The organism is Pseudomonas sp. 91RF (genome assembly GCF_003576265.1).
Classification (GTDB): Bacteria; Pseudomonadota; Gammaproteobacteria; order Pseudomonadales; family Pseudomonadaceae; genus Aquipseudomonas; species Aquipseudomonas kribbensis.
Genome location: NZ_QWFC01000022.1, coordinates 1 through 174,874, shown reverse-complemented (window position 1 = coordinate 174,874; position 174,874 = coordinate 1). Strand labels below are relative to the sequence as shown.

131 protein-coding genes, 10 tRNA genes and 1 pseudogene are annotated in these 174,874 nt (G+C 60.4%); 93 read left to right on the top strand and 49 right to left on the bottom strand.

The features are described 5' to 3' along the window. Window positions 1-1,049 precede the first annotated feature (1,049 nt). Window positions 1,050-1,415 carry a DUF6124 family protein gene (locus DXT77_RS09840; RefSeq protein ID WP_119427500.1) on the top strand — a complete coding sequence of 122 codons (366 nt, stop codon included), beginning with the start codon at window positions 1,050-1,052 and terminating at the stop codon, window positions 1,413-1,415. Window positions 1,416-1,502: 87 nt separating this feature from the next. Continuing rightward, entirely contained in the window at window positions 1,503-1,862 is a 360-nt protein-coding gene (locus DXT77_RS09835) for a DUF6124 family protein (RefSeq protein WP_011333296.1), read from the top strand. Between the two features lie 524 nt (window positions 1,863-2,386). Here DXT77_RS09835 and DXT77_RS09830 read toward each other — a convergent pair. The 3 genes from DXT77_RS09830 to inhA all read right to left on the bottom strand — a co-directional run bounded on the left by DXT77_RS09830 (window position 2,387) and on the right by inhA (window position 5,768). Then, on the bottom strand, window positions 2,387-3,952 hold the full coding sequence (locus DXT77_RS09830) for a PAS domain-containing methyl-accepting chemotaxis protein (RefSeq protein ID WP_085711948.1): 1,566 nt from the start codon (window positions 3,950-3,952) through the stop codon (window positions 2,387-2,389). Between the two features lie 102 nt (window positions 3,953-4,054). Next, window positions 4,055-4,846 (bottom strand): CPBP family intramembrane glutamic endopeptidase, encoded by a 792-nt coding sequence (locus DXT77_RS09825; RefSeq protein ID WP_119427499.1) that lies wholly within the window; start codon window positions 4,844-4,846, stop codon window positions 4,055-4,057. Between the two features lie 235 nt (window positions 4,847-5,081). Further along, the gene (inhA, locus tag DXT77_RS09820) at window positions 5,082-5,768 is read right to left on the bottom strand and encodes an isonitrile hydratase (protein ID WP_119427498.1); all 687 of its coding nucleotides are present in this window, start codon (window positions 5,766-5,768) and stop codon (window positions 5,082-5,084) included. 89 nt (window positions 5,769-5,857) lie between these two features. Here inhA and DXT77_RS09815 point away from each other — a divergent pair, with 89 nt between their 5' ends. Continuing rightward, on the top strand, window positions 5,858-6,841 hold the full coding sequence (locus DXT77_RS09815; protein ID WP_119427497.1) for a GlxA family transcriptional regulator: 984 nt from the start codon (window positions 5,858-5,860) through the stop codon (window positions 6,839-6,841). On the opposite strand, the gene DXT77_RS09810 is transcribed toward DXT77_RS09815, so the two are convergent. The 6 genes from DXT77_RS09810 to idi form a co-directional block, all read right to left on the bottom strand. Next, window positions 6,810-7,709, bottom strand: a complete 900-nt coding sequence (locus DXT77_RS09810) for an alpha/beta fold hydrolase (protein ID WP_119427496.1) — start codon at window positions 7,707-7,709, stop codon at window positions 6,810-6,812. The genes DXT77_RS09815 and DXT77_RS09810 overlap by 32 nt on opposite strands. 10 nt (window positions 7,710-7,719) lie before the next feature. Continuing rightward, window positions 7,720-8,109 (bottom strand): hypothetical protein, encoded by a 390-nt coding sequence (locus DXT77_RS09805; RefSeq protein ID WP_119427495.1) that lies wholly within the window; start codon window positions 8,107-8,109, stop codon window positions 7,720-7,722. 308 nt (window positions 8,110-8,417) lie between these two features. Next, on the bottom strand, window positions 8,418-10,244 hold the full coding sequence (locus DXT77_RS09800; protein WP_119427494.1) for a glycoside hydrolase family 15 protein: 1,827 nt from the start codon (window positions 10,242-10,244) through the stop codon (window positions 8,418-8,420). Beyond that, window positions 10,237-11,037: a glucose 1-dehydrogenase gene (locus DXT77_RS09795; protein WP_119427502.1), complete on the bottom strand. Its 801-nt coding sequence runs from the start codon at window positions 11,035-11,037 to the stop codon at window positions 10,237-10,239. Before DXT77_RS09795 ends, DXT77_RS09800 begins: the two co-directional genes overlap by 8 nt. A gap of 115 nt (window positions 11,038-11,152) precedes the next feature. After that, window positions 11,153-12,160, bottom strand: coding sequence for a terpene synthase family protein (locus DXT77_RS09790; protein ID WP_147406993.1), 1,008 nt, complete (start codon window positions 12,158-12,160; stop codon window positions 11,153-11,155). Between the two features lie 25 nt (window positions 12,161-12,185). Next, window positions 12,186-12,755 (bottom strand): isopentenyl-diphosphate Delta-isomerase, encoded by a 570-nt coding sequence (idi, locus tag DXT77_RS09785; RefSeq protein WP_119427492.1) that lies wholly within the window; start codon window positions 12,753-12,755, stop codon window positions 12,186-12,188. A 331-nt stretch (window positions 12,756-13,086) separates the two neighbouring features. Between idi and DXT77_RS09780 the strand changes: the two genes are divergently transcribed. The 5 genes from DXT77_RS09780 to DXT77_RS09760 all read left to right on the top strand — a co-directional run bounded on the left by DXT77_RS09780 (window position 13,087) and on the right by DXT77_RS09760 (window position 45,458). Next, complete coding sequence (locus DXT77_RS09780) at window positions 13,087-14,259, top strand: MFS transporter (RefSeq protein WP_119427491.1); 1,173 nt, start codon at window positions 13,087-13,089, stop codon at window positions 14,257-14,259. Window positions 14,260-14,337: 78 nt separating this feature from the next. After that, on the top strand, window positions 14,338-15,072 hold the full coding sequence (locus tag DXT77_RS09775; RefSeq protein WP_119427490.1) for a thioesterase II family protein: 735 nt from the start codon (window positions 14,338-14,340) through the stop codon (window positions 15,070-15,072). Window positions 15,073-15,251: 179 nt separating this feature from the next. Next, on the top strand, window positions 15,252-30,812 hold the full coding sequence (locus DXT77_RS09770; RefSeq protein ID WP_119427489.1) for a non-ribosomal peptide synthetase: 15,561 nt from the start codon (window positions 15,252-15,254) through the stop codon (window positions 30,810-30,812). 12 nt (window positions 30,813-30,824) lie between these two features. Next, window positions 30,825-44,447, top strand: a complete 13,623-nt coding sequence (locus DXT77_RS09765) for a non-ribosomal peptide synthase/polyketide synthase (protein WP_119427488.1) — start codon at window positions 30,825-30,827, stop codon at window positions 44,445-44,447. 63 nt (window positions 44,448-44,510) lie between these two features. Then, complete coding sequence (locus tag DXT77_RS09760; RefSeq protein ID WP_119427487.1) at window positions 44,511-45,458, top strand: alpha/beta hydrolase; 948 nt, start codon at window positions 44,511-44,513, stop codon at window positions 45,456-45,458. Between the two features lie 111 nt (window positions 45,459-45,569). Here DXT77_RS09760 and DXT77_RS09755 read toward each other — a convergent pair whose 3' ends face one another. The 7 genes from DXT77_RS09755 to pvdM form a co-directional block, all read right to left on the bottom strand. Continuing rightward, window positions 45,570-45,830 carry a bacteriocin immunity protein gene (locus DXT77_RS09755; protein ID WP_119427486.1) on the bottom strand — a complete coding sequence of 87 codons (261 nt, stop codon included), beginning with the start codon at window positions 45,828-45,830 and terminating at the stop codon, window positions 45,570-45,572. Continuing rightward, complete coding sequence (locus DXT77_RS09750) at window positions 45,827-47,809, bottom strand: S-type pyocin domain-containing protein (protein WP_119427485.1); 1,983 nt, start codon at window positions 47,807-47,809, stop codon at window positions 45,827-45,829. Before DXT77_RS09750 ends, DXT77_RS09755 begins: the two co-directional genes overlap by 4 nt. Before the next feature lie 314 nt (window positions 47,810-48,123). Then, window positions 48,124-50,550 (bottom strand): TonB-dependent receptor, encoded by a 2,427-nt coding sequence (locus DXT77_RS09745; RefSeq protein WP_119427484.1) that lies wholly within the window; start codon window positions 50,548-50,550, stop codon window positions 48,124-48,126. 154 nt (window positions 50,551-50,704) lie between these two features. Further along, on the bottom strand, window positions 50,705-52,354 hold the full coding sequence (locus tag DXT77_RS09740) for a cyclic peptide export ABC transporter (protein ID WP_119427483.1): 1,650 nt from the start codon (window positions 52,352-52,354) through the stop codon (window positions 50,705-50,707). A gap of 119 nt (window positions 52,355-52,473) precedes the next feature. Then, window positions 52,474-53,367, bottom strand: a complete 894-nt coding sequence (locus tag DXT77_RS09735) for a formylglycine-generating enzyme family protein (RefSeq protein ID WP_119427482.1) — start codon at window positions 53,365-53,367, stop codon at window positions 52,474-52,476. 30 nt (window positions 53,368-53,397) lie between these two features. Next, entirely contained in the window at window positions 53,398-54,678 is a 1,281-nt protein-coding gene (locus DXT77_RS09730; protein WP_119427481.1) for an aminotransferase class V-fold PLP-dependent enzyme, read from the bottom strand. Window positions 54,679-54,706: 28 nt separating this feature from the next. Then, window positions 54,707-56,056 carry a pyoverdine-tailoring dipeptidase-like protein PvdM gene (pvdM, locus tag DXT77_RS09725; RefSeq protein ID WP_119427480.1) on the bottom strand — a complete coding sequence of 450 codons (1,350 nt, stop codon included), beginning with the start codon at window positions 56,054-56,056 and terminating at the stop codon, window positions 54,707-54,709. Window positions 56,057-56,278: 222 nt separating this feature from the next. Here pvdM and DXT77_RS09720 point away from each other — a divergent pair, with 222 nt between their 5' ends. Beyond that, complete coding sequence (locus tag DXT77_RS09720) at window positions 56,279-57,907, top strand: PvdJ/PvdD/PvdP-like protein (RefSeq protein ID WP_119427479.1); 1,629 nt, start codon at window positions 56,279-56,281, stop codon at window positions 57,905-57,907. Window positions 57,908-58,006: 99 nt separating this feature from the next. Here the strand turns inward: DXT77_RS09720 and DXT77_RS09715 are convergent, their stop codons facing one another. Genes DXT77_RS09715 through DXT77_RS09705 form a run of 3 tightly spaced genes read right to left on the bottom strand, consistent with a single transcriptional unit; the run spans window position 58,007 to window position 62,564 of the window. Continuing rightward, complete coding sequence (locus DXT77_RS09715) at window positions 58,007-59,410, bottom strand: efflux transporter outer membrane subunit (protein ID WP_119427478.1); 1,404 nt, start codon at window positions 59,408-59,410, stop codon at window positions 58,007-58,009. Between the two features lie 7 nt (window positions 59,411-59,417). Next, window positions 59,418-61,391, bottom strand: coding sequence for a MacB family efflux pump subunit (locus DXT77_RS09710; RefSeq protein WP_119427477.1), 1,974 nt, complete (start codon window positions 61,389-61,391; stop codon window positions 59,418-59,420). Further along, the gene (locus DXT77_RS09705; RefSeq protein WP_119427476.1) at window positions 61,392-62,564 is read right to left on the bottom strand and encodes an efflux RND transporter periplasmic adaptor subunit; all 1,173 of its coding nucleotides are present in this window, start codon (window positions 62,562-62,564) and stop codon (window positions 61,392-61,394) included. A gap of 333 nt (window positions 62,565-62,897) precedes the next feature. Here DXT77_RS09705 and DXT77_RS09700 point away from each other — a divergent pair, with 333 nt between their 5' ends. From DXT77_RS09700 to DXT77_RS09670, 7 genes are all read left to right on the top strand, one after another. Further along, window positions 62,898-63,380, top strand: coding sequence for a sigma-70 family RNA polymerase sigma factor (locus DXT77_RS09700; RefSeq protein WP_119427475.1), 483 nt, complete (start codon window positions 62,898-62,900; stop codon window positions 63,378-63,380). A gap of 133 nt (window positions 63,381-63,513) precedes the next feature. Continuing rightward, the gene (locus DXT77_RS09695; protein WP_119427474.1) at window positions 63,514-64,851 is read left to right on the top strand and encodes a lysine N(6)-hydroxylase/L-ornithine N(5)-oxygenase family protein; all 1,338 of its coding nucleotides are present in this window, start codon (window positions 63,514-63,516) and stop codon (window positions 64,849-64,851) included. A gap of 492 nt (window positions 64,852-65,343) precedes the next feature. Next, window positions 65,344-68,043, top strand: coding sequence for a magnesium-translocating P-type ATPase (gene mgtA, locus DXT77_RS09690; RefSeq protein WP_119427473.1), 2,700 nt, complete (start codon window positions 65,344-65,346; stop codon window positions 68,041-68,043). 54 nt (window positions 68,044-68,097) lie between these two features. Further along, window positions 68,098-68,814 carry an MgtC/SapB family protein gene (locus tag DXT77_RS09685; protein ID WP_085711975.1) on the top strand — a complete coding sequence of 239 codons (717 nt, stop codon included), beginning with the start codon at window positions 68,098-68,100 and terminating at the stop codon, window positions 68,812-68,814. Between the two features lie 146 nt (window positions 68,815-68,960). Then, the gene (locus tag DXT77_RS09680; protein WP_119427472.1) at window positions 68,961-69,380 is read left to right on the top strand and encodes a chemotaxis protein CheY; all 420 of its coding nucleotides are present in this window, start codon (window positions 68,961-68,963) and stop codon (window positions 69,378-69,380) included. Between the two features lie 155 nt (window positions 69,381-69,535). Next, a complete protein-coding gene (locus DXT77_RS09675) occupies window positions 69,536-70,162 on the top strand; it encodes a response regulator transcription factor (RefSeq protein WP_119427471.1) in 627 nt (208 codons plus the stop codon). 11 nt (window positions 70,163-70,173) lie between these two features. After that, window positions 70,174-73,395, top strand: coding sequence for an ATP-binding protein (locus DXT77_RS09670; protein WP_119427470.1), 3,222 nt, complete (start codon window positions 70,174-70,176; stop codon window positions 73,393-73,395). Window positions 73,396-73,399: 4 nt separating this feature from the next. On the opposite strand, the gene dkgB is transcribed toward DXT77_RS09670, so the two are convergent. After that, window positions 73,400-74,203, bottom strand: a complete 804-nt coding sequence (gene dkgB, locus DXT77_RS09665) for a 2,5-didehydrogluconate reductase DkgB (protein WP_119427469.1) — start codon at window positions 74,201-74,203, stop codon at window positions 73,400-73,402. Between the two features lie 220 nt (window positions 74,204-74,423). Between dkgB and DXT77_RS09660 the strand changes: the two genes are divergently transcribed. Both DXT77_RS09660 and DXT77_RS09655 read left to right on the top strand, forming a co-directional pair. Then, entirely contained in the window at window positions 74,424-75,290 is an 867-nt protein-coding gene (locus tag DXT77_RS09660; RefSeq protein ID WP_119427501.1) for a pirin family protein, read from the top strand. Window positions 75,291-75,437: 147 nt separating this feature from the next. Continuing rightward, window positions 75,438-76,880: a mechanosensitive ion channel family protein gene (locus tag DXT77_RS09655; RefSeq protein ID WP_119427468.1), complete on the top strand. Its 1,443-nt coding sequence runs from the start codon at window positions 75,438-75,440 to the stop codon at window positions 76,878-76,880. A 6-nt stretch (window positions 76,881-76,886) separates the two neighbouring features. Here the strand turns inward: DXT77_RS09655 and DXT77_RS09650 are convergent, their stop codons facing one another. Next, window positions 76,887-77,474 (bottom strand): GNAT family N-acetyltransferase, encoded by a 588-nt coding sequence (locus DXT77_RS09650; RefSeq protein WP_119427467.1) that lies wholly within the window; start codon window positions 77,472-77,474, stop codon window positions 76,887-76,889. Between the two features lie 182 nt (window positions 77,475-77,656). Between DXT77_RS09650 and DXT77_RS09645 the strand changes: the two genes are divergently transcribed. Continuing rightward, window positions 77,657-78,484 (top strand): arylamine N-acetyltransferase, encoded by an 828-nt coding sequence (locus tag DXT77_RS09645; protein WP_119427466.1) that lies wholly within the window; start codon window positions 77,657-77,659, stop codon window positions 78,482-78,484. Window positions 78,485-78,487: 3 nt separating this feature from the next. Here the strand turns inward: DXT77_RS09645 and DXT77_RS09640 are convergent, their stop codons facing one another. Next, window positions 78,488-78,817, bottom strand: coding sequence for a BrnA antitoxin family protein (locus tag DXT77_RS09640; protein WP_119427465.1), 330 nt, complete (start codon window positions 78,815-78,817; stop codon window positions 78,488-78,490). 3 nt (window positions 78,818-78,820) lie between these two features. Further along, the gene (locus DXT77_RS09635) at window positions 78,821-79,105 is read right to left on the bottom strand and encodes a BrnT family toxin (protein WP_119427464.1); all 285 of its coding nucleotides are present in this window, start codon (window positions 79,103-79,105) and stop codon (window positions 78,821-78,823) included. A gap of 255 nt (window positions 79,106-79,360) precedes the next feature. Between DXT77_RS09635 and DXT77_RS09630 the strand changes: the two genes are divergently transcribed. After that, window positions 79,361-80,881: a nucleobase:cation symporter-2 family protein gene (locus tag DXT77_RS09630; RefSeq protein WP_085700168.1), complete on the top strand. Its 1,521-nt coding sequence runs from the start codon at window positions 79,361-79,363 to the stop codon at window positions 80,879-80,881. Window positions 80,882-81,004: 123 nt separating this feature from the next. Here DXT77_RS09630 and DXT77_RS09625 read toward each other — a convergent pair. The 3 genes from DXT77_RS09625 to DXT77_RS09615 form a co-directional block, all read right to left on the bottom strand. Further along, window positions 81,005-81,080, bottom strand: a tRNA-Asn gene (locus DXT77_RS09625). Window positions 81,081-81,151: 71 nt separating this feature from the next. Next, window positions 81,152-81,352: a hypothetical protein gene (locus tag DXT77_RS09620; protein WP_119427463.1), complete on the bottom strand. Its 201-nt coding sequence runs from the start codon at window positions 81,350-81,352 to the stop codon at window positions 81,152-81,154. Window positions 81,353-81,463: 111 nt separating this feature from the next. Then, complete coding sequence (locus DXT77_RS09615) at window positions 81,464-82,660, bottom strand: amino acid aminotransferase (protein ID WP_119427462.1); 1,197 nt, start codon at window positions 82,658-82,660, stop codon at window positions 81,464-81,466. Window positions 82,661-82,996: 336 nt separating this feature from the next. Between DXT77_RS09615 and uvrB the strand changes: the two genes are divergently transcribed. After that, window positions 82,997-85,012, top strand: a complete 2,016-nt coding sequence (gene uvrB, locus DXT77_RS09610) for an excinuclease ABC subunit UvrB (RefSeq protein ID WP_085711986.1) — start codon at window positions 82,997-82,999, stop codon at window positions 85,010-85,012. Window positions 85,013-85,125: 113 nt separating this feature from the next. Here uvrB and DXT77_RS09605 read toward each other — a convergent pair whose 3' ends face one another. Together DXT77_RS09605 and DXT77_RS09600 are read right to left on the bottom strand one after the other, a co-directional pair. Further along, window positions 85,126-86,616: an MDR family MFS transporter gene (locus DXT77_RS09605; RefSeq protein ID WP_178083458.1), complete on the bottom strand. Its 1,491-nt coding sequence runs from the start codon at window positions 86,614-86,616 to the stop codon at window positions 85,126-85,128. A gap of 49 nt (window positions 86,617-86,665) precedes the next feature. Further along, a complete protein-coding gene (locus DXT77_RS09600) occupies window positions 86,666-87,715 on the bottom strand; it encodes an HlyD family secretion protein (RefSeq protein ID WP_119427460.1) in 1,050 nt (349 codons plus the stop codon). A gap of 230 nt (window positions 87,716-87,945) precedes the next feature. On the opposite strand from DXT77_RS09600, the gene gltX reads away from it, so the two are divergent. The 10 genes from gltX to DXT77_RS09550 all read left to right on the top strand — a co-directional run bounded on the left by gltX (window position 87,946) and on the right by DXT77_RS09550 (window position 93,796). After that, the gene (gene gltX / locus DXT77_RS09595) at window positions 87,946-89,427 is read left to right on the top strand and encodes a glutamate--tRNA ligase (RefSeq protein WP_085711989.1); all 1,482 of its coding nucleotides are present in this window, start codon (window positions 87,946-87,948) and stop codon (window positions 89,425-89,427) included. A 202-nt stretch (window positions 89,428-89,629) separates the two neighbouring features. Next, window positions 89,630-89,705, top strand: a tRNA-Ala gene (locus DXT77_RS09590). A 79-nt stretch (window positions 89,706-89,784) separates the two neighbouring features. After that, window positions 89,785-89,860 (top strand) — tRNA-Glu (locus DXT77_RS09585). Window positions 89,861-89,913: 53 nt separating this feature from the next. Then, window positions 89,914-89,989 (top strand) — tRNA-Ala (locus tag DXT77_RS09580). 78 nt (window positions 89,990-90,067) lie between these two features. Continuing rightward, window positions 90,068-90,143 (top strand) — tRNA-Glu (locus tag DXT77_RS09575). Window positions 90,144-90,324: 181 nt separating this feature from the next. After that, window positions 90,325-90,864, top strand: a complete 540-nt coding sequence (locus DXT77_RS09570; RefSeq protein WP_119427459.1) for a TetR/AcrR family transcriptional regulator — start codon at window positions 90,325-90,327, stop codon at window positions 90,862-90,864. A 30-nt stretch (window positions 90,865-90,894) separates the two neighbouring features. After that, window positions 90,895-91,728, top strand: coding sequence for an alpha/beta fold hydrolase (locus DXT77_RS09565; RefSeq protein ID WP_085732470.1), 834 nt, complete (start codon window positions 90,895-90,897; stop codon window positions 91,726-91,728). Window positions 91,729-91,775: 47 nt separating this feature from the next. Beyond that, window positions 91,776-92,237, top strand: coding sequence for a thioesterase family protein (locus DXT77_RS09560; protein ID WP_085732471.1), 462 nt, complete (start codon window positions 91,776-91,778; stop codon window positions 92,235-92,237). A gap of 35 nt (window positions 92,238-92,272) precedes the next feature. After that, on the top strand, window positions 92,273-93,232 hold the full coding sequence (locus tag DXT77_RS09555; RefSeq protein WP_119427458.1) for a tRNA-dihydrouridine synthase: 960 nt from the start codon (window positions 92,273-92,275) through the stop codon (window positions 93,230-93,232). A gap of 120 nt (window positions 93,233-93,352) precedes the next feature. Then, window positions 93,353-93,796 carry an Hsp20 family protein gene (locus DXT77_RS09550; RefSeq protein ID WP_085711994.1) on the top strand — a complete coding sequence of 148 codons (444 nt, stop codon included), beginning with the start codon at window positions 93,353-93,355 and terminating at the stop codon, window positions 93,794-93,796. Between the two features lie 46 nt (window positions 93,797-93,842). On the opposite strand, the gene DXT77_RS09545 is transcribed toward DXT77_RS09550, so the two are convergent. Together DXT77_RS09545 and DXT77_RS09540 are read right to left on the bottom strand one after the other, a co-directional pair. Further along, window positions 93,843-97,121: a PAS domain S-box protein gene (locus DXT77_RS09545; RefSeq protein WP_085711995.1), complete on the bottom strand. Its 3,279-nt coding sequence runs from the start codon at window positions 97,119-97,121 to the stop codon at window positions 93,843-93,845. A gap of 69 nt (window positions 97,122-97,190) precedes the next feature. Continuing rightward, window positions 97,191-98,081 carry a LysR family transcriptional regulator gene (locus DXT77_RS09540; protein WP_085711996.1) on the bottom strand — a complete coding sequence of 297 codons (891 nt, stop codon included), beginning with the start codon at window positions 98,079-98,081 and terminating at the stop codon, window positions 97,191-97,193. A 140-nt stretch (window positions 98,082-98,221) separates the two neighbouring features. Here DXT77_RS09540 and leuC point away from each other — a divergent pair, with 140 nt between their 5' ends. The 23 genes from leuC (at window position 98,222) to DXT77_RS09425 (ending at window position 122,875) form a co-directional block, all read left to right on the top strand. Then, entirely contained in the window at window positions 98,222-99,640 is a 1,419-nt protein-coding gene (gene leuC, locus DXT77_RS09535) for a 3-isopropylmalate dehydratase large subunit (protein ID WP_085711997.1), read from the top strand. 12 nt (window positions 99,641-99,652) lie between these two features. After that, window positions 99,653-100,297 carry a 3-isopropylmalate dehydratase small subunit gene (leuD, locus tag DXT77_RS09530; protein ID WP_007956446.1) on the top strand — a complete coding sequence of 215 codons (645 nt, stop codon included), beginning with the start codon at window positions 99,653-99,655 and terminating at the stop codon, window positions 100,295-100,297. A gap of 35 nt (window positions 100,298-100,332) precedes the next feature. Further along, window positions 100,333-101,100, top strand: coding sequence for a class I SAM-dependent methyltransferase (locus tag DXT77_RS09525; RefSeq protein WP_119427457.1), 768 nt, complete (start codon window positions 100,333-100,335; stop codon window positions 101,098-101,100). A 69-nt stretch (window positions 101,101-101,169) separates the two neighbouring features. After that, window positions 101,170-102,252, top strand: coding sequence for a 3-isopropylmalate dehydrogenase (gene leuB / locus DXT77_RS09520; RefSeq protein WP_114882105.1), 1,083 nt, complete (start codon window positions 101,170-101,172; stop codon window positions 102,250-102,252). A 66-nt stretch (window positions 102,253-102,318) separates the two neighbouring features. Further along, the gene (asd, locus tag DXT77_RS09515) at window positions 102,319-103,431 is read left to right on the top strand and encodes an aspartate-semialdehyde dehydrogenase (RefSeq protein WP_011333354.1); all 1,113 of its coding nucleotides are present in this window, start codon (window positions 102,319-102,321) and stop codon (window positions 103,429-103,431) included. 112 nt (window positions 103,432-103,543) lie between these two features. Further along, entirely contained in the window at window positions 103,544-104,554 is a 1,011-nt protein-coding gene (locus DXT77_RS09510) for an aspartate-semialdehyde dehydrogenase (RefSeq protein WP_119427456.1), read from the top strand. A 209-nt stretch (window positions 104,555-104,763) separates the two neighbouring features. Continuing rightward, window positions 104,764-107,427 carry a FimV/HubP family polar landmark protein gene (locus DXT77_RS09505; protein WP_119427455.1) on the top strand — a complete coding sequence of 888 codons (2,664 nt, stop codon included), beginning with the start codon at window positions 104,764-104,766 and terminating at the stop codon, window positions 107,425-107,427. Between the two features lie 151 nt (window positions 107,428-107,578). Beyond that, the gene (truA, locus tag DXT77_RS09500) at window positions 107,579-108,403 is read left to right on the top strand and encodes a tRNA pseudouridine(38-40) synthase TruA (protein WP_178083457.1); all 825 of its coding nucleotides are present in this window, start codon (window positions 107,579-107,581) and stop codon (window positions 108,401-108,403) included. A 64-nt stretch (window positions 108,404-108,467) separates the two neighbouring features. Next, on the top strand, window positions 108,468-109,082 hold the full coding sequence (locus tag DXT77_RS09495) for a phosphoribosylanthranilate isomerase (protein ID WP_114882109.1): 615 nt from the start codon (window positions 108,468-108,470) through the stop codon (window positions 109,080-109,082). Between the two features lie 191 nt (window positions 109,083-109,273). Further along, window positions 109,274-110,194 carry an acetyl-CoA carboxylase, carboxyltransferase subunit beta gene (accD, locus tag DXT77_RS09490; protein WP_085712004.1) on the top strand — a complete coding sequence of 307 codons (921 nt, stop codon included), beginning with the start codon at window positions 109,274-109,276 and terminating at the stop codon, window positions 110,192-110,194. Beyond that, on the top strand, window positions 110,191-111,498 hold the full coding sequence (gene folC, locus DXT77_RS09485) for a bifunctional tetrahydrofolate synthase/dihydrofolate synthase (RefSeq protein ID WP_119427453.1): 1,308 nt from the start codon (window positions 110,191-110,193) through the stop codon (window positions 111,496-111,498). Before accD ends, folC begins: the two co-directional genes overlap by 4 nt. Next, complete coding sequence (locus DXT77_RS09480; protein WP_119427452.1) at window positions 111,482-112,150, top strand: SPOR domain-containing protein; 669 nt, start codon at window positions 111,482-111,484, stop codon at window positions 112,148-112,150. Before folC ends, DXT77_RS09480 begins: the two co-directional genes overlap by 17 nt. 98 nt (window positions 112,151-112,248) lie before the next feature. Continuing rightward, window positions 112,249-112,809: a CvpA family protein gene (locus DXT77_RS09475; RefSeq protein WP_119427451.1), complete on the top strand. Its 561-nt coding sequence runs from the start codon at window positions 112,249-112,251 to the stop codon at window positions 112,807-112,809. Between the two features lie 41 nt (window positions 112,810-112,850). Continuing rightward, entirely contained in the window at window positions 112,851-114,356 is a 1,506-nt protein-coding gene (purF, locus tag DXT77_RS09470) for an amidophosphoribosyltransferase (protein WP_007956466.1), read from the top strand. An 80-nt stretch (window positions 114,357-114,436) separates the two neighbouring features. After that, on the top strand, window positions 114,437-115,648 hold the full coding sequence (locus tag DXT77_RS09465) for an O-succinylhomoserine sulfhydrylase (protein WP_085712007.1): 1,212 nt from the start codon (window positions 114,437-114,439) through the stop codon (window positions 115,646-115,648). Window positions 115,649-115,659: 11 nt separating this feature from the next. Continuing rightward, window positions 115,660-116,421, top strand: coding sequence for an SDR family oxidoreductase (locus DXT77_RS09460; protein ID WP_178083456.1), 762 nt, complete (start codon window positions 115,660-115,662; stop codon window positions 116,419-116,421). Window positions 116,422-116,511: 90 nt separating this feature from the next. Continuing rightward, window positions 116,512-116,587 (top strand) — tRNA-Val (locus DXT77_RS09455). A 55-nt stretch (window positions 116,588-116,642) separates the two neighbouring features. Beyond that, window positions 116,643-116,719 (top strand) — tRNA-Asp (locus tag DXT77_RS09450). Between the two features lie 93 nt (window positions 116,720-116,812). After that, window positions 116,813-116,889: transfer RNA gene (locus DXT77_RS09445), tRNA-Asp, on the top strand. Between the two features lie 410 nt (window positions 116,890-117,299). Next, complete coding sequence (locus DXT77_RS09440) at window positions 117,300-120,131, top strand: xanthine dehydrogenase family protein molybdopterin-binding subunit (RefSeq protein WP_119427449.1); 2,832 nt, start codon at window positions 117,300-117,302, stop codon at window positions 120,129-120,131. After that, window positions 120,124-120,663, top strand: coding sequence for a (2Fe-2S)-binding protein (locus DXT77_RS09435; RefSeq protein ID WP_119427448.1), 540 nt, complete (start codon window positions 120,124-120,126; stop codon window positions 120,661-120,663). Before DXT77_RS09440 ends, DXT77_RS09435 begins: the two co-directional genes overlap by 8 nt. Window positions 120,664-120,665: 2 nt before the next feature. Beyond that, on the top strand, window positions 120,666-121,901 hold the full coding sequence (locus DXT77_RS09430) for a cytochrome c (protein ID WP_119427447.1): 1,236 nt from the start codon (window positions 120,666-120,668) through the stop codon (window positions 121,899-121,901). A 2-nt stretch (window positions 121,902-121,903) separates the two neighbouring features. Beyond that, complete coding sequence (locus DXT77_RS09425) at window positions 121,904-122,875, top strand: XdhC family protein (protein ID WP_119427446.1); 972 nt, start codon at window positions 121,904-121,906, stop codon at window positions 122,873-122,875. 51 nt (window positions 122,876-122,926) lie between these two features. Here DXT77_RS09425 and DXT77_RS09420 read toward each other — a convergent pair whose 3' ends face one another. Further along, a complete protein-coding gene (locus DXT77_RS09420; RefSeq protein WP_119427445.1) occupies window positions 122,927-124,210 on the bottom strand; it encodes an FAD-binding oxidoreductase in 1,284 nt (427 codons plus the stop codon). Between the two features lie 184 nt (window positions 124,211-124,394). Here DXT77_RS09420 and DXT77_RS09415 point away from each other — a divergent pair. From DXT77_RS09415 to DXT77_RS09405, 3 genes are all read left to right on the top strand, one after another. Next, window positions 124,395-124,471 (top strand) — tRNA-Val (locus tag DXT77_RS09415). Between the two features lie 303 nt (window positions 124,472-124,774). Next, window positions 124,775-125,002 carry a hypothetical protein gene (locus tag DXT77_RS09410; protein WP_147406992.1) on the top strand — a complete coding sequence of 76 codons (228 nt, stop codon included), beginning with the start codon at window positions 124,775-124,777 and terminating at the stop codon, window positions 125,000-125,002. 318 nt (window positions 125,003-125,320) lie between these two features. Further along, on the top strand, window positions 125,321-125,776 hold the full coding sequence (locus DXT77_RS09405; protein WP_119427443.1) for a DUF2214 family protein: 456 nt from the start codon (window positions 125,321-125,323) through the stop codon (window positions 125,774-125,776). Between the two features lie 215 nt (window positions 125,777-125,991). On the opposite strand, the gene csrA is transcribed toward DXT77_RS09405, so the two are convergent. Further along, window positions 125,992-126,186: a carbon storage regulator CsrA gene (gene csrA / locus DXT77_RS09400; protein ID WP_003179932.1), complete on the bottom strand. Its 195-nt coding sequence runs from the start codon at window positions 126,184-126,186 to the stop codon at window positions 125,992-125,994. A 250-nt stretch (window positions 126,187-126,436) separates the two neighbouring features. Here csrA and DXT77_RS09395 point away from each other — a divergent pair, with 250 nt between their 5' ends. After that, complete coding sequence (locus DXT77_RS09395; RefSeq protein ID WP_119427442.1) at window positions 126,437-126,805, top strand: SPOR domain-containing protein; 369 nt, start codon at window positions 126,437-126,439, stop codon at window positions 126,803-126,805. A gap of 87 nt (window positions 126,806-126,892) precedes the next feature. After that, window positions 126,893-127,804, top strand: coding sequence for a siderophore-interacting protein (locus tag DXT77_RS09390; RefSeq protein ID WP_119427441.1), 912 nt, complete (start codon window positions 126,893-126,895; stop codon window positions 127,802-127,804). 53 nt (window positions 127,805-127,857) lie between these two features. On the opposite strand, the gene DXT77_RS09385 is transcribed toward DXT77_RS09390, so the two are convergent. The 3 genes from DXT77_RS09385 to DXT77_RS09375 form a co-directional block, all read right to left on the bottom strand. Next, the gene (locus DXT77_RS09385; protein ID WP_085712017.1) at window positions 127,858-128,547 is read right to left on the bottom strand and encodes an endonuclease; all 690 of its coding nucleotides are present in this window, start codon (window positions 128,545-128,547) and stop codon (window positions 127,858-127,860) included. A gap of 4 nt (window positions 128,548-128,551) precedes the next feature. Continuing rightward, on the bottom strand, window positions 128,552-128,842 hold the full coding sequence (locus tag DXT77_RS09380) for a DUF1654 domain-containing protein (protein WP_119427440.1): 291 nt from the start codon (window positions 128,840-128,842) through the stop codon (window positions 128,552-128,554). Between the two features lie 179 nt (window positions 128,843-129,021). Then, window positions 129,022-130,110 (bottom strand): asparaginase, encoded by a 1,089-nt coding sequence (locus tag DXT77_RS09375; protein WP_119427439.1) that lies wholly within the window; start codon window positions 130,108-130,110, stop codon window positions 129,022-129,024. 348 nt (window positions 130,111-130,458) lie between these two features. Here DXT77_RS09375 and DXT77_RS09370 point away from each other — a divergent pair, with 348 nt between their 5' ends. The 8 genes from DXT77_RS09370 to DXT77_RS09335 all read left to right on the top strand — a co-directional run bounded on the left by DXT77_RS09370 (window position 130,459) and on the right by DXT77_RS09335 (window position 138,093). Then, a complete protein-coding gene (locus tag DXT77_RS09370; protein WP_119427438.1) occupies window positions 130,459-130,908 on the top strand; it encodes a hypothetical protein in 450 nt (149 codons plus the stop codon). 201 nt (window positions 130,909-131,109) lie between these two features. Then, on the top strand, window positions 131,110-132,069 hold the full coding sequence (locus DXT77_RS09365; protein ID WP_085712021.1) for a sugar ABC transporter substrate-binding protein: 960 nt from the start codon (window positions 131,110-131,112) through the stop codon (window positions 132,067-132,069). Between the two features lie 55 nt (window positions 132,070-132,124). Continuing rightward, window positions 132,125-133,678: a sugar ABC transporter ATP-binding protein gene (locus tag DXT77_RS09360; protein ID WP_085732496.1), complete on the top strand. Its 1,554-nt coding sequence runs from the start codon at window positions 132,125-132,127 to the stop codon at window positions 133,676-133,678. Continuing rightward, a complete protein-coding gene (locus tag DXT77_RS09355; protein ID WP_025111208.1) occupies window positions 133,675-134,652 on the top strand; it encodes an ABC transporter permease in 978 nt (325 codons plus the stop codon). The genes DXT77_RS09360 and DXT77_RS09355 overlap by 4 nt, the downstream gene beginning before the upstream one ends. Window positions 134,653-134,655: 3 nt before the next feature. After that, the gene (locus DXT77_RS09350) at window positions 134,656-135,675 is read left to right on the top strand and encodes a LacI family DNA-binding transcriptional regulator (RefSeq protein ID WP_119427437.1); all 1,020 of its coding nucleotides are present in this window, start codon (window positions 134,656-134,658) and stop codon (window positions 135,673-135,675) included. 24 nt (window positions 135,676-135,699) lie between these two features. After that, window positions 135,700-136,617, top strand: coding sequence for a ribokinase (gene rbsK, locus DXT77_RS09345; RefSeq protein ID WP_119427436.1), 918 nt, complete (start codon window positions 135,700-135,702; stop codon window positions 136,615-136,617). After that, window positions 136,614-137,018, top strand: a complete 405-nt coding sequence (gene rbsD, locus DXT77_RS09340) for a D-ribose pyranase (RefSeq protein WP_119427435.1) — start codon at window positions 136,614-136,616, stop codon at window positions 137,016-137,018. The genes rbsK and rbsD overlap by 4 nt, the downstream gene beginning before the upstream one ends. 46 nt (window positions 137,019-137,064) lie before the next feature. Further along, window positions 137,065-138,093 carry a nucleoside hydrolase gene (locus DXT77_RS09335; RefSeq protein WP_085732500.1) on the top strand — a complete coding sequence of 343 codons (1,029 nt, stop codon included), beginning with the start codon at window positions 137,065-137,067 and terminating at the stop codon, window positions 138,091-138,093. A 36-nt stretch (window positions 138,094-138,129) separates the two neighbouring features. On the opposite strand, the gene DXT77_RS09330 is transcribed toward DXT77_RS09335, so the two are convergent. After that, entirely contained in the window at window positions 138,130-138,342 is a 213-nt protein-coding gene (locus DXT77_RS09330; RefSeq protein ID WP_085712027.1) for a hypothetical protein, read from the bottom strand. 131 nt (window positions 138,343-138,473) lie between these two features. Between DXT77_RS09330 and DXT77_RS09325 the strand changes: the two genes are divergently transcribed. Both DXT77_RS09325 and DXT77_RS09320 read left to right on the top strand, forming a co-directional pair. Next, a complete protein-coding gene (locus DXT77_RS09325) occupies window positions 138,474-138,779 on the top strand; it encodes a hypothetical protein (RefSeq protein ID WP_119427434.1) in 306 nt (101 codons plus the stop codon). A 166-nt stretch (window positions 138,780-138,945) separates the two neighbouring features. Further along, complete coding sequence (locus DXT77_RS09320; RefSeq protein WP_119427433.1) at window positions 138,946-139,263, top strand: I78 family peptidase inhibitor; 318 nt, start codon at window positions 138,946-138,948, stop codon at window positions 139,261-139,263. Between the two features lie 73 nt (window positions 139,264-139,336). Here DXT77_RS09320 and DXT77_RS09315 read toward each other — a convergent pair whose 3' ends face one another. Together DXT77_RS09315 and DXT77_RS09310 are read right to left on the bottom strand one after the other, a co-directional pair. Beyond that, the gene (locus tag DXT77_RS09315; RefSeq protein ID WP_003179963.1) at window positions 139,337-139,549 is read right to left on the bottom strand and encodes a cold-shock protein; all 213 of its coding nucleotides are present in this window, start codon (window positions 139,547-139,549) and stop codon (window positions 139,337-139,339) included. Window positions 139,550-139,841: 292 nt separating this feature from the next. Next, a complete protein-coding gene (locus DXT77_RS09310) occupies window positions 139,842-140,141 on the bottom strand; it encodes a hypothetical protein (RefSeq protein WP_085712030.1) in 300 nt (99 codons plus the stop codon). Between the two features lie 371 nt (window positions 140,142-140,512). Here DXT77_RS09310 and thrS point away from each other — a divergent pair, with 371 nt between their 5' ends. The 10 genes from thrS (at window position 140,513) to DXT77_RS09260 (ending at window position 148,577) form a co-directional block, all read left to right on the top strand. After that, window positions 140,513-142,435 (top strand): threonine--tRNA ligase, encoded by a 1,923-nt coding sequence (gene thrS, locus DXT77_RS09305; protein ID WP_065261420.1) that lies wholly within the window; start codon window positions 140,513-140,515, stop codon window positions 142,433-142,435. Then, entirely contained in the window at window positions 142,435-142,986 is a 552-nt protein-coding gene (gene infC, locus DXT77_RS09300; RefSeq protein WP_170929631.1) for a translation initiation factor IF-3, read from the top strand. Before thrS ends, infC begins: the two co-directional genes overlap by 1 nt. Before the next feature lie 60 nt (window positions 142,987-143,046). Beyond that, on the top strand, window positions 143,047-143,241 hold the full coding sequence (gene rpmI, locus DXT77_RS09295) for a 50S ribosomal protein L35 (RefSeq protein ID WP_002553160.1): 195 nt from the start codon (window positions 143,047-143,049) through the stop codon (window positions 143,239-143,241). Window positions 143,242-143,271: 30 nt separating this feature from the next. Beyond that, complete coding sequence (gene rplT / locus DXT77_RS09290; protein ID WP_007913489.1) at window positions 143,272-143,628, top strand: 50S ribosomal protein L20; 357 nt, start codon at window positions 143,272-143,274, stop codon at window positions 143,626-143,628. 109 nt (window positions 143,629-143,737) lie between these two features. Next, window positions 143,738-144,754 (top strand): phenylalanine--tRNA ligase subunit alpha, encoded by a 1,017-nt coding sequence (pheS, locus tag DXT77_RS09285; RefSeq protein ID WP_085712031.1) that lies wholly within the window; start codon window positions 143,738-143,740, stop codon window positions 144,752-144,754. 26 nt (window positions 144,755-144,780) lie between these two features. Next, complete coding sequence (pheT, locus tag DXT77_RS09280) at window positions 144,781-147,159, top strand: phenylalanine--tRNA ligase subunit beta (RefSeq protein ID WP_119427432.1); 2,379 nt, start codon at window positions 144,781-144,783, stop codon at window positions 147,157-147,159. Window positions 147,160-147,162: 3 nt separating this feature from the next. Beyond that, a complete protein-coding gene (gene ihfA, locus DXT77_RS09275) occupies window positions 147,163-147,465 on the top strand; it encodes an integration host factor subunit alpha (RefSeq protein ID WP_002553164.1) in 303 nt (100 codons plus the stop codon). Further along, on the top strand, window positions 147,446-147,802 hold the full coding sequence (locus DXT77_RS09270) for a MerR family transcriptional regulator (protein ID WP_003179985.1): 357 nt from the start codon (window positions 147,446-147,448) through the stop codon (window positions 147,800-147,802). Before ihfA ends, DXT77_RS09270 begins: the two co-directional genes overlap by 20 nt. A gap of 89 nt (window positions 147,803-147,891) precedes the next feature. Beyond that, window positions 147,892-147,968 (top strand) — tRNA-Pro (locus tag DXT77_RS09265). A 258-nt stretch (window positions 147,969-148,226) separates the two neighbouring features. Continuing rightward, window positions 148,227-148,577: a hypothetical protein gene (locus tag DXT77_RS09260; protein ID WP_119427431.1), complete on the top strand. Its 351-nt coding sequence runs from the start codon at window positions 148,227-148,229 to the stop codon at window positions 148,575-148,577. 120 nt (window positions 148,578-148,697) lie between these two features. Here the strand turns inward: DXT77_RS09260 and DXT77_RS09255 are convergent, their stop codons facing one another. Further along, a complete protein-coding gene (locus tag DXT77_RS09255) occupies window positions 148,698-149,798 on the bottom strand; it encodes an acyltransferase (protein WP_119427430.1) in 1,101 nt (366 codons plus the stop codon). Window positions 149,799-149,996: 198 nt separating this feature from the next. Next, the gene (locus DXT77_RS29710; RefSeq protein WP_147406991.1) at window positions 149,997-150,293 is read right to left on the bottom strand and encodes a hypothetical protein; all 297 of its coding nucleotides are present in this window, start codon (window positions 150,291-150,293) and stop codon (window positions 149,997-149,999) included. A 229-nt stretch (window positions 150,294-150,522) separates the two neighbouring features. Between DXT77_RS29710 and DXT77_RS09245 the strand changes: the two genes are divergently transcribed. Beyond that, entirely contained in the window at window positions 150,523-150,852 is a 330-nt protein-coding gene (locus DXT77_RS09245; protein WP_119427428.1) for a hypothetical protein, read from the top strand. A gap of 56 nt (window positions 150,853-150,908) precedes the next feature. On the opposite strand, the gene DXT77_RS09240 is transcribed toward DXT77_RS09245, so the two are convergent. From DXT77_RS09240 to DXT77_RS09230, 3 genes are all read right to left on the bottom strand, one after another. Next, window positions 150,909-151,322, bottom strand: coding sequence for a VOC family protein (locus DXT77_RS09240; protein WP_119427427.1), 414 nt, complete (start codon window positions 151,320-151,322; stop codon window positions 150,909-150,911). Between the two features lie 151 nt (window positions 151,323-151,473). Further along, on the bottom strand, window positions 151,474-152,418 hold the full coding sequence (locus DXT77_RS09235) for an alpha/beta hydrolase (protein ID WP_119427426.1): 945 nt from the start codon (window positions 152,416-152,418) through the stop codon (window positions 151,474-151,476). A 112-nt stretch (window positions 152,419-152,530) separates the two neighbouring features. Then, a complete protein-coding gene (locus tag DXT77_RS09230) occupies window positions 152,531-153,529 on the bottom strand; it encodes an NAD(P)H-quinone oxidoreductase (RefSeq protein WP_119427425.1) in 999 nt (332 codons plus the stop codon). A 134-nt stretch (window positions 153,530-153,663) separates the two neighbouring features. Between DXT77_RS09230 and DXT77_RS09225 the strand changes: the two genes are divergently transcribed. Beyond that, complete coding sequence (locus DXT77_RS09225) at window positions 153,664-154,557, top strand: LysR family transcriptional regulator (protein WP_119427424.1); 894 nt, start codon at window positions 153,664-153,666, stop codon at window positions 154,555-154,557. A 157-nt stretch (window positions 154,558-154,714) separates the two neighbouring features. Continuing rightward, window positions 154,715-155,509, top strand: a complete 795-nt coding sequence (locus DXT77_RS09220; protein WP_147406990.1) for a hypothetical protein — start codon at window positions 154,715-154,717, stop codon at window positions 155,507-155,509. Window positions 155,510-155,562: 53 nt separating this feature from the next. Here the strand turns inward: DXT77_RS09220 and DXT77_RS09215 are convergent, their stop codons facing one another. Then, window positions 155,563-156,285 carry a pirin family protein gene (locus tag DXT77_RS09215; protein WP_119427422.1) on the bottom strand — a complete coding sequence of 241 codons (723 nt, stop codon included), beginning with the start codon at window positions 156,283-156,285 and terminating at the stop codon, window positions 155,563-155,565. A gap of 213 nt (window positions 156,286-156,498) precedes the next feature. On the opposite strand from DXT77_RS09215, the gene DXT77_RS09210 reads away from it, so the two are divergent. Together DXT77_RS09210 and DXT77_RS09205 are read left to right on the top strand one after the other, a co-directional pair. Further along, window positions 156,499-157,449, top strand: a complete 951-nt coding sequence (locus DXT77_RS09210; protein ID WP_119427421.1) for a GlxA family transcriptional regulator — start codon at window positions 156,499-156,501, stop codon at window positions 157,447-157,449. 90 nt (window positions 157,450-157,539) lie between these two features. Continuing rightward, on the top strand, window positions 157,540-159,012 hold the full coding sequence (locus tag DXT77_RS09205; RefSeq protein ID WP_119427420.1) for a winged helix-turn-helix domain-containing protein: 1,473 nt from the start codon (window positions 157,540-157,542) through the stop codon (window positions 159,010-159,012). On the opposite strand, the gene DXT77_RS09200 is transcribed toward DXT77_RS09205, so the two are convergent. After that, complete coding sequence (locus tag DXT77_RS09200) at window positions 158,974-161,760, bottom strand: winged helix-turn-helix domain-containing protein (RefSeq protein WP_119427419.1); 2,787 nt, start codon at window positions 161,758-161,760, stop codon at window positions 158,974-158,976. The two genes, DXT77_RS09205 and DXT77_RS09200, sit on opposite strands and share 39 nt — an antisense overlap. 333 nt (window positions 161,761-162,093) lie before the next feature. On the opposite strand from DXT77_RS09200, the gene DXT77_RS09195 reads away from it, so the two are divergent. Then, window positions 162,094-162,663: a flavodoxin family protein gene (locus DXT77_RS09195; RefSeq protein ID WP_119427418.1), complete on the top strand. Its 570-nt coding sequence runs from the start codon at window positions 162,094-162,096 to the stop codon at window positions 162,661-162,663. A gap of 7 nt (window positions 162,664-162,670) precedes the next feature. Here the strand turns inward: DXT77_RS09195 and DXT77_RS09190 are convergent, their stop codons facing one another. Beyond that, on the bottom strand, window positions 162,671-163,072 hold the full coding sequence (locus tag DXT77_RS09190; protein WP_085712050.1) for a helix-turn-helix domain-containing protein: 402 nt from the start codon (window positions 163,070-163,072) through the stop codon (window positions 162,671-162,673). A gap of 210 nt (window positions 163,073-163,282) precedes the next feature. Here DXT77_RS09190 and DXT77_RS09185 point away from each other — a divergent pair, with 210 nt between their 5' ends. The 7 genes from DXT77_RS09185 (at window position 163,283) to ycaC (ending at window position 170,656) form a co-directional block, all read left to right on the top strand. Continuing rightward, complete coding sequence (locus DXT77_RS09185) at window positions 163,283-164,206, top strand: LysR family transcriptional regulator (RefSeq protein WP_119427417.1); 924 nt, start codon at window positions 163,283-163,285, stop codon at window positions 164,204-164,206. A 317-nt stretch (window positions 164,207-164,523) separates the two neighbouring features. Continuing rightward, window positions 164,524-164,895, top strand: a complete 372-nt coding sequence (locus DXT77_RS09180) for a DUF6124 family protein (RefSeq protein WP_119427416.1) — start codon at window positions 164,524-164,526, stop codon at window positions 164,893-164,895. 184 nt (window positions 164,896-165,079) lie between these two features. Beyond that, complete coding sequence (locus DXT77_RS09175) at window positions 165,080-166,954, top strand: Ig-like domain-containing protein (protein ID WP_119427415.1); 1,875 nt, start codon at window positions 165,080-165,082, stop codon at window positions 166,952-166,954. A gap of 89 nt (window positions 166,955-167,043) precedes the next feature. Next, complete coding sequence (locus tag DXT77_RS09170) at window positions 167,044-167,460, top strand: DoxX family protein (RefSeq protein WP_119427414.1); 417 nt, start codon at window positions 167,044-167,046, stop codon at window positions 167,458-167,460. Continuing rightward, on the top strand, window positions 167,453-168,079 hold the full coding sequence (locus tag DXT77_RS09165; RefSeq protein ID WP_119427413.1) for an antibiotic biosynthesis monooxygenase: 627 nt from the start codon (window positions 167,453-167,455) through the stop codon (window positions 168,077-168,079). Before DXT77_RS09170 ends, DXT77_RS09165 begins: the two co-directional genes overlap by 8 nt. A gap of 45 nt (window positions 168,080-168,124) precedes the next feature. Continuing rightward, window positions 168,125-169,963 carry an amidohydrolase gene (locus DXT77_RS09160; protein WP_085712054.1) on the top strand — a complete coding sequence of 613 codons (1,839 nt, stop codon included), beginning with the start codon at window positions 168,125-168,127 and terminating at the stop codon, window positions 169,961-169,963. Between the two features lie 66 nt (window positions 169,964-170,029). After that, entirely contained in the window at window positions 170,030-170,656 is a 627-nt protein-coding gene (gene ycaC / locus DXT77_RS09155) for an isochorismate family cysteine hydrolase YcaC (RefSeq protein ID WP_119427412.1), read from the top strand. A gap of 58 nt (window positions 170,657-170,714) precedes the next feature. Here ycaC and DXT77_RS09150 read toward each other — a convergent pair whose 3' ends face one another. Next, window positions 170,715-172,142, bottom strand: a complete 1,428-nt coding sequence (locus tag DXT77_RS09150) for a mechanosensitive ion channel family protein (protein ID WP_119427411.1) — start codon at window positions 172,140-172,142, stop codon at window positions 170,715-170,717. A gap of 63 nt (window positions 172,143-172,205) precedes the next feature. Then, on the bottom strand, window positions 172,206-173,222 hold the full coding sequence (locus tag DXT77_RS09145; RefSeq protein ID WP_119427410.1) for an alpha/beta hydrolase: 1,017 nt from the start codon (window positions 173,220-173,222) through the stop codon (window positions 172,206-172,208). A gap of 162 nt (window positions 173,223-173,384) precedes the next feature. Between DXT77_RS09145 and DXT77_RS09140 the strand changes: the two genes are divergently transcribed. Then, window positions 173,385-174,284, top strand: coding sequence for a LysR family transcriptional regulator (locus DXT77_RS09140; RefSeq protein WP_119427409.1), 900 nt, complete (start codon window positions 173,385-173,387; stop codon window positions 174,282-174,284). A gap of 126 nt (window positions 174,285-174,410) precedes the next feature. Here DXT77_RS09140 and DXT77_RS09135 read toward each other — a convergent pair. Next, a pseudogene (locus DXT77_RS09135) lies at window positions 174,411-174,752 on the bottom strand (hypothetical protein); the annotation flags it as partial. Window positions 174,753-174,874: the final 122 nt, after the last annotated feature.

The window sequence follows — 174,874 nt, the reverse complement described above, 5'->3', positions numbered from 1 at the left end:
TGTACCTTTGCAACTTCTGTTTAGGCAGGCTTGAACGCGGTGCCAAGCGCGTATCAAGCCTGTAAAAGGTGTAAACGATGTCCCCGGTCTGATGTGTAAAGGATGTACCGGTCTCTACAGTGAGGGGGTAGATCTTGAACGCGACAGACTTTTCGATCTATGTGCATATCCGTTGCTGCGGTAACGGCCACTTAGGGTTTCGCCCTTACGGCGACTCACTTTTTTTACAAACGCCTAAAAAAAGTAAGCAAAAAAACGCTTGCTCCTACGTCCGGCCCACTCGCTAAAGCTCGGGGTTCCTTCGCTCCGGGATTCATCCGGGGGGCATCGCCTACGGTTTGCTTCGCTGCACCTCCTCTCGATGTGTTTGGCTTCGCCAAACGGTCGCTGCGCTCCCACCCCCGGATAAATCCCTCCACTCAGCCTTCCGACGTCGCCCGAGGATCAAAAGCGGTACTCGAGCTAACGCTCATCGTTTTGAGTGGTGAGAAGCGGATGCGGGCTGCTTTTGCTCTCTGTGGGAGCCAGCCTGCTGGCGATGGCGGCCTGACAGCCGACCAGTTTCTTGCAGACTTCACGCAATCCCTGTGGGAGCGGGCTTGGTCCGGGCGGCGATCCGACGAAAGCGGTCTGTCAGAGCACAGCAAAAGAACAGTCAAACATCTGGCTTTTTGGCGCATAAACGTAATTCTGCAAGCACGTTTAAAGTACACGAACCGTTACGCCATAAGGGCTACAACACCTTGCGTCGTTGCCTACGCGTACGCCAGAATCCGCCGGCTTACGCGGCTATGGGGCGGGCTATATCGTTTCCCTGTCACTGAAAAACAGTGATCGGGTTTGGTAGCCCGTTTCTTGACAGCCGTGTGGCGCCCCTTATGCAGTCTCATTTTTGAGGCTGATTTTATATGGTGGCCATGCGTGGGGCTCCTTCGGGGGCGCCGGGGGTTTCTCTGTCTTGACCGGTCTACCAACCCACGTGTGGCCGCCACCCATCGTTTGGTAGCGAAAGTGACGGCTCTTCAATTCTTTCAAGATAGAGAGTCCGTATGTTCAAAATTACGCCAAACCCACCAGAAACCGATTCAATCCCCTACGACGCCGCACTAGAAGCCGAAAACATCAAAACGGCCACCGAGCGGGCGATCAATCATTACCTCGATCCCGGGGCGCAGAAGACGTCCAAGCCATCGCGCAAGCCTGGCAGGATCTATCTGGTCAATCCAACGGTGGATGACGAAACGCTGCTGGTCGAAGCGTGCGAAACGCTGTCGTCGGCCAGTGACATGGCCCGGGACATTGGCGAAACCGTCGATCCGTCGCAGCGCAAGGCGATGCAGATACTGCAGCAGGTCATCATGCTGAGTGAGCTGCTGGTCAATCGTGTGCTGGATAACCATCACGTCTCGCGGTAGTTGCCGCCTCGGTGAGGGGCTTGTCCCCTCACTGCCTGGCAGCCGTCTACACAAATCCTCAAGCGACTCTTTCCGGAGTTCCAGCTGATGTCCAAGACCGTCATTCCACCGTTAGAAGATCCGGTGTCCCCCTACGAATTTCCCGATTCAAGAAAACTCCACGACGCCGCCGAACGCGCCCTCGACTATTACCTGACACCCGCAGCCCAAATCATGGCCACGCCTTACACCCCAAACGACATGTTCATGGTCAACCCGCAAACCGACACGGAGTCCTTGCTGGCCAACGCCTGCGAATCCCTCGCGTCAGCCACGGTCATGCTCGGCGACTTTGCCGGCCTGCTGGAAGGGCCGAACCGCAAGACCCTGTTGGGCATTGCGCAAGTGGTGATGTTGGGGGAATTGGCGGTGAATCAGGCGTTGGATAACCTCGTGCCGAAGGAGTAAGCGGCACAAAAAACCGGAAGCGTTTGGCTTCCGGTTTTTTTATCGATATCAAAAGGTCACAGCCTGCCAGTGATCACGAATTTATCGAACGCTTTCTGTCCATCACGTGCCGCTCGCCGCACATCAAGGAATGTCAGTTCACCCCGGACTTCCTTTCTCACAGGTTTGTCGGTCGTCAGCATCGGATTCTGCGTAGGAGGTTTTTTCATGCTGGCTAGCCCGTGGGAGTAGGTTTGGACGACAAAGTAGAGCCGGGCTTCAACGCGTGCCAGTCAGTTGGGTCTGATTCGGTTGTAGGCACTGTCCGCGCTTTTCGAATGAGATTTTCGCCAGCAGGCAGGGCCTCTTCGCGGGCAAGCCCGCTCCCACAGGGATAGGTGGTGGACACAAAATCTGTGAACGCCGTTAACCCTGTGGGAGTGGGCTTGCCCACGAAGAGGGCGGTGCTGGCCACATCCATTTCAGACAGGCAATAAAAACCCCGGAAGCTTTCGCTGTCCGGGGTTTCTTTATTGCCAGAACAATCAGCGGTTAAACCGCTCCACCAACGAGTATTGCGTGTTGGCAGTCTTCGTCAGCTCTTCACTCAGCAACGCCGAGTTATGCGCTTGTTCCGAGGTCTGGTCCGCCAGTTCCGAGATGTTGCTGATGTTGCGGCTGATTTCTTCAGCCACGGCACTTTGCTCTTCGGTCGCGGCGGCGATTTGGGTGGTCATGTCGGTGATGTTGGCCACCGCTTCGCTGATGCCCACCAACGCCTGATCCGCTTCCAGCACCCGTGCCACACCTTCTTCCGCCTGGCGATGGCCGGCTTCCATGGTTTGTACGGCGCTGGATGCGGTCTGTTGCAGCTTGGCGATCAGGGCGTGGATCTGGCCGGTGGATTCGCTGGTGCGTTGCGCCAGTTGGCGGACTTCGTCGGCGACCACGGCAAAACCACGACCCATCTCGCCGGCTCGCGCGGCTTCAATCGCGGCGTTGAGTGCCAGCAGGTTGGTCTGGTCGGCGATGCCTTTGATCACGTCGACCACGCCGCCGATTTCGTCGCTGTCCTTGGCCAGTTGCGTCACGGTCAGGCCGGTTTCGCCGACCACGACCGACAGGCGCTGGATGGCTTCGCGGGTTTCACCGGCGATGTCGCGGCCGCGACCGGTCAGGCGGTTGGCTTCCTGGGTGGCGTCGGCGGTGCGTTGGACGTGGCTGGCCACTTCTTGCGTGGTGGCGGCCATCTGGTTGACGGCGGTGGCGACCTGTTCGGTTTCCACGCGCTGACGTTCCAGACCGCTGGAGCTGTTGTGCGCCAGGGCGTCGGACTGTTTGGCCTGATCGGTCAGGTGCTCGGCGGTGTCCTGCAGACGGGTCAGGCAGGTTTTCAGGCGGGCTTCCTGACTGAGGATCGACATCTCCAGACGCGCCTGGGCGCCACGGCTGTCGGTGTACATTTGCGCGATCAACGGGTCGGACGTGGTCTGCTCGGCCAGACGCAGCAGGCGCTTGAGCCCACGTTGCTGCCATTGCAGGCCCAGCAGGCCCAGCGGCACCGACAGACCGGCGGCGAGGGCGAAGCCCCACTGCGAGTTCAGGGTGGCGCCGATCATGAAGCTCAACTGGCTGACCAGAATGAACGGCAGCCAGTCCTGCACGATCGGCAGCCATTTGTCGCTCGAAGGAATCGCCGACTTGCCCTGGTTGATGCGTTGGTAGAGCGCTTCGGCACGGCGGATCTGTTCGGCGGACGGTTTGACCCGCACCGACTCGTAACCGACCACCTGACTGCCATCGAACACCGGCGTTACATAGGCGTTCACCCAGTAATGATCACCGGTCTTGCAGCGATTCTTGACAATGCCCATCCATGGCAAGCCTTGTTTCAGTGTGCCCCACATGTGCGAAAACACCGCAGCCGGCACGTCAGGGTGACGAACCAGGTTGTGCGGCGCACGGATCAGTTCCTCACGTGAAAACCCGCTGATTTCGACGAAAGCGTCGTTGCAGTAGGTGATCACGCCTTTGGCGTCGGTTGTGGAAATCAACCGTTGCTGAGCCGGGAAAGTCCGTTCGCGTTGTGTAATGGGCTGGTTATTACGCATGGTTTTTCAATCCGCAAGGCTTTGAAAGGTTGTCGGCGGGGTCGGCGATTTGTTGAAGTTTTTTTTCATTTATAAGTACGGCGTCGCAAAACGGCTCTTGCTTCAACCCGCGAGCATCGGATAGGTAAACAGTCCGAAATGCAGCAGGTTCAGACCAAAGTGCGTGGCGATCGCGGCAGCAAGCCCGCCAAATCGGTAGGCCAGACCATAGCCGAGCCCCGCCAGACCCGCCAGCAACACCCATTGCCAGCCGGCGCCCACGTGCACCAGGCCGAACAGCAGGGACGCCAGCAGCAGCGCAAGATTTTCGCCGTAGGGCAGGTGTTTGAATCGTCGGCTCAGACCACCCTGTATATAGCCGCGAAACAGCGCTTCTTCGACCAGCGTCACCAGCAGCAGGTTGTTCAGCACCCACAGCCACGCCTGATCCGGCCATTTCGGTGCCCAGGTGATCATGCCCAGCAACATCGCGCCGCCCAGCGCCAGAATCACGCTCAACGTCAGAGCTAGTGCGGTGGCGTACACGGTCAGGCGCAATGAGCGCCGCGCGACGATCCACGGGCAGACCAGCAACAGCCAGAAGCCGATCAGTGGTTTGTCCAGATTCACGAACATTGAGAACGGCACGGCGTTGTCGGTGAAACGCTGCGCCGGGATGGCCCGGCCGTTATAGAAGCCCGGCAGCCAGTGCATGGCCAGCGCCACGGCCAGCACGATAAACAGGCCATGACCGAGAAAACGCCCGACCGGCACGGTTTGCTGGCGCACGGCGTAACCGGCGAAAACCAGCAGTGCAATGGAGATCAGCGCCAGCCAGCCGAGCTGGCCGAAACTCAGCGCCAATCCGTAACCAAGGCTGAGAAGCCCGAGATAGAGCCATGGCAAAGCTGTCATGGAAAGTCCTTGTGCACGATTTGTGGACAGGCTTTCTACACGGGTGAGGGCGAGGGGACAAGTGAAGGTGTGGGGGAAATCAGGGACAGCGCCAATCAGTGGTGAAGGAGGGCAAGTAACCCCTGTGGGAGCGAGCCTGCTCGCGATGGCGGTGGGTCAGTTGCACAAAAATTAACTGACACGCCTTCATCGCGAGCAGGCTCGCTCCCACAGGGCTTTGTGTTTGGCTGAAATGTCAGCGCAGGTTGAGCTTTGCCGCCGCGCGCTCAGTGATTTCAGTGCGAAGTTTCAGCGAAGGCGCCGCACGCTTGCGCGCCTCATCGACAATCCCGCTCGGAGCAGTGTCCGGGCTACCGGAATCAAACGGCGGCGCCGGCGCATATTCCAGCTGCAACTGCACCAGTTGCGCCGTGTCGACGCCGACCAGTTCCTGCGCCAGGGTCAGGGCAAAATCGATCCCGGCGGTGATGCCGCCCCCGGTAAACAGATTGCCGTCACGCACCACCCGATCCTTCACCGGAATCGCGCCCAAAGTTGCCAGCAGATCGTGATAAGCCCAGTGCGTGGTCGCCCGTTTGCCCTGCAACAGACCCGCCGCGCCGAGCACCAGCGAACCGGTGCACACCGACGACACGTAACGCGCCTGCGCCGCTTGCGACTTGATGAACGCCAACGTCTGCTCATCCTCCATCAACGGCCCGACCCCGGCGCCGCCGGGTACGCAGATCACATCCAGAGTCGGGCAGTCCTCGAAAGTGGTGGTCGGTTTCAGCAGCAGCCCGGTGCTGGAAGTCACCGGCACCAGATCCTTCCAGACCAGATGCACCTGCACATCCGGCAACGAGGCCAGCACCTCGTACGGGCCGGTCAGGTCGAGTTGCTGCACCTGGGGAAACAACAGAAAACCGATCTGCAACGCCATGATTCATCTCCGTAAGAAGGGGGTAGACGGCTTCACTGTAGGTGCGTAGGTTTTGGCGCATACGCCAATCAGCCCACGAATTACGCCAAATGCCGAAAACCATCCACATCCTCGCGTTCGCCAATGTGCAATTGCTCGATGTCACCGGGCCGTTGCAGGTCTTCGCCTCGGCCAACGACATCGCCCGCCAGCAGGGTTTGCCTGCGCCGTACGCGCCAACGGTGATTGCCAGCGGTGGTGGGGCGGTGAACTCGTCTGCCGGGTTGGCGATGCTGGCCGAACCGCTGCCCAAACAGCCCAGCGATACGCTGATCATTGCCGGCGGCTGGGGCGTTTACGCCGCTACTGAAGATGCCGAGTTGGTGAGTTGGGTGCGTGAACACGCCAATGGATGCCGGCGCGTGGCCTCGGTCTGCACCGGTGCATTTCTGCTGGCCGCCAGTGGCTGGCTCGACGGCCGCCGCGTCGTCACCCACTGGACCCGTTGCGAACAACTGGCGCAGAAGCACCCACGCTTGCAGGTCGAGCCCAATCCGATCTTCATCAACGACGGCCCGGTCTGGACCTCGGCGGGCGTCACCGCCGGCATCGACCTGGCGCTGGCCATGGTCGAAGACGACCTCGGTCGCGACATGGCCCTGGACGTCGCCCGGCAACTGGTGGTGTTCCTCAAACGCCCGGGCGGGCAGTCGCAATTCAGCGTGACGCTGTCACTGCAAAAACAGGGCAACCGCTTCGACGATCTGCACGCGTGGATCGCCGAACACCTGACCTGCGATCTGGGTATTCCAACCCTCGCCGAACAGGCCGGCATGAGCGAACGCAGCTTCGTGCGCCACTACCGCGCCGACACCGGCCAGACCCCGGCCCGTGCCATCGAATTGATCCGCGTCGAGACTGCGCGCCGGTTGCTGAGCGATACCGGATTGCCGATCAAACGGGTCGCGGCCAATTGTGGTTTTGGCAGTGAAGAGACGTTGCGCCGCAGTTTCCTGCGGGCCATGGGTGTGACGCCGCAGGCGTATCGGGAGCGGTTTTCGGTCAGTGCCGGAGCAGATCCAGTAATGCCTTGAGCGTTTCACCCGGTGCTTCCTCGGTAATGTTATGCCCGACACCGGCCAGCACTCGCCGCTGGTAAAAACCCGTGAAGTGATGAACATCTTCATCCTCCACTGGCGCCGGCCCGACTCCATCATCCGCACCGCACAGCGAAATCGTCGGAACGCTGATCGCCGGTTGTTTTTCCAGCGCCTGCTCCATCCACTCCAGCGCCGGATCGCCCGGTGCATACATGAATCGATGGCGGTAGGAGTGAATCACCACTTCAACGAAGTCCGGGTTATCGAACGCCGGTGCGCTCAGCGGAAAACGCTCGGCGTTCCGCGCCCAGGTCGGCGACCACAACTGCCACAGAAACTCGCACAGCGCCCGGCGATTCTGCGTCAGCCCTTCAACGCCACGGGGCGTGTGGAAGTAATACTGATACCAGAAGCGATGCTCGGTCTCGGGATCCAGCGGCTGGATCGAATGCGGAATGTCTTGCAGGTTGTAGCCATCGCCCGTCACCAACCCGCGCACACGCTCGGGAAACAGCGCCGCCACAATGCACGCTGCCCGACCACCCCAGTCATAACCGCACAATGTCGCTTGTTCGATACCCAGCGCATCCATCAGCTCCAGCAAGTCCTGAGCCAGCGCCGCTTGCTGGCCGGAACGCAACGTGTCCGGGCTGTTGAAACGCGTTGGCCCGTAGCCGCGCAGATACGGCACGATCACCCGATAACCCTTGGCGGCGAGGGGCGAGGCAATTTCGTCGTAGGCGCGGGGGGAGTAGGGGAAACCGTGGAGGAGGATGACCGGCTTGCCGTTTTCCGGGCCGTGATGCTCATAGGCGATAGTCAGACTTTCGGTCTTGCAAAACTGCATCGCGGCTGCGGTCATACGGGATTCCTCAAGTTTCAGCTTCCGCCACCTGATTGAAATACTTGCTGCGATCCGGCGTAAACGTCACCACCATCTTCGTCCGCGAGCAAGTCATGACCCGCTCGGCACCCAGATCAATATCCAGATCTTCCCCGCGCAACCCCTGCCACTGGGCCAGGTATTTCAGCGAGCCGTACTTTTCATTCTTCTTCAGGCTGCGACTCACGCCACCCTTCCAGCCCAGTACCGGCAGTTCATCGGCGCTGCAGCGTTGAGCGAGGTCGGGGAAGCGGGCGGCGCGCTGGCGGCCGATTTCCCAGCATTTGATCAGGCCCTTGTCGGCGGCTTCCCACAGTTCGTCGCGGGTCAGGCCCGTGCGCAGAGGGGAATCGATGGGGCGATGGATGCGTTGGCTCATTCTGGTTCCTTGAATCGGGTTTTTATTGGACAGCTCCGCTGTGCCCGTTGCGGTGGATGGTAGGGGGGGATGTAACCGCTGGCAACAAGGTATTTCGGGGTGTAAGTGCGAGTTGCGGGCCAAGCGTTACACGGTGTTGGCAGGTTTTCGTAGGCCGTGCCATCAACCATTTGTATCGAAAGTAATCGATTGTGTGGGCCAGCCCTTCAACCGCAAGGCTCGGGGGTGTTTGCCGTTCGTAGGTAGCCATCCTACAAACGGCAATTGGTATTGAGATCTTTCTTACAGGCTCTGGCGAATAAGGATGACTACGGCTGCCAGTAATTCTTCTCCCCACTCAACTTGCGATCGAGAAAACTCGCCGCACTGATCAACGCCAGATGGGTCAACGCCTGGGGCGTGTTGCCCAGATGCCGGCCACGGTTGTCGAATTCCTCCGCGTACAACCCCAGCGGATTGGCATAACGCAGCAGTTGTTCGAATTCCAGGTGGGCCTTTTCCACTTGCCCGGCGCGAGCCAGACATTCCACGTACCAGAACGAGCACGCGGCGAACGCGCCTTCGGTGCCGGATAATCCGTCGATACCCGCATCGTCGTTGCGATAGCGGTAGACCATGCCGTCGCGCACCAGATGTTTCTCGATAGCTTCCAGCGTCGCCAGCCATTTAGGGTCCTTGGCACTGACGAAACGCACCAACGGCATCAGCAGCATCGAACCATCCAGCGCGGTGCCGCCCTGGTACTGCACGAAATGTCCGTGCTCCGGGTTCCAGAAGTTGTCCCAGATGTCGGCATGAATAGCCTGGCGTGTCTGGTCCCAACGGGCGAAGGGCGCCGGCAGCGAGCGTTTCGAGGCCAGGCGGATCGCCCGGTCCAGCGCCACCCAGCACATCAGTCGCGAGTGCAGAAAGTGATGTTGCTCACCGCGCATTTCCCAGATGCCTACATCCTTGGTCTGCCAGGTCTCACAGACCTGATCGACCACTTCCATCACGTGTTTCCAGCCTTCGTGGGAAATCGCGTCGCCGTATTTGTTGACCAGATAAACGGCGTCCATCAATTCGCCGAAGATATCCAGTTGAATCTGGCCGTAGGCGCCATTGCCGATGCGCACCGGTTTCGCGCCGCCGTGGCCGGACAAGTGCGTGAGTTCGGTTTCCGGCAGTTCCTGGCGGCCGTCGATGGCGTAGAGGATGTTGAGCTTCATCGGCTGACCACTGCAATCGCTGACCCGCCCGCGCAGCCAGCGCATGTAGCCGTTGGCTTCGTCGACAAAGCCCAGGCGCATGAAGGCGTAGACGGTGAACGAGGCGTCGCGGATCCAGGTGTAGCGATAGTCCCAGTTGCGCTCGCCGCCGGGTGTTTCCGGCAAGCCGAAAGTGGCGGCGGCGAGGATTGCGCCGTGCTGGCGTGAGGTGAGCAGCTTCAGGGCGAGGGCAGAGCGGTTGACCATTTCCCGCCAGCGACCGCGATAGTTGGACTGGCCGATCCAGTCGCGCCAGAACTTCAGGGTGCGTTCGATGCACAGCTTGGCGGCCCCTTCGGCAAAACGCGGATCGTCGCTGGCGCCGAGCATGAACGCTGCCGTTTCATCCTGCTTGAGAGTGAATTGCCCGACTGCCGCATCGTGATCGACGCTCAAGGTTTGATCCGAAGCCAGCCGCAGTGTCGGCTGCCCGCTGGCACTGAACAGCACATCTTTTTTATCGAGTACGGCGCGGGTTTCAGCGCGAGCGTAGTCATGCCGAACGGCGCAGTGCAGGTGAAACGTTGCCTGCCCGCTGACCACCCGCACCCGGCGCATCAACAGCGGCAGGGCATCGTCGTTGTCGCCGATGGGCAGCAGGTCGGTGATTTCCACCACCGCATGGTCGCTGAGCCAGCGGGTTTGCAGGACGTTGGTGTCTGGCAGGTAAATCTGTTCGCGCCGGGCATCGGGCAGGTCCGGCGCGAGCTGGAAAATCCCCGCGTCGGGCGTGTCCAGCAGCGAACAGAAGATCGACGGACTGTCGAACTCCGGCCAGCAGAAGAAATCCACGCTGCCCTTGTCATTGATCAGCGCGGCGCTGCGCATGTCGCCGATGATGCCGTGGGCGTCGATGGGGCTTTGTCGTTCGGAAGGATGCTCAGCCATTGCCACGGAACTCCGGATAGAGGCTCATGCCGCCGTCGATGAACAGGGTGGTGCCGACGATGTAGTCAGAGGCATCGGAGGCGAGAAACACCACCGCGTTGGCCACGTCCTCGACATCGCCGATGCGCCCGTAAGGGATGAGTTTGAGCAGGGCTTGCCCGGCGTCGCCCTCGGTGGCGTTTTTATTGATGGCCGTGCGGATCGCCCCCGGCGCGATGCCGTTGATGCGGATGCGCTGGTGGCTGGCTTCCTCGGCCAGGGTCTGCATCAACTGATCGACGCCGCCCTTGGACGCTGCGTAGTTCACGTGCCCGGCCCACGGAATGCGCTGATGCACCGAACTCATGTGGATGATTTTGCCGGCGGCCCGGGACACGCCTTCGCGCACACCCTGGCGATTGAAGATCCGCAGCGCGGCGCGGGCGCAGAGGAACTGGCCGGTGAGGTTGACGCCGATCACCGTATTCCAGTCGGCCAGCGACATATCCACAGCCGCCGCGTCCTTTTGCAGGCCGGAATTGGCCACCAGAATGTCCAGCGTGCCGAAGGCGTCGAGAGTCTGTTGGAACAGCCGCTCCACGTCCTCTTCCTGCGAGACATCGGCGCCGATGGCGATGGCCTGACCACCGTCGGCGACGATCTGCCGGGCCAGCGCTTCGGCCGGTTCGGCCTGACGGTTGTAATTGATGACCACCGCGGCACCGGCCGCGGCCAGGGCTTTGGCGGCACCGTGGCCGATGCCGGAGCTGGCGCCAGTGACGAGTGCTACCTGGCGGGCGAGGGAAATCTGCATGAACAGTCGCACCTTGTACGGGGATCTGATCAACTGACCGATATCCTTGAGTCAGAGTTCAGACCGGGTGCGACAGACCAGGCAAACAGATCCAGACCCGCAGGGTTGCACAGAATCAGACGTGGTAACGCGCGCTGTGTTTATGCCACTCCAGATTGCCGCCAATCCATGTTCTCAAGCCTGTGAGGTAGCGCCGCAATACCGGCGAGCGCGTGCCTTTCATCAAAGTACCGTGCAGGCGCTCGAATTCTTCCATTACCGCGTCGTGGATATCGGCCGTCAGGTCGATTGCCTCTTGTAGCGAACAGTTGTGCCTGGCTGCCAGCAGGTAAGGCAGCTTGAAGTCTCCGGTTTCGTTCAAGTGCTCCTTGTAGGCGGAATACAGATCGTTGACCAGCGTGGTCGCCAGCGAGGCGAGTGCGGTGATGTGGTGAATCTCTGGATCGGAGTACGTGTTGGCCGGGACTTCATAGCCGCCGATCGGATCGATTAATACCAGGCATGGCCAGAAGCTGTTGACCTGCCTGCTGGCAAGATACTCGGCAACGGTGGGTTGAGTTCCATACAGGCGCCAGGGCCCTTCGGCAGCCATGGTCACGAACATCGCAATGGTAATCTGCCGGACCCGCGCCACCTGGGATGGCGTGCAAAATCGAGCGACCCGGCTCATGTAAGCGAGAAGGCCACGAATGACCGGGTCGCGCGTTTGCTGCTGCAACAACTCGTCGTCGAACGGGGGAGGCAAGTAAACCGGGTCGAGGCCGGTCATGGCGAACGACAGACGCTCTGCCACTTTCTCGGGGTTGCCGCCCAATGTCCGGTCGTCGCAATAGTAGTCATCCACGGCGAACAGGGCTGCAAAACACTGGGCCGCCAACAGCAACCTGTCCGGGTCATCGGTGTCCGCGTGGCACAGCATCGCGTAGCGCCCGAAGTCGGAGGCGCGGATCTTTTGCAGTCTGCCCTCGAAAATGCCAATGGCTGGCAGCCAGTCCATCAAGCGCTCGTTGACGACCTGGCCCAGTGGTTCATCAATGCGGGTCGGTGCGGGGCAACGCAGCCTTCGCACGACAAACGGAGCCACTGCGCTACGAGGTTGTGTGACTGCAGATGATGGGGTCATGACGATATCTCCTTGAAAGGGATGCTCACCCTGAGGGATCGTTGAATCTGCGTTCGCGATGCATCGCGAGGTTTTGCCATCGCCTCAAGTCGGCCGGCCCGTTGTGTTCACAGAGCCGACGAAACCAGATGCTGAACTTGTCAGGCTCCGCAGAGACAGACTGGTGAACCCGGGCAATGCTCAACCATTGCCAGGCTTGAGCCTCTGCGGGGTTGGCGACAGGGTCGGCATGACTGATGCCGGCGAATATGTGATCGAACTCATGCTCGATCAGTTGATTTGTTACCGGTTCGCGATAGAGCAGCGTGGAGACTTTCGTCAGTGGGCAAGTGAGGCCCATTTCTTCCTGCAGACGGCGTCTGGCTGCCGCCAGGGTGCGCTCGCCATTCCGCGGATGACCGCAACATGCATTGGTCCACAGTCCCTGAGAGTGATATTTGCCAAGTGCACGTTGTTGCAGGAGGACGCGATCGTGGGTGTCGAAGATGAAGATCGAGAAGGCTCTATGCAGCAAGCCTTGGCGATGAGCCTGCAGTTTCGGTGAGCAGCCCAGTTTTCGGTCATGTGCGTTGACGAGTATCAGCAACTCTTCCATAGCCAGACTCCGGTGTGTCTTCGCTACTTTGGTGTTACTGCCAACCAGACAACGTAGGGAAATTCAGACGTGTGATCTGATTCGAATCTAGTGCGCGAGAACGTGGCCTGCAATCGTGTTTTTAGACCGTTTAAGCAGCAACTGATCCTCTTTTAAAAGCATCTGACCATCTGTTCTGTATCGGATCTGTCATCGATCCGGCTATTGCCAAACCGGGATCTCGACTGTTCAACCTGCAAAGCCAGCGTCTTCACATTCCACCAACAATTCCTCGCTTTCCCGCCCGTCAGGCTTTGTGGCAACTTGGCCGCCCCTGATGAGGCTGTATCCGATGGCAAACCCATACCGCGAACTGTTCAACGCCCCCGGCGCCCGGGCCTTTGTGATGGCCGGGATGATCGCGCGCATGCCGATTTCCATGACCGGCATCGGCGTGATCACCATGCTTTCGCAGTTGACCGGCGGCTATGCGCTGGCCGGTGGCGTGGCGGCGACCTTTGCCTTGGCCACGGCATTCTGTGCGCCGCAGGTGTCACGGCTGGTGGACCGTTACGGTCAGGGGCGGATTCTGCCGGTGTCGGCGCTGATCGGTGGCGGGGCGCTGCTGATGTTGTTGCTGTGCACCCGTTTGCAGGCGCCGAACTGGACGCTGTTCGTTTGTGCGGCACTGGCCGGTTGCATGCCGAGCATGTCGGCGATGGTGCGGGCGCGCTGGACGGAAATCTATCGCGGCCAGCCGCAATTGCAGACCGCTTATGCGCTGGAGTCGGTGCTCGACGAAGTCTGTTTTATTGTCGGGCCGCCGCTGTCGGTGGGGTTGTGCGTCGGCGTGTTTCCCGAAGCCGGGCCGCTGGCTGCGCTGATAATGCTGGCCATCGGCGTGACGGCGTTTGTCGCCCAGCGCAGCACCGAGCCGCCGGTGCATCCTCACGAATCGCATCATCAGGGTTCGATCATTCGTTCCACCGACGTGCAATGGCTGCTGTTGTTGATGGTCGCCATGGGCATGATCGTCGGCGTGGTCGATGTGGTCAGCGTCGCGTTCGCCCAGCAGCAGGGGCAGCCGGCGGCGGCGAGCATCGTGTTGTCGGTGTATGCCATCGGTTCCTGCCTGGCGGGCATCGCGTTCGGGGCGATGCGCTCGAAGCTGCCGTTGCCGCGCCTGTTTCTCTATGGCGGGCTGGCGACTGCGGTGACCACCCTGCCGCTGTTGCTGGCGACCAACATCTTCGGCCTGGCCGTGGCGGTGTTCATTGCCGGGCTGTTCTTCTCGCCGACCCTGATCGTGGCGATGGCGTTGATCGAACGCATCGTGCCACCGGCCAAGCTCACCGAAGGCCTGACCTGGCTGGTGACCGGCCTGAGCATCGGTGTGGCCATCGGCGCTGCCGGTTCCGGTGCGCTGGTGGATGCGTTCGGTGCGCGCAGCGGCTTCTGGCTGGCGATTGTCGCCGGGGCGGTGGTGCTGTGTTCGGCGGTGCAGAGTTTCCGCCACTTGAAATGACTGGATAGACGCACGCGGGCTAATTTCTGCAGGACCGCCTTCGTTCTTTTATACAGACAACTTTTCGAGGTAAGCCGGGTGACTCAGCTGACATTGCTGTGCCTTCCTTATTCGGGCGCCAGTGCCATGGTCTACAGCCGCTGGCGCCGCAAATTGCCGCAGTGGCTGACGCTGCAACCGGTAGAACTGCCGGGTCGCGGCGCGCGTTTTGGCGAAGCGCTGCAAACCGATATGCGGGCGCTGGCCCGTCAGTTGGCCAGCGAACTGCAAACGACCCTGCGCGCGCCTTATGCCATTTTCGGCCACAGCCTTGGCGCGCTGCTGGCCTGCGAGCTGGCCCATGCCTTGCGCGCTCTGGGGTTGCCGGAGCCGGTTGCATTGTTCGCCTCCGGCACGGCGGCGCCGACGCTGCGCAGTGAATATGACCGCGGCTTCGCCGAGCCGAAGAGCGATGCCGAACTGATCGAACAGTTGCGCACCTTGAACGGCACCAGCGAAGAAATTCTCGCCAACGCCGAATTGATGAGCCTGACCTTGCCGGTGCTGCGAGCCGACTTTCTGCTGTGCGGACGTTTCCAGCCGATCCAGCGCCCGCTGCTCAAATGCCCGGTGCATGTGCTTGGCGGTACCACCGACCGTGCGACCACCGAGCAATTGATCGGCTGGAGCAAGGAAACCCTCGGCAGTTTCTCCGTGGACATGCTGGCCGGCGGTCATTTCTTCATCCATGAGCACGAGGCCAAAGTGCTGAAGGTCATCAAGGACCAGCTCGACGTACATCACCGGCGCCACGCGCTGGCCGTCAGCGCCTGAATTCCAATCGACGACTGCAGGCTGTCGGCCTGTGGTCGCTTCTTCTTTCAGCTCGCAGCTTCGGGCTTGCAGCTGACCTCCTGATAGTTCTTCTCATTCGCTAATTTTTCCGGTGTGCATTCGTTTTATAGGGACGACGTGCCTTTGTGCTTCCTGCCTACTGATCCGGATGCTAAGAAATGAATGCTGAAGACTCCTTGAAACTTGCTCGCCGGTTTATCGGGTTGCCCCTGGAAAAGCGCCAGATGTTCCTCGCGGCCCTGCAAAAGGAGGGCGTGGATTTCGCCCGATTCCCGATTCCTGCCGGGATCGAGGCCGAAGATCGCCAGGCGTTGTCTTACGCGCAGCAACGGATGTGGTTTCTCTGGCAACTGGACCCGCACAGCGGCGCCTACAACTTGCCGGGTGCGGTACGCCTGACCGGGCGGCTGAATCTGCCGGCACTGGAGCAGGCGTTTGCCGCACTGGTGGCGCGACACGAAACCTTGCGTACGGTGTTCCAGCGCCAGGCGGATGACAGCCTGCTGCAAGTGCCGGCCACGGCAACCTTGAACATCCACCACGAAGATTTCAGCGCGCTGCCGGCTGCCGGACGCGAGGAGGCTGTCGTTCGTGCCGCTGAACAGCAATCGGTGTTGCCGTTCGATCTGGCGGTCGGGCCGTTGCTGCGGGTCACCTTGCTCAAGCTCGCCGAGCAGGAGCACGTCTTGCTGCTGACCCTGCATCACATCGTTTCCGATGGCTGGTCGATGAATGTGCTGATCGACGAATTCATCCGTTGCTATGACGCTTTCGATGCCGGCCAGCCGCCGGCGCTGGCAGCCCTGCCGGTTCAGTACAGCGATTACGCCCTGTGGCAACGTCGCTGGCTGGAGGCCGGCGAGCAGGCGCGGCAACTGGAGTACTGGCAGGCGCAGCTGGGTGATGAGCACCCGGTACTGGAACTGCCGCTGGACCATTCGCGTCCGGCCATGCCGAGCTATCGCGGTACACGCTACGAGTTCGCCGTTGACGGCCAGTTGGCCGACCAGTTGCGCGCCACCGCACAACAGCATCAGGTCACGTTGTTCATGTTGTTGCTCGGCGCGTTCAATGCGCTGTTGCACCGTTATACTGGGCAGACCGACATCCGTGTCGGCGTGCCGATCGCCAACCGCAATCGCGCCGAGATCGAAGGCCTGATCGGTTTCTTCGTCAATACCCAGGTACTGCGCACCAAAGTCGATGGCCAGACCCGCGTCGATGCGTTGCTGCAGGCGATCAAAGAGACGGCGCTCGGCGCCCAGGCGCATCAGGATCTGCCGTTCGAGCAACTGGTCGAAGCGCTGAAACTGGAGCGCAGCCTCAGTCACACGCCGCTGTTCCAGGTGATGTACAACCACCAGCCGCAGGTGGCCGATATCGCTGCCCTGAGCACAGCCTCGGGCCTGCTGCTCGACAGCCTCGACTGGCAAAGCCGCACCACTCAGTTCGACCTGACACTCGACACCTACGAGAAGGGCGGCAAGCTGCACGCGGCACTGACTTACGCCAGCGATCTGTTCGACGCGCCGACCATCGAGCGCATGGCGCGCCACTGGTTGCGCCTGCTCAAGGCGATGGTCGCTGATCCCGCGCAACGCATTGGTGAGCTGCCATTGCTGGACGCGGACGAGCAGCACACGCTGGTGCATGCCTGGAACGCTACAACAGCGGTTTATCCGACCGGGCAACCGATTCATCAATTGATCGAAGCCCAGGTGGCCCGTACCCCGGATGCACCGGCGCTGGTGTTCGCTGAACAAACCCTGAGCTACGCGCAACTGGATGCGCGGTCCAATCAACTGGCCCGTCTGCTGCGTGAGCAAGGCGTGCAGGCCGACAGCCTGGTGGGGATCTGCGTCGAGCGTTCACTGGAAATGGTGATCGGCCTGTTGGCGATTCTCAAGGCCGGCGGCGCCTATGTGCCACTGGATCCGGAGTACCCGCAAGAGCGCCTGGCCTACATGATCGAGGACAGCGGCATTACCTTGCTGTTGACCCAGAGTGCGTTGCTGTCGTCGCTGCCGACGGCAGGGGTGAAGGTGATTACCCTTGACCAGGAAGCCGACTGGCTGGATCGCTACAGCGAAAGCCGTGTCGAGGCAGTCGTCGATCCGCAGAACCTCGCGTACGTGATTTACACCTCCGGCTCCACCGGTAAACCGAAAGGCGCCGGCAACAGTCATGCGGCGCTGGTCAACCGTTTGTGCTGGATGCAAGAGGCTTATGGGCTGGATGCCAGCGATTCGGTGCTGCAGAAAACCCCGTTCAGCTTTGACGTGTCGGTGTGGGAGTTTTTCTGGCCGCTGCTGACCGGTGCGCGTCTGGTCGTGGCAGCGCCGGGCGCGCACCGCGATCCATCGCTGTTGATCGAGACCATCAACCGCTACGGCATCAGCACGCTGCACTTTGTCCCGTCGATGTTGCAGGCGTTTATTCATGAGCCGGGCGTCGAGGGCTGTACCGGCCTCAAGCGCATTGTCTGCAGCGGCGAAGCGCTGCCGCTGGACGCGCAACTGCAAGTGTTCGCCAGACTGCCGAACGCCGGACTCTACAACTTGTACGGCCCGACCGAAGCGGCCATCGATGTCACGCACTGGACCTGTTTCGATGAAGGCGCCGACAGCGTGCCGATCGGGCGGCCCATCGCCAACCTGCGCACCCATGTGCTCGACGCCGAGCTGTTGCCGGTGCCGAGCGGTGTGGCCGGTGAGCTGTATCTGGGCGGGGCAGGGCTGGCGCGCAGTTATCACCAGCGCCCGGCGCTGACCGCCGAGCGTTTTGTACCGTGCCCCTTCCACGAAGGCGCGCGTCTGTACCGCACCGGTGACCGGGTACGTCAGCGTGCCGACGGCGTCATCGAATACCTGGGGCGTCTCGATCATCAGGTGAAGCTGCGTGGCTTGCGTATCGAGCTGGGCGAAATCGAAACCCGCCTGATGCAGCATCCGCTGGTGCGTGAAGCCGTGGTGCTGGTGCAGGGCGGCAAACATCTGGTCGGTTATCTGGTGCTGGAAACTGCCCAGACAGACGAACAGTGGCAACAGGACGTCAAGGCCTGGCTGCTTGGCAGCCTGCCGGAATTCATGGTGCCGACTTACCTGATGACGCTGGCCAGGTTGCCGGTCACCGCCAACGGCAAGCTGGATCGCAAAGCCTTGCCGCAGCCGGATGCCGCGCCGCAGCAAGCTTTTGTCGCGCCGCAGGATGCCATGCAGAAAGCCCTGGCGGCGATCTGGGAAGACGTGCTCGGTTTGCAACGGGTGGGTCTGGAAGACAACTTTTTCGAACTGGGCGGCGATTCGATCATTTCGATTCAAGTGGTCAGCCGTGCGCGACAGGCCGGGATCCGTATCAGCCCGCGCGATCTGTTCCAGTATCAGACGGTGCGCAGTCTGGCGCTGGTCGCGATCTTCGACAGCCACAGTTCGGTGGATCAGGCGCCGGCGACGGGCGAGGCCGTGTTGGGGCCGATCCAGCAACAGTTCTTCAGCCGGGCGATGCCGCAGCGTGAGCACTGGAACCAGTCCCTGTTGCTGACTCCGCGCGAGACGCTGAATGCTCAATGGCTCGACGCCGCGTTGACCCATGTGATCAATCATCACGATGCCTTGCGCCTGCGTTTTGTCGAGGGCGCCGAAGGCTGGCAGCAAGCGTACGCCGCACAGGTCGAACGCGCTGACCTGTGGCAGCGCACGGCCGAGACCGCCGAGCAACTGACTGCCCATTGCGACGAAGCCCAGCGCAGTCTTGATCTGGCCAACGGGCCGTTGTTGCGCGCGGTGTTGGTGACCATGGCCGATGGCAGTCAGCGCCTGTCGCTGATCCTCCATCACCTGGTGGTCGACGGCGTGTCGTGGCGTGTTTTGCTGGAGGATCTGCAGCAAGCCTACGAACAGCTTGCGGCGGGCGGTGGTGTGCAACTGCCGGCCAAGACCAGCGCGTTCCAGAACTGGACTGCACGCCTGAGTACCGAGGCTTCGCGTTTCGATGATCAACTGGCTTACTGGAAAGCCCAGCACGACACCGCGCAGGATCTGCCGTGCGAACGTCCTGAAGGCAGCCTGGAAAACCGTTTCGGACAGAAGATCGAATGGCGTCTGGACGCCGGGCGCACGCGCCAATTGCTGCAGCAGGCACCGGCGGCGTATCGCACGCAGGTCAACGATCTGTTGCTGACGGCGCTGGCGCGCACCATCAGTGGCTGGAGCGGTCAGCCTGGCACCCTGATTCAACTGGAAGGCCATGGCCGTGAAGACCTGTTCGACGACATCGACCTGACGCGCAGCGTCGGCTGGTTCACCAGCCTGTTCGCCGTCAATCTGGTGGCGACCGAGGATCTCGACGGTTCGATCAAGGCAATCAAGGAACAACTGCGTGCGGTGCCGGACAAAGGTCTGGGTTACGGCGTGCTGCGTTATCTGGCGGCGCCGTCGGTGCGCGAAGAGCTGGCGTTGCTGGCACCGCCGCGCATTACCTTCAACTACCTGGGACAGTTCGATCGTCAGTTTGATGAGCAGGCGTTGCTGGTGCCGTCCGCCGAGTCCGGCGGTGTCGCCCAGGATTCGCAGGCGCCGCTGGATAACTGGCTGACGGTCGAAGGCCAGGTCTATGGCGGCGAATTGAGCCTGAGTTGGGGCTTCAGTTCGCAGATGTTCGACAGTGCCACCGTGCAAAGCCTGGCTGATCGCTACGCAGCCGAACTGACAGCACTGATCGAGCATTGCTGCGCCCTCGATACCGCGCAAGCCACGCCTTCGGACTTCCCGTTGGCGCGCATCAGCCAGGCACAACTGGATGCGTTGCCGGTCGCCGCTGCCGACATCGAAGATGTCTATCCGCTGTCGCCGATGCAGCAGGGCATGTTGTTCCACACCCTGTATGAGCCGCAGGCCGAGGCGTACATCAGCCAGATGCGCCTGGACATCCAGGGCCTTGATCCGCAGCGTTTTGCCGCTGCCTGGCAAGCGGCGCTGGCGCGTCATGATGTGCTGCGCAGCAGCTTCCACTGGCAAGGCCTGGACAGCGCCCATCAAGTGATCAGCCGCCAGGTGCCATTGCCGCTGCAGGTGCTGGAAAACACGGACACCGATGCGCTGGCCGAGACTGAGCGGGCGCAGGGTTTCGAACTCGACTGCGCGCCGTTGCTGCGCCTGAAACTGGTGCGCACCGGCGCCGATCGCTGGCATTTGATCTACACCAGCCATCACATCCTGATGGACGGCTGGAGTAATGCGCAGTTGCTGGGCGAGGTGATTTCCCACTACGCCGCCGGGCGCTCACTGCCGGCACCGGTCGGGCATTACCGCGATTACATGGGCTGGTTGCAGCAGCAATCGACAGACGCCGGCAAGGTGTTCTGGAAGGCTGCGCTGGCGCCGTTGCAGGCGCCGACGCTGCTTGCCGATGCCCTGCGTCCGCCAATGGCCGGGCATGGCACTGACGAGCATCGCGAGGTGATCGACGAAGCCGCCACACGGCGTCTGGGCGAGTTTGCCCGTCAGCACAAAGTCACCCTCAACACCTTGCTGCAAGCGGCCTGGAGCCTGTTGCTGCAACGCTACACCGGGCAGGATTGCGTAGCGTTCGGCGCCACAGTGGCCGGTCGTTCGGCGCCGCTGCCGGGCATCGAGCAGCAACTGGGACTGTTCATCAACACCCTGCCGCTGGTGTGCAACCCGCGCCCGGATCACCGCGTCGGGCAGTGGCTAAGTGATCTGCAAGCGCAGAACCTGGCCCTGCGCGAGTTCGAGCATGTGCCGCTGTACGACATTCAGGGCTGGGCAGGGCATCAGGGCTCGGCGCTGTTCGACAGCCTGCTGGTGTTCGAAAACTTCCCGGTCGCCGAAGCGCTGAAACAAGGCGCTCCTGCCGGGTTGACCTTCGGCAACCTGCACAACCACGAACGCACTCACTATCCACTGACGCTGGGCATCGAACTCGGCGCCACGCTGAGCCTGGAGATGAGCTACGACGCCTCGCGTTTCAGCGCTGCCCAAGTGCGCTCTCTTTGTGCCAACCTGCGCCACTTGCTGGCGCAACTGATCACCAACGCCACAGGCTGCCTCGGCAACCTGACGTTGCTCGATGAAGCCAGCAGCCACGCCATGCTCGCCCACTGCCAGCCGCCAGCGCTGCAGTTGCAGCACACAGGCCTGGTGCACGAGCGCATTGCCGCCCAGGCCAAAGCCACACCGAAGGCTCTGGCCGTGCAGTGCGGTGAACAGCGCCTGAGCTATGACGAACTGAACCGCCAGGCGAATCGCCTTGCCCACCGTCTGCTGGCCAGCGGTGCGGCGCCGGGCAAACGTGTCGGCCTGGCACTGCGTCGTGGCCCGCAAATGATCGTCAGCCTGCTGGCCGTGCTGAAGACGGGCGCGGCTTACGTACCGCTTGATGCCAACTACCCGGCCCAGCGTCTGGCCTACATGATCGAAGACAGCCGTGTCGATCTGCTGCTCGATGAGTCGGCTCTCCTGCAAGACGTGCCGCTTGCGGTTGGCCTGGAGTATCTGCAACTGGGCGACATCATCGAGACGCTGGGGGCTTATCCGGACAGCGACCCGCTGAATCACGCCACGGTCGATGACCTGGCCTACGTGATCTATACGTCGGGTTCCACCGGTCAGCCAAAAGGCGTGGCGATTGCTCACGCGGCGCTGCGCGAATTCTGCCAGACCGGTGCCGAGTATTCGGCGCTGACTGCCGATGATCGCGTGCTGCAATTTGCGACCTTCAGCTTCGACGGTTTTGTCGAGCAGTGTTACCCGCCGCTGTGTGTCGGCGCGGCGCTGATCATGCGCGGCGACGAACTCTGGGATGTGATCCGGTTGGCGGACGAGATCGTCGGCCATGGCGTGACCCTGGCGGACTTGCCGGCGGCCTACTGGTTCTTGCTGGCGCGTGAATGCGCTGGCGGCAACGTCGCCAGTCTGGGCGCGTTGCGCCAGGTGCATGTCGGTGGCGAAGCCATGTCGGTCGAAGGCCTGCGCCTGTGGCACGAAGCAGGGCTGAGCCATGTGCGACTGCTCAACACCTACGGGCCGACCGAGGCGACGGTGGTGTCGAGCGTTCACGACTGCCGTTTGAGCGATGCCAGCGACACCTTCGGCATTCCGATTGGCCGGGCCATTCCCGGCCGCGCGTTGTACGTGCTCGACAGCGCCGGGCAATTGTTGCCGGCCGGTGGCGTCGGCGAGTTGTGCATTGGTGCGAGCGCCTGTCTGGCGCAGCAGTATTTCGATCGTCCGGCCCTCACCGCCGAACGCTTCTTGCCAGACCCGTTTGCCATCGAAGCGGGGGCGCGTCTGTATCGCAGTGGCGACCTGGCGCGTTACAACGAAAACGCTGATCTGGAGTACGCCGGGCGTATCGACCATCAGGTGAAGATTCGTGGCTTGCGCATCGAGATGGGTGAAATCGAAGCCTGTCTGCAAGCGCAGGAGGGCGTGCGTGCCGCTGCGGTGATTGCTCAGGATTTCCCGGGTGGGGCGCAACTGGTGGCTTACGTGGTGCCCGAGACAGGAATCGAACCTGCGACCGCGCAGGTGCAGTGGCTGGACTCGCTCAAGGCTTCGCTGCAACAGGTGCTGCCTGATTACATGGTGCCGGCGCACCTGCTGTCGCTGGACGCATTGCCCTTGAACAACAACGGCAAACTTGATCGTACCGCGCTGCCGAAAGCCGAGATGAACCATGACCTGTGCGCCTATGTTGCGCCGCAGACGTTGCTGCAAGTGCAACTGGCACAGATCTGGGAAGCCGTGCTGGAGTCCGGCGCGGTAGGGCTCAACGATCACTTCTTCGAACGAGGCGGCCATTCGTTGCTGGCCACCCAGGTGATTTCCCGGGTCCGCCAGACACTCAAAATTGATGTGCCGATGCGCACTCTGTTCGAGCAACCGACGCTGCAAGCCTTTGCCGCCGCCTGCGCCACCCTGCAACACAGCGAAAGCGTGCCGATGATGGCGTTGCAGCGCGGTGATGCACTGGCGTTGTCTTATGCCCAGGAACGGCAGTGGTTCCTCTGGCAGCTGGAGCCGGACAGTGCCGCTTACCACGTGCCGAGTGCGCTGCGCTTGCGTGGTGCGCTGGACATCACCGCGTTGCAGAACAGTTTCAATCAACTGGTGGCGCGTCACGAACCGTTGCGCACCACGTTCCGTCAGGACGACGAACGCACTGTGCAGGTGATTCATGCGCCGGGCCAATTGACGATTGAACAGCACAGCCTCGACACCGAGGACAATCTTTCGAACTGGGTGCAGGCGCAGATCCGCCAGCCGTTCGATCTGCTCAACGGGCCGCTGCTGCGGGTCAGCTTGCTGCGGTTGGCGGCGGATAATCACGTGCTGGTGATCACTCAGCACCACATCGTTTCTGACGGCTGGTCGATGCAAGTGATGGTGCGCGAACTGATGGCGATGTATGCCGCCGCGCGCACTGGGCAACCGCTGGTGCTGGCCCCGCTTGTGCTGCAATACGCCGATTTCGCCCAGTGGCAACGGCAGTGGATGGAGGCGGGCGAGCGTCAGCGTCAGCTCGATTATTGGGTGGGCCAGCTTGGCGGCGAACAACCGGTGCTGGAGCTGCCGCTCGACCACTCGCGTCCGGCGGTGCAGAGCTACCGTGGGGCGCGACTTGATGCACCACTGGAACCCGCGTTGAGCACGCAATTGCAGGAGGTTGCCCGACGTGAGGGGGTGACGATGTTCATGCTCCTGCTGGCCTCGTTCCAGACCCTGTTGCACCGCTACAGCGGTCAGGACGATATCCGCGTCGGCGTGCCGATTGCCAACCGCAACCGCGCCGAAACCGAGGGCCTGATCGGCTTCTTCGTCAACACCCAGGTGATGCGTGCGCAGTTTGCCGGTGACCTGAGTTTCCGTGATCTGCTGGCGCAGACCCGTCAGGCTGCAATGGGCGCCCAGGCGCATCAGGATCTGCCGTTCGAGCAACTGGTGGAAGCGCTGGCACCAGAGCGCAGCCTGAGCCACAGCCCGTTGTTCCAGGTGCTGTTCAACCACCAGCGCGATGCCGCGCCGGTCACCGATGTGGCGGATTTACGCATCGAAGGCCTGCCGTGGAACAGCGCCACCGCACAATTCGACCTGACGCTGGACACCACGGAATCCGCCGCCGGGCTGATGGTCAGCCTGACCTACGCCAGCGACTTGTTTGAAGCGGCGACCATCGCGCGCCTGTTCGAACACTGGCAGGCATTGCTGCGGGCGATCGTTGCTGAGCCACAGCAAGCGATCGCCGCGTTACCGATGCTCGCCGCGCAAGAGCGCCAGCAGATCCTCGAAGACTGGAACGCCACCGCCACCGAGTACCCGCTGCACCTGAGCGTGCAGCAGTTGATCGAGGCGCAAGTGCTGTGCACACCGGACGCCGTGGCGCTGAAATACGCCGACGAATGCCTGAGCTACGCGCAGCTCAATGCCCGTGCCAACCGGTTGGCGCACAAGCTGATGGCGCAGGGTGTCGGACCTGAAAGCCTGGTCGGCATCGCGGCCGAACGTTCGATGGAAATGGTCGTCGGTCTGTTGGCCGTGCTCAAGGCCGGGGGTGCCTACGTGCCGCTCGACCCGGAATACCCGCAGGATCGCCTGGCCTACATGATCGAAGACAGCGGCGTGCAGCTGTTGCTGACCCAGGCACATCTGCTCGATGCCTTGCCATTGAGCGGGCAGGTGCAAACCCTGTTGCTCGAGGAATCGCTGGAGGGCTTTGCCAGCCACAATCCCGACGTGGCGGTCACCGGTGAAAACCTCGCCTACGTGATCTACACCTCCGGTTCCACCGGCAAACCGAAAGGTGCCGGCAACCGTCATGTCGCCCTGACCAACCGTCTGTGCTGGATGCAACAGGCCTACGAGATCGGTGCCGGCGACAGCGTGCTGCAGAAGACGCCGTTCAGCTTTGACGTTTCGGTGTGGGAGTTCTTCTGGCCATTGATGACCGGCGCACGGCTGGTCGTCGCAGCGCCGGGCGATCACCGCGATCCGGCAAAACTCGTGGCGTTGATCAACCGCGAACACATCACCACGCTGCACTTTGTGCCGTCGATGTTGCAAGCCTTCCTGCAGGACGCCGACGTCGCCACGTGCACCAGCCTGCAACGCATCGTGTGCAGTGGCGAAGCACTGCCGGCGGACGCGCAACAGCAAGTCTTCGCCAAACTGCCGACTGCCGGGCTTTACAACCTTTACGGCCCGACCGAAGCCGCCATCGATGTCACGCACTGGACGTGTGTGGAGGAGGGCCGCGACAGCGTGCCGATCGGACAGCCGATTGCCAACCTCGGCTGCTACATCCTTGACGACAACCTCGAGCCGGTGCCGACCGGTGTCCTCGGTGAGTTGTACCTGGCAGGCGTCGGTCTGGCGCGGGGTTACCACCAGCGTCCGGCGCTGACCGCCGAACGTTTTGCCGTCAGCCCCTATGGCAATGGCGAGCGGATCTACCGCACCGGTGACCTGGCACGCTACCGCGCCGACGGCGTGATCGAATACGCCGGCCGGATCGACCATCAGGTCAAGCTGCGCGGTTTGCGGATCGAGCTCGGTGAAATCGAAGCGCGTCTGCTGGAGCATGGCAACGTCCGTGAAGCGGCGGTGCTGGTGATCGACGGCAAGCTGCTGACCGCTTACGTAGTGTTGAGCGAAGAAAGCGCGGACTGGCGCGACACCCTGATGCGTTATCTGCACGCCGGACTGCCGGAGTACATGGTGCCCAATCAGTGGCTGAATCTTGCGCAGATGCCGTTGAGCCCCAATGGCAAGCTGGATCGCAAGGCGCTGCCGAAACCCGAATTGGGGGCCGGCAAGGCCGAATACATCGCGCCGCGCAATGAGCTGGAGCAACGCATCGCTGCGGTGTGGGCCGATGTGCTGAAACTGCCGCGAGTAGGGCTGGGCGATAACTTCTTTGAACTGGGTGGCGATTCGATCATTTCGATTCAAGTGGTGGCCCGTGCCCGTCAGGCCGGCATCCGCTTTACCCCCAAAGACCTGTTCCAGTACCAGACCGTCCAGGCGCTGGCGGGTGTCGCGACGCTGGGTGAAGGCGCGACGCTGGTCGACCAGGGCCCGGTCGGCGGCGCCACGCCGTTGCTGCCGTTCCAGCAGTGGTTCTTCGCGCATGACATTGCCGAGCGTCATCACTGGAACCAGTCCGTGATGCTGAAACCGGCCATCAGCATTGAGGCCGATGCACTTGAGCAAGCCCTGCAAGGGCTGGTCACGCATCACGATGCCTTGCGCCTGTCGTTCACTGAAACGAGCGACGGCTGGACCGCGAATCACCACGCAACAACCGTCAGACACGACCTGTTGATGCAGGCCTCAGTCAGCGATGAGCAACAGTTGCAGGCCGCCTGCCTTGCGGCGCAACGCAGCTTCGACCTGGCTCAAGGCCCGCTGCTGCGTGGCTTGCTGGTGACTCTGGCCGACGGTTCACAACGCTTGTTGCTGGCGGTGCACCACCTGGTGGTGGACGGTGTGTCCTGGCGGATTCTGCTGGAAGATTTGCAAAGTGCTTATCAGCAGCGCATCGACGGCAAGCCCCTGCGTCTGCCGGCCAAGACCAGCGCCTTCAAGCACTGGGCCGAACGTTTGCAACAGCACGCGCCGCAACGTGCGGGTGAACTCGACCTGTGGCGCGCACAATTGGCTGATGCGCCCGTCGATCTGCCGTGCATCAATCCGCAGGCCAGCCTGCAAAATCGCGATGCGCGCACCGTACAGACGCGCCTCGATCAAGCGCTGACCCGACAACTGCTGCAACAGGCGCCGGCGGCGTATCGCACTCAGGTCAATGATCTGCTGATGACCGCGCTGGCCCGGGTCATCTGCCGCTGGACGGGGCAGGCCTCGACCCTGATTCAGCTGGAAGGGCATGGTCGTGAAGACCTGTTCGACGACCTTGACCTGAGTCGCAGTGTCGGCTGGTTCACCAGTCTGTTCCCGGTGCGCCTGACTCCGACCGCGTCGTTCGACGGTTCGATCAAGCAGATCAAGGAGCAGTTGCGGGCGATTCCCGACAGGGGCCTGGGCTTCGGCGTGCTGCGTTACTTCGGCGATGATGCGACCCGCCGCGAGCTGGCGGCGCTGCCGACGCCGCGCATCACGTTCAACTATCTCGGGCAGTTCGACAGCCAGTTCGATGACGGCGCACTGTTCGCGCCGGCCAGCGAAAAGGCCGGCGACGAACAGAGTCCGTTGGCACCGCTGGGCAACTGGCTGGAACTCAATGGTCAGGTGTATGGCGGTGAGCTGAGCCTGGACTGGACGTTCAGCCGCGAGATGTTCGATGAAGCAACCATCGCGCGCCTGGCCGACGAGTACGCGATCGAACTGGCGGCGCTGATCGAGCATTGCTGCGCTGCACGCAATGCCGGCGTCACGCCGTCGGACTTCCCGCTGGCGCCGCTCAACCAGCAACAGCTCGATGCGTTGCCGGACGCCGGTGCCGATGTCGAAGACATCTACCCGCTGTCGCCGATGCAACAGGGCATGTTGTTCCACAGCCTGTACGAACAAGGTTCGGGGGATTACATCAACCAGATGCGCGTCAGCGTCGAAGGCCTTGATCCCGAGCGTTTGCGTCAGGCCTGGCAGGGCGCCGTCGATCGCCATGCGATTCTGCGCACGCGTTTTGTGTGGATCTCCGAGCAGGAGCAGCCGCTGCAAATCGTCCAGCGTCAGGCCGAACTGCCATTCAGCCTGCATGACTGGCGCGGTCGCGCTGATCTGGCGGAGGCGCTCGACGGGCTGGCACAGGAGCAACTGCAACAGGGCTTCGATCTGTTGGAGGCGCCGCTGCTGCGTCTGGTGCTGGTACAAACCGGCGATGACCGCTTCGAGATGATCTACACCAGCCATCACATTCTCATGGACGGCTGGAGCAACTCGCAGTTGCTCGGCGAAGTGCTGCAGCGCTATGCCGGTGAAACCCCGGCCGCGCCGGTGGGCCGTTATGGCGATTACATCGGCTGGCTGCAGCGTCAGGACGGTCAGGCCAGCGAGCGCTTCTGGACCGAGCGTCTGGCCGGCCTCGACGAGCCGACCCACCTGGTCCGCAGCTGCCTCGATACGCTGGCAACTGCCGGCCAGAGCGGTTACGACCAGCAAACCCGTTGGCTGGACCGTGAGCAGACTCAACGTCTGGGTGCGTTTGCCCGTCAGCACAAGGTCACCCTCAACACCGTGGTGCAGGCCGCCTGGCTGTTGCTGTTGCAGCGTTACACCGGTCAATCGACCGTGGCGTTCGGTGCTACGGTCGCCGGGCGTCCGGCCGAGTTGCCAGGTGTCGAACAACAGATCGGCTTGTTCATCAACACCTTGCCGGTAATCGCCACTCCGCGTGTCGAGCAAGCCCTCGGTGAGTGGCTGCAATCGGTGCAGGCGCTGAACCTGGCCATGCGCGAATTCGAATACACGCCACTGGCGGACATTCAGCGCTGGTCGGGACAACGCGGCGAAGGCTTGTTCGACAGCTTGCTGGTGTTCGAGAACTACCCGGTATCGGAGGCGCTGAACAACGGTGCGCCGCAAGGCTTGCGTTTCGATGAGGCGCGCAGCCAGGAGCAGACCAATCTGCCGTTGACGGTGCTGGTGGACCTGAGCGACAGCCTGTCGTTGCAATTCGCCTATGCCCGGCAACATTTCAGCGCTGCGCAGATCGAACAGATCGCAGGCCACTTGCAGCACGTGTTGTTGCAAATGGCCGACTCGCCGGCGCAGCGTCTGCTGGCCGATCTGAGCCTGTTCGATGCGGCACAACAACAGGCGACGTTGCACGACTGGAACCGTGCGCCGGCCACCTATGCGCAAACCCGCACCCTGCCACAGCTGATCGAGGCACAGGTACGCCGGGCACCAGAGGCGATTGCCGTGAGCCTGGGCGAAGAGCAATTGAGCTACGGCGAACTCAACGCCCGTGCCAACCGCCTGGCCCATGCCCTGATTGCACGGGGCGTCGGTGCCGATGTGCTGGTGGGTCTGGCTGCCGAGCGTTCGATCGAAATGATCGTCGGCCTGGTCGCCATCCTCAAGGCTGGCGGGGCTTACCTGCCGCTGGATCCGCAGTATCCGGCCGAGCGCCTGCAATACATGATCGAAGACAGCGGTATTGCCTTGTTGCTGATGCAGCCGGGTGTGCTTGATCACCTGGAAGTTGCCGGGCGCGTCGAAACCCTGCTGCTGGGTGACGACAGCCGCTGGCAGGATCAATTGGCAACCGATCCGCAGGTCTGGGCCGACAGCGCCAGCCTCGCTTACGTGATCTACACCTCGGGCTCCACCGGCAAACCGAAGGGTACGCTGCTGGCTCACGACAACGTGCTGCGTCTGTTCGAGGCAACGGAGCCCTGGTTCAGTTTCGGTGCCGAGGATCGCTGGACGCTGTTTCACTCGTATGCGTTCGACTTCTCGGTCTGGGAAATCTTCGGCGCACTGCTGCATGGCGGGCGTCTGGTGATCGTGCCGCACAGCGTCAGCCGCTCGCCGCAGGAGTTCCATGCGCTGCTGTGTCGCGAGCGCATCACCGTGCTCAACCAGACGCCGTCGGCATTCAAGCAACTGATGCAAGTCGCTTGCGACGCCCCACAGGATCCGCAACTGTCGTTGCGTTACGTCGTGTTTGGCGGTGAGGCGCTGGAAGTGCGCAGCCTGCGTCCATGGTTCGAACGCTTCGGCGATGCCGCGCCACAGCTGATCAACATGTACGGCATCACCGAAACCACGGTTCATGTGACTTACCGTCCGCTGACCCTGGCCGATCTCGAACAGGACGCCGGCAGCCCGCTGGGCGAGCCGATCCCGGACCTGGGCTGGTACGTGCTCGACGCCGACCTGAAACCGGTGGCCAAGGGCTGCATCGGCGAGTTGCACGTCAGCGGCGCCGGGCTGGCACGGGGTTATCTCAAGCGTGCCGACCTCAGCGCCTTGCGTTTCGTGCCGAACCCGTTCGGTGACGACGGCGCGCGGCTGTATCGCACCGGCGACCTGGCGCGCTATCGCGCCGATGGCCGGATCGAGTACGCCGGACGTATCGACCATCAGGTGAAGATCCGTGGTTTCCGTATCGAGCTGGGTGAAATCGAGGCGCAACTGTTGGCGCTGCCACAAATCCGTCAGGCCGTGGTCCTGGATCAGCCAGGCGCCGGCGGCGTGCAACTGGTTGCGTATCTGGTGGCCGATCAGTCGGTCGAGCTCGATCAACAGGGCCAGTGGCGCGAGCTGCTGCGCCAGGCGCTCAAGTACAACCTGCCGGATTACATGGTACCGGCGCATCTGCTGCTGCTCGACAGCCTGCCGCTGACCGCCAACGGCAAGCTTGACCGCAAGGCCCTGCCACAACCGGACGCCAGTCTGCTGCAAAACACCTATGTGGCGCCTGAAAGTGAACTGCAACAGCAGATCGCCGGGGTCTGGGCCGAAGTCTTGAAACTGGAGCGTGTCGGCCTGACAGATAACTTCTTCGAGCTTGGCGGCCATTCGCTGCTGGCCACTCAGGTGGCCTTGCGTCTGCGCGAGTTGCTGGGCTTCGAAGTGCCGCTGGCCAGCCTGTTCGCCAGTGCCGATCTGGCGGCTTTCAGCGAAGCCGTACAAGCCCTGCAACCCGATTTGCAGCCCGTTCATGATGTTTTGGCTAAATCCTTGGAGGCTCTCAATCGTTTATCAGCAGATGAACTTGAAAAACTGATTTCCTGAGAGGACCACGGCATGCAGCAGTTGATTGAATCGGTAGGCGCGCTTTCTCCCGAGAAACGCAAGGCGCTGGCGATTCTACTGGGCAAACAGGGCATTAACCTTTATGGCATCGCGCCGATTTTCCGGCGCACCGAAGGTGAACCGCTGCTTTTGTCTTATGCCCAGGAGCGGCAGTGGTTTCTCTGGCAGATGGAGCCGGACAGCGCGGCGTACCACATTCCCACGGCGTTGCGCTTGCGCGGCGCCCTGGACATGGCGGTCCTGCAGCGCAGTTTCGATACGCTGATCGAGCGTCACGAAAGTCTGCGCACCGGGTTTGCCCGAGGTGATCAGGACGGGGCCATTCAGCTGATCAAGGCGCCGTTTGCCTTGCAGATCGAGGTTCGCGAGCTGGACGGCGAAGTCGATGAGCCGCGTTTGCGCGCGGCCATCGAAGCCGAGATTGCCCGACCGTTCGACCTCGAACGGGACGCCTTGCTGCGGGTCTGCCTGCTGCGGCTGGCACCGGACGATCACGTTCTGGTGATGGTGCAACATCACATCATTTCCGATGGCTGGTCGATGCAGGTGATGGTCGGCGAACTGATCGAACTCTATGCCGGGTTCAGTCAGGGCGCACCGGCCACGCTTGCACCGTTGCCGATCCAGTACGCCGATTTCGCCCAGTGGCAACGCAGCTGGATGGACGCCGGTGAGCGCGAGCGGCAATTGAGCTATTGGGTCGAACATCTGGGCTCGGATCCGGGTGTGCTGGAGCTGCCGGCCGATCATCCGCGCCCGCTGGTGCAAAGCTATCGCGGTGCACGTCTGGACATGCAGCTGGACGTGGCGTTGAGCAAAGGCCTGCAAGAGCTTGCGCGCCGTGAAGGCGTGACCATGTTCATGTTGTTGCTGGCAGCGTTCCAGACCTTGCTGCATCGTTACAGCGGTCAGGACGACATTCGCATCGGCGTGCCGATTGCCAACCGAAACCGCGCGGAAACCGAAGGGCTGATCGGCTTTTTCGTCAATACTCAGGTCCTGCGCGCCACCCTCGACAGCAGCATGACGTTCAGCGCCTTGCTGGCCCAGGCCAGGCAATCGGCGCTGGGCGCGCAGGCGCATCAGGATCTGCCGTTCGAGCAATTGGTCGAAGCCCTGGCGCCGGAACGCAGCCTGAGCCGCAGCCCGTTGTTCCAGGTGATGTTCAACCATCAGAGTGGCGCGCGGCAGGCCAATCAGGCCACGCAATTACCGGGGCTGGCGGTTGAAAGTGTGAACTGGGACAGCCTCACGGCGCAGTTCGACCTGACTCTGGAAACCCACGAATCGCCGGAAGGTGTGTGGGCCTCGCTGATCTACGCCACCGACCTGTTTGAAGCCGCGTCCATCGAGCGCATGGGCCGGCATTTGCAGGCGCTGCTCAAGGGCATCGTCAGCGATGCGCAACAGCGCGTCGGCGAGTTGCCGCTGCTCGATGCCGGTGAACGGCAGGTATTGCTGCACGACTGGAACCCGGTGGACGCACCGTTTGCCAGCGATCTGTGCATTCATCAGTTGATCGCTCGTCAGGCGGCGCAGACCCCGGATGCACGCGCGGTGACCTTCGCCGAACGGCATCTGACGTATGCCGAGCTTGAAGCACGGGCCAACCCGCTGGCGCATGCCTTGATCGAGCGAGGCGTCGGCCCGGAGGTGCGCGTCGGTGTGGCGATGCAGCGCTCGGAGAATCTGCTGGTCGCGCTGCTGGCCGTGCTCAAGGCCGGGGGCGTGTACGTGCCGCTCGACCCGGATTACCCGGCCGACCGCGTCGCCTACATGCTCGAAGACAGCCGTGCACTGTGCCTGCTGACTGAACGGGACGTCGCCGCCAGTCTGGCGATTGCGGCGGACACCGACGTGATGCTGATGGACAACGCCGCCGAGGATTTCGTCGCGTATCCCGCGCATGCGCCGCAAACGCGCGTGTCGGCCGACAACCTGGCGTATGTGATTTACACCTCCGGTTCCACCGGCAAACCGAAAGGTGTGGCGATTGCCCACCGCAACGTGCTGGCGCTGATCGACTGGTCGCAATCGGTGTACAGCCGCGACGATATTCAAGGCGTGCTGGCCTCGACGTCGGTGTGTTTCGACCTGTCGGTGTGGGAGCTGTTTGTCACCCTGGCCAACGGTGGTTCGCTGATCATCGCCCGAAATGCGCTGGAATTGCCGCAGTTGCCGGCCCGCGATCAGGTGCGCCTGATCAACACCGTGCCTTCGGCGATTGCCGCCCTGCAACGCAGCGGCGAGATCCCGCCGAGCGTTCGCATCATCAATCTGGCCGGCGAGCCGCTCAAGCAATCGCTGGTCGACACTTTGTATGCGCAACCGACGGTCGAGCATGTTTTCGACCTGTACGGCCCGTCGGAAGACACCACCTATTCAACCTGGACACGGCGCACGGCGGGTGGCCAGCCGAGCATCGGCCGGCCACTGAAACACACCGCCAGCTATGTCCTCGACGGCGAGTTGCAACCGGTGCCGCAAGGTGTCGCCGCCGAGCTGTATCTGGCCGGTGCCGGCATCACGCGCGGTTACCTGGCCCGGCCGGCGCTGACCGCAGAAAAGTATCTGCCGAACCCGTTCGGCGCTCCGGGCGAGCGTTTCTACCGTACCGGTGACCTGACGCGTTATCAGGTTGACGGCAACCTGCAATACGTCGGGCGTATCGACCATCAGGTCAAAGTGCGCGGCTTCCGCATCGAGCTGGGCGAGATCGAAGCGCGTCTGCTGCAGCAAGAAGCGGTGCGCGAACTGGCGGTACTGGCGCAGGAAGGCGCGAGCGGTCAGCAACTGGTCGCCTATATTGTGCCGAGCGGTGCCCTGGGCAATGCCGAAGAGCAAGCGCGCCTGCGTGAAGTGCTCAAGGCCGGCCTGCGCGAGCACCTGCCGGAATACATGGTGCCGGCGCATTTGTTGTTCCTCGAACAACTGCCGCTGACCCCCAACGGCAAGCTTGATCGCAAGGCGCTGCCCAAGCCTGACGCGGCGCTGGAGCAGCACACCTATCTTGCGCCGGGCAACGATAACGAGCGGCAATTGTGCGAGATCTGGCAGGCCGTGCTCGGGCTGGAGCAGGTGGGCGTCACGGATAACTTCTTTGCCCTTGGCGGTGACTCGATCATCTCCATCCAGGTGGTCAGCCGTGCACGTCAGGCCGGCCTGCGCATCACCCCCAAGGATCTGTTCCAGTACCAGACCGTGCAAGGTCTGGCCCGGGTTGCCCAGCGTGGCGAAGCGGCGTTCGGCATCGAGCAGGGCGCCGTCACCGGCAGCACGCCGTTGCTGCCGTTCCAGCAGCGATTCTTCGAACTGCAGATTCCCGAGCGTCAGCGCTGGAACCAGTCGCTGCTGCTGAAACCTTCGCAAGCGGTCGACGCCGATGTCCTCGAACACGCCTTGCAGGCATTGGTTGCACATCACGACGCCTTGCGCCTGAGCTTCAGCGAAGGTGCTCAAGGCTGGACGGCCACGCACCGCGCGCCGGATAACCGGCCGTTGCTGCAACAGGCGAGCGTGCAGCACGCCGACGAAATCGAAGCGGTATGCGACGCTGCTCAAGGCAGTCTTGATCTGCAAAATGGCCCGCTGTTGCGCGCCGTGCTGCTGAATGTGGCCGACGGCAGCCAGCGCTTGTTGCTGGCGATCCACCACCTGGTGGTCGACGGTGTGTCCTGGCGGGTGTTGCTGGAAGATTTGCAGAACGCTTGCGAGCAGTTGCAGAACGGCGAGACCGTCAAACTGCCGGCCAAGACCAGCCCGTTCAAGGACTGGGCGCAACGCCTGCAAACGTTCGCCGGCGGTGAGCTGCAAAGCGAGCTGACGTGGTGGTCCGGACAGTTGGGCGAGGCGCCTGCCGATCTGCCTTGCGACAACCCGGCAGCGACCTTGCAAAACCGTCACGCGGTGAGCGTGGAAACCCGCTTGAATGCAGATCAGACCCGCCAGCTCTTGCAGCAGGCGCCGGCCGCTTATCGCACGCAGATCAACGATGTGCTGCTGACGGCACTGGCGCGGGTGATCTGTCGCTGGACCGGTCAGGCCTCGACCCTGATCCAGCTCGAAGGTCATGGTCGTGAAGAGCTGTTCGATGACATCGACCTGAGCCGCACCGTCGGCTGGTTCACCAGCCTGTTCCCGGTACGCCTGACCCCGGCCATGGGTTTGGCCGACTCGCTCAAGGCGGTCAAGGAACAACTGCGTGGCGTGCCGCACAAAGGCCTGGGTTTTGGTGCCCTGCGTTACCTGGGCGATGAGCACGCGCGGCAGACACTCGCCGCGCAGCCGGTGCCGCGCATTACCTTCAACTACCTGGGGCAGTTCGACAGCCAGTTCGACGAGGCCGCGCTGTTTGTGCCCGCCAGTGAGAGCACCGGTCGCGAACAGAGCTCGCTGGCACCGCTGGCCAACTGGCTGGACATCAACGGCAAGGTCTATGGCGGTGAGCTCAACCTCAGCTGGTCGTTCAGCCACGAAATGTTCAATCAGGCGACGATCCAGCGTCTGGCTGACGACTATGCACAAGAACTCAATGCGCTGATCGCCCATTGCTGTGATACGCACAACCGTGGCGTGACGCCGTCGGATTTCCCGTTGGCTGACCTGACTCAGGCGCAGCTCGATCAGTTGATCACCGATCCGCAAACGGTGGACAACGTTTATCCGCTGTCGCCGATGCAGCAGGGCATGCTCTTTCACACCTTGTATGAGCAGGGCTCGGGCGATTACATCAACCAGATGCGGGTGTCGGTGGAAGGGCTCGATGTCGAGCGTTTCCGTCAGGCCTGGCAAGCGGCGCTGGAGGCCCATGACATTCTGCGCACCCGGTTTGTCTGGGGAGGCGAGCAAGCTCGGCCGCTGCAAATCGTCGAACGCTCGGCCACGTTGCCGTTCACCGTTCACGACTGGCGCGGCCAGCCAGGCGAAGCGCTGGATGCGCTGGCCGAGGCCGAGCGCAACCGTCCGTTCGACTTGAGCGAGGTGCCGCTGTTGCGCCTGGTGGTCGTGCGCACCGCGCAAGACCGTCACGAACTGCTCTACACCAGTCACCACATTTTGCTCGACGGCTGGAGCAACTCGCAGTTGCTCGGTGAAGTGCTGCAACGCTATGCCGGGCAAGTGCCTGTTGCGCCCGTCGGCCGCTACAGCGATTACATCGCCTGGCTGCAGCGTCAGGACAGTCAGCTCAGCGAGCAATTCTGGCTTGAACGTCTGGCCCGGTTTGATGAGCCGACCCGCCTGGCCCAGGGGCTGGCGGACCGTTCGGCGAGCGCCGAGGGCGGTACCGGACACTATCAGCAGTGGATCGACGCCACAGGCACGTTGCGCTTGAGCGAGTTTGCCCGTCAGCAAAAAGTTACCCTGAACACCCTGGTGCAAGCGGCGTGGCTGTTGCTGTTGCAACGTTACACCGGGCAACCGACGGTGGCCTTCGGCGCCACCGTGTCGGGGCGTCCGGCCAATCTGCCGGGGGTCGAGCAGCAGGTCGGTCTGTTCATCAACACCTTGCCGGTGATTGCCCGTCCGGAACCGCAGCTGACGGTCAGCCAGTGGCTGCAAACCGTGCAGGAACTCAATATCGCCCTGCGTGATTTCGAACACACGCCACTGGCCGATATCCAGCGCTGGTCGGGGCAGGGCAGCGATGGCCTGTTCGACAACCTGCTGGTGTTCGAGAACTACCCGATCTCCGAAGCGCTGGAGCAAGGCTCGTCGCTTGGCCTGAATTTCGGCGCGGTCGACACCCGTGAACAAACCAACTTCCCGCTGACGGTCGGGGTCAACCTCGGTGAAACCCTGTCGGTGCATTACAGCTTTGCCGCCGCCAGTTTCAGCCCGGATGCGATTGTGCGCTTGCACGCGCAACTGGCCTCGCTGCTGGAGCAGTTCGTGCAGTCGGCGAATGCGCGCCTCGGCGCGTTGACCCTGCTCAGCCGTGAAGAACAGCGCCGTTTGCAGGAAAACAATCGTGCGCAACCGTGCACGGATCTGTTGCCGGTGCATCAGCGCATCGCAGTGATTGCGGCGCAGCAGGCGCAACAGGAAGCCGTGCGTTGTGGTGATCAGGCGTTGACCTTCGCCGAGCTTGAAAGCCAGGCCAACCGCCTCGCGCATGTGCTGATCCATGAAGGCGTCGGGCCGGAAGTGCGTGTCGGCGTAGCGCTGCCGCGCAGCCCGTCGATGCTGGTGGCCTTGCTTGCGGTGCTCAAGGCCGGGGGTGCTTACGTGCCGCTGGATGCCAGTTATCCGCGCGAGCGCCTGGCCTACCTGATCGAAGATTCGGGCATCGCGCTGCTGCTCAGCGATTCGCAACTGCGCACGCGGTTGCCGCTGAACGCCGGTTTGCGTGCGCTGGATCTGGACACGCTGCCGACCGCCGAATGGCCAGACGTTGCGCCGCAGGTCGAGGTACATGCGCAAAACCTTGCCTATGTGATTTACACCTCCGGTTCAACCGGACAACCCAAGGGTGTGTGCGTGGAACACGGACCGCTGGCAATGCATTGCCAGGCAATCGGCCAGCGCTATGAAATGACCCCGGGCGATTGCGAACTGCACTTCATGTCGTTCGCCTTCGACGGCGCTCATGAACGCTGGCTGACCCCGCTGACCCATGGCTCGCGGCTGTTGCTGCGCGATGACAGCCTGTGGAGCCCGGAGCAGACCTATGCCGCCATGCAACAGCATGGCGTGACGGTGGCGGCGTTCCCCCCAGTGTACTTGCAGCAATTGGCCGAGCACGCCGAACACGTCGGCCAGCCGCCCGCGGTGCGCATCTACTGCTTCGGCGGCGATGCCGTGCCCAACGACAGTTTCGAACGGGCACGTGCCGCACTGGCGCCGCAGTACATCATCAATGGTTACGGGCCAACTGAAACCGTGGTCACCCCGTTGATCTGGAAGGCCGGGCGCCACGACGAGTGTGGCGCTGCCTATGCACCGATCGGCACGCGGATCGGCGACCGCAGCACCTGTGTGCTCAGCGCTGATCTCAACGCATTGCCACAGGGCGTGATGGGCGAGTTGTATCTGGGCGGCACCGGGCTGGCCCGGGGTTATCTGGACCGTCCGGCAATGACCGCCGAACGCTTCGTACCCGATCCATTCGGGGCGCCGGGCAGTCGTCTGTACCGCAGCGGCGATCTGGTGCGCGAGCGCGCCGATGGCGTGTTCGACTATCAGGGGCGTGTCGACAACCAGGTGAAAATCCGTGGTTTCCGCATCGAACTGGGCGAAATCGAAGCGCGCCTGCTGGAACTGAGCAGCGTGCGCGAAGCCGTGGTGCTGGCGCATGCCGGGCCGAGCGGCAAGCAATTGGTGGCTTATCTGGTGCCGACACAGCCGGTGGCAGAAGCACATCTGGGGGAATGGCGCGACAGCGTGCGTAACGCTCTCAAAGAGAGCCTGCCAACGCACATGGTGCCGGCGCACTTGATGGTGCTGGCGAACCTGCCGGTGACCCCGAACGGCAAACTGGACCGCAAGGCGCTGCCGGCACCGGACGCCAGTCTGATGCAGAACAGCTACGTGGCGCCGCGCAATGAAATGGAGCAGCGTATCGCCACGATCTGGGCCGATGTGCTGCGCCTCGAGCGGGTCAGCGCCACGGACAACTTCTTTGAGCTGGGCGGTGATTCGATCATCTCGATTCAAGTGGTCGGCCGTGCGCGGCAGGCCGGAATCCAGTTCACACCCAAGGATCTGTTCCAGCACCAGACCGTGCAGGCACTGGCGGCGGTGGCACAGGCCGGCGGTACGGTGCTGAGCATCGATCAGGGGCCGGTCAGCGGTACGACCCCGTTGTTGCCGTTCCAGCAATGGTTCTTCGCCAGCGAGATCCCCGAGCGCCATCACTGGAACCAGTCGTTGCTGCTCAAACCGGCGATGACGCTGCACGTCGAGACCGTTGCGCAGGTGCTTCAGGCACTGGTCGCGCATCACGATGCCTTGCGCCTTTCGTTCAGTGAAACGACCGAGGGCTGGGCAGCCACTCACCGTCCGGTCGAGCCTGCGCAGGAACTGCTCTGGCAGCGCACGCTGACGGATCCGGCTGAAATCGAAGGGATCGGTCAGCAGGCCCAGGGCAGTCTCGATCTGCTCGACGGTCCGCTGCTGCGCGGTGTGCTGTTCGATCTGCCGGACCACACTCAGCGCCTGATGCTGGTGGTGCATCACCTGGTGGTCGACGGTGTCTCGTGGCGGATCCTGCTGGAAGACCTGCAAACTGCGTTCAGCCAGATCCAGGCCGGGCTCGAGGTCGCGTTGCCGGCCAAGACCAGCGCCTTCAAAGCCTGGGCCGAACGCCTGCAGGCGCATAGTGCCAGCCTCGATGACGAACAGACTTTCTGGCGTGAGCATTTGCAGGGGGCAATCGCCACTTTGCCGTGCGAGCGCCCGGACGGCAGCCTGGAAAACCGCTATGCGCAAAGTGTGCAGACGCGCCTTGCGCCTGAGCTGACCAGGCAACTGCTGCAACAGGCCCCGGCGGCTTATCGCACGCAGGTCAACGACTTGCTGCTGACCGCACTGGCGCGGGTCATCAGCCGCTGGAGCGGGCATGCCTCGGCACTGATTCAGCTGGAAGGTCATGGTCGTGAAGACCTGTTCGACGATATCGATCTGAGCCGCACCCTCGGCTGGTTCACCAGCGTGTTCCCGGTGCACCTGACGCCGGCCGGCGGTTTTGCTGATTCGATCAAGCAGATCAAGGAGCAACTGCGTGCGATTCCCGACAAGGGCATCGGTTTTGGCGCCTTGCGTTATCTGGGTGATGCCTCGGCGCGTGAGGCGCTGGCAGCACTGCCCACGCCAAAAATCACCTTCAACTACCTCGGCCAGTTCGATAGCCAGTTCGACGAGGCTGCGCTGTTCCTGCCGGCCGGCGAAAGTGCCGGCAGTGACCTCAGCGAGCGCGCCCCGCTGGGTAACTGGCTGTCGGTCAACGGTCAGGTGTATGGCGGTGAGCTGAGTCTGTCGTGGAGCTTCAGCGAGCAGATGTTCGACACCGCGACCGTGCAGGCCGTGGCCGATGAATACGGGCGTGAACTGACCGCGCTGATCGAACACTGCGTGACCCCGGGCAACCACGGCCTGACGCCGTCGGACTTCCCGCTGGCAGCGCTGGGCCAGACGCGCCTGGACGGTTTGCCGGTGCCGGTCGCGGACATCGAAGACATCTATCCGTTGTCGCCGATGCAGCAGGGCATGTTGTTCCACACCTTGTCCGATGATGGCGACGATCTTTACGTCAACCAGCTCAACCTGTCGGTGGAAGGCCTCGATATCGAGCGCTTCCGTGCCGCATGGGAATGCGTGGTACAGCGTCACGAAATCCTGCGCACGTCGTTCCATTGGCAAGACAGCCAGGCGTCACCGGTGCAGGTCGTCCATCGTCAGGGTGTTGTTGACCTGCAAGCGCTGGACACGCCGATGGATGAGGCGCAACTCGCCGAGTTCGCCCGTCAGCAGCGGGTTCAGGGCTTTGAACTGGACCGCATGCCGTTGCAACGCACGCGCCTGATTCGTCTGGACGCCGACAAGTACCAGCTGATCTGGACCAGCCATCACATCTTGATGGACGGCTGGAGCAGTTCGCAGTTGTTCGGCGAGGTACTGCAGCACTACGCCACCGGCCTGGTCGAAGGCGAGAGTGGACGTTATCGCGACTTCATCGCGTGGTTGCAGCAGCAGGATTCGGCGCAACTCGAGCAATTCTGGCGCGGCCACTTGCAGACGCTGGTCGAACCGACCGCGCTGAGTCAGGCGATGCACCCGCGTCATGAGTCCGCCGAACACGGCCACCAGGCGTTGTACACCCGTTGGGATGCACAGCAGACAGCCTTGTTGCAGCAGCACTGCCGGGCTCAGGGCATCACCGCCAACACGCTGATTCAAGGCGCGTGGTTGCTGCTGTTGCAGCGCTACACCGGTCAGCACAGCGTGGCGTTTGGTGCCACCGTGGCCGGGCGCCCGGAAGGGTTGCCGAATGCCGGCAGCATGCTGGGGCTGTTCATCAACACCCTGCCTGTGATCCAGACCCTCGATCCGGCGCAGCCGCTGAATGCCTGGCTGAGCAGTCTGCAGGCCTATAACCTCGATCTGCGTGAACATGCTCACGCACCGCTGGCGGACATTCAGCGCTGGTCGGGGCAGGGCGGGCAAGCCTTGTTCGACAGCATCATCGTGTTCGAGAACTACCCGATCGACCAGCGTCTGGAACAGGCACCGGGCGGCCTGCGCTTCGGCACCTCGGCCAGCCATGACGTGACCAACTTCCCGATGGACCTGGCCGTGCATCTGGGTGAAGAGTTCTCCATCGAGTACCTGTTCCTGCGTGATCGTTTCAGTGTCGAAGCGGTCGAGCGGATCCGCCAGACCATGGAAGTGTTGCTGCACAGCATGATGCAGCAGCCGACGGAGCGTCTGGGCAACCTGCAGCGTCTGGCCGCGCCACAATGGCAGGCCTTGCAGCAGTGGGGCGCAGAACCGGCGGCGGTGCACCGGCGCGAGCTGTTGCCGGCGATGATTGCCGCGCAACGCCCCGAGGCCATTGCCGCCGAATGTGGTGACGAGCAGTTGAGCTACGCGCAACTCGAGCGCCGTGCCAACCAGCTGGCGCATCATCTGATAGCGGCGGGTGCCGGTCCGGAAGTGCTGATCGGTGTCGCACTGGAACGTTCGCTCGACATGCTGGTGGCCTTGCTCGCCGTGTTCAAAAGCGGCGCCGCTTACGTGCCGCTGGACATCGACTATCCGGCCGATCGCCTGGCCTTCATGATCGAAGACTCCGGCATGCGTCAGATGATCAGCCGTGGCGCTGCCAGCCAGCGTTTGCCATTGCCGGCGAATTTGCCATTGCTTGATCTCGATCTTTTTGATGGTAATCAGTACCCGGTCACGGCACCGCAGGTACAGACCTGTGATGACAGTCTCGCCTACCTGATCTACACCTCGGGCTCCACCGGTTTGCCCAAAGGTGTGGCGGTGACCCACGGACCGCTGAGCATGCATTGCCAGGCAATCCGCGAGTTGTACGAGATGGACACCGGCACGCGCGAATTGCACTTCATGTCGTTCGCCTTCGACGGCGCCCATGAACGCTGGCTGACCACGCTGGCGTTCGGCGGCACCCTGGTGCTGCGCGATCATGAACTGTGGACGCCGGAGCAGACCAGCCACGCCTTGCTCAACCGCTCGATCGATATCGCCTGCTTCCCGCCGGCCTACCTCAAACAGGTGGCCGAGTACGTCGAGGCCAGCGGCATGGCTGTGCCGAAAGTGCGCATTTATTGCCTGGGGGGTGACGCTGTGCCGGAGCAGACCCTGGCGCAAGTGCGTCGCGTGTTGCAGCCGCAGTTCATCACCAACGGTTACGGCCCGACCGAAACCGTGGTCACGCCGATGCTCTGGAAAGCGCCGAACGATGAAGCCTGCGCTGCCGCCTATGCGCCGATCGGGCGAGTGGTCGGTCAACGCTCGCTGTGGGTGCTGGACGACGATCTCAATCCGTTGCCGCAGGACTTGTCCGGCCAGTTGTACATCGGCGGCTACGGGGTTGCCCGTGGTTACCATGGCCGTGCGGCCATCACCGCCGAGCGCTTCGTGCCGGATCCGTTCGGGGCGCCGGGCAGCCGTCTGTACCGCAGCGGTGACCTGGTGCGCCTGCGTCACGACGGCATCCTCGATTACGTCGGCCGCGCCGACCATCAAGTGAAGATTCGCGGTTTCCGCATCGAGCTGGGTGAAATCGAAGCCTGCCTGCGCGCTCAGGACGGTGTCTCCGATGCCGTGGTCATCGCCCGTGACGGCGTCTCCGGCAAACAGTTGATCGGCTACGTGGTCAGCACCGACGACAACGCCGGAGACCGTCTGAAGACCCTGTTGCGTGCACAGTTGCCGGAATACATGGTGCCGCTGCAGATCATTGGGCTGGCGCGCCTGCCGATCACGCCGAACGGCAAACTGGATCGCAAGGCGCTGCCGGAGCCCGAGTTTTGCGCCGATCAATATCAGGCGCCGCGCAACGAACAGGAGCGCTGGCTGGCCGATATCTGGGCCGACGTATTGCAAGTGGAGCAGGTCGGTATCAGCGACAACTTCTTCGAGTTGGGTGGTGATTCGATTCTCAGCCTGCAAGTGATTTCCCGGGCGCGGAACCATCCGCAACTGAAACTGGACATCAAGCTGCGCGACCTGATGCGCTTCCAGACCATTGGCAACCTGTTCGACCAGCAAGCGGTCACCCGCTCGAGCCAGACTGCCGACAACAGCCACGTCGCGCAGGCGGGTGCGTTTGGTCTGTTGCCGATCCAGGAATGGTTCTTCGCCGAGGGCATGAGCGAACCGCATCATTTCAACCAGGCGATGATGCTGCGTTCGCGCCAGGCGCTGGACGCCCCGGCGCTGGAGCAGACGCTGCGGTTGATGCTGGCGCAGCATGACTCGTTGCGGCTGCGCTTCTATCAGGATCAGGGCCGCTGGTTGCAGCACTATCAAACGTTGCAGGACAGCTTGCGCATCGCCGAGCAGAACCCGTTGCTGTGGCAGCGGGACATCAGCGACATCGAACAACTGGACGCATTGGTCAACGAAACCCAACGCAGCCTGAATCTGGTCGACGGCCCGTTGATGCGTGGCCTGCTGGTGAATCTGCCGGACGGCGAGGTGCGCCTGCTGTTGGTGGTGCATCACCTGGTGATCGATGCGGTGTCGTGGCGGGTGTTCCTGCAAGACCTGCAACTGGCTTACGAGGCGTTCAGTCAGGGCCGCGAGCCGCAACTGGCGCAGCGTACCAGCAGCTATCGCGCCTGGGCCGATGGCCTGGCGGCGCAGGTGCCGGCACTGGTCGCGCAAGAGCTGGATTACTGGCTCGGACAACTGGATCAGCCGGGCAAGGATCTGCCGTGTGACAACCCGCGCGGCAAGAACCTGGTGCGTTTTCGCGAGGAAACGTTCATGGGCCTCGACGCCACCCGCACCGGGCAATTGCTCAAACAGGCGCCGGCGGTGTACGGCACGCAGATCAACGATCTGCTGTTGACCGCTCTGGGGCGTGTGCTATGTCGCTGGAGCGAGGCCGAATCGGTGCTGGTGCAACTGGAAGGGCACGGTCGTGAGGACCTGGTCGAAGGGCTGGACCTGAGCCGCACGCTCGGCTGGTTCACCACCATGTTCCCGGTACGGCTGGCGCCGTTGGCGGAGCAGGATTTCGGCGCCTCGATCCTGGCGGTACGCGAGCAGTTGGCCGCCGTGCCGCAGAAAGGCGTCGGCTACGGCGCGCTGCGCTACATGGCCGATGCGTCGGTGCAACAGCGTCTGGCGGCGTTGCCACAGGCGCGGCTGACCTTCAACTACCTGGGGCAGTTCGACCAGACCTTTGATGAGCAGGCGATGTTGATGCCCGCGGACGAGCACATCGGCGATGTCTACAGTCTGGATGCCAACCTCGGCAACTGGCTGGAAATCGTCGGTCAGGTGTTCGACGGCAAGCTGTCGATGCGTTGCATGTACAGCACCCGTCGCTTCCGCCCAAGCACTATCGAGACCTTGATGCAGCAGTATCAGGCCGAGCTGGAAGCGCTGGTCGAGCATTGCCTGCAACAGTCGGCGCGTTGAGCCGGTCTTTAACTTTTTGAGAGGGCCGGTGCGCATTGTGCGCATCGGCCCGGGATGGGGTGCATGTCATTGAATTCTGAAGTAGCGGCGTTTCTTGATCTGGTCGAAGACAGTCGGAACGACGCGTTTCACCAAGGGACACCCGAGCAGGCCCGTGAGGCGTTCGAGCAGTCCTCGCAACAGATGCGTTGGGAGGTGCCGGATGTCGAGGTGAGTGAGGTGCGACATCTCGCCCGCGACGGCGCCGAGCTGACCCTGCGGCTGTACCGTCCGTTGCACAGGGGCGGTGTCTTGCCGGTGCTGCTGTTTTTGCACGGCGGTGGTTTTGTCGTCGGCAGCCTCGACTCCCACGACGGCATTTGCCGTGAATTCTGCGCGCGCACGCCGTGTGCCGTGCTGTCGGTCGGCTACCGCCGCGCGCCGGAACACAGATTCCCGGTGGCGTTGCACGATTGTGCCGATGCACTGGACTGGTTGCGCGAACAGGCCGGTGAATTCGATCTCGATCTGTCGCGCCTGGTGTTTGGCGGCGACAGCGTCGGCGCCACGCTGGCGACCGTGCTGGCGCTTGAGGCGCGCACCGCCGGCGCGCTGAAACCGTGCCTGCAATTGCTCTGCTACCCGGTGACCGACGCCTCGCAGCGTCGTGAGTCGATGGACTTGCTCGGCGAAGGCTACCTGCTGGAAAGCGAGACGCTGGAATGGTTCTATCAGCACTACGCCCGCAGCATCGAGGATCGCAGCGACTGGCGCTTCTCGCCACTGCTGAGTCCCGACCTCAACGGCGCAGCCCCGGCCTACGTGGCGCTGGCAGGCTTCGATCCGCTGGTCGATGAAGGCCGCGCCTACGCCGAGCGTCTGGCCAGCGCCGGAGGGTTGCTTGAATGCCGCGAATTCAGCGGCCACGTGCATGACTTTTTGCGCATGCGCATGGTCACCGAAGAGGTGGAGACGATCTATCAGGAACTGGTGAGCGTGCTGCGCACCGTGATGTATCCCGAAACGGTCTGAAACCCGTTGGCCTGATGTGTGCGTCCACACATCAGGCCGTCAACACCCGGCTCTTTGGGCGTGAGCTTGCTAGCCCGTAGGCCGACTCTGACAGCAAGTTTCAAAAACTGACTATTCCGGTTTGAAACCCGGTTTTCCGTTGGCAGCTCGCCATTCTTTGATGGCTTTTAATACACCAGCGGGGCTGTCTTCGACTCCCTCGGCCGGGTAGTACAAAATATCCGAGCCGCTCGGGTGTTCCGAAATGCTCACTATGTTGTCCACTATCGCGTCGTGCTCCCTCTCGGATGAGTAGTCTCCTTCAACCAAGCGATTTATGAGGGCGATAAACTCTGACTCTGTATATTCTTCAAACCTGGATTTAAATTTCATTGCCCGGTCCTCCTCTGCCTGGCGTGAATTTTTATGTGTTGGCGCGGTGTCAACAGTCGAAGGTTGTCTGCATCGTAAACCATGCCACCTTTACCGATGGGCACAACATGATGTATCTCTATTTTTACCCTTCTCCCTATATGTTCTGCTTGGGGGGCACGTGGTGACAGCCCCTTTTTGATATCGAGTTGATTAAAGTATGAAAACTCATGCATTAATTGCTCATTACTTTCTACTGCCTTCCAAAACGCCCGCCTGAACGCTTTAAAACTGGAAAATTCCTGCCCCCTCAGCTTATCCGCAATCTGCGCAGGTATCGGTGCGCCCTCCGGTGTTGACGCCGCCCCCAGCCAGTTCCCCGTGACTACTTGCCCATTCCCCGAAGCGATCCCCGGATCCTGACGGCGATCCCTGAACATCGTGAAGGTCGGCGGGATACCGGACTCGATCGGGAACACGGTGATGAAGCCACCGAAGTCGTACTGGTCCAGTTCGGGAAACGGGTCGATTCGCCCGCCTAGCGGGGTGACCGTTGCACCTTCGTAGATCGGCAGATCGGTGTCGGCGAACGGCAAATCCGTTGAAGGATTCAGCGGCTGTACCAAAGGTGTCCAGGTCAGGGTGGGACCCTTGGCGTCGCCGGAGACGTAGGCATTTTTGCCGGCATCAAAACGGGCCAGTCTTACCGGCACGTTGGCAGGTACTGTGATGCCGTCCGTGCCGACGACGACAATCTCCGCGCGGTTGCCTGTCGTCCTGGAACCGAGCCTCACCGGCAGGTCGATGTCTTTGCCGCTGGCCGCCCGTTCGTACAGGTCGACAGCGTTCAGACCTGGAGCCAGTTCCGAGAGCGGAACGCTGGCCGAATAAAGATCACCATTGCCCAGCCTGGATGGAATCAGCAGTGCTGCGAAGCCGACCAGAGCGGGCACAGTCGCGGCGCTCACGACAGAAACGGCTGAGCGCAAAGCGGTTCTGAGCGCCAGTGAGGTGGTCAAGTCGGTGGCGATGTGGCCGAGTGTGCCGCTGAACGTCGAGTCAAACGCAGCCATTGAGCCAACGTTGGCGAACGTCGGGTTTTGCCAGCGTGCGTCGCTCTCGGCTTGCCATTGTTCATGCAAGCGTTTGTGTTGCGCGGCCAGTCTCGCTTTGGCCCGGGCAGCGCGGCGCGCCTGCTGCTGCCTTTTCCTTTTGGCCTTTCTCTGCGCCTCACGCTGTTCCTTCAAGCGCTGTGCTTCCTGTTCTCGTTGAACCCGCGCCTGTTCAGCCTCTGCTAGTTCACGTTGGCGACGAACCTCTTCGGCCAACGCTTGCTGACGTTGTTGCTCTGCGGCGATTCTGGCGCGCTCAGCGGCCTGACGCGCTGCTTCGGCGGCAGCAGCCTGCGCCTGCTCATTGGCCTGTACGGTGGCCAGCCATTGCTGCACGCTGGCTTGCTGTTGATGCAGAACCGCGAGGGTCTGGGTCAGCAGCCTGGCTTCGAGCGCTGCTCGATAGGACTGTTTCCACAGGTTCATTCCCGGCCCGTTGGGGCTCAGGATCGGGTCGACGATCTGCGCGCGGGAAAGGAACTGGAAAACCGTTTTATCGGTTGGATCGCTGCCGTAAAAAACGTGGGACAAATGGGTCTGGTGCTGCAGCTGCCCGGTTTTTCGCTGAATCACGGTGGTGCGCACACCCAGCTCGCGGATCAGCGCGGCAGCCGGTGGTAGCGGGTGGGTAGAAATTTCCTGCCGTGCGGCTGCCAGATCCGCTTCGATGGTCAGCGGAATCTGTGCTGTCTTGCCTTGATATTCCGCTTCCAGCGGGCCGGTAAAGTTCTGCAGTACTTGCTGATATCGGCTGCTGTTTCGCGGAGGACCGAATCGACCGCTGTTGGGAATCGTGGTGCCGGTTGGTGGGGTTATACGCACGTGTGGAGGCGCTGTCGCGGTGGTGTGGACGGCCTCGGTCAATACGAATGGCGGTGGCTTTTGCATATTCATATCCTTTTGAATGTGCATGGTTTTTCGATAGATAACGGGTGAGCACTCATTGGCTTCCTGCCAAACAAAGTTACAACGAAGTGCTCAAGGAAATATCCGGATTGTCTGTAGGCGCTGACAGGAGACAAGGCGGGAGTTTTCGACAAAAAGCGGGATCAGGCGGATGCTTCTTTTATGTATTCGGACGTTTCCTCTGCAATGAAAGGAAATACCTTTCAAACAGCATGTCTTGTGGTTCCATCAAACCTTCACCCATAAAAAAAGCGCCCCGGTCTGGCCGGGGCGCTTTTTGTATTGCAGCGGTTAAATCAGAACGTGTACTTGAAGCCGGTCATGATGTTGCGCGGTGCGCCGTACATGCCGTGGTCACCGGCGTAGCTGAGGTATTCGCGGTCGAATACGTTGTTCAGGTTGACCGAGGCGCTGAGGTTTTTGCTGATGTCGTAGCGTGCCAGCAGGTTGGTGACGGCGTAGCTGCCTTGCTCGAAGGTATGCAGGTCGGCACCGGTCTTGCTCTGCCAGTTCACACCGCCGCCAACGGTGACTTTGTCCAGAATGCCCGGCAGGCGATAGCTGGTGAAGGTCTTGAGGCTGTGACGGGGCAGGGTGGTGACGATGCGATTGTCATCGGCATCGGTGCTGACGGCATAGGCGTAACCGGCAGACGCTTGCCAGCCTTCGGCCAGTTCGCCATCGAGGGTGAATTCAGCACCTTTGGTGGTGGTGCCTTGTTCGGATTTGTAGGTGTTGCCGCCAGGGGTGTCGATCCAGATCGCCAGGTTGTCCTGCTCGATCTTGAACAGCGCGAAGCTGGAGTTCAGCTTGCCATCGAAATGGCTGCCCTTGACGCCGACTTCGTAGCCGGTGCCTTCCATTGGGTCCAGAGGCTTTTTGTTGATGTCGCGAACCCACGACGATTGTGGGTTGAAGATCTTGGTGTAGCTGGCATACAGCGACCAGGTGTCGTTGACGTCGTAGACCACACCCGCGTACGGGATGTAGACACCGGTTTCCGATTCCTTGGTCTTGGTTTCTGCACCGTCGTACGGCTTGTCTTCGATGTCGCGATGCCAGTCGACCACGCGGCTGCCGAGCAGGATGCTCAGGTCATCGGTGGCACGCAGGCGGGTGGCCAGGTAAGCGGCGTATTGAGTTTCGTCGACGGTGGATTTGCCAATGGCATTGAATTCGGGTTTGACCGAGTCGCCGTTCCAGTTCAGCAGGTTGTCGATGGCGCCGGCAGGGGAGGTGTTGTAGTCATACTTCCAGTTGCCGTAGTTCGGCACGTTTTCGTTGTATTGCGACAGGGTCACACCTGCGATCAGCTCGTGCTCGCGACCCAGCAGGCCAAACGGGCCGGTCAGGTAGGCGTCGATGTTGTTCTGGCGCGGGGTGCCGGAGAAGCGTACCGGCAGTTGGGTCGTGCCGCTGCCGTCGGGGTTCAGGCCGCCGTTGACGTAGTTGAAGACCTCATCGAACTTGTTCTCGGAGTGAGTCAGTTCGACCTTGCCGCTCCAGCCGTTGCCGAACTGTTGTTCGATCGAGGTGAAGAAGCTGGTTTGTTCGTGGTCGTTATAAGACCAGGTCTGCGCCGAGTTCAGGGAGCGCTTGAGGTTGGTGCGCGAGCCGTCGGTGAAACGGGTCGGCAACCCCGAACGCATTGGCGAATCGACGTCGGTGCGCTGGTAGCTGAAACCCATGGTCAGCAGGGTGTCTTCGCTCAGGTCGAATTCAGTGATGCCATACATCAGCTGCGAATCCTGCTTGTAGCGGTCAACCCAGGACTGTTCGGTCTTGAAGTCGCCAACCAGACGGCCGCGGATGTTGCCGGTTTCGGTCAATGGCCCGGAGACATCGAAACCGGTCCCGTAGCGGTCCCAGTTGCCGGCCTCGGCGGTGACGCTGGCCTGAGCTTCGGCGGTCGGACGCTTGCGGATCAGGTTGATGGTGGCCGAAGGGCTGCCCAGGCCGCTGATCAGGCCGGTGGCGCCACGCACCACTTCCACACGGTCGTACATCGCCATGCTTTGGGTGTAGTTGTCCATGCGCTTGACGGTCGGCACGCCGTCGATTTCGAAGTTCTGGATCTCGAAACCACGGGAGAAGTAACCGTCGGACTCTGCGCCCTGGCCGTCACGCAGCACGATGACGCCCGGTGTGGCGTCGAGGGTATCGCTGAGGTTGGTCAGGCGCTGGTCGTCGAGGCGCTGACGGGTCATGACGGTCAGTGACTGCGGGGTTTCCTTGGGTGTCAGGTTCAGACGCGTCGAGCTGCTGGACGAGTACGTGGTGTACAGCCCGGTGCCTTCAGTGGTCGACCCCGGCGCCTTGCCGGAAATCGATACCGCGCCCAGTTCCATTGCGTTTCCCGCTGCTGCACCAGCGGCCGGCATCAGCGAAACGGCGTTGCCGTTGAGTTGATAGGTCATGCCGCTCCCCAGCAGCAGGTTGTCCAGTGCCTGTTTCGGCTCCAGGTGTCCGGATACCGCGCTCGACTGCAGGCCAGCCAGGGTTTCCGGGCTGTAGAGAATCTGCAGATTGGCCTGTTGCCCAAGTTGTTGCAGTGCTTTGGAGAGCGATTGCGCAGGGATGTTGACGTCGACCGGCGTCGCTTGAGCCTGGGTGCTGCCCAACAGCATCAACGTCAGCAGAGCACCTGACAGCATTGCGCCACGCGGATGGCGGCGGGAGACGGCCTCGGCCAGAGGGGTACGGGACAACTTTAAGGCTTGCATTTGCTCGGGATGCTCCTGAAGTGCGAGTGCAGTTTTATTAGTTAATGATAATTAGACGCAACACTGCGTAAAAACCGGAAAAAATCCCGCGAACCGCGAAAATCTCTGCTATCGCGCGAAGGCGGGATCAGCTCATCCCTGAGCGGTTGGCGTATCAGGCCGGGTTGAGCGCGGTTTTGACTTTGCCGGCATCCATGCGCACCAACTGGTCGGCGACATCGAAATAACGGTCATCGTGGGAGATCACGATGATGGTCTTGCCCAGGCGTTTGAGGTCGGGCAGCAGCTCGGTGTAGAAGATCCGGCGGAAGGTCGGGTCCTGATCCGCGGCCCATTCATCGAACACCAGCACCGGGCGCTCCTCCAGCCACGCATTGACCAGCGCCAGCCGCTTGCGCTGGCCGGTGGACAGGTCGGTGGTGGTGAAGCTGCCGTCCTGCACGCTGACCTTGTGGGCGATTTCCAGGCGCTGCAGGTATTTGTTGGCGTCGTCGGGAATGTGCGTATCGCCCTGCACCACGTCATCGAACAGGTAGTAGTCGGCAAAGACCGTGGTGAACAACTGGCGGTAATCGTCGCGGGTGAGGGCGGTCACGCATTCGCCGTTGAGGCGGATTTCTCCTTGCTGTGGCGGATAGAGGCCCAGCAGCAGTTTGATCAGAGTGGTCTTGCCGCAGCCGTTTTCACCGACGATGAACACGATGTCGCCTTGTTCGATCTTCAGGTTCACCGGCCCCAGCGTGAACGGGTTGGCCTCGCCCACGGCCGGGAAGGCATAGCGCACATCCTTGAGTTCCAGGCTCTGCACCGGCTCGGCTTTCTTGCCCTGATCGCTGAGCAACAGATGCGGCTCGGGCGAGGAGAATTGCGCCGACAGTTCAGCGATACGGCGAAAGGCGATCTGTGCGCGGCTGACCACCGGCAAGGTGCCGACCAGGTGTTCCAGCGGACCTTTCATGTACAGCAGCACCAGGACGAAACCGCTCATCACGGTTTTGTCGGCGCTGGGCCAGAACGATTGCAGCGCCAGCGCCAGGCCGATGACCACAAAGAACAACATCGAGCCGAAACTCTTGGCAATCACGAACGTGTTGATCGATTTGATCTGGGTCTTGCAGATGAAATCGGCAGTGCCCTTGATGCCACTGTTGAACATGCGCTGGCGGCGCGGGCGGTGAATGCGCAGTTCCTTGGCGCCTTCGGCAATTGCGTTGTAATGCTTTTGCAGTTCGTCTTCAGCGTCACGGGCGGCGAAGAAACCCTTGATCCCGCGACCCTGGGCGAAGTACTGGATGCCCGTGCCGATCAGGATCGCCACGACCATGATCAGGAACATTGGCCACGACAGCATCGCCAGATACCCCATGCAACCGAGGGTGACGGTCAGCGAAATGGCCAGTGGCGCGAAGGCGAAGGCGAAGTCGCTGATGGTGTCGACGTCGTGGGTCAGCACCGGAATCAGGCGATGGCTGCGATAGCGTTCGATCTGTTCGATCGGTGCCGACAACACTTTCTCGCCCAGTTGTTTGCGCAGGGTGGCAATGATGTGCTGGCCGACATAGTTGGTGCCGATGTCCGAGCAGATCGAGCTGAGCAGCGCCAGCACGCACAGGCCTCCGAACAGCGCGACCACGCTTTGGGTCAGACCGGATTCGGAGTGCAGCGCGTTATTGATGGTGGCCAGCAGGACCGTGACACTCAGGCCACCGACCATGCCCAGAATGACCGACAGTGCAACGACGAGCCGAAAAGGTTTGAGTAGGGTGAACAATTCATGAATTGCACCGCGCGTAGGCTGGGTCATGACAGGACAGTTCCTTGGGTCGTAAAGGCAGATACCCTGTAGAACGTCTGATCCGGTGCTTAATTTAGACGGCCGCCGACTGGCGGCGACCGGGGGGGGAGGAGAAGCGTTACTGCCGATTACAACTCACGCACGACGCGGAAACCGATCCAGTCGCCGCGGGTCTTCGGATCGATGTCGTTGCGGTTGCCCGAACGGGAGAATACCGGCGCTTCACCCCAGTCATTGCCACGAATGCGCAGGGTGTCGCAGTTGGGTTCCAGCCACGCGCTGCCATCGGTCGGCGCACCGTTGTAGTCCGGGTGATAGCAGTCTTCGACCCACTCATAGACATTGCCGTGCATGTCGTACAGGCCAAAGGCGTTGGGCGGGTAGCTGCCCACCGGCGAGCTGAAGCTGTAGCCGTCCGCCGGGCCGTAAGTGTTGGCGTGTTTGGCGATGCTGTAGCCCTTGCCCTCGTCGAACGGGAAGGGAAAAGGGCCTTTGGATCCTGCCCGGGCTCCGTATTCGCGCTGGGCTTCGCTGAGCATGCTGTACTTCTGTCCGGTCTTTTTCGACAGCCAGGCGACGTAGTTCTTGATGTCCTGGAAGTCCATGCACACGGCCGGCTGACGCGGTGTTTGCGGGTAGCGCGGTTTGCTTGCGATGCACTCGCGACCGGGCCGCGTGTCGCCGTTGGCGATCACCGCACCGCTCTCGCGAATGTAGCTGTCCCATTCACCTGCGGTGATCTGGAAGCGGCTCATGGCGAAGGGTTTGGCAAAGGTCACTTCATGCATCGGGCCTTCGTCGGGTTCGCGGCCCACTTCATCCTCCGGCGTGCCCATGGTGAAGGTGCCGGCCGGTAGCACGACCATTTCCGGGCAGTCTTTGCAGTCCTTGAATACTTTACCCGCGGCGGGCGGTGTCGCGGCCTGTGCGGCAGTCGGCAACAGACCGGTCATGAGGGCGGCGAGGGCCAGTGCCTTGAGCGCGCTGGCGCCGAGAGCAGGGGTCAACAGATCACGTTTCATGAGTCATCTCGTTTAAAGGAAAGCGGGGCGTCACAGCTGTTTGTCGAGTACGGCCATGAAACGCTCGATGTCGTTTTCGCTGTTCAACAGACCGGGTGCGATCCGGATCACCGGGCCGGCGTCGCGCTCCACCGCGTCGCACACCACGCGGTTTTGCATGAGCCGGGCGGCGACCTGATCGCAGTCGCGATCCTTGATCCGGAAGAAGGTAAAACCGGCAGACAGATCGGCGCTGCGGGGTGTCACCAGTTCAATCGAGCGGTGTTCCAGCAAGCGGTTCTTGGCGTAGGTGTTGAGTTGCTGAATGCGCGTTTGCACCTCGCGCTTGCCCAGCGACAAATGCAGCTTGAACGCTTCGTCCAGCGCCCAGCGGTGTTCGAAACTGTGGTACCCGCCGGGGGTCATGATGGTCGAGAACGTGGTGGCTTCGGAGAAGGTCGGGATAGTCGGGGTGACGTCCTTGAGTTCGCTGGAACGTGCGCAAATGATCCCGGTACCGCGGGGACCGAACATCCACTTGTGGGTGCCGGCAATAAAGAAGTCGCAATGCATGTCGGGGAAGTCGAGGTCATCGACACCGAAACCGTGTACGCCGTCGACGACGTACAGGATGCGATCCTTTTCCTCGCGCTGGCGATTGTGCCGGTCCACCAGTTTGCCGATCTCGCCGATCGGCAGTTTCACGCCGCTGCCCGATTGCACCCAGGTCATGCCCAGTACGCGGGTTTCGGGGCGAATGCCTTGGTCGATGCGGGTCAGTATTTCGTCGACGGACGCCTTTGCGCTGTTGTCGAACAACTTCAGTTTGCGCACCTTCACGCCATCTTTCTGTTGGCGATAACCCAGCGTGTAGTTGGTTGAGTAGTGCTCGTGTTCGGTGGTGAGAATTTCCTGATCGGCGCGCACATGGATGCCGCCATAGATCAGTGCCAGACCTTCGGTGGTGCTGCCGGTGAGGGCGATCTGCTCGGGTTTGGCCTTGAGGTAGCGACCGGCCCATTCGCGCACGGCCTGCTCGCGTTTTTCGGTTTCACCCAGATCCCAATCCATCGCTCGTCCGGGATTGCGGTCGAGGGTCACGCGGTAGCGTTCGATGGCTTCACGCACCGGGCGCGGATGCGAGGTCACGAGGAAGTTGGCGAAATGCAGGTAATCCGGGTCCTGATCGAAAAGCTGGTGCAATTGGGCCCATTTGTTCCCGGCGAGCGGTTGTGGGTTGGCGGCGCGAGCCGGCAGGTTGACGGCAGCGCCCAGGGGCAGGCCGGCGGCCAGGATGCCGGCCTGTTTGAGGAAAGAACGACGGTTGGTCATGAGTTCTGATCGCTTGTTCGAAGAGGTGTCAGCGGTTGACGACAGGTTTGGAGGATTTTTGTACCTGTTCCCAGACCCGCAAGAAGTTGCCGCCCCACAATTTGGCAATGTCGGCTTCGCTGTAACCACGGGAGATCAACTCGGCGGTTACGTTGCGCGCTTCGCTGACGTCCTTCCAGCCGTCCAGACCGCCGCCATCGTTGAAGTCGGAACTGATGCCGACATGGTCGATGCCGATTTTCTTCACGGCGTAATCAATGGCGTCGCCGAAGTCCTTGAGGTTGGCTTTGGGTTCTTCGTCGACGATTGCATAGAGCTGGCCGGCGTACTCGCCGAAGCGTTGTTCCGGCCACACAGTGATGATCGGGTCGCCCGGCATCAGCGCCATCTCCAGGCCCTGCAACGGCTGCAGGTCAAACCGGGCCCGCAATGCGTTGAGCTTGTCCTGGGTCGCCTGGCTCAACGGGCGCAAGTAAGTCGGGAAGCCGACGATCTGCACGACGCCGCCGCTGTTCTTGATCAGTTGCATTTCCTGGTCGCTGATATTGCGCGGAATATCCACCAGCGCCCGTGGTGCCGAATGGGAGGCCACGATCGGTGCGCGACTCAGTTGCGCAACTTGTTCCAGTGCCTTGGTCGACATCTGCGAGACATCGATGATGACGCCCAGATCGTTGAGGCGATGCACGGCCTGTTTGCCAATGTCCGACAGTCCGCCAAGCGCATCGCGGGTGTCATTGAAAAACGGCAGTGGTCGTGAAGAATCGGCCCAGTCGTTGTTGCCCACGTAACTGAAACCGAACATGCGCATGCCGCGTGCGGCCCACTTGTCCAGGGCGTTCAGATCATTGCCCAGCGGATAGGCGTTGAGCATGCTCATGAAAATCGCAAACTTGCCTTCGCCATGCAGGCGGCGGAAATCGTCCGGGGTGTAGGCGATGGCAACCTGATTGGGGAAGTCGCGCACCAGGGTGCTGATGATCTTGTAGCGGGTTTCCTGTTCGAAGCGCGCCTCTTCCACAAACCCGGCGGTCGGACGGTGTGGCGCGTTGGCGCCGTTCCAGATTTCCGGCCAGCCGAAGATCGTCAGGGCGGCACCGGACAAGCGTCCGCGGGCGGTTTTCACCAGGTCGAACTGGCCGCTGCCATCCTTGTCGGCTTCGTTGCCGGCCGTGCCGAAATCCAGCGGCACGGTGATGTGGCTATCGAAAGAAAGGATGCGATCCTGCAACGCATCGGCTTGCTGCATGACTTTGACCGGGTAACCGGGATTGTCCTTGAACCAGTGCTCCCAGACCGCAAAGCCTGAGGCAGCACTGATTGCCAGGGCCAGCGGCAGGCCGATGTAAAGAGCCTTTTTCGAACGTGGTTTTGTCATTGCCATCTCAGTCAGGTTCGCCGTCGAGGTGCGGGCGCAAGGGCCTTCGCTATCTGGGTGAAACGACTGGGCAGCCGGGTAATTTAGGTCCGGGTGAAAAGAACGCCGCCCGATGCACGAACTGCCGAAGGCTGCGATCTTTTCGGGACGCCATAAATTTACCGCTGCAACAAACGTTCTAGCTTGGATAAAGCCTGCTTCATGGCTGACACAGGTAGGGCAATGAAGATTTCTCGACGATGGTTCATGGCGGGCCTGGCACTGACCGGCGCCGCTGTGCCTGCAGCGTATTTTGGGCATCGTGAATGGACGAAGCCGGATCCGACGATCACCCCGGGTGAGGCGTCGTTCGATGTCGCGGATGTCGCCGGGCAACGCCTGGCGGATGCGCTGCGCGGTATCTGGCAGATTCGTTTCGAGGGCCATGACGCCGGTATCGCGGGGTTGCCCGGAGACGGTCTGGAAGTGTTTCTCGATGTTGCCCACAAAGGGCGCGGTGTTATCGGTTTTCTCGACACGGCCGAGCGTTTGCGCTCGTCACAGGCGCCGCGCTATCGAATTCTCGCGGACCTCGCCGACGTCAAAGCCTCGCAGTTGAGTTGGCGTCTGGTCAGCACCTCGTCGGCCGACGGTGCACCGGACTACGAATTCAGCATGGCGCTGGATGAAGTCTGGGGCGGTTTCGGCAACGCCGGCAGCGGCAGCCTCAGCGGGCGCGTCTTCAACCTGGATCGTCCCTTGATGCTGCCGGCGCAGGACAATCGTTTTATTGCCGTCAAACGTGTGTTCCCCGAGGCCCGCGAGCGCACAGGGTTGAACCCGACGTTGCTGGCCTGGCTGATTTCCCCCGAGCACCGCTTGTTTCACCAGCTCTGGCACGCCAGCCGCGACAAGTGGCATACCTTGAGCGAGGAAAAGCGCGGCGCCCTGCGCGGTATCGGCTGGCAGCCCGGCCCGCGTGACAAGGAGCGCGACGCCCGTGGCCCGCGCAAGGACCGTAACGGCTCGGGTATCGATTTCTTCTTCATGCACCGGCACATGCTGGGCACGGCGCGTTCAATGCAGGATCTGCCATCGTGGCAGCACTTTCCGTTGCCGCAACCGGAGTTGATCCGTGATCGCCAGGGTTTTGCCGATTATTTCGACAATCACGATGGCACTTCGCTGCCGCCGACCTGGCTGGCCGAGGACGATGACGAATACTCGCAATGGGTCAGCGACATCAAGACGGCCGAGACGTATCACAGTAATTTCCTGGTGTGGGAGTCGCGCTACCGTGACCCGCGCTACCTGGCCAGACTGACCTTGGGGCAGTTCGGTTCAGAGGTTGAACTGGGGCTGCACGACTGGCTGCACATGCGCTGGGCGTCCGTGCCGCGCGACCCTTCCAACGGCCACCCGGTGCCGTTTGCGCGGGATCCGGCCGATTTTTCCGCGCGTTGGTATGCCGCTGAAAACGATTTCCTGGGCGATCCGTTCTCTTCTCATGTGAGCCCGGTGTTCTGGGCGTTCCATGGCTGGATCGATGATCGTCTGGAAGACTGGTTCCGCGCGCACGAACGCTTCCATCCGGGCGAGGTCAGTCGCTTGCAGGTCAATGGTGTGCCGTGGTTTGCGCCGGGGCGCTGGGTGGAAGTCGCCGACCCGTGGCTCGGGCCGATTACCCACGGCTGCAGCACAGTTCCGGGCCTGCAGCCAGGCAAGTCGGTGGAGATGGATCCGGAAACCATGAAGCTGGCCCTGCGCATTACCTTCAGCGATGACGAGAAGGTGTTGTCGTCGTTGTTCCGCAAGGTGCCGCAGCGTCCATGGTATGCACGTCACCTGAAGCCCAAACAGACGCCGGTCTGAGACGGACTTCATTGCGATCGCCAGCAGGCCGACTCCCACACATTCAGTTGCACCGATGAATGTTGTGGGGCCCGGCCTGCTGGCGATTTCACTTGCAGGTCAGCGCGATGCCAGTGTCTGCCACCCACCGCCCAATGCCTTGTACAGTGCAATGCTTGCCTGCAATCGTGACAATCTCAACTGCACATTCAAGTCCTGGGCGGCATAGAGCGTGCGTTGGGTTTCCAGTACCGTCAGCAAGTCCTCTGCGCCGGCCTGGTAGCGACTCTGGGCGATGTCGAACGCCGTTTGCGCTTGCCGCAGTTCCTCGCTTTGCCATTGCCTTTGTTCATCGAGGCCGCGAATGCTGTTCAAGGCTTTTTCGACATCGGCGAAGCCGTTGATGATCGCGCCGCGATAGTTCTGCAGCAGTTCATCCTGGCGTGCAGTGGCCTTGTCGCGCTCTGCGCCGAGACGACCATTATTGAAGATCGGCCCGATCAGTCCGGCGGTCAGGTTGTAGAACGGGCTGCGTAGAACGTCGCGGACCTGGTCTGCCCCCGAGCCGATATCGGCGCTCAGAGTGACCTTGGGCAGCATGGCGGCGCGGGCGACTTTGACGTCGGCTTCGGCGGCGGCCAGTTGCGCTTCGGCGCGGGCGATGTCCGGGCGCCGGTTGAGCAGGTCGCTTGGCACGCCGGTGGCGATTTCCGGCCAGTGCAGTTGATCGAACGATTCCCCGTTCAGCGCAAGTTCCTGAACGGGTCGACCCAGCAGGGCCGCGAGGCTGATCGAAGCGTCCCGGGCTTGTTGCTGCACCAGCGGTAGTTGCCGTTGCTGGGCCGCTACCAGGCTTTTCTGCTGAGCCAGTTCCAGGGCGGTGGCCGAGCCTGAGTCAAAACGCGTTTGTACCAGTTTCAAAACGCTTTGCGCGTTGGCCAGGTTGAGTCCGGCAATACGGCTCTGCTCGCGTAGCGACAAGGTTTGCGCATAGGTGTCGGCGACACTGCCGAACAACGTCAGCTCCACCGTGGCACGGTCGAACTCGCTGGCCTGCATGGCAAACTGCGCACTGTCGCGTGATGCCTGTTTGCCACCCCAGAAGTCGATTTCGTAACTGGCATTCAGATTGGCGTCGAAGTAATCCACGGCCTTGTTGCTGCTGTCGGCGTCCAGTTGGCTGTAGCCGTTGCCACGTAGCAGTTTCTGTCGATTGGCATTGAGCGTGGCCTGCACTTCCGGCAATTGTGAGCCGCCTGCGATCACCGTGCCGGCCTGGGCCTGGCGTACCCGGGCCATGGCGGCGGCGAGGTCGAAACTGCCCGCGCGGGCCTGTTCGATCAAACGATCAAGCTCCTGGCTGCCAAACAGCGTCCACCATTTCGGATCGATGCGGCCGACGCTGGCGCCGTGTGACGATTGCCAGGTGGCGGGCGGTTGCAAACCGCTGTCGGGACGCTGGACGGGACTGCCGCAGGCGCTGAGCAACAGGCACACGGTCAACAAACTGAGACACGGTTTCATAGTTCGATCATTCACTGGTAAGGGCCGTGACCGGGTCGAGCCGGGCAGCTTTGCGGGCCGGCATGAAGCCGAAGACAACACCGGTGACAAGGGCACAGCCAAAAGCGCCGAGCACCGCCAGCAACGAGAAGGCGACGGCGACGTCGCTGAGGATCAGCACGCCACCGACGATCAACGCCAGGGCAATCCCGGCGATCCCGCCGACCACCGAGAGCATCACCGCTTCGGTGAGGAACTGGCGCAGAATGTCGCGCTGGCGAGCGCCGGTGGCCATGCGAATACCGATCTCGCGGGTACGTTCGCGTACAGTCATGAGCATGATGTTCATCACGCCGATACCGCCGACCAGCAGCGATATCGCGGCGATTGAGCCGAGCATCAGTGACAGGGTATTTTGCGTGCGCGCTTCGGCCTGGATCATGGCGGCGTTGTTGGTCAGCTCGAAATCCTTTTTGCCGTTGTGCAGGCGCAGCATCATGCGCTCGATTTCCCGTTCGGTTTCCTTGACCTTGCGCGCATCGGCGGCGGCGATGGCGACGTATTCCGGGTTGTACGTGCCGAACAGGCGAGTGCTGGCGGCGGAGTAGGGAATGGCGATACGGTCGTCGCTGTCGGAGTCGCCGGAGCTGGAGCCTTTTTCCGCGAGGACCCCGACCACTTGAAAGGGCACGTTTTCAATCAGGATGTACTGCCCGACGGGATTGGCGACATCCTTGAGCAACTTGCTTCTGACTTTGTGTCCGATGACGGCTACCGCCGCGCCACTGGCTTCGTCGGCAGCGGTGAAGTAAGTGCCTTCAACCACTGGCCAATTGAAAATCTTCGGGAAATTGGTGTCATTGCCGCCCACGTAACTGTGGTGATCGAGATTGCCGAAACGCACCACGGCTTCGGCGCCGTTGACGGGCATGATCTGCTTGATCAGCGGCAGGGTGGCGAGCACTGCGAGGTCGTCGAGGGTGATGATGCCCTGCGGTGCGCGTGGGTGCGGAGGGACGCCACCCAGGTAAATGATGTTCGAACCGAAAGCGCCCATCTGCGCCATGACCTGACGCTTGCTGCCTTCGCCGACCGCCAGCATCACCACCACCGAAGCCACGCCGATGATGATCCCGAGCAGGGTCAGCGCGGTGCGGAAGCGGTTGATCCACATCACCCGCCACGCGGCGTGCAGGGCGTCCACCAGTTCACCTTTCCAGGCACCGGAGGCTTGCGCGCCTTCGCTCAGGCGCTTGCGCAGATCGACGGCTTGCAGGGCGCCGGGGTTGGCCGTGGTCTGGGCGTCGGGGTTGCCTTGGGCGCTGTCACTGACGATCAGGCCGTCGCGGATCTCGATGATGCGTTTGGCCCGTGCTGCGACTTCGCGGTCGTGGGTGATCAGGATCACCACGTGGCCCTGGCTCGCCAGCTCATCGAGCAGTGCCATGACTTCTTTGCCGCTGTGGCTGTCGAGGGCGCCGGTGGGCTCATCGGCAAGAATGATGTGGCCACCGTTCATCAGCGCCCGGGCAATCGACACTCGTTGCTGCTGGCCGCCAGATAACTGGTGCGGGCGATTGCCGGTGCGTGACGCCAGGCCGAGGCGCTCGAGCAGGGCGGCAGCGCGGGCGTGGCGTTCGGCGGCGGGGGTGCCGGCATATATTGCCGGCATCTCGACGTTTTCCTGGGCCGAGCCGGACGGAATCAGGTGATAGCCCTGGAACACGAAACCGAAGGCTTCACGGCGCAGCCAGGCCAGTTCGTCGGTGTCCAGTCCGGCGACATTTTCCCCGGCGAAACGGTATTCGCCGGAGGTCGGCCGGTCGAGACAGCCGAGGATGTTCATCAGCGTCGATTTGCCAGAGCCGGAGGCACCGACAATCGCCACGAATTCGCCGGCGTGGATCGACAGGTCGATGCCGCGCAATACATGAACTTCAGGCGCGTCACCACCACCGTAGGATTTGCGGATGTCCTGCAGGTCGATCAGGGGCGTTTGCATTTAACCCCCGCTGCCGTCAGCCGGGCCGATCAGCAGGTGATCGCCTTCGTTCAGGCCCTCGAGAATCTGCACCTTGAGCCGGTCGCTGATGCCGGTGTGCACCTCGCGGGACTGGATCCTGCCATTGGCGGCGACCACCTGCGCAGTCTGCAGATTGGCTTTGTCACTGCCTTGAAGGGCGGCGACCGGTGCGGTGAGGACGTCTTTTGCCTGGCTGGCAACGAAGAACACCTGAGTGGTCATCTCCGCCATCAAAGCATTGTCGGCGTTATCGACATCCAGCAGCACGGTGTAAAGCACCACGCGGGCGCTGCCGCTTTTGCTCGTACTGGCGGGGCTGCCACCGCCCTGGCTGGTCTGGTCCAGCGGCTTTGGTGGCACCGGCAGTATTTGCCGCACGGTGCTGCTCCAGCGTCGTTGGCCGCCGCTGAGGGTGGTGAAGTAGGCGGTCATGCCGGGTTTGACGTGGCCGATGTCGGCTTCGGAAACCTCGGCCCACACCGTCATCGGCGACAGTTTGGCGATGCGCAGGATCAATGGTGTCTGCTGTTGCGCGTTGAGGGTCTGGCCTTCACGGGCATCGAGGGCGACCACGGTGCCGGCCATCGGCGCGTAGATGCGGGTGTAGCCGAGCTCGGCCTGATCGCTGCGCAGGCTGGCTTCGGCCTGTCGGATCTGGGCCTGGAACATGTCGATGCGCGCCTGGGTGGCTTTCAGTTCGGCGCGGGCGGTCTGCACGTCTTCTTCACGGGTGGCGCCGCCGGCAGCCAGATTCTGCTGCCGCCGGTATTTCTGCTGCGCCAGTTCGTGTTGAGCTTTTTGTTCCTGCAGCTGCGCCTTGAGGTTTTCGATGGAAAAGCGCCCGGCGTCGAGTTTGGCTTTCTGGGTGGAAGGGTCAATTTCCACCAGCAGCTGACCTTCCTTGACCACGTCGCCGACTTCCACATGGATCTTCTGGATCTGCCCCGACGCTTGGGCGCCGACGTCCACATAACGCCGTGGTTGCAGGGTGCCCAGCGCGGTGACGCTGCTTTCGATATCGCCACGGGTCACTTGCACCGTGGCGAATTTGTCCCGCCCGGCAGGCAGGATCTGCCAGGCGGCGTAGGCGGCAACGGGGATCAGACAAAGGACTACGAGCAGGGCGCGTCGGGCGGGGCGGGGACGTTTCATGCAGGGTTCCGGCCAGTGGAAATCGGCCCGTCGTTCAGCCAGATGCGCAGGATCAGGCACCGTTGAACGCTGCCGCAGGGCGCGGCAGACACGGGGAGCTGTCCTGTTAACGATGTAAGCGGAAGGGAATTTAAGTGGTGACACAGGTTGTTACAGCAATCCCGAGGTATAGCCGAACACTATTTATCGGGCAACGACAAACACCACTTTAAATCTATATGAGAATTACTATAAATTACGCACCTCAAGTTGCCACCATCTTGCTACTGCCTCGTAGGGCTCAGCAGAACGGTGTGCTCAAGGACAGAACCCGCACTCAGGCGCCCGGGAGTCATGTTGGAAAACTACTATCGCGAGCTGGTGTGTTTCCTGAACGCCAGGCTCGGCAACCGACAGGTGGCCGAAGATGTGGTGCATGACGCGTATGTGCGGGTGCTGGAGCGTTCCAGCGATACGCCGATCGAACAGCCCCGGGCCTTTCTTTATCGCACCGCGCTGAATCTGGTGATCGACGATCATCGACGCAATGCCTTGCGCCAGGTTGAATCGCTGGAAGTGCTCGACAGCGAAGAGCGCTATTTCACCCCGTCCCCCCACAGCACCCTCGACCATGGCCAGCGCCTGGACATGTTGCAACGCGCATTGGCCGAGCTTGCCCCGCTGTGTCGCGACAGTTTTCTGCTGCGCAAGATCGAAGGTATGTCCCATCCCGAGATCGCCGAACGCCTCGGCATTTCCAGGGCTCTGGTGGAAAAGCACATCGTCAACGCCATGAAGCATTGCCGCCTGCGCATCAGACAATGGGATGCCCATTGAGCCGTCGTCGTTAAATTTTATTTCACTGTCCTCGTTCCTACTCAACAGACGACCTGCTGTCCTGCTCAGGGCCGGCCGGTCACCCAAGCTCTTCCTCCGCGCTGTTCGGGGGTTCATCCAGAGGACACTGGAAATGACACAGGCAATTGCATCGCCCATCGTTCACGACCTGATCGGCGTCGGTTTCGGCCCTTCGAACCTGGCGCTGGCCATCGCTCTGCAGGAGCGAGCCCCGACCCTGGGCGAGCTGGATGTGCTGTTTCTCGACAAGCAACCGACCTACAGCTGGCACGGCAACACCCTGTCGACCCAAAGCGAATTGCAGATTTCCTTCCTCAAGGATCTGGTGACCCTGCGCAACCCGACCAGCCCGTATTCGTTCGTCAATTACCTCAAACACCACGGTCGTCTGGTGGACTTCATCAACCTCGGCACCTTCTATCCGTGCCGCATGGAGTACAACGACTACCTGCGCTGGGTCGCCGCGCAGTTCACCGAACAGAGCCGTTATGGCGAAGAAGTGCTGACCATCGAGCCAGTCCTGCACAACCATCAGGTCGAAGCGTTGCGGGTGATTTCCCGTGGCACCGACGGTCAGCAATTTGTGCGCACCGCGCGCTCGGTGGTGGTCAGCGCCGGTGGTACGCCGCGCATTCCTGAGGCGTTCAAGGCGCTGAAAGGCGATGCCCGGGTGTTCCACCACTCGCAATACCTGGCCGAGATGGCCAAGCAACCGTGCGTGAACAACCAGCCGATGAGCATCGCGATCATCGGTGGCGGCCAGAGCGCGGCGGAAGCCTTCATCGATCTGAACGATTCGTTCCCGTCGGTGCAGGTCGACATGATCCTGCGCGGCTCGGCGCTGAAGCCGGCGGATGACAGCCCGTTCGTCAACGAGGTGTTCTCGCCGGAATTCACCGACCTGATCTTCCAGCAGAAGAGCAGCGAGCGTGAGCGTCTGGTCAACGAGTACCACAACACCAACTACTCGGTGGTGGACATCGACCTGATCGAGCGCATCTACGGCATCTTCTATCGCCAGAAAGTCTCCGGCGTTGCGCGTCATGCGTTCCGCACCCTGACCACCGTCGAGAAGGCCACCGCTACCGAGCGCGGCATCGAACTGGCGGTGCGCAACAATGCCACCGGCGAAGTCACCGTGCGCGTCTACGACGCCGTGGTGCTGGCCACCGGTTACGAGCGTCAGATGCACCGCAAGCTGCTGGCGCCTCTGGAAGAGTACCTGGGTGATTTCGAGGTCGATCGCAACTACAAACTGATCACCGACGAGCGCTGCAAGGCCGGTCTGTACATGCAGGGCTTCTGCCAGGCCAGCCACGGTCTGAGCGATACGCTGCTGTCGATCCTGCCGATCCGCGCGGACGAAATTGCCGGTTCGCTGTACGAGCATGGCAAGAATCGCGGGCACAGCCGTTCGGTGATGGATTTGTTGCTGGCGACTGCCAGCTGATGACTTCCTGATGACTCCCGCGCCGAGCGCGGGAGTCGTTTCGAGGCCAATCCTGAACCCTTCCTGAATGACCTCCACATCCCCCAACCTCATTCCTTTTACGGGTTTACTCTCCAGGCATCGGGGCGTAAGCTTCGCGCGTTTTCATCAATAGCGGAGACCCACAGTGGGTACTTGTTCGAGTGACAGTTGTCGGCCGGTCCTTGTAACCGGCAGATTCTCGGCAAGATAACGCGCATTCCTTTGTGCCGTTGTCTCGCCGAACAGCGAGCAGCGGCATCCCGATCATGGTCAGCTGAGACCATGTCCCGACGTCCTTCTCATCGACGCTGAAAAGAGCGTGGTTTCGACTTCATTGTCGCAATCGCAGCCCTATCGACACGCCTGTCTTTTTTGACTGGCGCACCAACCCTTGCCGTGCCGAATTTTCGGTGCAAGAGGGCTGGACGTACCTGCTTGACGGTTTCCCGGCTGACCATAGGGGCAACAGCCATGAAACTTACGCTCAAGGAATTTTTCGCAGGCTTCCTGCGGACCCGTCACATTGCCCGGCACTTCCGTCGTCTGGCCGTGCTGGAAAGTCTTCGCGACACCACGGTCAGCCGTGAAGTGCCGCCCACCCTGGCCAACACGCTGGTGGACGCCGCCCATTGCGACAGCGGCGTGCTGCTGTCGAACCTCGGCACGCACACTGATGGCCTCACCGATTTCGAAGTCGATGTGCTGCGTGCACAGCACGGCCTCAACGAAGTCGAACACGAGCAACCGCTGCCGTGGTGGACCCACCTGTGGCACTGCTACAAAAACCCGTTCAACCTGCTGCTGACCCTGTTGGCGGTGATCTCGTGGCTGACCGATGACCTGAAGGCCGCCACCGTGATTTTCTCGATGGTGGTGCTCTCGACCCTCCTGCGCTTCTGGCAGGAAAGCAAATCCAACCAGGCGGCGGACGCGCTCAAGGCGATGGTCAGCAACACCGCCACGGTGCTGCGCCGTGATGCGCCGCGCACTGAACTGCCGATCAAGCAACTGGTGCCGGGCGATCTGATCGTGCTCTCGGCCGGCGACATGATTCCCGCCGATTGCCGGGTGCTCAGCGCCAAGGATCTGTTCGTCAGTCAGGCGGCGATGACCGGCGAATCAATGCCGGTAGAGAAATTCCCCCGCCAGGCAAATCGCGATACGCGTAACCCGCTGGAGCTGGACAACATCCTGTTCATGGGCACCAACGTGGTGTCCGGCACGGCGGTGGCGGTGATTCTCACCACCGGCAACAGCACCTATTTCGGTGCGCTGGCGCTGCGGGTCGGGGCAACCGATCGGGCAGTGACTTCGTTCCAGCAAGGGGTGAACAAAGTCAGCTGGCTGTTGATTCGCTTCATGTTCGTCATGGCGCCGCTGGTGTTGTTCATCAACGGTTTCACCAAGGGTGACTGGACCGAGGCGCTGCTGTTCGCACTGTCGATCGCCGTGGGCCTGACCCCGGAGATGCTGCCGATGATCGTCACCTCGACCCTGGCCAAGGGGGCGGTGTTCCTGTCGCGCAAGAAAGTCATCGTCAAACGCCTGGACGCGATCCAGAACTTCGGTGCCATGGATGTGCTGTGCACCGACAAGACCGGCACCTTGACCCAGGACAAGATCTTCCTGGCGCGCAATGTCGACGTCTGGGGCGAGGACTCCGACGACGTGCTGGAAATGGCTTATCTGAACAGCTACTACCAGACCGGCCTGAAAAACCTGCTCGATGTGGCGGTGCTGGAACACGTGGAAGTCCACCGTGAACTGAAAGTCGGCACGGCGTATCGCAAGGTCGACGAGATCCCGTTCGATTTCAATCGCCGGCGCATGTCGGTGGTGGTCGAAGGCCACGGCCAACCGCATCAGTTGATCTGCAAAGGCGCGGTGGAAGAAGTGTTGTCGGTGTGCACCCGGGTTCGTCACGGTGAAGTCGACGAAGCCTTGAGCGATGAATTGCTGGCGAGAATTCGTCAGGTAACCGCAGCATTCAACGCTGAAGGCTTGCGCGTGGTCGCGGTGGCGGCACGGTCGATGCCGGAAGGTCGCGACACTTACAGCCTGGGCGACGAGCAGGAATTGACGCTGATCGGTTACGTGGCATTCCTCGATCCACCGAAGGAAAGCACCGCACCGGCGCTCAAGGCCCTGGCCGAACACGGCGTGGCCGTGAAAGTGCTGACCGGCGATAACGAGCTGGTGACCGCCAAGATCTGCCGCGAAGTAGGTCTGGCGCAGCAAGGCCTGTTGATGGGCAACGACATCGAACGCATGAGCGACGCGCAACTGGCCAAGGCGGTGGAGACCACCAACGTGTTCGCCAAGCTGACGCCGACCCACAAGGAACGCATCGTGCGCATCCTCAAGGGCAACGGCCATGTGGTCGGATTCATGGGCGACGGCATCAACGACGCACCGGCGCTGCGCACCGCAGACATCGGTATTTCCGTCGACAGCGCGGTGGACATCGCCAAGGAAGCGGCCGACATCATCCTGCTGGAAAAGAGCCTGATGGTGCTGGAGGAGGGCGTGCTGGAGGGGCGCCGGACCTTCGCCAACATGCTCAAGTACATCAAGATGACCGCCAGCTCGAACTTCGGCAACGTGTTCTCCGTACTGGTGGCCAGTGCGTTCATTCCGTTCCTGCCGATGCTGCCGATGCACCTGCTGGTGCAGAACCTGCTGTATGACATTTCGCAGATCGCGATCCCGTTCGACAACGTCGACGATGAAATGCTGAAACAGCCACAACGCTGGCAGCCAGGGGATGTCGGGCGCTTCATGCTGTTCTTCGGCCCGATCAGTTCGATCTTTGACATCACAACGTTCGCCTTGATGTGGTACGTGTTTGATGCCAACACCCCGGATCACCAGACGCTGTTCCAGTCCGGCTGGTTCGTGGTGGGACTGCTGACCCAGACGCTGATCGTGCACATGATCCGCACGCCGAAGATTCCGTTCCTGCAAAGCCGCGCGGCCATGCCGCTGCTGGTGATGACCGGAATCATCATGGCCGTGGGCATCTTCCTGCCGATGGGGCCGCTGGCGCACTACTTCAAACTGCAGGCGCTGCCGTCGATGTACTTCGTGTTCCTGCCGGTGATCCTGCTGGCGTACATGGCACTGACCCAGGCCGTTAAAGGCTTCTACATCCGCCGGTTCGGCTGGCAGTAACAGGAAAGATTCCCCCCTTGTGGGAGCAAGGGGGGCGGTTTCAAGGAGTTCAACATGCAAGCCATCAACAACATCAACCTCGATTCGCTGCTCGATACGCTGGTCAGCCTCAGCGCGGCGTTCATTCTCGGCGGCCTGATCGGTTTTGAGCGCCAGTACCGGCAACGTACGGCAGGCCTGCGCACCAACGTGCTGGTGGCGGTCGGTGCGGCGATTTTCGTCGACATGGCCAACCGTCTCGGCGGAGCCGAAGGCGCGGTGCGGGTGGTCGCCTACGTGGTATCCGGGATCGGTTTCCTCGGCGCCGGTGTAATCATGCGCGAGGAGGGGAACGTGCGCGGTCTCAATACCGCCGCCACACTCTGGACTTCGGCAGCGGTCGGCGCCTGTGCCGGCGCCGACCTGTTGGCCGAAGCCGTGCTCGGCACCTTGTTCGTGCTCGCCGCCAATACCTTGCTGCGGCCGATCGTCAACAACATCAACCGCCAGCCGCTGGATGTGGTTTCGGCGGAAGTCACCAACATCGTCTACGTGATCGCCCGGCGCTCGCAGCAGACCGCGGTGTTCGCCTTGCTTGAGGCCGAGCTCGAACGCAGCAACTACCCGGCCAGCGACGTCGATGTACACGCCTTCGGTGCCGACGAAATCGAGATCGAAGCCACGCTCGCAACGACATCGGTGGACGGTGATGAGCTGGACGCACTGGTGAAGCGGATCTCCACGTCGAACCTGGTGGTGCAGGCGTTCTGGAGTCCGAGTACCACGGAGTAACCTGGAGAGCGCCCCATCGTCCGGCAATGGCATGGGTGGCCGTCAATCCGGATGAGTGACGGTTATTTTCGGAATAGTCCTACAGAGCATGCCTCGATGCTTGGGTAGTCTTGCCGCCACTTGAAGCGACTGGCGGGACTTCCACGATGGCCGACAAAACCTTGCGTATTTTGATCGCCGACACCCGGCATTTTCACCGGATGAAGATCGAGCGGATGTTCAATGCCCTCGATTACTACCGCATTGCACCGGTGCAGAACTTCACCGAACTGCTGTCACTGATCGATTTCGGCTGCGAGCCGTTCGATGTACTGGTGACCGACTCTCAACTGGCAGATGGAATGCCGGATCTGCACGGATTTCTGTTCGATCTGGCGCAGGTCCGGCATGCGCTGGTCTACGGCGAAGCGCTGAACTTATCGGATGTTCCCGGATACTTTCGGCCAAAGATCACCACCTGTAACGAAGCGCTGCCCTCAATGAGCGCCATCACACAGTTGATGGCGTCGGTCGAGGCTTCCCGTGAGCGTTCATCGCGTATATGCCCGGCAAAATCCCTCGCGTGATGGAGCGCCAGATCACAGATCGGCCGACGGCGCAACTGTCAGGTCTGACAGGTGTTTCGACTTGCGTCCCGTGTAACAGTCGTAGCGCAGCTACCAGTAGTCCCGTTCATGCAGGATCGGTGGCGTCATCGACATGTATTCGCCCAGGAGTGGTCATGGATTCAGCATTGATCGTCGACGATCACCCTGTGGTGGTCGGTGCCGTCAGAATGGTTCTGGAGTCACTGGGTTACAAACCGATTCATGTCGCTTCGAGTGGCGTAGACGTGGTGCCGTTGATCCGCGCACACGGGCCGACACTGATCGTGCTCGATCTGAAGCTCAAGGGCATGGGCGGACTTGAAGTGCTGGACCGGATCAACGCCCTCGGGCTGGTCTGCAAAATCGTGATTTTTTCATCGGCCGACCCGAACAGCTACCTGGTGCGTTGCCGACGTGCAGGTGCAATGGCTTTTGTGGCCAAGTCTGCCGAGTTGCAGCAGTTGCAGAGTGCGATCAAGGCAGTCCGTTCGGGTTACAGCTATTTTCAGGAATTGCCTGAGGTCAACGCAGGGCAATCCGGTGTGCACAGTGACGAGCGGCAGCAAATCGAAGGATTGTCCAATCGCGAGTTACACATTCTCGTGCAATTGGCGCATGGCAAGCCCAACAAGGACATCGCTCGGGAGATGAACCTGAGCCACAAAACCATCAGTACCTACAAGACTCGCCTGATGCTCAAGCTCGGGGTCAGCTCACAGGTGGTGTTGCGTGAGTTCGCCAGACGCAACCATCTGCTTTGAGAGCCTGCCCGATGATGAGGCCGCTGCGATGCATTCTTCTGATGCTCCTCCTTTTGGCAAACGCGGTACAGGCCTCCGGGGCTGCGCAGAAACTGGAAATCATCTCTCGCACCCGGCTGGAGGGCGTGCAGGTACGCCTTGACGAGCAGGATCGCCAGTGGCTCCGGGCACACCCGGTATTGCGCATCGGCGCTTCCGGGCCGGACTATCCTCCGTTTGAGTTGACCCGCAACCGGCATGAACTGGAAGGCCTCACGGCCGAGTACGCCGACGCGATCGCACAGGTACTGAATATCCGGATCGAGGTCTGGTGCTACCCCGATCGCGAAACCGCCATGGCCGCGCTCAAGGCCGGTGAACTGGATTTGGTGGGCACTTCGAGCAATTATAAGATTGCCGATCCCGAGCTGATGCTGTCTCGCGCCTATGCCGAAGATCAGCCGATGTGGGTGACCCGGCTCGACGAGCCGTTGCCCGATGACCTGGCAGGCAAACGCATCGCCATGGTGGATGACTACCTGCCGGCTTCGACCATCCAGAAGGCTTACCCGCAAGCCACCTTGCAGCGTTATCGCTCGATTCTCGATGCCCTCGGCGCCGTTGCATTCGGGCGGGATGACCTGTACCTCGGTGACTTCATCAGTGCCAGCTATCTGATCAACATCAACTTCCACAACGACCTGCAGCTGGCCGGCCCTTCGGGCCTCGACGCCAACCCGTTCGCCTTTGCCCTGACTCGCAGCAATACACGCTTGAAACGACTGGTCGACAAGGCCTTGCTGGCCATTCCCATGGAGCAGCGCCTGGCCATCGAGTTGCGCTGGAGTGCCGGGCGTGCGGACATGACGGGACAGGCGCGGGTAAGTCTCAGCGGCAGTGAACAGGCATGGCTCGACCGGCATCCGAGCGTACGGGTCGGTGCGATCGAGGATTTCGCCCCGTTGACGTTCTTTGATGCCGAGGGAAAAGTGCAGGGGCTTGCGGCGCAGTTGTTGAGCCTGATCAGTCAACGCAGCGGCCTGAAGTTCGAGATCGTACGGGGGCAGTCACTGGACCGACAGATCGAACAATTGAAGGCCGGGGAACTTGATCTGCTGCCCGTGGTGACACCCAGCAGCGAGCGTGAACTCGAAATGCGTTTCTCCCGGGCCTATCTGAACAATCCGTTCGTCCTGGTCAGCGGGGTCTCGCCATCGGGCGTGAGAAGCCTGGACGACATGGCCGGCAAACGGCTGGCGATCTATCGCGGTCACCCGTTGCGCGATTATCTGCTGGAGCGAGTACCGCAGCTCAGAATGGTTGAAGTACCAAGCCCGGCAGCCGGAATGGAAGCCATTGTCAGCGGGCAGGCCGATGCCACGCTGAGTTCGTTGATGGTGGCGCGCTATCTGATTTCCCGTCAGTACCGAGGGCGTACCCGGATAGTCGGTACGGTGGGGGATCAGCCCGCCCGGATTGCATTGGCCACCGCACCGGATGCGGTGGTGTTGCATTCGATTCTGAACAAGGCGCTGTTGAGCATTGCCCCAAAGGAGGTCGATGATCTGGTCGAGCGCTGGGGCCAAGACGCGGTTGCCGATGACAGTTACTGGCAGCGCCATCGACGGGAGATCCTGCTTGGATTCACCGGTGCGTCCGGGCTGTTGCTGCTGGCATTGGGCTGGATCGCCTTTCAGCGCCGGCAGATTCGCCAGCGCCAGCAATGGCTGCTTCAACTGCAGGAAGCCAAGGACGCGGCGGATGAAGCCAACCGGGCCAAGAGCACCTTTCTGGCTGTCATGAGCCACGAAATCCGTACGCCCATGAACGCCTTGCTGGGCATGCTCGAACTGGCGCTCAAGCATGCCGATGAAGGCGTGACCGACCGTGGGGCTATCCAGGTGGCGTCCGCGGCGGGGCAGCAACTGCTGGCATTGATCGGGGATATTCTCGATATCGCACGCATCGAATCCGGTCATCTGTCGCTGGCTCCCGAACGCGTCAATCTGCGTGAGTCGGTGTTGTCGGTGTGTCGGATTTTCGAAGGAGTGGCGCTTCAGAAGCAGTTGTCGTGGCATGTCGAACTGGATGAGCGCAGCAATGTCGAGGTGATGCTCGACGCCCTGCGTTTCAAGCAGGTGTTGTCGAATCTTCTGAGCAATGCGATCAAGTTTACCGATGAAGGCGATGTGAGCCTGCGATTGCGAGTGTTTGCCGAGCGGGACGGGCCGCTGGAAATCGGTGTTGTCATCGAGGACAGCGGACGGGGCATCAGCGCCGAAGATCAGCAGCGCTTGTTCAGCCCGTTTGTGCAGGTCGGCAGTCAGCCGTTGTCGGTCCGCAGCGGTTCCGGTCTGGGGCTGGTGATCAGCCGCAGCCTGTGCCGGATGATGGGCGGCGATCTCTGGATGACCAGCGAACCCGGACGAGGCACACAAGTCATGCTGCGCCTGGAACTGCCCGTGCTGGAGTCGCCCGCTCAGGAGGACGTTGCGACGCCGACAGTGACGGCGACAAAGCGGCTGGACGTACTGGTAGTGGACGACCATCCGGTGAATCGTCTGCTGCTGTGTCGGCAGTTGAGTGAGCTCGGGCATCGCTTTGTCGATACCGGGAGTAGTGAACAGGCGCTGGATCTGTGGCGCGGTCAATCTTTCGATGCGCTGATTACCGACGTCAACTTGCCCGGAATCAACGGCTACGATCTGGCGCGAGCGATTCGCGAAGAGGAGGCGGCGACAGGCCGGGTGCCTTGTCTGGTTCTGGGGTATACCGCCAATGCACAGATGGAAGAGAAACAACGATGCCTGGCAGCCGGAATGGATGATTGCCTGTTCAAACCGGTTTTGCTGCGGGAGCTGAACCTGGCGCTGATCGCTGCAGAGCCCGATGAAATGCAGATCGCAGGAGCGGAGAATCAGGTATTGCCCGGTTTCGATCTGAGTTCGCTGTTGCAACTGGCGGGAGCGGACAACCCGCTTATCGGGCAGTTGCGTGAAGAAGTGCTGAGCAGTCTGCGCAGCGATCTGGAGCGTCTGGAGGAATCCGGGCGGGAAGGTGATCGTGCAGGTCTGAAGGGTCTGGCACATCACATCACAGGCGGGGCGCATGTGATCGGTGCCGAGCGCGTGGTTTCTGCGTGCCGGATACTCGAACAGGCCTGCCGGGACGGTGAGCCCGAGGCCGCATTGAAAGTTGCAATTGAATTGCTGCGCGTGGCCATGCACGACCTCGCGCAGCAACTTCAGGCCTGAGCGGTCAGTCCCACTGCGGCGCGATGCCTTGGGGGCTGGTCAGGCGATGGCCGCGCTCCAGTGTGTCGATCAGCGCCATGTCTGCATCGCTCAGCGTCAGCGCGGTGGCGCAGAGGTTACTTTGCAGGTTGGCGCGCTTGGTCGACGACGGAATCACCGCGTAACCCGATTGCATCGCCCACGCCAGAGTGACCTGCGCCGGAGTCGCTTGCAGGCGCAGGGCGATGTCGACAATCAATGGATCCTTCAGCACTTCGCCATAGGCCAGGGTCATGTACGAAGTGATCTGAATACCCTGGCTCTGTGCAAACTCCACGACCTTGCGGTTTTGCAGGTACGGATGCAGTTCGATCTGGTTGGTGGCGATGTTTTCCGCACCAACTGCTGCGATGGCTTGTTTCATCAAGTCGATGGTGAAGTTGGACACGCCGATCTGTCGGGTCAGGCCCAGGCGTTTGGCTTCCAGCAGTGCACCCATGAACTCTTCCACCGGCACCTGATCTTCCGGCGACGGCCAGTGGATCAGCGTCAGGTCGAGGTAGTCGGTCTGCAGCTTTTGCAGGCTCTCCTTGAGGCTTTCGATCAGACGGTCACCGGCAAAGTTGGCGATCCAGATCTTGCTGGTGATGAACAATTCGTCGCGAGGGATGCCGCTGGCGGCGATAGCCTGGCCGACCTCGGCTTCGTTCTCGTAGATTTGCGCGGTGTCGATGACCCGGTAGCCCAGCTCGAGGGCGGTGCTCACCGAATCGATGACCACCTGACCTTGCAGGCGAAACGTACCAAGACCGAAAGCGGGAACAGACATGCAGGACTCCAGGGTTGCAGTGGGAATGGACGAAGTATCCGCTGCTGTTTCCTTGAGAAAAACCGCTGTTGGGGCAAAGTACTGTTGACTGAAAGTCACGAATCGTTGCGATGAGGTGTCGTTCCATCAGTAGAACGATGAGGCCGGTTTTGGCTGACTAGTGCTAAATACGTGGTGAATTTATGATCAGTCCATGATCAACCTCAATTCGGAGCCCACCATGAAAAACCTCATCGGTATCTACACCAGCCCTCGCGGCCACTGGGTCGGCGATGGGTTTCCGGTTCGCACACTGTTTTCCTACGACAACCTGGGCAAGCACATCAGCCCGTTCCTGCTGCTCGATCACGCAGGTCCCGCGCATTTCACCCCGACCACTGAACGACGTGGCGTAGGGCAGCATCCGCATCGTGGTTTCGAAACCGTGACCATCGTTTATGACGGCGAAGTGGAGCACCGCGATTCCACCGGCAGTGGCGGCAAGATCGGCCCCGGCGACGTGCAATGGATGACCGCTGCTTCCGGAATCCTGCACGAGGAGTTTCACTCCGCAGATTTCGCCAGAACGGGTGGCAACCTGGAAATGGTGCAGCTGTGGGTCAACCTGCCGGCCAAAGACAAAATGGCTGAACCGGGTTACCAGACCATTCTCGACAGCGATATCCCGAACGTCGCACTCCGGGACGATGCCGGTAACTTGCGTCTGATCGCGGGTGAATTCGACGGTCACAAGGGACCTTCCCGGACTTTCACGCCCATCGATGTCTGGGATCTGCGCCTCAATGCCGGCAAATTGCTGACGCTGGAGCTGCATGAAGGCCGCAACACTGCGCTGGTGGTGCTGCGTGGCTCGGTCCGGATCAACGGCGAGGAGTCGGCGGGCGTAGGGCAACTGGCGTTGTTCGAGCGTGAGGGTGACCGCCTGACGCTTGAGGCCAGCGAGGACGCGATGGTGTTGCTGCTCAGTGGCGAACCGATCGATGAGCCGATCGTCGGTCACGGTCCGTTCGTGATGAATACCGAGCAGGAAATTCATCAGGCGTTCGTTGATTTCCAGTCTGGCCGGTTCGGACGGATGCCCGTGTAGATCGACATTGTGGGAGCCAGTTTGCTGGCTCCCACAGCTTTATTTCAGAAGCGCCTTCAATAGCCCTTATCCCGCCAAATCAATTGCTCCTACACTAAGCCCAATCTGTGCGATCTTCTCGCGATTGACCTCTGTCGGAGTTGTTTGATGCTGTCTCTGCTGACTGAACATCCGTTGTTCTGCGCGTTGATCCTGATCCTGCTCGACCTGGGACTGTGGCGCCTGATCAGTTCCCATGGCAGCGAATGGAAGCTGCTGGTGCGGGTGCTGATTTTCAGCCTGTTCAGCGTGCTGCTGTTCAACGAAGGCCTCAATCCGATGGAGCCGGCGCCCTGGGCCGACAACGTGCCGCTGCATCTGGCGGCGACCGGGTTGCAGATCGGCTGGTGGCTGTTCGGCGCACGCACCCTGACGGTGCTGATCGGCGCGGTGATGATGCAGCGGGTCGGCCACACCGGTCGACTGTTGCAGGATCTGCTCGGCGCGGTGATTTTCCTGATCGCCATCATTGCGGCGCTGGCCTATGTGCTGGATCTTCCGGTCAAGGGCGTGCTGGCCACGTCCGGAGCACTGGCGATCATCGTCGGTCTGGCGTTGCAGAGTACCCTGAGCGACGTGTTTTCCGGGATCGTCCTGAACACCACCAAGCCCTATCAACTCGATGACTGGATTTCCATCGACGGCACGGAAGGGCGGGTCACCGACATCGACTGGCGCGCCACGCGCCTGCAGACTTCTCAGGGCAGCATGGCGGTGATTCCCAACTCGCTGGCGGCCAAGGCCAAGATCATCAACTTCAGTCGCCCGAGCAACATGTTCGGTGTTGCCGTGAGCGTGCAGGTCAGTCCACATGCGCGGCCGAACTCAGTGATCGATGCCCTGGAGCGGGCGATGCAGGGCTGTCGCCCATTGCTGGATAACCCGGCGCCAAGCGTCGCGTTGAAGAGTTCGAGCAGTGCCGGCGCGGAATATGAAATCAGTGGCTTCGTGGCGTCGATGAGCGAGAAGCGTGCGGTGCGCAATCAGTTGTTCGATCTGGCTTTCCGGCATCTGCAAGCGTCCGGGGTCAATCTGCTGTCGAGCGATGAACCCGCCGCGCCAGCCCATCTCTCGCGGCCTCGGGCGCTGCTCGACAGCTCGCCGATCTTCTCCACCCTGCGTCAGGAAGAGAAAGAGACCTTCAGCCAGAACATGGCCCTGCAAACCTTCCGTGCCGGCGAGATCATTCTGGCGGGCGGGGAAGTCAGCGACCATCTGTTCATCATCGAGTCCGGTGTGGTTTCGGTGACGTTGAACCGTCACGGCGTACCGTTCGAATCGGGACGCATGGGGCCGGGAGAAGTGATCGGCGAGGCCGGGATCCTTTCCGATACCTCGTTGCCGGCCGACTTTTCCGCCAAGACGTTCTGCGCCCTGTACCGCATCGAGAAGTCATATCTCAAGCCTTGCCTGGATGCCCGTCATGACATCAACGATGCAATGAAGGCGCTGCTGGATTTCCGCCTGCTCAAGGCGCAGGCGCTGACTCAGGAAACGCCGGTAGCCGTGCCGAAAAGAGGCTTCCTGCAGTGGCTGCGCCATCGCGCCTGAGGCGGATCAGCGGCGTTCGTATCCGGCGAGTTTCTGTTCGAGGTTCAAGCGCACCTCTGGCCATTCGTCATCGATGATGCTGAAGCGCACCGAGTTGCGCTTGCGGCCATCGGGCATGATCCGTTCGTGTCGCACGATGCCTTCCTGCTGCGCGCCCAGACGCAGGATCGCATGGCGTGATTTCTGGTTGTTTTCGTCGGTGGTGAACTGCACGCGCACGCAATCAAGTACCTCGAAGGCGTGGCGCAGCATCAGGTACTTGGCTTCGGTGTTGACGAAGGTTTTCTGAAAGCGCGCCGAGATCCAGCTGCTGCCGATCTCCAGCTTGCGATTGAGCGGATCTATCTTCCAGAAGCGGGTCGAGCCGATCACCTCGCCGGTCTCCTTCAACACAATTGCAAACGGCATGACCGTGCCGGCCTCACGCCCGTCGAGGGCCTTTTTCAGATAGCTGTCGACGGTGGTCGCCGACGGCACCACGGTGACAGTGAGATTCCACAGCTCGCCGTCTGCGGCAGCGTGGACCAGGGCGTCGGCATCGGAATATTGCAGCGGGCGCAGGACGATGCCCTGGCCTTGCAGTGTGATGTGCATGGGCGTGGCTCTTGGTAGTTCGGGCGAGAGCTTATTACGCCGCATCAAGCAGCGTCGTTGCAACCGCCGGTTCAGGCGCCAAGGCCGATTGGTGAAATCAATTGTCGATTCAATGCCCGGATCCCGTATACATGGCGACCATCAGCGGAACGATCCGCGTCTCCATGCATAAGGACCGAGCAATGAGCGAGCCACGCCTGACGAATCTGAAACAGTATCTGCAACGATTGGGATTCGACACGCCCCCGGCACCGACCCTTGAGACCCTGCGTCTGTTGCAGTTGCGACATACCGGCGTCTTTCCCTTCGAGAATCTGTCGACGCTCAGCGGCGAACCTGTACTGATCGATCTGCCGTCGATACAGCGCAAGGTTCTTGAGGATGCCCGTGGCGGTTACTGCTACGAACTCAACAATCTGTTTCTGGCCTTGTTGCTGGAGCTGGGGTTCGATGCACGGGGCATCAGCGGCCGAGTGGTCATGAATCAGCCCGAAGGCAGCTGGACGGCGCGCACTCATCGCTTGAGCCTGGTGACCCTTGACGGCGTGCGCTACATCACCGATGTCGGCTTCGGCGGCATGGTGCCGACCGCACCGCTGATTCTGGATACCGAAGCCGAGCAATCCACGCCGCACGAGCCGTATCGCATCGAAGTGCAAGCCGATGGCTACATGCTGCGGGCCAGAGTCGCCGGCGAATGGCGGCCGATGTACCTGTTCGACCTGCAACGCCAGGAAGACATCGATTACACCCTCGGCAACTGGTACGTCTCGACCCATCCGGACTCACCGTTCGCCCAGCGCCTGATGGTCGCGCGTACGGGCGACGACTGGCGGCGCACGTTGAACAACGGCAGTTACGCGATCCACCGCATCGGTGCCGAGAGCGAGCGGCGCGAGGTGACGGATGTCGATGAGCTGATCGAATTGCTGGAACGGGAGTTCGGCCTGCGCTTGCCGCACCAGCCTGGTGCGCGTCTGGCACTGGCGCGCTTGATTCAGCCGAACTGAAACCTATGGTTTTGCATCCGGCTCCAGCACCCGCCGGATTTCGTTTACGGCCGCCGACAGTTTTTTCTCAAGGCTCTTGAGGTCGGTGGCGGTGATGCCTTTCTTGAATTGACCGATGGAATGCTCGAGTTCATCGGCTGTGGTACGGCCGTCGAGCAGAGCATGGCGCAGGGTGTTGTTGATTACCGTCTGATAGCCATACCCCTCGCTTTCAGCGACCTCGCGCGCAGCCTCGATGACCGCGTCATCGAGCATGATGGTGATGCGGGTCTTGCCCTTGTTGGAGGCGACGGCGCCGCGTTTACCTTGGCTGAAATCGTACTCATCCTTCATTGATCAAGTCTCCGGAAAATAATGGCGTCGCTCGCTGGGTGTTGCGCTGCGCGCGGAAATGATTCGAACAATATTCGGCTCTCGATAGCTGTAAACAACGACCAGCAAACGTCCCTTGGCGTCGGTGCCGAGTGTGATCCAGCGTTGTTCGTCATGGTCGTTGTCTTCAATGGTCAGTGCTCGTTCGTCGTAGAAGACCGGTTCGGCCTCGGCGAGGCTGATCCCTCTGTGCTTGAGTTTGTTGGCAGCATTCTTGCTTTTGTCGAACTGAATTTTGAATAACTTCATTATGCATACTTTATATGTATAAAAAAGAGCGCGGCCGCACCGTCGGTCGCCATGAACACTTCAGCCTAGGTGGATAAAACGCGGGGTCAGTTAACGATGTGTTGCCGGATTTGTGGGGTATGGAAGCGGCGGGATAGAAGGTTGGGTGGCTACCTATCCATAATATGACCGATAAGTTGTATACAACTATATGGACATTTGTCACGACTATTGAATACAGTGTGCGCATAACAAAAACCAGGGAACCCCCCCACCATGAAAACGCCCCATGTTTCACACCAACGACCCGAGGACGAAAACCTCGGGGTCGGCGCGAATATGGCTTACGGCCTGCAACATGTTCTGACCATGTATGGCGGTATCGTCGCGGTGCCGCTGATCATCGGTCAGGCCGCCGGGTTGTCGCCGGCGGACATTGGTCTGTTGATTGCTGCTTCATTGTTTGCGGGGGGGCTGGCCACGTTGCTGCAAACCCTGGGTCTGCCGTTTTTCGGATGTCAGTTGCCGCTGGTGCAGGGCGTGTCGTTCTCCGGTGTCGCCACGATGGTGGCGATTGTCAGCAGCGGCGGGGAGGGCGGCTTTCAGTCAGTGCTCGGCGCGGTCATTGCGGCGTCCCTGATCGGCTTGCTGATCACGCCGGTATTCTCACGCATCACCAAGTTCTTCCCGCCGCTGGTTACGGGGATCGTGATCACCACCATCGGCCTGACGCTGATGCCGGTGGCCGCCCGCTGGGCCATGGGTGGCAACAGTCATGCTCCGGACTTCGGCAGCATGCAGAACATCGGTCTGGCGGCGGTCACGCTGGTGCTGGTGCTGCTGCTGAGCAAGGTCGGCAGTTCCACCATCTCGCGTCTGTCGATCCTGTTGGCGATGGTGATCGGCACGGTGCTGGCGGTGTTTCTCGGCATGGCGGACTTCTCCAACGTTACCCAGGGCCCGATGTTTGGCTTCCCGACACCGTTCCATTTCGGCATGCCGACTTTCCACTTCGCTGCGATCCTGTCGATGTGCATCGTGGTCATGGTGACCCTGGTGGAAACCTCGGCGGACATACTGGCGGTCGGTGAAATCATCGGCACCAAGGTCGATTCCAAGCGTCTGGGCAACGGCCTGCGGGCGGACATGCTGTCGAGCATGTTTGCGCCGATCTTCGGTTCGTTCACCCAGAGCGCCTTTGCCCAGAACGTCGGGTTGGTGGCGGTGACCGGAATCAAGAGCCGTTATGTGGTAGCGACCGGCGGCATCTTCCTGGTGATCCTCGGCCTGCTGCCGTTCATGGGTCGGGTGATTGCGGCGGTGCCGACGTCGGTACTCGGCGGCGCCGGTATCGTGCTGTTCGGCACCGTGGCAGCGAGTGGCATCCGCACGCTGTCCAAGGTCGATTACCGCAACAACGTCAATCTGATCATCGTTGCCACCTCGATCGGTTTCGGCATGATCCCGATTGCCGCGCCGAACTTCTACGATCACTTCCCGAGCTGGTTCGCGACCATTTTCCATTCGGGCATCAGTTCGTCGGCGATCATGGCGATCCTGCTGAACCTGGCGTTCAACCACTTCACGGCGGGTAACTCGGATCAGCAGTCGGTGTTCGCGGCGGCAGAAGAGCGGACCCTGCGTTATCGGGATCTGGCGGCGCTGCGTGAAGGCGACTACTTCAGCGACGGCAAGCTGCATGACTGCGACGGCAATGAAGTGCCGGTGATCGATCCGGATTCGGATCACGGTCATGGTGCACCGAAAGTGCATGCCAAGAGCAGCGAGCACGTCTGACCGCTGTTTCTGAAATAGAAAAGGGCCGATCAGTCGGGAAACTGATCGGCCCTTTTTATGGCACGCACTTTTTCAATGCCCACAAAAAAGCCCCTGAATCTTTCGATTCAGGGGCTCTGTATTTGGCTCCACAACCTGGACTCGAACCAGGGACCCAGTGATTAACAGTCACTTGCTCTACCAACTGAGCTATTGCGGAATTGGTGCGTATGTTACTGATTTAAAAAGACTAGTCAAGCTTTGCCGGAAAACTTTTTCAGCAACGGGAATTTAGCCGCCAAATGTAAAGTTGCCCATCAGCAGTTTGGCGTACAACGCTGTGGCCGCCAGTTGCACCAGCCAAAGGGCCAGTCCACCGAGAAACACGCCGGCCGCCACTTGCAGTACCAGGCTCTTTTCGCGTTTGCCCGAGCTGCGGGGCGGATAGTAGTCCAGCTCATCGCGGTCGGCGCGCAGGTCATCGTTTTTCATGTCGGTTCTCTGAAATATCGTCTGTGTGCAGTCTAGAGGGTGTTACGGCTTTTCTTCAGACAAATAAAAACGGGAAGCCCGAAAGCTTCCCGTTTTCAGTGCTGCGCCGGATCAGATGACCTGAACGATCGCGTCCGTCACGACTTCGATGTTGCTCTGGTTCAGCGCGGCGACGCAGATGCGGCCGGTGTCCAGGGCATAGATGCCGAACTCGTTGCGCAGGCGGTGAACCTGCTCGGTGGTCAGGCCGGAGTAGGAGAACATGCCGCGCTGACGGCCGACGAAGCTGAAGTCACGCTGCGGGGCTTTTTTCGCCAGCAGAGCAACCATCTGCTCGCGCATGCCGCGAATGCGCAGGCGCATTTCAGCCAGTTCGGCTTCCCACTGGGCGCGCAGTTCCGGGCTGTTCAACACAGCGGCGACAACGCTTGCACCGTGAGTCGGCGGGTTGGAGTAGTTGGTGCGGATCACGCGCTTGACCTGCGACAGAACGCGGGCGCTTTCTTCTTTCGACTCGCTGACGATCGACAGCGCGCCGACGCGCTCGCCGTACAGCGAGAACGACTTGGAGAACGAGCTCGACACGAAGAAGGTCAGGCCGGACTCGGCGAACAGACGCACGGCAGCGGCGTCTTCGGCGATGCCGTCACCGAAACCCTGGTAAGCCAAGTCGAGGAACGGCACGTGACCTTTGGCCTTGACCGCTTCCAGCACGTTGTTCCAGTCCGCCGGGCTCAGGTCGACGCCGGTCGGGTTGTGGCAGCAAGCGTGCAGCACGATGATCGAGCCGTTCGGCAGGGCGTTGAGGTCTTCGAGCAGGCCGGTACGGTTCACGTCGTGGGTGGCGGCGTCGTAGTAACGGTAGTTCTGCACCGGGAAACCGGCGGTTTCGAACAGCGCGCGGTGGTTTTCCCAGCTCGGGTCGCTGATCGCCACAACGGCATTCGGCAGCAGTTGCTTGAGGAAGTCGGCACCGATTTTCAGTGCGCCGGTCCCGCCGACGGCTTGAGTGGTGACCACGCGGCCAGCGGCCAGCAGTGGCGAATCATTGCCGAACAGCAGCTTTTGCACGGCCTGGTCGTAGGCAGCGATGCCGTCGATCGGCAGGTAGCCACGGGAGGCGTGCTGAGCCGCGCGAATGGTTTCGGCTTCGATAACGGCGCGCAGGAGTGGAATTCGCCCCTCTTCGTTGCAGTACACACCCACCCCGAGGTTGACCTTATTGGTCCGGGTATCGGCGTTGAATGCTTCGTTGAGGCCCAGGATTGGATCGCGGGGTGCCATTTCGACAGCGGAGAACAGGCTCATTTTTACGGCAGCTCTAATGGAGAGTGGAGGGACGTGTGGCGCTCCAGCCGAATGCACTAGAGCGGTGCACAAACGGGGAGCTAGTATAGAGGCCATCATCGACCAATGGCGACAGGCGATTCGGGTTTTCAGGTAAGTTTTTCCGATTATTTCTCGACCGTTAGTCGAATGGACTTGTCGGAGACTTTACCGGATGTAGGAAGTTTGCCTTGAAAGGCGAGGCAATCGGCTCCACATTCAGCACAATCTTCGTTTTTCCTTGCGCGACATCGGTCGTTTGCGGTCTTTCTCGTGGTGCTGCGGTTTGCCGCCGGCGTCGCGATTCCAGAGGTGTTTATGTCTGAATTCCAGCTCGTCACCCGATTCGACCCTGCCGGCGACCAGCCTGAAGCCATTCGCCAGATGGTCGAGGGCATTGAAGCCGGGCTGGCGCACCAGACCCTGCTCGGTGTGACCGGTTCGGGCAAGACCTTCAGCATCGCCAACGTGATTGCCCAGGTGCAGCGTCCGACCCTGGTGCTGGCGCCGAACAAGACCCTGGCCGCGCAGTTGTACGGCGAGTTCAAGTCGTTCTTCCCGAACAACGCGGTCGAGTATTTCGTCTCCTACTACGACTACTACCAGCCCGAAGCCTATGTGCCGTCGTCCGACACCTTCATCGAGAAGGATGCGTCGATCAACGACCACATCGAGCAGATGCGCCTGTCGGCGACGAAGGCATTGCTGGAGCGCAAGGATGCGATCATTGTCACCACGGTGTCGTGCATCTACGGTCTGGGCAGCCCGGAAACCTATTTGAAAATGGTGTTGCACGTCGATCGCGGCGACAAGCTCGATCAGCGTGCGCTGGTGCGGCGTCTGGCCGACCTGCAATACACCCGCAATGACATGGATTTCGCCCGGGCGACGTTCCGGGTGCGCGGCGATGTGATCGACATCTATCCGGCCGAATCCGACCTCGAAGCGATCCGTATCGAGTTGTTCGATGACGAGGTGGAAAGCATTTCCGCGTTCGACCCGCTGACCGGCGAGGTCATCCGCAAGCTGCCGCGCTTCACTTTCTACCCGAAAAGCCACTACGTGACGCCCCGGGAAACCCTGCTCGACGCCATCGAGGGGATCAAGGTCGAGTTGCAAGAGCGCCTGGAATACCTGCGCAACAACAACAAACTGGTCGAAGCCCAGCGTCTGGAGCAACGCACTCGGTTCGACCTGGAGATGATCCTCGAACTCGGCTACTGCAACGGCATCGAAAACTACTCGCGCTACCTGTCCGGACGCCCGGCCGGCGCGGCGCCGCCAACGCTCTACGATTACCTGCCGGCGGATGCATTGCTGGTGATCGACGAGTCCCACGTCAGCGTGCCGCAAGTCGGCGCGATGTATAAGGGCGACCGTTCCCGTAAAGAGACGCTGGTGGAATACGGCTTCCGCCTGCCATCGGCGCTGGACAACCGGCCAATGCGCTTCGACGAGTGGGAAGGGGTGAGCCCGCAGACGATTTTCGTCTCGGCCACGCCCGGCAACTACGAAGCCGAACACGCCGGACGAGTGATCGAGCAAGTCGTACGCCCGACCGGTCTGGTCGACCCGCAGGTGGAAGTGCGCCCGGCGCTGACCCAGGTTGACGATCTGCTCTCGGAAATCACCAAGCGTGTGGCGCTGGAAGAGCGGGTGCTGGTCACTACGTTGACCAAGCGCATGGCTGAGGACCTGACCGATTACCTGGCCGATCACGGCGTCCGTGTGCGGTATCTGCACTCGGACATCGACACCGTCGAACGGGTGGAAATCATCCGCGACCTGCGCCTCGGCACCTTCGATGTTTTGGTAGGGATCAACCTGCTGCGTGAAGGTCTGGACATGCCGGAAGTGTCACTGGTGGCGATTCTCGATGCGGACAAGGAAGGCTTTCTGCGTTCCGAACGCTCATTGATCCAGACCATTGGTCGTGCGGCTCGTAACCTCAATGGCCGGGCGATTCTCTATGCAGATCGCATCACCGGTTCGATGGAGCGCGCCATCGGCGAAACCGAGCGTCGTCGCGACAAGCAGATCGCCTTCAACCTGGCCAACGGCATCACACCGAAGGGCGTGTTCAAGGACGTCGCCGACATCATGGAAGGCGCCACTGTGCCCGGCTCGCGTAGCAAGAAGCGCAAAGGCATGGCCAAGGCTGCCGAGGAAAACGCCAAGTACGAAGCCGAATTGCGCTCGCCAAGCGAGATCACCAAGCGCATCCGCCAACTGGAAGAGAAGATGTATCAGTTGGCCCGCGACCTGGAATTCGAAGCGGCGGCGCAGATGCGCGACGAGATTGCCAAAATGCGCGAGCGGCTTTTGGCTGTTTGATCTTTATTGCCTGACAGTGCCCTATCGCGAGCAGGCTCGCTCCCACATTGGATCTGTGTTGTTCACAAGTTTCCTGTGGGAGCGAGCCTGCTCGCGAATGGGGCGGCTCGGTCTTAATGAGCCTCGCCGGCCTTCAGGCCGGCGGGCAGCTTCTTGGTCAGCAAGATCGCCAACATGCTGATCCCCAGCGCAATCCCGACAAAATGAAAGGCATCGTTGTAGGCCATGATCAGCGCCTGCTGATGGACGATGTCACTCAATTTCCCCAGCGCTGCGGCATCACTGCCGAAGCGGTCGGTCATCGACGCCAGGCGTTCGGCCACCTGCGGATTGGTCGGCACCACCGCTTCTCGCAGGTAATCGAAGTAGGTCTTGGTGCGTGCATCCAGCAGCGTCGCGAGCAGGGCGATGCCGATGGCGCCGCCGAGGTTGCGCAGGATGTTGAACAGGCTCGACGCCGAACCCGCATCCTGCGGCAGGATATAAGCCGTGGCGATCAGCGAAATGGTCACCATGATCAACGGCTGGCCGAGGGCGCGGATAATCTGGATCTGATTGAACTGCGGCCCGGCAAAGTCCGGGTTGAGCACGCCGGATGAAAAACTCGCCAGCCCGAACAGCCCGAACCCCAAAGTACACAGCCATTTGGGCGAGACGAACTTCATCAGCTTCGGCACCAGCGGAATCAGGAACAACTGCGGCACGCCCATCCACATGATCACTTCGCCGATCTGCAAGGCGTTGTAATTCTGGATCTGTGCCAGATACAGCGGCAGCAGATAGATCGAACCGTACAGCCCGACGCCCATGCCCAGGCTGGAAATGCTCGACAGCCCGAAGTTGCGATTGCGCAGGATGCGAAGATTGATCAGCGGGTTGGGCTTGGAGATCTGCACGATCACGAAGGTGATCAGGCTCAGCAGGGCGATGCTGCCCAGCGTCACGATCAGGCTCGATTCCAGCCAGTCCTTGCGATGGCCTTCTTCAAGAAAAACCTGCAGGCAACCGAGACCGATGCCCAGCGTGAGAATGCCGGTGTAATCGGTGCTTTTCAGCAGCTCCCAATGGGCTTCTTTCTTCTCGAGTCCGTACATCAGCCCGGCGATCATGATCAGCCCCGGCGGCACATTGATATAGAAGATGTACTCCCAGCCCCAGTTTTCCGTGAGCCAGCCGCCGAGGGTCGGACCGATGGACGGGGCGAAAGTGGCGGTCATGGCGAACATCGCCATGCCTTTTGCGCGGTGATGTTCGGGGAGTTTGATCAGGGTCAGGGTGAAGGCCAGCGGAATCAGCGCGCCGCCAGTGAAACCCTGCATGGCGCGGAACACGATCATGCTGTCGAGGCTCCAGGCCATCGAACACAGCAAGGATGAAATCAGAAACCCCAGCGACACCCACACCGCCAGCCGTCGTGCGGAAAGCAACTGCACCAGCCACGCGGTCAGCGGGATCATGATGATTTCCGCCACCAGGTACGAGGTGGAAATCCACGAGCCTTCTTCAAGGGTCGCCGACAGGGCGCCTTGAATGTCCTTGAGCGACGAGTTGGTGATCTGGATGTCGAGCACCGCCATGAAGGCGCCGAGCATCACGCTCATCACTGCGATCCAGTCCCGCCGGGTCGGTTCGCCGACCGGGCGGATCAGTTGATCACCGGCCATTGTCTGGGGCGTCTTTGATATTCACGGTGGCGGTGACCGACATGCCCGGACGGATCTTGCCGTGCAGCGGATTGTCAGCTTTGAAGGTCAGTTTGACCGGAATCCGTTGTACGACTTTGGTGAAGTTGCCGGTGGCGTTGTCCGGCGGCAACAGGCTGAACTGCGCGCCGGAGGCCGCGAACAGGCTGTCGACCCGGGCTTCGATCGGCGTATCGCCATAAGCGTCGAAGACCAGCTCGGCCTTCTGGCCCGGCTGCATGTGGCCGATCTGGGTTTCCTTGAAGTTGGCCTGCACCCAGATGTCTTCGTCCGGAACGATCGACAGCAGGTACGCGCCGGCCTGAACAATCTGGCCATTGCGGGCGGCACGCTGGCCGACGAGGCCGCTGATCGGTGCGTGGATTTCGCTGCGGGTCAGGTTCAGTTCGGCCTGGGCGAGGTCGGCACGGGCGTTGGCGATCTGCGCATCGAGGCGCTTGATCTCGGCATTCAGTGCGCTGACCTGCTGGCGTTGGCTCTGCGCATCGGCCTGAGCCTTGGCCACTTGCGAGCGGGCGATATGGTTGTCGGCGGAGAGGGTGGTGACCCGCTCCTCGGAAACGAAACCGGGTTTGCGCAGGGCTTCTGCGCGAGACAGATCGATTTGCGAGCGGCCCAGTGTCGCTTGCGTGGTTGCCACTTGCGCTTCACTGGCGGCGATCAGGCTGGATTGTTGAGTCAGTTTGCTCTGAGCCTGCAGGCGCTCGGCTTCACGGGTGGCGAGGGCGGCATTGGCGCGATCGACGGCGAGGCGAAAGTCGTCGCCTTCGAGACGCACCAGCAACTGGCCTTTTTCCACGTGCTGGTTGTCCTGCACCAGGACTTCGTCGATGCGCGCGCTCAACTGGCTCGACACGCGGGTGATTTCACCCTGGACATAGGCGTTGTCGGTGCTTTCATAAAAGCGGCCCTTGAAAAACCAATGAGCGAAAAAGCCCCCGGCAATCAGCAGGACGAGCAGCAGGAAAATGAACAGGCGACGCTTGAGTTGGGCAGGCATGGGCAAACTGTAGTCCAGGAATTGTAAGGAAAGTTATCAGCAGGCGAATCTGGCATACAGCCGATGAACGGTAAATGCCGTCTGCTGATATTCAGCCATTCACCACGGCCTACGGGCGTTACAGACGCAAAGTTGGCTTAAATGCCCTGCCCGCTGGAGCGGGGCGGGTGTCGCCTGTTACCATTCGCCGCTTGATTGTTCTTTGCTTTTCATTCTTTTCGAGACATGCCATGACCACCGTCCGCACTCGCATCGCGCCATCGCCTACCGGGGATCCCCACGTAGGTACCGCTTACATCGCATTGTTCAACTACTGCTTTGCCAAGCAGCACGGCGGTGAGTTCATCCTGCGCATTGAAGACACCGATCAACTGCGTTCGACCCGCGAGTCCGAACAGCAGATTTTCGACGCTTTGCGCTGGCTCGGCATCGACTGGAGCGAAGGCCCGGACGTCGGCGGCCCGCACGGTCCTTATCGCCAGAGCGAACGCGGCGACATCTATCAGAAGTACTGCCAGCAACTGGTCGACATGGGCCACGCCTTCCCGTGCTTCTGCACCGCTGAAGAGCTGGACCAGATGCGCGCCGAGCAAATGGCTCGCGGCGAAACCCCGCGCTACGACGGCCGTGCGCTGTTGCTGTCCAAGGAAGAAGTCGCGCGCCGTCTGGCTGCCGGCGAACCCCACGTGATCCGCATGAAAGTGCCGACCGAAGGCGTCTGCGTGGTGCCGGACATGCTGCGTGGCGACGTCGAGATCCCGTGGGATCGCATGGACATGCAAGTGCTGATGAAGACCGACGGCCTGCCGACGTACTTCCTGGCCAACGTGGTCGACGATCACCTGATGGGCATCACTCACGTCCTGCGTGGTGAAGAATGGCTGCCATCGGCACCGAAACTGATCCTGCTCTACGAATACTTCGGTTGGGAACAACCGGAGCTGTGCTACATGCCGCTGCTGCGTAACCCGGACAAGAGCAAGCTGTCCAAGCGCAAGAACCCGACCTCGGTGACGTTCTACGAGCGCATGGGCTTCATGCCGGAAGCGATGCTCAACTACCTGGGCCGCATGGGCTGGTCGATGCCGGACGAGCGCGAGAAGTTCTCGCTGCAGGAAATGGTCGACAATTTCGACCTCAAGCGCGTGTCGCTGGGCGGGCCGATTTTCGACATCGAGAAACTCTCGTGGCTCAACGGCCAGTGGCTGCGTGATCTGCCGGTGGAAGAGTTCGCCGCTCGCGTACAGAAGTGGGCGTTCAACTCCGAATACATGATGAAGATCGCGCCGCACGTTCAGGGCCGCGTTGAAACCTTCAGCCAGGTCGCACCGCTGGCCGGGTTCTTCTTCGCCGGTGGCGTCAATCCGGATGCCAAGCTGTTCGAATCGAAAAAGCTCTCGGGTGATCAGGTTCGTCAACTGATGCAGTTGATCCTGTGGAAACTGGAAAGCCTGCGTCAGTGGGAGAAGGACAGCATCACCGCGACGATTCAGGCGGTGGTGGAATCCCTCGAGCTGAAACTGCGTGATGCGATGCCGTTGATGTTTGCGGCGATCACCGGTCAGGCGAGCTCGGTATCGGTGCTCGATGCGATGGAAATCCTCGGGCCGGACCTGACCCGTTTCCGTCTGCGCCAGGCGATTGACCTGCTGGGCGGCGTGTCGAAGAAAGAAAACAAAGAGTGGGAAAAGCTGTTGGGCGCTATCGCCTGATTGCGTTTGACTCTGCAGGACGCGCCGCAGGCCAGGATCTTTTGATCCCGTCCTTCGGCGTTTTCCCCCGAATTTACGGGGGGAGGGCGGTAAGTGATTGTTATGCCGACAAAAAATTTTGAAATTTTTCAAAAATAAGTTTGACAGGCTTTCGATACGCCCTTAAGATTCGCCCCGTCCTCAGCGATGACATCAACGATGAGGGGCTATAGCTCAGCTGGGAGAGCGCTTGCATGGCATGCAAGAGGTCGACGGTTCGATCCCGTCTAGCTCCACCAATTTACACTTCGAAGCCTGGCCACACCGGCTTCGAAGCGATCAACACTCAGCGTTGATCAGTTGTATAGAAGGGTTTGCGTCCCCTTCGTCTAGTGGCCTAGGACACCGCCCTTTCACGGCGGTAACAGGGGTTCGAGTCCCCTAGGGGACGCCAGTTTTACAGAAGCGATGTTACAAGTAGTCGCTCCGCCGCGAGGCGAAAAATCCGGGGCTATAGCTCAGCTGGGAGAGCGCCTGCATGGCATGCAGGAGGTCAGCGGTTCGATCCCGCTTAGCTCCACCAATTTACAGTTCAAGGTCTGGCCACACCGGCCTTGAATCGATCAGATCTCAGCACTGATCAGTTGTATAGAAGGTTTGTGTCCCCTTCGTCTAGTGGCCTAGGACACCGCCCTTTCACGGCGGTAACAGGGGTTCGAGTCCCCTAGGGGACGCCACGATTACCCGCCATGCGGGATTTATAAGGGTCATTCAATTATTGAATGGCCCTTTTGTTTGTCTGGCGTTTGGCCAAATCTCCTTTTTCCTTAAACTGTGCTTCAGACCAGCGGTCATATTTTCGACTTGCAGAATATTATTATGAGAATAATATTCTAATCGTAATATTCGGAGGCAACGATGAACGACAAAAAAGCTCAAACCCGCGAACGCATCCTCAAGGCTGCCAGCGCCGCTCTGATCCAGCGTGGCCCGGCCGAGCCAAGCGTGGGTGAAGTGATGGGCGCCGCCGGCCTGACTGTTGGTGGCTTCTATGCGCACTTCGAAAGCAAGGACGCAATGATGCTGGAGGCGTTCAAACAGTTGCTGGGTCGCCGCCGCGACCTGATTGCCGACATGGACTCCGAATTGACCGGTGAAGAACGTCGCGCCCTGGTGGCTGCGTTCTACCTGTCGCGCAAGCACCGTGATTCCAGCGATTCCGCTTGTCCGATCCCGGCCTCAATCGGCGAGCTGGGGCGGTTGCCGGAAGAATTCCGCATAGCGCTGAACGAGCATCTGGAACTGATGATCGCGCAGTTGGCTTCAAGCCCTGAAGACATTGATAAAGCGTTGGCCGACGTGGCCCTGATGGTGGGTGGCCTGGCGCTCGCAAGGGCGTTGGGGCCTGGTGATTTGTCCGATCGATTGCTGCGCGCTGCCAAATCGGCGGTGCGTTGACCTGAAGGCAGCAAGCCTGAGGAGAGAGCGATGAGCACGTTGAAGTGGGTTCGCGGCGTTAATGGCACCTTGGGCTGGTTTGCACCGAAGCTGGTGGCAAGCAAAATGCGGCTGGCATTCATGACCCCTCGCGCCAATGCGCCACGGGATTGGGAATTACCGCTGCTGGCGAAATCCGAGCGGATCACTTTGCGCTTCGGTCTCTCCGCACTGCGTTGGGGGCAAGGGCCGACGGTTCTGCTGATGCACGGTTGGGAAGGGCGGCCGACCCAGTTTGCTGCGCTGATCACGGCGCTGGTCGAATCCGGTTACACCGTCGTCGCTCTCGACGGTCCGGCCCACGGGAGATCACCGGGACGCGAAGCCAACGTCGTATTGTTCGCCCGCGCGATGCTCGAAGCCGCCGCTGAATTGCCTCCGCTGCAAGCCGTCATCGGCCACTCCATGGGCGGCGCCAGCGCCATGCTCGCAGTGCAATTGGGCCTGCGCACCGAAACCCTGGTCAGCATTGCCGCACCGGCCCGAATTTTGGGTGTATTGCGTGGATTCGCCCGCTACGTCGGCATGCCGCCCAGAGCTCGTTCTGCCTTCATCCGCCAGGTTGAACAGGACGTCGGCATGCGCGCCGCCACCCTCGATGTCGCTCACTATCAACTGGATATGCCAGGCCTGATCGTGCATGCCGAGGACGACACCTTCGTCTCGGTCAAGGAATCCCAGCTGATCCACGAATCCTGGTTCGACAGCCGACTGCTGCGCCTGGAGGCCGGCGGTCACCAGCGCGTGCTGGCCGACCCTCGGGTGATTGATGGCGTGTTATCACTGCTCGCCGGTCGCAGCCTTCAGGCGCGGCAATCGGCCTAGTCATCCGTTACACTGCCCCGGTTGAATCATTTGACCGGGAGTAGGGCATGGGCTGGGATCGGGCAACGCCGTTTACCATTGATCTGCAAGTGGGCGCCGAGGACATCGACGGGCTGGGACACGCGAACAACGCGGTTTACGTCTCCTGGCTCGAACGCTGCGCCTGGCGCCACTCGCAGCGGCTGGGTCTGGATCTGGTCGAGTATCGTCGTCTGGATCGTGCGATGGCTGTGGTGCGGCACGAAATCGACTACCTCGCAGCCGCCTACGAAGGTGACGAACTGCAACTGGCGACCTGGATCGTCGATTGGGATCAGCGCCTGAAAATGACCCGTCATTTCCAGTTGATCCGCCCCAGCGACAACACCACGCTGCTGCGCGCCCAGACCACCTTCGTCTGCATCGAGCTGTCCACCGGCAGACCCAAGCGCATGCCCGCCGAGTTCATTGAAGGTTACGGCCCGGCCATCCAGACAGCGGACATGGGTTTAACCCGCGAAACCCAGTAAACTGCCGCACGTTTTTCCTTGAGTGTGTGTTTCCCATGCAAATTGCTCTGGCGCCGATGGAAGGGTTGGTCGACGACATCCTGCGCGATGTCCTGACCCGTGTCGGCGGTATTGACTGGTGCGTGACCGAGTTCATCCGGGTCAACGATCAGTTGCTGACCCCGGCCTATTTCCACAAGTTCGGCCCTGAATTGCTCAACGGTGCCCGCACCGCTTCCGGCGTGCCGCTGCGCGTGCAATTGCTGGGCTCTGACCCGGTGTGCCTGGCGGAAAACGCTGCGCTGGCCTGCGAGTTGGGTTCCGAAGTGATCGATCTGAACTTCGGCTGCCCGGCGAAAACCGTCAACAAATCCCGTGGTGGCGCGGTTTTGCTCAAGGAGCCGGAACTGCTCAACCAGATCGTCGAACACGTGCGGCGTGCGGTGCCGGCGCACATTCCGGTCACCGCCAAGATGCGCCTGGGTTTCGACAGCCCGGACGGCTCGCTGGTCTGCGCCACGGCGCTGGCCGAGGGCGGCGCAGAGCATATCGTGGTTCACGCCCGGACCAAGATGGACGGCTACAAGCCGCCGGCCCATTGGGAGTGGATCCCGCGTGTGCAGGACGTGGTCAAGGTGCCGGTGTTCGCCAACGGCGATATCTGGAGCGTTGACGACTGGCGCCGTTGCCGGGAAATCAGCGGTGTCGAAGACATCATGCTCGGTCGTGGTCTGGTTTCGCGTCCGGATCTGGCCAAGCAGATCGCTGCTGCCCGTGCCGGCGAGGAAGTCGTCGAGATGACCTGGAGCGAGCTGATGCCGCTGATCCAGGACTTCTGGTTGCAAGCCAAGGCGCAGATGACGCCGCGCCAATCGCCGGGCCGTTTGAAGCAATGGCTGGCGATGCTGACCCGCAACTATCCCGAGGCCACCGAGCTGTTTACCGTACTTCGCCGCGAAACCGAGCCGGACCAGGTCTCGCGTTTGCTGGGTTTGCCGGTCGCCGAAGCCGCCTGAAAAAATCTTCGAATAATCTCTTGAAAACAAAATGCAGGTCCCTATCTAAGGGTTACGCGATGCCGAATTCGGGTCGCGGAGACAAAAAACCTTGCTGATTGTTTTCAGGAGATTTGAACCATGAGTACTGCATTTTCCCTCGCTCCACTGTTCCGTTCCTCGGTAGGTTTCGACCGTTTCAACGACCTGTTCGAAACCGCCCTGCGCAACGAGCCAGGCAGCAGCTATCCACCTTACAACGTCGAAAAACACGGTGACGATCAATACCGCATCGTCGTGGCGGCGGCCGGTTTCCAGGAAGAAGACCTGGAACTGCAAGTCGAGAAAGGCGTGCTGACCATCAGTGGTGGCAAGCGTGACGCGAACGAAGGCGTCACTTTCCTGCACCAGGGCATCGCCCAGCGTGCATTCAAGTTGTCTTTCCGTCTGGCCGATCACATCGAGATCAAGGCCGCCGGCCTGAGCAACGGCCTGCTGAGCATCGATCTGTTGCGCGTGATCCCGGAAGAAGCGAAAGCCAAGCGCATCCCGATCAACGGGACGCAGAAGCCGGCGCTGCAATAAGCCGACCGACAAGAAGGGCGCCGAAAGGCGCCCTTTTTTGTGCCTGTCAAACCAGCAAGCCTTTCAACACCTCCAGCGCCACCGGCCGACTATGCAGATACCCCTGATACAAATGGCAACCCAGCCCTTGCAGGAACGCCAGCTGCTCGGGGGTTTCCACGCCTTCGGCGATCACTTCCAGTTCCAGGCTGCGGGCCATGGCGACGATGGCGCGGATGATCTCGGCGTCGTTGGGGTCGCTGGTGGCGTCGCGGATGAAAGACTGATCGATCTTCAAGGTGTCCACCGGCAGACGCTTGAGGTAAGTCAGCGATGAATAACCGGTGCCGAAATCGTCCATGGCGAAGCTCACGCCGAGCTTTTTCAGGCGACGCATCTTGCTGATGGTGTCTTCCAGGTTCTGGATCACGATGCCTTCGGTGATTTCCAGTTTCAGCAGCGAGCAGGGCAGGCCATGGCTGGTCATGCTGTGTTCGATACGTTCAACGAAGTCGTTCTGGCGGAACTGCCGGGGGCTGATGTTCACGCACAGGCTGAACGCTAGCGGATCGATCAGGCCGTCGGCGATCAATTGCTTGAAGGCATCGCAGGCCTCATCGAGGATCCAGGTGCCGACCTCGAGTATCAGCCCGCTGTCTTCCAGGACCTTGATGAATTCGGTCGGCGATTGCGCACCGAGTTCCGGGTGATTCCAGCGCACCAGCGCTTCGGCGCCGATGATGCGGTTGTCCCGGGCGTCCACTTGCGGCTGGAAATGTACGTTGAATTCGCCGCGGGACAGCGCCAGTCGCAAGTCGGTCTCCATGCGCAGCCGTTCGCTGGCGGCTTTCTGCATGGTGTTGTGATACATCTGCGTGGTGTTGCGCCCGGAATCCTTGGCCCGGTACAGCGCGATGTCCGCGCGTTTGAGCAGATCGGTCGGGGTCGAGCCGTGATCGGGAATCAGCGCCACGCCGATGCTCGGCGTCACTTGCAGGCGCTGGCCGTCGAGGAACATCGGCTCCGACAGCAATTCGCGGATGGTGTCCGCCAACTCACGCACCTGAACGCTGACCTCGTTGCGCGTGCCTTCCAGCCCGCTGAGCAACACCACGAATTCATCGCCACCAAGTCGCGCCACCGTGTCTTCCATGCGCACACTGGCTTCGAGGCGCGCGGTGATGATCTTCAGCACCGTGTCGCCAACCGGATGGCCGAGCGAATCGTTGATGTGTTTGAAGTGATCGAGATCGAGAAACAGCAGCGCGCCGCGCAAGTTGTGGCGCTTGAGCAGGGCGATCTGCTGGCTCAGACGATCCATCAGCAGTGCGCGGTTGGGCAGGTTGGTCAGCGGATCGTGATAGGCCAGATGACGGATCTGCGCTTCGGCGTTCTTCAGCAGGCTGACGTCCCGTGCGGTCATCAGCAGGCAGGCGATTTCGTTGAGGGTGATCGGCTCGACCGAGACTTCCACCGTCAGCAATTCCCCGCGCTTGTTGCGCCCGAGCATTTCCTGATGATGCACACGGCCCTTGATCTGTAGCTCGGCGAGCAACCCCGAGCGTTGTTTTTCCTCGGCCCAGATGCCGACCTGATACACGGTCTTGCCCACCACTTCGTCGGCGCGGTAGCCGGTCAGGCGACAGAAACCGTCGTTGACCTCCAGATAACGCCCGGTGTCACGTTCGGTGATGGTGATCGCGTCGGGGCTGGAGTGAAACGCCTTGGCGAACTTCTCTTCACTGGCCTTGAGCGCCGCTTCCGAACGCTGTTGCTGGGTGATGTCACGCAGCGTGGTGACGATGCACGGCTGGTTGCCGACGCTGATCTGGCGGCTGGAAATCACACAGGTCAGCGATTGGCCGTCCTTGTGCTGGACGATGATCGCGACGTTGCTCAGGCCCTGTTCGCGGATCACCCGTTCGATGCGTTGCAGGCTTTTCGCCGAAGCGTCCCACAGGCCGATTTCTTCGGCGGTATGGCCGATGACGTCGGTGGCGCTCCAGCCGAAGGTCTGGGTGAAACTGGAGTTGATCTCGATGAACTCCCCGGTTTCCTGACGGGTGACGCAGATCGGATCGGGGCTGACCTGGAACAGGGTGGCGAATTTCTCTTCGGACGCCACGAGGCGCTGTTCGCGTTCGACTTGATCGGTGATATCGAGCAGGGTGCCCGCCATGCGTAGCGGCGCGCCGTTTTCGTCGCGATAGAGGCGGGCGCGGCTTTCCAGGTAGCGTGAGCTGCCGTCCGGCAGTTGCACGCGATACGTCAATTGATAGTTGCCCGCCGGGCCCTCGCGCAGGCTGCGGTAGGCGTCACGCATGCTGTCGCGCTCTTCGCCGGGCACGCCTTCGAAGAATTCATCAAACGATTCGTGAAACGGAATCGGCTCCAGCCCGTGCAATTGCGCGGCCCGGGCCGAGCCGTAAAGCATGCCGCTGGGAATGTGCCAGTCCCAGGTGCCGAGCTGCGCCGAATCCAGTGCCAGATCGAGGCGCTCCTGGCTGTCCTTGAGCGCATGTTCGGCGGCTTTGCGTTCGGTGGTGTCGAGAAAAGTGCTCAACAGATAAGGCTGGCCTTCGAGTTCGACCTTTTGCGCACTGAGAATCCCGTCGTGAACCTGACCGTTACTGGCGCGGAACTGCACCTCCATGCTTATCAACTCGCCCTTGGCCTTGGTTTTCTTGACCAGTTCCGCTCGCTGCTCGGGATGCACCCACAGGCCCAGTTCCAGGGTGGTGCGCCCGATGGCGCTCTGCACCGGCCAGCCGAACAGGCTTTCGAAATACTGGTTGGCCTCGCTGATCAGGCCGTCTTCCTGGCGGGTCAGCAGCACCATGTTCGGGCACAGGTGAAACAGTGTGGCGAAACGTTTCTCCGAGCTGCTGAGAGCCTGTTCCCGTTGCCGCTGGTGGGTGATTTCACGGATCACCCCGATCATTCGGGGGCGGCCATGCTTGTCCGGCAGCAGGCTGCCGTTGATCTCCAGCCAGTGCAGGCTGCCATCGGGCCAGCGAATGCGGTGGTGCATCGCCTGTTCCAGCGGCGCGCCGGCAATCACCGCGTGGAAGGCACGAATGGTTTTCGCCCGGTCTTCCGGCGGCAACAGGTCGAGATATTCCAGGTCTTCGGGCAGCGGCTGCCGTGGATCGAAGCCGAACAGGGCCTGGGTGCCCCGCGACCAACTGATCTGCCCGCGCTCGATATCCCAATACCAGGCGCCGAGGCGGGCGCCGTTGAGCGCCGCGAGCAATTGCGGCGCGCTCTCCCAGCTCTGTTCGGAACGCCGTGGATCAATGGCCTGAATACGCGGCATCGGCGGAATACGGTCAACAGATTTCGGCATTGTTAAGGGGCCTTGAGCTGATTTGGGCGTTAGGCACAGGGGACGGCAGCTCTATAGGATTAGCACAAGTCAGCCGAGAGTCCCTGGCAGATCGATTTGCGCGTCCAGCAGGGCCATAAACGCCCGTGCAGCATTCGACAGCGTCCGTTCGGTGTGCAGGATATAGCCTAGCTGGCGACTGAGCTGTATGCCCGGCAAAGGTATGCGCGCCACCTGTTCATCGAGCATGGTGCGCGGCAAAACGCTCCACGCCAGGCCGATCGACACCATCATTTTGATGGTTTCCAGATAGTTAGTGCTCATGGCGATGTTCGGCGTCAGGCCCTGAGCCTCGAACAGGCGTTGGACAATATGGTGAGTAAAGGTGTTGCCGCCGGGGAAAACCGCCGGATGACCGGCAATGTCGGCCAATGTGACAGCGCCATTGCTGATTAATGTGTGTTCCGGGGCGACCACGAAATCCAGCGGGTCATCCCAGACTGGCGTGGCTTTGACCAGTGTATGCGGCTCCGGTGCGAGGGTGATGACCGCCAGTTCTGCGCGGCCATGGAGAATTTCCTCGTAGGCCACTTCCGAATCAAGAAACTGAATATCCAGCGCTACCTGTGGGTAACGGCGGGTGTATTCCCGCAGCAGGGGTGGCAAACGGTGCAGACCGATGTGGTGACTGGTGGCCAGGGTCAGGCGCCCTGTGACTTCGCCGGTGAGGTTGGTCAAGGCGCGGCGGGTGTCATCGAGCACGTTGAGAATCTGATAAGCCCGTGGCAGCAAAGCCCGGCCGGCCTCGGTCAGGCCCACTTCACGGCCCAGCCGGTCGAACAGCCGCACGTTCAATTGCTGCTCCAGCCCGGCGATGCGTTTGCTGATCGCCGGTTGCGTCAGGTGCAGGCGTTCTCCGGCGCCGGAGAAGCTCCCGGACTCGGCGATGGCGATAAAAGCATTGAGGTTGGCCAGATCCATGTTTGTATTCCAGTGGGTTATCCAAAGCATAAAAAATATGAATTTGAGTTATTCAATCTAACCCCATAGGATCGGCCTCACAAGCCAAAGGGTTATTGATAAGCCCAGGGCATAGAAACAAGCTGATGAGGAAACGTCTGATGGCCGGCAAAACGCTCTACGACAAGCTCTGGGATTCGCATTTGGTCAAGCAGCGCGACGATGGTTCGGCGCTGATCTATATCGATCGTCACATCATCCACGAAGTGACCTCGCCGCAAGCCTTCGAAGGCCTGCGTCTGGCCGGACGCAAGCCGTGGCGCATCGATGCCAACATCGCGACTCCGGACCACAACGTACCGACCACCCCGGAACGCAAGGGCGGCATCAGCGCCATTGCCGACCAGGTCTCGCGTTTGCAGGTTCAGACCCTCGACGACAACTGCGATGAATACGGCATCGTCGAATTCAAGATGAACGACGTGCGCCAGGGTATCGTCCACGTGATCAGCCCGGAGCAGGGCGCGACCTTGCCGGGCATGACCGTGGTCTGCGGCGACTCGCACACCTCGACCCACGGCGCATTCGGCGCATTGGCACACGGTATCGGTACTTCCGAAGTCGAGCACGTGCTCGCCACCCAGTGCCTGGTCGCCAAGAAAATGAAGAACATGCTGGTGCGCGTCGAAGGCCAATTGCCGTTCGGCGTGACCGCCAAGGACATCGTTCTCGCCGTGATCGGCAAGATCGGCACCGCCGGCGGTAACGGCCATGCCATCGAATTTGCCGGCAGCGCGATTCGCGATCTGTCCATCGAAGGCCGCATGACCATCTGCAACATGTCCATCGAAGCCGGCGCCCGGGTGGGCCTGGTGGCGGCGGACCAGAAGACTGTGGATTACGTCAAGGGTCGTCCATTCGCACCGAAAGGCGCCGAGTGGGATCTGGCGGTTGAATCCTGGAAAGACCTGGTGTCCGACGCCGATGCGCATTTCGACACCGTGGTCGAACTCGACGCTGCGCAGATCAAGCCGCAAGTCAGCTGGGGCACTTCCCCGGAAATGGTATTGGCCGTTGATCAGAATGTGCCGGACCCGGCCAAAGAGATGGATCTGGTCAAGCGCGACTCGATCGTCCGCGCCTTGAAATACATGGGTCTGACCGCCAATCAGGCGATCACCGACATTCAGCTCGACCGCGTATTCATCGGTTCCTGCACCAACTCGCGCATCGAAGATTTGCGCGCTGCTGCGGTGATCGCCAAGGGTCGCAAGGTCGCATCGACCATCAAGCAGGCCATCGTGGTGCCGGGCTCGGGTCTGGTGAAGGCGCAAGCCGAGGCCGAAGGTCTGGACAAGATCTTCCTTGAGGCCGGTTTCGAATGGCGCGAGCCGGGTTGCTCGATGTGCCTGGCGATGAACCCGGACCGTTTGGAGTCCGGCGAGCATTGCGCCTCGACGTCCAACCGTAACTTCGAAGGGCGTCAGGGTGCCGGTGGCCGTACCCACCTCGTCAGCCCGGCCATGGCCGCTGCGGCGGCGGTGAACGGTCGTTTCATCGACGTTCGTGAATTGATCTGAAAGGAGCGCAGCATGAAAGCTTTTACCCAGCACACTGGTCTTGTCGCGCCTCTGGATCGTGCCAACGTCGATACCGACCAGATCATCCCGAAGCAATTCTTGAAGTCGATCAAGCGCACCGGTTTCGGCCCGAACCTGTTCGACGAGTGGCGTTACCTCGATGTGGGCCAGCCGTATCAGGACAACTCCAAGCGCCCGCTGAACAAGGAGTTCGTGCTCAACGCCGAGCGTTATCAAGGCGCCAGCGTGTTGCTGGCACGCGAAAACTTCGGTTGCGGTTCCAGCCGTGAGCACGCGCCGTGGGCGCTGGAGGAATACGGTTTCCGCAGCATCATCGCGCCGAGCTATGCCGACATCTTCTTCAACAACAGCTTCAAGAACGGCTTGCTGCCGATCATCTTGAGCGATGCCGAAGTTGACGAGCTGTTCAAGCAGGTCGAGGCCGCGCCGGGCTATCAGTTGCAGATCGATCTGCACGAGCAGACTGTGACCAGCCCGAACGGCAAGGTGTACCGCTTCGAGATCGATGCATTCCGCAAACACTGCCTGCTCAACGGTCTGGACGATATCGGCCTGACCTTGCAGGACGGCGATGCGATTGCAGCGTTCGAAGCCAAGCATCGCGCTAGTCAGCCGTGGTTGTTCCGCGACGCGTGAATTTGAAAGGTTGAAACCCCACAAAGGAAGTCCCCATGACCAGCACCGCCCAGCACAGTCAGGTTGTACAGAAGCAATTCGGTGAACAGGCCGCCGCCTACCTGAGCAGCGCCGTTCACGCTCAAGGCACTGAATTTGCGCTGCTACAGGCTGAGCTGGCGGGGCAGGGCGAGGCTCGGGTGCTGGATCTGGGGTGCGGCGCCGGGCACGTGAGTTTTTACGTCGCCCCGCTGGTGAAGGAAGTGGTGGCCTACGACCTGTCGCAGCAGATGCTCGATGTGGTGGCTGCCGCTGCGGTTGATCGTGGTTTGAGCAATGTGTCCACGGTCAATGGTGCCGCCGAGCGCCTGCCGTTCGCCGATGGCGAGTTCGACTTCGTGTTCAGCCGTTATTCGGCGCACCATTGGAGCGACCTCGGCGTGGCCCTGCGCGAAGTGCGTCGGGTGCTGAAGCCGGGTGGCGTGGCGGCGTTCATTGATGTGCTGTCGCCGGGCAGTCCGCTGTTCGACACCTATCTGCAGAGCGTCGAAGTGCTGCGCGACACCAGCCATGTGCGCGATTATTCTGCCGGAGAGTGGCTGCGTCAGGTCAGCGAGGCCGGTCTGCACACCCGCAGCACCACGCGTCAGCGCCTGCGTCTGGAGTACAACAGCTGGGTCGAGCGCATGCGCACGCCCGAGGTGATGCGCGCCGCGATCCGCCAGTTGCAGCAATCGATGGGCACCGAAGTGCGCGAATATTTTGAGATTGAGGCCGATGGTTCGTTCAGTACAGATGTACTGGTGCTCTGGGCCGAGAAATAAATTTAGAACAACAAGCATTTTTCCGGGCGCGCCAGTCGCTGGCGCACCGACTGAAGACACGAGGAAAGCATGAGCAAGCAGATTCTGATTCTCCCAGGCGACGGTATTGGTCCGGAAATCATGGCCGAAGCGGTCAAGGTGCTGGAGCTGGCCAACGACAAGTACAGCCTGGGCTTCGAGCTGAGCCATGACGTGATCGGTGGTGCCGCCATCGACAAGCACGGCGTGCCACTGGCCGATGAAACCCTGGACCGTGCCCGCGCTGCCGACGCCGTGCTGCTGGGCGCCGTGGGCGGCCCGAAATGGGACACCATCGAGCGTGACATCCGCCCTGAGCGCGGCCTGCTGAAAATCCGTGCGCAACTGGGCCTGTTCGGCAACCTGCGTCCGGCAATCCTGTATCCGCAGCTGGCCGATGCCTCGAGCCTGAAGCCGGAAATCGTTTCCGGCCTGGACATCCTGATCGTCCGTGAGCTGACCGGTGGCATCTATTTCGGCGCGCCGCGTGGTACTCGCACTCTGGAAAACGGTGAGCGTCAGTCCTACGACACGCTGCCGTACAGCGAAAGCGAAATCCGCCGCATCGCCCGTGTCGGTTTCGACATGGCCATGGTCCGTGGCAAGAAACTGTGCTCGGTGGACAAGGCCAACGTGCTGGCTTCCAGCCAGTTGTGGCGTGAAGTGGTCGAGCAGGTGGCCAAGGATTACCCTGAGGTCGAACTGAGCCACATGTACGTCGACAACGCCGCCATGCAACTGGTGCGCGCACCGAAGCAGTTCGACGTGATCGTCACCGACAACATGTTCGGCGACATCCTGTCCGACGAAGCGTCGATGCTCACCGGTTCCATCGGCATGCTGCCGTCGGCCTCGCTGGACGCCAACAACAAGGGCATGTACGAGCCTTGCCACGGTTCGGCGCCGGACATCGCCGGCAAAGGCATTGCCAACCCGCTGGCGACCATTCTGTCGGTGTCGATGATGCTGCGTTACAGCTTCAATCTGCACGAAGCGGCGGATGCCATCGAGAAAGCGGTCAGCGTGGTGCTGGATCAAGGCTTGCGCACCGGTGACATCTTTTCGACCGGTTGCACTAAAGTCGGTACGCAGGAAATGGGTGACGCAGTAGTCGCCGCGCTGCGGAATCTGTAATCTCTCGGGCCCGCTGCGAAATTCAATACAAAGCAGCGGCCCACTTTTCAAGAAGGTGTAGTTGCGATGAAACGTGTAGGTCTGATCGGTTGGCGCGGTATGGTCGGTTCCGTGCTCATGCAGCGGATGCTGGAAGAGCAGGATTTCGATCTTATCGAGCCGGTGTTTTTCACCACTTCCAATGTCGGTGGCCAAGGCCCGTCCGTGGGCAAGGACATTGCTCCGCTCAAGGACGCTTACAGCATTGAAGAGCTGAAGACTCTCGACGTGATCCTGACCTGCCAGGGCGGCGACTACACCAGCGAAGTGTTCCCGAAGCTGCGCGAAGCCGGCTGGCAGGGTTACTGGATCGATGCGGCCTCGAGCCTGCGGATGAACGACGACGCCGTCATCATCCTCGACCCGGTCAACCGCAAGGTCATCGACCAGCAGCTCGATGCGGGCACCAAGAACTACATCGGCGGCAACTGCACCGTCAGCCTGATGCTGATGGGCCTGGGCGGTCTGTTCGAGGCCGGTCTGGTCGAGTGGATGAGTGCCATGACCTATCAGGCGGCCTCCGGTGCCGGCGCGCAGAACATGCGTGAGCTGATCAAGCAGATGGGCGCGACCCACGCCGCTGTTGCCGATCAACTGGCCGATCCGGCCAGTGCGATCCTCGACATCGACCGTCGTGTGGCCGAAGCCATGCGCAGCGATGCTTATCCGACCGAAAACTTCGGCGTACCGCTGGCCGGCAGCCTGATCCCGTGGATCGACAAGGAACTGCCAAACGGCCAGAGCCGTGAAGAGTGGAAGGCCCAGGCCGAGACCAACAAGATCCTTGGCCGCTTCAAGAGCCCGATCCCGGTCGACGGCATCTGCGTGCGCATCGGCGCCATGCGTTGCCACAGCCAGGCGCTGACCATCAAGCTGAACAAAGATGTGCCGATTGCCGACATCGAAGGGCTGATCAGCCAGCACAACCCTTGGGTCAAGCTGGTGCCGAACAACCGTGAAATCAGCATGCAGGAGCTGAGTCCGACGAAAGTCACCGGCACCCTGAACGTACCGGTCGGTCGTCTGCGCAAGCTGAACATGGGTTCGCAGTTCGTTGGCGCGTTCACCGTCGGCGACCAATTGCTGTGGGGCGCGGCAGAACCGCTGCGTCGCATGCTGCGGATCCTGCTGGAGCGTTGATCGCTTGAAGCCATGAAAGAACCCGTGCCTTGCAAGAGGCGCGGGTTTTTTTTGCCTGTCTGGCAGCCACCCGGTAAAGTGCCGCTCCCCCCGTTCCACCAGAGGTCGCACCATGAGCCAGCCCATTGATATTGCCGTGATCGGCGCCACCGGTATTGTCGGCGAAACCCTTGTGCAGATTCTCGAGGAGCGCGACTTCCCGGTCGGCAACCTGCATCTGCTGGCCAGCAGCGAATCCGCTGGCAGCTCGGTGCTGTTTCGCAACAAGAACGTGCGCGTGCGCGAAGTCGACGAGTTCGATTTCAGCAAGGTCAAGCTGGCGTTCTTTGCCGCCGGCCCGGCGATCACCCTGAGCTACGCGGCTCGCGCCCATGCGGCGGGTTGCTCGCTGGTGGATCTGTCCGGCGCCTTGCCGGCGGATCAGGCACCGCAAGTGGTGCCGGAAGCCAATGCTGCTGTGCTGGCGAGCATGAAAGTGCCGTTCCAGGTCAGCAGCCCGAGCCCGTCGGCCACTACGCTGGCCGTGGTGCTGGCGCCGTTGCTCGATCTGGTCGATCTGCAATACGTGCATGTCACCGCCAGTCTGGCCGTTTCTGCCCAGGGCCGTGAGGCGGTTTCCGAGCTGGCCCGTCAGACGACGGAGCTGCTGAACATGCGTCCGCTGGAACCGACATTCTTCGATCGGCAGATGGCGTTCAACCTGTTGGCTCAGGTCGGCACGCCGGACGCGCACGGCCACACGCTGCTGGAAAAGCGTCTGGTGCGCGAGCTGCGCCAGGTGCTGGCCAAGCCTTCATTAAAGATTTCCGCAACTTGCGTTCAAGCCCCGGTGTTTTTTGGCGATAGCTTTAGCGTGATCTTGCAGTCAGCGAGCGCGGTCGACCTGGAAAAGGTCAATGCCGCGCTTGAAGACGCCGAGGGGATCGAGCTGGTCGAGGCCGGCGATTATCCAACCGCCGTCGGTGACGCGGTGGGGCAGGACGTGGTCTATGTCGGGCGGGTTCGCGCCGGTGTCGACGAGCCGTCGGAACTTAATCTGTGGCTGACGTCAGATAACGTACGCAAAGGCGCGGCGCTCAACGCGGTGCAAGTGGCCGAGTTGTTGATAAAAGACCTGCTGTAAAAGATACTTGGCAACAATTTGTCGACTGATTCTAGCCGGGCGCTATGCTTGGCCAGACCGCTTGATGACGTAATACCCTCCGGGACTTTCCGGGGCATCAAAGAAATGATCGCGCGCGGCATGCTGTCGTCGTCGCGCGCAATGCCTTACGGCAGCGACAATCAACATCTTCTCGCTCGCCGAGGAACGTTCAAACAAAGGAAGAGGCTATGGTTCAAGTTCGCAAACTGGTGTTAGCAATAGCGGCCGCCTCGGCGCTGTCCTCCGGTATGGCGCATGCCCTCGGGCTCGGGGAGCTGACCCTGAAGTCGACCCTGAACCAGCCGCTGGTGGCGGAAATCGAGCTGCTCGATGTCAAGGATCTCACCGCTGCCGAAGTGGTGCCGAGCCTGGCCTCGCCGGAGGATTTCGCCAAGGCCGGCGTCGATCGCCAGGCCTTCCTCAATGATCTGACCTTCACCCCGGTGCTCAACGCCAGCGGCAAAAGCGTGCTGCGCGTAACGTCGAGCAAGCCGCTGTCGGAGCCGATGGTGAAATTCCTTGTGCAGGTGATGTGGCCGAACGGCCGCCTGCTGCGCGATTACAGCGTGCTGCTGGATCCGTCCAAGTTCTCGCCGCAGACCGCTGATGCCGCCGCTCAGCCAGCGCCGGCGCAAACCATCACCGCGCCGACCACGGGTGCAACGCATCCGAGCCACACCACCACGCCGCGCGACACCCTGTGGGAAATCGCAGCCAAGGCGCGCACTGGCGGTTCGATCCAGCAGACCATGCTGGCGATTCAGGCTCTGAACCCTGACGCATTTATCGACGGCAACATCAACCGCCTGAAAACCGGTCAGGTGTTGCGTCTGCCGGATCAGGTGCAAAGCACTGCGCTGCCGCAGTCGAAGGCGATTGCCGAAGTGGCCGCGCAGAATGAGGCCTGGCGTCAGGGTCGTCGTTACGTGGCCAAGCCAGGCACCGGTCAGCAGCAACTGGACGCCACCAATCGCGGTCGCGCCAACACCGGTCCTGCCAAGAATGCCAAGGACAATCTGAGCCTGGTCTCCGCCGAAGGTGCGAAGGGGCGCGGTAAAGGCCCGGCTGGCGATGCCAAGGCTCTGAGCAACAAGCTGGCGGTGACCCAGGAAAGCCTCGACACGACCCGTCGTGACAACGCAGAACTGAAAAGCCGCATGGCTGATCTGCAAAGTCAGCTGGACAAATTGCAGCGTCTGATCGAGTTGAAGAACAATCAACTGGCGAAAATGCAGGCTGAAGGTCCGGGCACAACCCCGGCGCCGGCAGCTGATGCGGCTGCGCCAGCCGTTGCGCCGGTTCCGGCCATTACTGCGGAACTGGCTGCGACTCCACCGGCGACTCCGGCCGAGGCGGCACCTGCTGCACCTGCGCCTGAAGCCGCCGCTCCGGCACCGGTTGAGCCAGTGGTCGAGCCGAAGCCTGCTGCCGACGAAGACAAGACCTTCAACGAACTGCTGACCAACCCGATCCTGCTGGGTCTGGTCGGTGGTGGTGCAGTGGTGTTCCTGCTTCTGCTGTTGCTGCTGGCCCGTCGCCGCAAGGCACAACAGGAAGCCGAGAAACACCTGCGCATGGCTCGCGCCCTGGAAGAGCAGTCGTTCTCGCCAGAGCTCGATCTGCCGGAAGACAGCTTCGAAGGCCTGGAAGTGCCGGCGGCAAGCGTCAAGCTCACGCCAGCACCGGCTCCGACCCCGGCCCCAACTCCGGCACCCGCCCCTGTGGTGGCTCCGGTGGTGATGGCCGAGCCGATCGCCGCGCCGCTGGTGGCCCCGGCAGCCGAGCGCTCCGATGACGTGCTGGACAAGGCACAGTCGCACATCGATGGCGGTCGTCTGAATCAGGCTGCGGCGTTGCTGGAGGAGGGCGTCAGCCTGGAGCCGCAGCGCAGTGACCTGCGTCTGAAGCTGATGGAAGTCTACGGTCGCCAGGGTGATCGTGATGCTTTTGTCGGTCAGGAGCGCCAACTGGTTGCCAATGGCGACAACTTCGCCAAGGTCGAAGAGCTGAAAAAACGCTTCCCGGCCATGGCGGTCGTTGCGGCTGCCGGTCTGGCGGCAGCGGCCATTGCGGCCGAGCTGGACGAGGATTACGTCAAGGAACTGCTGCTTGATGAGCCAGAAGCGCCTGTCGCCAAGGCGGAGGACGATCTGGACAGCGCTTTCGACCTGAGTCTGGATGATCTCGACAACATCAAGCCGCTGGATCCGGTTGCTCCGGTGGCGGCTGTCGAGCCAGAGGCACCGGTGGAGCTGGACGAATTCCCGGCCGATGACGACCTGAGCTTCGAGTCTGTGCTGCAGCAGCAGACAGAGATCAAGGAAAACCTTGACGATCTGTCCGACTTCGATCTGGATCTGGACCTGGGTGCCGACCCTGCGCCGGTGCCGGTTGATCTGGCCGACGAGGATTTTTCGCTGGAGCTGGACGAGGGCGTGAAGGATCTGCCGCCGGTCGAGCCACCGGTGGTCGCTGAAGCGCCTCTGGATGATCTGGAGCTGCCGGCCGATTTCGATCTGTCCCTGGCCGACGAAATGGATGCGACCCCGGCTGAACCGGATGCCTTCGCCGCCGAGCTGGACGACGTCAATGCCGAGCTGGATCGCCTGTCGGGCAGCATCAACGAGCCGAGCTTCACCGAAGCCGACGCAGCGTTGGGTGGTGATCTGAACGACGAGGACTTCGACTTCCTCGCCGGTACCGACGAAGCCGCTACCAAACTCGATCTGGCCCAGGCCTACATCGACATGGGCGACAACGATGGTGCACGCGATATCCTCAACGAAGTGCTCAGCGAGGGTGACGACAAGCAGAAGAGCGAAGCGAAGGAAATGCTTTCGCACCTGGCCTGAGTCAGCGTTCGTCAGTAAACAAAACGGCAGCCCATCAAGGCTGCCGTTTTTGTTTGGGTCTGGTATCCCCGGTGCGCCGCCTTATAATGCCCGCCTTTGTAGATCAGCAGGCTGTACCGACTTGGCAAACATAGATAACCCGGCCGCCGAAATGGCCCCCGAAGGCTTTTTTCGCGTCGCCCTGGGCGTTGAATACAAGGGTTCGCGCTACAGCGGCTGGCAGCGCCAGTCCACGGGTGTGCTCACCGTGCAGGAAACGCTGGAAAAAGCCTTGTCGAAGGTCGCCAATTCGCCGATCTCGCTGCAATGCGCCGGGCGCACCGACGCCGGTGTGCATGCTTGTGGGCAGGTCGTGCATTTCGACACCCAGGTCGACCGCTCGCTGAAAGCCTGGGTCATGGGTGCCAACATCAATCTGCCCCACGACATCAGTGTCAGCTGGGCGAAGGTCATGCCTGCGCACTTTCATGCGCGGTTCAAGGCCATTGCCCGGCGCTATCGTTACGTGATCTACAACGATCAGATCCGTCCGGCGCATCTCAATGAAGAAATCACCTGGAATCACCGTCCACTGGACGTGGAGCGCATGGCCGAGGCCGCGCAGTACCTCATTGGTACCCATGATTTCAGCGCCTTCCGTGCCGGTCAGTGTCAGGCCAAGTCACCGATCAAGCAGATGCATCATCTGCGCGTGACCCGTCACGGCAAGATGATCGTGCTGGACATCCGCGCCAATGCCTTCCTGCATCACATGGTGCGCAATATCGCCGGGGTGCTGATGACGATCGGTGCCGGCGAGCGGCCGGCGGAGTGGATGAAGGAAGTGCTGGAAAGCCGCGAGCGTCGTTCCGGCGGGGTCACGGCGCATCCGTTCGGGCTGTATCTGGTGCAGGTCGAGTACCACGACGAGTTCCCGTTGCCCGAGCGTTTCATCGGGCCACATTTCCTTACGGGTTTCTCGGAACTTGACGGCTGACGCCCTCGAATGCATTTGTTACCATCCGGGACTTTCCCGGATTTGCCTTGAGGTTTTTATCGACATGTCGGCCGTTCGCAGCAAGATTTGCGGGATTACCCGCATGGAAGATGCGTTGGCAGCCGTCGAGGCCGGGGCCGATGCCATCGGGTTCGTGTTCTACGCTAAAAGCCCACGTGCGGTGACAGTGCAACAGGCGCGGGCGATCATCGCCGCGTTGCCGCCGTTCGTGACCACGGTGGGACTGTTCGTCAATGCCAGCCGTTGCGAGCTTGGCGAAATCCTCGATGCCGTGCCGCTGGACTTGCTGCAATTTCATGGTGATGAAACCGCTGCCGAGTGCGAAGGCTGGCACCGGCCATATATCAAGGCCCTGCGGGTCAAGGCGGGCGATGACATCGCCGCCGCCTGCAATGCCTACCCGAGCGCCAGTGGTGTGCTGCTCGATACCTACGTTGAAGGCGTGCCCGGTGGAACCGGTGAGGCGTTCGACTGGTCATTGATTCCGCAGGGTTTGAGCAAGCCGCTGATTCTGGCCGGCGGCCTGACCCCGGAAAACGTCGCTGACGCCATTGCCCGGGTGCGGCCATATGCCGTGGACGTCAGTGGTGGGGTAGAGGCGAGCAAAGGCATCAAGGATCACGCAAAGATTCGGGCGTTCATCAACGCCGTACGTTGATGTGACGGCTGGCAGACTGCCGCCGTCCACAGCTCTGTAGAAAAGAGGCTGAGGGTCTTTTCGGGTTGTACGCAGGTCAGTTCCGCTGACCCGGCAGTCCATCGATCATCGCCACACATGAATTTAGCTGAAGGGCATACGCGGGGCCGCGAACCAGAGCGTTCGGGCCGCCGGTACTGGAGAAAGAAAGCATGAGCAACTGGTTGGTAGACAAGCTGATCCCTTCGATCATGCGTTCGGAGGTCAAGAAGAGCTCGGTGCCTGAAGGCCTGTGGCACAAATGCCCGTCCTGCGAGGCCGTGCTGTATCGTCCGGAGCTGGAAAAGACCCTGGACGTTTGCCCTAAGTGCAACCACCACATGCGTATTGGCGCACGTGCACGCATCGACATCTTCCTGGATGCCGAAGGCCGTGTTGAGCTGGGCGCCGACCTGGAGCCGGTTGACCGTCTGAAATTCCGCGACGGCAAGAAGTACAAGGATCGCCTGGTGGCTGCCCAGAAGCAGACCGGCGAGAAAGACGCACTGGTTTCCATGAGCGGCACCCTGCTGGGCATGCCTGTCGTGGTTTCGGCGTTTGAATTCAGCTTCATGGGCGGCTCCATGGGCGCCATCGTTGGTGAGCGCTTCGTACGCGCCGCCAACTACGCCCTGGAAAACCGTTGCCCGATGGTCTGCTTCTCCGCCTCCGGTGGCGCGCGCATGCAGGAAGCCCTGATCTCTCTGATGCAGATGGCCAAGACCTCGGCTGTGCTGGCACGTCTGCGTGAAGAAGGCATTCCGTTCATCTCCGTGCTGACCGACCCGGTCTACGGCGGCGTTTCCGCCAGTCTGGCAATGCTGGGCGACGTGATCGTCGGCGAGCCGAAAGCCCTGATCGGCTTCGCCGGTCCGCGCGTGATCGAGCAGACCGTTCGTGAAAAACTGCCGGAAGGCTTCCAGCGCAGCGAGTTCCTGCTGGAGCACGGTGCAATCGACCTGATCATCGACCGTCGTGAACTGCGTCCGCGTCTGGGCAACCTGCTGGCGCAACTGACCGGCAAGCCGACGCCAACCTTCGTTGCCGCGCCGATCGAACCGATCGTCGTTCCGCCGGTGCCTGCCAACGTATGACCGAACGCACCCTTGGCGAGTGGCTCGCCTACCTTGAGCAGTTGCATCCCTCGGCCATCGACATGGGGCTGGAGCGTTCGCAACAGGTAGCGTCCCGCATGGGGCTGGGCCAGCCGGCGCCTCGGGTGATTACGGTCACCGGCACCAACGGCAAGGGTTCGACCTGCGCTTTCGTGGCTTCGTTGCTGCGGGCGCAGGGCCTGAGTGTTGGTGTCTACAATTCTCCGCACTTGCTGCGTTACAACGAGCGGGTGCAGCTCAATGGCGTCGAAGCCACTGATGCGCAGCTGTGCGAAGCCTTCGCGGCGGTCGAAGCCGGGCGGGGCGAGACTTCCCTGACTTACTTCGAAATGGGTACCCTGGCGGCGTTCTGGCTGTTTCAACAGGCCGGGCTCGATGCGGTGGTGCTGGAAGTCGGTCTGGGCGGGCGTCTGGACACGGTCAACGTGGTCGATGCCGACATCGCGCTGGTCACCAGTATTGGTGTCGATCATGCCGATTACCTCGGCAATACCCGCGAATCCGTGGCTTTCGAGAAGGCCGGGATTTTCCGTCAGGGCAAGCCAGCGCTGTGCGGCGATCTGAATCCTCCACAACCTTTGCTGGACAAGGCGCGCGAACTTGCTTGCCCGCTCTTCCTGCGTGGGCGTGATTTCGATCTCGGCATCACTGATCAATTCTGGCAGTGGCGCGGCACTGATGCTGATGGTCAAGTCGTCGAGCTGCGTGATTTGCCGCTGCTCGATCTGCCGATGGAAAACGCCGCGCTGGCGTTGCAGGCTTATCTGCTGCTCGGTCTGCCTTGGGATGCTCAACAGATTGTTGCGGCCTTGCAGGCGACTCGCGTGGTTGGTCGTCTGGATCGTCGTTCGTTCGAATGGAACGGCAAGCGCCTGAACCTGTTGCTGGATGTCGGGCATAACCCGCACGCGGCGGAGTACCTGGCCCGGCGTCTGGCGGCTCGCCCGCCGGTCGGCAAGCGCCTGGCGGTGTTCGGCCTGCTGGCGGACAAGGATCTGGACGGTGTGGTCGGTGAATTGAATGCCAGCGTCCAGCATTGGGCGGTGGCGCCACTGGATTCGCCGCGTGCGCGTCCGGTGGATGAATTGAATGTTGCATTGCAGAACCTTGGGGCTTCGGTCACGTCTTATGACAGCGTGGCGGCCGCCCTGGAAGGGCAGTGTGCAGTGGCCACCAGCGACGACGAGATCTTGCTGTTCGGATCATTTTATTGTGTCGCCGAGGCCCTTGAATGGCTGGCCCGGCGCTCCACGGAGGAAGCGGCAAATGGCTTTGCTGGATAAAGCGTACAAGCAGCGCATGGTCGGTGCCCTGGTGCTGGTGGCGCTGGCGGTGATTTTCCTGCCGATGCTGTTTTCCCGTCAGGACGAACAGCGTCAGGTGACCGTCGATGCGCCGGCTGCGCCGCAGGCGCCTGCCGTGGCGCAGATCCAGATGGAGACGGTCGCGGTGCCTGAGCCGCAGGTTCTGCCTCAGGAGCCAGTGCCGAGCGATTACGAAGTTGCCGAGCAAACGGCGCCAGCGGCACCGATTGCGCCTGCTGCGCCGACACCGGCTCCAGCGCCGGTAGCCAAACCAGTCGCAGCTGCTCCGGCACCTGCACCCGTGACCAAGCCTGCTGCAGCCCCGGCCCAGCCGATCGCCGCACTGTCTGCCAAGCCGGATACCACCCAGAGCCGGGTCGATGTCAACGGCCTGTCGGTAAGCTGGTCGGTACAGCTGGCCAGTCTGTCGAGCCGCGCCAGCGCCGAAAGCCTGCAGAAAACCCTGCGCAGTCAGGGTTATAACGCTTACATCCGCTCCGCCGATGGCAAGAATCGTGTGTTTGTCGGTCCGCTGATCGAGCGCGCCGAAGCCGATCGTTTGCGCGATTTGCTGAGCCGCCAGCAGAACCTCAAGGGGTTTGTGGTGCGCTTCCAGCCCGAGCGTGGCTGAAAACTATCACGTCGATTGAAATGCACTGACAATCGCAGCTTACCGACAGCCATGCGCTCTGCTAAAATGCGCCGCCTTATCCGTCTGTAGGCTGCACTGTGCCATTTACCTGGGTTGACTGGGCGATCGTTGCAATCATCGCCATCTCCGCATTGATCAGTTTGAGCCGCGGCTTCGTCAAGGAAGCACTATCGCTGGTGACCTGGATCATCGCAGGAGCGGTTGCCTGGATGTTCGGTGGCTCACTGTCCGAGTACCTCGCCGGATACATTCAAACTCCATCGGCTCGTGTGATCACGGGCTGTGCCATCATGTTTGTCGCCACACTGATCGTGGGCGCAATGATCAATTATCTTATCGGCGAGTTGGTTCGTGTCACCGGGTTGTCCGGGACCGATCGATTCCTCGGCATGGCCTTCGGCGCTGCGCGTGGCGTGTTGCTGGTGGTCGTGGCGGTCGGGCTGTTGAGCCTGGGGCCGGTACAGCAGGACGGGTGGTGGAAAGAATCACAGCTCCTGCCAAAGTTTCTATTGGTCGCCGACTGGTCCAAAAACCTGATTCTCGGGTGGAGCAGTCAGTGGCTTGCCAGCGGAATCAGCGTACCCGCTGATATTCCGTTCAAGGAGCAACTCTTGCCGTCGGCCAAAACGCCTCAGTGAGTGTTGTTCAGTTCAGATCCATTAAGTAGGGGTTGCGTCGCATGTGTGGCATCGTCGGTATCGTCGGTAAGTCGAACGTCAATCAGGCGCTGTATGACGCGCTAACCGTGCTCCAGCACCGCGGCCAGGACGCTGCCGGTATCGTGACCAGCCATGACGGCCGGTTGTTCTTGCGCAAGGACAATGGCCTGGTGCGTGACGTGTTCCAGCAACGTCACATGCAGCGCCTGGTCGGCCACATGGGTATCGGCCACGTCCGCTACCCGACTGCCGGCAGCTCGACGTCGGCCGAGGCCCAGCCGTTCTACGTCAACTCGCCGTACGGCATCACCCTGGCGCACAACGGTAACCTGACCAACGTTGAACAGTTGGCCAAAGAGATCTACGAATCCGATCTGCGTCACGTCAACACCAGTTCCGACTCGGAAGTGCTGCTGAACGTGTTTGCTCACGAGCTGGCCCAGCGCGGCAAGCTGCAACCGACCGAGGAAGACGTGTTTGCCGCCGTGACCGACGTGCACAACCGTTGTGTCGGTGGCTACGCGGTCGTGGCGATGGTGACCGGTTACGGTATCGTCGGCTTCCGTGACCCGCACGGCATCCGTCCGATCGTGTTCGGCCAGCGTCACACCGACGAAGGCGTCGAGTACATGATCGCGTCCGAAAGCGTTTCGCTGGACGTGCTCGGCTTCACCCTGATTCGCGACCTGGCGCCGGGCGAAGCGGTCTACATCACAGAAGACGGCAAGCTGCACACCCGTCAGTGCGCGACCAACCCGTCCCTGACTCCGTGCATCTTCGAACACGTCTACCTGGCGCGTCCGGATTCGATCATCGATGGCGTGTCGGTCTACAAGGCCCGTCTGCGCATGGGCGAGAAGCTGGCCGAGAAGATCCTGCGCGAGCGTCCAGAGCACGACATCGATGTGGTCATCCCGATTCCGGACACCAGCCGCACTGCGGCGCTGGAACTGGCGAACCACTTGGGTGTGAAATTCCGCGAAGGCTTCGTCAAGAACCGTTACATCGGCCGTACCTTCATCATGCCCGGCCAGGCCGCACGCAAGAAGTCCGTACGCCAGAAGCTCAACGCCATCGAGCTGGAATTCCGCGGCAAGAACGTGATGCTGGTGGACGACTCGATCGTTCGCGGTACCACCTGCAAGCAGATCATCCAGATGGCCCGCGAAGCTGGCGCGAAAAACGTCTACTTCTGCTCGGCCGCTCCGGCCGTGCGCTTCCCGAACGTTTATGGCATCGACATGCCGAGCGCTCACGAGCTGATCGCACACAACCGTTCGACTCAGGATGTCGCTGACCTGATCGGCGCTGACTGGCTGATCTATCAGGACCTGCCTGACTTGATCGAAGCGGTCGGCGGCGGCAAGATCAAGATCGAAAACTTCGACTGCGCAGTGTTCGACGGCAAGTACGTCACCGGCGACGTCGACGAGGCTTACCTGAACAAGATCGAACAGGCACGCAACGATGCCTCGAAGGTCAAGACCCAGGCGGTCAGTGCGATCATCGATCTGTACAACAACTGAGTTTCAACCGGCCCTTAGGGGCCGGTTTTGTATCTGGCAAAAGACTTTCATTTATCGAGAACAGGGCAAGGAGTGACAGCATGAGTCAGGAATGGGATGCCGGTCGGCTGGACAGCGACCTCGAAGGCGTAGCGTTCGATACCCTGGCCGTACGTGCCGGTCAGCACCGTACGCCGGAAGGCGAACACGGTGATCCGATGTTCTTCACTTCCAGCTACGTGTTCCGTACCGCCGCCGACGCCGCCGCACGGTTTGCCGGGGAAGTGCCGGGCAACGTTTACTCGCGTTACACCAACCCGACCGTTCGCTCGTTCGAAGAGCGCATTGCTGCGCTGGAAGGCGCTGAGCAGGCCGTAGCCACTGCGACCGGCATGGCCGCAATCATGGCGGTGGTGATGAGCCTGTGCAGCGCCGGCGATCATGTGCTGGTGTCGCGCAGCGTGTTCGGTTCGACCATCAGTCTGTTCGAGAAGTACTTCAAGCGCTTCGGCGTGGAAGTCGACTACGTGCCGCTGGCCGATCTGTCGGCCTGGGATGCGGCGATCAAGTCCAACACCAAGTTGCTGTTCGTCGAGTCGCCGTCCAATCCGCTGGCTGAACTGGTGGATATCACCGCGCTGTCGGAAATCGCGCACGCCAAGGGCGCGATGCTGGTAGTCGACAACTGCTTCTGCACGCCTGCGCTGCAGCAACCGCTGAAGCTCGGTGCCGACATCGTTGTGCACTCGGCCACCAAGTTCATCGATGGTCAGGGCCGTTGCATGGGCGGCGTGGTGGCCGGTCGCGGCGAGCAGATGAAAGAAATCGTCGGCTTCCTGCGCACTGCCGGGCCGACTCTGAGCCCGTTCAACGCCTGGATCTTCCTCAAAGGCCTGGAAACCCTGAATCTGCGGATGAAGGCGCACTGTGCCAACGCTCAGCAACTGGCCGAATGGCTGGAACAGCAGGATGGCATCGAGAAAGTGCATTACGCTGGTCTCAAGAGCCATCCGCAGCACGAGCTGGCCCAGCGTCAGCAGAAGGGCTTTGGCGCGGTCGTCAGCTTTGAGGTGAAGGGCGGCAAAGAGGGCGCCTGGCGCTTTATCGATGCAACCCGTTTGATTTCGATCACCGCCAACCTGGGCGACAGCAAAACCACCATCACTCACCCGAGCACCACGTCCCACGGCCGTCTGGCACCGCAGGAGCGTGAAGCGGCGGGGATTCGTGACAGCCTGATCCGCATCGCGGTCGGTCTGGAAGACGTCGCTGACCTGCAAGCCGACCTGGCGCGCGGTCTGGCGGCGTTGTGATCGAGTTGTCCATGCCAAATACGGGCACCCATGGCCGCGTTGCGCTGGTCACGGGTGCCGCTCGCGGCATCGGTCTGGGGATCGCAGCGTGGCTGATCAGCGAAGGCTGGCAAGTGGTGCTGACGGACCTGGACCGGGCGCGTGGCTCCAAAGTGGCGAAAGTGCTGGGTGAAAATGCCTGGTTTATCGCCATGGATGTGGCGGATGAAAGCCAGGTTGCGCTCGGCGTCGCGGAAGTGCTGGGGCAGTTCGGTCGTCTGGATGCGTTGGTGTGTAACGCGGCGGTGGCCGATCCGCATAACATCACTCTGGAAAGCCTGGATCTGGCTTACTGGAACCGGGTGCTGGCGGTGAATCTCAGCGGGCCGATGTTGCTGGCCAAGCATTGTGCGCCGTATCTGCGGGCGCACAACGGGGCGATCGTCAATCTGGCCTCGACCCGGGCGGCGCAGTCAGAACCCGATACCGAAGCCTATGCGGCGAGCAAGGGCGGTTTGCTGGCGTTGACTCATGCGTTGGCAATCAGCCTCGGGCCGGAGATTCGGGTCAATGCGGTCAGTCCGGGCTGGATCGACGCGCGGGATCCTTCCGCACGGCGGGCCGAGCCGCTGACCGATACCGATCATGCCCAGCATCCGGCGGGCAGGGTAGGGACGGTCGAGGATGTGGCGGCGATGGTGGCGTGGCTGCTGTCGAAGAATGCCGGGTTTGTGACGGGGCAGGAATTCGTGGTCGACGGCGGTATGACCAAGAAGATGATCTACTCGGAATGACATGTTTTTGTATTTTTGAGAAAAACTTCAATCCTGCTATTGACTTAGGTTCGCTACCTGCGTAAATTTCGCGGCCTCGGAGATGCAAACGGGTGATTAGCTCAGCTGGGAGAGCGTCTGCCTTACAAGCAGAATGTCGGCGGTTCGATCCCGTCATCACCCACCACTCCCCGAGAGACTTGCGAAAGCAAGAGGTAGGCTGAAAGTGCCTCCACCGACGCGCAGCGGTAGTTCAGTCGGTTAGAATACCGGCCTGTCACGCCGGGGGTCGCGGGTTCGAGTCCCGTCCGCTGCGCCATATTCAACGAGTCAGGCACTGTCTGGTTCGCGATTGAAAAGCAACGAAGCTTTCAGTCAAACGAGTTACTTGAGCGTCAGCTCAAAGCGATACGCAGCGGTAGTTCAGTCGGTTAGAATACCGGCCTGTCACGCCGGGGGTCGCGGGTTCGAGTCCCGTCCGCTGCGCCATATCTGTTTCAAGGACCACTGAACGCCTTGAAACACCGAAACCAACCGTTGGTTGATTCGGAATCGATAGCAAAGACCCTGGTCGAAAGACCGGGGTTTTTTGTGTCTGAAATTTGACCTTTCCCAAATTCCTCCTCCAGTTGCCTCGCGACGACTGCACGTTGTCCGCGTGGCAATATCCTCTGCGTCATCGGGTCGCTGCGATGCAATGCCACATTGATTTTTGATTCTTTAGTCAGATTTTTGTAACTGGTTGTTTGCTGCGAGCGCAGAAACCTTTAAAGTTAACCTTTCGGTCAGCTTTGCACTGTCATCACGCCCTTTGTTTATCCAAAAAGGGCTTCTGCAAGACTCGAGATTCCCAGTAGATAACCAGAAGGGCGGATCCATAACCGCCCAGAGGATGATCCATGTCCAACCGTGAAATATCCCGGCGCTCGTTCCTTCAGGGCGGGCTGGTGGCGGGTGTGAGCGTTACGCTCACGCCGCTCAGCAGTCAGGCGCTGGCTGCCTTGATGGAAAACAGCGTGACCGTGCCGTCCGAGCAGTGGCTCGGCAATAACGGCAAGGCGCGCCAGCGTAACGATGCCTTGTCCAAGGTCTGCGGCAGCAAGGTTTTTGCCCGCGACATCCGTTCCAAGGACATGCCTGGCTGGCCCCAGCAGCAAGGTCACGCCATGTTGCTGAAAACCATCAAGGCCGACCGCATCTACGACGGCTATGACCTGTCGTGGCTCGGTGCCGATCTGCAGCCTGACCGCATCGTCACCGCGGCCGACCTGGACAAGGACGGCATCGTGTTCCCTGAAGAGCACGCGCCGGATCCGCTACTGCCGGAAGGCAAGGTACCGATGTTCATCGGTCACCCGGTGGCCATCCTGATCTGGAACGATTTCGAGCGTTTCCGTCAGGCCAAGAACAAACTCAAATTCAATGACAAAGCGATTCGTTACGGTGCAAAAGTGCCGTTCTACGAAGGCGATCCCTATGGCAGTTTCCGCTACGTGCGCGTCGGTGGCCCGACCTCGGCGGACGAAGACGAGTTCGCCAGCCTCAAGGACTCGATCCTGTTCCCGATGCTGAAAAACCGTCGCCCGGTGTGGAATTCCCAGCCAAACCTGCACGGCAACCTGACCGAGCGCGGCCTGTTTTACGCCGATCGCATGAAGAAAGAGATCGACACCCCGCCGGACAACTGGCTGGTATTCGACGAGCGCTACAAGACGCCGTCGATCGAACCTGCCGCGATGGAGCCGGACAACGGCAATGGCTGGTACGACCCGGCCACCAAGACGCTGCATTTCGTCGTCGCCACCCAGTGCCCGCTGGAGGCTGCAACCGAGACCGCGAAGATGATCTCGCCGTCGCGCTTCGGCCTTGCCAACCTGAACATGCACCCGGGGTACACCGTCGGTTACGGTTCCAAGGACCACAACATTTTCGTCTACTACGCGGCCCTGGCAGCGTTGTACGGCGCAGGTGTGCCGATTCGCCTGGCCAACGACCGCTACGAGCAGTTCCAGAGCGGCATCAAGCGTCACCCGTTCGACATCCGCTACCAGTTGGCAGTGGACAAGACCGATCACAGCTTCAAGATCTTCCGCGCCGAAATGAGCGTCGACGGTGGTGGTCGGATCAACTACAGCCCGTCGGTGGCCGCGGTGGGTGCAACGGCGGCTCAGTCGATCTACTACATGCCGCAGAACGACCTGCAAGTTACCGCTTACCACTCCCGTGGCGTTGAAGCGGGTTCGATGCGTGGCTACGGCACGCTGCAGAGCATGGCTTCCACCGAAATGATGGTCGATGAAATCGCCGACCGCCTCGGTGTCGATGCCATCGATCTGCGTCGCAAGAACGCGCTGCGTTCGGGGATGAAAAACACCCAGGGCGCGATCCCGGCCGGTGCACTGCGCCTGCACGAGATTCTCGACAAGGCTTCGCTGCACGAAGTCTGGAAAAACCGCGACGCGATCAAGAAACAGCGTGAAGCGGCGGATCCGGACAACTGGTACGGCGTCGGTTTCGCCATTTGCCAGAAAGACTTCGGCACCGGTTCCGAAGCGCCGATGGCCAGCATCGAATTCACCGCTGAAGGGCGCATTTCCCTGCGTCATATCGGTATCGAGATCGGCACCGGCATGTCCACTTCGCAAGCCCTGGTGGTCGCTGATTTCCTCGGCAGCCCGGCGCACGACGTGAAGACCGGCGAAACCGAATGGAAGGAAATGCAGCTGGTCACCGCCGGCAACCCTTACATCATGAGTCAGGCCGAACAGGACAACTTCCTGCGTAACCCACGCTGGGTCGGCAAGCTGGCGTCGGCCTCGTCCGCGACCAACTCCGCCTACTACTTCAGCCACGCCACCCGTGAAGCGGCGCGCGTGCTGTTCAACCACGGTCTGTGGCCGGCAGCGCTGGAGATCTGGCGTCAGGGCCCTTACGGCGGCCAGGCCAACCCTTACGTGGTGCGTCGCGAAGATGCGCATTGGGTCGACGGCAAACTGACTGCCAACGGCATGCAGCCGCTGAGTTTCGAAGAGCTGGCCAAGCGTGCTCACGAGCGCGGTCTGGTCACGGCTGCCACGGTTCACGGCTTCAACCGCTGGAGCTGGGCAGAAGCCGAATACAGCATCGACGGCGTGCGCGAACGTCTGCCGCTGGACGGTCTGGCCGTGAAATACGGTGACGGCGCTCCGAAAGCCAAGAAAGCGCAAATGACCAGCGACGGTTTCCACCTGCTGGATCGGCAGAACATCGCCTATCCGGTGGTTCAACTGAACAACGCCGCCGTGACCTACTACAGCCCGGTGGCGACGCTGGTCGAGTTGAAGGTCAACAAAGGTTCGGCAGAAGTCGAAGTGCTCAACCATCACTCGTGGCTGGAATGCGGCCGGGTGCTGGTCGAAGAACTGGTTCGTGGCCAGCTCGAAGGCGGGATCGCCATGGGCATCGGTCACGCCTTGATGGAAGAGATGCCGCTGTACGAAGGCGGGCCGGGGGAGGGTGACTGGAACTTCAACCGTTATCGCCTGCCGATGGCGCGCCATGTGGCGGTGTGGAAGCAGACGTCGGAAATCCTTCCGCCACTGTCGCCAAGTGACCCGTCCAAAGGCATCGCCGAAGTGGTGATGATCCCGGTGGTTGGCGCCATCGGTAACGCCGTGGCCCACGCCATCGGCAAACGTGTCCGCGATCTTCCAATCACTGCTGCGCGCATCAAGGAGGCCCTAAATGGCTAACCGTCCGCTTCAACTGACCCTCAACGGTCAATCCGTCGGCCCGGTGGACATCCCTGATGACCTGCCGATGATCGATTACCTGCACGAATACAAGAACCTCACCGGTTCGCGCCTGGGCTGCGGCCAGGGCATCTGCCACGCCTGTGTGGTGATCGTCGACAACCCGGACGGCACCAGCGAGGAAGTGCGCACCTGCATCACCGGCGCGCATTACTTCGAGGGCAAGAAAGTCCGCACCATCGAAGGCCACGCCAAGCGTGACGAGCAAGGTCAGGTCGCCGAGCTGAACCCGATCCAGCAGCGTTTCGTCGACGAGTTCGCCTTCCAGTGCAGCTACTGCGCGCCGGGTTTCGTCAACGCGGCGACCGTGCTGGTGGAAAAGCTGCAACGCCAGCCGATCGTCAAAAGCAAACTGGAACAAGTCATCGAGGACAGCCTTGGCCATCACATCTGCCGTTGCACCGGGTATGTGCGTTACTACAACGCCACCCGCAACGTGCTGACCGATCTCGGCCTGGTCAAGGAGGGTTAAGCATGAAGCGTTTATTGACCCGCCTGACCCTGGCGGTCGGGTTTGCCGTGCCTGTGCTGGCGGCTCATGCGGATGATCAGGTCAAACGCGGCGAATACCTCGCCCGCGCCGCCGACTGCATGGCTTGCCACACAGCGCCGGGCGGCGCGCCGTTTGCCGGTGGCCTGCCGATCGTTTCGCCATTCGGCACGATCTACGGCACCAACATCACCCCGAGCAAGGAGCACGGCATCGGCCTGTACAGCGATGACGAATTCTTCGCTGCGCTCACCGAAGGCAAGCGTCGTGACGGCGCCAATCTGTACCCGGCGATGCCATACACCTCGTATCACTTGATGCCGCGTGCGGATTCGGATGCGATTCACGCGTATCTGAAAACCATCGAGCCGATCGAGCGCGCCGCGCCGGTGACGAGCCTGAGCTTTCCGTTCAACGTGCGTCCGGGTCTGATCGGCTGGAACATGATGTACGGCAAAGCCTTGAAGCTGGAGCCGGCCGAAGGCAAAAGTGATGCCTGGAAGCGCGGTCAGTACATGGTCGAAGTGCTCGGCCACTGCGGCGAATGCCACACGCCACGCGGCTTGCCGGGCGCGATGCAGCTGGACAAACGCCTGACCGGCGGCATCCTCAATGGCTATCTGGCACCGAGCCTGCTGGCAACGGACCTGGCGGCCCGCGGCTGGAATCAGCAGGACCTGAGCACGTTCCTCAAGCACGGCATGAGTGCCCAGGGCACGATGTTCAACGAGATGTTCCCGGTGTTCCACAACAGCACCCAGGGCCTGAATGATCCGGATCTGGCAGCGATGGCAACCTTCCTGCTCGGCGACAGGCCGCCGGCGGCGAAAGAACTGACCGACGTGCCAGTGGAAAAACTCAGTGCCAGTGCCCAGCGCGGCCGTCAGGAATACTTGAACGTCTGCGCCGGTTGTCACGCGGCCGGTGGTGAAGGCAAGCCGCACATCGCGGTGGCCATGCGCGGCAATACCACGCTGCGCCTGGAAGATCCGCGCAATCTGGTTCGAGTGATCGAGGACGGTATCGGCGAACAGAAATTCGCCGGATTCGAGCACATGCAGCCGATGCCCGGTTTTGCCGACAAGCTCAGTGCCGAACAACTGACCGATCTGCTGAACTACCTGCGTCAGGGTTGGGGCGGTCAATCTGCTGAACTGGCGGTGGGCGACGTGCAGAAGCTGCAGGCTGACGCCTCGTCCATCGAGCACAAGGCGCACTGATCATGCAGCATCTCGATCTGCAGGTCGTGCGTCGGGCGTTGGAATGGTCGACGGCGGGGCGGCGCATCTGGCTTTGCACCGTGCTGACCACCTACGGCTCGGCGCCGCGCGCGCCGGGTTCGCTGTTGGCGGTGAACGATGACGGACAGTGGATCGGGTCGCTGTCCGGTGGTTGCGTCGAGGAAGATTTTCTCGAACGCGTCGCTGAGGGTGCGTTTCTCGATGCAATCAACGTCGTGCGTTATGGCGAAGGTGACGATCCGCGCTCGCGGGTCAGCCTGCCCTGCGGCGGCATTCTCGATGTGCTGGTAGAGAAATTTGACGCCGACTGCGATGTGCAGGCGCATCTGCGCGAACTCGAATCGGCGTTGCTGGGGCAGCGCCGCTTGATTCGCGAGGTCGATCTGGCCACGGGCGCGCGCAGGCTGTTTGCGGATCGTGAACAGGGTGCGCGGATCGAGCGTGAAATCGATCGGGTGCGGATTCGCATTGGTGCCGCCCAGCGTTTGCTGCTGGCTGGGTATTCCAGCGTGGCGCAGGCCTGTGCGGAGTTTGCGGTCGGTCTCGGCTTCGAAGTGATTCTCTGCGACCCGCGTGATGAAGTGCTGGAAGGCGTGGTGCTCAATGGCGTCGAGATTCGCCGGCAACTGCCGTCGGTGTTCATCGCTGAGGGTGGCTGTCACCGTGATACGGCGGTGGTGGCGTTGACCCACGATCCGCGTATTGACGATCTGGCGATGATGGAAGCCGTTCGCACCGAGGCTTTTTATATCGGTGTAATGGGCTCGCAGCAGACATCGCAGAAACGCTTCGAGCGTTTGCGCCGGATTGGCGGCTTGGGGGAGGGCGAGCTGGCGCGGATTCATGCGCCGATCGGTCTTAACCTTGGCAGCAAGACACCGTCGGAAATCGCTTTGGCAGTGCTTGCGGATATTCTGCGGATTCGCAGCGGGATTGCACGAGATCAGCTGTGACTGATGCTGAATGTAAAAAGGGCCGCTTTTCAGCGGCCCTTTTTTTGCGCGTCAGAAACCGAGCTTGTCGCGCAGCCCGTAATACCACGCGCCCAGCGCAGCAAACGGCGTGCGCAGCAGTTGCCCGCCGGGGAACGGATAGTGCGGCAGGTCGGCAAACGCATCGAAGCGCTCGGCCTGGCCGCGCAGCGCTTCGGCCAAGACCTTGCCGGCCAGGTGCGTGTAGGTCACGCCGTGGCCGCTGCACCCCTGGGAATAATAGATGTTGTCGCCCAGGCGCCCGACCTGAGGCAGGCGCGACAGGGTCAGCAGGAAGTTGCCGGTCCAGGCGTAATCAATCTTCACATCCTTGAGCTGCGGGAAGGCCTTGAGCATTTTCGGGCGGATGATTGCTTCGATATTGGCTGGGTCTCGCGCGCCGTACACCACGCCGCCGCCGAAGATCAGGCGTTTGTCGCCGGTGAGGCGGTAGTAGTCGAGCAGGTAGTTACAGTCCTCGACGCAGTAGTCCTGTGGCAGCAGGGATTTTGCCAGTTCATCGCCGAGAGGTTCGGTGGTGATGACCTGAGTGCCGCACGGCATCGACTTGGCTGCCAGTTCCGGCACCAGATTGCCCAAGTAGGCGTTGCCGGCAACGATGATGAATTTGGCCCTGACTTTGCCCTGCGGCGTATGCACGACCGGGTTGGCGCCGCGTTCGATGCGCACGGCCGGTGACTGTTCATAGATAGTGCCACCCAGGGATTCCACGGCTGCGGCTTCGCCAAGTGCCAGATTCAGCGGGTGGATGTGGCCACCGCTCATGTCGAGCATGCCGCCGACGTATTGATCGCAGGCGACCACTTCACGGATGCGGCGCTGATCGAGCAGTTCAAGCTGGGTGTGTCCGAAACGCTCCCACAGGCGCTTCTGTGATTCCAGGTGGCCCATCTGCTTGGCCGACAAGGCCGCGAACACGCCACCGTCCTTCAAGTCGCACTGGATGTTGTATTTGCTGACACGATCACGAATGATCCGGCCGCCCTCGAACGCCATCTGCCCGAGCAACTGAGCCTGCTTCGGGCCGACGCTGCGTTCGATCACGTCGATGTCACGGCTGTAGCTGTTGACGATTTGCCCGCCATTGCGTCCCGAAGCACCGAAGCCGACCTTGGCGGCCTCCAGCACGGTCACGCGAAAGCCGTTCTCCAGCAGGAACAGGGCCGAGGAAAGTCCCGTATAGCCAGCGCCGATCACACAGACATCCGTCTCCACGTCATCCTGCAGGGCAGGGCGTGGTGGTACGGCGTTGGCCGACGCAGCGTAATAAGACTCTGGGTAAGGGGTGTTCGCCATCCTGCAGCCTCTGTTTAATATATTTTACGAGTGCGACGATCCTACCCGAGTTGAAAAACCTCCGCCAGCCACCGGGAAATCTTCTTGCGATGGGCCGAAATTAAATATTTTGCATATTCATAGGGTTAGGTGAAAAAAAGGTGTTGACACCCCTCCGGAATTCCGTAGAATGCCGCCTCACAGCAGGCACGTAGCTCAGTTGGTTAGAGCACCACCTTGACATGGTGGGGGTCGTTGGTTCGAGTCCAATCGCGCCTACCAAACAAAATCCGCTCTGCTGGGCGGTCTGAAAGGGCTCACCGAAAGGTGAGCCCTTTTTTGTTGTCTGGCGTTTTTAGTCCCCTGATTTGTTCCGGGCGCAGGTTTGGCATCCGCCTGAGTCGACATCTGAAGTCCTGAGCTTCATTCAATGGAGTTCGTATCTGGGTGGATGAGCAGAAAATGGCCAAATAAGTTATTTGGCCGTTTTGAGAATTATCTCCCACCCAAAACAGAAAGCTCCTACAGAAGCCTTAAGTGATCTGCTTTAAAAAGGTCGCTTGTTTCTATTTGGGGAAATTGAGGATGGCCAAAGAACTCGACACCCTCGCTCTTGAGCGGATTGAGCCAGGGCCGCGGCGGGATGAGCTAGTCGCTATGATCGACAAATATTTCAATGGGCGGCTTCCTCTCACAGATGAGGGGTTCGATGTTATCCGCAAGCAGGCGTGGGCAGTCATCAAGGATAGGCTGGCGAATTCTTGTCAGCCGTTCAATGAGCAATTCCTGGAGGATCATCTGGGTAAAAGGTAGGCCTCCGTATAAAAAATGTGGATATTGAAAGGCTTACGTTGCTATTGAACCAACCGGTTATCAAAAATACGTTGTTACACACTGAGAAAATCAGTAATATCCGCCCCGCGTTCACCACCACGGTTTATGCATTTTTAAATCCCAAGCTTCCATCAGCTGCTTGGGATTTTTTTTGCCCGCGATTTACCTCTCCTCACGCATTCATCCTGTCGCCTTTCTCAACCAGCGCTGCCTTTCAGGTGGGCATCGGGCAAGTCCGTATTTTTTCGACTACTACTGTCTGGCCGATTTTCATCTCAGTCTGACGGGAGTTCATCAATGCTGGTTCATTGGTTTCTGGCTGCAGTTCACTTGCTGGCATTTGCCTTGGGTTTCTGGGCCGTGCTGACGCGCGGAACGGCTTTCAGCCGCCTGGCGGCCGGGGCGGGCGAGGTTCGGCGGGTTTTGCTCGCTGACAATCTATGGGGCGTATCTGCGCTGGTGCTGCTGGTCACGGGCGGCATGCGGGCTTTTGGCGGTTACGAAAAGGGCACCGATTACTATCTGCATCAGCCACTGTTCCATTTGAAGATGACGCTATTTGTGCTGATTCTGCTGCTGGAGCTTGCGCCGATGATTACGTTGATCAAATGGCGCATCGGTCAGGCGCGCGGAACTCCCCTCGACACGGCGCGAGCAAAGGTGTTTGCACGAATCAGTCATGCTGAGGCGTTGTTGCTGGTTCTGATGGTGATAGCGGCCACCGGGATGGCGCGTGGGGTGACGTTCGGCTAGGCGGGCGCAATTCCCGGCTTTGATTCGGAAACGTCCGACAGCCAGCCATTGAAATGAGGGTTAGTATCGGTGGCGAGGAAGGGGGAGGGAGTTGCAGCAGGAGGAGAAATAGCCTGCGCCGTCACCAATGAGGTGGGGGATGGCAATACGGCGCTCGGATCTTTAGCCAGTCATGACGCGAGGGTGAACAGACTGGCTACTGACTGCGAAAGGGCTCAGGGGGTTTGTGGCTTGTCCGGTGCGGTCAGGCCAGCCTGGATGCGCTGGTAAATCTCTTCGCGGTGTACGGCAACGTTCTTTGGAGCGTTGATGCCGATGCGGACCTGTTGGCCGCTTACGCCGAGGATGGTGATCGTAATGTCATCACCAATGTTTATGCTTTCACCGACTTTGCGGGTGAGTATCAGCATGGTCTTCTCCTTGATTGCTTTGTAGGGCACCTGATTCAGACAGTGCAGAGGTCGGTGGTACGTATAGATTAGTGCGAAGTCTCACGGTTTGGGTGCCTCTTTCTGACGCGCAGATGTGGCATTAATTCCCAGCGCGTAACTATACAGGTGCGGCAATCATCAATCTCGTAGTTTTGTGCCCATTTTGCCGGGCTCTGAAAGTATTCGCGAATGTTAAGATCCCCCTTTCGAGAATTCAGAGGGAAGCGTTGTGCGCAAATTGGTCTGGTTGGTCGCAGCACTGGCATTGGCGGGATGTGGTGAAGGCAAGAGTGTAGATGCTCAAAAGCCAAAATCGGTAGCGGTGGCAGCGCCGGCAGTCGTGTCCGGGCCGCAGTGGGATCTGGAAGTGCGCGGTGAAACACCTCAAGCCGTCAGTGATCTGAGCGGCTGGTTGATCGAGCATGCGTTTATCGCCAATGTCATCAAGGATGCCAGCGGAAAGACCCGGATCCTTTTGGGGCCATTCAACTCCGAAGCCGAAGCCGAAGCGAAACAGGCTGATGTGAATGCGGCGCTGATCAAGGCGAAAAAACAGAACATCGAGACGCTTGTGATCGAACGTACCGCAGCACAGTAAACATTCCTTTCAGCGGAGCTGACTAAAGGGTGTCCGGTGTGATTCGTTTTTAAAGGCGTCACCGAAGTTACTCAGAAGGAGCTCCGCATGGCCTCCGCCAGTCCCTACAAGTTGTTCGACGTTGTTTTGCGTCACAAGCATCAGCTGAGTCCGCACCTCATGCGGATTACCCTCGCCAGCGAGGCCGTTGCCGAGATGGCAACCTGGGCGCCTGATCAGCGCGTCAAACTGTTTTTCCCGGCCGCGGACGGTTCGCCAGCCCGGCTCTCTGAGGGTGAGGGTTGGTACGCTCGTTTCCGCTCGGTGCTGGCGGATCGGCGCCCGGCGATGCGCACCTACACCATTCGCCACTTGCGTGCCGATCGGGGCGAAGTCGACATCGACTTTGTACTGCATGGCGAAACCGGACCGGCTTCTCGCTGGGCTCTTCGAGCGCAACCGGGAGAGTCGATGCAGATTCTGGCGCCCGATAGCCGGTTTTCGGCCGAGGAGGCGGGCGGCTTTGAATGGAAGCCGCCGCAAACCCTCCAGCAGCTTTTGCTGGTCGCCGACTCAACCGCATTGCCCGCCGCAATGGGGATTCTCGAGGAGCTGGCCGCACTGGTAGAGCCACCCCGGACCCAGGCGTTCTTTGAGGTCGACAGTGCGCAGGACATGCTCGCAGTCCCGGACTGGCCCGGACTATCGGTACAATGGCTGATTCGGGAGCAAGCGAGAGCGGCGGTTGCCGGGACGCTGATGGTGGAGGCGGTGCGAAAGGCTGCGCTACCTGTCGACGCATCGACGATCAATCAGGCGGTAGAACTGGCCGACGTCGATATCGATCAGGAGATCCTCTGGGAAATCGCCGAAACCGCCACTGACGGTTTCTATGGCTGGATTGCCGGTGAGTCTGCGGCGGTCATGAATTTGCGCCGATACCTGATCAAGGAGCGCGGTATCCCGCGAGAAGCACTCAATCTGATGGGCTACTGGCGATGCAACAAGCCCGGCGGCTGACCACAAAAAAGGCCTCGAGCTTGAAGCGCGGGGCCTTTTCTTTTGCGTGGCGATCAGCCGCAGGCTTTCATGTTCACCGGCCCGACAAACTCATTGCCACGCCCCATCACGCACGCCACGCTCTGATTGCGCTGACGCTCCCAGTCTTGCACCGGGTACGTCTTGTCCCACGCTTCATATAGCTGGCGATCCTGCTTCGACAGGCGCAAGCCGTATTGCTTGCTCATATAGAAATAGGTGCGAGCGATCATGCCGCGAATCGAAGGGCGGGGCATGACCTTCTTCGCCTTGAAGTCGACCTGGGTCAGGCAGGAGCCATATTGACCTTTTTCGACTGGCAGCCAGCCGTAACTGAAGTTGCTGCGATCACCATTGACCTCACCGATGCTCGGTACCAGGTTGTGCAGGTCTGCTTCGGCTTTCTGGTAGCTCGGGTCATAGCGCGTGCAATTCTTGCGTCCGCCTTCCTGCCAGCATTGGCGCTGATGACCGAACTCCCAGGCCGGGACAATGTGCTCCCATTCAATGCGGGCGGCGCGCTTGGCATTTTTACGCGGTACATAACCGCAAGCGGCCAGGTCGACCTTGTTTCCCGTGTACTTGCAGCCGCAATAAAACTCGGTGGATTGTGGTGCGTACAGCTTCCAGGCGACCTTCTTGGCCTCGGTGAATGTGCGGGGCGCACCAGCCTGGGCACCCAGGGAAATGAACAGTAAAAGCAAAGCAAAAAAACGGACAATCATTGAGTCAATCTTCCTTCGGTACAACCCAGAAAATCTGCACGCCACCATCGTCTCGATAGGCGAGGGTGACGTTGTCGTTCTCGTCGATTTCTTCCAGCAGGCGCTCCCACTCATCGATCGGTTCATCCGGGAGACGGAAGATCAGAGCGGCTTTGGCTTTTTGTGCGGTGGGGGAGTTGATGATCTTTTGAACGCGCATGCCCATGCGTTCGTAGGCATCGGGAGCATCAGAGGAAGTGGCCACGAGGTTATCCTTATTAAGCTGTACGTGCATACAGTATTTAACTGTAGGCATTTTCGCAACTGCTTAAAAATCAAGAAAATCCTCTGACAGCGGTTTTCCGGTTTTGATGTGGCTCATCCGAATTTTTTGTGCAGGAAAGAAGCAGGGGCGGTGTAGGTAATTGCACCACCCGCCAGGACGGCGAGTGGTGAGACGGGTGCCCGGCCGAGATCCGGCCGGGCGAGGGTGAATCAGTACTCCCAGAACATCCGTTGCAGCTCTTTGCTGTCGTTGGTTTTGGTCAGGGCGACCATCGCCAGGATGCGGGCCTTTTGCGGGTTCAGGTCATGAGCCACGACCCAGTCGTATTTGTCGTCAGGCTGTTCGGCGTTGCGCAGAACGAAGCCGCCGGCATTGACGTGGGAAGAGCGAATGATCTGAACACCATCCTTGCGCAGAGCTTGCAGGGCCGGGACGACGCGAGAAGACACCGAACCATTGCCGGTGCCGGCGTGAATGATGGCTTTGGCGCCGGACTGGGCCAGGGCTTTGTAGGCGGTGTCGCCGACATTACCGTAGGAATAGGCGATTTCTACGTCAGGAAGGCTCTTGATGGTCTTGATATCAAATTCCGAATCCATGGTGTGGCGCTTGGCTGGCAAACGGAACCAATAGGATTTGCCTTCGACCACCATGCCCAGAGGACCCCATGGGCTCTTGAACGCTTCGGTCTTGATGTTGATCATTTTGCTGACATCGCGGCCGGACTGGATTTCATCATTCATGGTCACCAGCACGCCTTTGCCGTGGGCCTCTTTGCTGCTGGCGACGGCGACGGCGTTGTACAGGTTGAGCATGCCGTCCGCCGACATGGCAGTGCCTGGGCGCATCGAGCCGACAACGATGATCGGCTTGTCGGTTTTTTCCACCAGGTTCAGGAAGTAGGCGGTTTCTTCCAGGGTGTCGGTGCCGTGGGTGATGACGATGCCATCGACGTCTTTGCTGTCGGCCAGCTCGGATACGCGGCGACCCAGTTGCAGCAGGTTTTCATTGGTGATGCTTTCCGACGCGATCTGCATGACTTGCTCGCCACGCACGTTCGCCAGTTTGCTCAGCTCGGGAATGCCGGCGATCAATTGCTCGATGCCGACCTTGGCGGCCTGATAGGTAGCGCTGTTGGCGGCACTGGCGCCGGCGCCGGCAATGGTGCCGCCTGTAGCGAGGACCACCACGTTGGCCAGTTTGGCCTGGGTTTCGACTTCTTTTGCCTGAAGGGCGGAGGGCAGGAGCAGCATTAGGGCCAAAGCGCCCGGAACCAATGTCTTGAAAGCAGATTTCATTATTTTTCTCTCTAGTAGTGAGACGGTGCTGATGCAGGTTCATCTAGATGCGCCCCGGGCCGATCTGAATGCCAGGGGTGCAGGGTGGGAGCAGGATCTGTACCAGCCGTACTTTGCGTTAGAGAAATGTTTAACCTGATGATTTATATCAATATTTTATGGATTGGTGAGTCCCGGGCCGAATCGTTGATCCGGTATTCCGAACATTGGAGGCTTTCGTGTTCGGCTCTCCGAAAAGGACTACATCTTTTGCAGGACAAGTGAGGTTGCCGGATTTGCATTCTCTGCTAAAGAAAGCTTCCCGCAGGCCGATGGGTTTTGAAGGAAACTGGAATTGAGGGAGTTCACATGTCACTGACGATCGGTTTTTCCAACCCCGGTGCCGTCACCATCGGCGGCAAAACCGCAGCTACGATCAACGCGATGAGTGATGCGCAAGCGGACGCTTCCACTGAAGCGCTGGGCGCAGAAAAACCGGAGAGCAATCAGGTCAGGACCGGCGGTCCCGCGCAAGAAGACAGCAAGACTGAAGGGGGTGGCGATAACCTGAGTGTCACCGTCAAGATGCTGCTGAAGCGGATGCAGGAATTACAGAAACAATTGCAGGAGCAGCAGAAACGATTGGCTGCGGCACAAGCTGCGCGCTATCCGACTCCGGAAGCGAAGTCGCAGGCGGTCATGGCCGTTCAGGGCGAGATCGCCGAAACCAGCGGCGCGCTGCTGGAAGTCTCGGCCGCGCTGGTCAAGGAAATGTCGAAAGGTTCTTCCGCCGGTAACGTGGTCAATACCACGGCTTGAGCACTCAAGGGGCGAATCTGCAGATTCGCCCTACAATCAATACCGACTTCTGATTGTTGACAAACGTGGGCGGGATTCGCATAGTTCGGTCTACGCAAACGTTTGCGCGGCTTTTTCGAGACCCTGTTGTCTGGAAAATGCCGACGAAGCTTACGCCAGCGCAAGCGTTGCTCACAATAATCATAAGATCGGAGTGAACCCATGAAGCTGCCATTCGCTGGACGTCTTCTCGCTGTCGCCATGCTGGCTGCCGCATCCGCCGCACTGCCTGTCTCTTCGGCTTTCGCTGAGTCCCCCGAAAAACCCAAGGTCGCACTGGTCATGAAGTCTTTGGCCAACGAATTCTTCCTCACCATGGAAGACGGCGCCAAGGCTTACCAGAAAGAGCACTCCGCCGATTTCGACCTGATCTCCAACGGCATCAAGGACGAAACCGACACGGCAGGCCAGACCCGCATCGTCGAGCAGATGATTCTGGCGAAGGTCAATGCACTGGTCATCGCACCTTCTGACTCCAAGGCCATGGTGCCGGTGATCAAGAAAGCCGTCGACGCCGGCATCACCGTGATCAACATCGACAACCAGCTCGATCCCGCCGTCATCAAAAGCAAGAATATCTCCGTACCGTTCGTAGGCCCGGACAACCGCAAGGGTGCACGTCTGGTGGGCGAGTACCTGGCCAAGCAACTGAAGGCAGGTGACGAAGTCGGCATCATCGAGGGCGTTTCCACAACAACCAACGCCCAGCAGCGTACCGCTGGCTTCAAGGATGCGATGGAAGCCGCGCAGATCAAGGTCGTTTCCCTGCAGTCCGGCGACTGGGAAATCGACAAGGGCAACAAGGTAGCCGCTTCGATTCTCAGCGAGTACCCGGACGTCAAGGCGTTGCTGGCCGGTAACGACAGCATGGCGGTCGGCGCTGTTTCCGCTGTGCGTGCGGCCGGCAAGGCCGGGCAGGTACAAGTGGTCGGTTACGACAACATCAACGCCATCAAGCCGATGCTGCAGGATGGTCGCGTACTCGCAACGGCTGACCAGTTCGCTGCCAAACAGGCCGTGTTCGGTATCGAGACCGCGCTGAAAATCATCAAGGGCGAGAAAGTCGACAGTGGCGCCAACGGTGTCATCGAAACCCCGGTCGAGCTGGTCACCAAAAAGTAGTCCTTCGGCGACACAACGGCGCTCGTCCGTCCGGGCGAGCGCATGGAGAGTTTTTATGTCAGTTTCCGCCCCGAACGCTGTCCTCTCGGTCAGCGGTATCGGTAAGACCTATGCGCAGCCGGTGCTCACCGGCATCGACTTGACGCTGATGCGCGGTGAAGTGCTGGCACTGACCGGCGAGAACGGTGCCGGTAAAAGTACCCTGTCGAAAATCATCGGTGGTCTGGTGACCCCGACCACCGGGCAGATGCAATTCCAGGGCAAGGAATACCGCCCTGGCAGCCGTACCCAGGCCGAAGAGCTTGGCGTGCGCATGGTCATGCAAGAACTCAATCTGTTGCCGACCCTTTCGGTGGCGGAAAACCTGTTTCTCGACAACCTGCCAAGCAATGGTGGCTGGATCAGTCGCAAACAGCTGCGCAAGGCTGCCATCGAAGCCATGGCTCAGGTCGGCCTGGATGCCATCGACCCGGACACACTGGTCGGTGAGCTGGGTATCGGTCACCAGCAAATGGTCGAGATCGCGCGTAACCTGATCGGCGATTGCCATGTGCTGATTCTCGACGAGCCGACCGCGATGCTCACCGCTCGCGAAGTTGAAATGCTCTTCGAGCAGATCACCCGGCTGCAGGCGCGTGGCGTTGCGATCATTTATATCTCCCACCGTCTCGAAGAGCTGGCCCGAGTCGCACAGCGCATTGCCGTGCTGCGTGACGGCAATCTTGTTTGCGTCGAGCCGATGGCCAACTACAACAGCGAGCAACTGGTCACCCTGATGGTCGGTCGCGAGCTGGGCGAACACATGGACATGGGCCCGCGCAATATCGGAGCTCCTGCGTTGACGGTGAAAGGCCTCACTCGTTCCGACAAGGTGCGCGACGTGTCCTTCGAAGTGCGTGCCGGTGAGATTTTTGGCATTTCCGGGTTGATCGGGGCAGGGCGCACGGAACTGCTGCGCCTGATCTTCGGCGCCGATCTCGCCGACAGCGGCAGCGTTGCCCTCGGTTCACCGGCGCAGGTGGTGAGTATCCGCTCGCCGGTCGACGCAGTGCGCAATGGCATTGCCCTGATCACTGAAGACCGAAAGGGTGAGGGCCTGCTGCTGAGCCAGTCGATCAGCGCCAACATTGCCCTGGGCAATATGCCGGAGATTTCCAGCGGTGGTTTCGTCAACAATGGCGACGAAATCTCCCTGGCTAAACGGCAGATCGATGCCATGCGCATCCGCAGTTCGAGTCCGACGCAACTGGTGTCCGAACTGTCCGGTGGCAACCAGCAGAAAGTGGTGATCGGCCGCTGGCTGGAGCGTGACTGTTCGGTGTTGCTGTTCGATGAGCCCACTCGCGGTATCGACGTCGGTGCCAAGTTCGACATTTATAACCTGCTGGGTGAGCTGACCCGGCAGGGCAAGGCACTGGTGGTGGTCTCCAGTGACCTGCGCGAGCTGATGCTGATCTGCGACCGCATCGGGGTGCTGTCGGCGGGGCGTCTGATCGACACGTTCGAGCGCGACAGCTGGACCCAGGATGACTTGCTTGCTGCCGCGTTCGCCGGCTACCAAAAACGTGATGCGTTGCTCAACGAGGCAGCGCCTAGGGATCTCCCATGAAAACTGCATCTTCTGCCGGTAAACGTAGTGGCAACTTCTACGGTCTGGGCACTTACCTGGGCCTGGCCGGTGCCTTGCTGGCGATGGTTGCGCTGTTCTCGGTCATGAGCAGCCACTTCCTGTCGTACAACACCTTCAGCACCCTGGCCAACCAGATCCCCGACCTGATGGTGTTGGCGGTCGGCATGACCTTCGTGCTGATCATCGGCGGGATCGACCTGTCGGTGGGCTCGGTGCTGGCGCTTGCGGCATCGACCGTCAGCGTGGCGATCCTGGGCTGGGGCTGGAGTGTCCTTCCGGCTGCGCTGCTTGGCATGGCAGTGGCGGCACTGGCCGGCACGGTGACCGGCTCGATCACGGTTGCCTGGCGAATTCCGTCGTTTATCGTTTCGCTCGGTGTGCTGGAAATGGCCCGAGGCCTGGCGTATCAGATGACCGGTTCGCGCACGGCCTACATCGGTGACTCGTTCGCGTGGTTGTCGAACCCGATCGCTTTTGGTATTTCGCCGTCGTTCATCATCGCCTTGCTGGTGATCTTTATTGCTCAAGCGGTGTTGACCCGAACCGTGTTCGGTCGCTACCTGATCGGCATCGGTACCAACGAGGAAGCGGTGCGGCTGGCAGGCATCAATCCCAAGCCCTACAAGATTCTGGTGTTCAGCCTGATGGGGCTGCTGGCCGGTATCGCGGCGCTGTTCCAGATTTCCCGCCTGGAAGCTGCCGACCCGAATGCCGGTTCAGGCCTTGAACTGCAAGTGATCGCTGCGGTAGTGATCGGCGGCACCAGCCTGATGGGCGGCCGTGGTTCGGTCATCAGTACGTTCTTCGGCGTATTGATCATCTCCGTGCTGGCGGCCGGTCTGGCACAGATCGGCGCAACCGAGCCGACCAAGCGCATCATCACGGGTGCAGTGATCGTCATCGCGGTAGTGCTCGATACGTATCGCAGCCAACGCGCAAGCCGGCGGGGCTGAGACATGGCGACAATCAAGGATGTGGCGGCGCTTGCGGGAATTTCCTACACGACCGTCTCCCATGTTGTGAACAACACCCGACCGGTGAGCCAAGAGGTGCGGTTGAAAGTCGAGGCGGCGATCAAAAGCCTCGACTACGTGCCGAGCGCCGTAGCTCGATCGCTGAAGGCCAAGACCACTGCCACCATTGGCCTGCTGGTGCCCAACAGTCTTAATCCGTACTTTGCCGAACTGGCCCGGGGGATCGAGGATTATTGTGAGCGTAATGGCTACTGCGTAATTCTCTGCAATTCCGACGACAATCCGGAAAAGCAGCGCAGCTACCTTCGGGTGCTGCTGGAGAAGCGCATCGATGGCTTGATCGTCGCCTCCGCTGGCGGTGACAGTGGTCTGGTACAAGGTCTGGCCGGGGTCAAGACGCCGATGGTGATCGTTGACCGGGGGCTGGAAGGTGTGGACGCCGATCTTGTGCGCATCGACCATGAATATGGCGCCTATCTGGCGACAAGACACCTGATTGAACTGGGGCATCGCGATATCGCCACGATTGGCGGTCCGGCGAGCACCAGTGTTGCGCAAATGCGTCAGGCCGGATTTTGCCGCGCCTTGAAAGAGGCAGGTATTGAAGTACCGCCATCGCGGATGCTGGAAAGCGATTTCACCAGCACTGGCGGTTACAACGCGGCTGCAGTTTTGCTTGAGGGCAACCCCCCCAGTGCAATCTTTGCCGGCAACGACATGATCGGCATCGGTGTGCTGCGCGCCGCCGCCGAGCGCAATGTGCGCGTACCTGCGCTGTTGTCGGTGATCGGCTTCGACGATATCCAGATGAGCCGTTATGTGTACCCGGCGCTGACCACTGTGGGGCAGTCGATCCTGCAGTTGGGCGAGATGGCGGCGGAAGTGTTGCTGCGGAGAATTGCCACCCCGGATCTGGCTACGGATCAGCGGATCGTGACCCCGAGTATTGTCTTGCGAGAGTCGACTGCGCCGCTGGCTGGCGTGTTTACCGAATATCGTTGAAACCGAATTGATGAGTAGTGATGTATGCCCGCAAATGTAGTGGTAATAGGCAGCCTGAACATGGACCTGGTCACCCGGGCACCTCGTTTGCCTCGGGGTGGCGAGACACTGATCGGGCATTCGTTCGCCACTGTGTCAGGTGGCAAGGGTGCCAACCAGGCGGTGGCCGCCGCGCGGCTGGGCGCTCAGGTGTCGATGGTTGGCTCTGTTGGCAATGATGACTATGGCGTGCAATTGCGCGAGGCATTGCTGGCCGAGCAGATCGATTGCCAGGCGGTCAGCGTGGTCGAGGACTCCAGTGGCGTAGCGCTGATTGTGGTCGATGACAACAGTCAGAACGCTATCGTCATCGTTGCCGGAGCCAACGGTTCGATGACGCCTGCGGTGATCGACCAGTTCGATGCGGTCTTGCAGGCCGCGGATGTGATCATTTGTCAGCTGGAAATTCCCGATGCCACCGTCGGTCATGCGCTCAAGCGCGGTCGTGAACTGGGCAAGACGGTCATCCTGAATCCGGCCCCGGCCAGTCGTCCTTTGCCTGCGGACTGGTTTGCTTCCATCGACTACCTGATTCCCAATGAAAGCGAGGCTGCCGCCATCAGCGGCTTGCCGGTGGACTCGCTGGAAAGCGCTGAAAAAGCAGCTGCACGACTGATTTCCATGGGTGCCGGCAACGTGATCGTCACGCTGGGTGCTCAGGGGGCGTTGTTTGCCAGCGGCTCGGGCTACCAGCACTTTCCTGCGCCCAAAGTGAAAGCGGTCGATACCACGGCTGCCGGGGACACCTTCGTCGGCGGTTTCGCGGCGGCGTTGGCCGCTGGCAAAACCGAGGTCGAGGCCGTTCGTTTTGGTCAGATAGCCGCGGCGCTGTCTGTTACTCGTGCGGGTGCCCAGCCGTCCATTCCCACATCATCCGACGTACAGGCGTTCAAGCCCGCATGAAAAAGACTCCATTGCTCAATATCGCGCTGTCTCGGCTGATTGCCTCCCTGGGTCATGGCGACATCGTCGTGATCGGTGATGCTGGCTTGCCCGTGCCACCGGGTGTCGAGTTGATCGACCTCGCGCTGACCCACGGTGTTCCGGATTTCGTCAGCACCCTGAAGATCGTGCTCAGCGAAATGCAGGTGGAAAGTCATGTGCTCGCCCAGGAAATCTTCGACAAGCTACCCACTGCACTGGCTTCGCTGGATGCATTGAATGAAGAAGGTGCGCTGGGGCGGCGCGATCTGCTCAGTCATGAGCAATTCAAGGCTCTCAGCCGACAGGCGCGAGCGATTGTCCGTACAGGCGAATGTCAGCCGTACTGCAACATCGTGCTGGTGGCCGGGGTAACGTTTTAACGGGGCTCAGTCCCTTTTCTGATTTCAAATGCACAAGGAATGCGCCATGCACCGCTATGCTCAAAAAATTCACCAACTGATCCGGAGCCTGCTGCTTTTGTCCGTGATAACCGCGACCGGCGCCCAGGCGGCGGAAAAGATCGATCTGATCATCGATACCGATCCGGGTGCCGATGATGTGGTGGCCCTGTTGTTTGCTCTGGCATCGCCGGAGGAACTGAATATTCGCGCGCTGACCACCGTGGCTGGCAACGTGCGTCTCGACAAGACCTCTCGCAACGCGCGACTGGCCCGTGAGTGGGCAGGGCGCGAAGAGGTGCCGGTCTACGCCGGCGCACCGAAACCGTTGATGCGTACACCGATCTACGCCGAGAACATCCATGGCAAGGAAGGCCTGTCGGGTGTCACCGTGCATGAGCCGAAAAAAGGCCTGGCTGAAGGCAATGCGGTCAACTACCTGATCGATACCCTGAAAAAAGCCAAGCCGCACAGCATCACCATTGCCATGCTTGGGCCGCAAACCAACCTGGCACTGGCACTGATCCAGGAGCCGGAGATCGTTCAGGGCATCAAGGAAGTGGTCATCATGGGTGGCGCGCACTTCAACGGTGGCAACATCACACCGGTGGCCGAATTCAACCTGTACGCCGATCCGCAAGCGGCTGAAGTCGTGCTCAAGAGCGGCGTGAAACTGACTTACCTGCCGCTGGATGTAACCCACAAGATTCTCACCAGCGATGCACGCCTGAAGCAGATCGCGGCGCTGAACAACAATGCGAGCAAGATTGTTGGCGATATCCTCAACGAGTACATCAAGGGCGATATGGAGCACTACGGCATTCCGGGTGGTCCGGTGCATGACGCCACGGTCGTGGCTTACCTGCTCAAGCCGGAACTGTTCACCGGCCGTTCGGTGAACGTGGTGGTTGATAGCCGTGAAGGTCCGACCTTCGGGCAGACCATCGTCGACTGGTATGACGGCCTGAAAGCCCCGAAAAATGCCTTCTGGGTGGAAAATGGTGATGCTCAGGGCTTCTTCGATCTGTTGACCGAACGCTTGAAGCGCCTGAAGTAAGTAACAGGCCCGCAGGTGCCAGCCGGCGGGCCTTTTTTATTCTTTTTCGATGTCCGATGTGCCTTTGAAGTCATCCGGATACTTCTCGAACAGCTGGGCAATAAATGATTGCGCGGCTTGTGTTCCCAGTGTCTTGACCAGCAGGTCGATGCTGATCAAGGCCAATTCCTCCGGGCTGCCCGGACTGTAAGAACTATGGCCTTGTGGCCAGTGGGCCTTGATGTCGGCTGAGATGCTTACGGTCGTCATGATGGGCTCGGAAGGTTCTGGACTGGAGTCTTGAGTTAACCATTTTGTCCGGTGTTTGGCACTGCGACTTAGGCATGAGCGCAGGGCTATGCGACACTTGGTTGTCTTCGAAATGACCAAGGACCTGAGCTGTGCAGATCGATTTGAATTCCCCCGGCGGCCTGACGCTGGACGCCGTGCGTCTGATGCTGGCTTCGGCCAGTGACGATGAGCACACCCAGTTACGCGTGACCAAGGGCGGCATTGCGTATATCTCTTCGGGTGTCACCGGTGGCCAGGATATCGAAGGCTTGTCGTTTCGCCTGGAGACCTGGGCCAAGGGCTCGGGGTATGTGGGCAATGTGGCGGCCAGTGACGAGGTCTGGGTGATGCAGATCTTCAATGCACTCAAGGACAACTGGCCGAATCCGCCCTTTGACTACATTGATGTCTACTGAGCACTGGTCATATTCAGTGACGATTGTATGAAGAAGGATCGGGCGTTGCTGAGGCAAACTCGCCGTTTTTCTGATCGTGGGGCAGGGGAGTGGCGCAGGTCATGAAACCAAACGCTGTATTGGCGGTCGCACGATGTTCGCTCAACTATTGAAAAAAGGAGGCTTCATGCCTTGGAAGCTCGCGTCACTGGGTACTCTGATGGCAGTTGCCATGCTGGCTGGCTGCAACACAACCTCCAGCGAGTCGCAGAAGGATCCCATGGCAACCGAAACCGGTCACAGTCGTTGCGAGGCAACCGCTGCAGAGTTCGCCGTCGGCAAAAAGGCTTCGCCGGAATTGCTGGAGCAGGCGCGCAAAAAGGCCGGCGCGCAGAATGCCCGATTCCTCAAGCCTGACGACATGATCACCCTTGAGTACCGGTCTGATCGGCTGAACCTCAATACCGACAACAATCTGGTGGTCACTCGGGCCAGCTGTGGCTGAGTTGTACAGACTTTTGTCACGCGCATAAAAAAACCCCGTCACATGGACGGGGTTTTTTTAGTGCGCCGGGAAATTACTCTGGGCGAACTTGTGCAGCTTGCATACCCTTTTGGCCTTTCTCAGCCACGAAGGAAACGGTCTGGCCTTCTTTCAGGCTTTTGAAACCGTCGGATTCGATAGCTTTGAAGTGTACGAACAGGTCGTCACCGCCACCTTGAGGAGTGATGAAGCCGAAGCCTTTTTCATCGTTGAACCATTTAACGGTGCCGGTTTGGCGATTAGACATGGTGTATCTCCAAGAAACATATATTTTCAGTAGTACTGTGCTGCTCAGGCCAACTGGGCACACCGGGGTATCATAGTCGAAATGTTCGCTTTGGTAGCCCCCCGGACGTGCTGTTTGCTTTCATATTGCAGACGCTTCGACAGTTTGAATGTCTGTAACCCCCGGTTTCAGAGGCTTTCAGCCAATTCGACGGGGTGTAAAAAAAGCTATAAAACCTGCATAAAATATCGGATTCAGGGGCATTCTGGCCGTTTTTTGCTCGCTGAATGCCCGTAAATCCGCTCGACAGGGTCTATTTCTGCACTCGGCAAACCGAGATTTCCTTCAGCGCGCGCTGACCCAGCTCACCGCTCGGCGGGGTGTTCTTGTCCATCAGCTGAGAGATTTCCTGGGTGGTGAATTTCTTCTCCAGGACATCAGCTCCACAGGTGCAGTGTTGTTTGGCTACGGTCGGGTTGACGCTTTGGCTGGCCGCTTTTGTGCAGTCGTTCATGTATTGCTCTTTGACGCCTTTCGGCCAGGCAGCCTGCGCGCTCAGCGGCAACAGCAGAACTAAAGGGACGACTGCGGCGAATAGGGTGTTCAGACGCATGCGAGGATGCTCCTTGTGGGTCGATGTCTTGTTATCTGATGGCTGAGTGGCCGATCAAGTTCATCACTCTGGCACAAAACAGACGATTTGCCTGCCGGTAAAACCAGAGTGCGTGTGTGACCGTTCATCTGTGCTAGCATGGCCGACTCGGGCGTTCGCAGGCTCCGGATGACCTACAGTCACGGCAGCGGCGACGTGCGAATATTCTGATTTGAATCCCAGTCACTCTGGTTCGGTTTTCCGGTTGGCCGCAAGGCTCCTGCCGCTGTAAGGCAGGCGTTCGTCATTGAATGGCCTGGATCGGATCTTGTACTGGCTCATCCCAACCCACGTGACCTTTGGTAGGGGTCACCACTAGGAGAGGAGGCGCCATGCCAACTATTACTCTTCCCGACGGCAGTCAACGTTCATTCGATCACCCGGTTTCCGTAGCCGAGGTCGCCGCATCCATCGGTGCAGGCCTGGCCAAGGCCACCCTGGCCGGCAAGGTGAACGGCAAGCTGGTCGACGCCAGCGACATCATCGACAGCGACGCAACGCTGCAAATCATCACGCCAAAGGATGAAGAGGGGCTGGAGATCATTCGCCACTCTTGCGCCCACCTGGTTGGCCACGCGGTCAAGCAGTTGTACCCGACGGCCAAAATGGTCATCGGTCCGGTCATTGACGAAGGCTTCTATTACGACATCGCCTTCGAGCGTCCTTTCACTCCGGAAGATATGGCCGCCATCGAACAGCGCATGCAGCAGCTGATCGATACCGAATACGACGTCATCAAGAAAGTCACTCCGCGCGCCGAAGTGATCGAAGTGTTCAAGGCTCGCGGCGAAGACTACAAGCTGCGTCTGGTCGAGGACATGCCGAACGAGCAGGCCATGGGCCTGTACTATCACGAAGAATACGTCGACATGTGCCGCGGTCCGCACGTGCCGAACACTCGCTTCCTGAAATCCTTCAAGTTGACCAAGCTGTCCGGCGCTTACTGGCGCGGTGATGCCAAGAACGAGCAACTGCAGCGCGTTTATGGCACCGCATGGGCTGACAAGAAGCAGCTGGCAGCGTACATCCAGCGAATCGAAGAAGCTGAAAAGCGCGATCACCGCAAGATCGGCAAGCGTCTGGGCCTGTTCCACACCCAGGAAGAAGCACCGGGCATGGTGTTCTGGCACCCGAACGGCTGGACTCTGTACCAGGTACTCGAGCAGTACATGCGCAAGGTGCAGCGTGACAACGGCTATCTCGAGATCAAGACGCCGCAAGTCGTTGACCGTAGCCTGTGGGAAAAGTCCGGGCACTGGGCCAACTACGCCGACAACATGTTCACCACCGAGTCGGAAAGCCGCGACTACGCGATCAAGCCGATGAACTGCCCTTGCCACGTGCAAGTGTTCAATCAGGGTCTGAAGAGCTACCGCGAGCTGCCGATGCGTCTGGCCGAGTTCGGTGCCTGCCACCGTAACGAGCCGTCTGGTGCGCTGCACGGCATCATGCGCGTGCGTGCATTCACTCAGGACGACGCCCACATTTTCTGCACCGAAGAGCAGATGCAGGCCGAATCCGCTGCGTTCATCAAGCTGACCATGGATGTTTACCGCGACTTCGGCTTCACCGATGTCGAGATGAAACTGTCCACTCGTCCGGAAAAACGCGTTGGTTCCGACGAGCTGTGGGATCGCGCTGAAGCGGCGTTGGCCGCAGCCCTTGATAGCGCGGGCCTTCCGTACGATCTGCAGCCGGGTGAGGGCGCATTCTATGGTCCGAAGATTGAATTCTCGCTGAAAGATTGCCTCGGTCGCGTGTGGCAATGTGGTACTTTGCAGCTCGATTTCAACCTGCCAGTGCGTCTCGGTGCCGAATACGTCTCCGAAGACAACAGCCGCAAGCATCCGGTCATGTTGCACCGTGCGATTCTCGGTTCGTTCGAGCGTTTCGTCGGGATTCTGATCGAGCACTACGAAGGTGCATTCCCTGCGTGGCTGGCGCCAACCCAGGCAGTGATCATGAATATCACTGATAAACAGGCAGATTTTGTTGCTCAGGTCGAAAAAACTCTCAACGAAAGCGGGTTTCGTGCCAAGTCTGACTTGAGAAATGAAAAGATCGGCTTTAAAATCCGCGAGCATACTTTGCTCAAGGTTCCATATCTCTTGGTTATTGGGGATAAGGAAGTCGAGATGCAGACTGTCGCTGTGCGTACTCGTGAAGGTGCTGACCTGGGCTCGATGCCCGTCGCCCAGTTCGCTGAGTTTCTCGCGCAAGCGGTTTCCCGGCGTGGTCGCCCAGATTCGGAGTAATTATTATTAAGCGTGAAATGAGACAAGATAAACGAACTGCACCGAAAGCCCCGATCAACGAGAATATCTCGGCACGCGAGGTTCGGTTAATTGGCGCTGACGGCGAGCAGATTGGCATCGTCTCGATTGATGAAGCGCTTCGTATCGCTGAAGAAGCAAAGCTTGATCTGGTAGAAATCTCTGCAGACGCAGTCCCACCGGTTTGCCGTGTGATGGACTACGGCAAATCGATCTTCGAAAAGAAGAAGCAGATTGCTGCGGCGAAGAAGAACCAGAAGCAGATTCAGGTAAAAGAAATCAAGTTTCGTCCAGGGACGGAGGAAGGGGATTACCAGGTAAAACTGCGCAACCTGGTACGTTTCCTGAGTGACGGGGACAGGGCCAAGGTATCCTTGCGATTCCGCGGCCGTGAGATGGCCCACCAGGAGCTGGGGATGGAACTCCTCAAGCGGGTTGAACAAGACCTGCTCGAGTACGGTTCGGTCGAACAGCATCCTAAGATGGAAGGACGCCAGCTGATCATGGTCATCGCCCCGAAAAAGAAGAAGTAATCAACAGGGCACGGCAGGCCTTCTGATTATGTTTATCAACTGAATGCGGAGTATCCGAACATGCCAAAGATGAAAACCAAAAGTGGTGCTGCTAAGCGGTTTCTGAAAACTGCTAACGGTATCAAGCACAAGCACGCTTTCAAGAGCCACATCCTGACCAAAATGTCGACCAAGCGTAAGCGTCAACTGCGCGGTAGCAGCTTGCTGCATCCGTCTGACGTGGCAAAAGTCGAGCGCATGCTGCGCCTTCGTTAATTTTTGGATCAAGAATAGAGGAAGTAACTCATGGCTCGTGTAAAGCGTGGCGTCATTGCCCGTAAACGTCACAAAAAAATTCTGAAACTTGCTAAAGGCTACTACGGCGCTCGCTCGCGCGTATTCCGTGTTGCCAAGCAAGCGGTAATCAAGGCAGGCCAATACGCCTACCGTGACCGTCGTCAGAAAAAACGTCAGTTCCGCGCTCTGTGGATCGCTCGTATCAACGCCGGTGCTCGTGTTAACGGTCTGTCCTACAGCCGTTTCATCGCTGGCCTGAAAAAAGCGTCCATCGAGATCGACCGTAAGGTTCTGGCTGATCTGGCAGTGAACGAAAAAGCGGTGTTTGCCGCGATTGTCGAGAAAGCTAAAGCCACCTTGGCTTAAGTACCCCCGACAGTCACCCGGCCTCACCTCTGTGGGGTCAGGTGGTAAACGTCATAAATAGGGGAAGAGCCTTCAAGCTCTTCCCCTATTTTGTATCTGGAGTCTGTACATGGAAAACCTGGATGCGCTGGTCTCTCAAGCACTAGAGGCTGTGCAAAGCGCTGAAGATATCAATGCCCTGGAGCAAATCCGGGTTCAATACCTTGGCAAAAAGGGTGAATTGACTCAGGTGATGAAGACCCTGGGGAATTTGCCGGCAGAGGAGCGTCCACAAGTTGGCGCCCTGATCAACGTTGCCAAGGAACGTGTCACAGGCGTTCTCAATGCGCGCATGGCTCTGTTTGAAGAGGCCGAACTGGCTGCCAAACTGTCCGCCGAATCCATTGACGTAACCCTGCCGGGCCGTGGCCAGACCTCCGGTGGTCTGCATCCGGTAACCCGGACTCTGGAACGTATCGAGCAGTTCTTCACCCGCATCGGCTACGGCATTGCCGAAGGCCCTGAGGTCGAAGACGATTATCACAACTTCGAGGCGCTCAACATCCCAGGCCATCACCCGGCCCGGTCGATGCACGACACCTTCTATTTCAATGCGAACATGCTGTTGCGCACCCATACCTCGCCGGTACAGGTCCGCACCATGGAATCGCAGCAGCCGCCGATCCGCATCGTCTGTCCAGGCCGTGTGTATCGCAGCGACTCCGATATCACTCACTCGCCGATGTTCCATCAGGTCGAAGGCCTGCTGGTCGATCGCGACATCAACTTCGCCGACCTGAAAGGGACTATTGAAGAGTTCCTGCGGGTGTTCTTCGAAAAAGAACTGGCGGTACGTTTCCGTCCTTCCTACTTCCCGTTCACCGAGCCATCCGCTGAAGTCGACATGGAATGCGTGATGTGCAGCGGTAAAGGCTGCCGTGTCTGCAAGCAGACGGGCTGGCTGGAAGTGATGGGCTGCGGCATGGTTCACCCGAATGTGCTGCGCATGTCCGGCATCGATCCGGAAGAGTTCTCGGGCTTTGCCTTCGGCATGGGCGTCGAGCGTCTGGCCATGCTGCGTTACGGCGTGAACGACTTGCGTCTGTTCTTCGACAACGACTTGCGGTTCCTCGCGCAATTTCGCTAGTCGTAACGAATTCTTAGGAGAGCAGGATGAAATTCAGTGAACAATGGCTGCGTGGCTGGGTCAGCCCGCAGGTAAATCGCGACGAGCTGGTCGCTCGTCTGTCGATGGCCGGTCTTGAGGTCGATAGCGTTACGCCGGCCGCCGGTGCATTCAGTGGTGTAGTGGTGGGCGAGGTTCTGAGTACCGAGCAACACCCTGACGCCGACAAGTTGCGTGTGTGCCAGGTGAGCAATGGTGCGGAAACCTTCCAGGTCGTGTGCGGTGCGCCAAATGTGCGTCCGGGCCTGAAGATTCCGTTCGCCATGATCGGTGCCGAGCTGCCGGGCGACTTCAAGATCAAGAAGGCCAAGCTGCGTGGCGTCGAGTCCAACGGCATGCTGTGCTCGCAATCCGAGCTGCAGGTCGGTGAAGGCAATGACGGTCTGATGGAGCTGCCGGCCGATGCGCCGGTGGGCGAAGATTTCCGTGTTTATCTGGATCTGGAAGACGCCAGCATCGAGGTCGACCTGACCCCGAACCGCGGCGACTGCCTGTCCCTGGCCGGTCTGGCTCGTGAAGTGGGTGCGTTGTACGACGCTCCGGTCACTCGTCCGGTGGTGATGACTGTTCCTGCGGTGCACGACGAAGTGCGTTCGGTTGAGGTGCTGGCGCCTGCTGCATGCCCGCGTTACCTGGGTCGTGTCATCCGCAACGTTGACCTGTCCAAGCCTACGCCGCTGTGGATGGTTGAGCGCCTGCGTCGCGCTGAAGTGCGCAGCATCGACGCCGCTGTCGATATCACCAACTACGTGATGCTTGAGCTGGGCCAACCGCTGCACGCTTTCGACCTCGCTGAAATCAACGGCGGCATTCGTGTGCGCATGGCGGAAGAGGGCGAGAAACTCGTTCTGCTCGACGGCCAGGAAGTCAGCCTGCGTAGCGATACGCTGGTGATCGCCGACCACACTCGCGCTCTGGCCATTGCCGGCGTGATGGGTGGCGAGCACAGTGGTGTATCCGCGACCACTCGCGACGTGTTCCTTGAAAGTGCATTCTTCGACCAGATCGCTGTGGCGGGCAAGGCTCGTTCCTATGGTCTGCACACTGATGCTTCGCACCGCTATGAGCGTGGCGTGGACTGGCAACTGGCCCGTGAAGCCATGGAGCGCGCCACCGGCCTGCTGCTGGAAATCACCGGTGGCGAAGCCGGCCCGATCATCGAGACCGTCAGCGAGCAGCACTTGCCGTCGATCGCGCCGATCACTCTGCGCGCTCAGCGCATCACCCAGATGCTGGGCATGGAAATGGATTCGGCCGAAGTCGAGCGTCTGCTCAACGCTTTGGGCCTGAAAGTTTCCGCCGAGGGAGCAGGGCAGTGGCGCGTAGAAGTGCCAAGCCATCGCTTCGATATCAGCCTGGAAGTCGATCTGATCGAAGAGTTGGCACGTCTGTACGGTTACAACCGTCTGCCGGTTCGTTACCCTCAAGCTCGTTTGGCGCCGCAAGCCAAGGCTGAAGCGCGGAGCGATCTGCCGGAGCTGCGTCGTCTGTTGGTCGCTCGCGGTTATCAAGAAGCGATCACTTACAGCTTCATCGATCCAAAGCAATTCGAACTGTTCAATCCAGGTGTCGAGCCGCTGCTGCTGGCGAACCCGATCTCCAATGACATGGCTGCCATGCGTTCGTCGCTGTGGCCAGGTCTGGTCAAGGCGCTGCAGCACAACCTGAATCGTCAGCAGGATCGCGTTCGTCTGTTCGAGAGCGGTCTGCGCTTCGTCGGTCAGCTGGAAGGCCTGAAGCAAGAGCCGATGCTGGCCGGTGTTGTCTGCGGTGGCCGCCTGCCGGAAGGCTGGGCGCAAGGTCGCGATACCGTCGACTTCTTTGACGTCAAGGCTGACGTTGAGGCAGTACTGGGATTCGCCGGCGCACTGGATCAGTTCACCTTCGCACCGGGCAAGCATCCTGCGCTGCATCCGGGGCAAACCGCACGCATCGAGCGTGAAGGGCGTGAAGTCGGCTTTATCGGTGCGATTCACCCTGAATTGTCGAAATCCTTGGGTCTCGACCGTCCGGTCTTCGTTTTCGAGCTGGTTCTGGCTGAAGTAGCGTTGGGCAAAATGCCTAAATTCCACGAGTTGTCGCGCTTTCCTGAAGTGCGTCGTGACCTGGCACTGATTGCGCACAAAGACGTTGCAGCCTCGGCTGTACTGGACGTAATCCGTGAAAATGCAGGCGAATGGCTGACAGACCTCAGGCTATTTGACGTGTATCAGGGTAAAGGTATTGATCCTGATAGAAAAAGCCTTGCAGTCGGCTTGACCTGGCAGCATCCATCGCGCACTCTTAATGACGATGAGGTGAATTCGACGACGCAAAATATCCTCACCTCGCTCGAACAAAGGTTGAACGCCACGTTAAGGAAGTGACGTATGGGGGCTTTGACGAAAGCTGAGATGGCGGAACGTCTGTATGAAGAGCTGGGCCTGAACAAGCGGGAAGCCAAGGAATTGGTCGAACTGTTTTTCGAGGAAATCAGGCACGCTCTTGAAGACAACGAGCAGGTCAAATTGTCGGGTTTCGGCAATTTCGACCTTCGGGACAAACGCCAGCGGCCTGGCCGCAACCCGAAAACGGGGGAAGAAATCCCGATCACGGCTCGCCGTGTGGTCACCTTTCGTCCAGGGCAGAAGTTGAAGGCCCGAGTTGAGGCTTATGCTGGAACCAAGTCATAACGACGAACTACCCGTCATCCCGGGCAAGCGCTACTTCACCATTGGTGAAGTCAGCGAGCTGTGTGCGGTAAAACCGCACGTGCTGCGCTACTGGGAGCAGGAGTTTCCTCAGCTCAACCCCGTCAAACGCCGCGGAAACCGCCGGTATTATCAGCGCCAGGATGTGCTGATGATCCGGCAGATCCGCGCGCTCCTTTACGATCAGGGTTTCACTATCGGTGGCGCGCGTCTGCGCCTGTCCGGTGATGAGGCCAAAGACGATACAACCCAATACAAGCAAATGATCCGCCAGATGATCGCCGAGCTCGAAGATGTTCTGGTGGTTCTCAAGAAATAATTTCCTGCTTTTAAATACTTCCAGTTTTCAAAAGCTTGCGATATATTCTTGAGCGCTCCTCGAGATGAGGGGCGAGTTTCACGCCTAGTCGGGGCGTAGCGCAGTCCGGTAGCGCACTAGCATGGGGTGCTAGGGGTCGAGTGTTCGAATCACTCCGTCCCGACCATATAATTCAATGAAAAAGCCCAACTTTAGCGAGTTGGGCTTTTTCATGCGTAGGGACTTTTGCGGGAGTTTATCCCGTTTTTCTCCTCAAGATGGTCAGCGCCGGTCCTCGCGAATCGGTTGCTGATACCGGGGGCGATGTGATTTTTGATTTGCTGCCCAGTGTCGATTGTTAGCGTTCACTCAAGGATTCATCGAGTTCGGCCGATAGTGTTCGGTCTTGGCTTGCACGCCAAATACTCGAAACCTGGAGTTGGAAATGTTTCTACGAAAAGCCCGCAACGGCATTGCCATCGCGATCATTGCCTCGGTGTACTCCCTTGCAGCTCATGCCACCAGCGTTGCTCTCCAAGAGCATCAGACCGCTGTCCTGGCTGTTGCAACCACGCAGGCATGCGCAAAAAAACACCCGGATGCCGGCATTTCTCTGGAAAGGTTTCTGGAACAAGAAAAAGGCAATTTGACTGAGCCCATGACCAATCACATTCGAGAGGTTGCGGATAAGCCAATGTATGCATCGGAGGTGAAGAGTTCGGTCGAGTTTTTCAACTCTCCCGGTGGGGAAAACTTGCTGGAAAGCCTCTGCAAAGGCATGGTCATAACGAAGTAGTGCCCAGCAGCGAAGTGCTCGAATCAATACTTTGCCCTGTCTGAGCCCATGAACCAGCTCGATTGGGCCCCCACGTTCATGTGACTGGCCCAGTCAGTAAGTCTGGCTTGGTCTTACGGATTAATTCGTCGAATCCGCCAGGGCTTTTTCCACAGGAGTCTTTCTGGAGCGAACCAGTTTCAGTGTTTTCTTTCCGAGCTCAAGCCCGTATTTCTCGACGCTGATATGGAGCAGATAGCACATGATCACAAGTATCGTGAATATTTGCAGGCTTTGGGGTACGGCCACGATTCCAATCTTTGCGACGACTATTTGTATGTAGTCCCACATCCACTTATGGAACAGGTAAATGGCATAAGTGAGATTGGATGCAATGCCGATGATCGGGCCGTACTGCATGCGGTCTCTCAGCACCCAGCCGACGCCAAAGATCACGAGAGCAAAAATGCCATAGTTGCTGTTCATCCAGGCAGGATGATTTTTGGAGATCATGAAGAAGAACAGTACGAGCATGGATAAGCTCGCAAAGACACATAGGTTTCGTATGTCTTTGTTCATTTCATACAAGTAGAAGCAAGCACCAACAAGAAGGAACACGCCGTAGGTACTCAGGTACCCATGGGAGAACTCGGTGGTCACAGGGAATGGGGGGGCAAGAAACATGACCATGGCAGTCGTAAAGAAAGCCGCCACAGCCGTTTTGGGCTTCTCCAGAATTGCGAAATGTCGCAGCAGTGCCATGTAGAAATAGAAGCAAACCTCGACCCTGAGCGTCCATTCAACGCCTGTCAGGGCAAGTGGTGTGCCGAAGAAATCACCCATCAGTAACAATCTGGGTATCAGAGTGCCGATTCCAGGTAGTGCGACGCCATCAACGATTCTGGCAAGCAATGTTTCCACAATGACCGCGAAGATATACAGGGGATAAATTCTGAATATCCGCTTTACCATAAACTCGCTGGTTGTTTCGTTCTGCAAGACATGGGTAATGATGTATCCCGATGTCAGGAAAAAAACAATTACACCTGCCGCGCCACCATAGCAAAGCGGTAAGAGTGCCTCGGCGAAGTATCGTAGGGTGATGTGCAGGCTTTGGTTCTGGGATATGAACTCAAGCTTGTCGTAAAGTTTGTGGCCGACAAGTACGCTGATAAACGCAAATATCCGCATGTAATCTAAAAATACGATGCGGTCTTTAGTTTTCTGATGCGTGGGGTTCACTGTGCACTCAATCTTTTGTCAGGCAAACAGCGATTGTACCTGAACCATGCGATTTTTGAATGAGTGAGGAGCAGCGATTATCGCAGGCCTTGGCAGCGTAATGCCCGGCATTAGTGCACCAGGGAGGCTTCGGTCTTCCGTCGTCAGACTGAGTCGACAGGAGAGGGAGAGCCTTCTCCGGGAGCGCGCAACAGTTGCTCAGTCCAGGACGGACTCGATCCTTTTCGATACAGGATGATCGTCAAAGAAATGAGGCCTGATTTCTTGAAGGGTTTTCTCAAGAAGTTTGACTCTGCGCTCTGTTTCCTTGAGCCGATTGAACAGTGCTTCGACTTCGAAACGTCTTTGCCTTGCCAGGCGACCTTTCAAAACCATCTCATGTCTTTGCGCATGGACTGGCGCAACCAAGGGCTGGGCATCGGGGGCATTCGATTGAGCGACGACAATTTCAGGGACGGTCAAGGTGTTCCAGGTTTTTTTAACTTGTGACGGCATCCTGCTGTCTCCACGGTGGCTGTTCAGAAATATTATTATTCGATACTGCAGCTAGCGGCGGGTTCACCTTTGTCGAATCCGCGATGACAAGGTAGCTCACAAATGCTGCAAAGGGATTGCACCGTCTTGAAGCTTTAGGCCAAATCTGACGAAAGGCGGCAAATTGCTGGCCCTCGTCACGTGAATTCATAGTCAAAATCGCCTTTTTTCAAAAGGTTAGGCTGGCCCTATGCGGACGACTGTCATCACCGTTGCAACGCTTTCCCTGACTCTCTTCGCACTGGGTGCTCAAGCGAGGGAACTGAGCAAGAGCCATCGTTTTGCTTGTACCTGGGGTTCGGACATCGCGGCCGGCGCGCAGCAATCGAAGCTGTCGGGGATTTCCCTTTATGGCGCCCGCAAGCGCTTGCAGGTGCGCAAGTTTCAGCAGCCGTGGATGCGCATGACCGCGATGGGCATCACGGAGCAAACCTATAACAGTACCTCGCGTCTCAAGCCCGCAGCCGTCAAGCAGACCTACTATGAACAGTGCGTGAGACATGAACTGGCTCAGCGATAAACAAAAAGCCCGACCTGAAGAGGTCGGGCTTTTTCATGTCTGGTGCAACGGCTGCTTCACTTGTCGCTTTCGCAATTGACCATCCACGACACGCCAAAACGATCCACCAGCATGCCGAAACGCGCGGCCCAGAACGTGGCCTCCAGTGGCATGTCCACCCGACCGTCCTTGGCCAAGGCATTGAAGACTCTTTCAGCTTCGGCGACGGTGTCGACGTTCAGGGAAACAGAGCAACCGCTCATGCCTTGGGTCGGGCGGTCGGGCGTAGTGTCTGAAGCCATGATCATCTGGTCACCCACCTTCAGGCAGGTATGAATGATCAGGTTGTGGTGCTCTTTCGGCACGTGCTCGGCGGCAGGCGTTTCGCCGAACGTCATCATCGCCTCGAGCTTGCCTTGAAGGCATTGTTCGTAAAACGTGAAGGCGGCACGACAGTCGCCGTTGAAGATCAGGTACGGGTTGATTTTCATGGTAGTGCTCCCGAACGGGCAGTGAAACGCAGCGCGGCCGGGTGTGCCGAGGCTGCGTCATGGATTGACTCCATCCAGCAAAGCCTTGGATCGAAGGAATGCCAGTCAGTGTGGTAATTATTTACATCGGGATGACCAATGGTCTCTGTCTTCAGGAGTCGCGCGCGCCTTGCAACAACGTTGCGCCTGCGACGCGTGCGGCAGGCTTGGTTTGCATCAAGGCATCTATCGCCTTGCGATAGTTTTGTCCGCCCAATGCCATGCTGTTGTTGTGCGTCCCGCCGGGCACCAACAGCAATCGCTTGGGTTGGCTGGCGGCCGCGAACAGTTGCTCGCTGAAGCGTGACGGCACAAACGCATCGGCCAGACCGTGCACCACCAGCAACGGCATATGGATGTCGGCAATCTTGTCGATGGAGTCGAACCTCTGCGACAACAACCAGCGGACGGGCAGGGACGTGTTGGCCACCGCCGCAGCGACGTCGGCCAGTGAAGTGAAGGTGGACTCGATCACCAGGCCCCGGACCGGCAGCGGCGTATGGTTTCTGGCGGCGTCCCGGCCCAGTTCGGCGGCGAGGTCGATGGCGACGGCACCACCGAGGGAATGACCATAGATCAGGCGTTTGCCGGGGTCGGGTTGAAGTTGCTGGAAGCGTTCCCAGGCTACCCGTGCATCCTCATAAACAGTGCTTTCTGACGGCAAGTCACCATGACTCTGGCCAAAACCACGGTAATCGATGGCCAGTACCGAATAACCCGCCGCGCGCAGCTGTTCGATACGGAACAGTTGCCCGGTCAGATTCCAGCGTACGCCATGCAGGTAAAGGATGGCGGGGGCATTGGCCCGTTCCGCCGGCCACCACCAGGCATGAATGTTCTGCCCGGCCTTGAAGCTTTTGGGCTTCAGATCCAGTTCCTGAACGCTGCCGGGCAAGCCGTGATACCAGCCGGCTGTGCCCGGTTCGATGCGAAACAGCAGTTTGCGTTCGGTGTGCTCCAGTACGGCGCAACTCGTCGGCAGGCCGATGATCAGGGCGGCCATGCAAGCGAACGCCAGTCGACGGCGTCGGAGTCGGGTCATGAAGGCAAGGAACATGGACGGTTTCACCACAGCACGGACAAAGAAGGCTTTTTACCAGATGCCTTGATTCCCGCGTGACAATTTCGACCGTCGCCCGCCAGCAATCTTTACAAAACGATGCTGTGATTCATGCCACGTCCAGCACGATTTTGCCGATGTGATCGCCCGCCTCCATGTGTGCGTGGGCCCGGGCCACGTCGGTGAGCGGGTAAACCTTGTCGATGATCGGCAGGCAACGCCCGGCGGCCAATACCGGCCAGACATGCTCGCGTAATTGATCGGCGATGGCAGCCTTTTCCGCAGATGTACGTGCGCGCAACAAGGAACCGGTGACCACGGCCCGTTTGCCGAGAATGGTCAGCAGGTCGACATCGTTGGCACGGGCACCGCCGAGGAAACCCAACATCACCACGCGGCCATCCATTGCCAGGGCGCTGAGGTTGGCATTCAGATACGAGCCGCCCATGATGTCGAGGATCACATTGACGCCCTGGCCGTTGGTTTTCTCGGCGATCACGGCAGCGAAATCCTGCTCGCGATAGTTGATCGGCTCACCGCCCAATGCACGGATAGCCTCACATTTGTCGGCACTGCCGGCGGTGGCGAAGGCTTCGATGCCGAACTCTCGGCACAGCATCAGTGCGGTAGTTCCGATGCCACTGGTGCCACCGTGAATCAACACACGTTGGCCACGGCTGGCACCACCGAGACCGAACAGGTTGGCCCATACCGTGAAAAAGGTTTCGGGGATCGCCGCGGCCTGAACCCAGTCGACCCCGTCCGGAATCGGCAGAGTCTGGCCCGCCGGAACGGTGCAGTATTCGGCATAACCACCACCATTGGTCAGCGCGCAAACCCTGTCGCCCACGGCAAAAGTGCTGACACCCGCACCCAGCGCCACGACTTCTCCAGCCACTTCCAGGCCGGGAATCGGGTTCATGCCGGGTCTCATCGGGTATTTGCCCGCGCGTTGCAAGGCGTCCGGCCGATTGATGCCGGCAGCGTGCACGCGGATCAGCAGCTCGCCCTGCGCGACGACCGGCAGCGGCACACGACGTGGTTGCAGAACGTCGGGAGCACCAGCCTCGGTGATTTCGATGCGGGTCATTTCAGTGGGCAAAGTCATGTCGGTTCCTGTCGTGCTTTGGGGCGTTTGGCCCCGTGAAAGGTTCATGACGACCAGCATATCGGCTATCTTGGCTGCATAAATGCAGCGATTTTGCTTGCTGGTGATGCGATTCTGCATCGTGAGAGGACAGCATGAACTGGGATGATGCACGGATGTTTCTGGCGGTCTGCCGCGAGTCGACATTACGCGGTGCCGCGCGAGTATTGAGGGTAGACCAGGCCACGGTCGGGCGGCGTATTGCGGCACTGGAAAAGTCGCTGAATGCCACGTTGTTCCTGCGGACTTCCGAGGGGTATGCCTTGACTGCAATGGGCGAAGCCGCCCTCAAGGCAGTCGAGAAAATGGAGCATTCGGCGCTGGAGCTGGAGCGGCAGATCCAGGGCCTGGATGATCGCCTGACCGGAAACGTGCGGGTCAGCACCACCGATTCGCTGGCCATCGACTTCCTGATCCCGGCCATCGCGCGCTTGCATGGGCAACACCCTGACGTGCGTGTGCAACTGGACGCCTCCACGCAGATGCTTAACCTGGCCAAGCGCGAGGCTGACATTGCCGTACGCAACGCCCGACCGGAAAAACCTGACCTGATCGCCCGGCGCCTGGCGCGCTGGCCTGTGGGGTTGTTCGCATCCCGGGCCTATGTGGATGCCCATGGCGTGCCAACGCCAGGCACCGCGTTCGAGGGCCACGATCTGGTGGTCTACCAACCGTACCTGCAAGGCAACAAGGAGATCACCCTGGCAGGCGAGCCGGTGAGTCGCGGGCGTATTGTCGCAAGCCTGAATTCGAGCCTGTTGATACGGCGCTCGATTGCGGCCGGTCTCGGTGTAGGAGAAATTCCGATATACATGGGAGAACGCGATGGCCTGGTCAGGCTCTGGCCGGACCGCACGCGACTGCTTCCCTATGAGGTGTGGCTGGTGACCCATGCGGATTTGCGCCATACGGCGCGGGTGAGGGCGGTGATCGAGCAGATTGTCGAGGCGTTTGCGCTGGAAAATGAAGAGCTCATTCAGACCGTGTAGGACGGCTACGTACCCCGGCGACATTGCCTACATCCGCGCCAGAATCCGCTGTCTTGTCAGTTTTTTGCCCGAGTTCTATCGTTTCTCAAACCTTGGGCGAGCAGGCAAAGCACTCCAGGGTCATCAATTCAGGGAAGTATTGATAAACGTCAGAGGTGTGGAGTTGATTGCAAGGGAATTCAGCCAATTTCAAACAGGTGGCATGGTCGGGCAAACGGACAGTGCGGGAATTATGAACTACATAACGAGAGACGAATTCAGCGCCAGAATCGAAATCATCGAGACCAGAATCGATGCACGGATCGAATCGATGTCCGCGAAAATCGATGGTTTTCTCATCGAGCAGGCCGAGCGAGACAGGGCACGGCTCGAGCAGGAGTGCATTCAGGAAAATGTGCGGCTGGAGCAGGAGAAGGCTCGACAAGAGGATTGGCGGAAGGACGAGAAGGCTCGACAAGAGGATTGGCTGAAGGAAGAGAAGGTTCGGCAAGACGATTGGCTGAAGCGAGACAAGGCTCAGGAAAAAGTGCGTCTGGCCAGGGAGCGGCATCTGGAGGAGATTCGTCAGGAGAGGGAAAAAGCTCGACTGGAAAGAGAAGAAGAATCCAGAAAGGCCTGGCAGGAGCGCGAGAAGTCACAGGAGAAACTCCGACTGGAGCAAGAAAAGGCTCACCTTGAGCGTGATGCACGTTATGCGTCCATGGCGGCTCGCTCGGACCGGGCTATGGAGCGGTTAGACGAGTCAATGAGAATGGTCTCGACAATCAAGGCGAACTACTGGGCGGCGACTACCGTTCATTTTCTGGGAATGGTTGCCATTCTTGTAGGCTCCTACTACGCGAATCAGTCAAATGTGCTTGTGACGATGCAGACCACCCTGGCAATGGTCCAGTCAGTGAAGGAGGCTGGAAATACCGTACCGGCAGTTTCGACGACCTTGTCCGCAGAATGAAAAACGGCCTTGAACGAAGGCCGTTTTTTGTGCTCGATGAAAACCAGACTGCCTCATGGCATTTCCGGCAACTCCTGTGGCCGCAGATCAAACACCAGTACTTCGGCATCCTGGCCATTGCTCAGGGTCAGCGCCTGTTCTTCACGAACCCGAACACCGTCGCCTTCCTTCAACTGCACGCCGTTCAGTTCAACACTGCCGCGAGCAACGTGCACGTAGGCATAGCGGTTTGCAGGCAGTTCGAGTGTGGCGCTTTCCTGGCCATCGAACAGTCCGGCATACACGCGTGCATCCTGGCGAACTTTGAGCGAGCCGTGGCTGCCTTCGGGCGAGATGATCAGTTGCAGGCGACCGCGTTTTTTCTGTTCGCTGAAGTGCTCCTGTTGATAACGCGGTTTTGCGCCGCTCACGTCCGGCACGATCCAGATCTGCAGGAAGTGCACAGGCTTGGTCGCCGAATGGTTGAACTCGCTGTGGGCCACGCCACTGCCGGCGCTCATCAGTTGCACGTCACCGGGGCGGATGACCGAACCGGTACCGAGGGTGTCCTTGTGTTCCAGCGCGCCGTCGAGCACATAGGAGAAAATCTCCATGTCGCGGTGCGGGTGCTGGCCGAAGCCTTTGCCGGCGGCGACGCGGTCATCGTTGATCACCAGCAGGTCGGAGAAACCCTGCTCACGCGGGTCGCGATAACTGGCGAAAGAAAAGGTGTGGAACGACTTCAACCAGCCATGATTGGCCAGACCACGGTCGGAAGCATTGCGAAGGGTCAGCATGATGAAATCTCCTTTCAGGACGTTGATTCGTCCGAGTGAGGAGAAGGTTAATGTTTATTCTGGCGTGCAATAAGTAGGTAAAAACTGAAACACTGTCCCTTCATGGTTGACAGTTGTGTGCGCCAGTTCACGCATTCTTTTTCAACGTTTGCGCTGTACTTGGCCATAATGCGGCAACTTATAACTGTTCATTGATTTCAGTGATGTCTGCTTATGAAAACCGTGGCAATGGTGTTGTTTCCCGAGTTTCTACTGCTCGATATGGCCGGGCCGCTGGAAGTGTTTTCGGTTGCCAACCGATACCTGAAGCCGGAAGACCACTATCAACTGACGCTCCTGGGGACTGAACGCGGGCCGCTTCGCGCCTCCAACGGTGTGCAGGTGCATACCGACCGGCATATCGACGAAGCCGGCGATCGCTATGACCTGCTGCTGGTGCCGGGCGGCCCCGGGGCCTACAACGAAAAATGTCCACCGCTGCAGGCCTGGCTGCAAGGCGCGGTGGGTCGTGCCGAGCGCTACGGCTCGATTTGCACGGGGGCTTTTGTGCTGGGTTACGCCGGATTGCTCGACGGCTACCGCGTCACTACCCACTGGAATTACACAGAGCGTCTGATCAAGGGCTTTCCCAAGGCAGATGTCGCCACCGACCAGATTTTTGTCGAGGATCGCAACCTGATCACCTCCGGCGGCGTCACCGCCGGTATCGATCTGGCGCTGGCGGTGGTAGCCCGCGATCATGGCAAAAAGCTTGCTCAGGACGTGGCCAAAGTGCTGCTGGTGGTGATGAAGCGTCAGGGCGGACAGGCGCAATTCAGTCCGTTGATGGCGGCAGTTTCGCCCCAGGAAACCCCCATCACCCGGGTACAGAATCACGTTCTGGAACACCTTGAAGAAAGCTTCACCATCGAACGCATGGCAAGCCTTGCGAACATGAGCGCTCGCCATTTCGCCCGGGTGTTCACCCGCGAGGTCAACATGACGCCCATGGAGTTTCTGCAAAGTGCACGCATCGATTGCGCGCGCAATCTGCTGGAAACCAGCGATCTGCCGTTGAAGACCGTCGCCTACAAAAGCGGTTTCGGCAGCGTGCGGCATATGCGTTTTCTGTTCGGCGAAAAACTCGGGCTGACCCCGGCCCAGTACCGCGAACAGTTCAGCTAGAGCGGTTTTGTCCGTTACGGGCATCCGGATGTCCGTGCCGGGCCCCGTGTGGTGGTTGTACCGTCATCGAGGCCTGCCAAGATAACGGACATGAACAGCCTCGACGAATTGAGCTCGGCGTCGGTCCTGCGTTTCGGACCGTACGCGTTCCATTTGCGCCAACGGCTGATCCTCGAAGGGGATCGGCAACTGCGCATGGGCGGCCGTGCGCTGGACATTCTGCAAGTGCTGGTCGAGCGCGCCGGACGGGTGGTCAGCAAAGAGCAATTGATCGCGCTGGTGTGGCCGAACTCGGTGGTCGAAGAGATCAACCTGCGGGTGCACATCGCGGCGTTGCGCCGGGCCCTCGGCGATGGCGAGAGCGGGCAGCGCTACATCGTCAACGTGCCGCAATGCGGGTACAGCTTCGTTGCGCCGGTGCAGGGTGACAGCGTCGCGCAAGTGGTGTTCGAAAGCCTGCAAGTGCCACAGCATAATCTGCCGGCACGGCTGACCCCTGTTACGGGTCGTGATTCACTGGTCGGCGGTCTGGTGCGGCAACTGCCGCTGTCCCGACTGATAACGGTGACGGGGCCTGCCGGCGTCGGCAAAAGCACCGTGGCACTGCGCGCAGCGGAACTGCTGCTGCAACATTTTCGTGACGGCGTGTGGCAGGTGGACCTGTCGCTGATCGACGAAGGCGTCCCGCTGCTCGATCACCTGCTGAAAACCCTCGACATCGATTTCGCCACATTGGCAGCGCGCCACGCCTTGCTGGTGCTGGACAACTGCGAGCACTTGCACGAAGTCTGCCGGAGCCTGCTGCAAAATCTGCTCGAGGCCGCGCCCCGTCTGTCGATCCTGGCCACCAGCCGCGAGCCGTTGCGTCTCGGTCTGGAAGTCCAGCAGCCACTGCCGCCGCTCACCACTCCTAAAACCTCGGCGCTCAACAGCGTCGACGAGGTCATGGGTTATTCGGCGGTGCAGCTGTTTGTCAGTCGTGCACGTGCGCGTCAGCACGGTTTCCATTTGCGTGAGCAGGATCTGGAAACCGTGCGCGATATCTGTCGACGGCTCGACGGCCTGCCGCTGGCGATCGAACTGGCAGCGGCGCAGATCGATGCAGTGGCGTTGGTCGGCATGCAGGCGCAACTGGACCACGGTCTGCAAGTCCTGAGTCACGGCCGCCGGACCGCCGTACCACGCCATCAGTCGATGTGTGCCGCGCTGGACTGGAGCTATCAGCGCTTGAGCGAGCATGAACAACGCGTGCTGCAACGCCTGTCGGTGTTCAAGATGGCATTCACCCTGGATGCCGCCATCGGCGTGATCAGTTGCGCGCAACTGCCACCTTCGATGCTGGTGTCAGTGGTTGAACAGCTGGCGGCCAAATCGTTGCTGACGGTAGACCGATCCAGTGGAACGCTGCGTTATCGAATGCTCAACACCACGCGCCGCTATGCCCGCGAACGGCTGGAGCAGGGTGGCGAACTGAATGATGTCGAGCGTCGGCACGCGCGCTACCTGGGCCGCACCCGACCAGCCTCAAGCGGCCGACTGACCGCGCAATTCGTCGAGCAGTAAACGCACCTTGCGCAAGTCCGGGGTGGCGTAGCCTTCGGTGAAGCGCTGGTAGATCGGCGTCAGCAATTCAAGCGCCTCACGATAGCGCGACTGGCGTTGCCACAGCTGGGCCAGCGACGTCGCGCTGCGCAGTTCCCAGGCCAGGGCACCTTGTGTCCGCGCAATCGCAAGGGACTGCTGCAAGGCGCTTTCGGCCGTGTGCTGACAGGGCGATTCAGCGGCCAGCAATCGCTCCGCCCGAGCCCGAAAAATCTCCGCCGTGCTCCAGCCGGCCGCGCCGTTCTGTGCCCGCTCCAGCAAGGCATCATCAACGAAACCCGGGTCCAGCGTGACCATGATTTCCCTGACCAGACCGCTATCGGCAGGCGGGATGGCGGGGGCTCTATCGGCATCGATCACCTGCGCATAGTGCCGCGCCCACGTGTAGAACAGCAGCACCGAATGCTTCTGCGCCTGTTCCAGCAACAGTTGCAGCAGTGCGCGGGCGTTCTGCACATCGCCGTTGTAATGGGCGATCAGGCACGAGGCGAGGGCCAGGGTGTAGCAGATCGAGGTGCCATGGTTGATCTGCACCGCGATATCCAGTGCCTGCCGCGCCGTGCGCCAGGCCTGCTCGGGAAAACCTTGCAGCCATAACACCCGGGCGAGGACGGTCAATGAGGCGACGCTCTGGTCGTATTGCACGCCGAAGCCGTGGGTGAAACGGTTGAGGTGGCCGCTGTGGGCCATGCGCTGGATCACCTGTTCGGCGTGGATCCGCGCCTGATGCTGATCGCCGGCGTAATGCAACGCCAGCACCCGCAAGCGGTGGGTACTCAAGGACAACTGCGCATCGCCGTGCACACCGAGGCTTTCGAATTGTTCGCTTTGCTCGAGCGCCATCCGGTAATGGCCGCAACTGAGGTTGACCGCCATGTGTCCCGACACGGCGCGCAATTGGCCGGCCATGTCGTCGTGCTTTTGCGCCAGAAGGCGGGCGCTGACGAAGGCTTCTATGGTTTCCGGTGTGCCGCCCCAGGTGTGATAGCAGGCGCTGCCGAGGGCCAGTTTCAAGGCGATTTCCAGCCGTGGGCAAGGCTCGTCCGATGACTCCAGCAACGCGAGTGCCCGGCGCACATGAACGCCGTACTCCTTGAGCAGGGACAATTCCTGCCACAACGGCGCCGAAGTCGCCGTCAGTCGCACGCCGAGAGGACGCGAGCCTTCATCGTTCAGCGTCCAGTCAAGCGCCGCCCGCAGGTCTTCGAGGCCTCGGGCGTAGCGCTCGATCCAGACGGCGGTCGGCGTGTTCTCCCAATCGGCCTGGGCCTGATGCATCAGCGCCAGGCAGCGTTCGGCATGACGTTCGCGGGTTTCGCCGAGTTCGGAGGCCTGTTCGAGTTTTTCCAGGGCATAGCGGCGGGTGGTATCGAGCAGGCGATAGAACACCTCCTCATCGCCGACTTCGACGTTGAGCAGCGACTTGGCGACCAGTTGCGTGATCGAGGCGAACACTTCGCCCGGCTCGATATGCTGGCCGACGATGACCGCCGCCGCAGATTCCAGCGTGAAAGCACCACGAAACACACCCAGTCGGCGCAGGCCGGTCTGTTCGCAGCCGTTGAGCAGGTTGAAGCTCCAGTCCAGCGTGGCCCGCAGGGTTTCATGCCGACCGAGATGAGTCTGATTGCCGCTCGGCAAGCGCCCCTGAAGCTGACTCAGCAAACCGTCCAGCCCAAGGCTCGCCACCTGCGCGGCCGCCAGTTCCAGCGCCAGCGGGATGCCATCCAGCCGCCGGCAGATTTCGATGATCAAGGGCAGGTCGGCATTGCCCGGCTCGAAGTGCTCGTGGGCGGCCATCGCCCGTTCGACGAACAGTTGCAGTGCGGAAAACCCCATCGCCTGATCACGATCCAGAACCGCAATCGGCGGCGGGCAGTCGAGGGACTCCAAGCGTTGTACGTACTCGCCCTCGGCGCGCAGGCTTTCGCGGCTGGTGGCCAGGATGTGCACCTGCGGCGCGCCGCGCAGAATGCTTTCGCTAAGCAGCGCCACGGCGTCGATCAAGTGCTCGCAGTTATCGATCACCAACAGCAGCTGTCGCTCACGCAAGCTGTTGATCAGGCAGGCCATCGGTTCACTGTCATGCAGCGAAAGGTCCAGCAAGGCGGCGAGGTGCGAGCAGATCGAGCCCGGATCGTTGAGCGGCGCCAGATCCAGCAGACGGATGCCGTCGCGATAGCGGCCGATCAATTGTTCGGCGACGCGCAGGGCCACGGTGGTCTTGCCGATGCCGCCGGGGCCGACCAGGGTGATGCAGCGCTGGCGCGGCAATTGCGCCATCAGGCTGTCGACCACCGTCTGGCGCCCGATCATCCGCGTGCGGCGTAGCGGCAGGTTGTGTCGGCCCGGGTTGGCGGTGGCGGGACGTTGTTCGATGGATTGCTGCAGGACCGGCGCGACGAAGCTGTATCCGCGTTGCGCCACCGTGACGATGTAGCGCTGCCCGGCCTGACCGTCGCCGAGGGCCTTGCGCAGCGCTGCCATGTGCACCCGCAGATTGATGTCTTCCACCACGCTGTCCGGCCAGACCCCGGCGATCAATTGCTGCTTGCTCACGACCTCGCCGGCGTTGGCCAGCAGGATCAGCAGAATGTCCATGGCACGGCGGCCCAGGCGCAAAGGCTGGTCGCCTTCAAGCACCAGCCGCTGTCCGGGGTGGATCCGATAGGGGCCGAAACCGATGGCCTGATTCGGGGAAAGACTCAACCGCTCACTCCTTGGATCTTTTTTATGATCCTGGTCCGTCGGGGTGAAGAATCCGTGACGGGCAGGGCGGTCAACAACTTGAGGGGCACGCAAGCCGTCTGATCCGCAGTATCCGGGCATATTCCCCATGATCGGTCGTCGACGCAACGTGTACAAAGGGCAATCGCTTGCACACGGGGCGTCGCCTGCTGCAATAACCACTGTATTCAAAGGCCGAAACCTGTGCCCGTTCGCCCGACAGCCGGGAAAAATTAACAACGATTAACTCGTCCGCGCCCGTTCCAGAGCCAAAACTCCAAGGCAATGGAATGCATACGTCCGGAGGACGCTGCGATGAGCAAGGTAGTGGTGGTCTATCACAGTGGCTACGGGCACACCCGCGTCATGGCCCAGGCTGTGGCCCAAGGTGTGGAACGCCACGTTGGCAGCACTTGCCTGTTGCTGGCGGTGGAAGACGTGGAAACCCGCTGGGATGACCTGCACCGCGCCGACGCCATCATCTTCGGCGCGCCGACCTACATGGGCAGCGCTTCGGCGGCATTCAAGCAGTTCATGGAATCCACGGCCTCGTTCTACCTCGCCCGACCGTGGCGCAACAAACTCGCGGCGGGTTTCACCAATTCCGGCAGCCTGTGTGGCGACAAGCTCAATACCCTGCTGCAAATGGCGGTGTTTGCCGCCCAGCATTCGATGATCTGGGTCGGGCTCGATCTGTTGCCGGCGCGTGCACGCGAAGGTGTTTTCGACGGCCAGTTGAATCGCCTCGGCAGCTCCCTCGGCGCCATGTCCCAATCCTCGGTCGAGCAACCGCCCGAACAAGCCCCTCCGCCGGAAGACCAGTTGACCGCCGCGCACCTGGGCGAGCGGGTAGCACGACTGGCTCAGCGTATGGCGCGGGAATGAAACTGCCTCAGCGGTTTTTCATGACCTGACACCGCCACGCAAACGGATTGATTCCTTCGCTGCGGGTGAAGATGTGACAGAAGTGCGCTTGATCGCAGAAGCCGCATTCCAGGCTGATCTGCGTCAGGCTGTGGTTGGTGTGCTGGATTAACAGCTTGGCCCGGGCGATCCGCTGGGTGCGGATCCAGTCTTGTGGCGAGAGCCCGGTGCTGCACTTGAACGCCCGGGAAAAGTGACTGCGTGACAATGAGCAGGCGCTCGCCAGTTCGGTGACTTCAAGGCTGTCGCCCAGGCGTTCGAGGATGAGTTGTTTCACCAGCCGCTCGCGCTGCGGGCTGAGGCCGCCGGTGCTGGTTTTGCGGGGTTCGCTGGCAGGGGCGAGGGCGACGGTTTGCTGTGAGTGAGCCATGGCCAATGTCCGTGTCGAGGGGGGAAGGCACGGTCAGCGCTTTCCCTCAGGTCAATAAAACAACGCTGCGCAGAGGGATTCATTGTTTGGCGAGGGGCGAAAGCTGACGAGTTAAACGTTGTTAATTTCGCGGCCAAAGCTGATTTCGAATGGCCGCCGATCAAGTAAAGTGCGTAGCACTTGCGCCTGGCCCAAAAGGAAAAAACGCCCATGAACCGAAACGATCTGCGCCGCGTCGACATGAACCTGCTGGTGATTTTCGAAGCGTTGATGTTCGAAAAGAACCTGACCCGCGTCGCCGAAAAACTGTTCATGGGCCAACCGGCAGTGAGTGCGGCACTGGGTCGACTGCGCGATCTGTTCGACGATCCGCTGCTGCTGCGCAACGGTCGCGGCATGGAGCCGACAGCGCGGGCGCTGGCGATTCTTCAGGAACTGCAACCGGCGATGGACGTGATTTCCGGCGCGGTCAGCCGGGCCAAGGAATTTGATCCGGCGACCAGTTGCGATGTGTTCCGCATCGGCCTGTCGGATGATGCCGAGTTCGGTCTGTTTCCACCGCTATTGCGCCAGTTGCAGGAAGAGGCACCGGGAATCGTGGTCGTGGTGCGCCGCGCCAACTATCTGTTGATGCCGACATTGCTGGCGTCCGGGGAAATCTCCGTCGGCGTGAGCTACACCACCGATCTGCCGGCCAACGCCAAGCGCAAGAAACTGCGCGACATTCCTTGCAAGGTCCTGCGCGGCGACAACCGCCCGGGTCCGCTGACTCTCGACGAATACTGCGAGCGGCCTCATGCGATGGTGTCGTTTTCGGGGGATCTGAGCGGCAACATCGATGTGGACCTGGCCAAGGTCGGCCGCAGCCGTCGGGTGGTGCTCGGGGTGCCGCAGTTCAGCGGTTTGCGCGCGCTGCTGGCGGGCACCGAGATGATTGCCACCGTGCCGGATTACGCCGCGTGTGCGTTGGTAGAAGGTTGTGCGTTGCGGGCCGAGGATCCGCCGTTTCCGATTGATGCGGCGCAACTGTCGATGGCCTGGAGCGGGGTGCATGACAACGATCCGGCGGAGAAATGGCTGCGGTCGCGGATCAGTCAGTTCATGTCGGTGTCGCTGGATATTCCGGTGGTTTAGTGCGGTGTTGAAAGGTGTTTAAGGTTACCTCCGGTAAGCCACAACGCCTTGCGCCTTTGCCTACGTGTACGCCAGAATCCGCCGGCTTGTGCGCTTTTGGGGTGGGTCTTATCGTTTCCGGGTCGCTGACGAATCAGCGATCGGGTCTCGCAGCCCGCGATCTCTGGACGCACAACATCCTCCGGTTTTATGGCGGCTGTACGTGGGAGACCCTCGGGTCTGCCGGTTCTAGAGTCCCGGTCTGCGACCCGCGTATGGCTGCCACCCCTTCGTATCGCAGCGAATCGTGGCGGCTCAATGACTCTGGAGATTAAACCATGATCAAACCCACGCCCAACCCGCCTGAAACCGACACTACCTCGCCCTACGAAACCCTCGACTCCAAGAAATTCCACGAAGCCGCCGAACGCGCCCTCGATCACTACCTCAATCCGCTCCTCCCCAGAAAACCGCTGCTCAAACACAACGCGCGCTACCTTATCGCGCCCGGTATCGACAGTGAAGAACTGCTGGCCGACGCCTGCGAAACCCTGACCTCGGCCAAAAGCATGGCCACCGACTTCGCCGGGCTGGTGGACGGCTCGAGTCGGCATGTGCTGCTGGGGATTGCGCAGTTGATCATGCTCGGTGAACTGGCGGTGAATCGGGTAATGGATAACCTGGAAGTGGCGGCTGATCCGGCTGCGTGATCCGGTATTGATAAAACGGCCTGCGGGCCGTTTTTAATGACTGGTCAAAACCTGCCATCTTGGCAAGTCACCGCATTGACCACTCGTTGCTACTGTCAAAGTTGACAGTAGCGACACTCCTCTCGATTGGCGTTCGATGGCACATGCCCACGCAAATTAAGCCGAGCCAGCGAAGGAGCGTCCCATGAGTACCCAAAATCCATTCTTTACTTACTGCACAACGTATCCCGGCGGACTCCCGATTCCGCCTGGCACCAGTACCCCCTCAACCGGAATCGAGTTGGGAGGAAGTGGTCCGGCGGGTGTTCCATTTGTGATCACGGACAACGGCTCGGTAGTGGCCAGTGGAGTGTTCAATCAAAGCGGCGCATTCATCCAGCAGCTGGTGAATCTGGCTCAGGGGCCTCATCGCTTTGAATTGCGGGAAAATGCCAGTTTACCGGCAACAGATGTATGGATGCTGACTGTGGGGTCGACTGCTCCGCTAACCATTGATCAACGGCCCATGCGTCTGGATGGTGTCATGGTCAGGAGTTATGTCTCTGGGGCTCTCAATGGTGTCGATGCCATTGGAAATACCGAGGTACGAGTGGCGTCCGGTGGTCATCCTCCCTACACCTATCGGTCCAACAGCAATATTGCCACGGTAGATGCATACGGCAAGGTAACCGGGATGAGCAATGGTTCGGCCACCATCACGGTTACCGATTCTCGGGGCGCACGGGTCGAATACATTGTTCTCATTTCCAATGTCTTCGGCCTTTGGGTTTACCACACCGGTTATCCATTTACGTATGCCAAATACCTGGCTCACCAGAACCAGCAGGGATACAGCGGTCTTACACCCGCTTTGCGTGCAGTCATGCAGCGTTGTTATACATCGCCATGGTTGGTCTGGGGGGTAGAGCACCCGAATGCCTGGACCGGGGCTGTGGCAGGGGAGGTCTATAACAGCCCCACAGGCAATTTTTTCATGGCTGATGTGAACTCCAGTCAAAACTATGGCCTGGGCTTTTACCTGTATCCCGCAGTTATCAATGGTGCGGGTTCGATGTCGTCCACCATGGACGACACGATGGTCGTTGTCCCGCCGCCCAACGCAACGGGAGGTTTGTCAAATGCATCCTTTCCTGTTCTTCCACTGACAGATCCCGGTTCAATGTCTTATGGCGTGCTCGCCACAAATACTCAGGATCCCTCTTTTATCTATTGCACGACTCTGGGCGGGACCGATATCCCAAATCCAGGTAACGCTCCCGCCGCAGGCTTTGAGTTAGGCGCTACGGGGCCGGCGGGAGAGTCGTTGGAAATTACCGATACACTGAACGGCGCCCTCAAGGTCGTGAGCCCGCCCGGCAGCGTATTCAATGCCAGTGGCAGGTTTATCCAGCAGGTGCTTGGCCCGGCCGCCGGAGCACATGTCATGGGGTTGCGCAAAAATGCCAGTTCACCGTCGACTTCCAACTGGGTGCTGACAGTGGGCAACAGCAGTCCGCTGACAATCGATCTATCTCCCCTGATGCTTAACAAGTATTCGTTCTTCAATAACAACGGCTGGCTTTACATCCCCGAGAATGAAAGCAGCGCGACTCGTGCTGCGATCGGTGGCGTACCTCACTATGTTTACAGATCGGCGAATCAGAATATCGCCACTGTCGACGCCAACGGGAAAGTGATTGCCAGCAGGAACGGTGCGACAACCATCACCGTGACAGACGCTGCGGGCAGCAGTCTTTCCTACACTGTCCGGGTCTCCAACGTTTATGAAACGAAGACAAATGAAGGGTTTTTGACAGCCGATGAGGCAAGAGCCTGGGTGATCAGTGTAGGCGGCAATGTCGATACCCACGTCGAGTATCTGCAGATCACTCATATTGCCAACTGGGCTCTATATGTCTTCAATAATCGAATCTATCCAGATCCGCTCTGTGAGCGATTTACTCAGATCCAGTCACTGGGCATGGCATTCCGGCAATGGAGTGGCACGAGTCTGGGAGGCGCTTATTGGCCTTGGGGCAGCCCCAAACGCATGAGAGTCATCACTTCAGTCCCTACCTAGCGGCTTTGTCCAAAAAGAGCACACCCATCCAATTTCCCCCCGATCAATCGTTGCAACATTGCCTGCAATGATTGATCAAGGATGGGCCCATGAACGCTGTACAACGCAATGACCAGGCGCAAGATCTCGGCCTGCTGTTCCTGCGGGTCGCCGGCGGACTGTTTCTGTTGTTCGTCCACGGCTTGCCCAAGCTGCTGGACTTCACTGCGCAGCTGCAGCTGATTGAAGACCCGTTTCACCTCGGCGCCCACCTCACGTTGATTCTGGCGATCTTCGCCGAAGTCCTCTGTCCGCTGCTGATCGTCGCCGGGTTACTGGTGAGATTGGCGTGCTTGCCTATTCTGTTTGTGCTGCTGGTGGCGCTGTTCATCGTGCATCCGCAATGGAGTGTGGCCGAAGGGCAGTTCGGCTGGTTGCTGTTGATCCTCTTCACCACAGTTCTGATCGCCGGGCCCGGACGGCTGGCGCTCAATGCCCGTTTGCCCGGAGTGCTCCGTTATGCCTGATACCCAGACCCTTAGAAAACCGGGAACCGAAGAAACCGTGACGCTGATCGTCAAGCACCGGGTCAAGGCCGGTTTCGAGCAGCCCTACGAAGCCTGGCTGCGCAATATCGTCAGCGTGGCGGGGCGTGAAGAAGGACACCTGGGCGTGGACGTGATGCGCAGCAAACAGGGTGGCCTCGCGCTGTTCACCTGCGTGCTGCGTTATTGCTCGACCGAGGCGATGCAGCGCTGGCTCGACTCGCCGCAGCGTCAGGCATTGATCGAAGAAGCTGCACCGATGCTCGCCGACGGCGACCAGACCGAGGTCAATGCGGCCAACGAGTTCTGGTTCACGCCGCTGGTCGACGCTGCCACGCCGCCGCCACGCTGGAAGCAGGCCGTCGTGACGCTGTTCGTGATTTTGCCGCACACCTTGCTGGTGCCGTTGATCTGGGGGCCGCTGCTGCAACTCAATGCCTTCCTGTCCAACTACGTGGTCGCCACGTTCCTGATCACCCTGACCATCGTGCTGTCGGTGGTGTACGTCTGCATGCCGGCCGCGACCCGTCTGTTCGCACCGTGGCTGGCGGCCAGTCAGCCCCATGAGCACCTGGAATCCAACGCCAATCCGCCGCGCTGAAGTGGCGGGTACTGGCTTCGTTTCACTTATCTCGAAGGAACTGCGATGAACGCCGATCTGATTCTGTTCAATGGCCAATTTCATACGGTAGACCGCGAAAAACCACTCGCCAGCGCCGTGGCGATCAAGGACGGCCGCTTTGTCGTGGTCGGTAACGATACGCAGGCCATGGCCCTGCGCGGTGCCGGCACCCAGGTGGTCGATCTCAAGGGCCGTTGCGTGATCCCCGGCCTCAACGACTCGCACCTGCACCTGATTCGTGGCGGTTTGAACTACAACCTCGAACTGCGTTGGGAAGGCGTGCCGTCCCTGGCCGACGCGCTGCGCATGCTCAAGGATCAGGCCGACCGCACGCCGACCCCGCAATGGGTGCGCGTGGTGGGTGGCTGGAACGAATTCCAGTTCGCCGAAAAACGCATGCCGACCCTCGAAGAAATCAACCAGGCCGCGCCGGACACCCCGGTGTTCATCCTGCATTTGTACGACCGCGCGCTGCTTAATCGCGCCGCACTGCGCGTCGCGGGCTACACCCGCGACACGCCGAACCCGCCGGGCGGCGAGATCGTGCGCGATGCCAACGGTAACCCGACCGGCATGCTGGTGGCGCGGCCGAACGCGATGATCCTGTACTCGACCCTGGCCAAGGGGCCGAAGCTGCCGCTGGAATATCAGGTCAACTCGACCCGCCAGTTCATGCGCGAACTCAATCGCCTCGGCTTGACCAGCGCCATCGATGCCGGCGGCGGTTTCCAGAACTACCCGGACGATTATCAGGTGATCGAACAACTGGCCAAAGACGACCAGTTGACCGTGCGCATCGCCTACAACCTGTTCACCCAGAAGCCGAAAGAAGAGCTGACCGATTTCCAGAACTGGACCGGCAGCGTCAAGCTGCATCAGGGCGATGATTTCCTGCGTCACAACGGCGCTGGCGAAATGCTGGTGTTCTCGGCAGCGGACTTCGAAGACTTCCTCGAACCGCGCCCGGACCTGCCGCAGACCATGGAGCAGGAGCTGGAGCCGGTGGTGCGCCACCTGGTCGAGCAGCGCTGGCCGTTCCGTCTGCACGCCACCTACAACGAATCCATCAGCCGCATGCTGGATGTGTTCGAGAAGGTCAATCGCGACATCCCGTTCAACGGCTTGCCATGGTTCTTCGACCACGCCGAAACCATCACTCCGCAGAACATCGAGCGGGTGAGGGCGCTGGGCGGCGGCATCGCGATTCAGGATCGCATGGCGTTCCAGGGCGAATACTTCGTTGATCGCTACGGCAAGCAGGCCGCCGAAGCCACGCCACCGATCAAACGCATGCTCGCCGAAGGTGTGCCGGTCGGCGCGGGCACCGATGCCACCCGGGTATCGAGCTACAACCCGTGGACTTCGCTGTACTGGATGGTCAGTGGTCGCACCGTTGGTGGTCTGGCGCTGTACGAAGAGGGCTTGCCACGCACCACCGCGCTGGAACTGTTCACCCACGGCAGCGCCTGGTTCTCGTCCGAACAGGGCAAGAAGGGCCAGATCAAGGTCGGGCAACTGGCGGATCTGGCGGCACTGAGCGCGGACTTCTTCCATGTCGAAGAAGAAGCGATCAAGTGGATCGAGTCGGTACTGACCGTGGTCGGCGGCAAGATCGTTTACTCCGCCGGCGACTTCGAAGACCTCGGCCCGCGTGCCTTGCCGGTACTGCCGGACTGGTCGCCGGTGGTCAAAGTCCCTGGCCACTGGCGCCCGAATTCGCCATTGCAGGCCCAGGTGCACCAGTGCAGCGGCCCGTGCGCGGTGCATACCCACAGCCATGAAAAAGCCCGGATGTCGAATGCGCCGGTCAGCGATTTCGCCGGTTTCTGGGGCGCATTCGGTTGTTCCTGCTTCGCTTTCTGATCCCGTAAACGGCGCCGGTCTTCGTGGCCGGCGCTTGCCGCATCACCCATCCCCGAGGAGTTTCACATGAGCAACGTTCCTTACAAACGCCTGAACAAAGACGACGCCGTGGTGCTGCTGGTCGACCACCAGACCGGTCTGATCTCGCTGGTGCAGGATTTCTCGCCGAACGAGTTCAAGAACAACGTGCTGGCCCTGGGCGACATCGCCAAGTTCTTCAACCTGCCGACCATCCTCACCACCAGCTTCGACAGCGGCCCGAACGGCCCGATCGTGCCTGAGCTGAAAGCCCAGTTCCCGGACGCGCCGTTCATCGCCCGTCCTGGCCAGATCAACGCCTGGGACAACGAAGACTTCGTCAAGGCGATCAAGGCCACCGGCCGCAAGCAACTGATCATCGCCGGTGTGGTGACCGACGTTTGCGTGGCGTTCCCGACCCTGTCGGCCATCGCTGAAGGTTTTGAAGTGTTTGTAGTGACCGACGCTTCCGGCACTTTCAACACCACCGTTCAGCAAGCAGCCTGGGCGCGTATGTCGGCTGCCGGTGCACACCTGCTGAACTGGTTCGCGGTGGCGTGCGAGCTGCAGGTTGACTGGCGCAACGACATGGAAGGCCTGGCGAATCTGCTGTCGGAACGCCTGCCGAACTATCGCAACCTGATCAACAGCTACACCAAGTTCACTGCCAAGTAATTGGGAGAAGAAAAATGCCCGCTGAAGAGCGGGCATTTTTTTGTTTGCCGAAAAGGGCTCAGCGCTTTTGCAACCACCCAAAAAACCCGCCCTTGCGAACCGGCAAAGGCTTGGCCATCAACGCCAGCCGACTGTTCTGCTGCCTTACCGCCTGCAATTTGTTCAACGCCTGGCCGACTTCGCTACGCTGTTCCATGCACTGGCGGGTGAGGTTCTTGTCGAGGCGATAAATGATCGAAGAGGTCAGCGCCGTGAACGTCGCCTGCGAAGGTGTATCCGCCAGAATGCTCTGTTCACCCATGACTTCACTCGGTCCCATGCGTCCGGCCTCGGTGAAACCATTGCCGTCCGGCACGCTGGCGCTGACCACGCCGGTGGCGATCACGAACAGGCTGTCGGGGACTTCCTCCAGACCGAGCACCACCTGCCCGGCGCTGTACTGTTGCGCGACCATCGATTCGGCGAGGCGATCGCGTTCTTCATGGCTGAGCGAGCGGAAGATTTTCACTTCATCGAGCAAGGCACGGGCGCGGGTCGAGGGTTCGATCACACCGTCCGGATGGCGCGAGATGCCGGCCGCTTCGAGATGGCGGTGGGCGAGGTCGAACAGTTGATTGCGCACTTCGCCTTTCTTGCCCAGTTCAGCGATGAAGCCGCTGGCCACGTATTCCGACATGTCTTCGCCGGCCTCTTTCAGCAGCGCTTTCGGCGCAGGCGACAGCAACAGACTGCTGCTGCCTTGCAGAGTGCGGTCGAGGGCGTCGAGCACCCGGCGCGGGCGGATATGGTTCGGCACCTTGATGCTGATCGACACGCCGTGCAGGTTGTTCGGGCGGCTGAGGTTGACGATCTTGGCCTTGGCCGCCACCGAGTTCGGCACTACGGCCAGGGTCCCGGCGCTGGTCAGCAGGTGCGTGGCGCGCCAGTCGATGTCGAGCACCTTGCCTTCAACGCCGTCGATCACCACGAAATCGTCCACCTGATACGGCTTGGTGGTGTTGAGCACGATGCCCGAGAACACGTCGGCCAAGGTGCTTTGCAGCGCCAGACCGACCACGATGGCGAATACCCCGGAGGTGGCGAGCAAGCCTTTGACCGGCAGCTCCAGCACGTAACCGGCCGCCGCGACGATGGCCGCCAGAAACACCAGCGCACCGATCACGTCCTGCAACAACCGGCCGCTGTGGCCGATGCGCCGCATCAGAATCAGACCGATCACTTCGGTCAGCGCCCGCGCAGCGTACAGCCACCAGAAAATCCCCAGCGCCGTCGCCCCCAATTGCGCCACTTGATCATCGGCAAACAACGGCGCCTGCAACGGGCTGACGCCGGCATTGATGATCAGCGCGCTGAAGGCCAGGAACAGCACCAGCCGCACACCGACCCGTTGTGCGCGATGCTTGAACGGGACGAGATGCCAGAGCAGGGCGTCGAGCACCAGCAGCAGGGCGCTCCAGGACAGCAGGTGGGCAGAAAAAAGGCTCATGGGATGCACTCCGGCGGGCACAAAAGAAAACGCCACACCCGAAGGTGTGGCGAGGGGTTGCACTCAGTTCAGATGGGTCTTCAGTTCCGCCGCAGCCTGGCGCACGGCGGCTTTCACTTCAGGTATCCCGTTGAGCGGGTTGAGCAGACCGAAGTCGTGAATCATCCCGTTGTAGCGCACCGAGGTCACCGGTACACCGGCGGCGTCGAGGTGGCGGGCGTAGCCTTCGCCTTCGTCACGCAGCACGTCGAACTCGGCGGTCTGCACCAGCGCGGCGGGCAAGCCCTTGAGCTGTTCGGCGCTGGCGTTGAGCGGCGAGGCATGGATCTGCGCACGCTCGGCCGGGTTGGTGGTGTAGTTGTCCCAGAACCACTGCATCATGCCCTTGGTCAGGAAGTGGCCCTCGGCGAACTGCTGGTACGAGCCGTTATCGAAACCGGCATTGGTCACCGGCCACATCAGCAACTGGAAGCGCAGGGCCGGGGTTTTCTGTTCCTTGGCCATCAGCGCCACGACCGCCGCCATGTTGCCGCCGACGCTGTTGCCGGCCACCGCCAGGCGCTTGCCATCGACGCCGATGTCCTTGCCGTGCTCCGCCACCCACTTCGTCGCGGCATAAGCCTGATTGATCGCGGTCGGGTACTGCGCTTCCGGCGATGGCGTGTAATCGACGTACACCGCGACCGCGCCAGAACCCACCACCAGATCACGAATCAGGCGCTGGTGTGTCGGGAAGTCACCCAGCACCCAGCCGCCACCGTGGAAGAACATGAACACCGGCAGCTCGCCCTTGACCTTGGCCGGGCGCACCACCTTCAGGTTGATCGTCTGGCCGTCGACCTTGATCGCCTTGTCGCTGACTTCAACGCCCGACAGGTCAACCTTCACCGAAGCCTGGGCGCCGGTCAGCACCGCGCGGGCGTCTTTCGGGCTCAGTTGCTCCAGCGGTTTGCCACCGCCGGCGGCGAGGGCATCGAGGAAGGCCTGGGTGTTGTGTTCGACGCCAGTGCCTTCGGCGGCGAATGCGTTGCCGATGGACAGGGCGAGGAGGGAAGCGACGAGGGTTTTCTTGATGTTCATGTGTAATTCCTTTTTAAGTCGTTTGAGTTTTTGTATGCCTTGGGATCGGGCTGCTGTGGCGCTGGGCTTCAGGCCTCAGCAACACCGTGAGCACAGATTAATGAGGTGCCGGAAAGTGAAAAAGCGGCTATAAAGCGTTTAACTGTCAACCAGAGAGTGACAATGAACCCGTTCGAAGACATGCGTATTTTTTGCCAGGTGATGGACTCCGGCAGCTTCACGGCGGCGGCCGATCAGTTGGGCCTGTCCAAGCAGTTCGTCAGCCGTCGGTTGATGCAACTGGAGGAGCGCCTCGGCGTGCGCTTGCTCAACCGCTCGACCCGGCGCCTGGACGTGACACCGCTGGGCCAGAGCTATTACGAATCGGCGCAGCGGCTATTAAGCGAAGTCGAACAGGTGGAGCAGGGCATCGCCGGACAGACCGCCGAACCGCGCGGGACGATTCGTGTGAGCGCGCCGCTGTCGTTCGCGGTGGCGCATCTGGGTTGTCTGCTGCCGCTGTTCCTGCAGCGTTATCGCGAGGTGACGGTGGAGGTCGATCTGAGTGACCGCCCGGTGGACTTGCTCGGCGAAGGCTATGACCTGGCGCTGCGCATCGGTGTGCTGGAAGACTCGACCCTGATTGCCCGACGCATTGCCGCCATCGAGCGGGTGTACTGCGCCAGTCCCGCCTATCTCGCCGAGCGTGGCACGCCGGTCAAACCGGAAGATCTGCTCAACCATGACTGCCTGCCTTACGGTCACGGGCGTTCGGTGCAGTGGCGGTTCAATGCAGGGCAGGGCAAGCCGCAACTGGTGAATGTCACCGGGCGGATGCGGGTCAACAACGGTGAGTTGCTGCGGGATGCGGCGGTGGCGGGGATGGGGATTACTTACCTGCCAACGTTCATTGTCGGCGCCGCATTGAAGGACGGACGGCTGGTGCCGGTGCTGGATGATCTGCGCCCGGAGCCGTTGATCCTGTCGGCGGTGTACCCGCAGCATCGTCAGGCATCGCGGCCGGTGCAGGCGTTGATCGAGTTTTTGCGCGAGCGGCTGGATAAGACCCAAGCGATTTTGTAGCCGCTGAAAAACAGTGTGGGAGCTAGCCTGCTAGCGATAGCGGTGGGGCAGTCAATGAAGAAGGTGACTGACATACCGCAATCGCTAGCAGGCTAGCTCCCACAGGGGAAAGTATTTCAGGTTGAATCAGTTGGCGCGCTTGTCATCACCCGGCTCGCCGCCAACGTGTACGCCACGGTTATCACCGATTTCGCCAGCGCGGTGTACGCCATGGTCGTCACCGACTTGACCTGCGCGGTGCACGCCGTGGTCATCACCGACCTCGCCTGCACGATGGACCCCGTGGTCATCGCCGACTTCTCCGGCCCGATGAACCCCATGATCATCACCCGCTTCGGCGTGGGTGCCGTTGCGTCCTGAAGAGGCGCTGTCGCCGGAATGGCCCGAACCATGGTCGCTGCCGCTGTGGCCACTGTTTCCACCGCCGCCGCTGCCACTGTTGCCGTGGCTACCACCATTTCCGCCACCGCAAGACCGCTTTGGGTATCGCGCAGATCCTCATGTTGAGTGAGCTGGCCGTAAATCAGGCCTTGGATCACGTCGAGCTGAAGGACTGATCCATCCCCAATAAAAAACGCGACCCGGCAATG

Bases quoted from the DNA above. Each gene is read 5' to 3' on its own strand.
- DXT77_RS09245 (WP_119427428.1), top strand. From the start codon at position 150,523: ATGCGGACGACTGTCATCACCGTTGCAACGCTTTCCCTGACTCTCTTC.
- DXT77_RS09465 (WP_085712007.1), top strand. From the start codon at position 114,437: ATGAGTCAGGAATGGGATGCCGGTCGGCTGGACAGCGACCTCGAAGGC.
- DXT77_RS09565 (WP_085732470.1), top strand. From the start codon at position 90,895: ATGAGCACGTTGAAGTGGGTTCGCGGCGTTAATGGCACCTTGGGCTGG.
- uvrB (WP_085711986.1), top strand. From the start codon at position 82,997: ATGTCTGAATTCCAGCTCGTCACCCGATTCGACCCTGCCGGCGACCAG.
- DXT77_RS09840 (WP_119427500.1), top strand. From the start codon at position 1,050: ATGTTCAAAATTACGCCAAACCCACCAGAAACCGATTCAATCCCCTAC.
- DXT77_RS09505 (WP_119427455.1), top strand. From the start codon at position 104,764: ATGGTTCAAGTTCGCAAACTGGTGTTAGCAATAGCGGCCGCCTCGGCG.
- DXT77_RS09495 (WP_114882109.1), top strand. From the start codon at position 108,468: ATGTCGGCCGTTCGCAGCAAGATTTGCGGGATTACCCGCATGGAAGAT.
- DXT77_RS09660 (WP_119427501.1), top strand. From the start codon at position 74,424: ATGAAAAACCTCATCGGTATCTACACCAGCCCTCGCGGCCACTGGGTC.
- DXT77_RS29710 (WP_147406991.1), bottom strand. From the start codon at position 150,293: ATGCCGTCACAAGTTAAAAAAACCTGGAACACCTTGACCGTCCCTGAA.
- DXT77_RS09405 (WP_119427443.1), top strand. From the start codon at position 125,321: ATGCTGGTTCATTGGTTTCTGGCTGCAGTTCACTTGCTGGCATTTGCC.
- rbsD (WP_119427435.1), top strand. From the start codon at position 136,614: ATGAAAAAGACTCCATTGCTCAATATCGCGCTGTCTCGGCTGATTGCC.
- DXT77_RS09525 (WP_119427457.1), top strand. From the start codon at position 100,333: ATGACCAGCACCGCCCAGCACAGTCAGGTTGTACAGAAGCAATTCGGT.
- csrA (WP_003179932.1), bottom strand. From the start codon at position 126,186: ATGCTGATACTCACCCGCAAAGTCGGTGAAAGCATAAACATTGGTGAT.
- DXT77_RS09720 (WP_119427479.1), top strand. From the start codon at position 56,279: ATGAAGATTTCTCGACGATGGTTCATGGCGGGCCTGGCACTGACCGGC.
- DXT77_RS09740 (WP_119427483.1), bottom strand. From the start codon at position 52,354: ATGACCCAGCCTACGCGCGGTGCAATTCATGAATTGTTCACCCTACTC.
- DXT77_RS09695 (WP_119427474.1), top strand. From the start codon at position 63,514: ATGACACAGGCAATTGCATCGCCCATCGTTCACGACCTGATCGGCGTC.
- mgtA (WP_119427473.1), top strand. From the start codon at position 65,344: ATGAAACTTACGCTCAAGGAATTTTTCGCAGGCTTCCTGCGGACCCGT.
- DXT77_RS09790 (WP_147406993.1), bottom strand. From the start codon at position 12,160: ATGACCCCATCATCTGCAGTCACACAACCTCGTAGCGCAGTGGCTCCG.
- DXT77_RS09195 (WP_119427418.1), top strand. From the start codon at position 162,094: ATGAGCAAGGTAGTGGTGGTCTATCACAGTGGCTACGGGCACACCCGC.
- gltX (WP_085711989.1), top strand. From the start codon at position 87,946: ATGACCACCGTCCGCACTCGCATCGCGCCATCGCCTACCGGGGATCCC.
- DXT77_RS09425 (WP_119427446.1), top strand. From the start codon at position 121,904: ATGCAGCATCTCGATCTGCAGGTCGTGCGTCGGGCGTTGGAATGGTCG.
- DXT77_RS09260 (WP_119427431.1), top strand. From the start codon at position 148,227: ATGTTTCTACGAAAAGCCCGCAACGGCATTGCCATCGCGATCATTGCC.
- DXT77_RS09745 (WP_119427484.1), bottom strand. From the start codon at position 50,550: ATGCAAGCCTTAAAGTTGTCCCGTACCCCTCTGGCCGAGGCCGTCTCC.
- DXT77_RS09460 (WP_178083456.1), top strand. From the start codon at position 115,660: ATGCCAAATACGGGCACCCATGGCCGCGTTGCGCTGGTCACGGGTGCC.
- DXT77_RS09270 (WP_003179985.1), top strand. From the start codon at position 147,446: ATGCTGGAACCAAGTCATAACGACGAACTACCCGTCATCCCGGGCAAG.
- DXT77_RS09165 (WP_119427413.1), top strand. From the start codon at position 167,453: ATGCCTGATACCCAGACCCTTAGAAAACCGGGAACCGAAGAAACCGTG.
- DXT77_RS09600 (WP_119427460.1), bottom strand. From the start codon at position 87,715: ATGCCTGCCCAACTCAAGCGTCGCCTGTTCATTTTCCTGCTGCTCGTC.
- DXT77_RS09620 (WP_119427463.1), bottom strand. From the start codon at position 81,352: ATGAAAAACGATGACCTGCGCGCCGACCGCGATGAGCTGGACTACTAT.
- DXT77_RS09320 (WP_119427433.1), top strand. From the start codon at position 138,946: ATGCCTTGGAAGCTCGCGTCACTGGGTACTCTGATGGCAGTTGCCATG.
- folC (WP_119427453.1), top strand. From the start codon at position 110,191: ATGACCGAACGCACCCTTGGCGAGTGGCTCGCCTACCTTGAGCAGTTG.
- DXT77_RS09215 (WP_119427422.1), bottom strand. From the start codon at position 156,285: ATGCTGACCCTTCGCAATGCTTCCGACCGTGGTCTGGCCAATCATGGC.
- DXT77_RS09630 (WP_085700168.1), top strand. From the start codon at position 79,361: ATGAAAACGCCCCATGTTTCACACCAACGACCCGAGGACGAAAACCTC.
- DXT77_RS09355 (WP_025111208.1), top strand. From the start codon at position 133,675: ATGAAAACTGCATCTTCTGCCGGTAAACGTAGTGGCAACTTCTACGGT.
- rpmI (WP_002553160.1), top strand. From the start codon at position 143,047: ATGCCAAAGATGAAAACCAAAAGTGGTGCTGCTAAGCGGTTTCTGAAA.
- DXT77_RS09705 (WP_119427476.1), bottom strand. From the start codon at position 62,564: ATGAAACGTCCCCGCCCCGCCCGACGCGCCCTGCTCGTAGTCCTTTGT.
- DXT77_RS09410 (WP_147406992.1), top strand. From the start codon at position 124,775: ATGGCCAAAGAACTCGACACCCTCGCTCTTGAGCGGATTGAGCCAGGG.
- DXT77_RS09770 (WP_119427489.1), top strand. From the start codon at position 15,252: ATGAATGCTGAAGACTCCTTGAAACTTGCTCGCCGGTTTATCGGGTTG.
- DXT77_RS09640 (WP_119427465.1), bottom strand. From the start codon at position 78,817: ATGAAGGATGAGTACGATTTCAGCCAAGGTAAACGCGGCGCCGTCGCC.
- DXT77_RS09650 (WP_119427467.1), bottom strand. From the start codon at position 77,474: ATGCACATCACACTGCAAGGCCAGGGCATCGTCCTGCGCCCGCTGCAA.
- DXT77_RS09560 (WP_085732471.1), top strand. From the start codon at position 91,776: ATGGGCTGGGATCGGGCAACGCCGTTTACCATTGATCTGCAAGTGGGC.
- DXT77_RS09555 (WP_119427458.1), top strand. From the start codon at position 92,273: ATGCAAATTGCTCTGGCGCCGATGGAAGGGTTGGTCGACGACATCCTG.
- DXT77_RS09180 (WP_119427416.1), top strand. From the start codon at position 164,524: ATGATCAAACCCACGCCCAACCCGCCTGAAACCGACACTACCTCGCCC.
- DXT77_RS09680 (WP_119427472.1), top strand. From the start codon at position 68,961: ATGGCCGACAAAACCTTGCGTATTTTGATCGCCGACACCCGGCATTTT.
- DXT77_RS09370 (WP_119427438.1), top strand. From the start codon at position 130,459: ATGTCACTGACGATCGGTTTTTCCAACCCCGGTGCCGTCACCATCGGC.
- DXT77_RS09655 (WP_119427468.1), top strand. From the start codon at position 75,438: ATGCTGTCTCTGCTGACTGAACATCCGTTGTTCTGCGCGTTGATCCTG.
- DXT77_RS09830 (WP_085711948.1), bottom strand. From the start codon at position 3,952: ATGCGTAATAACCAGCCCATTACACAACGCGAACGGACTTTCCCGGCT.
- DXT77_RS09805 (WP_119427495.1), bottom strand. From the start codon at position 8,109: ATGAGCCAACGCATCCATCGCCCCATCGATTCCCCTCTGCGCACGGGC.
- DXT77_RS09825 (WP_119427499.1), bottom strand. From the start codon at position 4,846: ATGACAGCTTTGCCATGGCTCTATCTCGGGCTTCTCAGCCTTGGTTAC.
- DXT77_RS09230 (WP_119427425.1), bottom strand. From the start codon at position 153,529: ATGACTTTGCCCACTGAAATGACCCGCATCGAAATCACCGAGGCTGGT.
- DXT77_RS09375 (WP_119427439.1), bottom strand. From the start codon at position 130,110: ATGAAATCTGCTTTCAAGACATTGGTTCCGGGCGCTTTGGCCCTAATG.
- DXT77_RS09710 (WP_119427477.1), bottom strand. From the start codon at position 61,391: ATGCAAACGCCCCTGATCGACCTGCAGGACATCCGCAAATCCTACGGT.
- DXT77_RS09310 (WP_085712030.1), bottom strand. From the start codon at position 140,141: ATGCGTCTGAACACCCTATTCGCCGCAGTCGTCCCTTTAGTTCTGCTG.
- pheS (WP_085712031.1), top strand. From the start codon at position 143,738: ATGGAAAACCTGGATGCGCTGGTCTCTCAAGCACTAGAGGCTGTGCAA.
- DXT77_RS09435 (WP_119427448.1), top strand. From the start codon at position 120,124: ATGGCTAACCGTCCGCTTCAACTGACCCTCAACGGTCAATCCGTCGGC.
- DXT77_RS09755 (WP_119427486.1), bottom strand. From the start codon at position 45,830: ATGAAATTTAAATCCAGGTTTGAAGAATATACAGAGTCAGAGTTTATC.
- pvdM (WP_119427480.1), bottom strand. From the start codon at position 56,056: ATGACAAAACCACGTTCGAAAAAGGCTCTTTACATCGGCCTGCCGCTG.
- DXT77_RS09780 (WP_119427491.1), top strand. From the start codon at position 13,087: ATGGCAAACCCATACCGCGAACTGTTCAACGCCCCCGGCGCCCGGGCC.
- DXT77_RS09240 (WP_119427427.1), bottom strand. From the start codon at position 151,322: ATGAAAATCAACCCGTACCTGATCTTCAACGGCGACTGTCGTGCCGCC.
- DXT77_RS09615 (WP_119427462.1), bottom strand. From the start codon at position 82,660: ATGAGCCTGTTCTCCGCTGTCGAAATGGCACCCCGCGATCCAATCCTG.
- DXT77_RS09430 (WP_119427447.1), top strand. From the start codon at position 120,666: ATGAAGCGTTTATTGACCCGCCTGACCCTGGCGGTCGGGTTTGCCGTG.
- DXT77_RS09420 (WP_119427445.1), bottom strand. From the start codon at position 124,210: ATGGCGAACACCCCTTACCCAGAGTCTTATTACGCTGCGTCGGCCAAC.
- leuD (WP_007956446.1), top strand. From the start codon at position 99,653: ATGAAAGCTTTTACCCAGCACACTGGTCTTGTCGCGCCTCTGGATCGT.
- DXT77_RS09140 (WP_119427409.1), top strand. From the start codon at position 173,385: ATGAACCCGTTCGAAGACATGCGTATTTTTTGCCAGGTGATGGACTCC.
- DXT77_RS09765 (WP_119427488.1), top strand. From the start codon at position 30,825: ATGCAGCAGTTGATTGAATCGGTAGGCGCGCTTTCTCCCGAGAAACGC.
- DXT77_RS09235 (WP_119427426.1), bottom strand. From the start codon at position 152,418: ATGTTCCTTGCCTTCATGACCCGACTCCGACGCCGTCGACTGGCGTTC.
- ihfA (WP_002553164.1), top strand. From the start codon at position 147,163: ATGGGGGCTTTGACGAAAGCTGAGATGGCGGAACGTCTGTATGAAGAG.
- DXT77_RS09700 (WP_119427475.1), top strand. From the start codon at position 62,898: ATGTTGGAAAACTACTATCGCGAGCTGGTGTGTTTCCTGAACGCCAGG.
- DXT77_RS09735 (WP_119427482.1), bottom strand. From the start codon at position 53,367: ATGAAACGTGATCTGTTGACCCCTGCTCTCGGCGCCAGCGCGCTCAAG.
- DXT77_RS09205 (WP_119427420.1), top strand. From the start codon at position 157,540: ATGAACAGCCTCGACGAATTGAGCTCGGCGTCGGTCCTGCGTTTCGGA.
- DXT77_RS09815 (WP_119427497.1), top strand. From the start codon at position 5,858: ATGCCGAAAACCATCCACATCCTCGCGTTCGCCAATGTGCAATTGCTC.
- thrS (WP_065261420.1), top strand. From the start codon at position 140,513: ATGCCAACTATTACTCTTCCCGACGGCAGTCAACGTTCATTCGATCAC.
- DXT77_RS09545 (WP_085711995.1), bottom strand. From the start codon at position 97,121: ATGCCGAAATCTGTTGACCGTATTCCGCCGATGCCGCGTATTCAGGCC.
- DXT77_RS09570 (WP_119427459.1), top strand. From the start codon at position 90,325: ATGAACGACAAAAAAGCTCAAACCCGCGAACGCATCCTCAAGGCTGCC.
- DXT77_RS09160 (WP_085712054.1), top strand. From the start codon at position 168,125: ATGAACGCCGATCTGATTCTGTTCAATGGCCAATTTCATACGGTAGAC.
- DXT77_RS09480 (WP_119427452.1), top strand. From the start codon at position 111,482: ATGGCTTTGCTGGATAAAGCGTACAAGCAGCGCATGGTCGGTGCCCTG.
- DXT77_RS09730 (WP_119427481.1), bottom strand. From the start codon at position 54,678: ATGACCAACCGTCGTTCTTTCCTCAAACAGGCCGGCATCCTGGCCGCC.
- DXT77_RS09835 (WP_011333296.1), top strand. From the start codon at position 1,503: ATGTCCAAGACCGTCATTCCACCGTTAGAAGATCCGGTGTCCCCCTAC.
- DXT77_RS09715 (WP_119427478.1), bottom strand. From the start codon at position 59,410: ATGAAACCGTGTCTCAGTTTGTTGACCGTGTGCCTGTTGCTCAGCGCC.
- pheT (WP_119427432.1), top strand. From the start codon at position 144,781: ATGAAATTCAGTGAACAATGGCTGCGTGGCTGGGTCAGCCCGCAGGTA.
- DXT77_RS09810 (WP_119427496.1), bottom strand. From the start codon at position 7,709: ATGACCGCAGCCGCGATGCAGTTTTGCAAGACCGAAAGTCTGACTATC.
- DXT77_RS09390 (WP_119427441.1), top strand. From the start codon at position 126,893: ATGGCCTCCGCCAGTCCCTACAAGTTGTTCGACGTTGTTTTGCGTCAC.
- DXT77_RS09675 (WP_119427471.1), top strand. From the start codon at position 69,536: ATGGATTCAGCATTGATCGTCGACGATCACCCTGTGGTGGTCGGTGCC.
- DXT77_RS09795 (WP_119427502.1), bottom strand. From the start codon at position 11,037: ATGCAGATTTCCCTCGCCCGCCAGGTAGCACTCGTCACTGGCGCCAGC.
- truA (WP_178083457.1), top strand. From the start codon at position 107,579: ATGGCCCCCGAAGGCTTTTTTCGCGTCGCCCTGGGCGTTGAATACAAG.
- DXT77_RS09510 (WP_119427456.1), top strand. From the start codon at position 103,544: ATGAGCCAGCCCATTGATATTGCCGTGATCGGCGCCACCGGTATTGTC.
- leuB (WP_114882105.1), top strand. From the start codon at position 101,170: ATGAGCAAGCAGATTCTGATTCTCCCAGGCGACGGTATTGGTCCGGAA.
- DXT77_RS09380 (WP_119427440.1), bottom strand. From the start codon at position 128,842: ATGCCTACAGTTAAATACTGTATGCACGTACAGCTTAATAAGGATAAC.
- DXT77_RS09330 (WP_085712027.1), bottom strand. From the start codon at position 138,342: ATGACGACCGTAAGCATCTCAGCCGACATCAAGGCCCACTGGCCACAA.
- DXT77_RS09145 (WP_119427410.1), bottom strand. From the start codon at position 173,222: ATGAACATCAAGAAAACCCTCGTCGCTTCCCTCCTCGCCCTGTCCATC.
- DXT77_RS09635 (WP_119427464.1), bottom strand. From the start codon at position 79,105: ATGAAGTTATTCAAAATTCAGTTCGACAAAAGCAAGAATGCTGCCAAC.
- accD (WP_085712004.1), top strand. From the start codon at position 109,274: ATGAGCAACTGGTTGGTAGACAAGCTGATCCCTTCGATCATGCGTTCG.
- DXT77_RS09210 (WP_119427421.1), top strand. From the start codon at position 156,499: ATGAAAACCGTGGCAATGGTGTTGTTTCCCGAGTTTCTACTGCTCGAT.
- DXT77_RS09185 (WP_119427417.1), top strand. From the start codon at position 163,283: ATGAACCGAAACGATCTGCGCCGCGTCGACATGAACCTGCTGGTGATT.
- DXT77_RS09170 (WP_119427414.1), top strand. From the start codon at position 167,044: ATGAACGCTGTACAACGCAATGACCAGGCGCAAGATCTCGGCCTGCTG.
- dkgB (WP_119427469.1), bottom strand. From the start codon at position 74,203: ATGTCTGTTCCCGCTTTCGGTCTTGGTACGTTTCGCCTGCAAGGTCAG.
- DXT77_RS09540 (WP_085711996.1), bottom strand. From the start codon at position 98,081: ATGGATCTGGCCAACCTCAATGCTTTTATCGCCATCGCCGAGTCCGGG.
- DXT77_RS09440 (WP_119427449.1), top strand. From the start codon at position 117,300: ATGTCCAACCGTGAAATATCCCGGCGCTCGTTCCTTCAGGGCGGGCTG.
- DXT77_RS09750 (WP_119427485.1), bottom strand. From the start codon at position 47,809: ATGCAAAAGCCACCGCCATTCGTATTGACCGAGGCCGTCCACACCACC.
- DXT77_RS09800 (WP_119427494.1), bottom strand. From the start codon at position 10,244: ATGGCTGAGCATCCTTCCGAACGACAAAGCCCCATCGACGCCCACGGC.
- DXT77_RS09150 (WP_119427411.1), bottom strand. From the start codon at position 172,142: ATGAGCCTTTTTTCTGCCCACCTGCTGTCCTGGAGCGCCCTGCTGCTG.
- DXT77_RS09760 (WP_119427487.1), top strand. From the start codon at position 44,511: ATGTCATTGAATTCTGAAGTAGCGGCGTTTCTTGATCTGGTCGAAGAC.
- DXT77_RS09360 (WP_085732496.1), top strand. From the start codon at position 132,125: ATGTCAGTTTCCGCCCCGAACGCTGTCCTCTCGGTCAGCGGTATCGGT.
- purF (WP_007956466.1), top strand. From the start codon at position 112,851: ATGTGTGGCATCGTCGGTATCGTCGGTAAGTCGAACGTCAATCAGGCG.
- asd (WP_011333354.1), top strand. From the start codon at position 102,319: ATGAAACGTGTAGGTCTGATCGGTTGGCGCGGTATGGTCGGTTCCGTG.
- ycaC (WP_119427412.1), top strand. From the start codon at position 170,030: ATGAGCAACGTTCCTTACAAACGCCTGAACAAAGACGACGCCGTGGTG.
- idi (WP_119427492.1), bottom strand. From the start codon at position 12,755: ATGGAAGAGTTGCTGATACTCGTCAACGCACATGACCGAAAACTGGGC.
- DXT77_RS09225 (WP_119427424.1), top strand. From the start codon at position 153,664: ATGAACTGGGATGATGCACGGATGTTTCTGGCGGTCTGCCGCGAGTCG.
- DXT77_RS09645 (WP_119427466.1), top strand. From the start codon at position 77,657: ATGAGCGAGCCACGCCTGACGAATCTGAAACAGTATCTGCAACGATTG.
- DXT77_RS09315 (WP_003179963.1), bottom strand. From the start codon at position 139,549: ATGTCTAATCGCCAAACCGGCACCGTTAAATGGTTCAACGATGAAAAA.
- DXT77_RS09670 (WP_119427470.1), top strand. From the start codon at position 70,174: ATGATGAGGCCGCTGCGATGCATTCTTCTGATGCTCCTCCTTTTGGCA.
- inhA (WP_119427498.1), bottom strand. From the start codon at position 5,768: ATGGCGTTGCAGATCGGTTTTCTGTTGTTTCCCCAGGTGCAGCAACTC.
- DXT77_RS09335 (WP_085732500.1), top strand. From the start codon at position 137,065: ATGCACCGCTATGCTCAAAAAATTCACCAACTGATCCGGAGCCTGCTG.
- DXT77_RS09350 (WP_119427437.1), top strand. From the start codon at position 134,656: ATGGCGACAATCAAGGATGTGGCGGCGCTTGCGGGAATTTCCTACACG.
- DXT77_RS09385 (WP_085712017.1), bottom strand. From the start codon at position 128,547: ATGATTGTCCGTTTTTTTGCTTTGCTTTTACTGTTCATTTCCCTGGGT.
- rplT (WP_007913489.1), top strand. From the start codon at position 143,272: ATGGCTCGTGTAAAGCGTGGCGTCATTGCCCGTAAACGTCACAAAAAA.
- DXT77_RS09685 (WP_085711975.1), top strand. From the start codon at position 68,098: ATGCAAGCCATCAACAACATCAACCTCGATTCGCTGCTCGATACGCTG.
- DXT77_RS09550 (WP_085711994.1), top strand. From the start codon at position 93,353: ATGAGTACTGCATTTTCCCTCGCTCCACTGTTCCGTTCCTCGGTAGGT.
- DXT77_RS09365 (WP_085712021.1), top strand. From the start codon at position 131,110: ATGAAGCTGCCATTCGCTGGACGTCTTCTCGCTGTCGCCATGCTGGCT.
- DXT77_RS09175 (WP_119427415.1), top strand. From the start codon at position 165,080: ATGAGTACCCAAAATCCATTCTTTACTTACTGCACAACGTATCCCGGC.
- rbsK (WP_119427436.1), top strand. From the start codon at position 135,700: ATGCCCGCAAATGTAGTGGTAATAGGCAGCCTGAACATGGACCTGGTC.
- leuC (WP_085711997.1), top strand. From the start codon at position 98,222: ATGGCCGGCAAAACGCTCTACGACAAGCTCTGGGATTCGCATTTGGTC.
- DXT77_RS09190 (WP_085712050.1), bottom strand. From the start codon at position 163,072: ATGGCTCACTCACAGCAAACCGTCGCCCTCGCCCCTGCCAGCGAACCC.